This is a genomic window from Hyunsoonleella sp. J2K-J805, assembly GCF_057167125.1.
This window is the reverse complement of the sequence record NZ_CM169901.1, coordinates 1,441,787-1,672,472: the sequence shown is the minus strand read 5'-3', so window position 1 is coordinate 1,672,472 and position 230,686 is coordinate 1,441,787. Positions and strand designations below refer to the sequence as shown.

General features: G+C 35.0%; 182 protein-coding genes and 3 pseudogenes (2 of these 185 cut by a window edge). 81 read left to right on the top strand and 104 right to left on the bottom strand.

Annotated elements, in window-relative coordinates; genetic code table 11:
* Nucleotides 1-1,245: the 5' portion of a DUF1800 family protein gene (locus tag AC1B0Z_RS07295; RefSeq protein ID WP_483794961.1), read on the bottom strand. Its footprint begins 414 nt before the window's first position; the window shows 1,245 of its 1,659 coding nt (coding positions 1-1,245); it begins with the start codon at nt 1,243-1,245; the stop codon falls past the left edge of the window.
* 249 nt (nt 1,246-1,494) lie between these two features.
* On the opposite strand from AC1B0Z_RS07295, the gene AC1B0Z_RS07290 reads away from it, so the two are divergent.
* The gene (locus tag AC1B0Z_RS07290) at nt 1,495-10,986 is read left to right on the top strand and encodes a T9SS type A sorting domain-containing protein (protein ID WP_483794960.1); all 9,492 of its coding nucleotides are present in this window, start codon (nt 1,495-1,497) and stop codon (nt 10,984-10,986) included.
* 321 nt (nt 10,987-11,307) lie between these two features.
* Here AC1B0Z_RS07290 and AC1B0Z_RS07285 read toward each other — a convergent pair whose 3' ends face one another.
* The 3 genes from AC1B0Z_RS07285 to AC1B0Z_RS07275 all read right to left on the bottom strand — a co-directional run bounded on the left by AC1B0Z_RS07285 (nt 11,308) and on the right by AC1B0Z_RS07275 (nt 15,199).
* Nucleotides 11,308-13,656 carry a TonB-dependent receptor plug domain-containing protein gene (locus tag AC1B0Z_RS07285; RefSeq protein WP_483794959.1) on the bottom strand — a complete coding sequence of 783 codons (2,349 nt, stop codon included), beginning with the start codon at nt 13,654-13,656 and terminating at the stop codon, nt 11,308-11,310.
* Entirely contained in the window at nt 13,649-14,560 is a 912-nt protein-coding gene (locus AC1B0Z_RS07280; RefSeq protein WP_483794958.1) for a FecR family protein, read from the bottom strand. Before AC1B0Z_RS07280 ends, AC1B0Z_RS07285 begins: the two co-directional genes overlap by 8 nt.
* A 120-nt stretch (nt 14,561-14,680) precedes the next feature.
* A complete protein-coding gene (locus tag AC1B0Z_RS07275) occupies nt 14,681-15,199 on the bottom strand; it encodes an RNA polymerase sigma factor (RefSeq protein WP_483794957.1) in 519 nt (172 codons plus the stop codon).
* Nucleotides 15,200-15,410: 211 nt separating this feature from the next.
* Between AC1B0Z_RS07275 and AC1B0Z_RS07270 the strand changes: the two genes are divergently transcribed.
* The gene (locus AC1B0Z_RS07270) at nt 15,411-17,141 is read left to right on the top strand and encodes a hypothetical protein (protein ID WP_483794956.1); all 1,731 of its coding nucleotides are present in this window, start codon (nt 15,411-15,413) and stop codon (nt 17,139-17,141) included.
* A 727-nt stretch (nt 17,142-17,868) separates the two neighbouring features.
* On the top strand, nt 17,869-18,876 hold the full coding sequence (locus AC1B0Z_RS07265; RefSeq protein ID WP_483794955.1) for an IS110 family transposase: 1,008 nt from the start codon (nt 17,869-17,871) through the stop codon (nt 18,874-18,876).
* Nucleotides 18,877-19,112: 236 nt separating this feature from the next.
* On the opposite strand, the gene AC1B0Z_RS07260 is transcribed toward AC1B0Z_RS07265, so the two are convergent.
* Together AC1B0Z_RS07260 and AC1B0Z_RS07255 are read right to left on the bottom strand one after the other, a co-directional pair.
* Nucleotides 19,113-19,466, bottom strand: a complete 354-nt coding sequence (locus AC1B0Z_RS07260) for a TlpA family protein disulfide reductase (protein WP_483794954.1) — start codon at nt 19,464-19,466, stop codon at nt 19,113-19,115.
* A gap of 37 nt (nt 19,467-19,503) precedes the next feature.
* The gene (locus AC1B0Z_RS07255; RefSeq protein ID WP_483794953.1) at nt 19,504-19,839 is read right to left on the bottom strand and encodes a hypothetical protein; all 336 of its coding nucleotides are present in this window, start codon (nt 19,837-19,839) and stop codon (nt 19,504-19,506) included.
* A 290-nt stretch (nt 19,840-20,129) separates the two neighbouring features.
* Here AC1B0Z_RS07255 and ffh point away from each other — a divergent pair, with 290 nt between their 5' ends.
* Together ffh and folD are read left to right on the top strand one after the other, a co-directional pair.
* Nucleotides 20,130-21,458, top strand: a complete 1,329-nt coding sequence (gene ffh / locus AC1B0Z_RS07250) for a signal recognition particle protein (protein ID WP_483794952.1) — start codon at nt 20,130-20,132, stop codon at nt 21,456-21,458.
* A 115-nt stretch (nt 21,459-21,573) separates the two neighbouring features.
* Nucleotides 21,574-22,449 (top strand): bifunctional methylenetetrahydrofolate dehydrogenase/methenyltetrahydrofolate cyclohydrolase FolD, encoded by an 876-nt coding sequence (gene folD, locus AC1B0Z_RS07245; protein WP_483794951.1) that lies wholly within the window; start codon nt 21,574-21,576, stop codon nt 22,447-22,449.
* A 4-nt stretch (nt 22,450-22,453) separates the two neighbouring features.
* Here folD and AC1B0Z_RS07240 read toward each other — a convergent pair whose 3' ends face one another.
* The 8 genes from AC1B0Z_RS07240 to AC1B0Z_RS07205 are packed head-to-tail and all read right to left on the bottom strand — an operon-like array spanning nt 22,454 to nt 28,208.
* Nucleotides 22,454-22,879 carry a VOC family protein gene (locus tag AC1B0Z_RS07240; protein ID WP_483794950.1) on the bottom strand — a complete coding sequence of 142 codons (426 nt, stop codon included), beginning with the start codon at nt 22,877-22,879 and terminating at the stop codon, nt 22,454-22,456.
* A gap of 12 nt (nt 22,880-22,891) precedes the next feature.
* Nucleotides 22,892-23,074, bottom strand: a complete 183-nt coding sequence (locus AC1B0Z_RS07235) for a hypothetical protein (RefSeq protein WP_130965698.1) — start codon at nt 23,072-23,074, stop codon at nt 22,892-22,894.
* A 44-nt stretch (nt 23,075-23,118) separates the two neighbouring features.
* Nucleotides 23,119-23,883 (bottom strand): pseudouridine synthase, encoded by a 765-nt coding sequence (locus AC1B0Z_RS07230; protein WP_483794949.1) that lies wholly within the window; start codon nt 23,881-23,883, stop codon nt 23,119-23,121.
* A gap of 15 nt (nt 23,884-23,898) precedes the next feature.
* On the bottom strand, nt 23,899-24,726 hold the full coding sequence (locus tag AC1B0Z_RS07225) for an alpha/beta hydrolase (protein ID WP_483794948.1): 828 nt from the start codon (nt 24,724-24,726) through the stop codon (nt 23,899-23,901).
* Nucleotides 24,727-25,092, bottom strand: a complete 366-nt coding sequence (locus AC1B0Z_RS07220; protein WP_483794947.1) for a cupin domain-containing protein — start codon at nt 25,090-25,092, stop codon at nt 24,727-24,729. It lies immediately after the preceding gene.
* Between the two features lies 1 nt (nt 25,093).
* Nucleotides 25,094-26,068 (bottom strand): YitT family protein, encoded by a 975-nt coding sequence (locus tag AC1B0Z_RS07215; protein ID WP_483794946.1) that lies wholly within the window; start codon nt 26,066-26,068, stop codon nt 25,094-25,096.
* A 4-nt stretch (nt 26,069-26,072) separates the two neighbouring features.
* Nucleotides 26,073-26,630, bottom strand: coding sequence for a hypothetical protein (locus tag AC1B0Z_RS07210; protein WP_483794945.1), 558 nt, complete (start codon nt 26,628-26,630; stop codon nt 26,073-26,075).
* Nucleotides 26,631-26,666: 36 nt separating this feature from the next.
* On the bottom strand, nt 26,667-28,208 hold the full coding sequence (locus tag AC1B0Z_RS07205) for a helicase HerA-like domain-containing protein (RefSeq protein WP_483794944.1): 1,542 nt from the start codon (nt 28,206-28,208) through the stop codon (nt 26,667-26,669).
* A gap of 55 nt (nt 28,209-28,263) precedes the next feature.
* Here AC1B0Z_RS07205 and AC1B0Z_RS07200 point away from each other — a divergent pair, with 55 nt between their 5' ends.
* Nucleotides 28,264-28,710: a Rid family detoxifying hydrolase gene (locus AC1B0Z_RS07200; RefSeq protein WP_483794943.1), complete on the top strand. Its 447-nt coding sequence runs from the start codon at nt 28,264-28,266 to the stop codon at nt 28,708-28,710.
* A gap of 5 nt (nt 28,711-28,715) precedes the next feature.
* Here the strand turns inward: AC1B0Z_RS07200 and AC1B0Z_RS07195 are convergent, their stop codons facing one another.
* A complete protein-coding gene (locus AC1B0Z_RS07195; RefSeq protein WP_483794942.1) occupies nt 28,716-29,444 on the bottom strand; it encodes a hypothetical protein in 729 nt (242 codons plus the stop codon).
* Between the two features lie 124 nt (nt 29,445-29,568).
* On the opposite strand from AC1B0Z_RS07195, the gene AC1B0Z_RS07190 reads away from it, so the two are divergent.
* Nucleotides 29,569-30,198, top strand: a complete 630-nt coding sequence (locus tag AC1B0Z_RS07190; RefSeq protein ID WP_483794941.1) for a 7-carboxy-7-deazaguanine synthase QueE — start codon at nt 29,569-29,571, stop codon at nt 30,196-30,198.
* A 50-nt stretch (nt 30,199-30,248) separates the two neighbouring features.
* On the opposite strand, the gene AC1B0Z_RS07185 is transcribed toward AC1B0Z_RS07190, so the two are convergent.
* Nucleotides 30,249-30,794 (bottom strand): DUF2911 domain-containing protein, encoded by a 546-nt coding sequence (locus AC1B0Z_RS07185; protein WP_483794940.1) that lies wholly within the window; start codon nt 30,792-30,794, stop codon nt 30,249-30,251.
* A 347-nt stretch (nt 30,795-31,141) separates the two neighbouring features.
* On the opposite strand from AC1B0Z_RS07185, the gene AC1B0Z_RS07180 reads away from it, so the two are divergent.
* On the top strand, nt 31,142-31,447 hold the full coding sequence (locus tag AC1B0Z_RS07180) for a DUF202 domain-containing protein (RefSeq protein WP_483794939.1): 306 nt from the start codon (nt 31,142-31,144) through the stop codon (nt 31,445-31,447).
* 10 nt (nt 31,448-31,457) lie between these two features.
* On the opposite strand, the gene AC1B0Z_RS07175 is transcribed toward AC1B0Z_RS07180, so the two are convergent.
* From AC1B0Z_RS07175 to AC1B0Z_RS07150, 6 genes are all read right to left on the bottom strand, one after another.
* Nucleotides 31,458-31,913: a hypothetical protein gene (locus AC1B0Z_RS07175; protein WP_483794938.1), complete on the bottom strand. Its 456-nt coding sequence runs from the start codon at nt 31,911-31,913 to the stop codon at nt 31,458-31,460.
* On the bottom strand, nt 31,910-32,416 hold the full coding sequence (locus tag AC1B0Z_RS07170) for a DUF4468 domain-containing protein (RefSeq protein ID WP_483794937.1): 507 nt from the start codon (nt 32,414-32,416) through the stop codon (nt 31,910-31,912). Before AC1B0Z_RS07170 ends, AC1B0Z_RS07175 begins: the two co-directional genes overlap by 4 nt.
* 2 nt (nt 32,417-32,418) lie before the next feature.
* On the bottom strand, nt 32,419-33,432 hold the full coding sequence (yiaK, locus tag AC1B0Z_RS07165; protein WP_483794936.1) for a 3-dehydro-L-gulonate 2-dehydrogenase: 1,014 nt from the start codon (nt 33,430-33,432) through the stop codon (nt 32,419-32,421).
* A 136-nt stretch (nt 33,433-33,568) separates the two neighbouring features.
* Nucleotides 33,569-36,919 (bottom strand): bifunctional amidotransferase subunit GatB/aspartate--tRNA ligase AspS, encoded by a 3,351-nt coding sequence (gene gatB/aspS / locus AC1B0Z_RS07160; RefSeq protein ID WP_483794935.1) that lies wholly within the window; start codon nt 36,917-36,919, stop codon nt 33,569-33,571.
* Entirely contained in the window at nt 36,919-38,319 is a 1,401-nt protein-coding gene (locus AC1B0Z_RS07155) for an amidase family protein (RefSeq protein ID WP_483794934.1), read from the bottom strand. The genes gatB/aspS and AC1B0Z_RS07155 overlap by 1 nt, the downstream gene beginning before the upstream one ends.
* A 3-nt stretch (nt 38,320-38,322) precedes the next feature.
* Nucleotides 38,323-38,592, bottom strand: coding sequence for a hypothetical protein (locus AC1B0Z_RS07150; RefSeq protein WP_483794933.1), 270 nt, complete (start codon nt 38,590-38,592; stop codon nt 38,323-38,325).
* Nucleotides 38,593-38,785: 193 nt separating this feature from the next.
* Between AC1B0Z_RS07150 and AC1B0Z_RS07145 the strand changes: the two genes are divergently transcribed.
* A complete protein-coding gene (locus AC1B0Z_RS07145; protein WP_483794932.1) occupies nt 38,786-39,841 on the top strand; it encodes a dipeptide epimerase in 1,056 nt (351 codons plus the stop codon).
* Between the two features lie 19 nt (nt 39,842-39,860).
* Here AC1B0Z_RS07145 and AC1B0Z_RS07140 read toward each other — a convergent pair whose 3' ends face one another.
* A complete protein-coding gene (locus AC1B0Z_RS07140; RefSeq protein WP_483794931.1) occupies nt 39,861-40,997 on the bottom strand; it encodes a porin in 1,137 nt (378 codons plus the stop codon).
* Nucleotides 40,998-41,552: 555 nt separating this feature from the next.
* Here AC1B0Z_RS07140 and gyrB point away from each other — a divergent pair.
* The 5 genes from gyrB (at nt 41,553) to secDF (ending at nt 49,690) form a co-directional block, all read left to right on the top strand.
* A complete protein-coding gene (gene gyrB / locus AC1B0Z_RS07135) occupies nt 41,553-43,502 on the top strand; it encodes a DNA topoisomerase (ATP-hydrolyzing) subunit B (protein ID WP_483794930.1) in 1,950 nt (649 codons plus the stop codon).
* Nucleotides 43,503-43,656: 154 nt separating this feature from the next.
* Nucleotides 43,657-44,673 carry a DUF6588 family protein gene (locus tag AC1B0Z_RS07130; RefSeq protein ID WP_483794929.1) on the top strand — a complete coding sequence of 339 codons (1,017 nt, stop codon included), beginning with the start codon at nt 43,657-43,659 and terminating at the stop codon, nt 44,671-44,673.
* Nucleotides 44,674-44,901: 228 nt separating this feature from the next.
* On the top strand, nt 44,902-45,828 hold the full coding sequence (locus tag AC1B0Z_RS07125) for a malate dehydrogenase (protein ID WP_483794928.1): 927 nt from the start codon (nt 44,902-44,904) through the stop codon (nt 45,826-45,828).
* 73 nt (nt 45,829-45,901) lie between these two features.
* Nucleotides 45,902-46,519: a hypothetical protein gene (locus AC1B0Z_RS07120; protein ID WP_483794927.1), complete on the top strand. Its 618-nt coding sequence runs from the start codon at nt 45,902-45,904 to the stop codon at nt 46,517-46,519.
* Between the two features lie 177 nt (nt 46,520-46,696).
* Entirely contained in the window at nt 46,697-49,690 is a 2,994-nt protein-coding gene (gene secDF, locus AC1B0Z_RS07115; RefSeq protein ID WP_483794926.1) for a protein translocase subunit SecDF, read from the top strand.
* A gap of 309 nt (nt 49,691-49,999) precedes the next feature.
* On the opposite strand, the gene AC1B0Z_RS07110 is transcribed toward secDF, so the two are convergent.
* Complete coding sequence (locus AC1B0Z_RS07110) at nt 50,000-50,785, bottom strand: class I SAM-dependent methyltransferase (RefSeq protein WP_483794925.1); 786 nt, start codon at nt 50,783-50,785, stop codon at nt 50,000-50,002.
* A gap of 16 nt (nt 50,786-50,801) precedes the next feature.
* Nucleotides 50,802-51,293, bottom strand: coding sequence for a CIA30 family protein (locus tag AC1B0Z_RS07105; protein WP_483794924.1), 492 nt, complete (start codon nt 51,291-51,293; stop codon nt 50,802-50,804).
* A 266-nt stretch (nt 51,294-51,559) separates the two neighbouring features.
* Here AC1B0Z_RS07105 and AC1B0Z_RS07100 point away from each other — a divergent pair, with 266 nt between their 5' ends.
* From AC1B0Z_RS07100 to AC1B0Z_RS07085, 4 genes are all read left to right on the top strand, one after another.
* Nucleotides 51,560-53,176, top strand: coding sequence for a CTP synthase (locus AC1B0Z_RS07100; RefSeq protein ID WP_483794923.1), 1,617 nt, complete (start codon nt 51,560-51,562; stop codon nt 53,174-53,176).
* A 109-nt stretch (nt 53,177-53,285) separates the two neighbouring features.
* Nucleotides 53,286-53,648, top strand: coding sequence for an endonuclease domain-containing protein (locus tag AC1B0Z_RS07095; protein WP_483794922.1), 363 nt, complete (start codon nt 53,286-53,288; stop codon nt 53,646-53,648).
* Nucleotides 53,649-53,692: 44 nt separating this feature from the next.
* Entirely contained in the window at nt 53,693-55,591 is a 1,899-nt protein-coding gene (gene yidC, locus AC1B0Z_RS07090; RefSeq protein WP_483794921.1) for a membrane protein insertase YidC, read from the top strand.
* An 89-nt stretch (nt 55,592-55,680) separates the two neighbouring features.
* Nucleotides 55,681-56,376, top strand: coding sequence for a toxin-antitoxin system YwqK family antitoxin (locus AC1B0Z_RS07085; protein WP_483794920.1), 696 nt, complete (start codon nt 55,681-55,683; stop codon nt 56,374-56,376).
* A 529-nt stretch (nt 56,377-56,905) separates the two neighbouring features.
* On the opposite strand, the gene AC1B0Z_RS07080 is transcribed toward AC1B0Z_RS07085, so the two are convergent.
* A complete protein-coding gene (locus AC1B0Z_RS07080) occupies nt 56,906-58,294 on the bottom strand; it encodes a fasciclin domain-containing protein (protein WP_483794919.1) in 1,389 nt (462 codons plus the stop codon).
* A gap of 192 nt (nt 58,295-58,486) precedes the next feature.
* On the opposite strand from AC1B0Z_RS07080, the gene mnmA reads away from it, so the two are divergent.
* The 7 genes from mnmA (at nt 58,487) to AC1B0Z_RS07045 (ending at nt 65,195) form a co-directional block, all read left to right on the top strand.
* Nucleotides 58,487-59,674 carry a tRNA 2-thiouridine(34) synthase MnmA gene (mnmA, locus tag AC1B0Z_RS07075; RefSeq protein WP_483794918.1) on the top strand — a complete coding sequence of 396 codons (1,188 nt, stop codon included), beginning with the start codon at nt 58,487-58,489 and terminating at the stop codon, nt 59,672-59,674.
* A gap of 24 nt (nt 59,675-59,698) precedes the next feature.
* The gene (locus tag AC1B0Z_RS07070; RefSeq protein ID WP_483794917.1) at nt 59,699-61,306 is read left to right on the top strand and encodes a S8 family serine peptidase; all 1,608 of its coding nucleotides are present in this window, start codon (nt 59,699-59,701) and stop codon (nt 61,304-61,306) included.
* A complete protein-coding gene (locus AC1B0Z_RS07065) occupies nt 61,306-62,247 on the top strand; it encodes an NAD(P)H-dependent flavin oxidoreductase (protein WP_483794916.1) in 942 nt (313 codons plus the stop codon). The genes AC1B0Z_RS07070 and AC1B0Z_RS07065 overlap by 1 nt, the downstream gene beginning before the upstream one ends.
* Nucleotides 62,248-62,570: 323 nt before the next feature.
* The gene (locus AC1B0Z_RS07060; RefSeq protein WP_483794915.1) at nt 62,571-63,950 is read left to right on the top strand and encodes an MATE family efflux transporter; all 1,380 of its coding nucleotides are present in this window, start codon (nt 62,571-62,573) and stop codon (nt 63,948-63,950) included.
* Between the two features lie 32 nt (nt 63,951-63,982).
* The gene (locus AC1B0Z_RS07055; RefSeq protein ID WP_483794914.1) at nt 63,983-64,228 is read left to right on the top strand and encodes a four helix bundle protein; all 246 of its coding nucleotides are present in this window, start codon (nt 63,983-63,985) and stop codon (nt 64,226-64,228) included.
* 160 nt (nt 64,229-64,388) lie between these two features.
* Nucleotides 64,389-64,616: a hypothetical protein gene (locus AC1B0Z_RS07050; RefSeq protein ID WP_483794913.1), complete on the top strand. Its 228-nt coding sequence runs from the start codon at nt 64,389-64,391 to the stop codon at nt 64,614-64,616.
* 9 nt (nt 64,617-64,625) lie between these two features.
* Nucleotides 64,626-65,195 (top strand): phosphatase PAP2 family protein, encoded by a 570-nt coding sequence (locus AC1B0Z_RS07045; RefSeq protein WP_483794912.1) that lies wholly within the window; start codon nt 64,626-64,628, stop codon nt 65,193-65,195.
* 250 nt (nt 65,196-65,445) lie between these two features.
* On the opposite strand, the gene meaB is transcribed toward AC1B0Z_RS07045, so the two are convergent.
* Together meaB and AC1B0Z_RS07035 are read right to left on the bottom strand one after the other, a co-directional pair.
* The gene (meaB, locus tag AC1B0Z_RS07040) at nt 65,446-66,516 is read right to left on the bottom strand and encodes a methylmalonyl Co-A mutase-associated GTPase MeaB (RefSeq protein WP_483794911.1); all 1,071 of its coding nucleotides are present in this window, start codon (nt 66,514-66,516) and stop codon (nt 65,446-65,448) included.
* Nucleotides 66,517-66,671: 155 nt separating this feature from the next.
* The gene (locus tag AC1B0Z_RS07035) at nt 66,672-67,226 is read right to left on the bottom strand and encodes a DUF2911 domain-containing protein (RefSeq protein ID WP_483794910.1); all 555 of its coding nucleotides are present in this window, start codon (nt 67,224-67,226) and stop codon (nt 66,672-66,674) included.
* Nucleotides 67,227-67,465: 239 nt separating this feature from the next.
* Between AC1B0Z_RS07035 and AC1B0Z_RS07030 the strand changes: the two genes are divergently transcribed.
* Nucleotides 67,466-68,782: a serine hydrolase domain-containing protein gene (locus AC1B0Z_RS07030; protein ID WP_483794909.1), complete on the top strand. Its 1,317-nt coding sequence runs from the start codon at nt 67,466-67,468 to the stop codon at nt 68,780-68,782.
* A 247-nt stretch (nt 68,783-69,029) separates the two neighbouring features.
* Here the strand turns inward: AC1B0Z_RS07030 and AC1B0Z_RS07025 are convergent, their stop codons facing one another.
* A complete protein-coding gene (locus AC1B0Z_RS07025; protein WP_483794908.1) occupies nt 69,030-70,037 on the bottom strand; it encodes an IS110 family transposase in 1,008 nt (335 codons plus the stop codon).
* A gap of 412 nt (nt 70,038-70,449) precedes the next feature.
* On the opposite strand from AC1B0Z_RS07025, the gene AC1B0Z_RS07020 reads away from it, so the two are divergent.
* From AC1B0Z_RS07020 to AC1B0Z_RS07010, 3 genes are read left to right on the top strand one after another with little or no spacing between them, the layout of a single operon-like run.
* Complete coding sequence (locus AC1B0Z_RS07020) at nt 70,450-71,001, top strand: RNA polymerase sigma factor (RefSeq protein ID WP_483794907.1); 552 nt, start codon at nt 70,450-70,452, stop codon at nt 70,999-71,001.
* A complete protein-coding gene (locus AC1B0Z_RS07015) occupies nt 70,985-71,557 on the top strand; it encodes a hypothetical protein (RefSeq protein WP_483794906.1) in 573 nt (190 codons plus the stop codon). Before AC1B0Z_RS07020 ends, AC1B0Z_RS07015 begins: the two co-directional genes overlap by 17 nt.
* Nucleotides 71,558-71,568: 11 nt before the next feature.
* Nucleotides 71,569-73,182 carry a hypothetical protein gene (locus tag AC1B0Z_RS07010; RefSeq protein WP_483794905.1) on the top strand — a complete coding sequence of 538 codons (1,614 nt, stop codon included), beginning with the start codon at nt 71,569-71,571 and terminating at the stop codon, nt 73,180-73,182.
* A 427-nt stretch (nt 73,183-73,609) separates the two neighbouring features.
* Here AC1B0Z_RS07010 and AC1B0Z_RS07005 read toward each other — a convergent pair whose 3' ends face one another.
* From AC1B0Z_RS07005 to htpG, 10 genes are all read right to left on the bottom strand, one after another.
* On the bottom strand, nt 73,610-74,119 hold the full coding sequence (locus AC1B0Z_RS07005) for a cupin domain-containing protein (RefSeq protein WP_483794904.1): 510 nt from the start codon (nt 74,117-74,119) through the stop codon (nt 73,610-73,612).
* 10 nt (nt 74,120-74,129) lie between these two features.
* A complete protein-coding gene (locus AC1B0Z_RS07000; RefSeq protein ID WP_483794903.1) occupies nt 74,130-75,056 on the bottom strand; it encodes a sterol desaturase family protein in 927 nt (308 codons plus the stop codon).
* 97 nt (nt 75,057-75,153) lie between these two features.
* On the bottom strand, nt 75,154-75,729 hold the full coding sequence (locus tag AC1B0Z_RS06995) for a hypothetical protein (protein ID WP_483794902.1): 576 nt from the start codon (nt 75,727-75,729) through the stop codon (nt 75,154-75,156).
* 41 nt (nt 75,730-75,770) lie between these two features.
* Nucleotides 75,771-76,478: a hypothetical protein gene (locus AC1B0Z_RS06990; RefSeq protein WP_483794901.1), complete on the bottom strand. Its 708-nt coding sequence runs from the start codon at nt 76,476-76,478 to the stop codon at nt 75,771-75,773.
* An 82-nt stretch (nt 76,479-76,560) separates the two neighbouring features.
* Nucleotides 76,561-80,205, bottom strand: a complete 3,645-nt coding sequence (locus AC1B0Z_RS06985; protein WP_483794900.1) for an ABC transporter permease/M1 family aminopeptidase — start codon at nt 80,203-80,205, stop codon at nt 76,561-76,563.
* Nucleotides 80,206-80,236: 31 nt separating this feature from the next.
* Nucleotides 80,237-81,124, bottom strand: coding sequence for an ABC transporter ATP-binding protein (locus AC1B0Z_RS06980; protein WP_483794899.1), 888 nt, complete (start codon nt 81,122-81,124; stop codon nt 80,237-80,239).
* Between the two features lie 345 nt (nt 81,125-81,469).
* Nucleotides 81,470-81,862 (bottom strand): hypothetical protein, encoded by a 393-nt coding sequence (locus tag AC1B0Z_RS06975; RefSeq protein WP_483794898.1) that lies wholly within the window; start codon nt 81,860-81,862, stop codon nt 81,470-81,472.
* Between the two features lie 56 nt (nt 81,863-81,918).
* Nucleotides 81,919-82,599, bottom strand: coding sequence for a HupE/UreJ family protein (locus AC1B0Z_RS06970; RefSeq protein WP_483794897.1), 681 nt, complete (start codon nt 82,597-82,599; stop codon nt 81,919-81,921).
* Nucleotides 82,596-83,744 carry a DUF4198 domain-containing protein gene (locus AC1B0Z_RS06965; RefSeq protein ID WP_483794896.1) on the bottom strand — a complete coding sequence of 383 codons (1,149 nt, stop codon included), beginning with the start codon at nt 83,742-83,744 and terminating at the stop codon, nt 82,596-82,598. Before AC1B0Z_RS06965 ends, AC1B0Z_RS06970 begins: the two co-directional genes overlap by 4 nt.
* 221 nt (nt 83,745-83,965) lie before the next feature.
* Nucleotides 83,966-85,876 carry a molecular chaperone HtpG gene (gene htpG / locus AC1B0Z_RS06960; protein WP_483794895.1) on the bottom strand — a complete coding sequence of 637 codons (1,911 nt, stop codon included), beginning with the start codon at nt 85,874-85,876 and terminating at the stop codon, nt 83,966-83,968.
* A gap of 627 nt (nt 85,877-86,503) precedes the next feature.
* On the opposite strand from htpG, the gene AC1B0Z_RS06955 reads away from it, so the two are divergent.
* On the top strand, nt 86,504-87,511 hold the full coding sequence (locus AC1B0Z_RS06955; protein ID WP_483794894.1) for a 3-oxoacyl-ACP synthase III family protein: 1,008 nt from the start codon (nt 86,504-86,506) through the stop codon (nt 87,509-87,511).
* Between the two features lie 753 nt (nt 87,512-88,264).
* On the opposite strand, the gene AC1B0Z_RS06950 is transcribed toward AC1B0Z_RS06955, so the two are convergent.
* Nucleotides 88,265-90,754, bottom strand: coding sequence for a TonB-dependent receptor (locus AC1B0Z_RS06950; protein WP_483794893.1), 2,490 nt, complete (start codon nt 90,752-90,754; stop codon nt 88,265-88,267).
* 101 nt (nt 90,755-90,855) lie between these two features.
* On the opposite strand from AC1B0Z_RS06950, the gene AC1B0Z_RS06945 reads away from it, so the two are divergent.
* Complete coding sequence (locus AC1B0Z_RS06945) at nt 90,856-91,218, top strand: CoA-binding protein (RefSeq protein ID WP_483794892.1); 363 nt, start codon at nt 90,856-90,858, stop codon at nt 91,216-91,218.
* Here AC1B0Z_RS06945 and AC1B0Z_RS06940 read toward each other — a convergent pair.
* Nucleotides 91,195-92,649 carry a sodium:solute symporter gene (locus tag AC1B0Z_RS06940; protein ID WP_483794891.1) on the bottom strand — a complete coding sequence of 485 codons (1,455 nt, stop codon included), beginning with the start codon at nt 92,647-92,649 and terminating at the stop codon, nt 91,195-91,197. The two genes, AC1B0Z_RS06945 and AC1B0Z_RS06940, sit on opposite strands and share 24 nt — an antisense overlap.
* A 126-nt stretch (nt 92,650-92,775) precedes the next feature.
* Between AC1B0Z_RS06940 and recR the strand changes: the two genes are divergently transcribed.
* The 13 genes from recR (at nt 92,776) to AC1B0Z_RS06875 (ending at nt 103,779) form a co-directional block, all read left to right on the top strand.
* Nucleotides 92,776-93,393 (top strand): recombination mediator RecR, encoded by a 618-nt coding sequence (gene recR / locus AC1B0Z_RS06935; protein WP_483794890.1) that lies wholly within the window; start codon nt 92,776-92,778, stop codon nt 93,391-93,393.
* A gap of 13 nt (nt 93,394-93,406) precedes the next feature.
* Nucleotides 93,407-94,504, top strand: coding sequence for a glycosyltransferase family 2 protein (locus AC1B0Z_RS06930; RefSeq protein WP_483794889.1), 1,098 nt, complete (start codon nt 93,407-93,409; stop codon nt 94,502-94,504).
* A gap of 87 nt (nt 94,505-94,591) precedes the next feature.
* Entirely contained in the window at nt 94,592-95,920 is a 1,329-nt protein-coding gene (locus tag AC1B0Z_RS06925) for a dihydrolipoamide acetyltransferase family protein (protein WP_483794888.1), read from the top strand.
* A gap of 93 nt (nt 95,921-96,013) precedes the next feature.
* Nucleotides 96,014-96,715: a hypothetical protein gene (locus tag AC1B0Z_RS06920; protein WP_483794887.1), complete on the top strand. Its 702-nt coding sequence runs from the start codon at nt 96,014-96,016 to the stop codon at nt 96,713-96,715.
* A 2-nt stretch (nt 96,716-96,717) separates the two neighbouring features.
* On the top strand, nt 96,718-97,491 hold the full coding sequence (locus AC1B0Z_RS06915; RefSeq protein WP_483794886.1) for a 3'-5' exonuclease: 774 nt from the start codon (nt 96,718-96,720) through the stop codon (nt 97,489-97,491).
* Nucleotides 97,492-97,770: 279 nt separating this feature from the next.
* Nucleotides 97,771-98,382 (top strand): fumarylacetoacetate hydrolase family protein, encoded by a 612-nt coding sequence (locus AC1B0Z_RS06910; protein ID WP_483794885.1) that lies wholly within the window; start codon nt 97,771-97,773, stop codon nt 98,380-98,382.
* 1 nt (nt 98,383) lies between these two features.
* Nucleotides 98,384-98,725: an Hpt domain-containing protein gene (locus tag AC1B0Z_RS06905; RefSeq protein ID WP_483794884.1), complete on the top strand. Its 342-nt coding sequence runs from the start codon at nt 98,384-98,386 to the stop codon at nt 98,723-98,725.
* A gap of 2 nt (nt 98,726-98,727) precedes the next feature.
* The gene (locus AC1B0Z_RS06900; RefSeq protein ID WP_483794883.1) at nt 98,728-99,978 is read left to right on the top strand and encodes a competence/damage-inducible protein A; all 1,251 of its coding nucleotides are present in this window, start codon (nt 98,728-98,730) and stop codon (nt 99,976-99,978) included.
* Between the two features lie 260 nt (nt 99,979-100,238).
* Entirely contained in the window at nt 100,239-100,475 is a 237-nt protein-coding gene (rpmB, locus tag AC1B0Z_RS06895; protein ID WP_057778512.1) for a 50S ribosomal protein L28, read from the top strand.
* A gap of 24 nt (nt 100,476-100,499) precedes the next feature.
* The gene (gene rpmG, locus AC1B0Z_RS06890) at nt 100,500-100,682 is read left to right on the top strand and encodes a 50S ribosomal protein L33 (RefSeq protein WP_008992117.1); all 183 of its coding nucleotides are present in this window, start codon (nt 100,500-100,502) and stop codon (nt 100,680-100,682) included.
* 34 nt (nt 100,683-100,716) lie between these two features.
* The gene (locus AC1B0Z_RS06885; RefSeq protein WP_130963649.1) at nt 100,717-100,869 is read left to right on the top strand and encodes a DUF4295 domain-containing protein; all 153 of its coding nucleotides are present in this window, start codon (nt 100,717-100,719) and stop codon (nt 100,867-100,869) included.
* Nucleotides 100,870-101,338: 469 nt separating this feature from the next.
* The gene (ftsY, locus tag AC1B0Z_RS06880) at nt 101,339-102,292 is read left to right on the top strand and encodes a signal recognition particle-docking protein FtsY (protein ID WP_483794882.1); all 954 of its coding nucleotides are present in this window, start codon (nt 101,339-101,341) and stop codon (nt 102,290-102,292) included.
* Nucleotides 102,293-102,306: 14 nt separating this feature from the next.
* Complete coding sequence (locus tag AC1B0Z_RS06875; RefSeq protein WP_483794881.1) at nt 102,307-103,779, top strand: DUF6770 family protein; 1,473 nt, start codon at nt 102,307-102,309, stop codon at nt 103,777-103,779.
* Here the strand turns inward: AC1B0Z_RS06875 and AC1B0Z_RS06870 are convergent.
* Complete coding sequence (locus tag AC1B0Z_RS06870; RefSeq protein WP_483794880.1) at nt 103,776-105,092, bottom strand: M48 family metalloprotease; 1,317 nt, start codon at nt 105,090-105,092, stop codon at nt 103,776-103,778. The two genes, AC1B0Z_RS06875 and AC1B0Z_RS06870, sit on opposite strands and share 4 nt — an antisense overlap.
* Nucleotides 105,093-105,313: 221 nt before the next feature.
* Here AC1B0Z_RS06870 and AC1B0Z_RS06865 point away from each other — a divergent pair.
* Together AC1B0Z_RS06865 and AC1B0Z_RS06860 are read left to right on the top strand one after the other, a co-directional pair.
* A pseudogene (locus AC1B0Z_RS06865) lies at nt 105,314-105,577 on the top strand (SRPBCC domain-containing protein); the annotation flags it as partial.
* 40 nt (nt 105,578-105,617) lie between these two features.
* A complete protein-coding gene (locus AC1B0Z_RS06860) occupies nt 105,618-107,255 on the top strand; it encodes an amidase family protein (RefSeq protein ID WP_483794879.1) in 1,638 nt (545 codons plus the stop codon).
* 125 nt (nt 107,256-107,380) lie between these two features.
* Here the strand turns inward: AC1B0Z_RS06860 and AC1B0Z_RS06855 are convergent, their stop codons facing one another.
* Nucleotides 107,381-107,809 (bottom strand): hypothetical protein, encoded by a 429-nt coding sequence (locus AC1B0Z_RS06855; protein ID WP_483794878.1) that lies wholly within the window; start codon nt 107,807-107,809, stop codon nt 107,381-107,383.
* A 610-nt stretch (nt 107,810-108,419) separates the two neighbouring features.
* A complete protein-coding gene (locus AC1B0Z_RS06850; RefSeq protein WP_483794877.1) occupies nt 108,420-109,493 on the bottom strand; it encodes a serine hydrolase domain-containing protein in 1,074 nt (357 codons plus the stop codon).
* Between the two features lie 208 nt (nt 109,494-109,701).
* On the opposite strand from AC1B0Z_RS06850, the gene rimO reads away from it, so the two are divergent.
* Nucleotides 109,702-111,003, top strand: coding sequence for a 30S ribosomal protein S12 methylthiotransferase RimO (gene rimO / locus AC1B0Z_RS06845; protein ID WP_483794876.1), 1,302 nt, complete (start codon nt 109,702-109,704; stop codon nt 111,001-111,003).
* A 57-nt stretch (nt 111,004-111,060) separates the two neighbouring features.
* Here rimO and AC1B0Z_RS06840 read toward each other — a convergent pair whose 3' ends face one another.
* The 3 genes from AC1B0Z_RS06840 to AC1B0Z_RS06830 form a co-directional block, all read right to left on the bottom strand.
* Nucleotides 111,061-112,341 carry a carboxypeptidase-like regulatory domain-containing protein gene (locus tag AC1B0Z_RS06840; protein ID WP_483794875.1) on the bottom strand — a complete coding sequence of 427 codons (1,281 nt, stop codon included), beginning with the start codon at nt 112,339-112,341 and terminating at the stop codon, nt 111,061-111,063.
* A gap of 100 nt (nt 112,342-112,441) precedes the next feature.
* Complete coding sequence (locus tag AC1B0Z_RS06835) at nt 112,442-114,295, bottom strand: cytochrome-c peroxidase (RefSeq protein ID WP_483794874.1); 1,854 nt, start codon at nt 114,293-114,295, stop codon at nt 112,442-112,444.
* Between the two features lie 10 nt (nt 114,296-114,305).
* A complete protein-coding gene (locus AC1B0Z_RS06830) occupies nt 114,306-115,901 on the bottom strand; it encodes a phosphatase (RefSeq protein ID WP_483794873.1) in 1,596 nt (531 codons plus the stop codon).
* On the opposite strand from AC1B0Z_RS06830, the gene AC1B0Z_RS06825 reads away from it, so the two are divergent.
* The 7 genes from AC1B0Z_RS06825 (at nt 115,900) to bshC (ending at nt 127,688) form a co-directional block, all read left to right on the top strand.
* A complete protein-coding gene (locus tag AC1B0Z_RS06825; RefSeq protein WP_483794872.1) occupies nt 115,900-116,160 on the top strand; it encodes a hypothetical protein in 261 nt (86 codons plus the stop codon). The genes AC1B0Z_RS06830 and AC1B0Z_RS06825 overlap by 2 nt on opposite strands.
* Before the next feature lie 211 nt (nt 116,161-116,371).
* On the top strand, nt 116,372-117,016 hold the full coding sequence (locus AC1B0Z_RS06820; protein ID WP_483794871.1) for an autotransporter outer membrane beta-barrel domain-containing protein: 645 nt from the start codon (nt 116,372-116,374) through the stop codon (nt 117,014-117,016).
* 79 nt (nt 117,017-117,095) lie between these two features.
* Nucleotides 117,096-117,632, top strand: coding sequence for a T9SS type A sorting domain-containing protein (locus tag AC1B0Z_RS06815; RefSeq protein ID WP_483794870.1), 537 nt, complete (start codon nt 117,096-117,098; stop codon nt 117,630-117,632).
* Between the two features lie 23 nt (nt 117,633-117,655).
* Nucleotides 117,656-119,887 (top strand): hypothetical protein, encoded by a 2,232-nt coding sequence (locus AC1B0Z_RS06810; protein WP_483794869.1) that lies wholly within the window; start codon nt 117,656-117,658, stop codon nt 119,885-119,887.
* Between the two features lie 19 nt (nt 119,888-119,906).
* Nucleotides 119,907-125,309 (top strand): T9SS type A sorting domain-containing protein, encoded by a 5,403-nt coding sequence (locus tag AC1B0Z_RS06805; protein ID WP_483794868.1) that lies wholly within the window; start codon nt 119,907-119,909, stop codon nt 125,307-125,309.
* Nucleotides 125,306-126,013, top strand: a complete 708-nt coding sequence (locus tag AC1B0Z_RS06800; RefSeq protein ID WP_483794867.1) for a hypothetical protein — start codon at nt 125,306-125,308, stop codon at nt 126,011-126,013. The genes AC1B0Z_RS06805 and AC1B0Z_RS06800 overlap by 4 nt, the downstream gene beginning before the upstream one ends.
* Nucleotides 126,014-126,086: 73 nt before the next feature.
* Nucleotides 126,087-127,688, top strand: coding sequence for a bacillithiol biosynthesis cysteine-adding enzyme BshC (bshC, locus tag AC1B0Z_RS06795; RefSeq protein WP_483794866.1), 1,602 nt, complete (start codon nt 126,087-126,089; stop codon nt 127,686-127,688).
* Between the two features lie 8 nt (nt 127,689-127,696).
* On the opposite strand, the gene AC1B0Z_RS06790 is transcribed toward bshC, so the two are convergent.
* Nucleotides 127,697-129,565, bottom strand: a complete 1,869-nt coding sequence (locus AC1B0Z_RS06790; RefSeq protein ID WP_483794865.1) for a tetratricopeptide repeat protein — start codon at nt 129,563-129,565, stop codon at nt 127,697-127,699.
* A gap of 134 nt (nt 129,566-129,699) precedes the next feature.
* Here AC1B0Z_RS06790 and AC1B0Z_RS06785 point away from each other — a divergent pair, with 134 nt between their 5' ends.
* The 5 genes from AC1B0Z_RS06785 to AC1B0Z_RS06765 all read left to right on the top strand — a co-directional run bounded on the left by AC1B0Z_RS06785 (nt 129,700) and on the right by AC1B0Z_RS06765 (nt 135,798).
* Entirely contained in the window at nt 129,700-131,070 is a 1,371-nt protein-coding gene (locus AC1B0Z_RS06785) for a pyridoxal phosphate-dependent decarboxylase family protein (RefSeq protein ID WP_483794864.1), read from the top strand.
* A gap of 103 nt (nt 131,071-131,173) precedes the next feature.
* The gene (gene guaA / locus AC1B0Z_RS06780) at nt 131,174-132,709 is read left to right on the top strand and encodes a glutamine-hydrolyzing GMP synthase (RefSeq protein ID WP_483794863.1); all 1,536 of its coding nucleotides are present in this window, start codon (nt 131,174-131,176) and stop codon (nt 132,707-132,709) included.
* A 339-nt stretch (nt 132,710-133,048) separates the two neighbouring features.
* Nucleotides 133,049-134,983: a PBP1 and LysM peptidoglycan-binding domain-containing protein gene (locus tag AC1B0Z_RS06775; protein WP_483794862.1), complete on the top strand. Its 1,935-nt coding sequence runs from the start codon at nt 133,049-133,051 to the stop codon at nt 134,981-134,983.
* A gap of 40 nt (nt 134,984-135,023) precedes the next feature.
* Nucleotides 135,024-135,566, top strand: coding sequence for a DUF922 domain-containing protein (locus tag AC1B0Z_RS06770; protein WP_483794861.1), 543 nt, complete (start codon nt 135,024-135,026; stop codon nt 135,564-135,566).
* A 1-nt stretch (nt 135,567) separates the two neighbouring features.
* A complete protein-coding gene (locus AC1B0Z_RS06765) occupies nt 135,568-135,798 on the top strand; it encodes a DUF3820 family protein (RefSeq protein ID WP_483794860.1) in 231 nt (76 codons plus the stop codon).
* Between the two features lie 22 nt (nt 135,799-135,820).
* On the opposite strand, the gene AC1B0Z_RS06760 is transcribed toward AC1B0Z_RS06765, so the two are convergent.
* The gene (locus AC1B0Z_RS06760; protein ID WP_483794859.1) at nt 135,821-136,696 is read right to left on the bottom strand and encodes a hypothetical protein; all 876 of its coding nucleotides are present in this window, start codon (nt 136,694-136,696) and stop codon (nt 135,821-135,823) included.
* Between the two features lie 149 nt (nt 136,697-136,845).
* Between AC1B0Z_RS06760 and AC1B0Z_RS06755 the strand changes: the two are divergent.
* From AC1B0Z_RS06755 to AC1B0Z_RS06745, 3 genes and pseudogenes are all read left to right on the top strand, one after another.
* Nucleotides 136,846-137,118, top strand: a pseudogene (locus AC1B0Z_RS06755) (DUF4331 family protein); the annotation flags it as partial.
* A gap of 33 nt (nt 137,119-137,151) precedes the next feature.
* Nucleotides 137,152-138,081 (top strand): annotated as a pseudogene (locus tag AC1B0Z_RS06750) (DUF4331 family protein).
* 75 nt (nt 138,082-138,156) lie between these two features.
* Complete coding sequence (locus AC1B0Z_RS06745; protein WP_483794858.1) at nt 138,157-139,458, top strand: tetratricopeptide repeat protein; 1,302 nt, start codon at nt 138,157-138,159, stop codon at nt 139,456-139,458.
* Between the two features lie 135 nt (nt 139,459-139,593).
* Here AC1B0Z_RS06745 and AC1B0Z_RS06740 read toward each other — a convergent pair whose 3' ends face one another.
* The 4 genes from AC1B0Z_RS06740 to AC1B0Z_RS06725 all read right to left on the bottom strand — a co-directional run bounded on the left by AC1B0Z_RS06740 (nt 139,594) and on the right by AC1B0Z_RS06725 (nt 142,703).
* Complete coding sequence (locus AC1B0Z_RS06740) at nt 139,594-140,577, bottom strand: hypothetical protein (RefSeq protein ID WP_483794857.1); 984 nt, start codon at nt 140,575-140,577, stop codon at nt 139,594-139,596.
* Nucleotides 140,578-140,710: 133 nt separating this feature from the next.
* Nucleotides 140,711-141,514 carry an anti-sigma factor gene (locus AC1B0Z_RS06735; protein WP_483794856.1) on the bottom strand — a complete coding sequence of 268 codons (804 nt, stop codon included), beginning with the start codon at nt 141,512-141,514 and terminating at the stop codon, nt 140,711-140,713.
* Nucleotide 141,515: 1 nt separating this feature from the next.
* On the bottom strand, nt 141,516-142,046 hold the full coding sequence (locus AC1B0Z_RS06730; protein WP_483794855.1) for an RNA polymerase sigma factor: 531 nt from the start codon (nt 142,044-142,046) through the stop codon (nt 141,516-141,518).
* A gap of 90 nt (nt 142,047-142,136) precedes the next feature.
* Nucleotides 142,137-142,703, bottom strand: a complete 567-nt coding sequence (locus tag AC1B0Z_RS06725; protein WP_483794854.1) for a superoxide dismutase family protein — start codon at nt 142,701-142,703, stop codon at nt 142,137-142,139.
* A 124-nt stretch (nt 142,704-142,827) separates the two neighbouring features.
* Here AC1B0Z_RS06725 and hemN point away from each other — a divergent pair, with 124 nt between their 5' ends.
* Both hemN and AC1B0Z_RS06715 read left to right on the top strand, forming a co-directional pair.
* On the top strand, nt 142,828-144,192 hold the full coding sequence (gene hemN, locus AC1B0Z_RS06720; RefSeq protein WP_483794853.1) for an oxygen-independent coproporphyrinogen III oxidase: 1,365 nt from the start codon (nt 142,828-142,830) through the stop codon (nt 144,190-144,192).
* A 100-nt stretch (nt 144,193-144,292) separates the two neighbouring features.
* Nucleotides 144,293-145,126 (top strand): universal stress protein, encoded by an 834-nt coding sequence (locus AC1B0Z_RS06715; RefSeq protein ID WP_483795271.1) that lies wholly within the window; start codon nt 144,293-144,295, stop codon nt 145,124-145,126.
* 303 nt (nt 145,127-145,429) lie between these two features.
* Here AC1B0Z_RS06715 and AC1B0Z_RS06710 read toward each other — a convergent pair whose 3' ends face one another.
* The 18 genes from AC1B0Z_RS06710 to AC1B0Z_RS06625 all read right to left on the bottom strand — a co-directional run bounded on the left by AC1B0Z_RS06710 (nt 145,430) and on the right by AC1B0Z_RS06625 (nt 165,984).
* Entirely contained in the window at nt 145,430-146,515 is a 1,086-nt protein-coding gene (locus AC1B0Z_RS06710) for an alginate lyase family protein (protein ID WP_483795269.1), read from the bottom strand.
* A 203-nt stretch (nt 146,516-146,718) separates the two neighbouring features.
* Nucleotides 146,719-147,606, bottom strand: a complete 888-nt coding sequence (locus AC1B0Z_RS06705; protein WP_483794852.1) for a VOC family protein — start codon at nt 147,604-147,606, stop codon at nt 146,719-146,721.
* A 423-nt stretch (nt 147,607-148,029) separates the two neighbouring features.
* Nucleotides 148,030-148,323 carry a hypothetical protein gene (locus AC1B0Z_RS06700; protein WP_483794851.1) on the bottom strand — a complete coding sequence of 98 codons (294 nt, stop codon included), beginning with the start codon at nt 148,321-148,323 and terminating at the stop codon, nt 148,030-148,032.
* Between the two features lie 185 nt (nt 148,324-148,508).
* Nucleotides 148,509-149,189 carry a hypothetical protein gene (locus AC1B0Z_RS06695; protein WP_483794850.1) on the bottom strand — a complete coding sequence of 227 codons (681 nt, stop codon included), beginning with the start codon at nt 149,187-149,189 and terminating at the stop codon, nt 148,509-148,511.
* 201 nt (nt 149,190-149,390) lie between these two features.
* Nucleotides 149,391-150,674, bottom strand: coding sequence for a magnesium transporter (gene mgtE / locus AC1B0Z_RS06690; RefSeq protein WP_483794849.1), 1,284 nt, complete (start codon nt 150,672-150,674; stop codon nt 149,391-149,393).
* Nucleotides 150,675-150,700: 26 nt separating this feature from the next.
* On the bottom strand, nt 150,701-150,934 hold the full coding sequence (locus tag AC1B0Z_RS06685) for a mechanosensitive ion channel domain-containing protein (protein WP_483795267.1): 234 nt from the start codon (nt 150,932-150,934) through the stop codon (nt 150,701-150,703).
* A 497-nt stretch (nt 150,935-151,431) separates the two neighbouring features.
* The gene (locus AC1B0Z_RS06680) at nt 151,432-152,835 is read right to left on the bottom strand and encodes a TolC family protein (protein ID WP_483794848.1); all 1,404 of its coding nucleotides are present in this window, start codon (nt 152,833-152,835) and stop codon (nt 151,432-151,434) included.
* On the bottom strand, nt 152,832-154,190 hold the full coding sequence (locus AC1B0Z_RS06675) for an HlyD family secretion protein (protein ID WP_483794847.1): 1,359 nt from the start codon (nt 154,188-154,190) through the stop codon (nt 152,832-152,834). The genes AC1B0Z_RS06680 and AC1B0Z_RS06675 overlap by 4 nt, the downstream gene beginning before the upstream one ends.
* A gap of 11 nt (nt 154,191-154,201) precedes the next feature.
* Entirely contained in the window at nt 154,202-155,860 is a 1,659-nt protein-coding gene (locus AC1B0Z_RS06670) for a peptidase domain-containing ABC transporter (protein WP_483794846.1), read from the bottom strand.
* Nucleotides 155,861-155,862: 2 nt separating this feature from the next.
* Nucleotides 155,863-156,534: a TetR/AcrR family transcriptional regulator gene (locus tag AC1B0Z_RS06665; protein WP_130963582.1), complete on the bottom strand. Its 672-nt coding sequence runs from the start codon at nt 156,532-156,534 to the stop codon at nt 155,863-155,865.
* Between the two features lie 281 nt (nt 156,535-156,815).
* Complete coding sequence (locus AC1B0Z_RS06660; protein ID WP_483794845.1) at nt 156,816-157,517, bottom strand: sulfite exporter TauE/SafE family protein; 702 nt, start codon at nt 157,515-157,517, stop codon at nt 156,816-156,818.
* 1 nt (nt 157,518) lies between these two features.
* Nucleotides 157,519-157,965: a FixH family protein gene (locus AC1B0Z_RS06655; RefSeq protein ID WP_483794844.1), complete on the bottom strand. Its 447-nt coding sequence runs from the start codon at nt 157,963-157,965 to the stop codon at nt 157,519-157,521.
* A 260-nt stretch (nt 157,966-158,225) separates the two neighbouring features.
* Nucleotides 158,226-159,650, bottom strand: a complete 1,425-nt coding sequence (ccoG, locus tag AC1B0Z_RS06650; RefSeq protein ID WP_483794843.1) for a cytochrome c oxidase accessory protein CcoG — start codon at nt 159,648-159,650, stop codon at nt 158,226-158,228.
* Between the two features lie 146 nt (nt 159,651-159,796).
* On the bottom strand, nt 159,797-160,744 hold the full coding sequence (locus AC1B0Z_RS06645; protein WP_483794842.1) for a cbb3-type cytochrome c oxidase N-terminal domain-containing protein: 948 nt from the start codon (nt 160,742-160,744) through the stop codon (nt 159,797-159,799).
* A gap of 85 nt (nt 160,745-160,829) precedes the next feature.
* Nucleotides 160,830-161,015: a CcoQ/FixQ family Cbb3-type cytochrome c oxidase assembly chaperone gene (locus AC1B0Z_RS06640; protein ID WP_483794841.1), complete on the bottom strand. Its 186-nt coding sequence runs from the start codon at nt 161,013-161,015 to the stop codon at nt 160,830-160,832.
* A gap of 19 nt (nt 161,016-161,034) precedes the next feature.
* Nucleotides 161,035-163,218 (bottom strand): cytochrome-c oxidase, cbb3-type subunit I, encoded by a 2,184-nt coding sequence (ccoN, locus tag AC1B0Z_RS06635; protein ID WP_483794840.1) that lies wholly within the window; start codon nt 163,216-163,218, stop codon nt 161,035-161,037.
* Between the two features lie 10 nt (nt 163,219-163,228).
* Nucleotides 163,229-163,420: a cbb3-type cytochrome oxidase assembly protein CcoS gene (gene ccoS / locus AC1B0Z_RS06630; RefSeq protein WP_483794839.1), complete on the bottom strand. Its 192-nt coding sequence runs from the start codon at nt 163,418-163,420 to the stop codon at nt 163,229-163,231.
* Between the two features lie 125 nt (nt 163,421-163,545).
* Nucleotides 163,546-165,984: a heavy metal translocating P-type ATPase gene (locus tag AC1B0Z_RS06625; RefSeq protein WP_483794838.1), complete on the bottom strand. Its 2,439-nt coding sequence runs from the start codon at nt 165,982-165,984 to the stop codon at nt 163,546-163,548.
* A gap of 107 nt (nt 165,985-166,091) precedes the next feature.
* Here AC1B0Z_RS06625 and AC1B0Z_RS06620 point away from each other — a divergent pair, with 107 nt between their 5' ends.
* Complete coding sequence (locus AC1B0Z_RS06620; protein WP_483794837.1) at nt 166,092-166,769, top strand: Crp/Fnr family transcriptional regulator; 678 nt, start codon at nt 166,092-166,094, stop codon at nt 166,767-166,769.
* 46 nt (nt 166,770-166,815) lie between these two features.
* Here AC1B0Z_RS06620 and AC1B0Z_RS06615 read toward each other — a convergent pair whose 3' ends face one another.
* From AC1B0Z_RS06615 to AC1B0Z_RS06605, 3 genes are all read right to left on the bottom strand, one after another.
* Nucleotides 166,816-168,291 (bottom strand): S9 family peptidase, encoded by a 1,476-nt coding sequence (locus AC1B0Z_RS06615; RefSeq protein WP_483794836.1) that lies wholly within the window; start codon nt 168,289-168,291, stop codon nt 166,816-166,818.
* Nucleotides 168,292-168,456: 165 nt separating this feature from the next.
* Entirely contained in the window at nt 168,457-168,594 is a 138-nt protein-coding gene (locus AC1B0Z_RS06610; RefSeq protein ID WP_483794835.1) for a hypothetical protein, read from the bottom strand.
* A 170-nt stretch (nt 168,595-168,764) separates the two neighbouring features.
* On the bottom strand, nt 168,765-171,962 hold the full coding sequence (locus AC1B0Z_RS06605; protein ID WP_483794834.1) for a WD40/YVTN/BNR-like repeat-containing protein: 3,198 nt from the start codon (nt 171,960-171,962) through the stop codon (nt 168,765-168,767).
* A 109-nt stretch (nt 171,963-172,071) separates the two neighbouring features.
* On the opposite strand from AC1B0Z_RS06605, the gene AC1B0Z_RS06600 reads away from it, so the two are divergent.
* Both AC1B0Z_RS06600 and AC1B0Z_RS06595 read left to right on the top strand, forming a co-directional pair.
* Nucleotides 172,072-173,199, top strand: a complete 1,128-nt coding sequence (locus AC1B0Z_RS06600) for a vWA domain-containing protein (RefSeq protein WP_483794833.1) — start codon at nt 172,072-172,074, stop codon at nt 173,197-173,199.
* Between the two features lie 2 nt (nt 173,200-173,201).
* On the top strand, nt 173,202-174,668 hold the full coding sequence (locus AC1B0Z_RS06595) for a MoxR family ATPase (RefSeq protein ID WP_483794832.1): 1,467 nt from the start codon (nt 173,202-173,204) through the stop codon (nt 174,666-174,668).
* Nucleotides 174,669-174,670: 2 nt separating this feature from the next.
* On the opposite strand, the gene AC1B0Z_RS06590 is transcribed toward AC1B0Z_RS06595, so the two are convergent.
* The 11 genes from AC1B0Z_RS06590 to AC1B0Z_RS06540 form a co-directional block, all read right to left on the bottom strand.
* Nucleotides 174,671-175,162 carry a YdeI/OmpD-associated family protein gene (locus tag AC1B0Z_RS06590; RefSeq protein WP_483794831.1) on the bottom strand — a complete coding sequence of 164 codons (492 nt, stop codon included), beginning with the start codon at nt 175,160-175,162 and terminating at the stop codon, nt 174,671-174,673.
* A 21-nt stretch (nt 175,163-175,183) separates the two neighbouring features.
* Nucleotides 175,184-175,759, bottom strand: coding sequence for a YdeI/OmpD-associated family protein (locus AC1B0Z_RS06585; protein WP_483794830.1), 576 nt, complete (start codon nt 175,757-175,759; stop codon nt 175,184-175,186).
* Between the two features lie 3 nt (nt 175,760-175,762).
* A complete protein-coding gene (locus tag AC1B0Z_RS06580) occupies nt 175,763-177,412 on the bottom strand; it encodes a M1 family metallopeptidase (RefSeq protein ID WP_483794829.1) in 1,650 nt (549 codons plus the stop codon).
* Nucleotides 177,405-178,169: a M23 family metallopeptidase gene (locus AC1B0Z_RS06575; RefSeq protein WP_483794828.1), complete on the bottom strand. Its 765-nt coding sequence runs from the start codon at nt 178,167-178,169 to the stop codon at nt 177,405-177,407. The genes AC1B0Z_RS06580 and AC1B0Z_RS06575 overlap by 8 nt, the downstream gene beginning before the upstream one ends.
* Nucleotides 178,170-178,209: 40 nt before the next feature.
* Complete coding sequence (locus AC1B0Z_RS06570; RefSeq protein WP_483794827.1) at nt 178,210-179,544, bottom strand: M28 family peptidase; 1,335 nt, start codon at nt 179,542-179,544, stop codon at nt 178,210-178,212.
* Nucleotides 179,545-179,648: 104 nt separating this feature from the next.
* Nucleotides 179,649-181,451 carry an acyl-CoA dehydrogenase family protein gene (locus AC1B0Z_RS06565; protein WP_483794826.1) on the bottom strand — a complete coding sequence of 601 codons (1,803 nt, stop codon included), beginning with the start codon at nt 181,449-181,451 and terminating at the stop codon, nt 179,649-179,651.
* A gap of 146 nt (nt 181,452-181,597) precedes the next feature.
* Nucleotides 181,598-182,791, bottom strand: a complete 1,194-nt coding sequence (locus AC1B0Z_RS06560; RefSeq protein ID WP_483794825.1) for an acetyl-CoA C-acyltransferase — start codon at nt 182,789-182,791, stop codon at nt 181,598-181,600.
* A gap of 125 nt (nt 182,792-182,916) precedes the next feature.
* A complete protein-coding gene (locus tag AC1B0Z_RS06555; protein WP_483794824.1) occupies nt 182,917-185,325 on the bottom strand; it encodes a 3-hydroxyacyl-CoA dehydrogenase/enoyl-CoA hydratase family protein in 2,409 nt (802 codons plus the stop codon).
* Between the two features lie 17 nt (nt 185,326-185,342).
* On the bottom strand, nt 185,343-185,783 hold the full coding sequence (locus AC1B0Z_RS06550) for a MarR family winged helix-turn-helix transcriptional regulator (protein WP_483794823.1): 441 nt from the start codon (nt 185,781-185,783) through the stop codon (nt 185,343-185,345).
* A gap of 139 nt (nt 185,784-185,922) precedes the next feature.
* Nucleotides 185,923-186,315 carry a hypothetical protein gene (locus AC1B0Z_RS06545; RefSeq protein WP_483794822.1) on the bottom strand — a complete coding sequence of 131 codons (393 nt, stop codon included), beginning with the start codon at nt 186,313-186,315 and terminating at the stop codon, nt 185,923-185,925.
* Nucleotides 186,316-186,427: 112 nt separating this feature from the next.
* Nucleotides 186,428-188,203: an AMP-dependent synthetase/ligase gene (locus tag AC1B0Z_RS06540; RefSeq protein WP_483794821.1), complete on the bottom strand. Its 1,776-nt coding sequence runs from the start codon at nt 188,201-188,203 to the stop codon at nt 186,428-186,430.
* A gap of 408 nt (nt 188,204-188,611) precedes the next feature.
* Between AC1B0Z_RS06540 and pflB the strand changes: the two genes are divergently transcribed.
* From pflB to AC1B0Z_RS06525, 3 genes are all read left to right on the top strand, one after another.
* A complete protein-coding gene (gene pflB / locus AC1B0Z_RS06535) occupies nt 188,612-190,837 on the top strand; it encodes a formate C-acetyltransferase (RefSeq protein WP_483794820.1) in 2,226 nt (741 codons plus the stop codon).
* Between the two features lie 64 nt (nt 190,838-190,901).
* The gene (pflA, locus tag AC1B0Z_RS06530; protein WP_483794819.1) at nt 190,902-191,675 is read left to right on the top strand and encodes a pyruvate formate-lyase-activating protein; all 774 of its coding nucleotides are present in this window, start codon (nt 190,902-190,904) and stop codon (nt 191,673-191,675) included.
* Nucleotides 191,676-191,711: 36 nt separating this feature from the next.
* Complete coding sequence (locus tag AC1B0Z_RS06525) at nt 191,712-192,983, top strand: L-lactate MFS transporter (protein ID WP_483794818.1); 1,272 nt, start codon at nt 191,712-191,714, stop codon at nt 192,981-192,983.
* A 234-nt stretch (nt 192,984-193,217) separates the two neighbouring features.
* Here the strand turns inward: AC1B0Z_RS06525 and AC1B0Z_RS06520 are convergent, their stop codons facing one another.
* From AC1B0Z_RS06520 to AC1B0Z_RS06485, 8 genes are all read right to left on the bottom strand, one after another.
* Nucleotides 193,218-195,563, bottom strand: coding sequence for a response regulator (locus AC1B0Z_RS06520; RefSeq protein ID WP_483794817.1), 2,346 nt, complete (start codon nt 195,561-195,563; stop codon nt 193,218-193,220).
* Nucleotides 195,564-196,095: 532 nt separating this feature from the next.
* A complete protein-coding gene (gene purL, locus AC1B0Z_RS06515; protein WP_483794816.1) occupies nt 196,096-199,818 on the bottom strand; it encodes a phosphoribosylformylglycinamidine synthase in 3,723 nt (1,240 codons plus the stop codon).
* Nucleotides 199,819-200,478: 660 nt separating this feature from the next.
* Complete coding sequence (locus AC1B0Z_RS06510) at nt 200,479-201,489, bottom strand: type II toxin-antitoxin system antitoxin SocA domain-containing protein (RefSeq protein ID WP_483794815.1); 1,011 nt, start codon at nt 201,487-201,489, stop codon at nt 200,479-200,481.
* A 12-nt stretch (nt 201,490-201,501) separates the two neighbouring features.
* Nucleotides 201,502-201,855, bottom strand: coding sequence for a hypothetical protein (locus AC1B0Z_RS06505; protein WP_483794814.1), 354 nt, complete (start codon nt 201,853-201,855; stop codon nt 201,502-201,504).
* A 243-nt stretch (nt 201,856-202,098) separates the two neighbouring features.
* Complete coding sequence (locus tag AC1B0Z_RS06500; RefSeq protein ID WP_483794813.1) at nt 202,099-203,091, bottom strand: hypothetical protein; 993 nt, start codon at nt 203,089-203,091, stop codon at nt 202,099-202,101.
* Between the two features lie 139 nt (nt 203,092-203,230).
* The gene (locus tag AC1B0Z_RS06495) at nt 203,231-204,457 is read right to left on the bottom strand and encodes a hypothetical protein (protein ID WP_483794812.1); all 1,227 of its coding nucleotides are present in this window, start codon (nt 204,455-204,457) and stop codon (nt 203,231-203,233) included.
* 194 nt (nt 204,458-204,651) lie between these two features.
* Nucleotides 204,652-207,273 carry an MGH1-like glycoside hydrolase domain-containing protein gene (locus tag AC1B0Z_RS06490; protein ID WP_483794811.1) on the bottom strand — a complete coding sequence of 874 codons (2,622 nt, stop codon included), beginning with the start codon at nt 207,271-207,273 and terminating at the stop codon, nt 204,652-204,654.
* Nucleotides 207,274-207,704: 431 nt separating this feature from the next.
* On the bottom strand, nt 207,705-208,694 hold the full coding sequence (locus tag AC1B0Z_RS06485) for an IS110 family RNA-guided transposase (protein WP_483794810.1): 990 nt from the start codon (nt 208,692-208,694) through the stop codon (nt 207,705-207,707).
* Nucleotides 208,695-209,332: 638 nt separating this feature from the next.
* On the opposite strand from AC1B0Z_RS06485, the gene AC1B0Z_RS06480 reads away from it, so the two are divergent.
* Nucleotides 209,333-210,316: an integrase core domain-containing protein gene (locus AC1B0Z_RS06480; RefSeq protein ID WP_483791788.1), complete on the top strand. Its 984-nt coding sequence runs from the start codon at nt 209,333-209,335 to the stop codon at nt 210,314-210,316.
* A gap of 32 nt (nt 210,317-210,348) precedes the next feature.
* On the opposite strand, the gene AC1B0Z_RS06475 is transcribed toward AC1B0Z_RS06480, so the two are convergent.
* Nucleotides 210,349-211,563 (bottom strand): RsmB/NOP family class I SAM-dependent RNA methyltransferase, encoded by a 1,215-nt coding sequence (locus AC1B0Z_RS06475; protein WP_483794809.1) that lies wholly within the window; start codon nt 211,561-211,563, stop codon nt 210,349-210,351.
* 400 nt (nt 211,564-211,963) lie between these two features.
* Here AC1B0Z_RS06475 and AC1B0Z_RS06470 point away from each other — a divergent pair, with 400 nt between their 5' ends.
* The 5 genes from AC1B0Z_RS06470 (at nt 211,964) to AC1B0Z_RS06450 (ending at nt 216,462) form a co-directional block, all read left to right on the top strand.
* Nucleotides 211,964-213,283 carry a sulfatase-like hydrolase/transferase gene (locus AC1B0Z_RS06470; protein ID WP_483794808.1) on the top strand — a complete coding sequence of 440 codons (1,320 nt, stop codon included), beginning with the start codon at nt 211,964-211,966 and terminating at the stop codon, nt 213,281-213,283.
* A gap of 19 nt (nt 213,284-213,302) precedes the next feature.
* The gene (locus AC1B0Z_RS06465) at nt 213,303-214,073 is read left to right on the top strand and encodes a YHYH protein (RefSeq protein WP_483794807.1); all 771 of its coding nucleotides are present in this window, start codon (nt 213,303-213,305) and stop codon (nt 214,071-214,073) included.
* Nucleotides 214,074-214,643: a toxin-antitoxin system YwqK family antitoxin gene (locus tag AC1B0Z_RS06460; protein ID WP_483794806.1), complete on the top strand. Its 570-nt coding sequence runs from the start codon at nt 214,074-214,076 to the stop codon at nt 214,641-214,643.
* Nucleotides 214,630-215,313 carry an SCO family protein gene (locus tag AC1B0Z_RS06455; RefSeq protein ID WP_483794805.1) on the top strand — a complete coding sequence of 228 codons (684 nt, stop codon included), beginning with the start codon at nt 214,630-214,632 and terminating at the stop codon, nt 215,311-215,313. The genes AC1B0Z_RS06460 and AC1B0Z_RS06455 overlap by 14 nt, the downstream gene beginning before the upstream one ends.
* Nucleotides 215,314-215,391: 78 nt before the next feature.
* On the top strand, nt 215,392-216,462 hold the full coding sequence (locus AC1B0Z_RS06450) for a WD40/YVTN/BNR-like repeat-containing protein (RefSeq protein WP_483794804.1): 1,071 nt from the start codon (nt 215,392-215,394) through the stop codon (nt 216,460-216,462).
* Nucleotides 216,463-216,474: 12 nt separating this feature from the next.
* On the opposite strand, the gene AC1B0Z_RS06445 is transcribed toward AC1B0Z_RS06450, so the two are convergent.
* The 7 genes from AC1B0Z_RS06445 to AC1B0Z_RS06415 all read right to left on the bottom strand — a co-directional run bounded on the left by AC1B0Z_RS06445 (nt 216,475) and on the right by AC1B0Z_RS06415 (nt 223,466).
* Entirely contained in the window at nt 216,475-216,918 is a 444-nt protein-coding gene (locus AC1B0Z_RS06445) for a sensor of ECF-type sigma factor (RefSeq protein ID WP_483794803.1), read from the bottom strand.
* Nucleotides 216,919-216,928: 10 nt separating this feature from the next.
* The gene (locus AC1B0Z_RS06440; RefSeq protein WP_483794802.1) at nt 216,929-217,432 is read right to left on the bottom strand and encodes a hypothetical protein; all 504 of its coding nucleotides are present in this window, start codon (nt 217,430-217,432) and stop codon (nt 216,929-216,931) included.
* A 44-nt stretch (nt 217,433-217,476) separates the two neighbouring features.
* Complete coding sequence (locus AC1B0Z_RS06435) at nt 217,477-218,019, bottom strand: RNA polymerase sigma factor (protein ID WP_483794801.1); 543 nt, start codon at nt 218,017-218,019, stop codon at nt 217,477-217,479.
* 305 nt (nt 218,020-218,324) lie between these two features.
* Nucleotides 218,325-220,160: an ABC transporter ATP-binding protein gene (locus AC1B0Z_RS06430; protein ID WP_483794800.1), complete on the bottom strand. Its 1,836-nt coding sequence runs from the start codon at nt 220,158-220,160 to the stop codon at nt 218,325-218,327.
* A 3-nt stretch (nt 220,161-220,163) separates the two neighbouring features.
* Nucleotides 220,164-221,894 (bottom strand): phospho-sugar mutase, encoded by a 1,731-nt coding sequence (locus AC1B0Z_RS06425; RefSeq protein ID WP_483794799.1) that lies wholly within the window; start codon nt 221,892-221,894, stop codon nt 220,164-220,166.
* Between the two features lie 105 nt (nt 221,895-221,999).
* Complete coding sequence (locus AC1B0Z_RS06420; RefSeq protein WP_483794798.1) at nt 222,000-222,947, bottom strand: glycosyltransferase family 2 protein; 948 nt, start codon at nt 222,945-222,947, stop codon at nt 222,000-222,002.
* Between the two features lie 3 nt (nt 222,948-222,950).
* Nucleotides 222,951-223,466, bottom strand: a complete 516-nt coding sequence (locus AC1B0Z_RS06415) for a DUF4199 domain-containing protein (RefSeq protein ID WP_483794797.1) — start codon at nt 223,464-223,466, stop codon at nt 222,951-222,953.
* A 157-nt stretch (nt 223,467-223,623) separates the two neighbouring features.
* Here AC1B0Z_RS06415 and AC1B0Z_RS06410 point away from each other — a divergent pair, with 157 nt between their 5' ends.
* The 3 genes from AC1B0Z_RS06410 to AC1B0Z_RS06400 all read left to right on the top strand — a co-directional run bounded on the left by AC1B0Z_RS06410 (nt 223,624) and on the right by AC1B0Z_RS06400 (nt 226,184).
* Complete coding sequence (locus tag AC1B0Z_RS06410) at nt 223,624-223,875, top strand: type B 50S ribosomal protein L31 (RefSeq protein WP_347925314.1); 252 nt, start codon at nt 223,624-223,626, stop codon at nt 223,873-223,875.
* A 135-nt stretch (nt 223,876-224,010) separates the two neighbouring features.
* Nucleotides 224,011-225,186: a GlmU family protein gene (locus AC1B0Z_RS06405; protein WP_483794796.1), complete on the top strand. Its 1,176-nt coding sequence runs from the start codon at nt 224,011-224,013 to the stop codon at nt 225,184-225,186.
* Nucleotides 225,187-225,326: 140 nt separating this feature from the next.
* Entirely contained in the window at nt 225,327-226,184 is an 858-nt protein-coding gene (locus AC1B0Z_RS06400; protein WP_483794795.1) for a TolB family protein, read from the top strand.
* Here AC1B0Z_RS06400 and AC1B0Z_RS06395 read toward each other — a convergent pair.
* Nucleotides 226,153-226,689 (bottom strand): hypothetical protein, encoded by a 537-nt coding sequence (locus AC1B0Z_RS06395; RefSeq protein WP_483794794.1) that lies wholly within the window; start codon nt 226,687-226,689, stop codon nt 226,153-226,155. The genes AC1B0Z_RS06400 and AC1B0Z_RS06395 overlap by 32 nt on opposite strands.
* 51 nt (nt 226,690-226,740) lie before the next feature.
* Nucleotides 226,741-228,354, bottom strand: coding sequence for an ABC transporter substrate-binding protein (locus AC1B0Z_RS06390; RefSeq protein WP_483794793.1), 1,614 nt, complete (start codon nt 228,352-228,354; stop codon nt 226,741-226,743).
* Nucleotides 228,355-228,438: 84 nt separating this feature from the next.
* Here AC1B0Z_RS06390 and mtaB point away from each other — a divergent pair, with 84 nt between their 5' ends.
* Nucleotides 228,439-229,788 carry a tRNA (N(6)-L-threonylcarbamoyladenosine(37)-C(2))-methylthiotransferase MtaB gene (gene mtaB / locus AC1B0Z_RS06385; protein WP_483794792.1) on the top strand — a complete coding sequence of 450 codons (1,350 nt, stop codon included), beginning with the start codon at nt 228,439-228,441 and terminating at the stop codon, nt 229,786-229,788.
* A 332-nt stretch (nt 229,789-230,120) separates the two neighbouring features.
* On the opposite strand, the gene AC1B0Z_RS06380 is transcribed toward mtaB, so the two are convergent.
* Entirely contained in the window at nt 230,121-230,417 is a 297-nt protein-coding gene (locus AC1B0Z_RS06380; RefSeq protein WP_130963490.1) for a GNAT family N-acetyltransferase, read from the bottom strand.
* Nucleotides 230,418-230,538: 121 nt separating this feature from the next.
* Between AC1B0Z_RS06380 and AC1B0Z_RS06375 the strand changes: the two genes are divergently transcribed.
* Nucleotides 230,539-230,686, top strand: partial view of an alpha/beta hydrolase family protein gene (locus AC1B0Z_RS06375; protein ID WP_483794791.1) — the beginning only. The gene runs 512 nt beyond the window's last position; 148 of the gene's 660 nt are visible here — the first part of the coding sequence; the start codon lies at nt 230,539-230,541; its stop codon lies beyond the right edge, outside the window.

Below are 230,686 nucleotides of genomic sequence, written 5' to 3'. Positions count from 1 at the left end.
ATAGGCAGGATATCCAGCAACGGAATCTGGATTATATATTTCCATTCCGGCAGCCTTAAAATACGTATTGTGAATAAATTTATGGTAGAAATTATTATAGTATCTTAAAGGGTTACTTGTTGGGTCTGGGATGTTGACCTCAAACATGCTGCATATTTCAGATAATAATTGAAGCGGACTTTTAATGATAGCACCAATTATGTTATCAGAGGTGTCATCATCATCCATGTCATAAAAATGTTGGCTAGATAGAAGGGTCTTTACAACAGGAAGTATCTCAAAGTCATTACTTATAAGTTCTTGTGCCAAAGGTTCGATAATCTCAGTCTCAACAGTAGCATTCCATGAGCTTTTTACAAAGTAGCGGTATAGTTTTCTGCAGTAGGCTTTTGCTGTTTCGGGTTGTGAAAACACCATATCAACAAACTCATGTAATTCATCAAAAATTCCACTGGCAGTATTTCTTCCTGTAATTATCTGATTATTAAAAGCGGTACTAAATATTTTATCATCGGCATTATGCTGGTTAACGTTAATATATCCCATGGGTAAAGCCGTATCTGTATCTATATCGCCATTGCGGTCATACGTTTTCTTAAAACCAGAAAACACTTTTGCCGCTTGTTGAATATCTGTCTCAGTATAGTTAGTATAGTTGTTTTCTCCAATTTGTTCACCTTTAAGAATAGTAAATAATTCTAGGTATTCCCTCGCATAATTCTCATTGGGGTTATTTTTATTGTTTTTTGTGTTGTCTAAATAATCCAACATCCCATTATCTAGGGTGATTTTTTTTGCCAAGGTTTTAATGTTGCCTAATGCATAAAAATCTAATAGTTTAATATGATCATAAAAAAAAGGAGATAAGCCAATCCCTGAATCTTTGCCAACTGTAAAGCAGGTATGTAAAAAGAATGATAATTTATGTTTTAAACTTACTTCGTTTAGCGCGTTGTACCACCACCAAGCTGTAATATGCGATCTTTTTCTGCCTTGTCCATCAAACACGTTTGGATGTTCTGTAGAGGATAACCAGAAGCCATCGGGAGATGATTGTGGTAACGGGTCATAAGGTTCTATTAGTTTATTACTTGGGTCTGAGGTTAGGATATTCAATGCATTTGTAGCAGTCATGTTCGATAAAATATCCAGTTGCTCTTTTGTGTAATTAAAAGTAGCTCTTCTAAGTAAGTGCTTTGCTCTTCTTAGCCCTAAAGTTTCACCTAACGGAGTTAATGATGCCATTTATTTTTTTCAATTTTCTGAAAATTAGGCAATTATCAATTCAAATAAAAAAAAATTTAGATAAACTATCATCCTGCTTTTGGAGTTGATATAGTTTTTGTTTTTTTCACTTATAATGCCATTAGAAAAATCTTTCAAAAATGACTTAAGATTGTTGTTTAACTTATTTTTTGTTGAAATAATCCAAATCAAAATTAAACATAAATATATTTTGTTTAACTTTATCGCTTAAAACATAAACAGCAAAAAATGAAAGAAAAATTATCCTTCCAAACCCCCAAATCATTTTTATTAGCTTTTTTCTCATTTTTATTGTTCTCATTTCAGGTTTCAGCAGATACTGATTGTGGTTACATTACAGGACTTGAGTTCTCTAATGGTCATGAAATGATATCTATTGAAAACAATGGTGTATACAGTATAAATGACTTACCGGAACACTTTTATCTCAATTTGAAGGTCAATGGATTTTCAGAAAGTGTCAAGTACACAATTGAAGATTTGTCTACGCATCAAACCTACAACGTCGTAGAAAATCTTCCTCCTTATACATTTCCCGCAGGTAATGGAGCCTGGAATTTAGGGACAGGAACATTTCAAGTCAGAGCTGAACTTTATAGGTTTGATCATGCCTTTGGTTTGGCATGTGATACCATTAGCGTCATCATTTCAATAAATGATGGTGTCGGTGCAGCAGAATGTCTAGCAGATGCAGGAACTTTGAATTCTATAAGTGGTTCAGCATCAAACGGTGTTGGTTACATAGAAGCTTCACCCAGCGGTGATGTCGTCGTTCCTCAAGGGTTCTCCAGATTATTCGTTTTAACTTCTGGTGATAACCTTATAATCGAGCAAGTTAGCAATACCCCTAGTTTTACGGTTGAAGAATCGGGTAAATACACGGTTCATACACTAGTTTACGATGCCAGATCGGATAGCGATGATTTTCTAGATCTAAGTGTTGTATCGTTTGGAGAAACCGCAGCTGCAGATGTATTAGCGTTAGTTTCAGCTAATGGTTTGTGCGCTTCGTTAGATGTAACAGGTATATCTACAATTTTAGAATTCGCTGGAGGCGGCGGTGAAGAACCAGAGCCTTGTTTAGCAGACGCAGGCACATTAACAGCGGATGCTTCTGAAGTAACCCTAACAGGAGATAGCGTAACAATAAGCGCTACGGCCGACGGTAACATCAACGTACCATCAGGTTACAGCAAAATATTTGTATTAACCTCAGGAACAGACTTAGTGATCGAAGCCGTAGGTAACGCACCAAGCTTTGAGGTAAGCGAATCAGGACGTTTCACCATCCATACTTTAGTGTATGATGCAAGACCAGAGAGTGCCAACTTCCTAGATTTAGGTGTTGTAGAGTTTGGTCAAACAACAGGTGTAGACGTGTTAAACCTAGTAGGCGCAGCAGGCATTTGTGCATCATTAGATGCAGCAGGCGCACCGGTAGAGGTAGAAACATGTACAGCAGATGCAGGCACATTAACAGCGGATGCTTCTGAGGTAACCCTAACAGGAGATAGCGTAACAATAAGCGCTACGGCCGACGGTAACATCAACGTACCATCAGGTTACAGTAAGCTATTTGTATTAACCTCTAGTGAAGCATTGGTCATCGAAGCCGTAGGTAACGCACCAAGCTTTGAGGTAAGCGAAGCAGGACGTTTCACCATCCACACTTTAGTGTATGATGCAAGACCAGAGAGTGCCAACTTCTTAGATTTAGGTGTTGTAGAGTTCGGTCAAACAACAGGTGTAGACGTGTTAAACCTAGTAGGAGCAGCAGGCATTTGTGCATCATTAGATGCAGCAGGCGCACCAGTACAGGTAGAAACATGTACAGCAGACGCAGGCACATTAACAGCGGATGCTTCTGAAGTAACCCTAACAGGAGATAGCGTAACAATAAGCGCTACGGCCGACGGTAATATTAACGTACCATCAGGTTACAGCAAGATATTTGTATTAACCTCAGGTGAAGCTTTAGTAATAGAGGCAGTAGGCTCAGAACCAAGCTTTGAGGTAAGCGAATCAGGACGTTTCACCATCCACACTTTAGTGTATGATGCAAGACCAGAGAGTGCCAACTTCCTAGATTTAGGTGTTGTAGAGTTCGGTCAAACAACAGGTGTAGACGTGTTAAACCTAGTAGGCGCAGCAGGCATTTGTGCATCCTTAGATGCAGCAGGCGCACCGGTAGAGGTAGAAACATGTACAGCAGATGCAGGTACATTAACAGCGGATGCTTCTGAGGTAACCTTAACAGGAGATAGCGTAACAATAAGCGCTACAGCCGACGGTAACATCAACGTACCATCAGGTTACAGTAAGCTATTTGTATTAACCTCTAGTGAAGCATTGGTCATCGAAGCCGTAGGTAACGCACCAAGCTTTGAGGTAAGCGAAGCAGGACGTTACACCATCCATACTTTAGTGTATGATGCAAGACCAGAGAGTGCCAACTTCTTAGATTTAGGTGTTGTAGAGTTCGGTCAAACAACAGGTGTAGACGTGTTAAACCTAGTAGGCGCAGCAGGCATTTGTGCATCCTTAGATGCAGCAGGCGCACCAGTACAGGTAGAAACATGTACAGCAGATGCAGGTACATTAACAGCAGATGCTTCTGAGGTAACCTTAACAGGAGATAGCGTAACAATAAGCGCTACGGCCGACGGTAACATCAACGTACCATCAGGTTACAGCAAGATATTTGTATTAACGTCAGGAACAGACTTAGTGATCGAAGCCGTAGGTAACGCACCAAGCTTTGAGGTAAGCAAATCAGGACGTTTCACCATCCACACTTTAGTGTATGATGCAAGACCAGAGAGTGCCAACTTCCTAGATTTAGGTGTTGTAGAGTTCGGTCAGACAACAGGTGTAGACGTGTTAAACCTAGTAGGCGCAGCAGGCATTTGTGCATCATTAGATGCAGCAGGCGCACCGGTAGAGGTAGAAACATGTACAGCAGATGCAGGTACATTAACAGCAGATGCTTCTGAGGTAACCTTAACAGGAGATAACGTAACAATAAGCGCTACGGCCGACGGTAATATTAACGTACCATCAGGTTACAGCAAGATATTTGTATTAACGTCAGGAACAGACTTAGTGATCGAAGCCGTAGGAGCATCACCAAGCTTTGAGGTAAGCGAATCAGGACGTTTCACCATCCATACTTTAGTGTATGATGCAAGACCAGAGAGTGCCAACTTCCTAGATTTAGGTGTTGTAGAGTTTGGTCAAACAACAGGTGTAGACGTGTTAAACCTAGTAGGCGCAGCAGGCATTTGTGCATCATTAGATGCAGCAGGCGCACCGGTAGAGGTAGAAACATGTACAGCAGATGCAGGCACATTAACAGCGGATGCTTCTGAGGTAACCCTAACAGGAGATAGCGTAACAATAAGCGCTACGGCCGACGGTAACATCAACGTACCATCAGGTTACAGCAAGATATTTGTATTAACGTCAGGAACAGACTTAGTGATCGAAGCCGTAGGAGCATCACCAAGCTTTGAGGTAAGCGAATCAGGACGTTTCACCATCCATACTTTAGTGTATGATGCAAGACCAGAGAGTGCCAACTTCCTAGATTTAGGTGTTGTAGAGTTTGGTCAAACAACAGGTGTAGACGTGTTAAACCTAGTAGGCGCAGCAGGCATTTGTGCATCCTTAGATGCAGCAGGCGCACCGGTAGAGGTAGAAACATGTACAGCAGATGCAGGTACATTAACAGCAGATGCTTCTGAGGTAACCTTAACAGGAGATAACGTAACAATAAGCGCTACAGCCGACGGTAACATCAACGTATCATCAGGTTACAGTAAGCTATTTGTATTAACCTCTAGTGAAGCATTGGTCATCGAAGCCGTAGGTAACGCACCAAGCTTTGAGGTAAGCGAAGCAGGACGTTACACCATCCATACTTTAGTGTATGATGCAAGACCAGAGAGTGCCAACTTCTTAGATTTAGGTGTTGTAGAGTTCGGTCAGACAACAGGTGTAGACGTGTTAAACCTAGTAGGCGCAGCAGGCATTTGTGCATCCTTAGATGCAGCAGGCGCACCAGTACAGGTAGAAACATGTACAGCAGATGCAGGTACATTAACAGCAGATGCTTCTGAAGTAACCTTAACAGGAGATAGCGTAACAATAAGCGCTACGGCCGACGGTAACATCAACGTACCATCAGGTTACAGTAAGCTATTTGTATTAACCTCTAGTGAAGCATTGGTCATCGAAGCCGTAGGTAACGCACCAAGCTTTGAGGTAAGCGAAGCAGGACGTTACACCATCCATACTTTAGTGTATGATGCAAGACCAGAGAGTGCCAACTTCCTAGATTTAGGTGTTGTAGAGTTTGGTCAAACAACAGGTGTAGACGTGTTAAACCTAGTAGGCGCAGCAGGCATTTGCGCATCGTTGGATGCGGCAGGCGCACCGGTAGAGATAGAAACATGTACAGCAGACGCAGGAACATTAACAGCGGATGCTTCTGAGGTGACCTTAACAGGAGATAGCGTAACGATAAGCGCTACGGCCGACGGTAACATCAACGTACCATCAGGTTACAGTAAGCTATTTGTATTAACGTCAGGAACAGACTTAGTGATCGAAGCCGTAGGAGCATCACCAAGCTTTGAGGTAAGCGAATCAGGACGTTTCACCATCCATACTTTAGTGTATGATGCAAGACCAGAGAGTGCCAACTTCTTAGATTTAGGTGTTGTAGAGTTCGGTCAGACAACAGGTGTAGACGTGTTAAACCTAGTAGGCGCAGCAGGCATTTGTGCATCCTTAGATGCAGCAGGCGCACCAGTAGAGATAGAAACATGTACAGCAGATGCAGGTACATTAACAGCAGATGCTTCTGAGGTGACCTTAACAGGAGATAGCGTAACAATAAGCGCTACGGCCGACGGTAACATCAACGTACCATCAGGTTACAGTAAGCTATTTGTATTAACCTCTAGTGAAGCATTGGTCATCGAAGCCGTAGGTAACGCACCAAGCTTTGAGGTAAGCGAAGCAGGACGTTACACCATCCATACTTTAGTGTATGATGCAAGACCAGAGAGTGCCAACTTCCTAGATTTAGGTGTTGTAGAGTTTGGTCAAACAACAGGTGTAGACGTGTTAAACCTAGTAGGAGCAGCAGGCATTTGCGCATCGTTGGATGCGGCAGGCGCACCAGTAGAGATAGAAACATGTACAGCAGACGCAGGAACATTAACAGCGGATGCTTCTGAGGTGACCTTAACAGGAGATAGCGTAACGATAAGCGCTACGGCCGACGGTAACATCAACGTACCATCAGGTTACAGTAAGCTATTTGTATTAACGTCAGGAACAGACTTAGTGATCGAAGCCGTAGGGGCATCACCAAGCTTTGAGGTAAGCGAATCAGGACGTTTCACCATCCACACTTTAGTGTATGATGCAAGACCAGAGAGTGCCAACTTCCTAGATTTAGGTGTTGTAGAGTTTGGTCAAACAACAGGTGTAGACGTGTTAAACCTAGTAGGCGCAGCAGGCATTTGTGCATCCTTAGATGCAGCAGGCGCACCAGTAGAGATAGAAACATGTACAGCAGATGCAGGTACATTAACAGCAGATGCTTCTGAGGTGACCTTAACAGGAGATAGCGTAACAATAAGCGCTACGGCCGACGGTAACATCAACGTACCATCAGGTTACAGTAAGCTATTTGTATTAACCTCTAGTGAAGCATTGGTCATCGAAGCCGTAGGTAACGCACCAAGCTTTGAGGTAAGCGAAGCAGGACGTTACACCATCCATACTTTAGTGTATGATGCAAGACCAGAGAGTGCCAACTTCCTAGATTTAGGTGTTGTAGAGTTTGGTCAAACAACAGGTGTAGACGTGTTAAACCTAGTAGGCGCAGCAGGCATTTGTGCATCCTTAGATGCAGCAGGCGCACCAGTAGAGATAGAAACATGTACAGCAGATGCAGGTACATTAACAGCAGATGCTTCTGAAGTAACCTTAACAGGAGATAGCGTAACGATAAGCGCTACGGCCGACGGTAACATCAACGTACCATCAGGTTACAGTAAGCTATTTGTATTAACCTCTAGTGAAGCATTGGTCATCGAAGCCGTAGGTAACGCACCAAGCTTTGAGGTAAGCGAAGCAGGACGTTACACCATCCATACTTTAGTGTATGATGCAAGACCAGAGAGTGCCAACTTCCTAGATTTAGGTGTTGTAGAGTTTGGTCAAACAACAGGTGTAGACGTGTTAAACCTAGTAGGCGCAGCAGGCATTTGTGCATCCTTAGATGCAGCAGGCGCACCAGTAGAGATAGAAACATGTACAGCAGATGCAGGTACATTAACAGCAGATGCTTCTGAGGTGACCTTAACAGGAGATAGCGTAACAATAAGCGCTACGGCCGACGGTAACATCAACGTACCATCAGGTTACAGTAAGCTATTTGTATTAACCTCTAGTGAAGCATTGGTCATCGAAGCCGTAGGTAACGCACCAAGCTTTGAGGTAAGCGAAGCAGGACGTTACACCATCCATACTTTAGTGTATGATGCAAGACCAGAGAGTGCCAACTTCCTAGATTTAGGTGTTGTAGAGTTTGGTCAAACAACAGGTGTAGACGTGTTAAACCTAGTAGGAGCAGCAGGCATTTGCGCATCGTTGGATGCGGCAGGCGCACCAGTAGAGATAGAAACATGTACAGCAGACGCAGGAACATTAACAGCGGATGCTTCTGAGGTGACCTTAACAGGAGATAGCGTAACGATAAGCGCTACGGCCGACGGTAACATCAACGTACCATCAGGTTACAGCAAGATATTTGTATTAACGTCAGGAACAGACTTAGTGATCGAAGCCGTAGGAGCATCACCAAGCTTTGAGGTAAGCGAATCAGGACGTTTCACCATCCACACTTTAGTGTATGATGCAAGACCAGAGAGTGCCAACTTCCTAGATTTAGGTGTTGTAGAGTTCGGTCAAACAACAGGTGTAGACGTGTTAAACCTAGTAGGAGCAGCAGGCATTTGTGCATCATTAGATGCAGCAGGCGCACCGGTAGAGGTAGAAACATGTACAGCAGATGCAGGCACATTAACAGCGGATGCTTCTGAGGTGACCTTAACAGGAGATAGCGTAACGATAAGCGCTACGGCCGACGGTAACATCAACGTACCATCAGGTTACAGCAAGATATTTGTATTAACGTCAGGAACAGACTTAGTGATCGAAGCCGTAGGAGCATCACCAAGCTTTGAGGTAAGCGAATCAGGACGTTTCACCATCCACACTTTAGTGTATGATGCAAGACCAGAGAGTGCCAACTTCCTAGATTTAGGTGTTGTAGAGTTCGGTCAAACAACAGGTGTAGACGTGTTAAACCTAGTAGGAGCAGCAGGCATTTGTGCATCATTAGATGCAGCAGGCGCACCGGTAGAGGTAGAAACATGTACAGCAGATGCAGGCACATTAACAGCGGATGCTTCTGAGGTAACCCTAACAGGAGATAACGTAACAATAAGCGCTACGGCCGACGGTAATATTAACGTACCATCAGGTTACAGCAAAATATTTGTATTAACCTCAGGTGAAGCTTTAGTAATAGAGGCAGTAGGCTCAGAACCAAGCTTTGAGGTAAGCGAAGCAGGACGTTACACCATCCATACTTTAGTGTATGATGCAAGACCAGAGAGTGCCAACTTCCTAGATTTAGGTGTTGTAGAGTTTGGTCAAACAACAGGTGTAGACGTGTTAAACCTAGTAGGCGCAGCAGGCATTTGTGCATCCTTAGATGCAGCAGGCGCACCAGTAGAGATAGAAACATGTACAGCAGATGCAGGTACATTAACAGCAGATGCTTCTGAGGTGACCTTAACAGGAGATAGCGTAACAATAAGCGCTACGGCCGACGGTAACATCAACGTACCATCAGGTTACAGTAAGCTATTTGTATTAACCTCTAGTGAAGCATTGGTCATCGAAGCCGTAGGTAACGCACCAAGCTTTGAGGTAAGCGAAGCAGGACGTTACACCATCCATACTTTAGTGTATGATGCAAGACCAGAGAGTGCCAACTTCCTAGATTTAGGTGTTGTAGAGTTTGGTCAAACAACAGGTGTAGACGTGTTAAACCTAGTAGGAGCAGCAGGCATTTGCGCATCGTTGGATGCGGCAGGCGCACCAGTAGAGATAGAAACATGTACAGCAGATGCAGGTACATTAACAGCAGATGCTTCTGAGGTAACCTTAACAGGAGATAACGTAACAATAAGCGCTACAGCCGACGGTAACATCAACGTACCATCAGGTTACAGTAAGCTATTTGTATTAACGTCAGGAACAGACTTAGTGATCGAAGCCGTAGGTAACGCACCAAGCTTTGAGGTAAGCGAAGCAGGACGTTACACCATCCACACGTTGGTATACGACGCACGAGAAAATAGTTCTAATTTCCTAGATTTAGGTGTCATAACTTTTGGTGAGACGTCAGGTAATAAAGTATTGAGTCTAGTTGAGGGTGCAGGTATCTGTGCATCGTTAGATGTTGCAGGAGCACCTATCCATGTTGAAGAAGAGTCTTGTACTGCTGATGCAGGAACGTTACACGCTACAGAAAGTAACGTAACCTTATCAAATGGAAGTGCTATGATTTCTGCAGTGCCAGGTGGAGATGCCAATGTACCATCAGGATTTAAGACTTTGTATGTGCTGACTGAAGGTGATGGTTTGGTAATCAGACAAGTTGCCGATACGCCAGAATTTACAGTAGATTCGGCAGGGAATTATACCATCCACACTTTTGTTTATCCAGCAGATTTAGATTTAAGTATTGTTGTGTTAGGAGAAACAACAGGTTTTGATGTTAATAGTTTATTAATTCAAGGAGGTGGCGATTTATGTGCATCGTTAGATGTTGCAGGAGCACCTATCCATGTTGAAGAAGAGGAAGAGGAACTATGTGAGGCTTCGTCAGGAAAAATGTACTCACCAAAACCAATTCAGTGTTTAGAAGGAGGAGAAGCTACACTTTCTGCTAAGTTCCAGCAACAACCGCATATACCAGATGGATATGCACAGTTGTACGTTTTAACAGAGGCTTATTCCTTAACAATTTTACAAGTATCTGGAACACCAGAGTTTACTGTTGATCATCAAGGATTCTACAGAATACATAGCTTGGTGTACGATCCTGCAGCATTAGATTTAAGCATTGTGCAATTAGGTAAGACTACTGGTTTTGATGTGTTGCATCTTGTAGAGGAAAACAATATTTGTGCGTCTTTAGATGTGAGAGGAGCGATAAATCTTGTAATAGGTTCTAAATGGTTCTGCCACTTCTTTAACAAGTACAGAGCTAAAAATGGAAACAATACAACTGGTAGAGGGCCTAATGATGATGATTTAGCAGGATATATTGCTACTTATTCTAGTTACGAAGAATTTGAAGCATCGTTTATCAGACAAAATGATGAGGTAAGACTTTATCCTAACCCAGTTGTAAATGATTTGAATGTTGAAATTAGATTATTTGAAAATGAAGACATGAATTACAACATTATGGATGTAAGAGGAAGACTGGTATTAAGTGGTTCTGCGGAAGATTTAAAATTAGGTGTGTTAACCATTAATACTAATAGATTCGCAAAAGGTATGTATGTTGTAAACTTTGTATCAGAGTTTAGAACAATAACCAAAAAGATAGTTATAGAAAAGTAATTTTATCAGTTTTATAGAATCTTTGAATTAACCCTGTGAATTTGCTTTCACAGGGTTTTTTTATGTGGCAAAAATGTTTTGTAAAAAGGGTTTTGACATATGTTAGTAAAGGTACCCGCGTAAGGGATTGAGCGGTATGCTTCGACTGCGCTCAGCACAGGTGTTTGAAATCCCCGACGTAGGAGGGATTGAGTAGTGAAAGCCTGCCTGCCGGCAGGCAGGGCTCGACCCGAGCACGAATATTAAATCAATAGCGAGTAATTTACATCGAGGGTAACCTGCCTGTGATACCGCAGGTAGGCAGGTACCCAAATAGAAAACTTAAAATATTACTCTAAAACTTATATTGGGCGTTATGCCAAGAGAAATATTTTCAATTGGAGTAATTTCATTATCAGCATTCAAAATATAATAACGATTAAGGATGTTTTTTTTGTTTAAAACATTCCAAAGTGAAGCGCCTATAACAGCTTTAGCCCCTTCCGATAGGTTAAAATTATAGGTAGCAGAAACATCAGTACGCATATAATCTTCTAGACGTGAAGCATTGGGACTAGAATAACTTATTCTCGTGTCATCTTCATTTTGAACAAGAGGAAGCGTTGTTGGTCTTCCAGAAAACCAGTTGAAACCTGCCGCAAGTTTAAAATCTCTATAGGTATAAGTACTTGCAAAAGTAAGTGAATGACGAACATCAGCATTATTTGGAAAAGGCTGTCCGTTGTTTAGTGTTGGAAAGGTATAATCATTAATACTGTAAGAATACCCAAACCATGTACTCACTACATCTTGAAATTGTTTATTTATAAGAAGGTCAATACCTTTAATTTCATAACTTCCAGTGGCATATATAAACTGATATTGGTTTTGAAACCCTTGGCTTCTGGTAGTTATACCGTCTACTTTTTTGATAAACGCTTCAGCACTAATCAAAAATCTGTTTTTATTAAAGTGAACACCAGCCGAGACTTGTTTGCTTTTTACAATGGGCACGGGATAAAGCGATTTTCCATTATTTACCTCTACTTCGGTTTTATCGTTTGAAGCTATCCATCTTCGTTTTTCAATACCAAGAAAATCATTTTGTAAATCTATAATTTGGGATGTAGTCTGACTTTTAAGTTCCCCTAAAAGTTCTAATCTAAAATTAGTCAAAAAACGTTGGCTAAAGTTAATACGCGGTTCAACAAGTATATTATCATAGATATCTAAATGTGTCGCTCTCATGCCAACATTCAATCTTGTTTTAGCATTGGTTGAAAGAAATGCGCTTTCTGCATATATGGAATTACTTCTAACCACATCACGTATAAAACTTCTGAAAACAGGCTTGTTAACATCTTCCAAATTACTAATACCTACTTCGGATGCTTGGTAACCTAAATTAAATTTAAAGTTGTGGTTTGGTTTGTAATCGATATCTAATCTAGCCGAGCCATCAACTACTTCGTTTTCTTGGATAAGACGTTGCTCATTAATAATATCAAAATTAGTGGCGTCTAAATCGTAGTTGGTGACGTAAAATTGAGCTGTAGTAGAAAGTACGCTGCTCCAATCTCTGGTATAAGTTATTCCGTAAGCAGAATTTTTCTGTGACAAACTGCTGTTAAGAGCTTCGTCCCTGTTGTTTATGGTGGAACGCTCTTCATAATTTAGAGCGTTATTGATGTTCATAAAATGAAGTCTCAACTTGTCCTTTTTTGTAATATCATATAGAAATTTGGCTGTGATATCATAGAATGAAAAGTCTTCGTTTTGAGAAATAATAGCATCGTTTTGGGCATTATTTGATAAATCTGAATCTTGAAATACACGCTTAAAATATTGATCGTAGGTGGGCGTAACAAGGAAATCTGTAATCGAGCGTCTGGTTGAAAGTTGTAACTCGGTATTATGTGTTAAAGGTATTTTAGCATAACCATGCGCATTAATTAAGTTTGAACCTATGCCAGCAGTAAATTCGCCATCAATAACATCGGAAAGTTGCATATCGATAACACTGGAAATACCATCACCAAACTTTGCTCTAGTCCCGTTTTTAGAAACGTTTACTTTTTTTGTAGTATATGGGTTAAAAGCTGAAATCAACCCAAAAAAATGACCAGACTGGTACATTTTTATACCGTCCCAAAGGATTAAATTTTGATCGTGCGTGCCACCACGAACATTAATATTTGAAACGGATTCCTCAACGCTAAACACACCAGGAAGCGCTTGAATAGTTTGCAAAATATCAGGTTCAATTAATCCGGGGAGAATACCAAATTGTTCTGGCTTAACGTTGAGTGCCCCATCATTAAGTTTTGTAATACCAGATGTTAAATAATTGCTTACAACCACCTCTTCAAGTTGCTCGCGAAGAATGGTTTTATCTTTTTCTGAAGGTTTAACAATGGAAATAAAGCGTTTGCTAATAATATTAAACTTTAGTTGTGTGTCTAGTTCAAGATCATAAAGTGCATCGGCAAGAGAAATATCTTCATCAGGAACCACAGTTTCAACTGATGCAATAGTTTCATCTACATAAGAAAAACTAACGTTATAACGATCAGAAAGTATTTTTAAAACAGCAACAAGCGGTTTTGTTTTTTGATTGGCTTGCGAGAAACTTTTTAGACCATTCAAAAAAAATAAGATACCTAAAAGAAAAAGGTGTCCTTTTCTATTCACGCTTTAAAATAATCGTATTGTTTTGTTTACTATACGCTACTTGTAAAGGTAACGCAATAGATTTTAATGCAACATCGATATTTTTATGGGTAAACGACCCCGTAAACAACTGTGTAGAATCTACGCCTACCAGAGTAACGGTTACCTCATATTGTCTTTCAAATTCGGCTACCACTTGTTTGAACGGTATACTTATAAACTCACTTTCATTATTCAACCACGAAGGCGTGGAGCGATACTCTTTTTCTTTAGCAATAATTTTCTCATCGATAACCAAAAAGCTGTCTCCAGGTTTTAATTTTGTTTCTTGAGTGTTGTACGTAACCCCAACTAATCCTTCGTAGCAAATAACCTCAAAATAATTGTCCCGTTGTTTTACATTAAATTGAGTACCATAAACCGTAACGGTTCCTGATGTTGTGTTCACGTTAAATGTAGAGCCTTTAGCTACCTTAAAAAAGGCCTCACCTTGTAACTCTACATCACGTTCTTTTTTCCAATCGTTTTTATTATAAGCTAACAACGACTTTGCGTTGAGGGAAACGGTAGATGCATCTGGCAATTCCACAGTGGTTTTTTGAGCCAACTGTGTAGTAATTGTTGCGTCCAGCGTGGTGGTGTAATAGTACACGCTAAAACAAATAGAAATAACAGCAGCAACGCGCATTAGTGGTTTTAACCAAAGGGTTTTAGATTTTTGCTCAGTTTTAATTGCAGACAATACATTTTGCAATTCTGTTTCAGAATCGTAAGTATCTGCCTTAAACCCTTGCAAATTTTGGTTTAACTTCACTAACTCATCATAGTCTTCAAGGGCTTTAAACGCCTCAAATTCCTGATCGTTTAGATCGTTATTTAACCATTTTAATATGAGTTCTTCTCTGTTCATCTTGTCGTTATTCAAATATATAACAGGTTACTTTTAATTTTTCCTACCCTCTTTTTAAAAAAAGTTCAAAGTTTTATGTTTAAGGTTCAAATTGGGCTTTTAATTTAACCTGAAACTTTGAACTTAAGACCTGACCTACAACTCCTTAATCTCCTTCCGCAACTTCGTCAACGCCCCATAAATCCGTTTTTCCACTGCTTTGGTAGAAATATCCAATAATTCTGCAATTTCCTTAAAACGTTTGCCTTCCACACGGTTCATCATAAAGGCCACTCGCTGCGGTTCGGTTAAATTTGCCAAAGCACGTTGCAGTTTATCATTATATTCAGATTCCTGCATTAAAAACTCAGGACTCTCATTGGTGCTTATTTTTGGTTTGGTCATCTGTTGATGCTTCAATACCACTTTTTGATGTGCTACTTCATTCAGCATTAAATTATTGGCAGTGGTAAATACGAAACTTTTGGCTTTCTCTGGAGATACCTTGGAGCAATTTTGCCACAACTTTACAAAAGCTTCCTGCACCTTGTCTTTTGGATTCAACAATTCGCCAAACTTATAGTATAAGAAGTTGTGTAAGTCTTTAGAGTATTTATTAAATATGGATGAAAATATACGCTCTTCGCAAATATTATCATGTAATTGTTTAGCCATACAAAATGTTGGTTGATGCCTCTAAAATAAGGGTTTTGGCATTTGGAATTTAATTTTTTTGAAAATTTTTTAGAAAGCGGGGTAGGAGTTTTTAAAGATAGCCTGTTTTATAATAAAATGCTTAAGCACATCTTAACGTTTAGTACATCTACTCATTAAGATTTAGAAAGTTAAAAAAAAGATTTACAAGTTTAACCCAAAAACACATACCATGAAAACTAAGTTTAAATTTTTAGTATTATTACCATTTTTTGCCCTATTACTATTCACCTCATGTCAGGAGGAGACTGTTGAAATTACTCCTCCAGACGAGGCTGAAACACTTACTGCAACGTCTGAACTTACAAGCTTTATAAGCGCAACTTCTAAAAACGACGGTTCTAAAGACAATATTATAGACGGTACAAGCTGTATCTCTGTAAAATTACCAGTTGTTGTAAAAGTACGCGGACTTGAAATTAGAATTGATTCTGAAGTAGACTATATTAAGATAAAAAGATTGTATGAAGAGTTTGAAGACGATATTGATCGTTTAGATATCATATTCCCTATTACGATTATTACTTCAGAGCATGAAGAAATCACCATAGAAGGTGCTGAGGAATTATCAGAATTTATTGCTGATTGTAAAGACGATAACGAGGAAGAAGAAAAAGAAATTAGATGTATCGATTTTAAATTCCCAATTTCATTTTCAGTATTTGATAGAGATTTTCAAGTAATTGAAGTTGTAGAAATTGAAAATAACAGACAGCTGCACTTTTTCATGAAGCGTGTGAAAAATTCAGAAGTTTTTGCTAGTCTTAACTTTCCAGTGAACATGGTATTAAAGGACGGTACGGTATTAACTGCTGAAAATAACGAACAATTAAGAGAAATTATAGAAGCTGCTAAAGATAGCTGTGAAGAAGAAGAGGATAACTCCGAAGAGCGTTTAGAGAACTATTTAAAAAGATGCCCTTGGGTTGTTTATGAGTTTAAAAGAGATAACCAAGCTAATGAGGAGTTTGAGCAATATGTTATAAATTTTAAAGATGATGAGGTGGTAACCATGCGATCAAGAAACGGTGATATTTTAACTGGCGAGTGGGATCTAGAGCGCACAAGAAGAGGTGTTGTTATAGAGATGGAGTTCGATAATTTAGCAGATTTCACTTTAGAATGGTTGTTATACGATTTTGAAGACGGGAAGATTAAAATCTACGAAGAAGGTGGCAACAGAATTATCCTTAAAAGAAACTGTGAAGTAGTAGTTGATATTACCAAAGAGCGCGTAGAGAACTTCTTAAAAGAATGTTTATGGAGAATTACCGAACTAGAAGTAGATGATACCTATAAAGAAGATCAATACATTGGTACACCGTTAAAGTTCTTTGAAAACAATGTTGTTAAAATTAGAATTAATGGCGAATTAGTTGAAGGTACTTATGAAGTGCTGGTAAGAAACGCAGGCATTGGTTTAGAAATTAACCTTGAAGGAAGGCCTGAGCTGAAGTTACAATGGCTAATACAGTTCTTAAGTGAAGATAAAATTAAGCTTATTAATGGCGATAATGAAATGGAACTTGAAAGAGACTGTCCAGATGGAGATGAGGATATTAATTATATACTTGACGTTTTAGTTAGTGGTGTATGGGAAGTTGCATCTTACCAGGTACTAGATGCCGACTTAACTGAGAACTATGATGGTTACGTAATCGGTTTTAATGAAAACGGAAAATTATTTGCCGAAGGACAAGGAAACAATTACGTAGGGTCTTGGCACGGGTACAGATACGAAGGCTTAAACTTAGGTTTAAACTTCAGAACAGACGATGCACCTTTCTTTGAGTTACGTCACAGATGGAAAATCAAAGAGATTACACCTAACAGAATCGAGTTGAAAGACTACGATTCAAACGGAGAAATAGAACGCGTATTAGTTCTAGAAAATATACAATAATTAAAGGAAACCCCTCGAGGCCTTGTGTCTCGAGGTTTCTATTTTGAAATTGTCATTCCCGTGTAAACGGGAAACTAAAACATGATTTCAGAGAAATAATTTTTTGCTTTTGGTTGATAAAGGAACATCTTACGTATTCAGTTTGTAGGTTGCTTAAATAAGATAAGATTCCTTTATAAAGGCTGCTAAATTTAATTTGGCAGCCTTTTTTTTATTGAAACTCAGTTTTGTAAAGCCAAAAGGGCGCATACAAAACTGTAAGTTGAACTCCTGCCTGCCGGCAGGCAGGAATCTCGCTGAAAAGCGGAATCACATAATTTATAAAAGTTTTATTTTGGGCGTTACCCTCCTAACACTTCGACAAGCTCAGTGCAGGCGTCGGGTCGGGCTATCCGCTATATCTTTTTAAAAAACACGTCATTGCGAGGAGGTACGACGTGGCAATCTTAATCATTACAGTTCTTTTTAAAATTTATCTTCTCAATATTTTAAAAAGGATGCCGCTACTATCCCTAACCTTTAGTTTGTATTCAGAGTAAAAGTTACCTTTATTCAAAAGAAAACAGAGGTGAACTATATCCCTAACTAAGATAGACTTAGCGCGCGTATCAGTCCTCTGTTTTCAGTTTGAATATCCGTTGAATTGCTTCAAATAGAATAGTAGATAAAAGCTCTAATAAAGGTTCTAAAGAAGTTCAACATTTTTAATTTACTTAAGGTTAAAATTATGAAAAATTATTTGTTTCACGTTGGTATTGACATTTCAAAATTAAAACTAGATGTTGTTATGGTTAATAAGAATGACATCAGCCAAAAAGATCATTTTGTTGTTGCTAATAATGCCAAAGGTTTAAAGGGTATGCGCCTTAGGTTAAAACAGTGCGGTGTTGATTTTGAGAACACCTTATTCTGTTTTGAAAATACAGGGGTTTATACCTTTCCATTAAGCTGCTTTTGTTTTGATAACAATTTTGATTATTGGATTGTTCCAGCAGTAGAGATTAAGCGATCCAAGGGTATATCGCGAGGTAAGAGTGATAAGTCTGACGCAGGTGATATTGCATTTTATAGTATTAGGAATATAGACAAGCTTAAACTTTCAAGTATTCCAAAGAAAGAAATACAGCAGTTAAAATTGCTTTTTACAGAACGCGAGAAACTCAAAAAATCACTTTTACTATTTGGAATGACTAAAGAAAATAAAGATTTTATCTCGCCCGATGTCTACAACACCATAGCATCCCAAAATAAGAAAACCGTAAAATTCCTCCAAATGAGCTTAAAGTCTATTGAAGCCAAAATGCGAGATATTATAAAACAAACCCCTAAATTAAACCGGCAATTCGAACTCATAAAAAGTGTTAAGGGCGTTGGTGAGAAAACAGCGATTTATTTTATAATAGCAACAAAAGGCTTTGAGGTATTTGCTTCGGCGAGGAAACTAGCTTGTTATGCAGGTGTTGCCCCTTTTGGGTACAGTTCGGGCTCAAGTATAAGAGGCAAGACAAAGGTGCATCACATGGCGGATAAAACAATGAAATCGCTGCTTCAAATGTGCGCGCTCTCTGCGGTTAAACATGATGCACAGCTACGGGCATATTATCTAAGAAAACAAGAGGAGGGTAAAAATAAAATGTTGATTTTAAATAATGTAAGATGTAAAATTATTAGTCGAATTTTTGCAGTGATAAATAGAGATTCGCCCTTCGTGGATACCTATAAATTTGCAACATAAATTATCTAGATTTTATTTGGTTTTTATCATAGAATACGCGGGTGTGCTTGCTTGCTTTGGTTTTATTTAGCAGAAGGTGCTTTATTTTTGAGAGGTTCGTTTACCGGTTGTGTGTATGAAATGTTACGTGTTTGAGTGCGAGGATTTTCCGAAGGAAAATCAGAAGCTAGCAAACAAAGCAACTCCCATTGGTTAAGCACAGAATAGCAATTTTTTATATACTTTGTTAGCCACAGTTATTTTAGTTTTTTTATAATCTCAATTATTTCATTTCCATTTCCCATTTTAAGTTCTCCATCTTTGTTCTTCTCATATGAAACTCCACCATTTACATATTTCAAAAAACCATTTTTATCTAAAAACAAATTCATTGGATAGGATGGAATTCCTATTTGGTTGGTAAAGTCTTTAGCATTAATAAGATGCTCAAATCCGAAGGGATGTTTTTTTAGAAAATTCTCTACATCTCCTTGCTTCTCCCATGTTATAGCAATAAAATTGACTTCATTTTTATACTTTTCTTTTATTTCATTCAAGACTGGCATTTCGTCTATACAAGGTTTACAATTTGTAAACCAAAAATTTATCATAGTAGGTTTACCTTTTAACTGTTCTGAATTGAAATTTTTATACCCCCAAGGTATTTAAGTCAAATTTTGGAAATTCCTTGTTTTTATATTCAGACATTGGTCCAGGATTTATTAGCTTTTCAAACTTTTTACTACTTATAGCAAAAGTTATTCTGGAGATTATAGAATTTTTTTTAGTTTCTGTTTCACTTATAGTTAAACTTCCATAAAGCTTTTTTCCCGTCCTTTCACTCGTTTCAGCAACTTTTTCGGACAGCATTTTATATGCTTCAACTTCAGTAATTCTATTTTGTCCATTAGTAGTGTAGTATACAGTTTGAGAAAATGAAGAGATTGAAATTAAAACTAATAATGTCGTGATTGGGTATTTCATATTTTAGGTTTTAATTGTGGCTAACTTTGTGGATATGACGTCGTTTTAATGACTTATATCCGCCGGTACCTGCCTGCCGGCAGGCAGGAACGAAGTTCGATAATTTTTCTGACAAAGTCAACAAAGAGCAGCTAAAAACTAACCTAAATATTGCATAAAAGCAATTACGTATTCCTTTTAGCTAAATGCTCAATTCAACCACATAAAAACCAAATATTTCGCTATTTTTGCAGTTCAAAATTTTAATATAAAAGACAGACCATTTACTGTCTACCGAATACTAAAAAATTATGTTTAATAATTTAAGCGATAAACTAGATAAAGCCTTACACGTTCTTAAAGGACACGGCAGTATTACCGAAGTAAACGTAGCTGAAACGTTAAAAGAAGTACGTCGTGCGCTTTTAGATGCCGACGTTAACTTTAAAATTGCCAAGGAATTTACCAACCGTGTAAAGGAAAAAGCTTTGGGGCAAAACGTATTAACCACGTTACAACCAGGGCAATTAATGGTAAAAATCGTTAAGGATGAGTTAACCGAATTAATGGGTGGTGATGCCGAAGGGATAAATTTATCAGGAACACCAAGTGTAATTTTAATGTCTGGTTTACAAGGTTCTGGTAAAACTACATTTTCTGGCAAGCTTGCTAATTATTTAAAAAATAAGAAAACTAAAAAACCGTTATTGGTGGCCTGTGACGTGTACCGTCCTGCAGCGATAGACCAGTTGCATGTTGTTGGTGATCAAATAAATGTTGAGGTATACAGCGATAAAGGCAATAACGATCCTGTAGCTATTGCCCAGGCTGGTATTGCCCATGCCAAAGCAAATGGATTTAATGTAGTAATAATAGATACCGCAGGTCGTTTGGCTGTGGATGAGGGGATGATGACCGAGATATCCAATATCCATAAAGCCATTCAACCACAGGAAACTTTGTTTGTGGTGGATTCTATGACGGGTCAAGATGCTGTAAATACAGCCAAAGCTTTCAACGATATATTGAATTTTGATGGTGTAATTCTTACCAAATTAGATGGTGATACGCGCGGTGGTGCTGCGATTTCAATTAAATCGGTTGTAAACAAGCCTATAAAATTTATTGGTACCGGCGAGAAGATGGAAGCTATTGATGTGTTCTATCCCTCTCGTATGGCCGATCGTATTTTGGGAATGGGTGATGTAGTATCTCTTGTGGAACGCGCCCAAGAACAATTCGATGAAGAAGAAGCACGCAAGCTTCAAAAGAAAATTGCCAAAAACCAATTTGGGTTTGATGACTTCTTAAAGCAAATACAGCAAATCAAGAAAATGGGGAACATGAAAGACCTCGTTGGTATGATTCCTGGCGCTGGCAAAATGATGAAAGATGTGGATATTGATGATGATGCTTTTAAAGGTATTGAAGCCATTATTCACTCCATGACCCCAAAAGAACGCTCAAATCCATCTGTGCTTAATGCCAGCAGAAAGAAACGTGTTGCGAAAGGTTCAGGGACTTCTGTGCAAGAGGTAAATCAACTGTTGAAGCAATTTAACCAAATGAGCAAAATGATGAAAATGATGCAAGGTGGTGGCGGTAAGAAGATGATGCAGATGATGAAGAACATGAGATAAGTACGCAGTGTTCAGTAAGTAGTTTTCAGTAAAATAAATAACAGATAAACTTTGCGCCTTTAGGTCTTTGCGAGAGAAAAAGTATTCGTGAATTCGTGGCAAAAAAAGATATAGCATGACAATTTTAGATGGTAAAAAAGTAAGTAGCGACATAAAAAATGAAATTGCGGAACACGTACAATCCATGATTTCTAAAGGTGAAAAAGTACCACATTTGGCTGCAATCTTAGTCGGTTCTGATGGCGCAAGTATGACTTATGTTGGTGCTAAAGTAAAAGCTTGCGAGCGTATCGGTTTTAAGTCTACACTTATCGAAATGCCAGAGTATACTTCAGAAGAAGAACTGCTAGAAAAAATACACCAGTTAAATACTGATGATGATATTGATGGGTTTATTGTACAACTACCTTTGCCTGATCAAATTGACGAGCAAAAGGTTTTAATGGCTGTAGATCCTGATAAAGATGTAGATGGATTTCATCCTACCAATGTTGGTCGTATGGCATTAGATTTGCCGACGTTTTTGCCAGCAACGCCTTACGGTATTATGGAATTGCTGGAGCGTTATCAAATAGAAACTTCTGGAAAAAATGTTGTGGTTATGGGACGAAGCCACATCGTGGGGCGACCGATGAGTATTCTGATGAGTCAGAAGCGTCCTGCAGGTGACGCAACGGTAACAGTAGTGCACAGTCGTTCTAAAAATTTAAAAGAAATTACGCAAGCAGCGGATATCGTTGTTGCAGCAATTGGGATTTCAGAATTTTTAACTGGAGATATGGTAAAAGAAGATGCCGTAATTATTGATGTCGGCATTACTCGTGTTCCAGATCAAACTAAAAAGAATGGCTACCGACTTGCTGGCGATGTGCATTTTGAAAGCGTTAGTAAAAAAGCAAGTTATATCACTCCAGTTCCGGGAGGCGTAGGCCCTATGACTATCGCAATGTTGTTAAAAAACACCCTTTTAGCAAGGGAGCGTCACGGTTAATACGTTATTTAGCAAACAGTTGAGACATGTCCTTAAAGGCTTTAAATTCTAATGCATTACCCGAAGGGTCATAAAAAAACATTGTAGCTTGCTCACCAACTAAACCTTCAAATCTAACATAAGGTTCTATTACAAATTTAATACGCTGTTGCTTAAGGCGTTCAGCAAAACTTTGAAAATCATCCCAAGACAAAACTACGCCAAAATGTGGTACAGGAACAGCTTTTCCATCCACAGCATTGGTGTGCAAATTTTTTGAATCTTCATTGGGTTTATAATGAATGACCAGTTGGTGTCCAAAAAAATTAAAGTCTACCCAATGTTCGCTACTTCTGCCTTCTTCGCAACCTAAAACGTCACGATAAAAACTTCTGCACTCTTGTAAATTATGTACAGGAACAGCTAGATGAAAAGGTTGTACAGTTGCCATAGTTATATATATTTATGCAGATTTTTTACCATATTTAAACATAGAAGTTCCGGCTATAAAAAAGATAAGACCTAAAATAGCCAAAGCCCAAGGACTAAGAGAGTTAACTATTGGCGTACCAAAAATTCCTAAAACGCCTAAAATTAGGCCTGCCATTCCTACAAGGGTTAAAATCAATGCTAAAGTTCGTATCATGTTATTTAGATTTTGTCAAAAATAAGAATATTTAATAAACTCTGTTATTTTCCTCTTTTCTCTGTTTTTGTTGGAGTAAACGTCTTTTTTGAGTCACTAATAAGTTTTGATAGCGTTGTAAACTCATCCTTTGTTAACTCACGATATTGCCCAATAGGAACATCTAACTTAATATTCATGATGCGTACACGTTTTAAAGTTTGCACTTCATAATTTAAATAAGCACACATACGTCGAATTTGTCGATTTAATCCTTGTGTTAGAATAATTTTAAATTTGTTGCGTCCAAGTTTTTCAAGCTTACATTTCTTTGTTGTTTGTTTTAATTCCTCAAGATAAATGCCACCCGTCATTCGATTAACAAAGGTTTGCGAAATAGGTTTATCAACTGTAACGATATATTCTTTTTCATGATTGTTACTGGCACGAAGAATTTTATTAACGATATCTCCATCATCAGTTAAAAGAATTAGTCCTTCACTGGGTTTATCCAACCTTCCAATAGGAAAAATGCGTTTTGGATAGTTAATAAAGTCAATGATATTATCTTTTTCAACAGAAGTATCCGTTGTGCAAACGATACCAACAGGCTTGTTGAAAGCCAGATACACAAATCCTTCTTTAGTGTTTTTTATGGTTTCGCCATCTACCGAAACAACATCATTAGGAGCGATTTTTGTTCCCATTTCTGGAACAACGCCATTTATGGTAACACGCCCTGCGGCAATGAGCTTATCAGCTTCGCGCCGTGAGCAATAACCAGCTTCACTTAAAAATTTATTGATGCGTTTTAACGATGTTTCAAACATGATTCAAAAATACAACTATGCGCTCAAAAAGCTTAAAATATGACTGTAAACTTCTTTGGATTTTAATCCATGGCCATAGCCATTGGTCTCTATAAGATTAGCTCTTTTTAATTTTTTATGAATCTTTAATGCATCACTAAATGGTATAATTCTGTCCTTTTTATCATGAATGACAAGGGCTTTAACGTCTAAATTTGAAGTAAAGTTTGATGTTGAAAAGTGTTCAGCAGCATAATTATACTTTTTTACAATATGGGTTCTTATGGCTTTTTTTACGCGCCGACTGTATCCAAGTGTGTTTTCATATTGAATTAATATATCTTTAAAAGCATCGGGAGCCCCTAAAAGCACAAGTTGTTTTAAATGATTTATTTGAAATGTATGTATCGCAAAAACAGTTGCCATCCCGCCAACCGAATGTCCAATAATGGTATCGGGTTGAAAGTGATTGGTTACCAAATGTATGCATTCAGAATAAAGTATTGCATTAAATTCTTTGTTGCCAGAGGCACCATGTGCGGGAGCATCTATGGCAATAATATTATGGTTTTCCTTTTTAAGATATTCTATCAAGTTCTTCCATCTAAAAGAGTTGCTCTCCCAACCATGCGCTAATAAAATGGTTTTTTTAGTACCGATCCATTGATAGGTTCTTACAGTAAAATCTTTATATTCAAAGTCCTTTTTCTTAGCAGATTTTAAAAACTGAATTTCTGTGTTTTTTAATTTGCCTTTTCTGGGAATTGCAAATAATTGCATTGCCAGTTTAGCAGCATAGTTTGGTGCCAAAACTCCCAGCATATTTATTACAACTCCAATAATTTTAGGAAGATATTTTTCCATTTAATCTTCTCTATTAACCAATTTCATTGAAAAGGCAGGAGTACAAATAGCAATATATTCGCAAGCTTCAGAAAACGGATTGGAGTATTGCACTCTGGTGTTTTTTTCAATTTTAATAGATTGACCAGCTTCTAAAACCACACTTTTATTATCTATAATAAATTGTTTTTTTCCACCGATGATAAAGGTGTATTCATCAAACTCAGGCGTTTGAAATGGTTCGCTCCAGCCAGGAGGTGCAATCATATGGGCAATACTTATTTTAGAGTTGCCATCAGTAGCGTTACCAAAGTGTTCTTTTATAATTTTACCATCAATAGTGGGCACTATAAATGGTGTTTTTTGAATGGTATAGGGCTTCTTCATTTCAATCTTTAAATGGTTTGCGCTTAATCATTCCGCCTTTGATATCTTTTACAATACCCATCACGAGAAACGCTTTTCTATCAATTTTATCAATTTCTGTTCTTAGCCTTGGTAACTCCAAGCGGGTAATAACAGTATAGATGATATCTTTTTCTCCTGTTTCACCTTCTTTTCCGTAGCCACCTTGGCCCTTGTATATGGTGCAGGCGCGACCTAATTTTTTGGTCAGCATCAACTTAATTTCGTCATTTTTTGCAGAAATAATTGTGAGTCCAACATATTCCTCAACACCTTCAACAACAAAATCAACTGTTCGTGCAGCTGCTAAATAAGTCAATATGGCATAAAGCGCTGTTTCAACCGAAAGCACATAAGCACCAAAGGAAAAGATAACGATATTGATAATTAGAAGTACATCACCAACAGTGACAGAAAGTTTTCGGCTTAAATAAATGGCAAGTACTTCGGTGCCATCAATAACGCTTCTTCCCCGCATTGACATACCAATGCCCAAACCTAAAAAGAAACCTCCAAAAATAGCTATAAGTAGTTTGTCTTCCGTAATTGTTGGGTATTCTACAAAGTGAACTACGAATGCTAATAATGCAATTGCAGCAACACTTCGTAATGCAAACTTTGTGCTAATGGTTTTTGAAGCTAGAAAGATGAAAGGAATATTGACCAATATTAGAAGCACTCCAAGATTAAGTGACGTTATATTTTCCAACAAAAGTGAAATACCAGTTGCACCTCCATCAATAAAATTGTTAGGAAGTAAAAACCCTTTAAGTCCGAAGCCAGCTGAAAATACCCCTATGACAATAAAAAAGTATTCACTTATTGTGTGCTGCAATTCAACATACAAACGTTGTGCCAGCGGAATCACTTGCTTTTTACTTACAGGTGTACCTGTTTGTTTTTTCTGCAGCCGCTTGCGAGCTACATCTACGAGTATTTTGGATAAGAATGGGTTCAAATTATCAGTGCCAGTTTATAAAAAAGTATTTAATTTTTGCATTGTCCGGAATATTGGCTACTTCAATTTTTAAGTCCATATCTACCCGCAAATTTGAGGGCAGTTCCTTTTTGTCAATTGTAAAACTAGCATTGATGCTTTTTACCGTAATGACGATAGAGTTGATCAAATTATCAATCCTTGAAATTTTGTAGTTATCTGCAATGTCCTTAAAAGTACTTAGTACTGTAATGTTTTTGCTGGTTTTAAAACGTTCGTCAATAATCTGAACAGTTTCAAATACTGAAGTAGAATCTAAAGCTTCTGAAGGCTCAAGGATGAGTAATTGCTTTCCAGTACTATCCAAAATTTCAATATTATTTTTGTTTCCGGTAAATTCATCACCGCCAATGCGTTTTACTATTGAGTCGTTTGGAAATACCAGTTTTAAATCTTTTACCTGAGTTGAATCGGTCAATAAGCCAACGTGCTGCTTTGAAATTTCAAATGGGTCTTGTTGGTTATTACAAGCCATAAAGCAACATAATAACGTGAAAACTGAATATTTAAGTAATCTATTCATGGTATTAAAATTAAGTTGGAGCAATTTATTATAAAACTACTTTCGCATTACTTTGGTAAGAATGCCAAAAACGCTTCTAATAAATGTAGCACTGGTGAGCACTTTTACTACAGGATTCATTCGTGTACTTTTGCGACGTGATGAGGTACTTCGTTTTTTTGCTTTGGCCTTTTCAAGAGCTTCTTTTTCCTTTTTTGCTTTTTCTTTTGCTTCTTCGGCTTCAGCTTTTATTATCTTTTCGTTCAATAATTCATAAGCACTTTCCCGGTCAATGGTTTCATTGTACTTTTTAGTCAATTTTGATTTGGAAAGTAACGCAGCCAATTCGGTATTTGTTAAAACGTCCATTCTGCTCATGGGTGCACGCATCATTGTAGCTGCAAGTGGTGTTGGTCGTCCTTTTTCATCCAAAGCTGAAACTAAGGCCTCTCCAATACCCAAAGAGGTTAACACTTCTGTGGTGTCATAATACTCAGAATCTGGATAATTCTGGGCGGTTAACTTAATAGCTTTTCGGTCTTTTGCGGTAAAAGCTCTTAGGGCATGCTGTACTTTTAATCCTAATTGTCCTAAAACCTCTTCCGGGACATCCGTTGGGTTCTGGGTAACAAAATATAAGCCCACACCTTTACTCCTAATGAGTTTTACAATGCTCTCAATTTGATCTAAAAGCGCTTTCGAGGCTTCATTAAATATCAAATGTGCCTCGTCAATAAACATCACGAGTTCTGGTCTTCCGCTATCGCCTTGTTCTGGAAATGTGGAATAGATTTCTGCCAATAAGCTCAGCATAAATGTTGAAAATAGCTTTGGTCTATCTTGAATATCGGTAAGCCTAATAATATTGATATACCCACGGCCGTTGTTATCCACTCTCAATAAATCATCCACATCAAAAGACGTTTCTCCAAAAAATAAATCGGCTCCTTGTTGTTCTAATTCTATAATTTTACGAAGAATCGCGCCCGTTGAAGCGGTTGAAATACGGCCATACGCCTCTGTAAATTCAGCTTTCCCTTCTTGAGTGGCATATTGTAATATTTTTTTAAAGTCTTTTAAATCGAGTAAAGGCAGTTTATTATCATCACAATATTTAAAGATGACCGAAACAATACCAGATTGGGTTTCAGTCAAATCCAAAATCCTTGATAATAATACAGGACCAAACTCACTCACTGTGGCACGTAATCTTACACCGTCCTGCTCAGAAAGTGTTAAAACTTCAATAGGAAATGATTTTGCTTCAAATGGTAGTCCAATCTTTGCATGACGTTCATCAATTTTTGGGTGACCTGGACTGGGTTGTGCTAATCCACTTAAATCGCCTTTTATGTCCATCAGAAGCACGGGGATTCCCTTTTCGCTAAGGTTTTCAGCTAGTACCTGTAAAGATTTGGTTTTACCTGTTCCTGTGGCTCCAGCAATTAAACCATGGCGATTCATGGTTTTTAAAGGAATTTTTACATGTGCACCCGTAACGGTTTCACCATCCAACATTGCCGCACCAAGTGTAATGGAATCTCCTTTAAATGTATTGCTTTCTGTTATAATTTTCGAAAAGTCATCAGTTCTGCTCATCATCAAAGTTTTGATAAAAATAGTGTAATTTTAATCAACTAGAAAATTGATTATTATGATGAAAAGCGTATTTATCCCAATTTTAAGTATTGCTGTTTTTTTGATGGCTTGTGATGCACCAAAAACTGAAACTGTGTTTCATAAATCGCATGAACCCAAAAGACAGAATATACCTTTTAGCGATGCTGTTGAAACAAATGATTTTTTATTTCTGGCAGGACAAATTGGTAAAAGCCACAAAACAGGTAAGTTGGTGGAAGGTGGTATAAAAGCAGAAACCAAACAAGCTATTGAGAATATTCAAGCTGTACTTCAACATCATAAATTGGAACTCGAAAATGTTGTGAAATGCACCGTTATTTTGAAAGATATAAATGAGTTTAAGCAGTTTAACGAAGTGTACACAAGATATTTTACAAAAAAACCGGCGAGAACCACGTTTGCAGCTGCAGGTTTAGCGGCAAATGCCAGTATTGAGATTGATGTAATTGCTGCGAAGTAGTATATTTACTTAATTTTTTCAATGTAAATATTGGACGTTCCAGCACTTCGCATTACCGCAGGAGCGGAGTTTCCACCTCTAATGGTTTGTACACTAATAGTTTGTCCAGCTGTGATATTAAATACTTCGGTGATATGTAAAGACGCCTCTAGCTGATTGTTTGCATGACGTACATACCCAGTATTGCCTATAGTACCAGTAGGAGTACCATTGATGGCTATTTGAGACTCAACCGAAACTCTTTGATCTGTGTTTCCAGCAATAGCAGGCACGGTATATGAGATATTTACAGTAATTCGATACCGCCCTGAAGTATTTATGGTTAGTAAGTTTCCTGCAACGGTATATAGCGTGTCGTCGTCGTTCCATTCTAAATTACCAAAAATCGGGATATTGGCATAAGCCCCATTATTATTTATGTTTGTTGTAATATCTGTATTACTATATTTAACGGATGAAGGGTGGGAAATCTTACTCCAATCAGGAGTTGCTATCGAGCCACTGTTGAACTGAAACTCGTTAAGGTCTGTATTAAATACCATCAATCCCATTGCTGGATCTACAATGGCATTAATCTGTGCAGTGGTTAATCTAGGTATGAGTATCCCTTTATCGGTGGATTCTATATCTAAAATAGAGGAATCGTCAGGATTAGTAGTACCTATACCAACTTGCGCACAACAACTGATACTGCTGATTAAAAGAACCAACAGTAAGTAGGCTATTTTATTCATTGTGAGAGACTTTTTCTTTTTTTGATGATTAACAAAGATAATAAAAACACGACGAAATAACAAAAAAACACGATAAAATGCAATTTGAAACAAAACTATTTTGAATTTGTATCTTTGCGCGCTCATGAATAAAGAAATAAAAGAATTAGTAGAAAAAGGTCTTATGTTGCCATTGATGGAGGAGTTCTATACCATCCAAGGGGAGGGCTATCATAAAGGGACTGCAGCTTATTTTATCCGCATTGGTGGATGTGATGTAGGTTGCCATTGGTGTGATGTAAAAGAAAGTTGGAATGCCGATTTGCACCCACCAACAGAAACCAGCCACATTGTTAAGAACGCTAAGAAATATAGTGATACCATCGTGGTTACTGGGGGAGAGCCCCTAACGTGGGATATGACAGAATTAACCGCTCAACTTAAGGCTGAAGGTCTACAGACACATATTGAAACTTCTGGGGCGTATAAGTTAACAGGTACTTGGGATTGGATTTGTTTGTCTCCAAAGAAAATCAAATTACCAACAAAAGAGATTTATGACAAGGCAGATGAGCTAAAAGTAATTGTTTATAATAAAGACGATTTTCGTTTTGCAGAAGAACAAGCTGCTAAAGTAAACAAGGATTGTATTTTGTATTTACAGCCTGAATGGAGTAAACGCGATAAGGTTGTTCCTGAAATTGTAGATTATGTAATGAAGCACCCAAAATGGAAAGTGTCATTGCAAACCCATAAGTACTTAAATATACCATAAAAAAATGCCTTGAGATATCAAGGCATTTTTTGTCAATATAGTTAAGCTATTTACTTCGTAAAAGGAACAGCAATTCTTTTATTACCCCAGCCTAAGTGCATGTGCACACCATTCTCCGCTTCTGTAAAAGTAATTGAGAATGCTTCAAGCTCATCGTAACTAGTAGATACTGGAACTGCTAAACGCCCTACGTCTTTCGATTCGTCATAAAAATAAGACCCCCAAACATTAGTATCGGTGTTTATAATAGCCGTCCACTCTGTTTCTCCTGGGATAACATAAAATGTGTAGGTGCCAGCTTTTATTTCTGTTGTGCCCAATTTCATATCTGTATATAATGTCAATTCTGCTGCTTCATTAGCACCAGTACGCCATACTTTTCCATTAGGAGCTAGTTTAGATACTTCTCTACCTTTTAATTGAGGTCTGCTATATACTATTTTAATAAGTTTGTCAGATACCTTATAATCTCTTGGAAATGCCGCTGCATCCATCGGACTTTTATCTAGTTTTGTGAATTTTTGAGCCTCAATGTTTAAGCTTATGAGCATCATAAATACAAAAGCAAGTGCTGATAGGATTTTGATTTTTTTCATAATGAATTTTTAAAATTTTGATTTTTCAAATTTAAGGCAGAATTCGCTTAAAGTTTTGATAAAAGTCGTTAAGCTTTGTTAAAGTTTACATTCAAATGTAATAATTTGGGTGCCTACCTACCTGCGGTATCGCGGGCAGGTTACCCACAACACTTCGACAAGCTCAGAGCAAGTGGATTGCCTACCTGCCGGCAGACGTGCCTAACACGGGGTATACTTGCCAACACCTTACCTATACTGTTTATAGAATACCTGCTAAGTTCAATTTTATTTACAATACAGAACGAAAGTAAAATCCATATATTTTATAGTACATTTGAATATAAATCAAATAAAATCAAAAGGTTTTGAAATTTACCAGAGAATTTAAACCAGATGAAAAAGTAATCCTAAGAGATTATTTAGCAATAGAGCGCACACGTTTAGCTAATGAAAGAACCTTGTTGTCTTACATAAGGTCTTCATTGTACTTATTGATAGGGAGTATTGCTTTTTTTCAATTGAAGGAATTTCCTAATTTTAAATATTTGGCACTAGCTTCTTTAGTGTTTAGCGCGCTTTTTTTTATAATTGGTTTGTACAGATTTACAACTTTAAAACGAAGTTTAAAGCGGTTGTATTATATGTCTGAGGATATGGGAAGTAAAGATTAAATCTTCGAGTTTATTCTTTTCTTACAAACAATAGCTTTTTGCTATTTTTTAACTCTATTGAAATAGTATCATTTTTAATATTTCTCACAGTTTGTCTTTCCCTTCGTTTTTCAAAAATCAATCTATAAACAATAATGTTTTCGTCATCATAAGTAAATATAGAATCCATCTTTTTTAAAGATCCAAATTTAGAGGACTTTACTTTGTTTATCAGAGTATTTGGATTCACACTCTTGTTTGTTTTTATAACAGTGCTTAAACCATTTTCTCTATTCCCTGAATATTCATAGAAATACCCAGTATTTATTAATAAATTATTTCTTTGATCTAATTCTATACATGTGAACTCAAATTTTTCTTTCGGGGCATTAGGATCAATGAACTCATAATTGTAAAAGTGAGATGCAGGACAACCAAATAAGATAAAACATAGTAAAATTAAAAATAATGCTTTTAGGCATCTCATTGTCTTGAAATCAAATAATTGTACAAACTGCTATGGAGCTCATTTAAAACCTCGGGAATCACCCTCACATAAGATTTTGTTTTTTTAATAGGTTTCCCTTTTTTGAAAAAATCTAAACCATTTTCAAGATCAATCTCTTGCCAACCCATATCGTATTTGCTATTAGCTTTGGTATGTATTTCTATTGGTTTAAAGGAATATTGTCCTTCTTTAAAAGTAATTTTCACGGCATACTTCAAATGGAAATAGCGTTTATCCACTTGTATTGCATTTTCTTTAATACTTGTTAAGCGGATAATTTGCTTATCGATTTCAGTTTCAGGATTTTTATAAGTTGCTTTTATCCATTTAAGCGCCTTTTCATATAATTGCGTTTTAGAAAGCCCATCAACTTTAGAAATTGTATGTTTTGGATTTAATCCGTCTTCATTGAAAACAAATTGTTCTTGCCCAAATCCTGCAGTTGTAAACACAAAAACAAATAAAATAATCAGCATCTTCATTGTTAAAGCGACATAATTTTATCCCAAACGCCTTTATTAACTTTAATGCCGTTTTTTAAGTTTTCTGCTTTTCTTTGTTCACTTCTTTCTCCAGGATAATAGGTTTTGTCTTCAGCATGTATAGGCTCAACATTATGGGTGTAATCGATAATTTCATTCAATAGCTTTTCTTGTAGTGCTTTATCGTTAAAAACTTCAGGATAAATACATAAATATACTTGCGAAATGCCCGTTTCAATCTCATTTTGGCTAATTCTGTATGTAGAATTCCCTGCAGATAACAAAGTTGCAAGCATATCTAAAATTATAGAAAGTGCAGAGCCTTTCCAAAATCCTATAGGTAACCCTCGCTCTTTTAAGGAGATTTTCTCGGGATCTTTTGATAGCTCATCGTTATCGTCCCAACCACCAAAAAAAGGCAGTTTTTCGCCTTTCAATTTGTAATCATTTATTTTTCCAAAAGAAAACTGAGATATTGCCATATCTAAAACAATATGTCCATTCTCACGTGGTATGGATACAATGAACGGGTTGTTACCTATGCGACTGTCTTTGCCTCCCCAAGGTGGCATATTTGGTTGCGTATTGGTAAACAATATTGAAATACATCCAGCTTCTGCCGCTTGGTGTCCATAAGAACCTCCTCTCATCCAATGATTGGTGTTGCGCAGTGCTACCAAACCCATTCCGTGTGCTTTTGCAAGTTCTACGGCTCTATCTGTACATGTTATAGCGTTAATTACACCAGAGCCAAAATTGCCATTCCACCGTTCTATGCTCCCAAAAGTTTCTACCTTTTCTGCCTTGGCATTTATATTGATAATGCCTTTTTTAATATATTCTATAAAAAGTGGAATACGATTGATACCATGAGAATTCACTCCAAATAAGGTGCTTTCCGTATGCGTTTTTGCAATTAGCAGAGCGTACTCGTCTGTGAATCCATATTTAGTAAGCAGCTTTTGAAGTTCATGCTGCATTTCAGTTTTTGAAATGCGTATTATTTTTTCTGTCACCTTGATTTTGATTTTTTAGAAAGTTATATGGAAAGATATTCAATTATTATTTTATGTATTTATTTTACAATATATGATGAAAAAATAAAAGCTTCAGAATACTCTGAAGCTTTTAATGTTTATTTTGAAAGTTTATCTATTTCTTAATCACCTTAACATTCATCTCCTCAACCTTTTTGTTTGAAAGTGGGGAAGGAGACCCAAACAATAAATCTTCACTGGTTCCTGTTTTAGGAAAGGCCATTACTTCTCTAATGGATGCTTTTTTCTCTAAAATCATCATTAGTCGGTCAACACCCCAAGCAATACCGCCATGTGGAGGCGCGCCATAATGAAACGCATTGTACATTGTGCCAACGCTTTTCATCATTTCGTCCTTATTGTACCCCATATTTTTATAAGTGGCCTCTAAAATTTCTGGTTTGTGCGCACGAACTGAGCCTCCACCAATTTCGTAGCCATTCAAAATTAAATCGTACTGTTGGGCTATGATACTTCCAATCTCTTCCTCTTTTCCATTGATATGCTTTTCAATATCATACACTGCTGGCATTGAGAATGGGTTATGTGTAAACGTCCAGTTGCCCTCCTCGGTTTTTTCAAACATAGGGAAATCTACTACCCATGCTGGTCTTAATTCTTTTGGGTTAATCAATTTCAGCATTTTACCTAACTCTTGGCGTACAGCGTCCAAAGCTTTATTTGCGGTAGCATAATCTGCAGCAGAGAAGAATACAATATCACCTACTTGTGCATTGGTTGTTTGAATAATGCCCTCAGCGATGTCTTCACCTAAAAATTTAATTATAGGGGATTGTAAATCAGATGTGTTAACTATAATATAAGCCAAACCTCCCAATCCGTTATCTTGGGCAATCGCAGTTAATTTCTCAATCTGACCTTTAGATAAGCGCTTTTTACCTTGTTCTTCAGCCGAAACTTTAATGCATTTTACAATACCACCTTCATCGATAGGTTTGCTAAATACTTGGAACGATGTTTCTTTAACAATATTAGTTATATCTTGCAGTTGCAAACCGAAACGTAAATCTGGCCTGTCACAACCATAACTGTCCATAGCTTCTTTATAGGTCAACACTTCAAACGGATGCAAGATCCATTTTTTACCATAAATTTTGGTGACTATCTCATTAAACATCTTGGTGTTTAAATCAATAATATCCTGCATGCTGGCATAAGCCATTTCAATATCTAGTTGGGTAAATTCTGGTTGTCTATCACCACGAGAATCCTCGTCTCTAAAGCAACGTGCAATTTGAAAATACTTTTCGTAACCACTTACCATCAAAATTTGCTTAAACTGCTGGGGCGCTTGTGGTAATGTATAGAAAGCCCCTGCTTTTTTTCGAGTAGGTACGATAAATTCGCGCGCGCCTTCATCGGTTCCAGCTGTTAAAATTGGAGTTTCAACTTCAAGGAATTCCTGGGCATCAAGAATGTCCCGCATTAACTTAATTACCCTATGGCGATTCACTATAGCCTTTCTTACCGCATCATTTCTATGATCTAAATATTTATATTGAAAACGAACTGTTTCGTTGGATTTATGAGCGCGTTTAATTTCAAAAGGCAAGGTTTTAGATAAATTCAGAATATCTAATTCAGAAGTTTCCAATTCAATTGTACCAGTTCTAAGCGCAGAATTGTAATCATCAGCTTTTCGCTGTACTATTTCTCCAGTAACCGTTATAACAGATTCAGGCTTTAGTTTAACCAATTCATCCAGATTTGGAAAAGATTCCCTGCTTAGGCGGACTTGGAAAATTTCATGGCTGGAATCACGTAAATCAATAAATATCAATTCGCCATGATCCCTAACGCTAGATACCCAACCCGCTAAAGTAACTTGCTCTGAAATGGAGGTTTCACTTAAATCTGATGCTTTATGAGTTCTATATTGCTCTTTAATAACAATAGGAATTTCAGGAAGCGTTTCTTCATCAGCTGAAGTCTGCTTTTGTCCGTTAGACTTTACACCTTCATTGGTTCCTGAGCCACTTCTTCCTTCGTTTTGAAGCCCTTCATTACTTACCGCAACTTCATCCAAAATGCGTTGGCGAATCACTTTTCCTGAAGCGCCTTTTCCAATAATACCGATAACTTTTCCAACTAAAATACCGGCTTTTCCTTCATTTCCAGCTTTTATATCGTTAGCTATAGCTTCATTCTCAGAAATAACTTTTGCTATAGCATCATCTATCTGAGATTGCGAAATTGTATTCTGCTCAAAATATTGATTGTAATCAAAAGTTCTATCTTTCAAATACGAGGTGATGGCATTTTGAACCAATACCGATGTAATTTTTTCTTCTTTGAACAATTGGAAAATTTCAATAAGATGTTCAATGCTATGAATGTCTCCATAGGCCTCGGCATCAATGTTATTTACCAATGTTTTTGCTACAAAAGATGGGTCTTTTAATACATCGTTAATCGCCATAAACGTTTTGGAACGTAACGGGTCTGCAGTGAAGAATTTTGCATCTTGCGGTAATACACCGCCTTTTATTAATATAGATTCTACGGCAAAAGGAAGTGCGCTTATATCAACATCAATGCGTTCTACAACATCTTTTATTTTAACAAATGGTAGGTCTGGTTCTGAGATAAAGCGGTAATCTGCCTCAAACTCCTTTTTACGCATGGTTTTGGTCTGTTTCAAATCAGCATCAAACAAAACGGTAGTTTGGTCTGGTCTAAACTCTTTGTGCTCCAAATAATAGTCCAGTTGCTTTTCAACTTCTTCTTTTAGAGCCTCTACCATAAACTTAAAGGAGTTCAAATTTTTAATCTCGGTACGCGGATTTAGGTTGTAATCGCGTTTCTTTCTTAATGATACAGAGACGTCGGATTTAAACTCTCCCTTTTCAAGGTTAGCGTCTGAAATTCCAAGGTTTTGAGCAATACGCTGAATGTACTGCGCATAAATGGAGGCGTCCTCAATATGGCGAATACAAGGTTCGGTAACTATCTCAATCAGCGGCACGCCAGCTTTATTAAAATCTACTAGCGAAACATGTTTTTCATGAATCATTTTGGCGGCATCTTCTTCAATATGCACTTGAGTTAAGTTTACCGTAAACTGTGATCCGTCATTTCTAAAACATGACACTTGTCCGTCAGGAATAATAGGATTATGAAACTGTGTAATCTGAATGTTCTTAGGGTTGTCAGGATACTCGTAGTGTTTCCTGTCCCAAGAAATGATTTCATTTTCAAATGTAGATTTTACCGCTTTTCCAAAATAAATAGCTTTAGTAATAGCTTCTTTATTTATAGCGGGCAAAACGCCCATTTGCCCCGTACAGACTGAACAAATATTGTGGTTTGGTGTATCAATTTCACCAGCGTTGGCACAAGAACAAAATAATTTTGTTTTGGTATTTAATCTCACGTGGGTTTCCAACCCGATAACTAACTCCAGTTCGTGTTTTTTAAGTTGCTCGTTTAGTTCCTCCAGTTCCATTATATCATATCTTTTAAGAAGTTAGCAAACTTCAAAACGAGTTCGTCATTATTTTTAGCGGCCGTAATTTGTAAGCCAGTTGCCGTACCTTGTGGTACGGTAAGTGTGGGTAATTCTCCCAAGCTAAAACCAACGGTGTAAGCGTCAGATAAATACATGGCCAATGGGTTTTTCAAGCTTTCTCCAATTTTTGGAGGCGTGCTTGGTGTAACGGGAGAGATTATAATATCAACTTCATTAAAATCTTCTTCAAAGTTGGCCATAATTTGATCTCTCAGGTTAAGCCCTTTTAAATATATTTCATCGGCAAATCCTTGAGACAGTACTTGGTTTCCACCAACAATTCTTCGCTTTGTTTCTGCTGAAAAGTTTTCAGAGCGGGTTACCGCATAAGTTTCTTTAAGATCATCGGCTTCAATACGATTGCCATAGTTAGTGCCGTCTAATCGTGATAGGTTAGAGGCAGTTTCAGCCATTGCCAATGTGTAGTAAGTTGAAACTAAAGTGTTCGATTCAAAAAAATCAAGAGCTTTTACTTTTATGCCTTTCGCTTTAATAGTTTCAATTGCTAATAGAAAATCTGCTTTTATTTCTGCATCAATAGCTTCACTTTCAACAAAGTTTTTGAAATACCCTACGGTTTTGATGTCTTCTGAATGCGAAAGACGCTTTTCAGATATGCTTTCAGAGGCATAAGAGGTTTGGTCCTTAATGTCCTGTCCGCTCATTGCATTTAAAACAATACGAATATCTTCGATAGATGTAGCAATAGGCCCTACACAATCTGTAGATGATGCATAAGCCATTAAACCGAATCTTGAAATACGCCCGTAGGTGGGTTTTAAACCATAAACGCCGTTATAACCAGCTGGCTGACGAATAGAACCGCCTGTATCTCCACCGATAGAAAACACGGTGTAACCCTTGGCTACATTTACTGCTGATCCACCACTAGAACCACCACCAACCAACTCAGGATTGATAGCATTTTTTACCGCTCCAAAAATGGTGTTTTCACTGGACGAACCATGACCAAAACTATCACAGTTTTCCTTGACCAATGGGATAGCGCCAGCATCTAGCAATTTTTGGATGGCCGTTGCTGTGTAGGCAGATTTGTAGTTTTTTAATAAGTTAGAACTTGCGGTAGTGTATGTGCCTTGCACCATGTATACATCCTTAATACCAAAAGGAATACCTTCAAGCAAACCTATGGATGCACCATTAGCAATTTTAGCATCAACTTTAGCGGCTAAGTCTAACGCCATTGGATCTAATAAAGCATTAACTGTATTATGGGTGTTCTTTTTTAAAGCTTCTAGCTTTTCTTGTACCAATTGCGTACAAGATATTTCCTTGTCCACCAATTGCTGATGGATTTTGCGTATTTGAGAGTCCATAACTTATGCTTCAATTACTTTAGAAACTACCAAATAGCCATTTTTTTCCTTTGGGAAGTTTTCAATGATAATTTGCTTTTCTGTTGCAGAACTGTCTACAACCACATCGTCTCTCAAATTATCTAAAGACACAGCATTATTATGATTATTATTAAAGGTATTATTATTTGACGTATTTGCATTTTTAATTACCTCAAACAATTTATTTACAGTCTCTGATGGCTGCGCCCCTTTAATACTCGACAAAACGTCGACTGTCATAATTTTACTCATGTCTTTTTGTTAAAAATTTTAGCAGGTAAAATTACAAAAGTTTTTATGTAGAATATGGGTTTAGCGCTCTAAAGTTGGTAGTATATTTTTATTGCTTTGGAATATTCAAAATATTAGCAATTTTATTGTCAATTTACATAGAAAAACTAAAGAATTATAGTAATATTGAAAGTGTATTTTAATATGTGAAACGATGCAACGTATACGTTTCGCTTGTTTTTCAGACTTAATGATGAAAATTTCCCTATCAACAACCCATCATAAATTAATATTGCAATACCCATTTAGTATTTCTAGGTATACGGTTTATGAGCAAGACACATTGATAGTATCCATTACAAACGGTGAGGTTTCAGGCTATGGAGAAGCTACTGTAAACCCTTATTATGGAAGTACGATAGAGGATTTAAAAAGTTCAGTTGAGAACGTTATCGCTATTTTACAAGACAACATTGGTATACACCCTAAAAAACTGTGGGAATTAATAGAGCCAAAACTTCGCAACAATTATTTTGCCTTATCTGCAATTGATTGCGCATACTGGGATTTTTACGCCCGATTAAAAAAGAAGACACTCAGAAGTTTTTGGAGTGAAACAACATCAAAATTACCGCTTACGAATTACACCATTGGGATAGATGATATTCCTGTGATGGTATCAAAAATCCAGGAAAATCCATGGCCCATTTACAAAATAAAACTAGGGGTTGATAATGATTTGGAGATTATAAAGGCGCTAAGAGAAGTTACTAAATCTACCTTTCGGATTGACGCCAATTGTGCTTGGGGTGTAACCGAAACTATTGAGAAATCCGAAGTTTTACAAGATTTGGGCGTTGAATTTATCGAACAACCCTTGAAAGCCGATGCTCTTGAGGATATGGCTTATGCAAAACAACACAGCAAATTACCCATAATAGCGGATGAAAGTTGCCAGCGATTAGAAGATGTAAATCCATGTGCAAACGCATTTCATGGTATAAACATTAAGCTTATGAAATGCGGCGGTATCACCCCAGCTTTAAAAATGATTGAAAAAGCAAGAGCACTTCATCTAAAGGTGATGGCAGGTTGTATGACCGAATCTACAATAGGTATTTCAAACCTAGTGCAAATCGCCCCGCTTTTAGATTATTTAGATGCCGATGGTGCCATGCTTTTAAAAAACGATGTAGCTACTGGTGTAAACTTTAAAAACGGAGCTATTATTTATCCTAAGGATATTGGCTCAGGATCAACACTCCTTTAGAGCGCAAACAGTATTACATTTATTTAATTGAAATTTGATATTGTAATACGCCCATGCCTTTATAATCTTTTTGTGTTAAGGTGTTGGCATCAAAAATAGGGCGATGTTGATAGCCTAAACTTATTTTATTGCTATGAGAACCATTAATCAAAAAGTTAACGGTTATGTCATAAACTGTCATCTTATCACTCAAACGGTCCCAATTGGAATGTTGTATGGCAATATTAGGTTGGATAACCGTATCGTAGTTCAAAATACTTGTAGATTTAAAAGCATAACCAAATTGCCCATACCAAGTAGTACCCGTACCAATCATAGGAAAAGCAACACCAGCACCATTAAAGTCTGTGCCGCCTCCAGATGTGGGGTTATTTGCGCCAACATTTCGTATATAGTCTTTACCAAAATCATAATCGTAAAAGCCTAGATAAGCAGTAATAGCATCGCCGTTAATAAGTGGAATGTTTAAAAATGAATCTGCCGCAAAATGTGTCATATCGTAAAATGTAGTAGACGGCAATCGTGCATCGCCATCACTCATGGCATTATTTTGGTGCTGAAATCCGGCGCCTATATTAAACACCTTTTTATTTTGCTCGTAAGTACCTACTTGGTAAGCAGATTTATTGGATTCGTGCTCATAAAACTGATATTTTACATATCCTGAGGTTTTTACTCTTGGCTTGTTATTGGCAAAATTAACTTCGCCGTCAGGTACATTGGTGACAAAAAAGGGTCTGTTAAAAGCCAATCTGTAGTCAAATTTACCGGCTTGACCTTTTATCCAAGCACCAAATAATCGTCCTATGTCGTCATTTTTTTCAACGGAGTTTAAGGTGAATAGAGGAGAATCTAAACCCATTAAGGTTTTATTGGAGCGTATATTCCATCGGCTTAACCCTTGCCAACCAGATTTACCCATACCAACTTCAAAATACTTGGCAAATGTATATTCAGCGTAAAGATCCAAGACTTGAAGTGATATTTCTTTGGTTTTAAAATTAAAATTATTGCCGCCAAAAATACTGTATACAAATATTTTTGGAGTGACCTGCGAGTATACGGGAATCCGTAATCTGCGAATAGATATATCAAAAAATCCTGATGTTGGCTCTTCTTGTATTAAAGAACCTTCGTTAAGGTCTGAATATCTCATCCATATTTGAGATCTAATATTCCAATGAATTTTTGGTTTTTGTTTTGTTTCAGTTTGACCAAAGATGAATAAGGGAAATGTTAGAGCCACACAAATTAACCATATTCGTAAAACGCCTTTTTTAAGTGTCATTATTATTTACTTATAAAGTTCAGGACAAAATTATATTGAACTTATATACTAAAATGTGACATACATCATGTTTTGGGAATTATATTTTTTTCTTAAGCTTTGATGGGGCAAAAAAAATATTTTTAGTGTGAAAACATCAAAAACTTCAAACTTAATACAGCAGAAATATAGCCTTAGAGTAATTTTTTAAAAATTGTGTTTTCGGTAGAGGTTTAAAATGAGCTAAAATCAAATTTAAGACACTTTTTAGACGTTTTAAGGCACTTTTAGATAATTAACAATTGTTGATAATTATTGGATAAACTATCATAAAACCTTTATAAACGCGTCTTGATTTCGTATATTTGTTTGTATTCAGAAGGATGCTATGTGGCGTCTTTTTTTGTGAAATACAATTAAATAAAAAACATAGAAAATATTAATATGAGCGAGCCAAAAGAAGAATTTAACAAGCATAATTATTCGGCTGATAGTATTCAGGCCTTAGAAGGTATGGAGCATGTGCGTATGCGTCCGTCAATGTATATTGGAGATGTGGGGACACGAGGTTTGCACCATTTGGTTTATGAGGTGGTGGATAACTCGATTGATGAAGCTTTAGCGGGGCATTGTAACAACATTACCGTAACCATAAATGAAGATAACTCCATTACTACTGAAGATGATGGTCGTGGTATTCCCGTAGATTTACACAAGAAAGAAGGAGTGTCTGCACTTGAGGTTGTAATGACTAAAATTGGTGCGGGTGGTAAGTTTGATAAGGATTCTTACAAGGTTTCTGGTGGACTTCACGGTGTTGGTGTAAGTTGTGTTAATGCTTTATCTGAGAGTTTAAAAGCTACAGTTTATAGAGAGGGAGAGATTTGGGAACAAGAGTATGAGCGCGGAAAAGCATTATATCCTGTTAAAAAAACGGGTGCGACTGATAAAAGAGGAACTACGGTTACTTTTAAACCAGACCCAACTATTTTTACACAAACTTTAGAGTATAGTTATGATACTTTAGCGAGTAGATTGCGTGAGTTAGCGTATTTGAATAAAGGAATTACGGTACATTTAGTTGATAAGAGAGCGGTTAAGGAAGATGGTGAGTTTGAGGGCGAAACATTTCATTCTGAAAATGGATTGTCTGAGTTTATCCAGTATTTGGATGCGACACGTGAACCTTTAATGAAAAATGTAATTGCTTTTGAAGGTGAAAAGAATGGTGTACCTGTTGAGGTCGCTATGATTTACAATACATCTTATGCAGAGAATTTACATTCTTATGTGAATAATATTAATACGCATGAAGGAGGAACACATTTATCTGGTTTCCGTAGAGGGTTGACGCATACGTTGAAAAAATATGCGGATGAATCTGGTATGTTAGATAAATTGAAGTTTGATATTGCTGGTGATGATTTCCGAGAGGGATTAACGGCTATTGTTTCCGTAAAAGTGCAAGAACCTCAGTTTGAAGGACAAACGAAAACGAAATTAGGAAATAGAGAGGTTTCTGCATCTGTAAGTCAAGCAGTTTCTGAAATGTTAACGGATTATTTAGAGGAAAATCCTGATGATGCTAAAACCATTGTACAAAAAGTAATTTTAGCGGCGCAAGCGCGTCATGCAGCCCAAAAGGCGCGTGAAATGGTACAGCGTAAAACAGTAATGAGTATTGGAGGTTTACCTGGGAAATTATCTGATTGTTCTGAGCAAGATCCTGCAAAATGTGAAGTATTTCTTGTTGAGGGAGATTCGGCAGGTGGAACTGCAAAACAAGGTCGTGATAGAGCATTTCAAGCCATTTTGCCATTAAGAGGTAAGATTTTGAATGTTGAAAAAGCAATGACGCATAAGGTTTTTGAAAACGAAGAGATTAAAAACATATTTACTGCACTTGGTGTTACTATTGGAACGGAAGAGGATAGTAAAGCTTTAAACTTATCTAAATTAAGATACCATAAAGTAGTGATTATGTGTGATGCCGATATTGATGGTAGCCACATTGCTACTTTAATTTTAACGTTCTTCTTTAGATATATGAAGGAGTTAATTGAAAACGGTCATATTTATATAGCTACACCGCCATTATACCTAGTGAAACGTGGTGCTAAAAAACAATATGCTTGGTCTGATGACGAACGAGATAAAATCATTGAAGAATTTGGTGATGGTTCAAAAATCCAACGTTATAAAGGTCTGGGGGAGATGAATGCTGAACAACTTTGGGATACTACAATGAATCCAGAGTTTAGAACCATGCGTCAAGTACAAATAGATAATGGTACTGAGGCAGATAGAATTTTCTCTATGTTAATGGGTGATGAAGTACCACCTCGTAGAGATTTTATTGAGAAAAACGCTATTTATGCAAATATTGATGCATAAATAAGCACTAAATAACGTACTAATGTAACCCTGATTCGAAAGAATTGGGGTTATTTTTTGGTTTAATATACCGATGAAATACGTTTTTTTTCGATAAAATGTTGTTTCGTGTGATTTTTTTTATACATTTGTAAAACCAAATCTAAGAATCATAATGAAAAAGTTAACCTTATTTATTATTTTAACACTTTCAGTTACACTTTCTAAAGCTCAGAATGATTTAGATGCACTTTTAGCTGCTGGTATTGAGGACGCTGAACGATTCGCTAATGATTATTTAGCCCCTGGAACCAATGGTTTAATGCATAGTATGAATGCTAATTGGTTTAATTCTGGAAAGGCTAAGCCTCTTGGTGGTTTTGAAATTTCTATTATAGCTAATGCAGCACAATATGGAGATGATCAGAAAATGTTCAACATGAACACTTCCGATTATAATAACATCACATTTACGCAAGGTGGAAACCCTCAGATGGTGGCTAGCGTACTTGGGGAAAATGATCCTACAGTATTTGTTGATATTCAGTACGAAGATCCCATTTTTGGGAACCAAACTGAAACATTAGAATTACCAGATGGTATTGGAGATGGTACTGGTAACTTACTGCCTACTGCCTTTATTCAAGGGGCTTTAGGTTTAAGTAATGGAATAGAATTAAAAGCGCGATTTGTGCCAACTGTTGAGACGGATGAAGTTTCATTAAGTATGTATGGTGCAGGACTTCAAATAGAATTTACCGATTGGCTACCTGCTGATAAGTTATGGCCAATTGCCATTTCAGGAGTAGTGGCTTACACACATTTGGATGGTAAGTACGATTTAACAGATTCTTCAGGGATTGATGGTGATGATCAGCGCATAGAAAACAAAACCAATACATGGTTGCTGTCATTGGTAGCGTCTACAAAACTTCCAGTAATTAATTTCTATGGTGGTTTAGGATATATCAAAGGAAAGTCAGAGTCTGATTTACTAGGAACATACATCGTTACAAACGGATTGATATCGGCAGAGCCTATTGTTGACCCATTTTCGGTGTCGAGTGAGGTTTCAGCTGTAAGAGGAACAATAGGAACAAAATTGAAATTAGGTTTTTTTAGACTTAATGCAGAATATCATTTATCTGAATTTAATGCCTTTTCCGTAGGCTTAAACTTCGGATTTAGATAAATTTTTAAATAGTTTTCGTAATAATTATTTTAGTTTTTTAGTTAGTTTTTATTTAATTTAGTTAAAAGTGTAACATTAATTTGTTACACTTTTTTCTTTTGTGTTTTCAATTGGTAATCGTTTTTAATTTAAGTAATTTTGTATGATTAAAATCAGGAAATGAAGCTATTACCAGTTTTATATTTGTGGTTTTAAAAATTAAAATAAAAACAACGTAAACATAAAATTATGAAAGTTACTGTAGTTGGAGCAGGGGCAGTAGGCGCAAGTTGTGCCGAATATATTGCCATTAAGGATTTTGCATCTGAAGTTGTATTGTTGGATATTAAGGAAGGTTATGCCGAAGGTAAAGCTATGGATTTAATGCAATGTGCATCTTTAAACGGGTTTGATACAAAAATTACTGGAGCAACAAACGATTACTCTAAAACAGCTGGAAGCGGTATTTGTGTGATAACATCAGGTATTCCTCGTAAACCAGGAATGACAAGAGAAGAATTAATAGGAATTAATGCTGGTATTGTAAAAACTGTATCTGCAAGCTTGATTGAGCATTCGCCAAATACCATTATCATCGTAGTAAGTAACCCAATGGATACTATGACCTATTTGGTTCACAAAACCACGGATTTACCAAAAAATAGAATCATTGGTATGGGTGGAGCATTAGATTCTGCGCGTTTTAAGTACAGATTGGCAGAAGCTATGGAAGCACCTATTAGCGATATTGACGGTATGGTAATTGGTGGGCATAGTGATACTGGTATGGTGCCATTAACAAGTCATGCAACAAGAAACAGTATAAAGGTTTCAGAATTTTTATCAGAAGAAAGATTGGAGCAAGTGGCTGCTGATACCAAAGTAGGAGGTGCAACATTAACCAAATTATTAGGAACTTCAGCGTGGTATGCACCAGGGGCAGCAGTAAGTGGTTTAGTGCAAGCGATTGCATGCGACCAAAAGAAAATGTTCCCTTGCTCAACTTATTTAGAAGGTGAGTACGGATTAAATGATATCTGTATAGGTGTTCCAGTAATTTTAGGAAGAAACGGTATTGAAAAAATTGTTGATGTTCCTTTAAGTGATGCTGAAAAGGCACATATGAAAGCTAGTGCTGAAGGCGTTACTAAAACTAATGCGTTATTAGAGTTGTAAATCACCGAAAACTCTTACTCATATTTATATAAAGACTGTAGAGATACAGTCTTTATTTTTTTATATTTGCCGCATGAGTCTAAAAAAGTACATAGGCATACTAGTTATTTTAACAGCCATCATTGGTTTTGTAAATCACCACCAAGTAGATTTACACAATCAGGAAATTGTACTTCAATATAACAATGTAGAACATGCCGATGTTGATACTCAGGTTGCTATTTCCATCTTAAAAAGTGAACTTCAAAATCTTGGAGTTACAAATTATAAGGTTGTTGAAAACGGAAATGGTAAATTAAAGATTACTTATTTCAGTAATAATGATGTGGCTTCGGTAAAGCGAGTACTGTTAAACCGAATCAGGTCTCAGCTGGATACTTCAGATAATGATGAAGATCTGCCGTTTGACGTTCCTCTTGAAGACCAAGATATAGCTTACAACCTAGATGTTCATGAAATACAAAACGGAAATGAAACCGATTCTGGACTTAAAGGTATTGTAGTTTTAGAATTAAAGCCTAAAGCCGATAGGTTTGACAAGCCTAAAACAGCACCATCTTCATTTCACAAACATTCCGAGAAGGAGCATGCCGAATCAAATGTGGCATTCAATTTTCATAAAAGAAATGTATGCGCTTTAGATAAAGCATTTCAGCAAATACCAGAAGTTAGAGCAGGACCTCACTACTAATGGGAAAAGGGTTATTAAAAAGTTCCCACACTCTGCCGTTTCGGAATTTCAAAAAGCCTTGAAACGATAGCTTTCTCAAAAAGCTATACAAATTCATATATAACATAAAAATTGTCAAATCTAAATGCAAAGTATATATTTGCGCGTTTAGAAAATTTTGATCACAAACATTTAAAAATGCAAAATAAAGGAGTAGTTAAGTTATTTGCTATTTTGTTTGGTTTGGTAAGTATTTACCAATTATCATTCACATTTAAAGCAAATCAAATTGAAAAAGAAGCTGAGGAATTGGCGATAAGTAAGTTCCCAGAAACAGAAGAGGACTATCGTGCTAAGCGCAGTCAAGAAGAAATAAGCTATCTAGACGCGAAAGCAACAGATACCGTTTTTAATTTAGGCGTTGCAAAATATACCTACAACGAGGTAAAGCAAAAAGCCATGAATCTTGGTTTAGACCTTAAAGGAGGTTTAAACGTTATTCTACAAGTATCGGTAAAGGACATATTGAAAGGATTGGCGAACAATACCAAAGACCCGGTTTTTAATACAGCTTTAGAAAACGCTTCAGAACTTCAAAAGAATAGTCAAAATACGTATTTAGAAGATTTCTTTATCGCTTTTGATGCCATTAAGGGTGATAAAAAACTAGCTTCACCTGATATATTTTATACCAAAGCTTTAGATGGTGAAATTGATGGTGGCATGTCTGATGAAGAAGTACAAGGTATCATCGAGACCAAGATTGATGAGTCTATCGTCTCTGCGTTTGAAGTATTGCGTAAGCGTATTGATCAGTTTGGTGTAACACAACCTAATATTCAGCGTTTAGGGAATTCAGGTCGTATTTTAGTAGAATTGCCTGGTGTAAAAGATATTGAGCGTGCTACAGGATTATTACAAAGCACTGCGCAATTGGAGTTTTGGGACGTGTACAAAGGTCAAGAATTTCAGCAATTTTTATTTCAAGCAGATCAAGTTTTAAAAGATATCGCGAAAGTAGAGGAAGATACACAAGACCCTGAACCACAAGATGAAGAAGATGCTACAGAGGATAAAATTGATGAACTTCTAGGAGAAGCAGCTACAGATTCAACACAGGTTAATACTGCTACCGCAAATCCATTGGGAAGCTTAATTAGAGGCTTTGGGTATCAAGGAGGACCAGTTGTTGCTTCTTTCGAAATTAAGGATAAAGAAACAGTTCTTGAGTATTTAAATAAACCACAAGTAAGAGCTTTGTTGCCTGCCGAAATGCGTTATGTAAAATTTGCATTCAGTAAACCAGAAAAAAATAGTGAGATTGTTGATTTATATGCTCTAAAAGGTAACAGAGATAGTACTCCAGAATTAAGTGGTGCTGTTGTTACGGATGCAAGACATGCTTTCGGGCAAACAGGAAAGCCAGAGGTGTCCATGCAAATGAATAGTAAAGGTGCTAAAATCTGGGAAGAAATGACAGGTAGGGCTTACCAACAAGGTGGACAAATTGCTATTGTTTTAGATAATGTGGTGTATTCTGCACCGGGAGTTACAACAGGACCAATCTCAGGTGGTAATTCCTCAATCTCTGGAAACTTTAGCTTAAATGAAGCAATAGATTTAGCAAATGTATTGCGAGCTGGTAAATTACCAGCTTCAGCAGATATTATTCAAAGCGAGGTTGTTGGACCATCGTTGGGTCAAGAATCTATCGATAGTGGTACCATGTCGTTCTTAATTGCTTTAGCGGTAGTGTTGCTATGGATGATTTTCTACTACGGAAAAGTAGGTGGATTTGCAGATATCGCTATGTTGCTAAATATCCTATTAATCTTTGGGATTTTATCGGGATTAGGAGCGGTGTTAACTTTACCTGGTATAGCGGGTATTGTATTAACCATTGGTATGTCGGTAGATGCTAACGTGCTTATTTTCGAGCGTGTAAGAGAAGAGCTTGCTAAAGGAAAAGGACAAAAAGAAGCCATTAAAGACGGATTTAGCAATGCATTGTCATCAATTTTAGATGCCAACATTACTACTGGTTTAACAGCATTAATTCTATTTATTTTTGGTACAGGCCCAATTAAAGGATTTGCAACTACCTTATTAATTGGTATTGCAACATCATTATTTACTGCAATTTTCATTACAAGGTTATTGGTTGACTGGTATACTAACCGAGGCGGAGAATTAACATTCTCAACAGCTATTACTAAAAACTTATTTAGAAACATCAATGTAGAATTCTTAAAGAAAAGAAAGATAGCTTACATTATTTCAGGAATTTTAATAGCCATAGGGTTAAGCTCATTGTTTACAAATGGATTAGACCAAGGGGTAGATTTTGTTGGAGGTAGAACATATCAAGTGCGTTTTGCTCAAGACATGAATCCTTCTGAGATTACAGATGTCTTATCAGATCCTGCAGTATTCGGTAGTGCCAATGCCAAAACATTTGGGGATGCTAACCAGTTAAAAATCACAACTAAATATAAAGTGAATGAAACTGGTGCTGAGGTTGATGAAGAAATAAGATCATCATTATTTAACGCATTACAGCCTTATTTTGACGGTATGACTTATCAAGATTTTATAAGTGATGCCGAAGATAAAGCCGTTGGTTTAATGCGTAACGATAAAGTAAGCCCAACCATTGCAGATGATATCAAAAACGCGTCATATTTTGCGATTATAGGATCCTTAATCGTTGTATTTCTATACATTCTACTACGGTTTAAAAAATGGCAATACTCACTAGGTGCTGTAGCGGCGGTATTCCACGATGTATTAATCGTCTTGGGCATCTTCTCATTAACCTATAAGTTAATGCCGTTTAACATGGAAATAGACCAAGCGTTTATTGCGGCAATCCTCACGGTAATTGGGTATTCGTTAAACGATACCGTGGTAGTATTCGATAGAATTCGTGAGTTTTTCAACGAGCACACCAGTTGGGAATTCAACCGCGTTGTAGACTCCTCATTAAGTAGCACATTAAGCAGAACCTTAAATACATCCTTAACCACATTGGTGGTGTTACTATCCATTTTTATCTTTGGTGGCGATTCTATCCGTGGGTTCATGTTCGCATTAATTGTGGGTGTTATCGTAGGTACTTACTCGTCATTATTTATTGCAACACCAATAATGTACGATTCAGTAAAAAAATTAGAAAGTAAAAAGAAGGACTAACTCAAACTTTTTCTTTTTTCAAAGCCTGTTAACGTATGTTGGCAGGCTTTTTTTAGTAAAACTCTATTTTGAAAAGTCCGAAGGACGAATTCAAAATAGATAGTTGAACTAATCCCGCTTTTCAGCGGGATCTCAGTTTAGATAGTTATTAGACCAATACTTATGATGTTTTTTATGGCGTTCCCCTTTCGGGTCGGGCTTTCACTACTCAATCCCTCCTTCGTCGGGGATTTCAAACATGCCGTTCAATCCCTAACGCGCCCCATCTGCTAAGTGTCATGTCAAAACCAAAAAATACTGTATGTATGCTTAAGCCTTTTCAGCAACCACATATAAATAATCGCCTTTATCATTTTGGTAAGCATCCATAATATGTTTTATAGCACCACTATAAATATCCTCTCGTAGTCGTTCCAGTCCACGTTCCACCTCCTCTTTATTTGATAAATGAGAAAACGAAGAAATACCATGCCGTATCTGCTCATCAAAATACGATTCAGGATTGTGTTTACCACAATACAAGAATTTATCTTCTAAATTTGGTTGAATAAAATAAGTGTGAGTATCTTTTAGCTGAAGTCCAGACTGGGAAATAGCTTTTTTTATAGTTTCTAAATCAGGCATTTGCATTATAGAATCTTGTAGCATTTTTGGAAAATAATGGTTTAACCAATAGCCTTTCATTTGTTTTGGGGTTGAGGTAAAAATTACAATACGCCCTTTAGGTTTTAAAACTCTTTTTAACTCAATAAAAGCTTTGTTTAAATCTGTCCAATGATGAATGGTTAAAGAACCTATGATACCTTCAACCATATTATCGTCCAAACCAGTATCTTCAGCAGTAGCAATACGCCAATCAATTGTATTATTTAATAATTTTGCCTTTTCAAGCATTAGTTTAGAAGGGTCAATACCAATAAACGAATAGCCTTTTTTCGAAATAGCATTTGTGTAATTTCCAGTACCACAACCAATATCTAAATAAATACCCTTCGCATTAGGGTTTAGATGTGTTACAAGTTGTTTTGTTAGGTATGTGTCGGCTTTCCTAGTAGAATTATAGTCAATACCAATAGTATCGTATTTGGTGCTCATAATGAAAATGTTTTACCTATTGTAAAGTAATGCTATCAATTGATAATTCAAAAGGTTCAGCCTTTTTGTTACCAAATAAAAAACCAAGTTCAGCAATAGTCTCTCCAGAAAAATTTGGTATTTCTAAAGTTCGCCCTCTAAATTTCGGAAATAAATCGGTTAAAGCTATTTCAATAGTTTCCCAATCACCAGAAGTTGTAAAATAAGTAACATAAGAATGTCTTTGCGATGTATCTTCTTTTATTCTAAACTGATAACGTTTCCCATCACCCTTAATCCGCAATACTATTTTGGTGAAACCATTACAATTTACAGTTGTGCCTCTATATCTAACCGAGGAAAATCCGCCATTGTTCTCAAGTGAAATTTTACCATAAAACATGCCATTACCATTATCGTTAATCTTAAAATTTCCAAAAGATTTACCACCCATTACTACGTCATCTACTATTAACCAATGGTTTGTGTTAGATGATGTATTAAAATTGGTGATGGTTTTTTGTTTCATATATATTGAATTTGAAGAAATGGATTATGAAGGAGAAAAACAAGTTGATTTTTTAGTTTCGTTTAACGGATTGACGCATATGCGCCGTTATTTAATGGCTTATATCCGCCGTTAAACGAAGGTAGCGGAAATTTTTACAAAATCAATATCAAACCTTATAGTTTTCAAAGAAAACCACTGTTAATAACATCGTTTTAAATAGTTAAAAAACTATTAACTAATAACTATTTTAATTTTGTAAATTTGCCTGCGTTTATCAGCGCAACATGACGACCAAAACTAAGTACATTTTCGTAACCGGAGGGGTTACATCTTCATTAGGAAAAGGCATAATCGCCGCATCTTTAGCCAAATTATTACAAGCACAAGGGTATAGAGTTACCATACAAAAGCTAGACCCTTATATTAATGTAGATCCTGGAACTTTAAATCCTTACGAGCATGGTGAGTGTTATGTTACCGAAGATGGCGCAGAAACCGATTTAGATTTAGGACATTACGAGCGCTTTTTAAATGTACCTACAAGTCAAGCGAATAACGTTACTACTGGTCGAATTTATCAAAGCGTCATTCAAAAGGAAAGAGAAGGTAAGTTTTTGGGTAAAACGGTACAGGTTGTACCACATATTACCGATGAAATTAAACGTCGTGTGCAAATTCTTGGAAAGTCTGGTGATTATGATATTGTAATTACAGAAATAGGAGGAACCGTTGGTGATATAGAGTCTTTACCATACATTGAAGCAGTGCGACAGTTACGTTGGGATTTAGGGGAACATAATGGTATTGTTATTCATTTAACCTTAGTGCCTTATTTATCTGCCGCAGGCGAATTAAAAACAAAACCTACGCAGCATAGTGTAAAAACATTGATGGAAAGTGGAGTTCAGGCCGATATTTTAGTTTGTAGAACAGAGCATAATCTACCAAAAGATTTGCGCAGAAAATTAGCATTGTTCTGTAATGTTACTGCTGATTCTGTAATCCAATCCATAGATGCATCAACCATTTATGATGTGCCTAACTTAATGCTCAAGGAAGGTTTGGACAAAGTGGTTTTAGAAAAGCTTTCGCTTGATAGTACAAAACCAGAACTTGAAAATTGGAACAAGTTTGTGCACCGCTATAAAAACCCAAAAACCGAAGTCAATATTGGTTTAATTGGTAAATATGTAGAATTACAAGATTCCTATAAGTCAATATTAGAGTCCTTTATTCATGCAGGTGCAGCCAATGAGGTAAAGGTAAATGTAGAATCAGTACATTCTGAATATCTAAATGATGAGAATGCACATTTAATGTTGGGGCATTTAGATGGTGTACTCGTAGCTCCAGGTTTTGGAGAACGTGGAATTGAGGGGAAGATATCAGCTGTAAAATATGTACGTGAAAACAATGTGCCTTTTCTAGGAATTTGTTTAGGGATGCAAATGGCAGTAATAGAGTTTGCGCGTAATGTACTGAATTTAAGTAACGCCAATTCAACTGAAATGGACCCTGACACATTACATCCGGTAATTGATTTAATGGAAGAGCAAAAAACCATTACCAATAAAGGCGGTACTATGCGTTTAGGGGCTTGGGACTGTGCCTTAATGCCCGGTAGTAGGGTTGAAAAAATTTATAAAACAGAGCATATTAGCGAGCGTCACCGACACCGTTACGAATTTAATAGTGATTATAGATATCAAATTGAAAAAGGTGGAATGCAAGCTACAGGATTAAACCCAAAGACAGATTTGGTAGAAATTGTCGAAATTTCAGATCACCCTTGGTTTATCGGGGTACAATATCACCCAGAATATAAAAGCACAGTGGCCAACCCGCATCCTTTATTTGTAGGGTTTGTAAAAGCATCATTAAAACATAAAAACTCTAAATAAGTGCCATTGTGGCATTTTATTATATATTGGACAGCTTTTTGACATACAAAACCGTCCTCTCCTTTTTAAGGAGAGGTGTCCGCAGGACGGAGTGGTTAACTTAAGTAATATGAATAACGAAATTCATAACAGAACATATTTAAAAGGCTTCCGAAAGGACTTAAGAAACAATGCCACTAAGGCCGAATCTAAATTATGGAAAGGTCTGAAAGGGAGTCAGTTGGATGGAAGAAAATTTAGAAGACAACATAGTATTGAAAATTATATTGTTGATTTTTATTGTCCTTCTGAAAAATTAATAATAGAGGTTGATGGGAAAGTTCATGATAATTTCATCAACAATGAAAACGACTTTAAAAGAACAAATTGTCTAAATCAACTTGGCTACATTGTAGTTAGATTTACAAACAATGAAGTTTTTAAGGATATAGACTTAGTGTTAGAAGCTATTAAAGACAATTTTAAACAATAACCACCTCTTAATCTCCTCCTATAAAAGGAGGAGTATATAAAATTATGGAAGAAAAAAAGTTAGATATTAACTCGATTATAGGTTTTGTTCTCATTTTTGGAATAATGATTTACATGTTCTGGCAGAACAAACCAACACCAGAAGAACTAGAGGCCCAAGAAAAAGCAAAACAAGAACAGGTTGAAGCGGAGCAAAAGGCAAAAACCGATAATCAAACTTTAGTTACCACACCAGAAGACTATGTGCCCGCTAAGGATTTAGATTCTATTGGACTTATTGAACTCAAAAACAAACTAGGAATTTTAGCATATTCTGAAACACTAGCTACTGGAGAAAACGAAACCGTAGTGGAGACTGATGTTTTTAAGCTTACTTTTAACCATAGAGGAGGTTACTTATCTGAGGTGAAATTGAAGAATTTTGTAGATTATGATTCAGTGCCTATCTACATTATTAAAGATAATAACGCACTTTTTAATCTAGGTTTTGGTACTACCGATAGCAGGGTTATCAATACTAAAGAACGCTATTTTCAGCCTACGGTGTCCAAAAATGGTGAAAACACTATAGTTTCAATGAAATTTAAAGTTTCTGAAAGTAAATTTTTAGAATACAGATATGAGTTGAAGCCAGATGATTATATGATTGACTTTAGCGTGAAGTCTCAAGGTTTTGGAGATGTCATCAACAGTTCTCAAGCTATTGATTTAGATTGGAAATTGAAAGGGTACCGCCATGCTAAAAGTATTTCATATGAGAACAGATATACTGATATTCATTATGAACATGATGGCGGAAATGCAGATTACACTGGAATGGGTGATGCAGATGACGACTTAAACGATGTTGCTTGGATTGGGTATAAGCAACACTTTTTCTCTTCTGTTTTATTAACGGATGCACCATTCAAATCTGCAAAAATCACTACTGAAAATTTAGTAGAAGATGAAGCGGTAGATACCGTTTATACCAAAATGTTTGCTTCTAAAATTCCTTTGGAATTAAAAGGGGGTGAAATCAACGAATCAATGGATTGGTACATTGGCCCTAACGATTTCAAAATCTTGAATAGCTATGATAGAAATCTAGATGAAATCGTACCATTTGGCTGGGGTATTTTTGGCTTGATAAACCGCTATATCTTTATGCCACTTTTTAGCTTCTTGGGTGGTTTCATGCCTTATGGAATTGCTATTGTAGTAATGACCATTTTAGTAAAAATATTATTGTCGTTCGTACAATACAAACAATTTTTATCTCAGGCAAAAATGAAAATTTTAAAGCCAGAGCTGGATGCCATTCGAGAGAAGTATAAGGATAATAAAATGAAAGCGCAGCAAGAAACCATGGCATTGCAAACCAAGGCAGGCGCAAGTCCGTTGGCAGGCTGTTTGCCAGCGTTAATACAGTTGCCAGTGTTTTATGCGCTCTTCCAGTTTTTCCCTTCTGCGTTTGATTTAAGGCAAAAAAGCTTCTTGTGGGCAGAAGATTTATCATCTTATGATACCATAGCCAACTTACCATTTAATATTCCGTTCTACGGAAGCCATGTAAGTTTGTTCCCAATCTTAGCGGCTATTGCTATATTTTTCTATATGCAATTAACCACAGGGCAAAATATGCAATCGCAACCGCAACAGGAAGGCATGCCCGATATGGGTAAAATGATGAAGTATATGATGTATTTCTCTCCAATAATGATGCTGTTCTTCTTTAATAACTATGCCTCTGGGTTGAGTTTGTACTACTTCATTTCAAATTTAATTAGTATCGGAATCATTTTAGTAATCAAAAATTACATATTGGATGAGGATAAAATCCATGCACAAATTCAAGAGAATAAAAAGAAGCCAAAAAAGCAAAATAAGTTTCAGGCCAGAATGAAACAAATGATGGAGCAGGCAGAACAACAAAAGCAAATGCAACAGAAAAGAAAAAAATAAATTTAAAGCTGCCTTTTGGCAGCTTTTTTGTTATACCAAATTTTACCAATTGCCGTTAATAATTTATTTACCTCAAGTTTAGCTTATTAATGAAAAAACTAGTCTTTATCTTTTTTTTATTTGTTATTGTAAATGGGCTGCTAGCTCAAACCTTTAATCAATTTAATGAAAATGGCAAACGCCATGGTGTTTGGAGCAAGTATTTTGACGGTACTAAAGTTTTAAGATATGAAGGGGCATTCAACAATGATAAGGAAATAGGGGTTTTCAAGTTTTACAAAAACATTAAAGGAAAAGCTGTTTTAAGTGCAACCCGACAGTTTAATGATAGCACAGATTTAGCTCTGGTCACTTTTTTTACTTCAAAAGGTAAAGTTATCAGTAAAGGTAAGATGCGAGGTAAAATTTATGTCGGTACATGGGAATATTACCAAAAAGATTCGGATAAACTTTTAACGCTTGAACATTACAATGACAACGGGCAACTTCACGGAAAACGATTTGTTTATTATAAAAATGAGCAAGTGGCCGAAGAAACAAATTATACAAATGGGTTGCGTCAAGGCAAAGCGATTAATTATTCTTTAAAAGGAGTTGTTTTAAAAATTATATTTTATGTTGATGACGAGCTCCATGGAGACGCTAAATTCTTTAATCCTAAGGGCGAGCTAATTGTTGAAGGCCAATATAAAAAAGCAAAGAAACACGGGATTTGGCAGTATTATGAAAAGGGTAAGTTAAAAGAAACTAAAGACTTCACGCCAAAAAGTAAATATAAGCCGTAAAAAAGCCCCTTAATTTCTCAAGGGGCCGTTTTCATAGACAATTTTTATTACTAACTATAAACTTTAAAACTTGCCTATACCAAACAAACCAAACTAAATATTTTAAGGTAAAGGTGGTAAAACAACCTTGATGATTACGTTTGTAACACCATTTTAAGCTTAAACATCAACAGCAATTATGTTGCTTACCCTGTTGTCTGCATCAGTCAAGGCTGCACCACCCAAGATATTTGCTGATATATCCACCTTATGCTATTATTTTAACTATTATTAATACAACTGCTTTGTTTAACAAATTTACAAAAAAAATAAACAAAACAAAAATTAAAATGAGATTATATTATATATTAACGGTCTAATTTTCAAACTATTGGCGTATTTTAATTGTGTATTGATGCATAATCCAGTTTTCATTGTACCTCAAAATGAAAAAAGCCTCCTAATTTCTTAAGAGACTTTTTTGTAGGCAATATTTTAATAACTAACTATAAGATTTAAAACTTGCCTATACTAAACAAACCAAACTAAATTACTGTGCCGCTGGAAGCAACACTTTATCTATAACATGCACAACACCATTGGTTGCGTGTACGTTTAATAAACTTGGCACTAAGCCTGCAGCAGGATTACTCATTGCTGCATCTTGCACTGTTAAAGCAGTTACATCTATCCCTACATTTTGATCATTCAACATTTCAACATCTCCAGTAACTAAATCACTCGAGAATACGTAAGCACTAGCTTTCACTACGTGGTGGGTTAGAATTCCGGCTACGGCAGCTGGATCTGTACTATTTATTGTATCTGCGTCTAATCCTTCAGCTAAAAATGCTGCGTCTGTTGGAGCGAATACTGTGAAAGGACCATCTGTACCAAATGTATCACCTAAGCCAGCTCTTTGTAAGGCAGTAGCCAACAACGTGAATTCTCCAGGGTTACCGCCTGCAAAATCTGCTACAATTTCATTTATTGTTTGAGTAGGTGGTAATAAAGTTCTATCAATCACATGTACAACGCCGTTAGATCCAGAAATATCTGTAGCTACTACATTAGTTGTACCATTGATAGTTACACCAGCGCCTGCATTAGTTAAGTAAAAGTTACCTCCGGCCGTTGCTATTTCTGCAGCGGATCCTGCTGTTGTAGGAAGATCTGCAGCATTCACAATTCCATCAATAACGTGATAAAGTAATACTGCATCAGCACCATTTACATCTGTAATACCTGCTGCTTCAAAAGCTGCATTTGTAGGTGCAAAAAGGGTAAGACCGTTTCCGCTAGGCCCATTTCCTAAGAGAACAGTTAATAAATCTGCGTTTGCATTTTGCACTGCAGCTATTAGTGTTGTAAAATCTTTGTTAAAGAATGCAGGTGCCACTATGGTACCTACTATTGGGGCTATTGATGGCGGTACCATTACATTATCAATTATGTGTGCTACACCGTTTGTGCCTAAAGCATCAACTCCTACAATTTGAGCACCGGCAATAAATGTACCAGTATTATCTGCTGTTATTGTTGCTGTTTCTCCGTTTACCATTTGTAAATCACCAGGAGCAACTAGGTTCGATGTTAGCGTAGCAGTGGCATATACATGATATTCTAAAACGTTTCTTAATACATTTTCTGGAATATCGTCTATACTAGTTTGACCTATTGCTGATAATAATGCATCAAAAGCATCATTGGTAGGAGCAAAAACTGTAAAGTTTCCGTTTCCACTTAATGTGCTAATTAAATCTGGATACTTTAAAAGTGCTGCTTCTAAGCTTGACAATTGAGGTGTGGCTTGAACGATTTCAACAAGACTGTTTGTTGGAACAAATGGCTCTGGACCATCATCATCACTACAGGAGAATACGAATACTGTAGCTAAAAATAGCATTAAAAATCTTTTTGTGGCTGTTAATGTTTTCATAGTATTTTTATATTTAAAATATTTTGTTTAACAAATATATAAATAAGTTAAACATAAAAACAAATTACGTTTCATAAAAAAATGTAAAAATTAAACAAAATATCTTTTTTGTGCATTTCATCGATGTTTTTCTTTTAATGATAAGCTTAGTTTTTGTGTATCTTTGCACTCTCAAATTACGTCATGTGGTTTATGGAAAGAGTAGTCATCGGACTTTCAGGAGGAGTAGACTCTAGCGTTGCAGCATATATATTAAAGGAGCAAGGCTACGAGGTTATTGGCTTGTTTATGAAAAACTGGCATGACGATTCTGTTACCATATCTAATGAATGCCCTTGGCTGGATGATAGTAATGATGCTATGCTGGTGGCCAATAAATTAAATATTCCGTTTCAAACTGTAGATTTGAGTGAACAATACAAAGAACGTATTGTGGATTACATGTTCAAAGAATACGAAAACGGCAGAACACCAAACCCTGATGTGTTATGTAACCGTGAAATTAAGTTCGACGTATTTATGGATATTGCTCTAGAACTAGGAGCTAATTATATAGCTACTGGTCACTATTGCAGAAAAAATATTCTAGAAAAAGATGGACAGACCATTTATCAATTACTTTCTGGTGTTGATACTAATAAGGATCAATCTTATTTTTTATGTCAGCTATCACAAGAACAATTATCTAAAGCTTTATTTCCGATAGGAGAACTCACAAAAACAGAAGTAAGGGCTATTGCTACAAAATTAAATTTAGTCACTGCAGAAAAAAAAGATTCTCAAGGACTTTGTTTTATTGGAAAAGTAAAACTTCCTGATTTCCTGCAACAACAGCTTAAGCCTAAACAGGGTGTAATAGTTGAGGTTCCAGAAAATGCATCTATATATAGTGATACAAAAAAGCAATTTGTTACTAAAGAGAATGAACTTCAATATCTATCAAGAAAAATCGATTATAGCATCGATAATGGTAAGGTAGTTGGAGAACATCAAGGGGCGCACTATTTTACAAAAGGGCAGCGTAAAGGTTTAGCCGTTGGCGGCACACCAGAACCACTTTTTGTTATTGATACCAGTGTTGATGACAATATTATATATACTGGACAAGGAAAAAACCACCCTGGACTTTTAAAGAAAGCCCTTTTCATTAATAATAATGACATACACTGGATACGAGAAGATTTAGCTTTAAAAACAGATGAATCTTTAGAAGTGAATGTTCGTATAAGATATAGACAACCACTTGAAAAAGCAATGCTCTATAAATTTGAAAACGGACTATATATAGAATTTGAGTCATTACAATCTGCAATTACTGAAGGTCAATTTGCTGCTTGGTATATTAAGGACGAACTTATAGGTTCAGGAGTTATTTCGTAACTTAGTGAGTCCAAATCGCTTGTTATGAAAAACATTTACCTTGTTTTGTTAGTGTGTTTTTTACCACTTTTCTCAGGTGCTCAAGAAGATGCATGGGTGTTTTTAATTGACAAGGAAAATGTAGCAGCTTCAATAGCTAACCCTTCTACAATTCTTACCCAAAAATCTATAGATAGAAAAAATAAACATGGGGTTTTAATTGATAGTCGTGATGTCCCTGTTAATGAAAAATATATTACCCAAATAAAAAGTGCTACGGGAATCATTGTTTTAGCAAAATCTAAATGGTTTAATGCCGTTCATGTCAGAGGAAGTCAAGCAGATATTGAGGCTTTAGGAAATCTCAGTTTTGTCAGCAATATCGATTTTGCAAATGATAATCTCAATTCAGATAAGCGTTTTAAATCTAAAAAAATAGATAAGTTAGAAGGCGCATTAACTAATTTTAATTATGGTAATGCCGCCAATCAAATTGAAATGTTCAATGGGAATGAGTTGCATATGCTTAATTATAAAGGTTTAGGTATAACGATTGCCGTTTTAGATTCGGGTTTTCCAAATGTGAATACCATAGAGGCTTTTCAAAGGATGAGAGATGACGGACGTTTACTTGGAGCATACGATTTTGTTAATAGGGATAATGATGTTTATACAGGCACTACAAGTAACCATGGAACGTTGGTGCTGAGTGGTATGGTAGGTTATATTGAAAATCAATTTGTAGGAACAGCACCAGACGCTTCTTATTATCTATTTATTACCGAAGATGCTACTAGTGAGACACCAGTTGAGGAAAGTTATTGGGTTGAAGCTGCAGAAAGGGCCGATAGCTTGGGGGTGGATATCATTAATACGTCTCTAGGGTATTCAGATTTTGACGGTACAAAATATGATTATGAGCCATCTGATATGGACGGCAATACCGCTTTTATTACTAGAGGTGCAACTATAGCTTTTGAAAAAGGGCTTTTACTTGTAACGTCTGGAGGTAACTCTGGAAGCTGGGGTGTTACCGCACCAGCAGATTCTCCAAATGTACTGTCAGTGGGCGCAGTTGATGCCTTGGGCGATTATTTAGATTTTAGTTCTGTTGGAACCGTGTTTCAAAGTGTTCAAAAACCAGATGTAGTTGCACAGGGAGGGTTAAGCTATGTAATTACTGAAAACAATGTTGTTGCTCGAGCAAATGGGACATCGTTTAGTGCACCAATTTTAGCTGGTGGGATTGCCTGTCTATGGCAAGCCCTTTCAAATAAAACCAATGTTGAAATCATGCAGTTGGTAAAAGAGTCAGCATCACAATACAGCGCGCCAGACAATTTTTTAGGACATGGTATCCCTGATTTACAATTGGCTTTGAATACCGGTTTCTTGAATAATCCAACTGAACCCGAAGATTTTGATGTGAAACTGTTTCCAAATCCTGTAAATGATTTGCTTTATATAAATTTAAGGTCAGAGGATGTTACTGCCACCGTTAGTATATATAATGTACTGGGCAAAAAGTTAAATTCGTTTTTAGTTTCTGTGGAATATAACGAAATTGATATGTCTTCCTTTTCCAGTGGAATTTATCTAGCAAAAGTTGATACAGAAGGTATATCAAAAACAATCAAAATTATTAAGCAATAATGCGCAATAGAATTACCGAACTTTTTAATATAGAATACCCAATTGTTCAAGCTGGTATGGTATGGAATAGTGGTTGGCGACTAGCCTCTTCAGCTAGTAATTCTGGGATTTTAGGTTTGTTAGGAGCAGGTTCAATGTATCCTGAAATCCTTAGGGAGCATATCCAAAAATGTAAAAAAGCTACGGATAAGCCGTTTGGGGTAAATGTACCAATGTTATATCCCGACATTGAAAAATTAATGGATATTATAGTTGAAGAAGGTGTGAAAATCGTCTTTACTTCTGCTGGAAATCCTAAAACTTGGACAACATGGCTGCAAGAGAAAGGTATTACTGTAGTTCACGTTGTAAGTAGTGTAAAATTTGCATTAAAAGCCCAAGAGGCAGGTGTTGATGCTATTGTAGCCGAAGGTTTTGAAGCTGGAGGGCATAATGGAAGAGATGAAACTACGACACTTACTTTAATTCCCATGGTTAGGGAAAGCATAAACATACCATTGATTGCGGCAGGTGGGATAGCTACTGGTAGAGGAATGTTGGCCTGTATGGTTCTGGGAGCTGATGGTGTACAAATAGGTAGCAGATTTGTGGCTAGTGAAGAAAGTTCGGCTCATGATGCGTTTAAGAAAGTGGTCGTTGACGCAAAAGAGGGAGATACACAATTAACCTTAAAAGAATTGGCTCCGGTAAGATTGATTAAAAATAAGTTTTATGATGATGTACAGGCGCTATACCAAAAAGGTACAACCGTGGAGGAACTTAAAGCACTTTTAGGTAGGGCTAGAGCAAAAAAAGGTATGTTTGAAGGTGATTTAAATGAAGGTGAATTAGAAATTGGTCAGATTTCTGGATTAATCCATGATATTAAACCTGTAGATGTCATAATCTCTGAGATAATCAATGAATTTGAGATTGCAAAGACTGAAATATCAAAATTGTAACCGAACTAATTTAGAACTGCAAGCTAAAAGACTTGATTATTTTTATAACAGTTTAGAAATAGTACTACGAAAAGTAAATTAAAAAGGGGAAATTTTTATTTCCCCTTTTTTGTGTAGAAACATACCCTTTAATTTTTTAATCCCTAATTTAAAAATGAAAGCTGGATGTTTCTTGATGCTATTTTGTTAAATAAGGAGGGATTATTATGTTCCGTAATGTATGAATATACTTCAAGTCAAATCAGGGATTTTGCTTTTATTTATTAACATTTGTTAATAAACTAGAATTGGGTAATACAAGCTGTAAATTCTACATTTGCACAATGCAATTGCAAAACTATACCAAAGAGTTCAAATATAATTGGCAGCTAGCATCTCCCGTGATGTTGGGCATGCTAGGACATACGTTTGTGAGTTTTGTAGACAATATTATGGTGGGGCAATTAGGTACTGCCGAATTAGCTGCAGTATCTTTGGGTAACAGCTTTATGTTTATAGCCATGTCCTTAGGTATTGGGTTTTCAACTGCCATAACACCATTAATTGCAGAAGCAGATGCCGAACAAAATTTTAGAATAGGGAAGTCTTATTTTAAACATGGTCTCTTCTTATGTACAGTTTTAGGAGTTGCACTGTTCGCTATGGTGTTTTTTGCAAAACCGCTCATGTATTTTATGAAGCAACCAGAAGAAGTTGTGCAGCTCGCCATTCCTTATTTAGACTTGGTGGCGGTTTCACTTATTCCTTTGATTATTTTTCAAGGCTTTAAACAGTTTAGTGATGGGTTGTCCATGACAAAATACCCCATGTATGCTACTTTACTTGGTAATCTTGTAAATATTGTTTTGAACTACATGTTGATTTTCGGGAAATTCGGCATGCCGCAACTAGGTATTGTTGGTGCTGCGTATGGTACATTAGCTTCAAGAATTATTATGGTGGGGTATTTATGGTTTTTATTAAAACGAAATGAAACATCTCGACACTATGTGACACAAATTAAGTTCTTTGTTTTAGAAAGATTGATGATTAAAAAGATTTTTAATTTGGGAGTGCCGAGTGCAATGCAAATGTTTTTTGAAGTAGCTATTTTCACTGCAGCAATTTGGTTAAGTGGCTTGTTAGGGAAAAACCCGCAAGCAGCTAATCAAATCGCTTTAAATTTAGCTTCAATGACATTTATGGTAGCCATGGGTTTAAGTGTTGCAGCTATGATTCGGGTTGGGAACCAAAAGGGGTTGAGACAGTATAGGGAATTGAGGCGTATTGCTTTTTCAATTTTTTTATTTGGGTTTGTGTTTGCGGTAGTTTTCGCTATTCTGTTTTTAATATTTTATAATCAATTACCGAAAATATATTTAGATCACAACGACATTGTAAATACTTTAGATAATCAAGAGGTTTTAGAAATTGCATCTAAATTATTATTGGTTGCTGCCGTTTTCCAGATAAGTGATAGTATTCAAGTATTGGTATTAGGGGCGTTAAGAGGTCTGCAAGATGTTAAAGTGCCTATGCTTTTGTTGTTTGTGGCTTATTGGATGATAGGGTTCCCAATTTCTTGGTTTTTAGGAAAAGCCGATGTTTACGGCAGTATTGGTATTTGGATAGGACTGTTAGCGGGATTAACAGCCGCAGCAATTTTATTGTATATTCGATTTAATTTTTTGACGAAGAAGTTGATTAAGTTACAAGTGAGCTAAAATGCCTAAAGTATTTAAAGTTAAGAGTAATTATGACTAATAAAGAGTTTGCAATAAAACTTGAAAAACGTACTGTAAAGTTCGCGATAGCTGTTATAAATTTATCTTCAAGTTTACCTAATACATCTGAGGCTTTAGTATTGAGAAATCAACTTTCTAAGTTAGGTACTAGTATTGGAGCAAATTATAGAGAAGCAAATCGTTCAAGAAGTCCGAAAGATTTCAAAAATAAAATTAAAATCAGTTTGGGTGAAGCTAGTGAGACTGATTACTGGTAAGAAATTATTTAAGAATTGAACTGGGAAACTAAAAACGTAACTGATTTACGAAAGGAAGCTAAAGAACTTTTAGCCATATTTACATCCATAGCTAATAAATTATAACTTTGTCTAGAATAAACTTAAGCGTACTTAAGGCACTTACAACTTAATACTTAACATGACACTCCCAAAATTTATATTAGGTGATAACACCGATTACCCGAATGCCATATTTGTAATTCATACAGAATTTCCGAGATTTATAATCAATCTAGAAAATGATGAGGTGGAATGGTTTGAAGACTTTGATGCCGAAGATCAACAAGAGTTAGAACATGAAGCTGAAAATGCTATAAAATCAGCAACCGAGTTTTATGATGCTGAAATTGCAAAATATGACGAATAAGTTTGTAGTATGATAGAACAACTTTTAGAATACGATACCGAGCTATTTTTATTTTTGAATAATTTGGGTTCTGAACCTTGGGATAATTTGTGGCTAATAATCACAAATAAGTTAACTTTTATTCCACTTTATGCAGTACTCTTGTTTTTGTTGTACAAAAAATTTGGGGCTAAATCACTTTTGGTATTTGTGATTGTGGTGGCGTTGATGATTACGTTCACCGACCAGATAACTAATGTATTTAAACGCGGATTTGAAAGACCAAGACCATGTGGAAACCAAAGCATAAATGACGCAATGCGAATGGTTGCTGCGTATTGTGGCAAATATGGTTTCTTTTCAGGGCATTCCTCAAATTCTATGGCTGCTGCGGTGTTTGCTGGTTTAGCATTACGGCCTTACTATAAAAATCTGATTTTTATATTATTGTTTTGGAGTGCGGTGGTGGCATATAGCAGAATTTATGTAGGTGTGCATTACCCTTTAGATATTGTTTGCGGATTAACTTTTGGCGCTATTTCTGGGTTTCTATTTTATAAGTTGTCTCAGTATCTTTTAAAGAGATTTGAATTGCAATAATTGTACACCTCCCTTAATCCCTCCTTATTAGGAGGGAAACTGTTACGTAGGAGTTTCCCTTCTAGAAGAGGGGAGTAAGGGGTGTGTTTTTAGGTTTGATATTATAATATATCGAAACTTGTAATACCTGAGAAGTTAGGAATCCAATTGATATCAACTAAGGGAGTAACTTAAGAATAGATTCCTGCCTTCGCAGGAATGACAGAACATTTAAAATTTTTTAAGGAAACTTTGCGTCTTTGCGAGAAAACTAAAGATTCAAAATAAACTCTGCAGCAGCAAAAGGCGTAGTTTCATTATTTTCAACTAAACTAAGTTGTTTCTCTAATGCCTTTTTGATTTCAGAACGATTAAAGAAATCAGACTTTAATTGATTTTCTATAGTTTGAATAAGCCAAAACTTATTTTGCTCACTTCGTTTCTTATCAAAATACGTATTGCTTTTGGTTAGCGTTATATATTCTGAAATAAGCTCCCAAATGGTATCAATACCTCTATTATTTAAAGCACTACACAGCGATACTTTTGGTATCCACCCAGAAGATTTCTGAGGATAGAGGTGAAGCGCTCTATTAAATTCAACCCTTGCTAGTTGCGCTGCCTTTTGATTATCACCATCTGCTTTGTTTATGGCTATTGCATCTGCCATTTCAACAATACCACGTTTTATACCTTGTAATTCATCACCTGCACCTGCCAATTTCAATAGCAAAAAGAAATCTACCATACTATGTACTGCTGTTTCACTTTGACCAACACCCACAGTTTCAATTAAAATGACATCAAAACCTGCAGCTTCACATAAAATGATGCTTTCTCTAGTTTTTCTAGCTACACCTCCAAGTGAACTTCCAGAGGCTGAAGGACGGATATAAGCATTGTTGTTTTTAACCAAAGATTCCATTCTGGTTTTATCACCTAAAATACTGCCTTTTGTAACTGAGCTGCTTGGGTCTATAGCCAGTACAGCTACACGTTTGCCTTGAGACGTTAAATGTTCGCCAAAGGCTTCAATAAACGTACTTTTTCCAACACCAGGAACTCCAGTAATACCAATACGAATAGAATTATTTGCATGGGGAAGGCATTGTTTTAAAATGACGTTTGCTTGTTGTTGATGCTTTAGGCTTGTACTCTCTATGAGTGTTATAGCTCGACTTAACTCTGTGATATTTTGGTTTAAAATACCTGCAACTAATGTATCTGCATTGAGTTTTTTACTGCGGTTAGATTTGAGTTTAGAGATATAAGACGGATTGATAATCTCCGAATCGGAAACCCCATCTGTAGTTTTTAAAGCCGTCTTTTTTTTGTTTGTCACAATTTAAAGCAATGAGTCTCTAAGATAGTATTTTATTTAGATTCCCGTTTTATTCATTGCCTACTATTTAATAATAATGAATTCATGAATCTTTCGATTTCACGGGAATGACAAATTATTGATTACGTTGCGGAGCAACGTAAAGTTCTTTACAATTAACGTAACGGCACTTTAATGCGAACATCATCCCAAGCCATAGTCATGAATAGTTTATCGGTAGAATTATCAAAGGCTATGGTAAATTGTTCCACGGTTGTATCGAGATTTTCAACAGGAGCAACGTAGTTTATTACATCAAATTCTGGTTCTCTTAGTGGCTTATGAGATATATGGTCTACGCCCCAAGGGTATTGTTTGGAGTTGAAGATTACGGTCCACGCCGTATCATTAGGGATGGTCCATAATGTATATTTTCCGGCTTGAATGTAACCGTTTCCTATTTTAAGTGGTTGATTAGTCTCGAACGTTGTGGCTTCGTTGGCGCCTGTTCTCCATACCTCGCCATAAGGCACTAAGGCTCCAAAAACTTTTCTTCCACGTTTTGAGGGGCGGTTATAAAACACATTCAGTTTTAAATCGTCAACTTTAAAGGCTACGTTTTTCTTCGGACTTTTTCGCTTTCGTAATCCGTCGTTAAAATACGAATAGGCAAAAATACCAGCTGCAGCAAGGAATAATACGAAAATAGTACGCTTTAAAAAGGTGTTCATGAAATGAGAGGGTTTTGCAATGCAAAGATACTTTATGCCTAAGTATTAGTAAAGTAGAAACGTGAAATAATTTGGATTGTTGTTTTACAGGTAAATGTCCTTGGAAAAACGTCAGGGTTAGTCTTTTTTCTTGTATATACTTTCAAACTCCAGTTGCTTGACTTTGCAAAAATTTTCGGCTAACTTCGTTTATACTTGCATATATCAAAGTTTTAGTACATTAGAGCCAAACAAAATCAATGAGACGATTTTTAACCATACTTCTTCTATCAACTCTTTTAGTCTCTTGTAAAAATGAGGATAAAAAAACAGAAAGTAGTTCATCACATCAAATCGAAAAACTAAATAAAAATATAGATGGCTACTTCTCGTCGCTGAATAAAATTGGAAAATTCAATGGAGTTGTATTTGCTTCAAAAAATGATTCAATAATTATTCATAAAGCATATAATTTAAATCAACATAAAAATAGTTCAACTTACGTAACAAAAGAAAGTCAATTTGATATTCATTCTGTTTCTAAGTTAATGGCTCACTATTTGATTGAAAAATTTGAAATTGAAGGAAAAATCAAAAAAAGCGATTCCATCAAAAAGTTTATTCCAGATTTCCCTAACGGCGACAAAATAACCATAGAAATGTTGCTTAACCACACTTCAGGACTTCCAAGAGGTTTAGAAAGTGTTAATGAAGATAAAATCAACTTGTCATCAGAACAGATAATCGAGTACGCCAAAAAGCAAAAATTACTTTTCGAACCAGGAACAGAAAAGCAATATTCTAATGTGGCTTATGAACTTGTATATTTGGTAATTCAAGAAGTTTCTAACAAAACTTTTGCTCAATGTTTGGCAGAGGAATTGTTCAAACCATTGGGAATGAAAAATTCAGGAGCACATTTCTATCTTAAAGAGAATAACTTAAATAAATTAGCAAAAAACCATAAAAAAAATGATGGTCAAATTACGCAGGTAGAGAATATTTTGTCTGATGAATTCAAAACTGCGAGAATATTTTCGACTGCCACAGACTTAAACGAATTTTTAAACCATATAAAAAATGAACCTTTTGCACCGCTATTACAAAATGAATCAAGTGTCATTGAGAAAAGTGGAGGTTCAGATGGAATAAGAGTTGAGATATATACAAATCTTGAATATGGTTACAATTTCATTTTTTTGGCGAATTATGAAGAAGTTCCTTTCCAGAAAACAGTGGAAGATTTTGCCAAGATATTGGAAAATAAACCATATGATGTTCCGAAAGAGCTGAATAGAAAACCTATCAAATTATCCGCTGACATTTTAAAGACATATGCAGGAACATATTCATTTGCAGATATGAGTAATTTGGAATTGACTTTTAAAGTAGAGAATGAAAATTTGGTAGTTTATCAAAATGGAGAGCAGATAGCCAACTTAAAAGCTGAAACAGAAAACACTTTTTTTGATGACCCTAAAGCACCCGAATCGTTTGAGTTTGTTGATAATGAAAATGGTAGTTTCAATGTTCAAATGGGTTGGAAAGGAGTTAAATTGAAAGGAATTAAGAAATAACGCGCTGCAAGAATGCACATAAACAAAAATGGTTGAAGTGCTAAAACGGAAGATAAAAAATAAAATATAGATAAGTGCAAAACCGAAAGGTTTATGGGTAGAAATCCGCTACTAATCATACACAAAACCGATAAGCGAACCTTTGACTTGTCCTGAATATAGGCTTCACTGTTTTAAAGATTTAGGCTTTTAGCTAGCAAGTAGACCCGCGTATTCTATGATAAAAACCAAATAAAATCTAGATAATTTATGTTGCAAATTTATAGGTATCCACGAAGGGCGAATCTCTATTTATCACTGCAAAAATTCGACTAATAATTTTACATCTTACATTATTTAAAATCAACATTTTATTTTTACCCTCCTCTTGTTTTCTTAGATAATATGCCCGTAGCTGTGCATCATGTTTAACCGCAGAGAGCGCGCACATTTGAAGCAGCGATTTCATTGTTTTATCCGCCATGTGATGCACCTTTGTCTTGCTTCTTATACTTGAGCCCGAACTGTACCCAAAAGGGGCAACACCTGCATAACAAGCTAGTTTCCTCGCCGAAGCAAATACCTCAAAGCCTTTTGTTGCTATTATAAAATAAATGGCTGTTTTCTCCCCAACGCCCTTAACACTTTTTATGAGTTCGAATTGCCGGTTTAATTTAGGGGTTTGTTTTATAATATCTCGCATTTTGGCTTCAATAGACTTTAAACTCATTTGGAGGAATTTTACGGTTTTCTTATTTTGGGATGCTATGGTGTTGTAGACATCGGGCGAGATAAAATCTTTATTTTCTTTAGTCATTCCAAATAGTAAAAGTGATTTTTTGAGTTTCTCGCGTTCTGTAAAAAGCAATTTTAACTGCTGTATTTCTTTCTCTGGAATACTTGAAAGTTTAAGCTTGTCTATATTCCTAATACTATAAAATGCAATATCACCTGCGTCAGACTTATCACTCTTACCTCGCGATATACCCTTGGATCGCTTAATCTCTACTGCTGGAACAATCCAATAATCAAAATTGTTATCAAAACAAAAGCAGCTTAATGGAAAGGTATAAACCCCTGTATTTTCAAAACAGAATAAGGTGTTCTCAAAATCAACACCGCACTGTTTTAACCTAAGGCGCATACCCTTTAAACCTTTGGCATTATTAGCAACAACAAAATGATCTTTTTGGCTGATATCATTCTTATTAACCATAACAACATCTAGTTTTAATTTTGAAATGTCAATACCAACGTGAAACAAATAATTTTTCATAATTTTAACCTTAAGTAAATTAAAAATGTTGAACTTCTTTAGAACCTTTATTAGAGCTTTTATCTACTATTCTATTTGAAGCAATTCAACGGATATTCAAACCGAAAACAGAGGACTGATACGCGCGCTAAGTCTATCTTAGTTAGGGATATAGTTCACCTCTGTTTTCTTTTGAATAAAGGTAACTTTTACTCTGAATACAAACTAAAGGTTAGGGATTGAGGCATTTGTTGAAGCTCCTCGACGCAGGAGAGAGCGACTGCCGAAAGCCCGACCCACTTGCCCTGAGGGACTCGAAGGGTGTGGGTAACGCCCAAATGCTTAATTTTCAAAAAAAATAAAAGTTTTTGCAACACCTCGTTTTTTTTGTCGTCTTTTAAGTGAACCAATCAAGAAAACCAAAAGTATTAGCATGTTTCAAGTTGACATTATTGAACAATGTAAACAGAACAATCGTAAGGCGCAAATGCAGTTGTACAACCAGTACTGCAACGGTATGTACATTGTGGCGAAACGATTTTTGAAGGATGCGCATGATGCTGAGGATGTGGTGCAGGAGGCGTTTATAAAGGCGTTTTCGAAACTGCACCAATATAAGGCAGAAGTGACTTTTGGGGCTTGGTTAAAACGTATTGTGGTTAATAAAAGTATCGACTTTCTGAAATCAAAAAAACAACAGTTAGTGGAACTAGATGAGGTGCACCTTAAAGTTCTGGATACTGAGGTTAACGACAAATGGTTGGTTGATGATACAGTTACTGTAAACGATGTTAAAAAGGCAATTAATCAACTGCCTGAAAAGTATGAGTATGTATTAATGTTGTATTTGATTGAAGGGTATGACCATCAGGAAATTTCAGAAATTTTGAATATTACCGAGGTGGCATCCCGAACCCAATTATCACGAGGTAAAGTAAAATTACAAGGACTATTAAAGGTTGAAAAAAATGGCACAGGATATTAGAGATTTATTTAAAGACGAGCAATTGAAGTACGAGGAAATGCCTAAACAACACGAGGCTCGTTTTTTGGAGAAGTTGGAAACTGCTTTTCCTGAGGAAACCCAAAAACCATCGAAATTTAGTTGGTTACAATTAGCGGCTAGTGTGGTGTTATTAATAGGTTTAAGTTTTGGTGCTTACAAGTTTATGGAGCCTAATATTGAAGTTGAACCAGAAATAGCTTCAACAAAAGAAGAGGTTAAGGGCTTAGGGCAAGTGTCTCCAGAATTAAAAAAGCTTGAGGACTATTATTTGGCAAGCATAAATTTAGAATTGTCGAAAATGAAACCTACCCCAGAAACGAAAGCTGTTTTTGATGGCTACCTGGAACAATTGGAAGAATTAAATCAAGAATACAAAAGGTTGTCTTTAGAGTTGAATGAAAACACTTCAGAGTTAACCGTGAATGCATTAATAGATAATTTGAGATTTCGTTTAAACTTATTGTATCGCTTAAAAGATCAATTACAAACACTAAATGCTTCAGGTGAATCCACCGAAGCGACAAAATCTATTTAAAAAATCAAAAGATGAACAGAACAATTATAAAATTGAAATTACTAGTATTAAGCTGTTTTGCAATAGCTACACTAGGAGCACAAGAAAAAGTAACTAAAGTGTCACAGAGTTTTGACGTTGACAAAAATGTTACTGTAGATTTAAGCACGAGCCATTGTAATATAGTTTTTGATACTTGGAATAAAAGTGAAGTAAGCATTGAGGCCTATATTGAAAGCGACCAGCTTACAAAAGAGGAATTAGAGGAAGTAGCGAAGGCGTGGCAACTGGATATTGATGGTTCTACAGATTTGGTAACTATAAGAACTAAAGGGAGTAATGCACCAAGTTTATGGTCTAGCGAACAGCATAATCATTATAACGAAGAGGTGAAACGAGCACTTAAAAATTTGAAGTATGAATTGGCAGAGTTGCCAGAGATGGATTTTGATTTTGACTTTAATTTTGATGAGATGCATGTTATAGCGGTACCTGAACTTCCGGAGATGCCTGAAATGCCAGAAATGCCAGAACTTCCTGAGCTGCCTGAAGGTGTTGGTGCTGTAGCTTTTGATTATGAGGCATACAAGAAAGATGGCGACAAGTATTTGGAGAAATGGTCCAAAAAATTTGAATCTACCTATGGAAAGGATTATGCCAAAAAAATGGAAGCTTGGGGAGAGAAGTTTGGCGAAGCTTGGAGTGAAAAATATGGAAAGGAAATGGAAAAATGGGGAGAGCAATTTGGTAAAGATATGGAGAAGTGGGGCGAGAAGTTTGGTGAAGAATGGGGTGAGAAATATGCCAAAAAGATGGAAGCTTGGGGTGAGCGTTTTGCAGAACAGATGGAAAGTAAAGCAGAACAAATGGAAGAACAAGAAGAGCGTACTGCTGAACAAAGAGAGAAACAGATTGATTTAAGAGCAAAAATGGCTGAAAGACGTGCAGAAATAAATGAAAAAAGAGCGGAGCAGCGTGCGAAAATGGCTGAGAGACGTGTGGTAATGGAGGAAAGAAGAGCTAAACTTGCGCAAACGCTTAGACGTAAAAGCAAACAATCGCGCATCAAGAAAACAATAATTATAAAAATGCCTAAAAAAGCTAAGGTAAAGCTAGATGTTAGGCATGGTGAATTAGAGTTAGCATCTGTTTTGGACGATGTTCAAGCCGATTTATCACATACTATATTTAAAGCAGCTGGCATTAGTGGAAGTAACTCTTCCATTAATGCAGCTTATGCACCAGTTTATGTTAGCAGTTGGAATTTAGGCGAACTTAACTTAAACCACGTAAAAGAGGCCCAAATAAAAACCGTAAAGCATGTGGTGCTTAACTGCACATCTTCTAATATTAAAATAAACGACGTAGTAAGTAGTGCTATTATTGACAGTAATATTGGAGATGTTAAAATACTTAATGTAGCAGATACGTTTACCAACCTAAATTTTATTTTGCAAAATAATAAGGCTTATATCGTGATGCCAGATGTAAACTATAATATGAATTATAAGGGGGCACATTCTTATTTAGTGCATCCTAATAGTACTGGAGATAAACAGGATATTAGTTCTTTTTCTATGAGTAATACCGATAGCAATAAAACCGTAACCGTAAATGCGAAATACAGTAAGGTAATTATGGAATAGATGCCTTAACTTTGAGGGAATTTATTGTAAATGACCTCCAGTGAATTTAATAACTTCTTAAAAAGTATCTCCTCTCAGCCACTTCACGTTTTAGATGCTTCCATTTCCAAATCCGATTATATAGCTATTGATCTCTCCGACGTTAATTTAGAACTTCAAAATTATGATGTTTCTTCCTGAAAATATTTTTCAATTTTTATTAATACCTTTTCAAAAAACCATGATCGCTAAGTCGCTTACGTGGATTATCTTGATAAGCATACTATATATAAAAGAAGTTCTCATTTTGAAAATAGGGCAGGAGTTTAAACAGGGAGAAAAATTGGCAACTTTGAGAGATGCACCAGTAAATGGTGATTAGCCCAGGCTTTGATTTAAAAAGATTTGAGGTTTTATGCTCAGAATTACCCTAATCCAAACCTTTTACTTAAACCGTAGCGCGTGTTAGTTTCATAATAATTTCAGAATGTTTAGGAAACTTAGTTAACAAATCCTCTCGTGATGGCATTTCAAAATCCCTAAAATCAAAACCTGGAGCAACCGTGCAACCAACCAGAGCGTAACTATTTTCACCAATAACTTCGGCTGCGAACCAATATTTAGCAGGAACTACAAATTGCAGCATTTCGTTATTGTTAAGGTTATTACCAATACAAATTTTTGAATAGTCGCCCTCAGGAGAGATTATATGAAGTGTTAAAGGAGAACCTTTGTAAAAATGCCACATTTCATCTTGATTAATGCGATGGAATGCCGAAAACGTATTTGAGGATAATAAAAAATAAATACCAGTACAATAATTTCTATTTCCATTAAATTCGGGAGCTAAGTGTTCTTGGACAATTACACCTTTGCTTCTGTAAGTTTCTTTGAAATAGCCGCCTTCAGGATGTGGCTTAAGTTTTAATTGATCAATAATGTTTTGAACTGGGTCCATATAAAATGCATCAGTGTCGTTTTTGTTTGGCAGCTTCCGCTCTCATTTGCTTAATGGTTAATGTGCTTCCATCGTGGCTCCATCCGGGAGGCCCAAAGGCATACATGAATTTATGATATGGATTAGAACTCTTGTTCATATCGTTCCAAATATCTTTGTACTCATGCGTTAAAATTACCAATGGATTATATGAATTAGGTGGTTTGGTAACACCATATTGAATTTCTATATCATCATCTAACTCTTTCCATGTGCCAAAAATTTTGTCAAAAATATTTAAAAATCCGCCATGGTTTTTATCCATATACTCCAAGTTTTTAGCATGGTGTACTTGATGCATAGTATGGGTGTTAAATATTTTTTCGATAAAACCTAATTTAGGAATATAGGCTGTGTGTAATTGAAATTGCCAAAGGGCCTCTATACCTAAACATACAATCACCATTTCAGGAGGGAAACCTATTGCTGGTAACCACATATAAAATAGAGGTTTGTATAAAATAGTAAACCAGCCATTTCTTACCGCCGTTCCTAAATTGTAATTATCAGAAGAATGGTGTACAATGTGTGCTGCCCATAAAAACCGTATCATGTGGTTTTGTCTATGAAACCAATAGTAGGTAAAATCATCTAAAAACTGGCACAATATCCAAACGGGTAATGAGTAACCAAAAGATTTCCATCCCATAATATTTGTTCTAATACCATCTACCATAGGATTAAATAATTCATACATATAATTAAAAATAATTATAGCAGAAACAGTTTTAACTAAAGGTGCCAAAACTACCGAGCCTATACCCATAGTAAGACTAGATGCTAGGTCTTTCCAGTTGTAAAGATTTTTATGATCGTGAGTTTTGCTGTAAGTGAGTTCAACTAAAATTAAACCCAAAAAACAAGGAATCCCATAGACTAATGGGTTTGTAAAATTCATATATTATTGTAGTTATGCGTGAAAAAAGATAATTTCAATTTTTTACGAATATATGTATTATATAGGGGATTTCGTATTGTTTCAAGTATTTAATGGCTTAGTTTTTATAAAACCAAAATGGAATACGCTCAATTCTTAAAATTGTGGTGTCGTTATTTTTTTCTACGCGATATCTTCTTAAATCCAGTAAATGTTTGCCTTCGCTTAAAGACGAAATACCTATATACGTTTCAAAACCAAGTGTGCCTTTTTTTGTTTGGCCAACTACAAAATCTGATTTATAAGTTACACTGTCTATGGCTACAAAATAGATACTATTGAAAGTTTTAATGTATTTTTTTCTTAAACTATCTTTTTTAACTCTTTTGCTTTCGTCTTTAATTGTTACAATATGCGAAGTTATACCACGTATGTCCTTTTTTGGTTTTAGACCTGGATTATAATGAAACATACGGTCTTCTATATTATTATCATACTTTTCAAATACTTTTACAAAGGGATCGTTAATGACTTTAGATTGTATCATAACATTATCAATATCCTCTAGCTTTTCATCTAGTAAGTCTTCGTAATGTTTATTATTAATTGTGTAAGATGTGGAGCTTAGGTTTTTGCCAAAGTAATTTGAATTATTGTAGCGAAAACTAGTAGCTATAAAAAGCAAAATAAACAAAGGCGTTAGCAAGAAACTTAGGCGTCTGCCAAATTTATTGTCTAAAAAGTTATAGATAAGAGGGCGGTATAAAAAGGAAAGCGTAACGAAGCTAAATACCCAATAGATTGGAAAATATATTTTTGATATCCAATTTTCTTCTTTAATAACCCTTGTGTTACAAAATCGAAAAAGGTAATTAAGGCACCAAATACAATAAATATAACTATAGGAATGCCAATTCCATTTGACACCCAACTGGGAAGCGCATCGTTATCTATAATAAACTTACCAACTAAAGCTATCGCTATAATGGTGAAGGTGAGCGCGAGAACATAGAAGATAAGTAGAAAAGAAATGGCGAATATGATACTACAATAATTCTCTAAAGTAGCAATATACTTATCAAACGAACCAACCTTTTTTTTTAAGTATTTGGTAAACTTTTCACTGTAATTTAACTTCTCGTAGTTTATATCTCCAGAGACATAGCGTAGCCCAAGCGCACCTATCCATAACCCCCTTAAAAGCACATGTAATAACAGATTAAATATGAGTATAGCACAAGAAACGAGCCCTACAATGCATATTATCATTTTATAAACCTGTTGTGAATTTTTGGCTTCTTGCCCACTTATAGAAATAGGTTCGAATGCTGTAAATAGACCAAAAATTGCAAAACCAGAGATTAACAATTCTAGTTGCCAGCTTTCTTCTTGAAGTTTTTGAAGTAGCTTTTTAAACGCAGGATTGTTGTAATCGTTGTTCATTACAATACTTTTAAGATGAAAGATAATTACTTTTTATTAAAAAACTGCTCAAGTCTTGTTTCTCTATATGAAGTTTTAAAAATTAGTCTGATTCTTCATCTATACTAATGAGATTGTCGTCAGGTATTCTATCAATCATTTTATTGTAAGGGTCTATACCTGCCTTTACGGGTAATCTATCTGTTATAAAAGTGAAGCTTGATGTCCCTGGGTTTATCCATGCTTTTTTAATAACGAGTGGAGACTTCACAGTCATACCGTTACTATTCTTTATATCATTATCAAAAACACCAATATCCAATAAATTCGGCTTTTTTCCTGTTTCGAGAAGATTACCTAAACCATCAAAATATTCTTTAGTGCTTTCAACAGTTATCGTAACTTCATACTTATCATCGGCTAGTTTTTTATAAGAAGCTTTAGATGTTTTATTGGAGTATAAGGTTATTTTTTCAAAACTATCTTCTAAATAATATTTGATAGAATCGGGCGTAACAGAATTTATATAATGGTACCATTCTTTGGTCGTGGTAAATGGTGCTTTTTGCCTATATCTGGCAGCTTCGGTATATGCCTTAAATCCGTTATTCAAATTCTTCTCGCCAATTAAATCCTGTAGCGCATATAGAATTAAACCACCTTTTCTATACCATACATATGCTTGCGTGTCATTATCAAGAAGTGTTTTTTCAAACTTACTTTCGTTGGCTCTTCCCCTTAAATAATTGTCAAGTTCTCTTTTAAGAAAATCTTGCATCGCATCAATACCGTATTCTTTTTTCATAACCATTAATGAAGAATACTCCGCCATAGACTCTGATACCTGATTAGAGCCTCTTGTTGCAGATGGGGTAATTTGATGACCCCACCATTGATGTGCTACTTCATGTGAAGTTACAGTATATACATAGTCTAAATCTTCAGGATCGCTGAAATCACCAACCCAACCAAAACTTTCTGCGAAGGGAACCGTATTAGGAAATGATTGGGCAAATGTGGCATATCTAGGAAATTCTAAAATGCGCATTTGCCTGTATTGGTAAGGGCCATAATTTTCAGAGAAATAGTCCATTGAATGTTTTACTCCTTTAACAAATCTGTCTATATTGTAAGTGTGTGTTGGGTGATGAAAAATCTCGATATTAACCTTTTCGCCATTCTTTCCTGTCCAAACGTCTTTATGAATGTTATAGTTTGCAGATGAGATGTTGTAAAAGAAATCTAAATCACCTTCCATTTTGTAGGTGAAATATCTTCTTCCATTTTCATTCCATTCTTTTTGCAGATACCCAGGCATTACAGCTATTTGGTCTGGTGCTGTACTAACAGTGCCTTCAAAAGTAATATAATCCGCATCATCGTTAAATAATAAATTACTGGTGCCCCATGAATCGTCTTGCTCAGGTAATATATAATCTTTAATGGGTAAACCATACTTTTTACGATCTAAATCACTGGTCATTTCAGAATTAACATTATATCCAAAAGACGGAAAGAAATTATCATTTAAAAAGGTGCCATTGTAAACTATTGCAGAACCAGTACCTTCATTAGGGAAACCTTTGTAATACCCTGTGATATCCAATGTCATAGTAATTGTGTCATTAGGTTTTAGAGGTTCGTCAAAACCATAAATTTCATATCCAAAATCTTTAAAACTACTTCCAAGTTTTGGTATTTTTCCTTCAATCGTAAAACTATTTACCTCTTTTTTTAATAAGCTCTCAGCGCCCCAGTTTATATGGAGAGAATCTATATTTTCATCAGTTTTATTCACCATTAAATAAGTGGTTTTAATTCTAGCTGATCTATTTTCAGGGGTTAAATCTGCATTTACTTTTACGTCTATAATCTTAGGTTGGGCAATTTTATCATATTTACTCAGTGTTTTTTCATAGTTTGCTTGTGCTATTTCACCCTGTTCTTCATTTTTATATTTGTTAATAGTTTTTGTGTTGTGGTTGATAAAAGCGCCTGAACCTATAAAAACCATAAGTAGTAAGACTCCTGTGCCAATAGTTCTGAAATTTAAACGTTCTTTTGCTAATTGCCATCTGGCTTTTCTACCAGAGTCTGTACCTCGTTTCCAGAATAAATATCCAATAACAAGAAGCACACCTCCACAAGCTAACCAATAGGTTTTAAACCAAAACAAGGCTTTTATAAAATGGCCAAAACCATTCATGTCTGAAACTGTGTAACCTGGTGTATATCCGTAGAGATATAGGTTGTTGTCTACTTTTAAAAAGGCATTGATAGCAAAAAGCAATGCCCAAATAGCAATGGCGATAACGTGTCCCATAAATTTTTTGGTAACAACAGAATGCACAAAAAAAGCTAAGAGAATAAATGTGATGTATTTAGGGAATTCAATAAGATATAAATCCGTAAAATACATATCGAACTGATAGTTAAAATACCCTTGCAATGTTTGAGCTATTACACCACTAAGTAAAACGAGATTTACTAACATAAAACTAATCATGATCAGAGCCAAAAACTTTGAGGCATACACTATTCTGTTTTTTAAGGGTAATGATCCGAAAATCTGATCGTAGTTTACGCCACGCTCCCTGTGAAGTACTTCACCGGTCATAAATACAATGAGTACAAAAATAAGGATGCTGTAGTTGAAATTTTTCACTTCTAGCATGTAATAGGTAAGCGGAAGAGAAGGCGTACCATAAATAGGGAATCCAAAGAAAGCATCAAACAATAAAAACGCAAGTGCTGCAATTAGAATAGCTCTAAAAAAGTTATCTCTAATAATGTTTTTAAACTCCATTTTAGCCAAGTCGAACAATAACTTTATACTTAGTCCGCTTGAAAAAACTTGCGATACTTTGGGAAGTTTGGTTAAAGCCGCAGTAGGGTTTGATGTGTCAAGGTTTTCATTTTTCTTTTTTGTTTTGAATTTCTTATTCAGGAATTTAATAAAATCGAATCTAAAAAATGTAAATAAAAAGGCTACAAGTCCAATACCTACCCATAATAAACGATTCCAAATCAATGCACTTGTTAGTGGTAATGTTTGGGTGTTTTGTTCTACAGGTGTCCAGTATCTTGTAATGTTGTTAAACGTTTCAAAAGCAAAAGGATCTAATATGCTAACCAAATTTTTATTCTCAATATCTTGGGTAAGCGTTAAGGTTATTAAATAGCCAATAAATAAAATTGCTCCTCCGGCATATGCTAACATTATTCGTTTGGTCATTGTTACTAATGCAAAGAAAATTGCTCCAGCGAAGAAGAAATTGGTCCAATATATTAAAAGTGTGGGCTGGATGTAATGCCAAAGGTTAAGTGTTGTAAAGCGTTCTGCTTCTGTAAATCCTGCGTTTGGCCCAATGGCAAACCCCATAATCAAACCTAATTGAAATCCTAAGCTAACCAAAAATAGTGTGCATAGCGAACCTAGGAAACGTCCTAAAACATATCCTTTCTCATTTATCGGATAAGAAAAATAATAGTTTTCGGTTTTATGTTCAATATCTCTATAAATAGGAACCCCCATAATAGCACTAGCTAGCATAATACCAAATATGCTAACGATGCTAAGCATTCTTGTAATGGTGGTTGGCGCATTAACATAAGCTTTTTCTGAAGCAGGTACATCACCGCTAATGGCAAGGATAAGGCCAAAAACCAAAAGTATTCCAAAATAAGCCCAAGTGGCAGGTCTTTTAAGTCTATATTTTAATTCGAATAAGAAAATTTCTTTAAACATAATTGTAGTGCTTTAGTTGAAGGTTTAACAATTATGCTAATGCAGTATCCATTCTAGATGAGATTTCCGCGAAGTATACATCCTCTAAATCAGCTTCACAAGCTTCGAAAGAACTGTCTGGTTTACTGTCATTAAGTACATGAATTACAGTGTCTCCACTTTTTAGATGGGTAGAAATTACTTGCATTTCTTGCCTGTAGTTTTCAATCTGTGACTTGTCAATGGTTTTTTTCCAAACTTTATCTTTAACACCTTCAATTAAAGTACTGGGTTTGCCTTGGGCAACTACTTCGCCCAAGCAAATAATAGCCATATTATTACATAGATTTGAAATATCATCAACAATATGTGTGGAAAGGATTACTATGGTGTTTTCACCAATTTCGCTTAGTAAATTATGAAAGCGTACACGTTCCGCAGGATCTAAACCAGCAGTAGGCTCATCCACAACTATTAGTTTGGGTTCTCCTATTAATGCCTGGGCAATACCAAAACGTTGTTTCATTCCACCTGAATAGGTGCCTAAGCTTTTATTTCTTACATTCCAAAGGTTGGTTTTGTTTAACAAAGATTCTACCAAATCCTTTCTTTCCCCTTTATTAGATATACCTTTTAATGTAGCGATATGGTTAAGCATATTATAAGAACTAATTTTAGGGTACACGCCAAATTCTTGAGGCAAGTACCCTAGAATTTCTCTTACTTTTGTTTTGTCTTTTAGAATATCAATATCATCTAGCGTAATTGTTCCTGAGTCTGCCTGTTGCAATGTTGCCAGAGTCCTCATAAGTGACGATTTTCCAGCACCATTAGGTCCTAAAAGGCCAAACATACCTTGCGGTATGTTGAGTGAAACGTTTTTTAAAGCATGCACACCGTTTGAGTAGGTTTTACTCAAATCTTTAATTTGTAATTCCATTAAACGAAGGTTTTTTTGATTAGTCTTTCTAAAAATAATCAAATATTTCTAATGGGGTTATAGGTGTAAGTGCTTAATTTATAGATAGGTGTGAATTGTAATGAAATAATGGTGAAATATTATAAAATGTTAATTTACGATTAGTTTTTGCCGAAGAACGATATTGTAATAATAGCTACCGTAATGATAATGCAAAAAAATTAAGTGGAACGTTGAGTAATTTTTGGATGCTAAGCTAACGCCTATGCCGATACTAATAATGAAACTGGCACCTAAACGTGCCAAAAGTTTCTTTGGGGAAATTATTAAGTTTCCATTTTTATCGGTTTCAACTTCATTTTAAATTTATTTACCAAACAACTCTTTTATCTCAGGTTTTGTAAGTTCAATTAGTGTAAATACGCCCAGAACAATTCCAAGTACACCAGTTAAGCAATTAACTATGGCAATAGTAAAAATGAAGTTGTAGTTTTTGATTTCCTTGAAATATTTTGAAGCTAATAGATTTAAAATACCAATTGCAACACAAGCGATAATGCCCACAATACCTATAGCCACAAATATCCACCCGAAATTGAATGGCAAATCAACCTCTTGTTGAGAGCGCTCTATAGCTGTATTAAAGAACAACCCCATACCTGCATAAAATATGAAGAACAGAGAAAAGCAGATGGTTAAAATACCTTTGATAAGGTAAAGGATTCTAAAGGTGTTTAGGTTGTTTGGTTTTGTTTGCATTTTATTTTTTTTAGTTACATGTAATTAATTCTTATTTTGATTTACTCTCAAAATTATCAATGTTGACTAAAGTAACCATATAATTGATACATAAATAAACATACTCCCGCTAATACAAGATACCAATTAACCGCTTTATAGAACGCAGGAAACTGTTTGTGCTTTCGTGAGAGAGTAATGATGAAAACGATTGGAATTAAAGCTAGTATTTGTCCTACTTCTACACCTAGATTAAAACACAAAATTTTTCCTAGAAATTGTTCCTGCCCCATATCAAAGGACTGCAGTCTTGTAGAAAGTCCGAAACCATGAATCAACCCGAAAAGGCCTACCATGAGTAGCAAGTTGGGAGACTTTAACTTCAATTTTTCAAAACCATTCAAATTCTCAAATCCTTTATAAAAAACACTTAGGGCAATTACCGCATCAACTAAATGTTCATTTGCCGTAATTCCCAAGTAAGTAGCACTTATTAAGGTGGTACAATGCCCTATAGTAAATACTGTAATGAACTTTAGGATGTCTTTAAAGCTATTTAAGTAAAATATAACACCAGCTAAAAAGAGCAAATGATCATAACCTGTAAGCATGTGTGTTGCACCTACCCTAATGTAAGCCCACAGGCCACCGTTACGCAAAAGCTCTTGGTCGGCACTTGTAACGTCATGTGCAAATCCCAATAAAGGGATGAATACCAATATTAGAATTAATTTCTGCTCAATTTTTTTTTGTCTCATTGTTCTTTTTTTCTAAAAATAAAGAATAGCGACCCTATGAATAGAACACTCCCCATAATAAAAATCCAAGTAGGAATTCCTTTTTCATGATGATGGTCTTCATGTGTGTTCGTGCTTGAACTATGCTTATGCGTTACTTCAAATGTTAACGTAGCCCATTTAGATTCATGGGTTAATTCGTCGCTATCTGAAACATTAACCATATAAATTGTACGCAAGTAATAGATGCCATCTTCAGGTAGGTTTACGCTAACAATACCTTTATCATCAGTACTTAGTTGTTGACCGCTATCGTGAGTATGATTATCTGTATTTGTTTTGGGCTTATCAGCATGCTTGTGGTCATGCTCATGAGAATGTCCGTTATCGGAATGATCATGGGAATGATCCTCGTCTGAATGCGTATGGCTATGATCTTTTTCATTATCCTTGTGGGAGTGGTCGTCGTGTTTGTGCTCATGACTGCTTTCGTGATGGTTACTGTGGTTAACTCCGATATAATTGGCATATACCAACTGATTTGAGAGAGGTTTACCATCTAACAGTAGCTGAACTTCTAGTGTTTCACCACTGTATTTTTCATAAGGGTTTGTTAGCGGAATGAATTCAATAGGATAACCAAATGCGGTTTTCCAATCCTCTGTTCTAGTATCTCCAACTTGATAAATGGCTTTTACATGTTTTTGGTAGCTTTCTACTGCATCTTGGTCTAATAATTTGTTATCCGTACGATATTTGAGCATGTCAAAAACACCATCATGTTCCAAATAGCTGTTAAATTTCTCTGCAGAGAGTTTTATATTTCTAGCCTTTGTTGAGACACCAACAACATAAGTTCCTGCTTCAATAGGAGTGAAGTCAAACTTAGTAATAGTACTGTCTTTATCTGTCCACTGGCTAGAATCTATTTGCTGTCTTACACCTTTATATAAAATAGAGGCGTCCAACATACGATCCCGAGTTATAATATTTTCACTCTTCTCAAACGTACCATTATAAAGGCTTAAGGTTGCTTTTTGATTAGGTTGTAAGAAATACGTTTCCATTTTAACGTATAAATCATGACTGCAAAGGAGTGTGATACCAAATATTATGAGAACAGGTTTGCATAGGTAACTCTTAAATAATTTGGGTATTTTCTTCATATTTAATTTCATATTGGCGGTTAATCGTTAATTTTTACATTCACATTTTTTGTAGTTCCCGACGCGCGTAGCAAAATATATCCTATCGACTTTAACGAAGGTAATGGAACATTTTTACAAAGTCAATACTATATAAAATAAAAAACCACCCTGCTTTAGCAAAGTGGTTCTAGATTTATTTAGAATGGATACAGAAACTAGTTCAGCATGACAAATAATATTTACTTTATCATCTCGTAACTACGCTTGATAAAGTTTGTTAACTCTTCACCTTTTAATAACCCTTGAGATAATCGGGCCAAATCTAAACTTTGGTTAATTAAACGTTCTTGTTTCTTTTTGGTTTTGGTGTTTAAAATTTCTCCAATTAAGTCTGAGTTTGTGTTCACCACTAAGTTGTACATTTCTGGCATATTACCCATACCAAACATACCACCGCCGCCAGTTTTTTGCATTTCTTTCATACGTCGCATAAACTCTGGTTGCGTGATGATAAACGGGTTTGCGTTGCTATCCATAGCTTCTAGTTGTACCATGAATTTTTCAGAAGGAATCACCTCTTTTAGTAATTCGTCCAAAGCTTTCTTTTGGTCCTCATCCAACTTTGAAATTTTGGTGTCATCCTTTTTAATTAAGTTATCAATGTGATCGCCATCAACACGGGCAAAAGAAATATTTTCTTTTGATGTTTCTAACTTCTGTATTAAGTGTGAAACTATTGGAGAATCTAGCAATAATACTTCGTAATCTTTAGCTTTTGCGGCTTCAATGTAGCTATGTTGCGCATCTTTATCAGACGCATAGAGAATCACCAATTTGTCATCCTTATCCGTTTGGTTTGCTTTAATCTTATCGTATAATTCTTGATAGGTATAATATTTGCCATCAACTGTAGGGTACAATGCAAAAGCATCTGCTTTTTCAAAGAATTTTTCTTCTGAAAGCATACCATATTCAATCACAATTTTGATATCGTTCCATTTGGCTTCAAAATCCTCTCTGTTGCTATTGAATAAGGATTTCAACTTATCCGCCACTTTTCTGGTGATGTAAGATGAAATTTTCTTAACCGCACCGTCGGCTTGCAAGTAAGAACGCGATACGTTCAATGGAATATCAGGCGAATCAATTACACCGCGAAGCATGGTTAAAAACTCAGGAACAATACCTTCAACGTTATCAGTAACAAATACTTGATTTTGATAAAGTTGAATTTTGTCCTTTTGAATTTGCATATCGTTACTCAACTTAGGGAAGTATAAAATACCGGTTAAGTTGAACGGATAGTCAACATTCAAGTGGATATTGAATAACGGCTCTTCAAACTGCATTGGGTACAGCTCTCTGTAGAAGTTGCTGTAATCCTCATCTTTTAAATCTGTTGGTTGTTTTGTCCAAGCTGGGTTTGGATTATTGATGATATCATCTACGGTGATTTTACGATGAGGTTCTGTAATTTCCTTACCGTCTTTATCTTTAGTAGTTTTTGGCTTGTGCTCTGGATCCTTTATTTCTTTCGTTCCAAATTTGATTGGAATAGGCATAAACTTGTTATACTTAGTCAACAATTCTCGAATACGAGACTCTTCAAGGAATTCTGTAGAATCTTCGGCAATATGAAGAATGATTTCCGTTCCTCTTTCGGTTTTGTTTGCCTTTTCCAAAGTAAATTCCGGTGAGCCATCACATGTCCAATGCGCTGCAGGTTCACCTTTAAAAGATTTAGTGATGATTTCAACTTTATCTGCTACCATAAAAGCAGAGTAGAAACCTAAACCAAAATGGCCAATAATGCCAGCATCTTTAGCAGAATCTTTGTATTTATCAAGGAATTCCTCGGCACCAGAAAACGCTACTTCGTTGATATATTTTTCAACCTCTTCAGCTGTCATACCCAAACCTTGATCTATAATATGCAGCTTTTTATTGTCTTTATCAATTTTAACTTCAATCTGCGGATTGCCATATTCCACCTTTGCTTCCCCAACATTTGTTAGATGTTTCAGTTTAAGCGTTGCATCCGTAGCGTTACTTATCAATTCACGAAGAAATATTTCGTGGTCGCTGTATAAGAACTTTTTAATTAACGGAAAGATGTTCTCTACTGATACATTAATGTTTCCTTTTGTCATGTTAAATAGTTTTATTGTCATTCTCGCACAGGCAAGAATCTATTAATCTTAAATTATTTTTGCTTTAACTATTTAGACAAAAAAAATACCAAGACCGTAAATATGACAAACTGACATTATTATTTAGAGTAGAATGTTTTTTCAATCGCGCTAATTGCTGTTTTGTGTACGACTAATTACTACAAAATAGCCTCGTTTTAATTAGAACAGTAACCAATAGCTTATTATGCTAATTTGAAATATGGCAAGAAGCATTAAGAGGTATATTACAATGTGGTTAATTCTGGGCTTTTCCATTTTCTTTTTGGGGCTTTAATTTTTCTTTTTATTTTTTGATGAGAACAAATCTACATACACAACAGAAAAAATAATGTAAAACTTAAGTGAACCTGAAAATACACAGCTAAAACGGAATTGAATTAGTTAATTCTTCGCAACGTAGAAGGGATAGAGCTGTTGCCCTTAAGTGTATGTTAGTTTATTAAAGGAGTAATTATCCTTAAAACGGAAAAATGAATGCTGAAAAGACAATAAGTTTACGATTTTAACTAGCTAAAAACGTATTTGTTTGGCGTTTTTTTAAAATGAAAGTTTATATTTACTAATAGATATAAATATTGAAATAAAATGTACAACTCTAGAATAATTGGCCTTGGTAAATACGTGCCAGATAATGTGGTGACAAATGATGATTTGTCCAAAATGATGGATACTAATGACGCTTGGATTCAGGAGCGTACTGGGATCAAGGAGCGTAGATGGATTAAGGAGGGCACTAAAGATACATCGGCGGTTATGGGTGCAAAAGCTGCACGAATTGCCATTGAACGTGCGGGGTTAACCAAAGATGATATAGATTTTATCGTTTTTGCAACACTCAGTCCCGATTATTACTTTCCAGGTTGTGGTGTACAAATTCAGGATATGTTAGAAATGCCTACTATTGGTGCTTTGGATATTAGAAACCAGTGCACAGGGTTTGTTTATGCAGTTTCAGTAGCAGACCAATTTATAAAAACAGGAATGTACAAGAACGTTTTGGTCATTGGTGCTGAGTTCCATTCTGGAGGATTAGAGAAGTCTACCAGAGGTAGAAACGTAACTGTAATTTTTGGTGATGGAGCAGGAGCCGCGGTGATGAGTAGAACTGAGGATAATACAAAAGGCGTATTGTCGTCCCACTTGCATTCTGAAGGAAAATATGCCGAGGAGTTAGTTGTTGAGGGGCCAAGTATTAAGCACTGGGTGCCAGAAATTTTAGAAGCTAATGATCCTGATGACACATCTTATTACCCGTATATGAATGGACAATTTGTTTTTAAACATGCAGTAGTGCGCTTTAGTGAGGCAATTGTTGAAGGCTTACAGGCAAATAATCTTCAAAAGGAAGATATCGATATGTTGATTCCACATCAAGCAAATCTGAGGATTTCTCAATTTATACAAAAGAAGTTTGGATTGCGCGACGACCAAGTATTTAATAATATTCAAAAATATGGTAACACTACTGCCGCATCGGTAATTATAGCTTTAACCGAAGCTTGGGAAGAAGGTAAGATAAATGAGGGCGATACCGTGGTTTTGGCGGCTTTTGGTAGTGGTTTTACCTGGGGTAGTGTTATTATGAAGTGGTAAATTCCTGCGGAAGCAGGAATCTTTTTAAACGTTTTCTAGGCAATTTTTATAATTATACGATATATATTTTTATAAAATTTTGCCAAATGAGAATGAATTTTGAGATTGAAATGAGCAATCTCCAAAATTTGAGAGTATCTGTTAACTTGCTTACCGATACCTGTTTACCGAAAGTCATATAGGAAATTTTGTCTTTTAAATTGTTCTCGATGCGATTTTAAAACAGAAATCGAACTGACATGTTGTTTTCTTTTCTAGTCAAAATACATAATAGGTTATGATTAAATAAAAAACAAAACTCCGAAACTGGTATTTTCATACAGTTTCGGAGTTTTTAATGCTATTAACCACCTAGTTTCAATTAACACAAATTTTGAAAAGAGAAGCTCTTATGGCTTAGTTAGATGATAATAGCAAAACAAATACTTTAAGTTGAGTTATTCTCACCCAGTTCATACGAAAATAAAACTCGAAATTTGTTGGAATTCCGAGTTTATATGCGCTTAAGCGCACTAACCGTTTTAATGAATTCTTATAATAAAGCGACTAACTCAAATAATTACTAAATACGGTTTTTGGTTGTTATAGAACGTTTGGAATGGGTTATTATTGTAGCTGTTTTTAATTTTAACGAATTTTAACATTCTTATTGGAGATATATAAAACAAACCCCCGAAGTTTCACTTCAGGGGTTCTATTTAATAATCTAAACATAACACTAACCATCAACTATTATCAGATTATTAAAATAATTTATAGGAAGCCTCCGCTACCTTGTTTCGTGTTGTCGTCTCTTTGTTTTCTGCGTAGAGCTCTATATTTTCCACCTCCAAATCTATAAGATAAAGCAATGTTCCAAGTATTACTTTCCCAGTTAAACTGTCCTTGACTAGGGAAAGGTGTAACACCATCAAATTCAAAATTCATTGTGTTTAGGATATCACTATAATTGAAGCTAAATGTGGCACGTTGCTCTTCCAAAAACGAATATCGCATCCCCATATTAAGCATAAACATAGGTTTTCTGGTAAACTGAATCCCTTTTTCTTCGCCGCGATACATAGTAAATAACGAAAAATTTAATTTTTTAGTGGCCTTAAAATTGTTAAATAATCTTAAATTCCATACGATATTATCCACCTTTGTATTTTGAGCTATAATATCGGCTTCTGTTGCATTTGGTAAGTCATCGGTATCTATTATTTCGGTAATGCCTCTCTGTTCTTGAGAATACAAGTCGAAACTACCATTTAAACTCCACCATTTTGTTGGTCTATAGTTACTGGAGAGTTCTACACCATAAGCGGTAGTGTTGTCAAAATTGTCAAACGTTAAAATGGTGTTTCCAGCAGGAATATTATTCCTATCTATACGTACAAAACGATTGATGTTGTCTTCTATCAGTCTCCCAAAAATACCAGCGGTTATAGTTCCCTTTTTTAGTTTACGTGTGTAGTTTATCTCAACTGAATTTGTAAACTGAGGCAATAATTCTGGATTTCCAAATGAAGACACTCTTGGTGTGGCCCATTCCCTAACAGGGTTTACTTGTTGTAGCCCTGGTCTGTCTACTCTGCGGCTAGCACTAAATTGATAGGTGTTTTTATCCGAGGCCTTATAGCTTACAAAAATTGAAGGGTATACTTGGAAATACTCATTTTCAAAAGGGAAAGACGCTGTTGTGTCGTCACTAAAAATTTGAATTGCATCTGCATCTTCAAGCACCTGTTCAAAACGTGCGCCTACTTGATAGTTCCACTTTTCATTTATGGTTCTTCCGTAGGTAAGGTATGCGGAGAAAATATCTCTATTATACTCAAAATCAGTACTTGGTGTTGGTGTGATATTGCCTTGTCCATCAAAGGTTAGTCCGCTAGATTCGTAATCTACATCAGAATTAAAAATGCGCGCTTCCAATCCTACTTCTAATTTTGTTTTTTCATTTAATGGATTTACATAATCCACATTAATAAAAGTTTGATCTCTTTTAGTGTCAACCATATCTGTGTAGTTCGGAGGAAAGCTGAAGTTTCTAAAATTGAAATTTGCAATTTCGTCATTTTCAAAATTGTTATGGTCTATTTCTATATCTAGCGTTTCGTCTTCCTCCTCATTAAAGGTGTGCTTATAAGCTACGTTATATTGGCTGGAGATATTGTCTGTAATGTTATCAAAAAGTTGGGCTTGGTTAATAGGGCCTGGGAATGTAAGGAAGGTGTCGCCAAAACCGTTTCCACTAAAGGTGTTTTGGTTGGTAAATACCGAAATGGTGTTTTTGTCATTCATATAGAAGTCTACACCAAATTTGTATAAATGCGATTGGTTGTTATTGAAAAACTTGAAGTCTTGACGGGAATCGTCATCAAGTCTGTCAATAAAGCCAAAGTTGTCATACTTGCCTATATTGTTGCCGTAGTTACCGTAGAAGTTGAATTTACCATTACGGTAGTTCATATCGATAGAACTATTAAATTTTGCAAAAATTTCCTTGGTAACGCCAATATTAAAGTTACCGTTGAATCCAATTTGGGTATTCTTATGTAGTTTAATATTAATAATACCACTCATCCCTTCTGGATTATATTTCGCTGACGGGTTTGTGATAAGTTCAATAGACTTAATAGATGTAGAAGGGATCTGTCTTAAAAGTTGCGCTACGGGCACATTACTTAATTTACCATCTACCATTACACGAACATTTTCATTTCCTCTCAAACTGATATTACCTGTTTGTTGGTCTACGTTAACAGATGGTAGGTTATTCATGATGTCGCTCGCCGTAGGTCCGGCAGTGGTAAGGTCTTTGCCTATAGTAATTACTTTTCTGTCTACTTTTTGTTGAATGGTTGATACTTCAGCAACGACAGTTACTGCTTCTAAATTTTCAAGTTCTTCTTCAAGATAAATATCGCCAAGATCTACTTTGTAATTGCCTCTTTTTAGCGCAACGGCTTTATTGTAGGTCTTATAGCCAATATATTGTATGCTTACGGTAACATTACCTTCCTCAATTTTTTCAATTTTAAAAGATCCGTCATCTAGGGTAATGCCACCGGTTAAGGTTTCTCCCGTTGTATTTTTGATAATAACGTTTACATACGGTAAGGGTTGTTTTAAATTTGCGTCTAAAACTCTCCCTGAAATCGTGCCTTTTTTTGCATCATTGGGATCTGTTGAATTTGCGTAAACTGACAGTGAAAAAAAAGCAAATAAAAGAATGCTTAATGTAATGGTCTTTTTCATTTGGATTGATTAGTTTGATTGATGATGTTTATAGTTAACAAAGAGACGCCCCTTTTGGAATAATGTTACTAGTTTTAACAAAAAATTAAATTTTTTAACATATGAATAAAAAAACTTTAGTGCTTGGAGCTTCCCTAAAACCAAATAGATATTCCAACTACGCCATACAGCGATTGGTAGCAAATAAATTAGAAACCGTAGCTTTTGGGTTAAGGGAAGGGGAGGTTTCAGGAGTGAGTATAGATACTAATTTGATGGCTTATGAAGATATTGATACCGTAACGCTATATCTTAATCCGAAACGGCAAATAGACTATTATGATTATATAATTTCACTTAAGCCAAAGCGCGTCATTTTTAATCCTGGTACGGAGAATCCAGAATTGTATAAGATTTTGAAGGAAAACGATATTGCCTTTGAAGCAGCTTGCACTTTAGTCTTACTTTCTACGAATCAATATTAAACCTAAGAACGTAATTATGCCGTTAAGCGGTAATATTTCCCAATGAAATTTATAATTTCCAATGATGCTTTCGGGTAAATTGGTAATAGCAAAACTGATTATTATAGATAGCAATGCCACTATCCAAGCATAATTGTCTTTTATTTGATGTTTGGTAAGAATTCCAAAGGCAAATAGCCCAAGTAACGGCCCGTAAGTAAATGTTGCAAATTTAAAAAGATTGCTCACCACATTACCTTCTAAATAATTGAAAATAATCACAACAATAATGAGTAAAAGAGATACACCTATATGAACTTTTTTGCGTAACGGTTTTTGATGTTTTTTGGGCTTGTTGTGTATGTTTAAAAAATCGACTGAGAACGATGTTGTTAATGAGGTTAGAGCACTATCGGCACTGGAGTATGCTGCAGCTATCAACCCTATAATAAAGGTAACGGATAGCGCATTTCCAAGATTTTGGTTCATGGCAATTTCTGGAAACAATAAATCTGTTCTTATTCTTCCATCTACTATGGGAATATCTAAGCCAAATTTCTCGGCATAAATAAATAATAATGCACCTAACGAAAGAAAAATAAAGTTTACCACCACTAATAAGCTGGCCATAGCAAACATGTTTTTTTGTGATTCTTTGTTATTTCTACATGTTAAGTTTTTTTGCATCATATCTTGGTCAAGCCCAGTCATGGCAATGGCTATGAATATGCCACCAATAAAATATTTCCAAAAATAAGTTACGGTATTAGGGTCATCAAAAAAGAAAATTTTGCTTTTTTTAGAAAATGATTCTGAGCTTAGAGCTTCCATAAATGTCCAGTCCAATCGTTCATTTATTAAAAAAATTGCTACTAAAACGGCTGTTAACATTGCTAAAGTTTGTATGGTATCTGTCCAGATAATCGTTTTAATACCACCACGATTGGTGTATAGCCATATAAGTAAAATTGAAATTACCACGGTAAGCCAAAATGGAATGCCAATGCGCTCAAAAACAATGTATTGCATGGCAAGGGCCACCAAAAACAATCTAAAGGAAGCGCCTGTAACCCTCGATAACAAAAAGAAAAACGCACCTGTTTTGTAGCTTACAACCCCAAAACGTTGTTCTAGATATTCATAAATCGAAGTAACATTTAACCTATAATACAATGGTAAAAGAATGCTTATAATGAATAAGTATCCAACAAAAAAACCGAAAACCCCTTGCATATACGCAAATTGCTGACCACCAATCATTCCTGGTACCGAAATAAAAGTAACACCAGATAAAGACGCCCCAATCATCCCAAATGCCACTAAATACCAAGGTGCCGATTTGTTAGCTTTAAAAAAGGCCTCATTAGAATCTTCCTTTCCTGTGAAATAAGAAATTAAAATCAATACAACAAAGTAAGCAGCTATTAAAAGCAGAATTTGTGTGGCACTCATGCAGTTTTATTTTTCAAGTTTTCAAAATACAACTATTCATTTTCAAAAACCAAACGGAACAACTAGTATTTTAATTGGGTACTTTAAAATTAGCGAATTTCAAGTCTAAACTGTAATTTCGCAATTATGGAATTTTCTTCAAAATTGCTGGAAAACGCGGTAAATGAAATGTCGCAATTACCTGGTATTGGTAAGCGCACAGCGTTGCGCTTGGTGTTGCACATGCTAAGGCAACCCAAAGTGCAAACTGCTGCATTGTCTCAGGCATTGATGAATATGAGAACTAGTATTAAGTTTTGTAAATCCTGCAACAACATTAGTGATGTTGAGCTATGTGAGATATGTGCAAACCCCAACAGAGACGAACGTATAATATGTGTTGTTGAAGACATAAGAGACGTGATGGCCATAGAGAACACCAGTTCTTTTAAAGGATTGTACCATGTGCTAGGAGGTAAAATTTCTCCGATAGACGGCATTGGCCCGCATGATTTAAATATTGTGCCACTAGTTGAAAAAGTGAAATCAGGAACAGTGAAGGAAATTATTTTTGCGTTGAGCTCAACCATGGAAGGCGACACCACTAATTTTTATATTTTTAAACAGATACAAGATTACAATATTACAACTTCTACAATTGCTAGGGGTATTTCGGTTGGTGATGAATTAGAGTATACCGACGAAGTCACATTGGGAAGGAGTATTTTGAATAGAGTTCCATTTGAATCGTCTTTAAAGCTTTAACTTATTCTTCTTTTTGAAACTCTCAGTTATCATACTTAACTATAATGTACGCTATTTTTTAGAGCTATGCCTAAAGAGTGTTGAAGCGGCTGTTGAAAAAATTGATGCAGAAATTATTGTTGTAGATAATAATTCTGAAGATGATAGTTGCGCCATGGTAAAAGAGGTGTTTCCTAGTGTTAAACTGATACAAAACAAAGAAAATATTGGGTTTTCAAAAGGTAATAATATTGGGGTGTCTCAGGCTAAAGGAGAGTATGTTTGTATCTTAAATCCAGATACTGTTATTGCTGAGGACACATTTGTAAAATTGATAGAATTTCATCAGGAGAATGAAAACGTTGGTGCTGTAGGTTGTAAATTAATAAATGGTAAAGGGCAATTTCTGCCCGAAAGCAAGCGTAATATTCCTTATGTGAAAGCGGCTATAAAGAAGTTGTTTGGAAATGCTTCTGAGTATTATGCAAATCATCTTGCAGAAAATCAGATTGGGAAAATTGAAGTTTTGGTAGGTGCTTTTATGTTTTTAAAAAAAGATGTATATATTAAGGTTGGAGGTTTTGATGAAGACTACTTTATGTATGGCGAGGATATAGATTTATCTTATAAATTGATTAAATCAGGTTACCAAAATTATTACCTTGGTAAGGTAAAAGCTATTCATTTTAAAGGAGAAAGTACCTTAAGAGATAAGAATTATGCACGAAGATTTTATGGTGCAATGCAGATTTTTTATCACAAGCATTTTAAAAAGAATGTTTTATTTGATTTGTTTGTTGAATTAGGAATTAAAACAGTATATTTTTTCAGGAAATCTAAGGTTGAAAAGATAAAGTATGTTTATCAATATGTAATAGTTTCAAACACAAAAAATAACAGATTACAAGAGGCACTACCCAAAATTTCTATTATCAGAAATGAGATGAGTAATTTCCAAAAAGAAACTGAAATTATACTGGATGCTAATTATTTAGCATATAAAGATATTATAAATATTTTAGACAAGTATGTTAGCCAAAAGAAATGGACCTATAAAATTTTACCAAAAAATTCAGATTTTATTGTAGGTAGTGATGATGCAATTAGTAGAGGTGAAGTGATTAACTTTTAGGGTTTTATTGTATATAATTTAAAAGAATTAACGATTTTTAGTTAATTTTGCAATCTAAATAAAGAATAAAGGCTTTAATTTAAAGAAATGGCAAAGTTTGAATTAACATTACCGAAAATGGGGGAAAGTGTTGCTGAGGCAACTATCACATCTTGGTTAAAGGATGTTGGTGATACTATTGAACTTGATGAAGCAATTTTAGAAATTGCAACAGACAAGGTGGATAGCGAGGTGCCAAGTGAAGTTGAGGGTGTTTTGGTTGAAAAACGTTTTGAGGTGGATGATGTAGTTCAAGTAGGTCAAGTATTAGCTGTTATTGAAATTGAAGAAGAGGTTGAGCAAGACGCTACGGAGGTTTCGGAAGAGGTAACAAATACTGCTTCTGAAGCTGTTGTAAATGAATTGACCGAGCGTGTTGAAATAGCGAAAGCCGAAGTGACTTCTGCTGTACCAACGATTTCGAGTAATGAACGTTTTTATTCACCCTTAGTAAAAAATATAGCGAAGCAAGAAGGTATTTCGCAAGAAGAATTAGACGCTATTCCAGGAACGGGAAAAGAAGGAAGGGTAACCAAAAATGATATTTTAGGATATATTGAAAATAGAGGAGGTGCTCCTGTTCAAAAAGTAGTGCCCAAACCAGAGCCGGCTAGTCAGTCTGCTCCTATTGCGCCGAAGGCGGAAGCAAAGTCTGTTGTATTAAGTGGTGAGGATGAAATTATTGAAATGACACGTATGGGGAAATTAATTTCCCAGCATATGACTGACTCTTTACAAACCTCTGCACATGTGCAAAGTTTTATTGAAGCTGATGTTACCAAAATCTGGAACTGGCGTAAAAAAGTGAAAGATACTTTTGAAAATAGAGAAGGGGAAAAACTGACTTTCACGCCTATTTTTATGGAGGCGGTAGCTAGGGCATTACGCGATTATCCCATGTTGAACATTTCTGTTGATGGCGATAAAATCATAAAAAAGAAAAATATCAATCTGGGAATGGCTACAGCTCTTGCTGATGGTAACTTAATAGTTCCTGTGATTAAAAATGCAGACCAGTTGAATTTGGTTGGGATGACCAAAAAGGTAAATGACTTAGCAAATAGGGCAAGAACAAACCAATTAAAACCAGACGATATTAAAGATGGTACTTATACAGTGACTAATGTAGGTTCTTTTGGTAGTATCATGGGAACACCTATAATTAATCAACCTCAAGTGGGCATTTTGGCTCTGGGTGCCATCAGAAAAGTACCTGCGGTTATCGAAACTTCCGAAGGTGATTTTATTGGTATCAGATACCGAATGTTCTTATCACATTCTTATGACCATCGCGTGGTAAATGGTGCTTTAGGAGGTATGTTTGTTAAGACGGTTAAGGATTATTTGGAAGCTTGGGATAACGAAAGGGAGATATAATTATAGCTTACGAATATGTTGAAGGGTTATTTTTTTTTATTTATAGCTATATTTTTATCTTTTAGTTTAAATTCCCAATCTAATGTTGTTTATGTGAATGAAGTAAATGAGATAATTTCACAAACTGATTTTAATTTAAAAATTAATTCTCCAATTTATCAAGGCTTAAAATTTCCTTTAAATGATTCGGTAACCATAAAAAAAATAAGATTCAAATATTTTTTTGGTTCACTTAACTCTATAAAGAAAAGGCAACTTTTTCAATTATTAGCAAAACGACACGCTGTTGATACTTCAAAAATAATAGTGTTGCACTACGACGACACTTTAAAATTAAAATCTAATTTTCCAAAAAGAAATAGAACTATATTTTATGATAGTATTGGAAAAGAAGTTAGTGTAGGTAAAACTTCAGGAGGCTTTGATTTCAGTCAAATGGCTAATGTTGTTAAACATCGTCACGAGACTAATTATAGAACTTTTTTGTCTGAGCATAGAAAATGTTTGAAGAGATATTCCAAAAACAAAGAAGTCTTGGTTTTGCATTTTTTTAATTTTAATGAGGGCCATCCTACTAAGTATAAAAGTTTAGTTTGGCTAAAAGATTATGGTAATGTATTAAAGACAATGTTTTCTGAGGCATATCAATCATACCAATGTATATTATTACATCCGAATGGAGACTATTACTTAGGGTATGATTCAGATTTAATCTATAAAGACTTGCTAGATTTTGATAATATGGCGAAGTATAAAAACAACTTTATAACCGAACTAAATTCTTTTAAAAACTAATAATGCAACTAAACCTAACAAAACCCATCTGTTTTTTCGATTTAGAAACTACAGGAATCAACATTACCTCTGATAGAATTGTTGAGATTTCAATCCTAAAAGTACACCCTAACGGAAAAGAGGAACGAAAGACTTGGCGTGTGAATCCCGAAATGCCAATTCCAAAAGAGGTTTCGGAAATACATGGTATTTATGATGCTGATGTGGCAGATAAACCTACATTTAAAGAATTGGCAAAGGAGATTTATAATATGATAAAGGATTCAGATCTAGGAGGTTTTAATTCCAATAGATTTGATATTCCGCTTTTGGCCGAAGAGATGTTGCGCGCCGATGTGGATTTTGATATGAAAAACCGCCAATCTGTGGATGTGCAAACTATTTTTCATAAAATGGAACAGCGCACCTTAAGTGCTGCTTATAAATTTTACTGTGATAAAAACTTAGATGATGCGCATAGTGCCGAGGCCGACACTTTGGCCACATACGAAGTTTTAAAAGCGCAATTAGCTAAATATGACGAATTGGAAAACGATACAAAATTTTTAGCTGAGTTTAGTTCAAGAAAGAAATTTGCAGATTTTGCTGGCTTTATAGCGTATAATAAAAAAGGTGAAGAATGTTTTTCTTTTGGTAAGCACAAGGGGAAACTAGTAACTGACGTTTTAGAAAAAGAACCTGGCTATTTTGGTTGGCTGTTGAATGCAGATTTTCCATTGTATACAAAAAAAGTATTAACAGCAATTAAGTTGAGGAGTTTTAATAATAAGCTTTAGGAGACAGGAGACAGGAGACAGGAGACAGGAGACAGGAGACGTATTGTTGTGTTTAGCAATCACTTTTGCAAGTATACCCCGCGTTAGGGATTGAAGAGGAAAGCCCACAGCGACTCCGAAGGTGGGAGCGAGGACTTGGAACGGAAAGCCCGACCCGATAGGGGAACGCTTAAATAAAAAATAAAAACGTTTAGCTTTGCGCCTTAGCGACTTTGCGCGAAAATATAATAACATAAGAGTAAAAATTTCCCTCCTTTGGAGGGGTTAGGGGAGGCCGTTATGAAATTAATTTGCATAGGTAGAAATTATACCGAACATATCGAAGAACTGGAAAATGAAAAACCAACCGATCCCGTGGTATTCTTAAAACCCGATACTGCTATTTTGCTAAAAAAGCAACCGTTTTTTATTCCAGATTTTTCTGATGATGTACATCATGAGGTTGAGGTTTTGGTGAAGATAAATAGAGTGGGTAAGCATATTGATAAAAAGTTTGCGCATAAATATTACGATGAAATAGGACTTGGAATTGATTTTACGGCTCGTGATTTGCAGAGCAAATTGAAGCAAAAAGGATTGCCTTGGGAGAAGGCAAAAGCGTTTGATGGCGCAGCGGTTATCGGCAAATGGCTCTGCAAAAATGAGTTTGCCGATATAAACGCTATTGAGTTTTCTTTAAAAAAGAATGATAATATTGTACAAAAAGGAAATACAAGCCACATGCTTTGGAAAATTGATGAATTAATAGAATATGTCTCGAAATATTTCACTTTAAAGATTGGAGATATTATATTTACGGGCACACCTGCTGGAGTTGGTAAGGTTGTTGCTAACGATAAACTAAAAGGTTTTATAGGAGACAAAGAATTATTTTCTATAACTGTTAAATAACATGGAACAATATTATAAATTATTTAGAGTAAAAGAGTTAGCGGATAACGACGAGGATTTTGTAATGGCTTTGGCCGCTACATTTTTAGAAGAAGTACCTGAGGATGCCGAACGTTTAAAAAAGGCCGTGGCTGAAAAAGATTATCATACAGCATACCAAGCTGCACATAAAATGAAGCCTACTATCGATTTATTCGAATTAGGCGTGCTAAAAGATTTAATTGAAGTACAAGATTGGGGTAAGTTCACAAAAGCCGATGTGGATATTACAGATAAGTTGAATATTGTGATTACTGCGGTAGGTAATGCTACAGCAGAAATTAAGGAAGACTTTGGATTATAAATATGCTAGCAGAAATTATAACCATTGGCGACGAACTTCTTATAGGTCAGGTTATTGATACCAATTCTGCATTTATTTCACAAACATTAAATAGTATTGGTGCTTCTGTTTATCAAATCACTTCTGTGCAGGATGATAGGTCCCATATTCTTCAAGCTTTTAAAGATGCCGAAAGTAGAGTAGACATTATTATCATTACGGGAGGTTTAGGGCCTACAAAAGACGATATTACAAAAAAAACCATTGCGGAATATTTTGATGACACTTTGGTTAGAGATGCTTCTGTCACTAAAAATATTGAGGATATTTGGAAAAAGTATGTGAGACAAACATTGCTTCAGGTGAATAAAGACCAGGCATTAGTGCCCTCAAAAGCAACTGTTTTAATGAACGAGTTGGGAACTGCACCGGGTATGTGGCTAGATAAAGGTAATAAAACGTTTGTTTCATTACCAGGAGTGCCTTTCGAAATGAAAAAGTTGTTGGTAAGCAAAGTTATTCCTAAACTAAAGGGCAAATATAAGTTTCCGTATATACTGCATAAAACCTTATTGACCTATGGACTGGGCGAGAGCACACTAGCAAAGCGGATTGAAGCATGGGAAGATGCGCTACCGAGTACCATTAAACTAGCGTATATGCCAAACTTAGGAAGTGTACGATTACGTTTATCTTCAAAGGGTGAAAACCAAAAGGAGGTAGAGCAAAATATTGAAGAGCAAATTCAAAAGGTGTTGCCTTTGATAGAAGACGCTTTTGTAGGTTTTGAGGACGAAGCAAAGTCATTAGAAGTTATTATCGCAAACCGTTTAACCAAACTAGGAAAAACATTGGCTATTGCTGAAAGTTGTACTGGCGGTAACGTTGCAGAACAATTTACACAAAATGCAGGTGCTTCATCTTATTTTAATGGCGGGGTTGTTACCTATGCTACAGAATCTAAAATTAGAGTTTTGGGTGTAGCAAAAACACTCATCGAAAAGCATTCAGTGGTTAGTGCTGAGGTTGTAGAGGCTATGGCTAAAAATGTTAGAGATTTATTTAATGCTGATTATGGAGTGGCAACTACAGGAAACGCGGGTCCGTCAAAAGGAGATTCTGATGTCGAAGTAGGCACGGTATTTATAGCCATAGCTTCAAAAGACACAGTGGTTTCAGAGCCGTTCATGTTAGGTTCTGCAAGGAAACGTGTCATTAAAAAAGCCGTGAATAAAGCACTTGAAATGCTCGAAAAAGAAATTTTGAAAAATTGATACTTTAAAAGAAGCATTCCTCAATACAAAGGTTGAGGTATCCATTGAAATTGTCATTCCCGTGCAGACGGGAATCCAAAATATCAGATTTTTTTAAGTTTTAAGGTCTGAAAATTTTGGCGAAAACCCCGTGTGATTTGTGCCTTTTTCACCTCAAAGAAATCTCTTTAAAAAATTCGATATTTTAATTGCCATAATTCAAAATTTAAGTATATTTGCACCTCGTTTTTAAGCAACAACACATTTAAAAGTTAAAAGTAATGTCAAGAGTTTGTGAACTTACAGGGAAAAAGGCAATGGTTGGTAACAACGTGTCTCATGCAATGAATAAAACTAAGCGCAGATTTGATGCTAACTTAGTAAAGAAACGTTTTTACATTCCGGAAGAGGACAAGTGGATAACTTTAAAAGTGTCAACTTCTGCTTTAAAGACGATTAATAAAATAGGGATTTCGGCTGCTATTAAAGAAGCTAAGTCTAAAGGATTTTTAAAATAAAACGTCAGCGTAAATTAGTTTAAGATGGCAAAGAAAGGCAATAGAATACAGGTAATTTTAGAGTGTACAGAGCATAAAGAGTCTGGACAACCAGGAACTTCAAGGTACATTACTACCAAGAATAAAAAGAACACGCCAGATAGAATGGAGTTAAAGAAATTTAACCCAATCTTAAAGAAAATGACAGTTCACAAAGAAATTAAGTAATAAGTTTTCAGCGTAAAACTAAAAAGTATAAGCCATGGCAAAGAAAGCAGTAGCATCGTTACAAACAGGTTCTAAAAGATTAACTAAAGCTATCAAAATGGTTAAGTCTCCAAAAACAGGAGCTTACATGTTTGTAGAATCAGTAATGTCTCCAGAGCTAGTTAACGATTTCTTAAACAAGAAATAAACGTTTACTACCACAATATTATAAAGCTGCTGTCTGTAAAGAGGGCAGCTTTTTTAATGAGATAAAAACGTTGAATTTATGTCAAGGTTTCGTAATCGAATTAATCCCGCCTATTTTGGCGGGATTTCTTTTTAAACCCTATCAAGATTTTGTTTCCTTTAAGTATATTTACATTTCAAATTTTTAATGACAATATTTCATGTTGAAATTAAAGGCAAGAAAGTTGTTATCAAGTATTTGGGCGCCTGCTGGTAGGCAGGTTATCTAAGGGGTCGGGCTTTAGGCAGTCGCTCTCTCCTACGTCGAGGAGCTTCAGCAAATGCCGTGGTTGCTGAGGTTCTCGAAGCAGAACCCCTAACGTAAAAGTATAATTCGTCTATAATATAGTGCAACTTAGACACGTATTAAAACAGTAGCAAGAGTATGAACAGTTAAACGTTTAAACTCATAAACGAATAAATAATAACACATGAGTTTTTTCAAAAAAATATTTTCGTCAGAAAAAAAGGAAACTTTAGATAAGGGATTGGAAAAATCAAAATCTAGTTTCTTTGGGAAATTAAGTAAAGCCGTAGCAGGAAAATCTAAGGTTGACGACGAGGTTTTAGATAATCTAGAAGAAGTTTTGGTGTCTAGTGATGTTGGAGTTAGTACGACATTAAAGGTTATAGAGCGCATTGAGGAGCGCGTAGCAAAAGATAAATATTTAGGAACGGATGAATTGAACCAAATTCTACGTGAAGAAATAGCAGCATTATTGTCTGAAACCAATTCAGGAGAAGATACCGAGTTTACCATTCCAGAAGGCAAAAAGCCATATGTTATGATGGTGGTTGGTGTAAACGGTGTAGGGAAGACTACAACCATTGGTAAATTGGCAAGCCAGTTTAAAAAACAAGGTTTAAATGTGGTATTAGGCGCTGCAGATACCTTTAGAGCAGCGGCTATTGACCAATTGCAAGTTTGGGCGGATCGTGTAGATGTACCTATTATAAAGCAGTCTATGGGGAGTGATCCAGCTTCTGTGGCTTTTGATACTTTAAAAAGTGCAGTAGCTAGTGATACCGACGTCGTTATCATAGATACTGCAGGGCGATTACATAATAAGGTAAATTTAATGAATGAGTTGACAAAAGTAAAACGTGTGATGCAAAAAGTGGTGGATGATGCGCCACATGACGTATTATTGGTTTTGGATGGCTCTACAGGACAAAATGCCTTTGAGCAAGCCAAACAATTTACTGCTGCTACTGAAGTAACCTCGCTTGCCGTTACCAAATTGGACGGCACAGCGAAAGGCGGCGTAGTCATTGGTATTTCAGACCAATTTCAAATTCCTGTAAAATATATAGGTGTTGGTGAGGGTATTGATGATCTTCAAGTATTCAACAAGTATGAGTTTGTTGATTCTTTTTTTAAATAATATTTACGGTATACATGAAACGAATCCTACTTATTTTAAGCCTTGCATTGGCATCAACTGTTGGCGCACAAATTTCTAATTTAGCAAATTTGGCATCTGGAGAAATGCAGATGTTTACACCAATTTATGAAGAGAATGAGGATGTTTATGGCTACTTCACACTTTTTAAAATGGATAAGCTAAGTGAAAACGAAGAAAAATATGAGTATACAATTCTGGATAAAAACCTTAACAAAGTAGCCAATGGCGAATTTGTTGATGTAGCGTATAAGAAAATATATTCTAGATATTACACTCCTGAAAAATTAGGAAGCACCCTACTTCTCACAAAACGTTATAGTAATACAACTGGAAGGATAGCATTTACTTCATCTAGGTTATTACACTTGGATAATAATGAAATTGGAGCTCCTTTTTATTTTGAAAATGATTCTGTTTTAGAAGGAAACAGGGATATTAGTACAATAAAGAAAGTACAAAGAGAAAGAGCGTATATAAATGTTCCAGTAGCGGCGAATAATGGTTATTTGGTCTTGCAGCTACGAAAAAAGAATGCCAGAGAGAATCCACAGATTTTAGAGTTTTATAATCTTGAGAATGAAAAGGTTTGGGATTATGATTTTGGTGGCGACAAAACATGGTCGTTTTTTAGAGCCGTATCGTTTCAAGAAGAGACTTTGTATTTTACATATAGTTCGAAAGACGGCAGTAATCGAAAAAAGGAGTTTTTACAGATTGATGCTAATACAGGGCAGCTCAATTTTAGATATCCACTTGAACATACAAACTCAAAATACAGCTATAGTTACACCGTTAAAAAACTTGGCGAAAATACTGTTTTAACAGGTAAAATTAGTCCATATAGCGTTGTTGGCTATAACAGGGACAGGGCATTGGGTTTATTTAAGATTGTTTTGGATAAAGATGGTAACGAAGTATTGAAAAAACACTTTTTATGGGAAGATGCAGGAGAATTCATTGAGATGAATAAGAAGGGAAAAATGGAAGCTGGATATAAACTTTTTACGCACGCTTATTTTGTTTTTGATGACGAGCGTATTGTAGTTTTATCCGAAAAATATAAAATCGCCAATAACATTTTGTTAGGGCCTCATGTAAAAACTGAAGATTTTATCCTTTTGGAATTTGATAGCAATTTCGATATTAAAAATGTAAAAGTCATAGAAAAAGACATGAGTAAATTTTCGTCCTCCGACTATTTATTTGGTCAGTATTTGAATAGTGAAAAAGATGCAGTATTTTTCTATCAGGACTATCAAAAGGAGGAAGGTACAAAGGATAAAAACTGGATTTTGGGCATAGTTTCAATTATAGATGGCGAAATAAATCACGAAAAAATCCCAATGTCGTCTGATGATTATTTCATTTCTCCTTATATAGCTAAAGAAGGTTATATACTTTTAAGAGAATTCAATAAAAATTCTGACTTTGACGAAATTAGATTAGAACGCTTGAATTTAGATTAATTTTTTAAGTAGTAATCGGCTATAGTTTTAATCTCATTTAAATTTAAATTCCAAATAAAATTCAAAAACTGCTGGTAACTTTTGCTTTGTTCTTTAGGTACAATTCTATCAACATATCTATTTAATTGATACTTCTTTTTGGCTTCATAAATAGCATTAAAATTAATACCCAACCATTTTTGTAGATATTTATCTTCAAAATTACTTTCCAAGCGTTTTAAGATTAAATAAATGCTCAGGCCATATTCATTATTATAAAAGAGATTTTCTACGTAGGCTTTATTTGCTATATCTTTTAATTTTAGAAATGTACTATCTGCTTTAACTGATTTTAGCTTAGAATATTCAACTTTTAATTCTGGAAAATCTAGTTTTAATTTTTCGATTCTGTTTTCAATTTCGGGATGCCCTTTTAAAGAATCAGCATTTATTTTATCCTTATAAAAATCATAATTATAGTCATCAAAATCTTCATTTTTCAACCATTTGCTATTGAAAGGTTGTTGCGGTAAATCAAAGGTTTCAATATAGATTGTTGAATCTAAAGCTATAGAAGGAATAGAGTCATACTTTCTAAGTGTTATTAAGGTGTTTAAAAACTCTTTTTCAGGAGATTTGCTGTTTTTGTATAGCACATAGCCTAATGAATCCGCCGCTATTTCGTTCTTTCTTTTTATTTCTCCTTCTTCATATAAAAGGTTCTTAAGCTTCTCAAAGGAACGAGAGCCTTTATTGTATTTCTCCAGCTTTAAATTTCTAGAGAAATAGGAACTGTTTCCCAATACTGCTATATTTTGATTTGCCTTGTTTACAATGCTATTATGACTATGCTTAAGTAGTTCATGCGCCACTTCATGTGATATAACCGATAATAATTGGTGTTCATTTTCAAGGAAGGAAAACAAACCAATATTTGTAATAATGGTGCCGTTTCCAATACTAAACGCATTTGGAGAAGGCCTTTTCGATAAATATACCTTTATGTCTTTGTCTGGCAATTCAGCATTATTTTCTACCAAAGTATTAAAAAGGCTATCAATATATGTTTCAAAACGGTTATCGAATAATAGCTTTTTATTCTTTAAAATTTCTTCAAACTGTCCTTGATACTCAGTATAAATTCCTAAAATTTCCCTTCTTAATTTCCCTTTGTAATTTCCCTTAATATACTCTTCAAACCTTTCGTTTTTTGTTTTAAAATCTTCAATTAAAGTTTTATGTTTTTCATAATCAGTCGTGTCAATAAGCTGTTGGTTTTGCGAATAACCTAATAATGAAAAACATAGGAAGTAAAATGGTAAGAGGTATTTCATTTATGAAGATTTAGGTCTAAAAATAGATAATTAATTTAAAATTTTTATATTTCCTTGTGAAATTCAATATTTACCACATTCTATTAGTTCAAGAAAAGCCGTCAAAAATTTTTAACGCTATTTCTCAACCTAAACATTTGGACAATTGGTGGACCTTAAAAAGTTCTGGAGAACCTAAACTGTGAGCAGAATACAATTTAAACTTTACCGATGATTACGATTGGTACTGCGAGGTTTCAACGGTAAAACTTGACAAATCCATTCATTTTAAAATGACAAAATCTGATGCCGATTGGAATCCAACCACCTTTGGGTTCGATTTAAAGGCTACAGAAAATGGGACTCTTGTTGAATTTAGCCATGTAAATTGGCCAAAACAAAATCATCAATTTAAATATTCTTCTTTTTGTTGGGCTATGCTGCTCAACGGACTAAAAAACTATTTAGAAAAGGATATTGCAGTTCCTTTTGAAGAGCGTAATTAATTTGTGCATTTGTTTTAGTATTTTTATGAAAAATGCAACCATGAGAATTTTATTATCCTTCCTCTTAATTACACTACTATTTAATTGTAAAAACACTAAATCTGATGAAAAAACTGCCAGTAGCGATTCAGATTTAAGTGCAATTTCAACCAAAGATTTCAGAGAATTTAAAGTTTTAGATTCTGAGTATATCGATAATGAAGAGCTTTGGCAACCTTTCAAAAAGGACATGGAGGACTTTACAGAAGATACTTATAATAGTTTAAAGCTTTTAATTTTAGAACAAGATATTCCAACAATTCAAAATCATATTTTAAACCATAAGCTGACCTATCAGCAACTTGTAAAATTCTATTTGTACCGCATCAGAAAATATGATAGGGAGAATGAACTGTCTTTAAATTCGGTAATTTCTTTAAATCGAAATGCAATAAAAGAAGCGCAGGAAGCTGATAAAGCTGAGTTCGATTTTATTAAACCAGGTCTTATTTTTGGTATGCCAATTCTGCTTAAAGACAATATTGATGTTTTTGGTATGCCAACAACTGCTGGAGCGGTAGCATTGCAAAACAATAATGCTGAAGATGCTTTTATTGTAAAGCGTTTAAAACAAAAAGGAGCTATTATTTTGGGAAAAGCCAATTTAAGCGAGTGGGCGTATTTTTTCTGTGGTGATTGTCCAAGTGGTTATAGCGCAATAGGTGGGCAAACCTTAAATCCTTACGGCAGACGTATTTTTGATACTGGTGGTTCCAGTTCGGGAAGCGGCGTTACGGTTGCAGTTAATTTTGCAGCTGCTGCAATCGGTAGCGAAACATCAGGTTCTATTTTGTCACCTTCAAGCCAGAATTCTGTGGTTGGATTGAAGCCTACTATTGGGTTGGTGAGTAGAAGCGGTATAATTCCTATATCTTCAACATTGGATACCGCTGGCCCAATGGCAAAAAACGTAACTGATACAGCTATTTTGTTGGATGCTATTTATGGTTATGATGCAACAGATTCTAAATCAATAAATCCCAAATGGCACAGTACATACTATTCTGATAATTTAAAAATTGACAATTTAGAAGGTAAACGCTTTGGTGCACCTAAGCGTCTTTTAGAAGACTCGCTTTATCTTCAAGCGATTTCAGACTTAAAATCGAAAGGTGCCACAATCATTGAAATTGAAGAGGAAAAATTGGATTTGCCTGATTTCTTAAGGTTGTTGAATTTGGATATGAAAGTAGATTTACCTGCGTATTTAGAGCAATATGCTGATGCTTCGGTTTCCGTAAAATCAGTTCAAGACGTGATTGATTTCAACTTAAAGGATTCTTTAAATATCATGCCCTACGGACAAAAATTGTTTGAGGGTATTGTCGCAGATAATGCTACGGAAGAGGAATTTCAAAAAATAAAAACTACTTTAAAAACAAATGGCAGGCAGTATTTTGATATACCTTTTGAAACCCATAATTTGGATGGTTTTTTGTCGATAAATAATTATCATGCAGGTTTTGCTGCGGTTGCGGAGTATCCTGCTTTGACGGTGCCTATGGGATACGATAGCGATGGCGAACCTGAAGGGTTAACATTTATTGGTAAACCTCTTTCTGAAAAAAGCTTATTGCAATGGGCATATGTTTACGAGCAAACTTCAAAACTAAGAAAAGTACCAAAAAGATATGAGTAAATCTTAAATGCAAATTAGATAGCCATTCTAAAAAGAATGGCTATTTCGATTAACTACTAATACTTTCTAACCAATATAGTCTAGTGCTAGTAAAGGTGTTTTTTGTGATCTTGATATAAGTCAGCTTATAGAGGTATCAATTTATCTAAGCAACCTTGCTCACACCCAAACCTTGAACCTAAAAGGCTATTTAGGCACTTTTGGTCATAAGAACCATCTGGTTGTTTACAGCTTTCAGCATTTTTTTTATAATCTTTTGCGCATTTGACAGCACAATCTAAACCTGGTACTGGAGTTGTGCTATTCCAAAAATTATCAGAGTCAAGAAAAAACCTTGTCAATGGAGATAGAAATGGAGAACTCTGTCCTTTCATGGCCACTATTCTTGTTTTATTCTTTAAATCGGTTAACTTTCCTTCTAAACTATCTACTCTAGATTCTAAAGTTTCAATTTTTTCCAGCAATTCTGCTTGGTTCTTGTTTTCTTGACAGCTGTAACAAATGGCTATGGTAAACATCAGCAAGAAAAATTTAAAAATTCTGTTTGTTTTCATAATAACAAGATTAAAAGTTTAAAAAATTATTTTTGATTGATTTCATTATAATACTGTTGTAAAGTTGTTGTTAGATAAAAAACTTAAAAAAGGTTTATTTGATAAAGAGTTCAAAATCATGTTTTAAAATAACCAAGTTGTCACAATAATATTATTTCAATACATCATACATAGTTGTATGCTGGAACAATATATTTTATGCTAATATTTAAAACTTAGAGGAGTGTGTCTAAGGAAGATACATCGAAATTTAATTATTTATTGGGTTTAATCCTAATTAATTAACAATTAAATGATTGATGCTCACATTTCACCTATTCCACAAACCAAAACTTGCGCAAATAGTTAATCATGTTTTAGTTGTTAAATCATTCCCTTAAAATAGAATTTTATTTAAAATGGCTTTGGCAATGTCTCTGGATAAAAAACAATGCAGATTTTGCAGCCGTCACAAAGTACCTTGCGTTGAATGTTCCTATTGGCTATTTTTCCAAGCGTAACTTAAGTGGTTAGCACTTACAGGCAAGCCACTTTCAAAATAACAACTATTGCAATGGGCATATGTTTACGAGTAAGCATCTAAAAGGCGAGTGTCTCCAAAGAATCATAATTAGTTTATTAAGGCATTAATTTTACCCCAAAGTTCATTATCAAAATCAGAGCGTGCGAAACTCACGCCATCTGCCGAATTACCCATTCTTATAATAACCAATTTTTTGCTTGGTACGATATAAATCTTTTGGTCGTTCTTCCCTAAAGCAGCAAAAGTGTCGGCAGGAGCATTTGGGATTAGTTCACCATTAAATTCTAATTGGGTGGCAGGTAAACGATAATTATCTTTCCCGTTAAGCCACCACAAATACCCATAAGATTTATTAATGTTTTGTGATGTGTTGGTGGCCTCTGCCAAAAATGATTCAGGTACAACTTGGGTGTTATTCCATTTGCCTTTAGCATAAATTAGTAGTCCAAAACGTGCCATACTTCTGGTATTGCTCCAGTACACATTAAAATCTGTGCTTTGTATCCAAGCACCAGTCATACCGATTTTGCTTTTTAGTCTAGAATCAAAATAAGTGTTCCAAGTATCACCGCTAGCGTCAGCTACAACATCTTGTATCTTTTTGTAAACATTGTGGTATGCCCAACGCGTACCAGCATCTGCTTTGTATTGTAAGTTGTCTTTAGATACATTGTCTCCCAGACTATCATCTAAACCAGAATCCATAGATAACAAGTTTTTGCAAGTAATCAGGTTTTCTTTGTTCAACGGAGCGCTCGTCCATCCTTCACCTAAATAATCAGAAACTTTATTATTTAGATTGATTAGGCCTTCTTCTTGTGCAATTCCTGAAATAGCCGTAGTTAATGTTTTTCCCGCACTTGCCCAATACCAAGGTTTTGTGGCATCATGTCCGTTCATGTATTCTTCCAAAACTATTTTTCCATCATATAGAAAGATAAAGCTTTTGGTGTTTTTTTCTTCAAGGAAATCTAAAAGTGGTTGTAATTCGGTTTGATTCCAACCCAAATCATGTATAGTTTTGGTGTCCCAAGTTTCGGAGTTTAATGGTGGAAAATAGGTGCTGTTGTTGGTTTCAGACTCTTGGATAGTTGGTTCTTCGGAAGAACAACCATAAGTAATACAAATAATTAGAATAAGGTAGAAAATGTTCATTTTCATAACTGTAGGTTTTCAATTTAGGACAGTCAAATATATAAAAGGTTTAATTAAAAAAGAATTCCTTGGTATGCATACCAAGGAATCCGTTGAATTGTCATTCCCGCGTAGGCGCGAATCTCTAGCGAAAATATGATGATATCTATTCGAATAAATTAAGATAGAAATCGTAAATCATTACCTATCTTTGCACCTCGTTTTTAAAACAATTATGCGTACAAAATCACTTAAAAAGAATAGAATAAATGTTGTTACCCTAGGGTGTAGTAAGAACGTTTACGATAGCGAGGTGCTAATGGGGCAACTTAAAGCTAGTGGTAAGGATGTTGTGCATGAGGAGGAGGGAAATATAGTAGTAATAAACACTTGTGGATTTATTAATAACGCCAAGGAAGAAAGTGTAAATACCATTTTGGAATTTATGCAAAAGAAGGAAGCCGGAGATGTAGACAAGGTTTTTGTAACAGGTTGCTTAAGTGAACGTTATAAACCAGATTTACAAAAGGAAATCCCGAATGTAGATCAGTATTTCGGTACAACAGAATTGCCGGGGCTATTAAAAGCTTTAGGTGCGGATTATAAGCACGAGTTGATTGGTGAACGCTTAACAACCACACCTAAAAATTATGCGTATTTGAAAATAGCTGAGGGTTGTGATAGACCTTGTTCATTTTGTGCTATCCCTTTAATGCGTGGAAAGCATAAATCTACACCAATTGAAGAGTTAATAGTTGAAGCTGAAAAACTTGCGGCTAATGGTGTAAAAGAATTGATATTAATTGCACAGGATTTAACTTATTACGGACTGGATTTATACAAGAAGCGCAATTTAGCAGAGTTATTGGAAGCATTGGTGAAAGTTGAAGGTGTTGAATGGATTCGTTTACATTATGCGTTTCCAACGGGATTCCCAATGGATGTTTTAGATGTGATGAAGCGCGAACCAAAAATCTGTAATTACTTGGATATTCCATTGCAGCATATTTCAGATGCGATTTTAAAAAGCATGCGTCGTGGTACAACAAAAGAGAAAACAACCAAGTTACTAGAAGAATTTAGAGCAAAAGTTCCTGAAATGACTATAAGAACTACACTAATAGTTGGTTATCCTGGAGAAACGGAAGAAGACTTTCAAACCTTAAAGCAATGGGTAAAAAACATGCGATTTGAGCGTTTAGGCTGTTTTACCTATTCTCATGAAGAAAATACACATGCTTATAATTTGGAGGATGATGTTCCAGAAGAAGTGAAAATTGATAGAGCAAACCAAATTATGGAAATTCAGTCTCAAATTTCTTGGGAGTTGAATCAACAAAAAATAGGACAAGAGTTTAAAGTAGTTATCGATAGAAAAGAGGGTAATTATTTTATCGGTAGAACCGAGTTTGACTCGCCAGATGTTGATAATGAAGTGTTGATTGATGCGACCAGTACCTATTTAAAAACTGGTGAATTTACTGCGGTAAAGATTATCGAAGCTGAAGACTTTGATCTATATGGAGAAGTCATATAATAAAAAACCGATGTAACCCTAAGCTCCATCGGTTTTTCGTCTTAAGAAATCCATATGCTAAGATTCCTGTTTTTTATTTTGTTTATCAAGTTGTTTCTTAATTTTCTTAATGGCATTTTCTATTGGTTTTTCTGGCTCGATAATGTTATAGGCACCCCAAAATTCTGGATCAGAAAAACCAGATGTTTGTTCAGTTAAAATAGTTGAAGGCCTTAACATTTTATCACGTGATTTAGCAATCTTAGTTTCAGGGATTTCCCAATCAGTTATGGCCATTTCACTATTTAAGGTATAAATACTATTAAATAATTTACCTTTCCAATTCACTTTAAATGTTAATCCAATATTACTGTAAGCGTAATGCCACTTACCGTTTTGAGTTCTATATTTCACCTTATATGTGGCTTCAGTGGGATAAACGTCGACTTTTCTAGGCTTTTTTCTAACAAAAATTCGGCTAGAGAGCTCTTTGTTTTCAACATTTAAGCTATATTCCGCGTTCGTCAGCGCTAGTGTGTTAGCATCAATATAAAGCTTGCCATAATACATTGGTAATTTTACACTTGCCTTCTGTTTGAAATTAACAACATACACCAAATTTTTATTGATGTTAGTTGATGTTTCATAATTAAATTTGTACAAATCTATATCTTTTTCGGTAAAAATATATTCTGGATATTTTACCAAATCAGTATAAATATTACTAAAAGGGCCTCCTTGTAACTTTAAAGCCAATGTGTCTAATCTGGAATAATTGGTATTTTTTCTAGATTTTATTAACTCAATATGGTCATTTCTAAGACTACTATATGGTTGTTTATGAATCTTTACAACAGCTTCGGAAAGTGATGCATTACGACGACGCTTCTTTATGGTTTCCCTGTAAAAAGCGGTCATTAATGCATTTTTATTATTGTAAGCTGTACTTTTATTTGCCAAGGTTTTTATGACAAGTGTTCTTGCATCGTACGGAGGAAGTGATGTAATACTTACAGCAGAAAGTTGTGTGACACTGGGTTTAAGATAAATCTTTTCATCAGTACTTAAATCTACAATATTTAAAAGTTTTCTTTCGTAGCCTAAATGCGTAATTACTAGTTTTTCACCTAGATATTCGTAGGGAATTTTTAAAAGGAATTCTCCGTCAGAGTTGGTAACAGTACTTATATTAGTGCCGTCTACAACTATATCTGTAAAAATTAATGCATTTCGGGTATCCTGGTCAAGTATTTTACCGCTAACTTCTTTAATGGGCTGTGTATCTTGTGCTTGTATCATAAAAAACGAGCATAACAGTATATACACTGCACCTAGTCTTATTGAGGTGATCTTTTTCATTATTTAATGTGTTAAGGTTTCTTTAAGTTAAATTACGAAAAAAACGGACTAAAGATTTGCGAATCAATAGGTTTAACACAAAAATTAACTTTTTAACCAGTTAATATTCTGCATCGGTCAAAGTTTTCATAAACGCAATAATTGCCTCAATATCATTTGTGTCTAATTGTAATTCGTCAGAAGGTAAGGTTTGGTAGGGCATTTGTAAACCCATACCCGCACCACCACCAAGATTATAGAAATTTAGTACATCTTCTAAAGTATTGTAAGCACCATTATGCATATAGGGGGCTGTTAGCTCTATATTTCTAACAGTTGATGTTTTGAAAAATCCCCGTCTTTCTTCAATTTCGTAAGGATAAAATAGTCCTGGATCGTCATCTAATATAGGATGCGTGAAGTTAGCAGTTTTAGTAACTCCAAGATTTTCAAATTCACTTTCCGTAAATTTTGGAGGTACGGTGCCATTAAATACTGGTGGAAAGTGGCATGTAGCGCAGGCCGCTTTACCCATAAATAAGTTAAATCCTTTTATTTCTTGGGTTGTTAAAGAGTTTTCTTCTCCTATCATGTTTTGGTCAAATTTAGAATCAAAAGGCGATAAACTTCTAATATAAGTTGCTATAGCGTGCCTTATATTTCGGCTGTTAATTTTGCTCTCGTAAACACTATCAAACTGTATTTTATATTTAGGCGTATTTTTTACTTTTTCTTCTAACGTTTCTAAATCAATGTGAAATTCGTTTTCATTATTGGTAACACCAACAATTTGTCCTTCCAATCCATCGCCCCTTCCGTCATAGAAAAACGTTCTTTGATATGCTGCATAGGACAAAGTAGGTGTGTTTCGTTGCAGTTGTATTCCGTTTTTGCCTATTCCAAGCTTATGACCATCAGTGAATGCTTTTTCTTTAATATGGCAGGTTGCACAGCTCATATCTCCTCTACCAGATAATGATTTATCATTAAATAACTGCTTACCAAGAGCGATGCGTTCACTCGAAATTGGGGGAGCGCCCTGAGGGGAAAAATGATTAAGGTTGAAAAAACCTTTTTGAAATAAATTCTCTGCATACGGATTAAGCGCTACGTTTTCGGCCATATCAATTTTCCAAACTTTGAAGGCCTCTGCTAACAATTTAAGTTGTTTATTAGTGTGGTTTTTGATAAACGCATAACGATCAAAATCCTCAAAATTAGACTTAAGTAGTAGTTTTTTTGATGCTTTAAATTCTTCTAGTATTTTATGATAAATTTCGGTGTTCCCAAAAGCGGGTTCCATTATTTTGAGAATGTTCCATAATGATTGGTACACATGGGCGGATTCCTGGGTTGAATTTAATTGCATAGGCGAATCGAAACCGGTTATACCTTTGGTGGCTACCGTTACAATTTCATCCCGAATCATTTTAAAATAGTGCTTGTTTTTTTGTTTGTAAATAATATGGTTATGAGCCATAAAGGGTACGCGAGATCTAAGAAAAATGAGTTGAAGTTCTAGTTCTTCTTTGTTTAAACCTTCTTCGTTATATAGCAATTCTTCTACAACTTGTAAGCTCTTTGGTTTTATTTTTTTAACCTCGGTATAATCCTCGGCATGCACAATAAGTAGGTTAGGGCCGTTAATGGTGAGGTAATTGTTGTTATCAAAAGCAATCATAAATGGTTCGGCGTATTTGTACCACTTTCTTACCTCTTTAAAAATTGTTTTGTTTTCACTAACACTTTTAGAAGGGTCTAATAATTTTAAATAAGTTTCCAGACTATCTAAATTTTGAAGGTAATAACTGCGTAAGTCTTCTGTGAATTCAGAATTGTTTTGGGAATTACTAACTAGGGGTACTTCCGTATTGTTTTCTTTTTTACAAGAAATAACACTTAAAATTGTTATAAGTAGAAAGAGGAATCTAGAACAGATTCCCCTTTTTAGATGATATAAGTTAATGCACATCATATATAACTTTCTATCTTGGTAAACCGGTAATTTTGAATAAAAATGAACCTTCAAAATCAGATAACCCTTCGGCAATTGCTGTAGGATCGAAAAAGGCTTTTCCATCAGCTCTAACTGCCGTGTCAATTTTATCAACTTCCCAACCATGAACCTGAACACCACAAATGTAAGTTGGTTCTGTAGCTCCTATTACATCGGTAACATCTATCATACCTGTTATTTCCCATTTACCGCCACCGCCATATTCTGGGTTGTTGTCCTCATCACACTCTAAAACGGTAGTTAATGTTCCGGTTGCAATTTCGTATTTGTATAATTTAGCCCAACCTTGAATTGCAGTATTTTGGTTAAAATACCCATTAGGGTCTTCTTGTATATAAACATAGTTTTCGGTTACTAAAATATTATCAGGGCTATGGAAACCGTCAGCAACACCACCCACTTTATCGCCATCTAATACACAGGTTATTTTACAATCTCCTGTAGGGCTGTCGTCATTTAATTCTACCATGTATATTCTTCCAAAAGTAGTACCTCTTTTAGCCAAATCAGGATTGTCGCTTCTGTAGCGACCTGTAACGCAGAAAAAGAAAGTTCTTTCGTTATCGGCAGACCCTTTTCTCCAATCGATATCTTCAATTCTTTGAAAGCCTATAACTCCAGCATCTATAGCTTCTTGGTTTAGTTCGTCTTTGGTTCTCTCTGTCATCTCTACCCATTCGGCATCATAAGTTTGTCCTTCGGCCATACCCATTTCAAATAACTGACCACCCATACCAGGTTCAGTTTCAACGGGATTTTTTCCTTTTAAAACAAACAAGTCTCCACCAAATAAATCGCCTCTAGCACCTACGTACATCCCTAAATGACCTTCTGGATAAGAGTTGTTGCTATCATCATCGCCTATTATTGCAACAGTACGATTAGCATAAGCATTTTTACCGAGAACAACAGCGTTTTCAGTAGCCCACTCACCCATGGCCGCAGATCTTGTAGCGAAAGAAGTTAAACCAGCATCTTTCATAGGATCTACAACATAAACACCTTGTGCACCAGCACCTTGTCCTACCCATTCTCCACCTGATAGGTACATTGGGCCAAAACCATGTTCTTCTTTAGAAATGCCAGAACCAGAACACATAGCTGTAAAGGCTGTAGCAGTAGAGTTTACAATATAATCTCCTTCCAATGGTTGTAAATTTTGGTTCATTCTAATTCTAGCAATAGAGTAATCTCTTTCTAGATTTACAATAAAAGAGTAAGTATCATCTCCATTATCAAACAGCGCGCAACCATCCGTATAAGACCCATAGACAAAAGTAGAATCAGAAGGTAAGATGTCTTGTGAGGTTAATAGCATTTCTACATTTACAGAAGCATCTTTAACGTCAAATACTTTATTGGCATCTACAACAGAACTGGTTAATGGATCAAAAGATGGAGGCGTAAAATCTTGACCATCTGCCCCGTCAGCACCATCCTCTCCATCGGTTCCATCAACACCGTCAATACCATCCTTTCCATCCTCTATATCACAACTGATAACGGATAATGGAATAATCGCTAATAATACAACTAGCGATAAAAAGCTAAATAATTTTTTCATGATTTTTTTGATTGTTTTAGTTATTATTTTCAACCAAAATTACCTTGTCAATCAAAAAAACCTGTTAAGTGATTACTGTGCTTTTATTAAATTAGGGTTACATGAAAGTTACCAAGATTACCAAACTATTACCACCGTTATTTCAATGTTAAAAATTGTTACTGAATCTTTAAATCTTGATTTTCTTGGTATTCCATTTCATGACTTTTCGATAAATGGGATGGACAAAAGGTGGACAAAAGGCAATTTATTTTTTTAATCCTGTCTATATATATACCTTGGAGTAACTTAACTTAATAAATTATGTTAACCGTTGGTATTAGTGCGTTCTTAGAGATTTTATTGCTTTTTCATTTTGTGGCTTTGTCTAGATTGAAAGTATTTAAGACAGGACATCTAGAACTTCACTTGCTTTCAAAAACGTAAGGGTAGTTTTTAATCAATTACAATTACTTTTTAAAAATTTAAATATGAATAAGTCACTACTATTTTTAATTCTTATAAGTTTTGGATCGCATTGCAACGGTCAGCAATTATATATGGATTTAGGACAAACCATCTCTTCATTTGATTATGAGAATTCTCGAGGACAACGATTAAACAATTTATTGTCTCAATCAAAATCATATTTAGAAATGGGGTATCGCCATACTCTTAATAAAGCAAACACTATATTTCTACGCGGAGGATTCACATACAATAATTATGGGGCAATAGGCAGTGAAAATAGCGTAGATAACTATTTTGAGTGGGACATAAGTTATTTGGGAATTAAGGGAGGAACAGATATAAAATTATTCCAATATAATGATTTTAGATTTTTTGCAAACGGTACAGTGGCTTATGAGTTTTTGGTAAGAGGTAACCAAACTATTAATAATGATGTGTTCAATTTAGTGGGAGAACCAGAATTTAACAACAATATCTTGTTTCTTAGGGCTGGTATAAGTATGCAGTATCCCATTTCTAACGGTACAGCAATAGTTGCAAGCTATAATTATGGAAGCTCAATATTGATAAATAGTGGCATTAGTGCTGAAAAATTAAAGTTGAATGCACACCAATTTGGCATAGGATTCATAATTAATCTACCAACGTGCTATTGCGATTTTTAGGGTGGACAAACCATGGACACGCTAGTATATAAAGGTTAATTACTCTAGTTTAGAGTATCATAAAGTAACATTTGTTAAAATGATAAAAGAAAATTTGATAAAAAATGTTGTGTTTTTGCTTCTTATGATTTGTGCGGTTCCTGCGATGCAGGGGCAATCTAAAACAAAAGGCAAAGAGTATAAAATCATGCGCTCTAATATTGGTGTAGGTGGCTCTAGCAAAACTTTTCAAACCTCTAAAGGAACATATACGGTAAGCCAGAGTATAGGGCAATCTAGTGTTATTGGTACATCTGGGAATAACGACTATTATTTGCGCCAAGGGTTTCAGCAACCGCACATACGCATAAAGGTTACTAAAAGTGCTTTTAGTAGTTTGCAAGCGATAGTGTATCCAAATCCTTTTGATTATAATATTCAAATTTCGTTAAACGAAAATATATCTGAAGATATTAATATTGATGTATACGATATCTCTGGAAAACTAGTCTATTCTAAGCGTTTTTCACCCTCAAAAAAAATACGAATAAATCTCGAAAACTTGTCTTCTGGATCATATACATTGAAAGCTATTTCAAACGGAAAGTTATTCAATTCAAAACTTATAAAAATATAGTACCAATTTAAAACCCAACTGTTATGAAACGCATAATTACCCTAATTTTATTTTTGTTTATTGCTACAGGCGTCTTTGCACAAACTGATGGTATATCTTATCAAGCGGTTATTATAGGACCAGATGCTTTAGAATTACCTGGAGTTGATTCTCCAGATAACTACCTACCTACTACTGATATTGCTATTAAATTCTCGATTATAGCCCCAGGTAGTGGTGTAGTAGAATTTACCGAAATTCAAAATACAACTACTGATGATTATGGTAGAATAAATTTAATTATTGGTGCTGAAAATCATGACGATTTTGAGAAGATTGACTGGAATGGAGCCCCAAAATCTTTAAAAGTTGAAGTAGACTTTAATAACGGCGATGGTTTTGTAGATATGAGCGTAGAAAAACTAACGTATGTACCGTATGTTGCGCACAGGGATATTACGGCAACTGGTACTTTAGAGGTTGATGATGATACATTTTTAAATAGAGAATTAACGGTTAATGGCCCAACAACATTAAATAGCACGCTAGATATAGCAGAAGGAAATCCTGCAAATTTCTCTGGAGATTTAAATGTTGATGGTGAAACTAATCTAAATAATACTTTAAATGTAACAGAGCAGAACACATCTAATTTATCTGGAGCACTTAATGTGGGAATAGACCAAGGCCCTGATGCATTTGATGAAAATGCACCAACAAATTTATATGGCAATTTATCAGTAAGTGGAGAATCAACTTTTACGGGGTTAACAGCGACGGATTTGACTGTAAATGCGTCAACAAGTTTAAATGGTAGTATAGCTATGGCTCCAACCTCACAAGTTACGATAACAGCAACTTTAGATGACGAAAATGATAAAAATATAGATCATTATCCAGTAAAAATATCGGGAAGTAAGCAAGGATTGGCTATTGTAGTTGAAGGTGGAAGACGAAATGCTAATAATTTTGTGTCTTTTTGGGATACCACAACGACTACTGGTGAAACTACATCTGGAGAAACACTTGCACACCCAACGCCTACAATGTGGGGTCGTATAGAAGGTGAAATACCGAGTGAGTTTGGTAATAATGCAGATCATGTGTTTACGCAATTTCAATTAAGCTATGATATTGTTTCTTCTACTTTTGATCTTTTTACTTCATTTAGTAGTGGAACAGTAGCTATCGCAGATAATGTAGCAGCGGCTACGTCTACCACAGCAGTTATTGGTCCTGTTCCAGGAGTTACATTACCGATACCTTCTTTAAATGTTGCGACTAAAGTACAAGTAGCGACTTCTTTATTAGAAAAAGTAGCAGCAGTAGCTGTAGAGGTTGCGGCAATTGCAAATATAACATGGTATAATATAAATAAGTCTACATTTCAAGGTGTAACATACGCATCTGGCGCTGGTGATTATGCGGAGTACTTGTTGAGACAAGATGTTAATGAAGATATGACGTATGGCGATATAGTAGGTGTTAATGGTGGGAAGATATCTAAGCATTTAGATGGTGCAGAACGTATACTAGTAATATCATATAATCCTATTGTTTTAGGAAATATGCCACAACCTAATCGTGAAGCTGAATACGAAAAAGTAGCCTTTATGGGACAAATACCTACAAAAGTATTTGGAAGAGTTAATATAGGTGATTACATATTGCCTAGTGGTAAAAATGATGGTATAGGTATCGCCATTGCCCCAAATGAAATCGCTATAGGTCAAATTAGGGATATTGTAGGTACTGCTTGGTCTACAAACCTTTCTGGATTTGGTTATGTAAATGTTGCTGTAGGCCTAAATAGAAATGATAGTAGTTCACTTTTAGAAAAACTAGATAAAAAAGTGAATACCCAAGCTGAAGAAATAGATTATTTAAAAAATCAAATAGAGAATATCTTAGAACATATAGATAATATTCAAACCGGTACATCAATAGCACTGGTGGCCAATGCTAATGTTAAAAATAGTTCAAAAACACCAATAATCTCAAAATATGAAAATATTAGTATGCCTGATGTTAAAAAGGATGTGCTAGATGATATTTCGAATCTTGAAATTACTGAACAAGATGTAGAAGAGGCTATTGTACAAGCAGAAGTAATGTTTAAAAGGATGGGTAAAGGCGATGTAACAAAAGAGTTTTTTGATAAACTAAGAAACGATAGTGCTTACAAGAAAGAAATTATGAGCAAAATTCGAAAAGAAGCTAGCGACGAGCTTCAATATCAAAAAGATCTAGTCTTATCTGCTAAACAACAGAAATAGAATATTCTCTTATATGAAGATGAAATATTTACTTTTTTTATTATGTATAACTTTTTGTAGTTATTTTTCTAATGCTCAAAATACTGGTGTACCCGATACTAATTTTGAATACTACCTAGAAACCCATGATGAAAATGGAAATGAGGTGGCTATTGGAGATGAGACTAGTATGGGCGATGGTGTAGAGGGGAACGGATTAGTTTTAACTGATAGAATTAATCAGGTTGTTTCACTTATTGTTAATAACTTGAGTATTGAAACACTTACAGGTATTGAAGATTTCGAAAACTTAGAAACTCTTATCTGTAACGGCAATAATTTATCTATACTTGATGTTTCCAATAATACTAATTTAAAAACGTTATTATGTGCTTCTAATCAATTGGATAGCTTAAATATATCAGCTAATACTAACTTAGAAGATATTGATTGTTCTGATAATCAAATTGCTTTACTTGATATCTCTAGTAATCAATCGCTAATAGATTTAAGGTGTTCAGATAATAGAATTTTAGACATCGATGTAAGTCAAAATATTGATTTAATATCATTATCCGTTTCAAATAATAGGCTAAGTGCTTTAGATGTTGGGAATAATACAAAATTAGAAAGTTTGTATTGTGCATCAAATCAAATTACGGCTTTAAATGTATCAGCAAATACGTATGTAAAAATATTAGACGTTTCAAATAACTTAATTTCAAATCTTGATTTAACCACAATTAATACAGTTGCTTGTCCAGACCCACAGACCGATCCGGTTACTGCTTGTCAAGGAGCTTCTTTGATAAATGTGTCCAACAATCGGTTAACCTCTTTAGTTATTGCTAATGATTTTAACGATTTAATCACTTCTTTTACTTCAGAAGGCAATCCCGATTTATTCTGTATTCAAGTGGATACGGGGTTTGCTCCTAATGCAAGTTGGATAAAAGACGATTGGACATACTACGCTGAAACTCTTTGTGATGATATTTACACTTATGTACCTGATGATAATTTTGAGCAAGAACTTATAAATCAAGGATTAGATGATGTATTGGATAATTTGGTTTTAAGATCAAATATTAATGCAATTACAGGTCTTGAAGTATCAAATTCAAATATTGAAGATTTAACAGGTATTGAGGATTTTGCAGGCTTGCTATCGCTAAATTGTAGTACAAATGCTCTTGAAGAAGTCAATCTGTCTAATAATACAAGTTTGACGAGTCTAGATGTTTCAGGAAACAGTTTAACTCATCTGGATGTAACCAATATATTAGGATTACTAACTTTAAATGTTTCAAATAATAATTTGGAGGCGTTAGATGTGAGCAGTAACATCGACCTTGTTGATTTAAACTGTTCAAATAATAACATACAGTTTCTAAATTTAAGTGCTAATGTAAATTTGACGGATTTTGATTGTACGTTCAACGCTTTACAAGCTTTAAATATACAAAATGGACAAAACGGAAATCTTGCAAATTTTGATACCACGAATAACCCAGACTTATCTTGTATTCTGGCAGATACTAATACCATACCTTTAGGTGTAAATTGGGCCATTGGAACAGCGTCTTTAGATACGAATTGTGGAACCTATGTACCAGATGATGGCTTTGAGCAAGCCATTATTGATGCTGGTTTTGATGTAGGCCCGCTTGATAATTATGTACCAACAGCTAATATTGTTGGAGAAACGAACCTTAATGTTAATGGCTATAATATTGTAGACTTAACCGGTATTCAAGATTTTACTATTTTACAAACTTTTGATTGTTCAAATAATAATATTACAGTATTAGATTTATCAGCGAATACGCAATTAACAAGTATTATCTGCCATAATAATGAATTAGAATTTGTAGATATTAGAAATGGGAATAATACCAATACTACTGTATTTAACGCCACAAATAACCCTAATCTATTTTGTGTTAATGTTGATGCCGCTGTAATAGGAAATATTCCAGGAGGATGGGCTATTGACCCAATAGCCGATTATAATGCCGATTGTGAAGCGAATAGATATACACCAATTCCAGATGATAATTTTGAGCAAGCTTTAATTGATTTAGGTATTGATTTTGGCGCATTAGATAATCAGGTATTAACAGCAAACATAGAATACCTCACGTCGTTAAATGTTAGTGGTGAAAACATTGAAAGTTTAGAGGGTATCCAAGCATTTATGTCTTTAACCGAATTAGATTGTAGCAACAACTTTTTAAATGAATTAGATGTAAGTGGTATGGTTAATCTAGAAAGCTTATTCTGTGGCTCAAATTATTTTTTAACCAACAATATTGCTAATATAAATGGTGTGCTAAATACCTTAGGTACAGTAAGTTTAACAAAGCTATTTTGTGCCAATAATAATTTAGCAGATCTAGATATATCCATTAATGCCAATTTGGAAGAACTTGATTGTTCTAATAATAGTCTAGCTACCTTGGATATCAGTAACAACAATAGCTTAATTCAGGTTAATTGTGATAATAATCAAATTTCAAATTTTGTAAGTTATACGGTTGATAATTCAACTTTAAATACGCTAAATTGTAATAACAATCAACTTTCTGCTTTACAAGTGAGTAGATGTTTAGCATTGACTACTTTAAACTGTAGAAGCAATAGTTTAAGTTTACTTGATATTAGTACAAATGCTGCTTTAGAAGTTTTAGACTTTTCGGATAATGAGTTGGCGGACGTCAATTTATCTGCTAACACCAATTTAATTGCGCTTTCTGGGTCGCAAAATCAATTAACAGAAATAGACGATTTGGCATCTACTGTTTTGGAAAGTTTAATTTTGAATACTAACCAAATAAATCAACTCAATACAGTATTAAATAGTTTAACTTCTCTTAAATATATATCCGTTAGTAGTAATGAACTCACAGATATAAATACTAGCACCAATACGAATTTAATTGAATTAAACATTAGTAATAATGCAATTACTAACTTACAATTATCCGCAAATTTAAATCAGCTAAAAACATTCAACTGTAGTGAAAATGAAATAACAGGAGGCATAGATCTATCTACTATGGGTTTGATGGCTTGTCCAACACGAAATACAAATAACCCATTAGATTTTTGTCCAGATACCATCACCATAAATGTATCCGGTAATCAATTAGATTTTGTAAATGTCCAAAATGGAATAAATAATGAAATATCTAGTTTTAGTGCAACTGAAAACCAAAATTTAACTTGTATTCAAGTCGATGATGTGAACACTATTGGAGCAAATTGGACAAAAGATGTAACTACTGAATATAGTGTAGATTGTCGCTTTGGAGAAACCTATGTTCCTGATGATAATTTTGAACAAGCATTAATTGATTTAGGGTATGATACAGGCGCTTTAGATGATTACGTGCCGACGGCAAATATAGAAATACTAACTATGTTGGACGTGAGTGGTAAAGCCATTTTAGATTTTACAGGTATTGAAGATTTTATGGACTTAACGAACTTAAATTGCTCAAATAATACATTAAGCACATTAGATATCAGTAGTAATATAAATTTAACTATAATCGATTGTTCTGGTAATCCACTTACAGCATTAGATGTAACTGAAACTCCAAATATTATCAGTTTAAATATTTCCAATAACCAAATTACTGAATTAGATGCGAGTTTAATTCCACTACTTCAAAGTTTTAACTGTGATGGTAATAGTATTGTAGAATTAGATTTTACTACAAATACAGCACTCACAAATCTAAGTTGTGCTTCAAACGCACTAGAGGTTTTAAACTTACAAAATGGACAAAATCCTAGTCTTTCAAATTTAAATGCACAAAGCAATCCTAATTTATCTTGTATACAAACGGATGATGGTACTGCTCCAACTGGAGTAACTTGGTTAAAGGATGCATCAACAGCTTATGCTATTGATTGTCATTTTGGAGAAACTTATGTGCCTGATGATAATTTTGAACAAGCCTTGATTGACTTAGGCTATGATGTTGAACCTTTAGATGATTATGTGCCAACTGAAACTATTGAAATTAGAACATCTTTAGATGTTAGTGGTAAAGAAATTTCAGATTTGACTGGTATTGAAGATTTTGTATTGCTTAGAAGTTTAAATATTGAGGAAAACATTTTAACAACAGTAGATTTAAGTGGAAATATATTTTTAAATAATTTAAATGCATCTAACAACCAATTTACGACTATAGATACTTCTAACCTTATAGAATTGAGTGTATTGGATATTTCAAACAATAGCTTGTCAGAATTAAATACAGACTCAAATTTAGACCTTTCGGTATTAAATATTTCTGATAATCTCTTTACAACATTAGATGTGAGTTTGCTATTAGATTTACAAAAACTTGATTGTTCTTCAAATCAGTTAGAAGCTTTAGATGTTACGGTTAATGATAAACTAATAGAATTATCATGTTCATTCAATGCGTTTATTCAAGATAAGCTGAATATACAAAACGGGGCAAATGCTATGTTGAGGGTGTTTAATGCCTCTAATAATGCAGATTTAACATGTATTTTGGTTGATGATCCAGTTGCAGTAATTTCTAATGTTGATGGTGCTTATGATGATTGGTTTAAAGACCCCACTGCGACTTACCAAACAGTCTGTGACGATGCGGATAATGATGGTGTAGCTAATGAAGACGATTTATGTCCAGGAACAGCTTTTGGACAACCTGTTGATTTGTTTGGTTGTACATATTCTCCATTACCAGAAGATAACTTTACTATACTTATTACTGGGGAAACATGTTTGAATAATAATGATGGCAAAATTAATATTGTTACCAAAGAATTTTATGAGTACAAAGCGCATTTGGTTGGTAACGATTTTGACAGGGAATATATATTTACTAATGAAATAGATATTCTCAATCTACTAGCAGGAACATATAGACTGTGTATAACTTCAGATGAAATACCCAATTTTCAACGTTGTTTTGATATTATTATCAATCATCCAGAAAACTTAGATGTAATTACCGGAAAACGCAAAAACGGAAAGGAAGTTACAGTAAATATGTCAGGAAGTTCTAGTTATAATATTGACTTTAATGGCTTAAAGTTTACAACTTCAGAATCTCAATTGACGTTACAACTGGAACATGGAAAAAATATCATAAAGGTTTCTACTGATTTACCTTGCCAGGGTGAACACGAAGAGCGTATTTTGTTATCAAATAATATGTTTGTACATCCTAACCCATTTCAAAACAAACTCAATTTATATTTAGGTGAAATGAACAGTACTAATGTTCAAGTAAGTGTATATTCTGCCATTGGACAAATGGTATTTTTAAAAGAATTTGATGTAGAAGATATAAGGAGCATCAATATAAATACCACACATTTTAATACTGGTTTGTATACGGTATTTGTACAGTCAAATAATTCTGTTTCTAACTTTAAAATTGTTAAGAAATGAAAAGATTAATTTACATATTTTGTTTGAGTTTTTGTTTGTTTGCTTGTAGTAGTCCTTCCACTATTGAACCAGATCCAGATACATTGGATCCCGAAGCACCTAGTCAAATAGAAAGGCTAACAGTAAGTTTACAATTTCCTCACAAAGATGGTTTGTGTAATATAGGAGCGGACATTACTCCAACAGAGAGCACTGTGGTTTTTGAATGGGAAGCAAGTGAAATCGCCGAAAGTTATAGCATTTTTATAACAAATTTAGTTGATGGATCAACCATTGAAGACGAAACTACTGAAGATAAAATTGGTATTGTACTCAATAGAGCAACACCTTATTCTTGGTATGTTATTTCTAAACGCGGTGCGGTGATTGCTGAAAGTGAAACCTGGAAATTCTATAACTCTGGTTCAGGCGTGCAAACTTATGCACCTTTCCCAGCAACTATTAATGCGCCAGATATGGCTGCAACAGTAAACCCTGGAACAGTTACCTTACTTTGGACAGGTAGTGATGTTGATGATGATATAGAAAGTTATGATGTTTATTTTGGTACCACCAATAACCCTGATATACATGCAACAGCAATTGCAACTAATCAGCTCGATGTTAGCGTAACTACTGGAGCTATTTACTATTGGAAAATTGTGACAAGAGACGAAACAGGACATACCTCAGAATCAGGCGTTTTTCAATTTAGAGTACTTTAAAAAAAGCCTTAACTTAATTTTTAGATTATAAAAATTGTAATAGCTGTATATTTACACGACTATTAAGTGATATATGCAGCAAGAACACTTACCATTTCACGCTACGGGCTATTTTTCCTCATTAATATGTGATTATTTGGAAGAAAAACAAGATTTAAAGCCTTTCTACAATCGTTTTCCATCACTTAAAGATTTTAAAGCTCAACTTGAAGAGAAAAAGTTGTCAGTTCGAGCGCAGTCGAGAACTACTTTGATTAAAGCTTTAAAAAATCAATATAAAAACCTTCAAACATCAGACTTAACAATTCAACATATTGAAAGTCTAAATTCAGAAAATACATTTACAATAACAACAGGACACCAACTCAATTTATTTACAGGCCCTCTTTATTTTTTGTATAAAATAGTTTCAGCTATAAATCTTTCAAAAGAATTAAAGCAGGCTTATCCAGAATTTAATTTTGTGCCAGTGTATTGGATGGCAACCGAAGATCATGATTTTGAAGAAATCAACTATTTCAATTTTAAAGGAAAAAAATTCCAATGGAATAGAGAAGCTGGTGGAGCGGTTGGAGAACTAAGTACTGAAGGGTTAAACGAGGTTCTTGAACTATTTTCTCAAGATTTAGGAAATAGTAGAAATGCCCAAAGTTTAAAGTCCCTTTTTGACAATACCTACATAAACCATGATAATTTGGCTGATGCTACTAGATATTTAGCCAACGAACTATTTAAGGATTATGGTTTGGTAATTATTGATGCTAATGATGCTGATTTAAAGCGTTTATTTATTCCTTATGTCGAAAAGGAACTTGAACATCAAACGTCTTTTGTAAATGTTTCTGAAACCAATAAAGTTCTCGAAAACGTAGATGAGTCGTATAAAATTCAAGTGAACCCTAGGGAAATCAATTTGTTTTATTTATATAAAGGCTTGCGGGAGCGTATTGTTTTTGAAGACAATTTTTATAAAGTTCTTAACACAGATATTACGTGGAGTAAGAGTGAGATCCAAAAAGTGCTCTTAGAGCACCCTGAACGGTTTTCGCCAAATGTAATCATGCGACCTTTGTATCAAGAAGTTATCTTGCCAAATCTCTGCTATATTGGTGGCGGTGGAGAATTGGCGTATTGGATGCAATTAAAATCTTATTTCGAGGCTGTGAGTGTACCGTTTCCAATGTTGTTGCTTCGAAATTCTGCTTTGATCAAAACTGAGAAACAAGCTAAAAAACTTCAAAAGTTAAATATTTCAAACGAAGAGATTTTTTTAAAGCGTGATAGATTTATCAATAGAAAAGTGCGACAAATTTCAAATATAGATATTGATTTTTCAGAACAAAAAGCACATCTTCAAAATCAATTCAAAGCGTTGCATAAACTAGCGGAACAGACGGATAAGTCATTTATTGGCGCCGTAAAAGCTCAGGAAATTAAGCAGTTAAAAGGTTTAGAAAAATTAGAGAAACGTTTACTAAATGCTCAGAAGAGAAAGTTATCAGATGAGGTGTCACGTATGACAGATATTCAAAATGAATTATTTCCAAATGGTAGTTTACAAGAACGTAATGCTAATTTTTCTGAGTTTTATTTGGAATATGGAGAATCGCTTGTTCAAAATCTTATTGAAAGTTTAGAACCATTGCGTCAAGAGTTTTCTATAATTACAATTTAACCCTCCATTTAAAGATTAAGCACCAAATCCTGCAAAGAATCTTCGGTAGTTATACCCAATTTTTTACGAAAACGGTAACGGGCCTTTTTAATACCTTCAGGAGAAATATTCAAAATATTTGCTATTTCTTTAGAAGTAAGATTCATCTTTAATAGTGCCATTAAACGCAATTCGTTTGGCGTAACTTCAGGGAATTTTTGTTTTACATTAGTGTTGAAACCCGTATGTACCTGCTCAAAATACCGTGAAAAGTTTTCCCAATTATTGTCGTCTTTCAGATCAAAATTAATGGTATGAATCAATTGGTTATAGCCTTTTTGTGAGTTTTCAGAAGTCTTAAAGTTTTTGGCTTGCTGCTTTAAATTTTCGAGTACCTCATTTTTCTTTGCAAGATGAAGTGCATGTGTTGTTAGTTCTTTCTTTTTAAAATTAAGCTCAAGGTTTAGTTTTTCTTTTTCGGTTTTACTGTGCTTTAATTTTTGCTTTAGTGCATAAAATCCAATTGCTGCAACTAATAAGCCAAAGCCAAGTAAGATGATGTATAGCGTATTAATTTCTCCTCTTTTTTCTAATAAATCAATCTCTTTTTCTTGTAACGCTATGTGTTGCTCTTTCTTTTCAGTTTCATATATGGTTTTTAGTTCTTCAATTTGTTGTGTTTTTGCAATTGAATATAAACTATCATTAACTTCTTGATATGCATCAAGATAAACTAGAGCCTCTTTATAGTTATGTTGTGCCTTTAGTATCTTAGAACGTTGAGCGTAAAAACGTTTTAAATAAGGTAAGACGTCTTTTGGTTTTGCAAGTTCTATGGCCTTGTCATTATATGTTAAGGCCTTTGCGTAGTTATTGTAGTTATATTCAATTTTAGATAGCTCATGGTTAGAATTGGCTAGTGTTAGTTGAAGATTTTCGTCTTCTCCTATTTTTTTTGATTCTAAGGCCAGTTTTTTAGCTTTTAAGTAATTACTATTTGTTGTTTCAAGATTGGCATAAGCATTTAATATTTCGGCTAAGGACATTTTATCTTCAACTTCTTTGGCATAAGCAATTGCAGTCTCGTAGTATGTTTTTGCATTATTATAATCTCCAATATCCCGATACGCACTAGCTAGTAAATTATTGGTATAAGCTAAAGTCCATTTATAATCTTCTTCTTCATAAAGTTCTATAGCTTGTTTAAAGTATGGAATTGCTTTTTCATAATTTTTTAATCCAGTTTGTATGATTCCAATTTGTTCAATAGCTCCTGCTTTTCTTGAGGTATAATCCGTTTCTTCAAAGCATTTTAAAGCGTTTAATGCATATGTTAATGCTATCTTATAATTACCCTTTTCCCCATACCTTATGGATAATGCATCATATTGTGCTCCCATAAGTTTTGTCTTGTAAGGTCCTTCTTCTTCATGCTCCTCAATTAATTGTATTGTTTCTTTTGTTATAGCTATAGCTTCATCTAGTTCACCATTGGATTCTTTAACTATTGATGTGGCATGATTTATAAAAATAAGTCCGGTTATATAATTAATTTCTTTAAAGTACTTTTTTGAAATACTATAATAATACAATGCTGAATCATTTTCACTTTTATTAAGGTGGTAATCACCAATATGCATGTTGCCAGATGCAATACCAAGTTTATGATTTATTTTTTGAGAAATTTCTAATTCTTTTAGGGCATAATTTTTAGCTTGTTCAGGGTCGGAATATTTAAGCTTATCATTTAGTAAGCTTAAAATGGATACTTTAATGGAATCGTCAGTCTTTCTTTGTTCAAGTTCATACTCTAAACTATCAATAAGTTGCTTGTTTTGGCCTTTTAAATGACTAAAATGTATGAGCAGTATTAGGATAAAACAAATAAATCTTTTCATTATAGCAGAAATTAATTTTATTTAAAAATACCCATTTTTTATTATTCATAATAATTCATTCATTTTGTTGAGAATTTTAGTGAAAATCAATTTGGTTAGTACTAAATTTGGGTGGATAAACTAAATGATTCAACATGCATAAAATCGATATAGATTTGGTAGAAATGACAATGGATGTCATGAAATATACTATTGATAGGGTTTCTGCTACCAAAGTAAAAATGGGTAAGCCTAAAAAAGCATCAGAATTAAAAAAACTAGTAGGAGAAACCATAACTTCAGAAGGTGTTGGCGGAGAGTATGCGTTTAAAATGTGGAAGAAGTATTTATCTAAAGCAACTGTGCCAATAGATCATCCAAGGCATTTAGCTTTTGTGCCAGCGTCACCAACTAGGGCGGCTATTATGTTTGATTTGATAACATCTGCCTCTAGCATACATGGTGCCTACTGGATGGAGGGTGCTGGAGGTATTTTTTGTGAAAACGAAGCCATGTCTTGGATAGTGTCTCTAACAGGATTGCCAAAAGGTGCTTTTGGTGTTTTTACTAGTGGCGGTACTGCAGCCAATTTATCTGCCATAGTAACAGCAAGAGAGTGTTGGAGAGAAAATGATAAATATAAAAATGAAAAAGGTTTAATTATTACATCTGTAGGAGCGCATTCTTCTATAAAAGCGATGGCCAAAGTAGCGGATGTTGATATCTTATTAGTAGATACTGAAGATGTTTTATATGGTAGTACTCTGGCTAAATTTATAAAAGGTTTAACTGAGCATCAGCGCAAGAGACTATTTGCTGTAGTGGCGACTGGGGGTACTACAAATGCAGGAATTATTGATGATTTGGATGGTATCGCTACAGTTTGTAACGATGAAAATCTTTGGTTTCATGTGGATGCGGCCTATGGTGGTGGTGCTTTGGTGGCAGATTCTGTAAGACATCAATTTAATGGTATTGAAAAGGCCGATAGTATTACTGTGGATCCTCATAAATGGATGTTTTCCCCTTATGATTGTGGCGCAGTTATTTATAAGAATCCGGAGTTAGCTAAAGCCGCACATGCACAAGAAGGTTCTTATCTGGAAATCTTTAAAGATGAAGGGGCGCACGGTTTTAATCCTTCAGATTATCAAATACAGCTTACACGACGGGTTAGAGGGTTACCTCTTTGGTTTTCATTAGCTACACACGGTACTGATAAGTACAAGGAAGCTGTAGAACGTGGCATCGAGTTAGCACAAATAGCAGGTAAGATGATTGAAAGTATGCCTCATGTTGAATTGGTGAGAACCCCTAGTTTATCCTGCGTACTTTATAGGAGAATAGGTTGGGAACCTGAGGATTATAAGCATTGGACGTACGAAAACCAAAAAAAGGGTTTTGCCTTAGTAACACCTACAAAATGGAAAACTGGAAAAACTTTTGAAACCGTTTCTAGATTTTGTTTTATTAACCCAGACACAACAGAGTCTGATATTGAAGCCATTTTAGAGTCTATGGAATAAGTTTATTTAATTGATTTTAAGGAAGATAATAACCCGTTAATAATCTTATTAAAAAAAACAGAAAACCTAAATTGAAATTATAAAATCATTATTATTTTTGCGCATGCAACATGATAAGGTACTTATTTTAGACTTCGGAAGCCAATACACACAGCTTATTGGCCGCAGAGTTAGAGAACTCAATATATACTCCGAAATCCATCCGTTTAATAAAATTCCAACCAATTTAGAAGAATACAAGGCAGTAATTCTGTCTGGGAGTCCAAACTCTGTGAGAGGTGAAGATGCTTTACACCCAGATTTATCCGAAATTCGAGGTAAAAAACCAGTTTTAGCTGTATGCTATGGTGCGCAATATTTAGCGCATTTTTCGGGCGGAGAAGTTGCGCCATCCAATACTAGGGAATATGGGCGCGCTAATTTATCTTTTATCAAAGGTAATGAGCCATTCTTTGCTCATATACATACGGGAAGTCAAGTTTGGATGAGTCATTCCGATACGATTAAGAAGCTTCCTGAAAATGGAGTTTTAATAGCTAGTACACATGATGTAGAAAATGCAGCTTTTAGAATTAATGGAGAAGAAACCTATGCGATACAGTTTCACCCTGAAGTGTATCATTCAACAGATGGTAAACAAGTATTAGAGAACTTTTTGGTAAGTATAGCAGGTTTGCATCAAGATTGGACACCACAGTCTTTTGTTGAGGAAACGGTTGAAGCCATTCAAGAAAAAGTAGGTAACGATAAAGTTGTTTTAGGATTATCTGGAGGTGTGGATTCCACGGTTGCGGCTGTACTTTTGAATAAAGCCATCGGCAAAAACCTATACTGCATTTTTGTAAATAATGGTTTGCTACGTAAGAATGAATTTCAAAACGTATTAAATCAATACGAGGGTATGGGACTCAATGTAAAGGGCGTTGATGCTTCAGATAGATTTTTATCGGCTTTAAAAGATATAGAAGATCCTGAAAAAAAGCGAAAAGCCATTGGGAATGCATTTATTGAAGTGTTTGATGACGAAGCCCACAAACTTGAAGATGTAAAATGGCTAGCCCAGGGAACAATTTATCCTGATGTTATTGAAAGTGTTTCTGCTACAGGTGGACCTTCGGCGACTATTAAAAGTCATCATAATGTAGGTGGTTTGCCTGATTTTATGAAATTAAAAATAGTTGAGCCTTTGCGTGCCATTTTTAAAGATGAAGTAAGACGCGTTGGTGCTACTTTGGGTATAGATCCAGAATTACTGGGGCGCCACCCATTCCCCGGTCCAGGTTTAGGAATTCGTATTTTGGGCGATATTACTGCTGAAAAAGTACGCATGCTTCAGGAAGTAGACCATATTTTTATAAATGGATTGAAGGAATGGAAATTATATGATAAAGTGTGGCAAGCGGGAGCTATGTTATTGCCGGTAAATAGCGTTGGCGTTATGGGTGATGAGCGTACTTATGAAAAATGTGTAGCTTTAAGGGCAGTAGAAAGTACGGATGGTATGACTGCAGATTGGGTAAATTTACCTTATGAATTCCTTCAGAAAATATCAAACGAGATAATTAATAAAGTAAAAGGCGTAAATAGAGTAGTTTACGATATTAGCTCAAAACCACCGGCAACTATTGAATGGGAGTAGTGCAGATGTAGCTCTAACTCTAACTGTTAGGGAGTATGTCTGCGCTAGGGATTGTCCCGATAATGCGGCATGAAATCCCCGACGCAGGAGGGATTGAGTAGTGAAATAGTTTTATTCACGATTTCATTAATTTGGAATAACAATCAATGAGTAAAACTCGACGGCTTTTGCCCTAAGCTTGTCGAAGAGTAGAGTGACGTGCCTGCGGGTAGGCATGCACCCAAATAGAAATTTGGCACGCTATATGTAATAATTAATTGAAAGATTTTAGTCTTTTTACGCAATAAATAACGTATATAAATCATTTAATATAGGTTTAGCTATTAAACAAACGATACAATGCATAGATTTTTCTTAGTCCTAATTGCCGCATTATTTTTTGTAGTAACTTCTGCAAATGCGCAAAACTACAGTACACATCAGGTTAAAAAAGGAGAAACTATTGAGGAAATAGCCAAACGGTATTACGTAACACCTTTTGATATTTACGGTTTAAATCCTGATGCTAAAAAGGGACTTAAACCCAATACTATTTTAATTATTCCAATTTCAAAGGCTAAAAAACCAAAGGTTACAGAAGTTAAAGAGTTACAAGGTTTTAAAAAGCATAAAACAAAAAGGAAAGAGACACTTTATAGTATTTCGAAAAAGTATGATGTTGCAATAGAGGATATTAAAAAACACAATACTTTTTTATATGCCAATAATTTAAGGAAAGGGGATAAGCTTCAAATTCCTATTTTTAAAATAACTAAAGTTGAAGAGGAAGTTGAAACCAATAAAACTTATATAGTACAGCCTAAAGAAGGTAAATGGCGTATTGCCTACAAGTTTGGGATAACTGTGGCCGAATTGGAAGCCTTAAACCCGAATATGGGAGAGATGCTGCAAGAAGGACAACAAATTTATGTACCAAATATTGACAATGAAGAAGAAAAAGAGTTTGATGAAAAGTACAGCTACTACAAGGTTTTACCAAAGGAAGGTTTTTACAGACTTAAGATAAAATTAGATTTAGAAAAGGAAGAATTAGAACAACTTAACCCTGGGTTAGCAGAAAGCGGCTTAAAAGCTGGTATGATTCTTAAAATTCCCTTTACTGAAACAAAGGGTATTACTGCGGCAAATTTGGAATCTAGTAATTTGGTAAGCAGAATAACCAATTTTGAAACAAAACACATAGCATTAATGTTGCCGTTTCGGTTAAATCGTGTAGAGTTTGATTCTATTTCTGAAATTAAAAGAAGTATAGAGAAAGACCCGTATTTAGATGCGTCTTTAGATTTTTATTCTGGGGTTTTGATGGCACTAGATTCTTTGAAGAAGTTAGGACTTTCTATAAAATTGGATGTGTATGATACTAAGTACCAAACAACGGCTGTTTCTAGAATTTTGGCAGACAATGATTTTGAGAATGTTAATGCAATCATCGGACCATTAACTACCAAAAATTTTGATATTGTTGCTAACGAACTCAGAAAATATAACGTTCCTGTGGTATCTCCTATAGGCACAAAAATAAAGCTTCACGATAATGTCTTTCAAACAAGACCTTCTGATGATTTGTTGAAAGAAAAAATAATAAATTATGTTAAGAATGATAGTGTTTCTAAAAATGTTGTGATACTTGCAGATTCTAAGAATACGACTGTTGCCAATGAACTAAAAAGGGAAATTAATGCAGCCACGATTGTGTATTCTAGAAAGAATAAAGAAGGTAAAGATGAATATTTTGTGACGAAAGAAGATATTGAAACTGCTTTAAAACCAGGCATGAATGTGGTGTTTTTAGAAACTCAAAACGAAAGTTTCATCTCTGGGGCAACAAGTATTTTGGCTGCTTTGAACTTAAAAGAAGATCCTGAAAAACCAGAACTGGAAAAATCAGAAATCATATTAACTACTACAAGGTTTAATGGTGCTTTTGAAGGTGATGAGGTTAACAATACCCATCTTTCAAAGCTGCGTTTTACCTTTGCTACATCATCAAAAAGCTATAGCGAGGGAGAACAAAACACTTTTGTTCAAAACTATAAGAAAACCTATAATATTACTCCTGGAAGACGCGCCGTTAAAGGCTTTGATTTAACCATGGACGTTGTGCTTAGAATGGCAAGTTCTGACGACTTATTCATGTCGGTTAACAGTGCGCCTTTAACATCTTACGTCGAAAATAAGTTTGCCTACAAGAAGAAACTTTTTGGGGGGTATTACAACGACGCCGTTTATCTTGTAAGGTATAACGATCTTAAGATCGTTGAGTTAGCGCAATAACCTTGCGTTATTTGGCGTTTTGCTATAAACTTTAATCAGCGTGTATAAGATTGTTTTAGTAATGTGTTTGTTGTTGTTTGTTCAAAATAATGATGAACCCGTAATGTCTTGGCAAGAATCCTATCGGTTGACGTGGAATGACTTTAAAGCGAAACCAAAGTATAGTTCAAGTGCTGTTGCAACCACTGCCTCAGGCATTACTTTTGGTTTTTCTATCCGTGAAAGTGATGATCGCGTAATAAGTTTTACTACCGAAATACATGCTCATTTTTACCCAGAACAGTCTTGGTATAAACCTGAAAGTGCAGATAAACACGTATTGGGTCATGAACAACTACATTTTGATATTACCGAATTATATGCCCGAAAGTTTAGAAAGCGTATAAGCCTTTTAAAAACTACAAACGATGTTGCCAAACGTTTAAGGGCCATACATGGAAGTATCAATAAAGAACTTGCTGAGTTTCAAAATAAATATGATACTGAGACAGATTTCTCTAGAAATATTGAAGTCCAGCTGCAATGGGAGGTATTTGTGAAACAGGAATTGAAAAAACTAAATTACTTTAAGTCAGGACATTAATATGCTACCCGATAAACAATTTTTAATTGATCTGGCACATACCAAAATGCCTTATGGCAAATATAAAGACCGCTATCTGATTGATTTACCAGAATACTATGTGGTATGGTACCATGGCAAAGGATTTCCTAAAGGAAAATTGGGCGATATGCTTACCCAAGTTTATGAACTGAAAATTAATGGTTTGGAAGGTTTAGTGCGAGAAATTAAGGAGCGATATCCAAAAAGGTAATTATTTGTTCAGTCGTTAATATTTATTTGGTATCAAATAATATATGCTTAGTCTTTTTTTTAGAGTTGTTTAGTAATTCTTTGGCCAATAATTTAGAGAGAGTTTTTGCTCCTAATTCATTAAGATGTGTATAATCATACATCAAGTTTTTATTAGATTCTAAAAATAGTGTGTCAATAGAATAGCTCATAAATTTTCTATCAATTTTAGTTTTAAAATCCTGAAAACAATAATCAAACTTATTTCGTTCCACAGTATGCTTTAGTTTGTAATGGTAAGGGAATTCAATAAAAGTTATCGCACAATTTTTTTTTCTAAGTTTTTCTATTCCATATAAATACATCTGTTGTTTTTTTTTAAGCGTTTGTTCTGTAATTGTAGAATAGCGTTTAATAAAACTTTCAATAGGTGTATGATGGTTTATTGTATTTAAAGTGGGATACAGATGATGTTTTGTTTTAAAGTATGAAGAAAAAGGTGGTTTTAATCCTTTTTGTATTGTTGATTTAAAACTAGAGATAGGATAGCCTAAACTATATAATTCTCTAAGTACAGAAAAATCTAAAGGGGAAGTGTTCGCTTCAAATTTATTTGGTCTAATTTGAGAATGTTCAGAAATACCCAGAATTATTTTTGAGTTTTCTGGCACCTTTTCTGTAAAAAATAAAAAATCATATATACCAGATCCGTGTCTGGCAGAAGAGTATACTTTTAGGTTTGTTAAACTTGAAAGTAAATTTAAATCCACACCTTGAACTGTTTGGGAATCACCATAAATATAAATTGTATTTAACAATTCCTGCCTTAAAGCGAAGTAGGTGAGTACATTATAGATTCCTGTATAAAAAATAACCGTTGAAAACAAAAAAATGGTAAAACGTGAAAGAAACTTTTTCATGGTTATTCTAAACGTGTAAGATATTTTCTTTTGCGTAAATAACTACATCAAAATTCTAGTTAACAAAATTTTAACAAAACCACTGTTTTTATTTTTCCGTAGGTATAGCTGAGAGTCAAAAAATAACAATAACAAAAATCTCAAAAATCATGAAAAATTTAAAAACAATTTTAGGCGTTGGAATTTTAGCAATAGCTAGTTTCTTCGTAATTGCTGCAGATCATATAGATGCACCTGCAGTAGCTGGCGGTACTAGCGACGTAACCGATTTTTACGCTTTCCAAGGCGAAAACACAGATAATTTAGTATTTGTGGCCAACGTACAAGGGTTAATTAGTCCTGCTAACACCTCTAGCGCTTCATTTAGCGAAAATGTACTGGTAGAGTTTAATATTGATAATACTGGAGACAATGTTGAGGATTTAGTAATTCAAGCTATTCCAAGGGATGGTAAAATGTATTTCTTTGGCCCTGTAGTGCCATCGCAAACAGGGTTAAATAGTATGATACAAACCAATGCAACCGCAGGAGGAGTGGTAGATATTACGGCGTATGGTGCTAGTGCTACTATAGCAACTAACAATGGGATGAGCTTTTTTGCTGGCCCAAGGGACGATCCATTCTTTATGGATTTTGCTCAATACTCCGCAATAATTGGTGGAACTGCTACAGGTTTTAACGACCCAGGAGCCGATACCTTTGCGGGTACTAACGTCATGTCTATTGTAGTAGAAGTGCCAAAATCTATGATTGGTGGTTCTGGAACCATAAACACTTGGGTAGAAACCAAGACAAAATAAATTCAATATTAATCTATTAAGATATAAATCATGAAAAAATTTAAAATATATACACTAGTAATAGCAATTTCATTCTTAGGATTTAATTGTTCTAATAATGATGACGATGTAACGATACCTCAAGGGCCAGATTTTTCTGGAACGTACTCTCAAGAAGATCAAATGGGAAGACCAGCAGTAAATACTGTGTTTGTGTCCTCATCCAGTAAGGATATGTTCAATACAACCATTCCTTCTCAACAAAATGCTGCGTTTCAGAGTATGTTTGAAACGAATTTAACAGCCTTAAGTCCTGCATATGCAAACCCTGGCGATATGAACGCCTTAATGTTGGATGCACCCACATTCACAGGTTTGTTGGCAACCGATGTATTAAATGTTTCTCTAGATGGTAAAACAACATTTTTTGATGGGACTAATGTACTAACGGGTCGTGCTTTGGCAGACGACGTAATTACCGTAGAGCTGTTATTGATTTTTGGCGGCGAAGATTTTACAGAAAATCCTACGCTTTCTGATGATAACGTAGATGCTAATGATAAACCTTTTTTAACCTCATTTCCTTACTTAGCCTCACCATGGTAAAGGGAATTTTCCCCGAGTATGTTGGTTAAGCCATACTCGGGTTTTTAATGTAACACTAACAAAAAACACACCACTATGAAATCTATATACCTTTTAACAAGCATAGCTCTATTATTAATAACTACAGGTTGTAAAAACAATGCTGAAACCCCAAGTATAGTAACCAATGTAGACGATTACAACCATTTTTTAAAAACAGAAAAAAATGAGATTTTGGATGCTGCACAGCAGGATTATAATTTTTGGGAAAAAAAGCTAGAAAAAGAGCCAAATCAGTTTCCTTATTTGGCAAAGGCTGCAGCATCTCAATCTCTTATGTTCAATGAAACAGGAAAAATTACACATTTAATTGAAGCTGAAAAGCATCTTGTTAGGGCTAATAAAGCGACCAACTATAAGAATTCTGGTTACCTGCGCACTTTGGCAAGAAACTACATATCTCAGCATAAATTTAAAGATGGTTTAGAACTGTTGAAAATAGCTGAAACTAATGGAGATAAATTAAAATCTACCCAAAAGATGCTTTTTGATGTGCACTTAGAATTGGGCAATACTAAAGAGGCAAAACAGTATCTAAACAAGATTGAAAATTATAACGATTTTGATTTTTTAATCCGATTGTCCAAATGGAGCGATCATGAAGGAAATCTAGACGACGCTATTTTGTATTTATCAAAGGCAACAGAAAAATCTGAAGCATCTAAAAACAAGAGTTTAATGCAGTGGTCTTATACCAATTTAGCAGATTATTATGGGCATGCAGGAAAAATTCAGAAATCGTATGAGCATTACTTAAAAGCTTTGGAATTAGACCCAACCGATGCTTATGCTAAAAAAGGCATTGCTTGGATAGTGTATTCTCATGAAAAGAATGCAGATGAAGCTCTAAGGATTTTAAATGCAGTAACACAAAATTACAATGCACCTGATTATCATTTATTAAAGGCTGAAATAGCCGAGTATAAAGGTGATAATGCACTTAAAGTATCAGAGTTGCAGAAGTATAAAGTGGCTATTAAGAATAGTTTATACGGGGATATGTATAACAAATACAATGTCATGTTATTTGCTGAAAACCCCGCGCAAACTGCTGAGGCATTAAAAATAGCTAATGAAGAAATTAAAAATAGACCAACAGCACAATCTTACGATTTATTGGCGTGGACATACTATAACCAAGGTGATGTTGCGGATGCATTAGAAGTGATGAGAAACCATGTAGTTGGCAAAACGTTTGAGCCAGAGGCCATGTATCATTTAGCCAAAGTTTATAAAGCTAATGGTAAGGTGGCAGAAGCACAACAGCTTAAGGAAGAATTATTGGAAAGTGCTTTTGAGCTTGGACCAATAATGACACAGCACATTATGAAGATATAACGTTTTTTAAGGGTGAACTTATATTTTGTTTGGAGTTAGCTTGGTGAATAAACCTAAATAGTGGTTGTTTTTAGGTTTTTTGTGAGATGAAAAGCTTCTAATAGTAAGTATTACTATTAGGGGCTTTCATTGTTATTAAAACATTATATCTTCAAACTTTCCCTTTTCTAAAGCCTTATAGTACTTTTTTACTTTTGATGTCATTGGGACATTATTCTTTTCATTACCCATAAATCTTAATAAAATTTTTGCGCCACCTAGTTGAACTTCTCTTACATCTTCTTTTTCACTATATTTTTTGCCTTTTATTGGCCTGCACTCTAAAAACCGGTTATGATTTATTTTTTGATTTAAGCCATAATTGATCATTGCAACTGCATATAGAAATTGTTGATTATTTTCATTTGATAGTGCGTCAAAAAAATCTCCAAATGTTGGAATACCCATACCAATATCCTTGTTCATCCAAAACTTTATAATTTGAACAGCGGATTTAAATTGAGTTCCGTTTGGATATATTGGATTTGAAAAAATATATTGACTCGCATCAAAAATTAAGTTTTCATAATCCGCATAGATGGCATTTTCATCTTGTAGCATTTTTTCAAGAGATTCAGAGAAAGTTTCATTCGAAGAAGATGGAAAAGTCATAGAGGTCCAAAGTCTAGATGAAACTGCTTTGTTGTTGTAGGTTCCAGTTTTAAATTCAACTTTTTTAATTGCTTCGTTAATTGCATTCTTTATACTTTCAGATTTGGGATATGAATTTATTGAAACGTCCGACGTTTTAGCATCCTCATTAACAGTTAGATATAGATAAGCATTTCCTTTAAAGTCAGTATCAGGCGTTATATTCGTGTATATAAGTTTTCTTAGATTTCTTTCTGAACACGCGATTTTTTCCTTCTCAGATAGTCCAGCTAAACAGTCGTTACTAAATGGTAATTCAGATAAAACAGCATAATGGTAAATACCTTTTTTTACTTGTTTAAAAGGCTTTATTGTATATCCTTTTTTTGCATTTTCGTCTGCATCAAGAAAATGTCCTTTCGGTATTTGTCCAATTGAAAAAATAGGAATTAGTAAGAATAGAAGAAAACTTGATTTGTAATTTTTCATTCGTTTAGTTTGATAATTTTTCACATAGTAAGGTGTAATATAAAAGTAATATATATTACTAGCTATTCATCGACGAAATAGGCTGTATCATTTTTTTCGATTGTTTCGGTAAGAAAAAATGATATGAAGAAAATTAACTCACTGCAACAACCCCTAAAGTATAAAGAAATTCCATGGTTGGCGTTTCGCTTCCGCCGGCAGGTTCTAAAGTTATACCAAAGGCTTCACTTTCGTTGCTGTTTTCAATTTCAAATATTTTATTACTATCTGAAATAAAGTTATCGATAGTACCTAGGCTGGTAGGTGTAAGCGGACTTAACTTTAATGACCATACTTGGTATACTTTACCCTCAGGTGGCTCGGGAAGCCCTTGTGCATCCAAGAAGATGCGTTTTTCATTTTTATCCCAATACACTTTAGCATAGGTGTTTGCAAAATTACCTTGTCCCGCAAGTGGAATTCTGGCAATATTATCGTCTCTTAAAACAGTGATAAGCGTATTTGCTTCTGCAAGACTGTTTTTAGAGTTTTCTATTTGGGTTTCAAGCAAAGATTGTTGCGTTTCAGCTACTTGAATGTCAGTTTGCAATTGCTTGTTTTGGTTTACCGTCCACAACAAACCAAAAGCAAGTACTATGGATGCAGCCCAACCTGTATAGGTTATCCAATTGTATTTTGGTTTTACAAGGGATACTACATCTGTGTCATTGCCTTCAAAACCAAGTTCTTTCTTAACATTTTCTAAAATGTGCAGATTATTACGTTGTGAAGTAGAACTTGTGAGTTTCACAACAGCAGCTTCTATTTCGAGAACTTCTTGTAAAATTTCAGGATGTTTTTGCATAAGAGCATATACCTCGTCATTTTCCTTTTCAGAAAGTGCTCCAGCTACATAGAGTTCTAAAACTCCCGATGCTATGTATGCGTTTATATCCATTCTAATTTAATACCATGTTTCTTAGCTCTTGAATGCAATTTCTATTTCTAGTTTTTACAGTACCAATTGGCATATCAAGGGCTTCAGATGCTTCACTTTGTGTATAGCCTTTAAAGTATAATAATTCTATAATGTCTTTACATTTTTGCTTTAGCTTGCTCACAAAATTCTTCACGCCAATGGCATCGGTCTTATTGTCCAAATTATCATTGGCTTCAATTATATCTACGAAAGAATCTGAACTTAGGTTTTGTTTAGAACTTTTAAAAGCTTTGGAGCGAATTTTATCAATAGCCGCATTGCGCGAAATATTTAAAATCCAGGTAAAAAATCGTCCTTTTTCTTTGGAATAGCTATCTGCTTTATGCCATATTTTTATAAACACATCTTGCATCACTTCTTCAGCAATACCATGATCTCTTACAATATTGAAGATAACCCCATGCATACTATCGGAATACATGGCGTATAGTTTTTCAAAAGCTTTTTCGTCTTTTGCTTGAAATTTTTCAATAAGTATGTCTAAATCCATTCACAGCAATATATGAAGCCGAAAATAACGAATAATATGCAAAAAGCTATCATTACGATAGCTTTTAAAAAAAGTATTTTTAATGAAACTTTATTCTATAATTCCCGCACAACTCACTCTAGCTCCCGCTGCTCCAGAAGGTTGCGATGTAAAATCATCTGCTCCAGCATGCACAATTACAGCTTTACCTAAAATATCTTTGGTACTGTCTCCGCAGCCAATGCACCACTCATCTGTGGTCATTGAAATGGTGCCGTTTCCGTTTTCATCTGCAGTAAAGTTTCCAATATCTCCTTTGTGATATCCTGTTGCATCACCCCATTTTCCGTGTGGCTTGCCTGTTGGATTCCAGTGGCCACCGGCTGATTTTCCATCAGCTGAAGTACAATCTGCTGTTTGATGAATATGTATGGCATGTTCACCACTTGTCAATCCGCTTATAATTGCCGTCATGGTAACACTGCCGTCTTCTTCTTTAAAAACAACATTACCACTTGTATTCGAATCGCTTTTAGCATTAAGAGCTATTTTAACTTTTTTTGCTTTGGTAACTTCGGTAGTTACAGTTTCTTCTTCAACTTTTACTTCTTCTTTTTTCTTTTTACAAGCTGTTAATGATATGGCTGCAGCAAATAATAGAATCGTAATTTTTCTCATGACATCAGTATTTTTTATCTGTCCGAAGTTACTATTTAATTGAACAAAATGCAAGAAATCAGTATGACATAAATCATGTTTTTTTATTTTTCATTCCTCTAATTTTGATTTATAATAATCAGGTATGTCAACATCATTAGTAAATAAGTATAACATAGCAGGTCCACGTTATACAAGTTATCCCACAGTACCATATTGGGATAACGCAACATTTTCTGTTGGAAAATGGAAAACATCTATAACAAACTCATTTAACGAAAGCAATACTAAAGAAGGTATAAGTTTGTACATTCATCTACCATTCTGCGAGAGTTTGTGCACATTTTGTGGCTGTAATAAGCGTATTACAAAACAACACACTGTAGAATTGCCATATATAAAAGCTGTTTTAAAAGAATGGCATTTGTATTTGGAATTATTTGATGAGAAACCTTTAATAAAAGAGTTGCACCTTGGTGGTGGCACACCAACCTTTTTTAGTCCCGAAAATTTAAAGTTTTTAATTTCTGAAATAGTAAACACTTCAGAATTAGCTTTAAATTATGAATTTAGCTTTGAAGGACATCCCAATAATACAACCCGCGAGCATTTGCAGGCGTTATATGATGTTGGTTTTAGACGCGTAAGTTATGGTGTACAGGATTATAACGAAACTGTACAAAAGGCCATACACCGAATTCAACCTTTTGAAAATGTACAAACAGCCACCCAAATGGCTAGGGATATTGGTTACACTTCAGTTGGTCATGATATTATTTTTGGACTACCCTTTCAAACATTAGCGCATGTTAAGGATACCATTTTAAAAACAAAATCCTTACTTCCAGATCGTTTAGCATTTTATAGTTACGCGCATGTACCATGGATAAAAGGCAATGGCCAACGCGGATTTCAAGATAGCGATTTACCAAGTGCAGGTTTAAAAAGAGCGCAATACGAACTGGGTAAAGCATTATTGGCAGAGGTAGGTTATGAAGAAATTGGAATGGATCATTTTGCGCTTAAAACAGATACCTTGTACCATTCTATGGAAAACGGCAAACTACATAGGAATTTTATGGGCTATACAGCCTCTAAAACTCAAGCTATGATTGGTTTAGGGGTGTCTTCCATTAGTGATTCTTGGTATGGTTTTGCACAAAATGTAAAAGATATTAAATCCTATTACGAAATTTTAAAAACTAATGCATTACCCGTATTTAGAGGTCATATCTTAAATAAAGAGGATTTAATTGTGAGACAGCATATTTTAAATTTAATGTGTCGTTTTAAAACTGCGTGGACAAAAGATAACCTCTATTTCAGGGAGTTGCCAGATGCATTAATTCAACTTAAGGAAATGGAAACTGATGGCTTAATAGAAATACATACTAATAGTATAATTATTACTGAAAAAGGTAAACCTTTTGTGCGTAATGTTTGTATGGCTTTTGATGTATTATTAAAACGAAAACAACCCGATACGCAGTTGTTTTCGATGACGGTTTAGCGAAACCTCCCAAATTTATCGTTAATCTTTATAGCTTAATTAATTTTTGAGCTTTCACCTATGGTTAGGTTAGATATTAATCACTTTAAAATCAATTATGATGAAAAAAATTATTGTACCTATAGATTTTTCAGATCATTCAGAGTATGCCCTTAAAACCGCAGCTAAATTGGCTAAAAAATACGATGGGGAAGTACTGGCGTTGCACATGCTAGAAATGTCGGATATTATGCTTTCAGCATCAGATGGTTTGCAAAATGAAAAAACAGTGTACTTTTTTAAGCTGGCTGAAAAGAAGTTTAACAAGTTTTTAGAAAAAGATTTTTTGAATGGTGTAAAAGTAACGCCATTGGTTAAGCATTTCAAGATATTTAGTGAAGTAAACGATGTAGCCATCGAAAACAATGCAGATTTAATAATAATGGGCTCCCACGGTACATCAGGACTTGTGGAGTATTTTGTAGGCTCTAATACCGAGCGTGTGGTGCGGCATGCAGACATCCCCGTTTTAGTGGTTAAGAAAGACCTGCCAAATATTCAATTTGACGTTGTCGCCTTTGCCAGTGATTTTTCTGAAGAAGGTATTTCGGCATACCTCAAGGCAAAACAACTATTTGAGAAAATAGGTTCAAAACTGTATTTAGTGCATGTTAATTTACCAAACGACCGTTTTAAAAGCTCTTTAGAAATTGAACGCAGCGTGGTAAATTTCTTTACAAAAGCAGATAGAAATTTAGATAAGATGGAAGATGTATGCTACGTTGCCGATTATACCGTGGAAGACGGGTTACTAAACTGCGCCAATAAAATAGGCGCAGATCTTATTGCTATACCAACACACGGGAGAAAAGGCTTATCTCATTTCTTTGAAGGTAGCATTGGCGAAGACGTGGCAAACCATGCAACGTTGCCGGTAATGACGTTTAAGATTTAGTTTAAACTTAATTATTTAAGCGTTACCACGCCCGAGGCATTGTCGGGTTTGCCTGCCGGCAAGCAGGCTTTCGGCAGTCGCTCTCTGCGAGGAGTTTCAATCACGTCATGGCATGACCTCAATCCCTGCCTCCCGGCAGGTAGACCTAAGCGGGCATATCTGCTAGCTTATGTTTATTAAATTAACGTTGTTCTATTTTTGCGAGTTCTATTATCGGAGTACAAGTATAAGTAGAAGCGCATTTAAATAGCTAATTTTTCATTAGAAGGATGAACCAAAATATTGATAAACTAATTTTATTCATCAAAATGGGAGTTTAGGGTGCGTTAGCTGAAAGCTTGATTCCCTAAAACTAGGGAATTGCGAAAAAATCGCTTCGTATTCTTCATCTTGATATCCTAGGCTCGCCATACGAAATGCAGGCGCAAGAATCTCTGGTAAATAAGGAACTACCTGCTTGTAATGCCAAACCCTGGGAGGTGAACCTTCGGGTACGGCCTCCACATAAGGCCGAAGGAATTCCAATGCTCGCTTTATGCTGCGCCCATCTTCCGTCTCGTAGGTCCACAAGTCTACCCCAACCCATTCACCAAGAGTTGCTAACTCGGTAAGTCCCGTCAAATTCATTTCGGAGTAATTAAACGACTTTGTGCGTCGCAGTTCCATGGGTTGGGCGCCATCTGGTTCTATTTGTTTTGCAATACGGTTTTCTTTTACCGACTCTAGTCTCTCACGAGCTAGGTCCTGCTGGCCTAAAGCGAGCGCTAAACGCACCACTCTTACATCGAACATAGTACCGTGATTCTGTCTCATCTGCACCTCTTCACGACCATATTCGCTATTCATAAACCAATCTAAAAAGTCTGATATCCAAACCTCCAGTGCTTCCCTATCATCTTCACTCCAATGTTCCGATCCATCTAATAGTCCTGCGGCATCCACTGCTCTCACTACGCCACCTGCTTCAATCATTCCGATATATCTGCCTTGGTTTCTGCCAGGTACAGCCTGCGCATATTTTAAGTGCGGGTTCATTCGCGTTGCGGAATCGATAAACCATACCCGCAGGCAGCGAGCCGCATGTGCGGCGTAGGACTCCTTTCCAGAAAGATAATAAGCCAGGGCAAGTGCTTTTACAAGGTGACCTATTTCTTGACCACGGGAGTAGTCAGCCAAATCGGGGTTTCGGGATTCCGGATTGATGATACCATCTTTTGGTAAGTAGGGCAGACCGTCAGACTTTGAAGGATCGGGCCAAAGATAGGGCGCTTGAGTGTAGTAGTCGTTTAGATTCCCAGTAACAGGATGTCGTTTTTTGTCGGTTACCGTTGGAGGTTTTATTTTTAAAGCTTCATCAGCAGCCTGTAACAGTGCTTTGTATGCAGGCATAAGCGAGGTTTCACCTTGGGCAATTCTTTGCTTCACGCTTGGTAAGGCTCCGCGTCTAGCACCGAAGAAACGAGGATTATCTTTTCCAGTCGAAATAGTAGCTGCTGCGTCTTGAGCAAAAGCCGATTGCGAAAGAACCAATGGCCCCATCACTAAAAATAGGATACCTAGCCAAGGTAAACGCGATGGTATTAGTATATTCATCATTTGGTTACAGCTTCTTTTGATTCCATTAATTCACAACGCGTACCATCAAGGTCGTGTACATTACATACCCAACGGTTGTTACGGGCAATCAAGGGCTCGTAACGTTCAAGATCGGGCAATGCGTTAAAGAGCATATCACGATGCGCCTTTCGGATATCATCAGTTAAAAGGCACATATGATGCATTGTACCCATTTGATTTCGAGTTAGCTCCATATCGTTTACGAGAATATATTCAATGTAATCGCCTCTGTCTCCTGGCACCTGCATATTCACCCAAGCATCTGGACCTCCCTCCGCGCGTGATCCGCGCCAAATCTCTTGAAAGCCTAGAGCGTCTCGGTAAAGTGCATTGGCCGCTTGCTCGTCTCTAATAGTTAGGCCAACATGCAGTAAACGATCGGAAACCCGCCTGGATCCTAAATGTTTGCCACGTGCTAGCATCTGCTTTGAATTGAGAGTATATTCTACAAAAATGAGATTATGTCCGTTAGGATCTGAGATAACGGTAGCCAAGGTTCCGTCTGGCTTTTTTTCGACGGGCGTTGGATTGAGCCCTCTTTCTCGGAGCATATCCATAGTAGTTTCGATGTCTGAAACCTGAAATGCAACTTCTACTAATCGATTGTCGTCTGTCCCATCTGGTATGGAGACCAACTTCACGAACTGGTCGTCGTTTATTTTCAAATACCAAGCCTCCTGATCCTGGTAAGCTGCAAATGCGAATTCAAAACCATAGAAAGCTGTATAGAAGGCTCGTGATTGCTCTAAACTTGATACTTGAAAGGCCACATGGGCTATTCCTAGAATAGGAAGTGTTTTTCTAACTTTCACTCCCATGGAAAGAAAAGATAGTACGAGGATTAAAATGACAGCTTTCTTCATTCTTTTTCGTTTTTATTCAGATTAAAAAGTTACGATAATTAAAATTAAATGTAGTACAATATTTAAATCTGTAGTAATGATTTAATTATTTCTGTTCACTTTCCTGTTTTTTATAAAATGTGATCAGGACAAATATTAGATTGTGATATTAAGAGCGTCAATTGTTGCTAACTCTTACCGATATATGTTGTTTTATCAAGTTATACCTCAAGATAAACCCAATTATTCCCTTTTTCTGAAAAAAATCTAGGCGTGCTTTAATTTGGAAAACATTTTTTTAAAAGGTTTATCGGTTTGTATATGGAAAGTAGCATGTTTAAGTGAGCTAGTTTTCGGTATAGAAACAAAAATAGCAGAAAAGAAATAAACTTTTGATTTTGCTCTTAACTGCTATTTTTTATCTACCATCTTGTAGGCAGTATTTTATTCCCATTTATTAAAAGTCAAAATTTTATTGTTATTACATATTGTGTTTTCATTATAAACAATTAATGTCTGTTCATGTTTCCATTCTTTATCACAGTCAAAAATAATTTTTAATCTGTTATTTTTTATTTCATATTTATTTAATCTCATTTTATCAAAGTCTTTTTCAGTAAACTTGACTGAAATTAGTTTGTCATATTTTGTACCAAAAAGAAAATATCCATTGTCAAGAAATTTATAAGCATTATGACAGAAACCATTTCTTAAATTTCCTCCTGCAAAAGTCTTCATAATATTTTGGTTTATCAAGGTAATATCCATTGGTTTTAAGCATAATATAAACCGTTTTGTTGCACTATCAAAAATATATCATTTTGAAATAAAGCTACTGGCAGGCTTCAAAATTTAGAAGAAAAAAGATTTGTACAAAAATAAAAGCTCCTTAAATGGAGCTTTTGAATCAAATTTTGCGTTTTTTATGGCCTTGTGTAACCATTACTGTTTTTGGCAAAAGTTGTTTTTTGATTTTTCAATAAATCAATAATTTCTAAAATATAATATTCTCCCTTTTGAACATAATAATTACCATGTTTATCAATTAAAACATAACTGTCACAAGGATAATTTAGAGGTAGAAAAGTTTTTTCTATTGTGCCAAACTTATCGCTAACCCAATTAATCTTTTTACCATAACTTTTGGTTCCTTTAGATGATTTATACATAAAAAATTGACTAATACTGTCCAATTCCTTCAATTTTCTTGTATAGTTTTTATAAAGCCCTCTAACATAGGATTTATTCCCAGTAGAATTACATTTGTCAAATCCGTGATAGTAATTAATGGCAATTATATTATTGTCTGGAATTGTATCTCCAGAAATTTTGGTAATATAATATTTTATAGAATCAAGTTTCTTTTTAGAAATTTTCCCTTTTTGAATTCGTTTAACTTTAACATTTAGAATCAAGGTATCTAAATCAAATCGAAAATTATAATATACAAATCCTGCGATATTTATTTCATATGGCTTTTTAGAAATGCGTATGAGTTCTTTATTGTCAATTTGGTTTTCATTTATAAAAACCTCTTGTTTCTGAGCTAGAATTTGAACAGAAAGTAGTAAAAAGAGCACTATAATAAATAATTTTATTTTCATCAATTATTTCAATTATTTACAATGGTTAGATATGGTCACGTTTTAATGGACTATATCGTTCGATAAACGAAATTATCAATTTTTTCTGACAAAATCAAGTAGCGGTGCAAAATAAAAGGAACCCAAACCCCTCAGTTGGTTGGGCCTTCTGGAATTGTTAATATGTGTAATAAAAGATATGGGTTTATATGTTGTTGATAATTAAGAAATACCAAAGGTAGATGATAATGCTGATGCTAAACCCAAAAAACTAAGAAATCCGCAAATATCTGTTACCGTAGTTAATATAATGGAAGAGGATGTTGCTGGATCTTGTCCTATTGCTTTCAATCCAATTGGGATAATGGCACCAGAAAATCCAGCAATAACCATGGATAATATCATTGATATTCCAATTACTATGGCTATACCGAGAGAGTCTGCCCAAAAAAATACTACAATTCCAGTTGTTAGCGCAACCGCTACACCATTTATAAAACCTACTGCAAGTTCTTTTTTTGCAACGCGCATCCATTGTCCAATCCTAATTTCTCTCAATGCCAAACCTCTTATGGTAACAGCCAATGCTTGTGAGCCTGTATTACCAGATTGTCCAGCAACCACGGGAAGAAATACGGCTAAAATGGTAATTTTAGCGATGGTATCCTCAAAAAGGCCAACAACCATTGAAGCAAGAAAAGCGGTAACCAAATTAATTTGTAACCAAGGTAGTCTCTTACTTACTGCAAAAGTTGCCTTAGAAAGTGCATGCTCCTCTTTGCCAGCACCAAACATTGTTTGTAAATCGTCACTTGCTTCTTCACGAGATGCTGAAATAAGACTATCGTTTCTAATAACACCCAATAAATGATTATTTATATCAACAACGGGTAGTTGCAATAGCGCATGTAATTCTATAGTTTCTAAAACCTCCTCTCTGGTTGCCATCGCTTGAACGCTATACGCTTCATACATTAGCTCGTCCAGTTTTGTTTCTGGATCTGCAATCGCTAGGTAATTTACTGGTACTCTTCCAGTAAGCTTTCTTTCTTCATTTACTATGTAAACCGTTAGAATTCGTTTATTCCCTATTTTGCGTAATTTCTCTAGCGCAAGAGCTACTTTATCTTTTTTTGAAAACGTTACCAAAAGCGTCTCCATAAGGAAGCCAGCGGTGTTCTCATCATACGCTAAGAATTCTTTAATTTCACGAGATCGTATTTTGGGAAGTAATTCAAGTCTCCTGGTAACATCATCTCTATTTAAATTGGACAGTATTCGTGCCGACCTATGCGTATCCGCTTGAGAAAAAATATTAATAAATAAATCGTCATTTATCAACGGGAAAATATCCACAATAGCGTAATGGCATAGTTCAAAAAATATATTTTGAGCTTCTGTAGGAGTGGAGTTTTCAAGAAAAGATATGATGTCTTTTATGTTTCCTTTTTCTAATTCGTAGGCTATCTCTTTATAAGATTTTATCGGAAATTCTTGGTGTAACATATCTGTAAGGTTTCATTATGAGTCATTTAATCTTTGCTTGTTTTGCTAATGTCATGATAAATTTTTCTTACGGTCTTTAGGATAAAGATGTTGTTTGGTAATGTGATTTCATCCTGACTATCATGAAGTTTAATTGCCGTGAAGAACAATCCAATGTTTAAAACTTCACCTCTTATCTCGTAATCTTTTGTTTCCATAATAGCAATAAAATCCCCTATTTTTACAGAATGACCAAAAAATAGGATGATACCAGAGGTAATATTCGAGAGAAGGGACCATTGTGCAAAAAACGCAACACCAACAATCGTTAATACAGAGCCTACAAAAACTGCTATTTCTGACTGTTTAACACCTCAAATTATTAATAATAGAATAATACAAACTAAAAGGTTAAGTAAATTAATAGATCTTCTTACGAGTTTACTTCTTGATTGCTGAACAACTTTTTTGACAACGGTTTTATTAATTAATTGATTTAAAAGAACTCTAAAAACAATAAATATCGCAACTACAACAAGAGATTCAATTATTTTTGTATAGTATATTTCCATAGTATTATTGGTTAGTAACCTTCTTTTTATTTGCTAATAGATTATTGAATGTATTCTAAAGCAATATTACTTTTAAAACCTAGTTCATCCCAGTGAAGGTTATAGCACTTGAGTGACTTAAAGCGCAGTATGTCTATACCTTTACAAGGTAAGAAAGATATTTTTTGTAAAATTAAGAATTGCAACCAAATCAGCGCTTAGAACCACTAATTGGTTGGGCCTTCCGGAATGGCTAATACATTAAATAAATTAGCCTTGGTTTTTAAGAAATCATTCTCAATTTCGATGGCTTTTAGCTTTGCATCAATAAGTTTAGATTCTCGTGAGTTTACCAAAAATAGTGAGCTTTCTCCTAGAAAAAACTTGCGCTCTTCAGCAGACAGCATTGTTGCGTAATCATCTACAATTACATCTGTAAAGTCACTTTGCACAACGTACGAATCCAGTTCCTGGTTAATGGCATCAATTTTATTGCGTAGGCTTACCCTTGTATCTTGCACTTCAAATCGGGTATCCTGTAACTTTAGTTTAGCCAATCTTAAATCACCACGTTCTTTTCTTAAAAATAAAGGAAAATTAATATTTAATCCGCTTTTGTAGGCTGAGGTACTAAACGATCGCGCTATATCGGGTGTTTCGGATAAAAAGTTGTACTGTAAATCTATTTGTGGTAATAAATTATTAGATTTTAACCGTCTTTCGATAGTTAAACTTCTAATCTTATAATCCAAGGACTGTAGTTTAGGGTGACTTTCAATATCAAAACTTTCAATATCAAGCCCAGAGGTGTTTAATGTTTCATCAACAGTTAAAAACGTGTTAATATCAGGAATTACGTTATCCTCTAGCTCCACAGGTGTATTGTCATTCAACCATATGAAGTTAGAAAGCTCTAACGAGGCTTTTATAAACTTGATTCTAGATTTCTCTAAATTTAATTTTCTGTTGTTAAGGGTTATTCTGGCTTCCAAAGTATCAATGGCGGGCATATCGCCAACTTCATAGCTCTTTTTAATACCATTAAACCGTATTTCAGCATTGACTAAAAAATCTTCGTAAACACGTTTTTCATTGTAACGACGTAACCAATTGAAATAGGTAATTGTGGCTTCAAAAAGAATATTATTCACCAATAATTGTCGGTCTACTTGTGCTTGCTTAACAAACAAACGCGATTGCCTTAACATTGCCATACGCTTGTTGGTAAGAAAACCGCGTGCTAATGGGACGGAAACACCAGCGCTATACAATCCACCATCAGGGACATCTGCTTCAAGATTTAAAAATTCTCCGGTATTTTCTTCAAAATTTCCTTTAAACTCTACACCAAACCACGTGGGTATTTTGAACGCAGCGTTAAGCCTATCAAAATATTCGGTATTTTTAAACTTCTTCCTGTCGTAATCTACCTCTAACTTGGGGTCAAAAGCACCACGGGCTTTCATTAATTTGGCCTCACTTTCGTTAATGACCAAATTGGCTTGTTTTACAATAGGATGAAAGGATTTAACATAGCCTAAATATTCTGCTAACGAGATAACCGAAGTAGAATCTTGGGCTGAGGCTAAACCACTAAAGAAAACTAATATACTTGCGAGGACTACTCTCATTTTTTATCTTTTTTTGAGGCTGTTTTGTTTCCTTCAGGTTGATAATAGTTTGGAGGGAAACTGTTAATTTGTCGCCATAGCTCGAACCAAATAGGAACATCTTCAAGTAAAGCAATGGTTTTTGCTCCTGAACCTACACGTATGGCTTTTGGCCATTCATGGTCGCTTTCATCTGGGGAAAGTAAAACTCTGTATTTACCGTTATCACTTATAAAGTTTTCTATGGCAACAACTTTTGCACCATAAGTACCATACGATACATTAGGCCATCCGCTAAATACTATGGCGGGCCAACCGTCAAACCATACACGTACATCTTCACCAACATGTATTAAGGGCAAATCTATGGGGCGTACAAAGGTTTCAACAGCCAAATCATACTTTATCGGCATAATACCAACTAATTCTTCACCTTCTTTAAATGTAACACCAACACCGCCTCTGAGCGCTTTGTTTATAATACCATTTAATGGGGCGGTAACGTACAAAAGACTATTTCTAACCTCGTAATTGGTTTTAGCATTTTCAAGTTTGGTAACCTGTGCCTTGGTATCAAACTGACTGGATTGTGCAGTATACATATCGCTTTGCGCTTTGGAAATCTTATCTGCAAACGTAGCTTTTGTTCTAGATAATTCAATTTCAGCATTAATTACTTCGTTCTGACTTGCTAAATATTTGTTTTGCTGTGATATAAACTTAGCCTGGGTCTCCTGAAGTTTTAAACGTTTTTCCTCTACATCTTTAACGGCTTTTAAACCTTCTTCCTGTAATGTAGCTATCCGATTATACTGTGTTTCAGCAATCTTTAAATTCGTTTTAGCAGCTTCTAAGTCGATACTGTCGCTTTTTACTTTTAGTTTGGATTGTAGCAGTTTATTTCTGGTTTGTTCTAGCTTTAGTGAACGCTCATTTTGTAAAGCAGCAATCTGTCTATTTAAGGCTTCAACTTTTCCACCGTAGGCATCAACGGATGATGATTTAGCCATGATTTGTTGATTGGTACGTTCTACCAATCTATCATCAAAATAATCACTCTTAATTTCAGAAATCCTTAAAATGGTGTCTCCAACTTTTACAGTATCACCTTCCTTTACGCGCCATTCCTCTATACGCCCTGGTATTTGGGATTGAATGGTTTGCGGACGCTGGTTTGGTGTTAACGTAGTAACCAAACCATCACCAGAAATATTCTGGGTCCAAGGCAAAAACAGAACTATTAAAATAATGATAGCCGCTGCCAATAAAAACCGATTAAAGTATTGGTAATATCTTTTTTTCATTACCATTTTTCCAGACTTATAAGTTTCTAGATCAAAGGTTTTATTCAATTGGTTATGTGTTATATTTAGCATAACTTATATGTTTAGTTTTTTATACTTCCCTTTTCAAGTGTAATCACCTCGCTGCACTTGTTTAACCAAGCATCACTGCTACTTACAACAATTAGTGCCCAAGGTCTGTCTGCATCCGATAAATAATCTATAATTGCATTGGTTTCGGATAGGTTAAATCTATCTAAAGCATCTTCTAGTATTAGTACTTTTGGCTGTTTTAAGATGGCTCTTGCCAAAACAATTTTTTTGGCTAAAGTGAAAGACATTTGTTTACCATCAGGATAAAGTATGGTATTTAGGCCATCTGGTTGCTCTTTTATATATTTTTTTAAACCTACTATTTCAAGTACTTCATAAATCTTATCATCCGTAATACTTTCGTTGGTAAAGGTTAAATTATCTTTAATGGTGCCTTCAAACGGGGTTTCATCTGATAATGAAAGCCCTAATTGTGAGCGATAAAAGTTGAGATGAATACTGTTTATAGACATATCATTTATATAGACATGGCCACTTGTAGGTTCAATAACACCAGCAATTAAGCGTAAAAGCGTAGATTTTCCGGCACCGCTTTCACCTCTTACCAACATACGGCTTTTAGGGTTTATTTTTAATGATATGTTTTTAAGAATATTGCTAGTTTTGTTTTCTACGCCATAGGATACATCATCAAGTTCTATATGAATTCCTTTATTGTAATGTGGTTTGTCTCCATTTTGATCTTCAAGTTCTTTATCTACTATTTGTCCTAGTTTTTCCAAAGATGTAAGCGTATCATAAAACGACTCTAAACCCAGAATCAATTTTTCTACAGAAGCAATAACCAATAAAATAATGATTTCTGCTGCTACAAACTGGCCAATATTCATCTCTTGGTTTAAAACTAGAGCACCACCGATAAGCAGTAAACTTGCCGTAACGATTACCTTAAAACTTATCATTTGGATAAATTGTAAAATCAATACCCTAAAATGATTTTCTCTAGCTTCTAGATAACCCTTAACTAAATAATCATTCTTTTTTAATCCTAAAGTAGTGTTTCCTGAGAGTTTGAAACTAATAACTGTTCGAGCAATTTCTTGTATCCAATGTGCTACTTTATATTTTTTCTTTGATTCTATTAAGCTAGTTTCTAAGCCTTTAATAGCAGTGAATTTGAATACTATAAATATGAGCACTAATAGGAGTAAGCCAAAAATGATAAAAAATGGGTGATAAAATGACAATAGTATTAATGCAAATAATATTTGAAGAACAGCTGTTGGTACATCAATTAAAATTTTTGATAAACTCTTTTGAATCGTTAAAGTATCAAAAAATCGATTTGCTAATTCTGGCGGATAAAAATTGTGCAATTCAGACATTTTTATCTTTGGAAAACGGTAAGTAAGCTCAAAAGACGAGCGAGTAAAAACACGTTGCTGAATACTTTCAATAATCCTTAACTGCATCAACTGTAATATCCCAGAGAAAGCTACTCCTAGGGTTACTAGTATGACTAATACCACCCAAGATGTTGATATTTGAGCACCTTGTATTAGGTTTATTATAGCTTGTATACCCAAAGGTAGTGATAGCGCAACTACCCCAGTAAAAATGGCATAATATAATATTTGAAGTAAGTCCCTTTTTTCTAATTGTAATAGGCCAACTAAGCGTTGCCAGGGAGTCTTTTTAGGTTGTTCCATAGTTAAGATTGTAAAGTTTTTGATACTAAATCTTTGTAAAATTGAGTGGGAGTAATATCTAAATCACAATCTGTCATAGATGTGAAATGACTTTTTAAAAAGTGTTGATGTAAACTTCCATCTATTATTGTACTAGCTAAACTAGACGGGTATTTATAATTTGGTTTTAATGCGATAACCATATCGCGTAATCTGTATACTATCCGCTTATAAATTACGAAATAACCTTCTTTGTTTTCTAAATCTACTTCCTTGGTTAAAAAAGATTTAGAGTTTTCGTTAATCATTATACGGTTTAACACAACTTCATTAATGTGAGAGAAGCTAGAATCTTCTTTTGTAGACCTACAAACAACTTCTATTGCTTTTTGCAGCTTATCAAACGGATTAAGGTTATGGGTTTCGATAACAAGTTGATACTCTATCCAGGCCCAATACCACGAGGATAAGTACAATAACAATTTATGTTTACTTTCAAAATAACGGTAGATAGAGCTCTCGTTAGAGCCTATTAAGGTTCCTAGTTTCTTAAAGGTGAAACTATCAAAACCTATCTCGTCAATAAGTAAGATACTGTGCTCCACTATGCGTTTACCTAAAGATGATGACTCCGGGTCTTTTACATATATTTTTTCTGGAACAGCAATCTTTAAATTTGAAAGTAATGAGTCCATAATTAATCAATTTGATTGCAAATATAATAGTAATACTATCGTAGTTGTAAATAAAACTATTGATTTTGTAAATGATACCCATAAAGAAATCTTATGTGATATGATTTCTTTAGTTTATTTAATTCACAAATAGGGAGTTAACTTTGATGTTGTAGTGTTTTTGGCCGGTAAGTGCGTTAGGTTTAGCTGTCGGTAGGCAGGGATTGAGGCATACTTCGATGAACTCAGTACAGGCTAGTTGAAGCTCCCTAACGCAGGAGGGGGCTACTCCCCAAATATTTTTAATGACAATTCATGCCACTGGCAACCATATCATGCACAGGGGCGGGAGAGAAGTAGGGTATGCCAAGGCCCAAACCGCGCAAAATAAAAAGTGCACCAATGATAACCACAAAAACAGGAATAGCCTTTTGTATGCGCTGTCTTGCTTTACCTTTTAAAAAATGACTGAAATAAATAGCTGTGGTCATTAAAGGAATGGTACCAAGCCCGAAAACCGCCATATATAAGCTTCCGTTTAGGGCATCTCCACCAGCAATAGCGGCAAATAACGCCATATATACCAAACCGCAAGGTAGAAAACCATTTAAAAACCCTATTGACAAAAAGGCATCGAGTGTTTTTTTCTTAAGCGCTGTACCCAAAGCATTTTTTACCTTGGAGATGGCTTTAAAAATAGGTTTAGAAAAATTGTATTTATTAAATGTTTGTTGAGGTATAATAACAATTAAAATCATAATTACTCCAATAACAATGGAGAGTTGTTGTTGAAACCCAAAAATGTAAAGGCTTTTACCAATAAGCCCAAAAATTAAGCCTATTACACTGTAAGCTAATAATCTACCAAAATGGTAAATGGCAATTTGCGATACTTTTTTAATGGAACTTGAGCGATCTACTGGTAACATAAAAGCAATAGGGCCGCACATGCCAACGCAGTGAAAGCTTCCTAAAAGGCCAAGTATGAATGCAGAAAACAACATTTTAATACACTATAGATTCTTTAAATAAATAAGATTTCCCGTTATATTGCCAATCTATTTTAATGTTCCAACGACCATCTACCAAACGTTTGTCAGGTATGAGCAAATAAGGATTAGACAATGAAATAGCAGTTTCAAAGTCTAGTTGTTTGTTAGATGGTCTATATAGGAACATATTTCCTGTAATTTTTTTATAATCAATATCCTGTGGGAATTTAATTTTCAAGCCCTCGGGCGTTCTTTCGTAACTAATATTTGTAGTTAAGGTCTTGGCATTTTTAAGCTTATCAATATCTGCTTGGTACTTTAATTCCTCACCATAATAATCATCACTTACTAGGTCGTGGTCGTACTTGTCATCAATATTCATCGACACAATAAAGTACATTATAAAGGCGATAAAGCCTATAAATGCTAAAACAATTCCAGTACCCCAATTAATTTTCATAATTTCTATTTTTTATGGCATTCCCTTTGTTCCTCAGGTCGGGCCTGCCTGCCGGTAGGCAGGCTTTCACGAGTCGCTCTTTTCGAGGAGCTCCAACATGCCGTTCAATCCTTAATGCGGGCAAATCCGCTAACACCGTTTCTAACTTCGACCTTTAGTCTTTTTACTTTTAACCCGTCCACTCCAAGGAGGGAACGCATACTCTTATACTTTTTTGACTGCAAACTGCTAGTTCCCCCTTTGGGGGCTAGGGGGCTTTTTTATCGATAACTCCTAGGTCCTAAAAAATTAGCCGTTGTGGTTTCAATAAGTGCATCACCTTCAAAAACACCAATTTTAATTTTGTTTCTATCTCCAGATAAAGCTGAGTTGTTTATTTCAATAAATAAGGTACCCTCAGCAATTCCCTGGCTTGGTACTACAAACTCCTCACTCGTCGATACCAATTTCAATTCTCCCTTGTGCGACATTAGTTTAAGGCTCACGCCTTCAATATCTTCAGATGTTTTATTTACCAATTTATACGTAAATACATTACTGATAATATTATCGTCCTTATGCTCATATAGCTGCCCAGGTAAGCGCAATACGTTGGCCTCAACATCATTTCTCAAAAACAACATTCCAATTAACAGCCCAATCATAATAGAAAGTACAGCAATGTAACCTTTCATTCTGGCGGTTAATTTAAACTTAGCTTTCTTTTCTATATTGTCCTCACTGGCATAACGAATTAAACCCTTTGGGAGATTAATGCTTTCCATAATATGATCGCACTCATCAATACAAGCTGTACAGTTTACACATTCTAATTGTGTACCATTTCTAATATCAATTCCTGTGGGGCATACATGCACGCATTGCAAGCAATCAATGCAATCACCATGTCCTAAGGCCTCACGATCTTCATTTTTTCTAAATTTCTTTCTGCCATTTTCGCCTTCACCACGCTTATGGTCATAAGCTACAACTATCGATTTGGTGTCCAAAAGTACACCCTGTAATCTACCATACGGGCAAGCAATAATACATACCTGTTCCCTAAACCATGCGAACACAAAATAAAATACACCGGTAAAAATCAATAACGGTATAAGTGTACCCATATGTTTAAATGGGCCATCTGTAATGTATCTTATCAGTTTATCGCTACTAATTAAATATGCCAAAAACACATTAGCAATTAAAAAGGATATGATGAGGAAAATTACAAGTTTAAGTCCTCTCTTTCTTATTTTTTCAGCATCCCATTTTTGGCGTGCTAGTCTACGTTGTTTATTTCTATCACCTTCAATCCAATATTCAATACGGCGAAAAACCATTTCCATAAATATGGTTTGTGGACAAATCCAACCACAAAAAATACGACCAAAGGCTACCGTAAATAATGTAATAAAAACAACCCCAATTAGCATTGAAATAACAAACAAATGGAAATCTTGCGGCCAAAACGGGAATCCAAAAATATTGAAACGACGTTCCAGTATATTAAACATTAAAAACTGGTTGCCATTTACCTTGATAAAAGGCGATAAAAATAAAAATGCAAGCAAAAAGTAGCTCACATACTTCCTGTATTCGTAAAACTTCCCACTAGGTTTTTTTGGAAATACCCATGCACGCTTACCATCTTCTGTAATCGTACCAATTGAATCTCTGAATATTTCGTTTTCTGGGGTTTCCACAGTATTAGGATTTAGACCTGTCAGGTTTTTAAAACCTGAGGGGTCTGTAATAGTTGTTTCTTTTGTAAGACCTCACAGGTTTCAAAAACCTGTGAGGTCTAAGTTCAAGTGTTTAGCTTAGTTTGATGTGTTTATACTTGAAATTATTAGTTCGCTACATTGCTCAAGGAGTCTGTTTCTACTTCCACAGCTTCCGCAGGCATATCTTCTGCTGGTACACTTTCATCAACCCAAATATCACCTTCAGGTGCTTTGGGATTTGCAGGAGCAGTACCTTGTAATGTTAGAACATAGCTAGAAACCTTTGCTATTTGTGATGGTTTTAACTGAGCTTTCCAAGGAATCATACCTTTACCAGAACGCCCACCTTCAGAAACAGTTTTAAATACATTTTTAATACCACCACCTAAAATCCAATGCTCGTCGGTTAGGTTAGGTCCAATACCGCCAGCACCGTCAGCCATATGACAAGCTACACAGTTGGTTTCAAAAATGGATTTACCAGTACTTAAGTCTTCAGCACTAGTTAGTAATTCAACTGTATTAAAATCTACTAAGTCTTTAGCTGTTTTTTTGTATTTTTCAATTTCTACTCTTGCTTCTGCCAATTCAGTTTCTAACTCATCAATTTGAGTATCACCATCAAAAATGTGATATTTCACTAAATATATAGCTGCAAACACGATAGAAGCATAAAACCCATATAGCCACCATGGCGGTAGGTTGTTATCCAACTCTTTAATGCCATCATAATTATGGTCCAATATAATTTCACCTTCTTCTTCAATGGGTTTTTGTCCTAATAGCTTTTTATAGGTTTCTTTCAACCATGTAAATTGAGGTGTTTTTTCCTTTTCAGCTAAAAAGCGTGCTTTAGCTTCTTCATCTAACTTATGGAGCATTACATTTTCTAATGCGCCAACTATGGCCTCAATAGCGATTAATATTAACAATACTAATAAGAGAAATAAGAGTACTGCTGGGTATTTAATAAATGCAGGTTTTTCACCAGAATCTATAAAGAATTCTACTGCTCCAAAAATGATTAGGAATACTACTGGAACACGAATCCAAGATGGAACTAAATTTTTCATTTGATAGTTATTTATTTTGATAAAGTGGACAAATGTAACCTCCAAGAGAAATTCAATACAGGAATAAAACTTAGAATAGTCGGTTTCATAATACAGTGTCGTTTTGGTTGTCTAATGGTATGTTACTAACTCTTTTTATATAGTCTTTTTTTGCGGTTACAACCCACCAAAAAAGCACTACAAAAAAGATAAAAAAGATGAGCAGCGAAATGATAGGATATATTTCTATCCCTGTGATGCTCTCCATATGGTTTTTTACAAATTTTAACATGATGCTTTATTTTACGGGTTTATTTTTGAGCAGTTTCTACTTTAATATCAGTACCTAAACGCTGGAGGTACGCAATTAAAGCTACGATCTCTCTATTCTTCATTTCCACGAATGATTCTCCACTTGCTGCTGCTGCTTTTTTATCAGCCTCGTAAGTACTTGCAAAATCAGGATCGCTATACAAGTTTTCCTCAATCATTGCACCTTGTTCTGCCATACTTTGTTGGGCGTTTGTAATTTCTTCATCAGAGTAGGGGACACCAAGTGAAACCATGGTTTTCATTTTTGCCTCAGTCTGTGATTTGTCTAGCTCGTTTTTAATTAGCCACTGGTAACGTGGCATGATAGAACCAGACGATGTACTTTGTGGGTCGTACATGTGGTTAAAGTGCCAGTTGTCGGAATACTTACCACCGATGCGATGTAAATCAGGTCCTGTACGTTTACTACCCCATAGGAATGGGTGATCATACACATACTCGCCAGCTTTGGAATATTCTCCATAGCGTTCTACTTCACTTCTAAATGGACGAATCATTTGCGAGTGACAACCCACGCAGCCTTCACGTATATAGATGTCTCTACCTTCCAACTCAAGAGGTGTATAAGGCTTCACACTAGCTATAGTTGGAATATTAGATTTTACCATAATAGTTGGTACAATTTGGATAATTCCACCAATTAAAATTGCTACAGTAGCTAATAAGGTTAATTGAATTGGTCGTCTTTCTAACCATGTGTGCCATCCTTCATTCGCTGTACGTTTCTTGGTTACGCGTTCCAATGCTGGCGCCTCTGCTGCCTCATCTTGTACTTTGCTACCACTTCTTACAGTTGCAATGACATTATACACAAGAATCAACATACCTATAATGTATAGTGTACCACCAATAGCACGCATCCAGTACATCGGGATAATTTCAGTAACGGTTTCAAGGAAGTTACCATATACTAAAGTACCATCAGGATTAAATTGCTTCCACATACTAGCTTGGGTAAATCCTGCAACGTACATTGGTAGTGCATAAATAATGATACCTAAAGTGCCTAACCAGAAGTGCATATTAGCCAATGCTAAAGAGTATAGTTTTGTTTTAAATAATCTTGGAATTAAATAATAAATAATACCAAATGCCATAAAACCGTTCCATGCCAATGCACCTACGTGAACGTGTGCAATAATCCAATCGGTAAAATGGGCAATGGCATTTACATTTTTAAGCGATAAGGTAGGTCCTTCAAAAGTCGCCATCCCGTATCCAGTAATTGCTACTACCATAAATTTTAAAACTGGATCGGTACGTACCTTGTCCCATGCACCACGTAAGGTTAAGAGTCCGTTTATCATACCTCCCCAAGATGGCATCAACAACATTACGGAAAAGGTAACCCCTAAATTTTGAGCCCATTCTGGTAAAGCCGTATATAATAAGTGGTGAGGTCCTGCCCAGATATAAATAAATATTAACGACCAGAAGTGAACAATGGATAGTCTGTAAGAGTACACAGGTCTATTTGCAGCTTTAGGTACAAAATAGTACATCAGTCCTAAAAACGGTGTGGTTAAAAAGAAAGCAACCGCATTATGTCCGTACCACCATTGCACCAGCGCATCTTGAACACCGGCGTAAACGGAGTAACTTTTTAACCCACTAACAGGCAATTCTAAACTATTAAAAATATGAAGTACTGCAACAGTAACAAACGTAGCGATGTAAAACCAAACCGCTACGTATAAATGACGTTGGCGACGCTTTAAAATCGTCCAAATCATATTCACACCAAAAACAACCCAAACCAGTGCAATGGCAATATCAATAGGCCATTCCAGTTCGGCATATTCTTTTGATGTTGTGATTCCCAGCGGTAAGGTAATTGCCGCTGCTACGATAATGAGCTGCCATCCCCAAAAGTTGATGTTACTTAAAAGGTCACTCGCCATACGCGTTTTCAACAAACGCTGTAACGAGTAGTAAACTCCCGCAAACATAGCATTACCTACAAAGGCAAAAATCACAGCATTGGTGTGTAAAGGTCTCAAACGACCGAAACTCAACCACGATATGCCATCGGTTAAATTCGGGAATAAAAACATAAAGGCAAGCAATAAGCCTACCACCATTCCCACAACCCCAAAAATAATGGTGGCATAAAGGAACTTAGTAACGATTTTATTATCGTAATGAAATTGTTGCATTTTCATAATTCAAAATTTATTCTTTCTTGGTTAGTATCGTTTTATTGGTTTTGGAATTATCTTTTATTATTTCGTCCTCGAATAACATGCGTACAGAAGGTGTGTAGCTATCATCAAACTGCCCTTTTCTAACGGCAATAACAAACGCCACAAAAAAAGCTATAGCCACAATTATACTTACTGCTAGCAAAATATATATAACACTCATACCTAATTGAAGTTACGATTCAAAAATAGTTTCATAGTTCTATCTAAAAGATGACTTTTGTCATGTTTCATTAAAAAATAAGCCCCGCCTATCCTCCCAAAGGGGAGGGAAACCTTTCGTGATTATCATTGCTCATTATTTTTAGTTTTATGTTGCTGGGAGTGTTTTGCTCCTCCCCTTTGGGGAGGTTGGGAGGGGCTCTGGGCTATTATGTTCGTGCACACGGTCGTAAATGCCACAATACTAATTGAACTTAAAGGCATCAAAATAGCCGCCACCACAGGAGCCAATTGTCCAGTTATCGCAAAATATAATCCGATAGTGTTGTAAATAAATGATAGCACAAAACTCCACTTTATAATCGTTATCGCGTTTTTTGAAGCTTTAATAAAATCATATAATTTATTGAATTTGGTTGCATCCAAAATAACATCGCAAGCAGGCGAAAACACATTTACATCCTCTGAAATTGCTATCCCAACATCACTTTGTGCCAATGCCCCAGCATCGTTCAATCCATCACCAATCATCAACACCTTAGCGCCCGAGTTTTGGTGATGTTTTATGTACTCCAATTTATCCTCAGGTTTTTGATTAAAAAACAGTTTGGTTTTAGCGGGCAACAGTTTGGTGAGGTTATCTTTTTCCCCAGCATTATCACCAGATAAAATAACCAAATCATAGTCTTTTTTAAGACGATTAAATAACTTCGAAAGCCCTTTTCTATATTTATTATAAAAAGTAAATTTTCCTTTATAGGTATTGTTGGTGCTCACATGAACCGCCGTGTTTAAAGTGGCATTTTCAGTGGTGTAACCTACAAAAGGCGCAGATCCAATTTTAATCGAGTCGTCATTATACGTTGCTGAGATGCCTCTTCCAATATGTTCTTGGTAATCATCTAAAGTTAAAATATCATTATCCTCTAAAAGTGAATACAACGAACGACTCAACGGATGATTAGAATTTCGTAACGAACTCTTTAATAGGTTTTCCTCAGCATTACTAAGTGCGGCACCTTCATAGGCAATAGCGGTTTCTTTATTAGCGGTTATGGTTCCCGTTTTATCAAAAATAATAGTGTCAATAGCTGCTAATTGTTCAATAACCGAAGCATTTTTAGCATAGAATTTTAGATTTCCAAAAATGCGTAGCAAGTTTCCAAAAGTGAATGGTGCAGCTAGGGCTATTGCACATGGGCAGGCAATAATTAAAACTGCTGTAAACACATTTAAGGCTTTAGAACTATCTACAATTAACCAATAACTTGTTGCTATTATTGCGATACTGAGTACTGCGACTGTAAACTGCTTACTGATACTATTTGTAAGGTTTGTAAAACTGTCCTCTTTGTTTTTGTTAAAAACATCGTTGCTCCACAATTGCGTCAAGTAACTTTGCTCCACCGTTTTTAAAACATCAACTTCAATACTGCCATTTAGTTGTTTTCCACCAGCAAATAATTTATCACCTGATAGTTTCGAAACAGCATCGGATTCTCCGGTAACAAAACTGTAGTCAATCCTTGCATTCCCTTTAATCAAAATACAATCCACGGGAATCAACTCTTCATTTCTAATCAGCAATCTATCGCCTTTTTCAATATCATATACCTGAATAGATTCCTCTTTGCCATCAGCGGAAATTTTAGTAATTCCGATAGGGAAATAGGATTTGTAATCCCTTTCAAATGATAAGAAGTTGTAGGTTTTTTGTTGGAAAAATTTCCCAAGCAATAAAAAGAAAACCAAGCCTGAAAGACTATCAAAAAAGCCTGTGCCAATGTCAAAAACAATTTCAGCAGTACTTCTTAAAAACAGAACCGTAATTCCTAAGGCAATGGGTACATCTATATTTAATAACTTAGATTTTAAACCTTTATATGCAGAAATAAAGTAATCTTGTGAGCAATAAAACACCACGGGTAGCGAGAATGTAAACATCAACCATCTAAAGGTGTGCTTAAATTGTTCAAGCCAATATTCACCGACTTCAAAATATTCGGGAAACGACAAAAACATGATGTTTCCAAAGGCGAATCCGGCAATCCCCAATTTATAAATTAAGGAACGGTCCACATTCTTTTTGCCAACGCTATAATCATCTAAACTAATAAAGGGTTCGTAGCCAATACTACTTAAAAGGCGAACCAGTTCTTTTAAAGAGAAACCTTCTGTACTATAATTTACGCGAACGTTTTTCTTTCCAAAATTGACAATAGATGCACTAATTGAAGGGTTTAGTTTATTCAAATTCTCCAAAATCCAAATACAGGAACTACAGTGGATATGCGGAATATAAAGGGTGACAATCTGAGTTTTGTCATCATTAAATTCTAGCAGGCTTTCAACAATTTTTTCATTATCCAAGAAATTATATCTGCCCTCAATCTCTTTAGGTGTAGCTCCTGGGGCATCTTGTAAATCGTAGTAGCAAGTTAAATCATTTGCAGAAAATATCTCGTAAACGGTTTTACAACCGTTACAACAAAATGACTTATCATCATATCTGACTTCAGAAGATGTGGCATCTAATCCACAGTGGAAACATGTTTTTGCTCCCATAATATTTGCTCGTTTATACCTGTTGCAAATATTTTAATTTAGTACAGTTTAGAATATGATATCTGTCATGTTTTATTTATTTTTACTTTTTAAACAAATTATCTGGTATGAGCAAATGCGAACAGTGCATCATTAAGCAATTTAATGCGCTTAAGTCTCTAACAAAGGACGAATTGATACGTATTTCTGGGTGCAAAACCTCTAAAACCATTAAAAAAGGGGAAGTGATTTTCGAAGAAGGAGAGTCAATAAATGGCGTTTACTGTATTAAGGATGGTATATGTAAATTGTCAAAATTAAGTGAAAATGGCAAGGATCAGGTAGTGAAAATGGTGGTTAAAGGGCAGCTTATTGGGCAACGTTCTTTAGTGTCTAATGAGAGTTCAAATTTACAGGCAACGGCTTTAAATGATATGGAAGTGTGTTTTATTCCAAAGAGTGAGATTATTTCAGACTTGCAGCGAAACCCTAAGTTTACTTTGGATATGCTAAAGGATATGGCACACGATTTAAAGGAGGCTGATGATGTAATTGTGGATATGGCTCAAAAATCCGTAAAACAGCGTTTAGCCGAAACCTTAATTTATGTTGAAAACAATTTTGGAACCAATCCTGATGGTACCATAAGCTTGGTGTTATCCCGAGAGGATTATGCCAATATTGTTGGTACAGCTACAGAATCTGCGATCAGAGTGTTATCTCAGTTTAAAAAAGATGGATTAATTTCCACAGTTGGAAAATATATTAAAATTGAAGACTCCAACGGATTGCGGCGTGTGGAATAAAAGATATAACAAGAAAGACTCTGAAATATTCAGAGTCTTTTTTTATTTATTCAGCAGTTTCAGGTTTAATTTCTTTTGGTTGTACTTCTCCATCTATAGGAGGATTCTCTTTTTTTAGATAAGTATCCAAAAACTTCAGTATACTGCTATATGCCTTAATTTGATTTTCTTTTTTCACGAAGCCGTGACCTTCATCTTCAAATAATACATACTCCACAGGGACACCATTTTTTCGCACACCTTCCACGATTTCATCTGATTCTACTTGCAGTACTCTTGGGTCTTTAGCACCTTGCAAAACTATCAAAGGTTTAGTAACCTTATCTGTATGAAACAGAGGCGAAATGCGTCTTAATCTAACGGAATCTGTAGTATGGGGATTACCTAATTCTTTATAAAGTGCATTCTTGAAGGATTCCCACCATGGCGGAATACTTTTTAAGGTACGTAACCAATTTGTAACACCAAAAAGATTAACGCCTACAGCGAATTCTTCTGGAGTATATGTTAAGGCCGCCATTGTCATGTAACCACCGTAAGAACCACCCATGATGCCTATTTTATTCGCATCAATTTCTGGTTGAGATGCGAGCCAGTTTTTCCCCTCAACGCAATCTTGTAAATCTTTCTCCCCATGGTTTAAATCGTCCATTTGATAAAAAGTTTTGCCATAACCACTACTGCCCCTGTTGTTCACTGCTAAAATCGCGTACCCGTGATTTACCAAATACTGGGTAAGCGAGCTAAAATTTTGTCTGCTTTGTCCGCCTGGGCCACCATGTACCAAGACCAAAGCAGGTACTTTACTATCAGTAGATGCTTGGTGTGGTAAATAATAAATTGCTGGAATTTCAACTCCATCAAAAGATTTATATCTTATAACTTCAGCTTTTACCAGATGTTTTGGGTCTATATCATCATTTAATACGTCGGTTAATTTATGTTGCTTTTTTGATTCAAGATTATAGGCAAACAAATTTGATGGACTATTGGAACCGCCAACATACATACGCATCATAGTTTCATCTCTAGAAAAGCCTACACTGGTAATATCTGCACCGTCAAAATCTGGTAAATCTAAATTTTTGCCAAAAGCAATATCCAAAATTTCAATAACATTTTTACTATCTTCGTTAATATAGCTAACCCTATATTTTTCATTGTGAGTAAAATACATACCCGTAATGTCCCAAGGTTTTTCCAAAACTTTTTCTTTTTGGCCTGTGGCAATATCGTATTTCATAATATATGAGTATTCACCGCCATCGTCGGTTGTGTAATAAAACGTTTTGCCATCCAATGAAAAATCCTGTCCGGAGTTAGAACTTTGGTTGTCATTTACTTTGGTAAGTGATTTATCGGTTCTATTATAAATAAAAAGGTCGCTATCATTTGTGTTAATCGTTTTACTTAACGCAATTAGATTTTTATCGCTTGAAATGGTGTTCATGTTATACCCTTCATCATTTTGATAAATCAATTTTGTTGTTAAGTCATTAATATCCATCTCATAAATATCCATAAACCGTTTGTCTCTTTTATTAGAGCCATAACCAAAACTTTTACCATCATGTGCCCAACCGTAAAATACAGCTCTTGCCCCTTCATCAGGTGTTAGGTCTGTTATACTACCGTCGGTGTCTCTCAGGTAAATATGGTATATCTCATCGCCATTACCATCAGCTCTTTAGAGCATACGTTCATCATTCGGAAAATAAGATATCGAAAATATTGAAGATGAATCGGATTGTGTAATTGGTGTGAATTCACCACCCGTAACAGGAACGGTATACATATTGTAAATACCAGATTTGTTACTGGACACTAGAAGTTTAGACTTATCAGGTGAAAAGCTTCCGCACCTACAGCTTCATTATCCAAAAAATTGTTCAATAGTGTATTGCTTTAAGTTTAAAGCAACATCTTTGGTGTCTTTATCCTTTTTACAAGACATAAAAACCACCAAAAGGCATAAGGTTAATAACCTGTTCATATTTAATCGATTTTGAATGATTTAGTTTTTTTGAACGGTGAAATTTCAAGGGCTTCCATGTTAGTTCTGTACGATTTCCAGTTGTCATTAAAAAAAGCATTTGTCTTTTTTAGTCCGTTTTTAATGGCATTTTCAGCTTGCTCAATCAATCTTTTTTCTGTCGCTGTAATCCCATTTTGTCTAGAACGCACATAGCTGTTGGCTAGACTTATGCGTCTACTAATATTGGGTTTCGGGCTTCTTATAATGCCTTGGCGTTTATCTTCCTTCCCTAAATACATGGCCATTAATGAATCTATTGTTTTTACTATCTCTTTCGAAGCTTTTATTTGCTCTTTGTATTTGTCTTTATCTAGTTTTTTTAATTCAGATTGATATTTTTTAGCTATAGTTTTGCTTTCAGCCAGTTGTTTTGTAGCATCGACAGCTAGTTGTGTCATCTTTTCAAGAGCTTTTGACGTTTCATAGACTTCATTGATAGCCTTTAAGGATTTATCAAGCCTAGGATCTGTTTTCACTGTAACTATTCCTTTTGAAACTTGGTCTCCAAAGTGTAATTCTAACTTGTAATCAGCAGGTTTTACAAGAACACCAGATGGTTCGTATTTTGATATTTTAACAGTTCTTGAAGGTCTATCAGGGCCTTTTTCAGTTAAGTTCCATCGCCATTTATGTATGCCAGTTTCTTTAGGTGCTTTTTGCTTTAAGGTTCTTATCAAACGGTCTCCATCAAATATTTTAAGTGTTAGAGAATCCCATTTTACGGCAGTTTCCTTCTTTTCAATATTATCCTCCTCATCCTCTTTTTTTTCTTCAGATACTGCTTTTTTATCAATAGTAACAAAATAGGGTATGAGGGCTCCAGAGCTTCTGTTTTTTCCATGGTATAATGCATCTGCTCCAAAGCGTGTTCCAGTAGGTTGTTGATATGCTGCTAAATATGCTGTGGACGGTTCAAACACTTGTAGTTTAGAATTTAGAACAGTTTTATTATTTGCGATGGCTCTTAATGGACGAATATTATCCAACACCCAAGCTGCACGACCAAAAGTGCCGATAATTAAATCATGCTCCCGAGGATGTATTACCAAATCCTTTACAGATACTGTAGGGAACCCCTCTGTCCATTTTGTCCAAGTTTGTGCCGCATCTATGGAAATGTAAAGCCCATCATCGGTACCTAAAAATAGTAAATTTGGGTTTTCAATATCTTCCACAATAGAAAGTGCGTAACTCTCCACATCATTCTCGTCAACAATGCGCTCCCAGGTTTTTCCATAGTTTTTGGTTCTGTAGGCATAAGGTGTATAGTTAAATCTTCTGTAATCATTAGCTATTAGTAATGCTTCTCCTTTGTTTTTATTTGAAGCCTTTATCTGCGGAATCCAACTGCCAGTGGGTAGCCCTTTTATGTTTTTTGAAACCTCTGTCCAATTAGTTCCTCCATCCTTGGTAATGTGTACTCTACCATCATCTGTACTTACCCAAAGCATATCTTTTTCAAGAGAAGAAGGTTCTATTGCCAAAATGGTACAGTGGTTTTCAGCACCAGTAGCGTCAATAGTTAAGCCACCACTTTCACTTTGCTTTTGTTTTTCAGGATTGTTGGTAGTAAGATCATCTGAAATGATAGTCCAAGTAAGACCTTTATCTGTTGATTTGTGTACAAACTGACTTCCAAAGTAAATAGTGTTGTTGTCAAAAGGATCAATATTTATGGCAGCATTCCAATTAAATCGTAATAGCACATCAGCATCTGGATGCGTCGGTCTTACGCTAAAGTTATTACCAGTTTCTGCATCAAAATAACTTACATAACCTTGTTGGCTCATAGACCAGCCAAAGCGAGGATTTGTAGGGTCTGAGATAACATCAAAACCATCTCCAAAACTTATTTCTTGCCAATACGAATTACGGATACCTTGCGAACGCCAAACATAAGCTGGCCCTTTCCAAGAACCATTATCCTGCATGCCACCGTATACATTATATGGAATGTCGTTGTCTACGGCAATGTGGTAAAATTGAGCTACTGGTAAATTACCAATAAAACGCCAAGTTTTACCGCCATCTTTGGTGATATTTAGCCCACCGTCATTCCCATCAATCATAAAGTTTCCGTTTTTGGGGTGTATCCACCATGCATGATGGTCGGGGTGTACACCATTATTAGCACCATAAGCAGGCATTAACTGGGTAAAGTTTTTACCGCCGTCTTCGCTTACATTAACATAAGTGAACACAGAGTACACACGGTTTTCATTTTGTGGATCTACATAAATTTCAGAATAATAAAATGGTCTATCTCCAATATCGTTCTTATCGTTTACTTTTTTCCATTTAAAACCACCGTCCTCACTTTTATAAAGGGCATTCTTTTTGGCTTCAACCAAAGCATATATGGTGTTTGGTTTATTTGCTGCTATGGCCACACCAATTCTGCCTAAGTTTCCTTTAGGAAAACCATCTTCTTCGGTAATTTTTTTCCATGTATTGCCGCCATCGTAGGTAATGTGCAATCCAGAACCAATGCCACCTGAATTAAAAAACCAAGGTTCGCGCTTGTGCTCCCAAAGCGCAGCTATTAATTTGTTTGGATTTGTGGGATCCATCACCAGATCTGCGGCTCCCGATTTGTTATTGGCGTATAGAATTTTAGACCAAGATATACCACCATCAGTAGTTTTAAATATGCCACGTTCGGGGTGTTCACCCCAAGGTGATCCTATAGCGCCAACATAAACTGTATTTGGGTCAGTTGGGTCTATAATTACACGATGAATATGGCGCGTATTTTCCAATCCCATCAGTGTCCAGTTTTTACCACCATCCAATGAACGATAAATGCCATAACCACCATTAAGGCTATTTCTAGGATTGCCCTCGCCAGTGCCCACCCAAATAACGCTAGGATTAGACTGTTGAATAGCTACCGCACCAATGGACGCCGTAGTTTCCTCTTCAAAAATTGATTCCCATTTAATACCCCCAGAGGTGGATTTCCATAGCCCACCAGAGGCTGTTCCTGCATATATTATATCTGGATTCGCATGTACAACATCTATCGCTGTAACCCTTCCGGACATGCCCCCAGGGCCAATATTTCTGGGTTGCATGTTTTTTAACAGATTCATTTCAAGTTTTTGCGAATAAATTGAAATAGAGGAGAGTAGAAATACAAATAATAAAAGCTTTTTCATAGGTTGAATTTTAATCGTTTCGAAAATAATGAAAACTTATCACCGAATAATATAAATAGATGTTAATATTACTGCTCCAAATACAGAAAAACTGTATTTTTATACAGCTATGAAAAACAACAAAGTTTTTAGAAAAGGTTTCGTTTTTAAAAAATACGAAGCGCCTAATAAATCTCCTTTTGATACACTTTTCGAGATATTTAAAGAACTTATTACCCACACTTCTGGTGATTTTGACGAGGCCATAGATTGGTTACGTGAGTTAGATAAAGAATATAAACTTACCACACCAGAATATACTATTGAAGATTTTATTGAAGACCTAAAGAAAAAAGGTTATCTACGTGAAGAAATAGATCCTGATGGTAACGGTTCTTTGGAAATTACTGCCAAAACCGAACGTGCCATTCGTCAGCAAGCTTTAGATCAAATTTTTGGTAAGATAAAACGAAGCGGACAAGGCAACCATAAAAGTAAAAGCCCTGGGATAGGAGATGAGCATACCGGAGATTTTAGGGGTTATCAATTTGGAGATGCCTTGGATAAAGTTTCCATGACCGAGAGTTTGAAAAATGCGCAGATTAATCATGGTATTTCAGACTTTACGCTTTCAGAAGACGATTTGGTAGTTGAAGAAACACTTCATAAATCTCAAATGAGTACGGTTTTGATGATAGATATTAGCCACAGTATGATTTTGTATGGAGAAGATCGCATTACACCTGCCAAAAAAGTAGCGATGGCGCTTGCAGAATTAATTACAACCCGCTACCCAAAAGATACTTTAGATATTTTAGTATTTGGTAATGATGCGTGGCAAATTGAAATTAAAGATTTACCATATTTAAAAGTAGGGCCTTATCATACCAATACAGTTGCCGGTTTACAATTGGCAATGGATTTATTGAGAAGAAAAAGAAACACTAATAAACAAATTTTTATGATTACCGATGGCAAACCAAGTTGCCTACGACTACCAGATGGAGAATATTATAAAAACAGTATGGGATTGGATACGCATATTGTAAACAAGTGTTACGCTATGGCACAACAAGCAAGACGATTGCATATTCCCATAACAACCTTTATGATTGCTCAAGATAACTACTTGATGCAGTTTGTAAGAGAGTTTACATATGCTAACCAAGGAAAAGCATTTTATACGGGACTAAAAGGTTTGGGAGAAATGATTTTTGAAGATTACGAAACAAACAGAAAAAAAAGAATTAGAGGATAAATATGAAAATAGAAAACATAAAAACATTAGGTGAATTAAAAAAAGCAGGTTATCAACCCAAATCTATTAAAGATGAGTTGAGAGATAACTTGATTAAAAAAATAAAAAATAAGGAAACCACTTTTGAAGGGGTTCATGGTTATGAGAATACTGTTATTCCTGAGTTGGAGCGTGCTATATTATCTCGGCACAATATCAATTTATTGGGATTGCGTGGACAAGCAAAAACAAGACTTGCACGTTTAATGTTGAATTTATTGGATGAATATATTCCAATTATTGAAGGGTCTGAAATTAATGATGATCCTTTACAACCTATTTCGAGATATGCTATAGAATTGATAAAAGAAAAAGGAGATAAAACACCAATTTCTTGGTTACATAACAGCGAGCGTTTTGCTGAAAAATTAGCAACTCCTGATGTAACAGTAGCTGATATTATTGGAGATGTAGATCCTATAAAAGCAGCAAACCTAAAGTTGAGTTACGCTGACGATCGTGTGATTCATTATGGAATGATTCCCAGAGCCAACCGTTGTATTTTTGTGATAAACGAATTACCAGATTTACAAGCTAGAATTCAGGTAGCATTATTTAATATTTTACAAGAAGGTGATATTCAAATAAGAGGCTTTAAGCTGAGGTTGCCACTTGATATCCAGTTTTTGTTTACGGCAAATCCCGAAGATTATACAAATAGGGGGAGTATAGTAACCCCTTTAAAAGATAGAATAGGTTCTCAGATATTAACACATTACCCAGAGAATATTGAAACAGCGCGACAAATTACAGAGCAAGAGGCTAGATTAGTTGAAAGCCAAAAAGCATCAGTTATTGTGCCTGACCTAGCTAGAGATTTATTAGAACAAATTGTTTTTGAAGCACGTGAAAGTGAATTTATAGACGCTAAAAGTGGTGTTAGTGCGCGCTTGAGTATAACAGCTTTAGAAAATTTATTGAGTACCGCAGAACGACGCGCTTTAATAAGTGGCGATGGACAAACAACTCTTAGACTGTCAGATTTTGTGGGTATTATTCCTGCTATTACTGGTAAAGTGGAGTTGGTGTATGAAGGTGAGCAAGAAGGAGCAGCAGTTGTAGCCTATAATTTAATTGGTGAAGCTGTAAAGAGTCTATTTGTTGAATTTTTTCCTAAGATTGAAAAGTTACAAAAACAAGATGAAGAAAGTCCATATGATAATATTATATCTTGGTTCTTCAATCAAAAAGATGGATTTGAATTATTGGATGATTTAAGAGATAAAGAATATAAAAGTCTATTAAACGCTATATCTCCATTGGATGATTTACTAGGGGAGTATCAGCCTAATTTAACAAAGCAAGACAGTTATTTTGTGAAAGAATTTGTTTTGTGGGCTTTAGTAGAATATAAACAATTAAGTAAGCACAGATTTACAGAAGGGGTTCAGTTTAAAGATCCCTATGGCAGTTTTATAAATGGTATATAAATTTATTGTGCCTTTAAGATAGTCATTGGGTCTGTAAATCCTCGTTTCAAATTTTCACACAGAATTAAAGCCTTGTCAATTTTGGTTTGACTAGTTTTATATCTGGCAATAGCGTAAATAATACTGCGCTGTTTGCCGACTGTTAAAGTTTCAAATACTTTAAAGGCTTCTATATCTAACTTAAAAACTTCTTCCAATTCTTCAGGAACTTGAACTCCGTATTTCGATGTGTTTTCAAAGAGTTGAATTTTAAAGTAGTCATTTTGTAAAACGCCCAATTCTTTTTGCAAGCGTTTACCAAACATGATGCGATAATCATCAGTGTTTTTATTTCTTACAAAAGCTGCGTAAAAGTCTATAGATTTCGTGTTGTGTGATGCCTTGATGTATAGCCGTTCTACTTTAGCATCTACAAAAGGTTGCATAATGTTTTCAGGAACGTAAATATGGTAGCGGTCTAATAAGCCTACTTCAAAAATATCACTTTTAATCATTTATTTGATTTATAAAATATTTTAACGACTATCTCTACTCTTAATATTAGCTTCACAACATCTTATGATTTCAGTAATACGCTTCTTGCGTGTTTCATCTCTTTTAGCACTGTGAAGCCAGGACAAATAATTCTTTCTATAACCTTTAGCAAAATTTTGATAGTTTTCAAAAGCCCTTTCATTAGCATTAAAAGCCTTCTGTAAATCATCTGGAATAATACCATTTTCTACATCATCCATGGCTGTCCAAGTACCAGTTTCTTTGGCTAAATCAATCATTCTATAGCCAGATTCATGAATTAAACCAACAGCTTCTAAACTTTCAACATATTTTTTGTTTAAGGCACTCCAATTTCTTTTAGGGTTTCTTGGGCAGAAGTATTGTCGTCGCTTGCCATTACCTAAACTTTTTACTGTAGAATCAATCCAACCAAAACAAATAGCAACTTTTACGGCTTCTTCCCAGCGCATTGTTGGGATTTTCATTTCAAGTTTATAAAATATGAGATATACGCCTTTTGATGAGGTGTGGTTTTTAAGCAACCAGTCGTACCAATCGGTATCACGTTCAAAATAAAGCTCTGGTAAATCTTTCAAAACTTATAGTTTTTTAGACTCAACATAAAAATCTGCATCTATTTTAAAAGTGTTTATTTTAGATTCTAAAGATTCCTCTTTCCATTCAGCTTTAGGAAATATCCATTTTTCATTATCATTTATTTCTACTTGAATAGGCATATCAAAACCATCTACAATGTTTGTCCATCTATATTTTAAGGTTTTCTTTTTAACCTGGTATTCTAATGTAGGTACTTTAGTTGTTCTTAAATATTGGTTAAAAAACTCAGTTAAGTCATAGCCTGTTTCTCTACTTATAAAGTTTTCAATTTGCTGAGTTGTTACGGTTTGATGATAGAATTCAACATTCATTTTACGTAATATTTTGCGCCATTTTTCATCATCTTCTATCAGTTGTCTTAGTGTATGAAGCATGTTTGCTCCCTTATAATACATATCACCAGAACCTTCTTTATTTACATTATAATGTCCAATTAGTGGTCTATCATTTTGTATATTTTTACGGGTTCCAATAACATACTCAGCAGAAGCTTCTTTTCCAAAATGGTAATCTAAATATAAGTTCTCTGAGTAGGCAGTAAATCCTTCATGAATCCACATATCAGCAGCATCTTTATTCGTTATACTATTAGCAAACCATTCATGACCTGCTTCGTGAATAATGATAAAATCAAATTTTAAACCCCAGCCTGTGCCAGATAAATCGTTACCTAAATAGCCATTCATAAATTGATTGCCATAGGTAACAGAACTTTGATGTTCCATACCTAAATAAGGTACTTCAACAAGTTTAAAACTATCGGCGTAAAATGGATATTGTCCAAACCAATGTTCAAAAGCTTTCATCATCATAGGTGCTTGTTTAAATTGTTCTTTGGCTTTTTCTAAGTTATAACTTAACACATAGTAATCCATATCAAGATTTCCAGCCATACCATCATAAACTTCAGAAAAGTTTACATAATCTCCAATATTAATATTTACACCATAATTGTTAATTGGGTTTTTTACAACCCAATGATATGTTTTAGTATCTCCTATGCGCTCTACAAGTTGTAATCTACCATTTGAAACATTTATTAATTTATCAGGTACATTCACACTAATTTTCATACTATCAACTTCATCATACATATGGTCTTTACAAGGCCACCAAACACTAGCTCCTAAACCTTGACAGGAAGATGCTATAAAGTGATTCCCATTTTTATCTTTTTTCCATGAAATACCTCCATCCCACGGTGCTCTTACAGCTTCTTTTGGATTACCTTCATAGTACACTATTAACTCGTTTACGTCATCAATATTTTGAATCTCTGTTAAGGTTATAAAATGTGCATTCCCATCGTGTTTTATGTCTAACTCTTTACCATTTTGTATGGCTTTTAAAAGTTTCATTGGGGGTTGCAAATCAATCTGCATTACCGAGTTTTCTTTTAAAACCTTGTATTGAATGGTATTTTTTCCAGAAATGAATTTATTATCTGGATCTGCTTTAATATCCAAATGGTAATAGCTTAAATCCCACCAGGCACGTTCTGGGGTAATACTGCCTCTTAGCGTATCCTGTCTGGTGAATTTTTCCTTACCTTTTAAAATTTCTTGGGGATTTGCATTTATCACTATAAGTAGTATGGCAAGTAATGTAAAAATATGCTTGTGGTTAATCATGAACTGCAATTTTATTTTTAGTATATCTTTTTCCTGGAATTGAATCAATTATTATTGGAATAGACTCAAAGCCGTTTATAGTAGATTTAAAAACGCCAAAATGTAGGTGTGGTGTGGTGGTAAGACCTGTAAAGCCCGATAATGCAATAGGTTGACTCTTATTGATGGTATCACCAACTTTAACTATACTACCATATTGCTTTAAATGTACGTATTGGGAAAAAGTATTATCCTCATGATGTAGCAGTATATAATTGCCATAAGGCCTATACTTATCAGATGTGCCCTGTTTATTGTGTTTGTCAACTACTTTTATAATAGTACCAGCCCTTGCGGCTTCTATAGTATCGCCTATTTGTAAATTAAAGTCTATAGTATACCTTGAGAAGTTAGTGTTATGGGTAAAATCGCCGTTATAACCTTGTATAATTTTGTACTGCTTTCCTTTAGGAAAGGGAAGTGCATAATTAAAAAGGGTATCGTAAGCGAGTTTTTCTTTTTCAAAATAGCCGTAATGGTGCGAGAATTTAAATGTATTAAGAATAGAAACAGTATCTTCTTCGCTGGCACTAAAACTCATAATTTTTGAATTTGCGTTCGCTTCAGACTGCACAAAACTAAAGTTGCCATTCTTTAAATGTTTAACTTTTGTGAATACGGGACATAAGAGTTCGTTTTTGTAAAATACGCTTATTGAATCATTAGAAACTTCAAAGTAGACATTACCTCTATTTTTATCTGGTTTGGAGCAGCTCATTAAACAAACAAATAAAAATCCTATCACATTTTTGTACATGTTATTTTCGCATTACACTATTTGGAAATACAACAGGGCTCTCAAAACCGTTTTCTCCAACACTTGAAACACCGAAAAAATAATTATCAATTACAATACCATCTAATGTGGTACCTAAAACGCCTTCAATATACCTACTGTTATCCCAAGTAGGCGAAGTAGTATCTCGCCAGTAAACTTTATATCCTTTAGCACCATCTACTTTATCCCAGATAAACTTTGCCGCAGGTTCTACAACGCCACCAATGGCAACTTCTTTTGGTGCAGGTGGTGCCCAAGCTAAACTCGCTAAATTTATAGCATTTACAGCGGTAAGTTTTTTGGCATAACCAAAGTTAACATGCTCTATAACATCACCGTAATTTATGCCATTTTCTTCTCGTATATCTTGGTGCTGCTGAGTATAATTTTCGTGCGCTTCCATAATACGCACGCCAGCAAAACCTAAATCGTTGAATGGGCGATGGTGTCCGCCACGACCAAAGCGATCTAACCTGTAGACCATCATAGGGTTCATTTCTGGCATATATTTTTTGGTGTTTTTATGGATATAACGGGCTAATTGTCTAGAAATACCATCTACCTCACCACCATAAAAGCGCCTTAGTGTTCTTTGGCGCTCCGTTTCAGTTGGAGGTACAGGTTCAGAAAAAATTCGAAATGTTCTATTATCAATAACACCATCAACACCTTCAATATTTCCAATCATATCGTTGTTGAGTACGCCTATAATATCCCAGTCATTATCCTTGGCATATTTAGCTAGTCCTGCACCACCAAAAAGTCCCTGTTCCTCGCCAGATAAGCCTACATATACAATACTACTTTCAAATTTATATTTAGACAATACTCGTGCTGCTTCGATAGTGCCTGCCATTCCCGAGGCATTATCATTTGCTCCAGGTGCATCAGTGGTAAAATCCATAGTATCACTGGCTCTAGAATCAATATCACCACTCATAATTACATAGCGGTTAGGATATGTTGTACCTTTTTGAATAGCTATAACATTTACTACCCAAGCATTGTGAGGAACGCGACTATTACCCTCCTTGGTTACAAAATCTTTTTGGTAAAAAACATCCAAACAATTATCGCATGAGTTTGAAATAGACTCAAACTCTTTTTTAATCCAACGTCTAGCAGCGCCTATACCTCTTGTTTCTGAAATAGTATCACTAAAGGTGTTTCTTGTACCAAAATCTACTAAAGTCTGAATGTCTTTTTGAATTCGTTCTGCTGAAACGGCATCAATGATATTGTAGATGTCTTGTTCAGATTGACCATAGCCAAAAACGGAAATGAGAAGAATGAGGGAAGCGATTAGGTTTTTCATATCAATTATTTTCAACGAAATTAATAAAAAAACGCCTCAAAACTTAATTTGAGACGCCTTTTACATTTGAATTAGTCACACGAAATTGTTAGAGTGTTACAACTCTAAAAACAATATTTATTTTCATTAATCACTTTTTCAGCGATGATATGTCTTAGTTCTACTATATTAGGCATGTTTACATATTTGATATATCTTTTTAAGCCTACTAACATCATTTTTTGTTCATCGCCTGTAGAGAATGAAATAATAGAGTGTTTTCCAGCGGTTTCAATCACATCAATAGCATGAAATAAATTAAGTTTTGCCATAGCAATCTGCTCTTTAACTTTATCTTCACCTTCTTTTTTAGCCATTTTTTCAGCACGAAGAATAGCTGATTCTGCTAAATAAATTTGGATTAAAATATCAGAAGAGGCTAACATCAATTGCTGTTGTTGCTCTATTTTTTCGCCATATTTTTGAAGTGCAGCACCAGCTACCATTAAAAATAGTTTCTTTAAATTTTTAATGATATTTTTTTCTTCAGAAAATAGTTCTGAATAGTCTGGAACATTAAAATCAGGAATGCCCATTAATTCCTCTTTTACTGCCATTGCAGGTTCTAAAACATTCACATGTCCTTTCATTGCTTTTTTGATAAGCATACCAATACTCAACATTCTATTTATTTCATTGGTACCTTCATAAATTCTTGCAATACGGGCATCTCTCCATGCGGATTCAATTGGAGTTTCTTCAGAAAAGCCCATGCCACCAAAAATCTGGATGCCTTCATCTGTACAATTTTGCACAAATTCTGAAACTGCAACTTTTAATATTGAACATTCAATGGCATATTCTTCAACACCTTTTAATTCTGCTTCTTGGTGTGTGTCTTTTCCGTTATTTCTTCTCAATTCAATACGGTCTTCAATATTTTTAGCAGCACGATAAGTAGCAGCTTCACCAACCCAACAATTTGTTGCCATTTCAGCAATTTTTTGGCGAATAGCTCCAAAACTTGAAATAGGAGTTTTAAATTGAATACGTTCGTTAGCATACTTTACAGATTCTGTAATAGTGCGTCTTTGAGCATCTAAACAAGCTGCAGCTAATTTAATACGACCAACATTAAGCGCATTCATTGCAATTTTAAACCCGTTTCCTCTAGTTGATAACATATTCTCTACAGGAACAACAGTTTCGTTAAAAAACACCTGTCTGGTAGAAGATGCGCGGATACCCAGTTTATGCTCTTCTTCTCCCATGGTAATACCATTAGGGTTTTCAGAATCGTATTCTACAATAAAACCAGTAATGTTCTTATCATCTTCTATTCTAGCAAAAACAATCATTACGCTACAGAAACCTGCATTAGAGATCCACATTTTCTGTCCTGTAATTTTATAAGTTTTCCCATCTTCTGAAAGTACTGCTTTTGTTCTTCCAGAATTTGCATCACTACCTGCTGTTGGTTCTGTTAAGCAATACGAGCCAAACCATTCACCACTCGCTAATTTTGGCACATATTTTTGTTTTTGTTCCTCGTTTCCATACAACGTAATTGGCATAGTTCCAATTCCAGTATGCGCTCCAAAAGCTGTACTAAAAGACCCAGTTGCACCAGAAATATAGTCGCATACTAAACAGGTATCTACAAAGCCCATGCCCATTCCGCCATATTCCTCTGGAACCGATACACTTAAAAAACCTAGTTCTCCAGCTTGACGCATACAAGACTCTGTTAAGGCATAATCTTTTTGTTCAAACTGTGCTTTTTTAGACCATATTTCTCTATCCACAAATTCGGTCACAGCTTCTTTCATCATTAGCTGATCTTCATTAAAATCTTCAGGTGTAAAAATGTCTTCACAGTTGCTTTCTTTTACCAAAAACTGTCCACCTCTTAAAATGTTATCTTCCATAATATGCCCCCTCTAACTCCCCCAAAAGGGGGAGCACTATTACGGGGTGTTTTTTAGTTATACTATAATTTTATTTTTTCTTTTTAAGTACTGTATTTTTGTAACATGAGTTTTTCCTCTCCTTCGGTGAGGTTAGGAGTGGCTCTTTAACTCAAGAATTCAAAAATTCCACAAGCACCTTGTCCAGTACCAACGCACATGGTTACAGCACCATATTTACCTTTCATATCACGTTTACGCATTTCATCAAATAATTGTACTGACAATTTTGCGCCAGTACATCCTAAAGGATGCCCTAGTGCAATAGCACCACCATTTACGTTAACGATATCAGGATTTAAATTTAATTCTCTGATTACTGCAAGAGATTGAGAGGCAAATGCCTCATTAAGTTCAATTAACTCTAAATCTTCTTGTTTTAGGCCTGCTTGTTGTAACGCTTTTGGAATTGCTTTTACAGGACCTATTCCCATAATACGTGGCGCTACACCAGCAGCTGCATAATTTACCATTCTTGCTACTGGCTCAAGATTTAATTCTTTAACCATGTCTTCACTCATTACCATTACAAAGGCAGCACCATCACTCATTTGAGAAGAATTACCAGCGGTAACACTTCCTCCTTGAGCAAAAACAGCACGTAGTTTTGCTAAAGCTTCTTTACTTGTGCCCTTTCTGGGGCCTTCATCTTTAGTTACCGTATATGTTTTTGTTGCTTTTTTTCCGTTAGAATCAATATAGGTTTGCTCTACTTCAATCGGTACAATCTGATCTTGAAACCTATCTTCAGCTTGTGCTTTTAATGCTTTCATGTGAGAATTAAACGCAAATTCATCCTGATCTTCTCGGGATACTTTAAATTCATTTGCAACTGCTTCTGCAGTATTTCCCATACCCCAATAATAATCCTCATGACCAGCTTTAACAATGGCATCGTAATTTAATTCTGGTTTAAATCCTGTCATTGGTACGCTACTCATGCTTTCTGCGCCACCAGCAATTATACAATCTGCCATTCCAGCTTGAATTTTTGCTGTTGCCATACCAATAGTTTCCACTCCTGAAGAGCAAAAACGATTCACTGTTACTCCAGGAACATCAATAACTTCTAATCCCATTAAAGAGATTAAACGCGCCATATTTAGTCCTTGAGAGCCTTCAGGCATGGCATTACCAACAATTACATCATCAATACGTTTAGGATCTAAATTTGGTAGCTCCTTCATCATATATTTAATGGTTTCTGCCGCTAATTCATCTGTTCGTTTAAAACGGAATACACCTTTTGGTGCTTTACCAACTGCTGTTCTGTATGCTTTAACTATATATGCTGTTTTCATAATATGCCCCCTCTAACTCCCCTAAAAGGGGAGAAACTTACTCGGGGTATTTATTTAATTTATCAAAATATTTCTTTCATTGCCATTTATTGATTCCTCCCTTTCATGGAGGTTAGGTGGGGCTTTTAATTTCTTAACGGTTTTCCTTTAGTTAACATGTGTTGTATTCTCTCCAAAGTTTTACGTTCTGTACAAAGTGAAAGGAACGCTTCACGTTCTAAGTCTAACAAATATTGCTCAGTAACTAAAGTTGGTTCAGATAAGTCTCCGCCAGCCATTACATACGCTAATTTATTAGCAATTTTTTTATCGTGTTCACTAATATAATGACTTGCTTGCATAGCATCTGTTCCTACTAAAAACATACTCAAGGCTTGTTTACCAAGTACTTTTACATCTTTTCGTTTTACAGGTTGCGTGTAACCCATGTCTGCCATGAGTCTAGCGTGTTGTTTTGCTACAGCAATTTGCCGATCTTTATTAACTACAACTATGTCTTTTCCTTTTTGAAGGATGCCTAAATCGTAAGCTTCATAAGCAGAAGTTGATACTTTTGCCATTCCTATAGTAAGAAAATATTCTTGTAATGTATTTAATTGTACATCCCCTTTTTTAAATGTGTCTGATGCACGTAACGCCATTTCTTTAGAACCAGCACCACCAGGGATAACACCCACACCAAATTCTACTAAACCAATATAAGTTTCGGCAGCAGCTACTACTTTATCGGCATGCATTGATAATTCACAAGCGCCACCAAGTGACATACCATGAGGTGCTGAAACAGTTGGTATTGCTGAATAACGCATACGCATCATGGTATCTTGAAAATATTTGATAGCGCCATTTAATTCTTCATATTCTTGCTCTACGGCCATCATAAAAATCATACCGATATTTGCACCTACCGAGAAGTTTGCACCTTGATTACCGATAACCAAACCATCAAAATCTTTTTCAGCGAGGTCTACTGCTTTATTTAATCCTACAAGAACATCACCACCAATGGTATTCATTTTAGACTGAAATTCGCAGTTTAAAATACCGTCGCCTAAATCCTCAATAACAACACCAGAGTTTTTAAATACTTCATTTGATGTTCTAATATTATCAAGAATAATGAAGGCGTCTTGCCCAGGTACTTTAGTTTGTGTTTTTGAAGGAATATCATAATAATATGTTGCTCCATTTTTAACCGTATAGAACGATTTACTTCCAGAACTTAACATGTCATCTACCCATGTAGCAGGTTTTAAACCTTCAGCTTTCATTAACTCAATACCTTTTTCAATGCCGATAGCATCCCAAATTTGGAAAGGACCGTGTTCCCAACCAAATCCTGCTTTCATAGCATCATCAATCTTGTATAATTCATCTGAAATTTCAGGAATTCTATAGGTTACATAAGCAAAAAGTTGTGCAAACGATTTTCTGTAGAAATCACCAGCTTTATCTTTTCCAGAAACTAAAATTTTAAATCTATCAATGACTTTATCTACAGACTTAGTTAATTCTAACGTCGCAAATTTTGCTCTTTTTTTACTTCTGTATTCTAAACTTTCAAGATCTAATGATAAAATTTCGCTTTTACCATTTTCGCCTTTTATCTTCTTATAAAAACCTTGTCCTGTTTTACTTCCTAGCCATTTATTATCAACCATGGTACTTATAAAATCTGGAAGTTTAAACAATTCTAGGCGTTCATCATCTTTACAATTATCAGCAATTCCATTTGCAACATGTACCAAAGTGTCTAAACCTACAACATCAACAGTTCTAAAGGTTGCTGATTTTGGTCTTCCTATAACAGGTCCTGTTAGTTTATCAACTTCTTCAATAGTTAAGTCCATTTCCTTAACCGTATGAAACAAGCTCATAATACTAAAGATGCCAATACGATTACCAATAAAAGCAGGTGTATCTTTTGCTACTACAGAAGTCTTACCTAAATATTGCTCACCGTATCCGTTTAAAAATTCTAAAACAGAAGGATCGGTTTTAGGACCTGGGATAATTTCAAAAAGTTTTAAATATCTGGGTGGATTGAAAAAATGTGTGCCACAGAAATGTTTTTGAAAATCGTCGCTTCTACCTTCACTCATAAATTGAATTGGGATACCAGAAGTATTACTTGTGATAAGAGTTCCTGGAGTTCGATGCTTTTCTAAATTCTCAAAAACTTGTTTTTTAATATCTAGTCTTTCTACTACAACTTCAATAATCCAATCTACATTCTTTACTTTGGCGATATCATCTTCTAAATTCCCAGTAGTAATTCTATTGGCAAATTTTTGATGATAAATAGGAGAGGGCTTAGATTTTAATGATGCTTTTAGTGCATCATTTACTAATCGATTTCTAACAGTTTTGTCTTCTAAGGTTAAACCTTTAGCTTTTTCAGCATCAGTAAGTTCTCTAGGGACAATGTCTAAAAGTAAAACTTCTACTCCAATATTGGCAAAATGACAAGCAATACCGCTTCCCATGATACCAGAGCCAACTACTGCAACTTTTTTAATAATACGTTTACCCATATCTGTTTAAACTCTATTTACTTGTTGTTATAAATTTTTTTATTACAAACCAATTCATTGATAGTTTCTGCAACTTCATAGAAATGATTCATTTTTTCTTCAGGAATATGCTCCTTAATAGTTTCATTAAATGTTAAAACCTTTTCTCGCGATAGGTCTCTTTTTTCTTTTCCAAACTCTGTTAAATGAATTAAAACGCCTCTGCCATCTTCAGGGTTAGGTTTACGTTCTATTAAACCTCTCTGTTCCATGGTTTTTAAAATACGTGATAAACTTGTAGCTTCCATTCCCATTTTTGGACCCAACGATGTTGATGGTGTTCCGTTTTCAGGATCAATACTCAATAATGTAAAGCCTGTAGCCATCGTAGTCTCAAACTTTGCAGCCTCTTCATTGTACATTTTATTTACTGTTAACCAGGTGGTTCGCAGTACGTAATCTATAGTTTTATCTTTCATTCTTGAGAGTTAGAATTCCCAAATATAATAAAAATTTATTATGCGTGCATAATAAATATAAGAAAAATGGATAGTGCTATAAAAAGTAAAAATCACCTTGTTGTTAAGGTGATTTTTGATTGCATTATGTTCGGTTTAATTATCCTAACTTTCCATTTACAGCTCCAATAACTGCACCGATTATAACCGTCATAACTATTGATATTCCTACATCAAGTGCAAACAATTGGTTTGTAAATGTTGTATCCATTGCTAGTCTGAAGAAATTACTAAATAGGCCAATAAATATTCCTATTACAAATCCAGCTTTAGCACCAGTTGCGGCTGTGGTAATTTGAGCCCATTTGGTATAAATGTAAGCAATAAACAATCCGAAGGTTAAACAACCCAAAAAGATAAATAACATGGTTGTACTACTTTCTTCAGGTTGCGGAAACATGTCGACGAAAATAATTCCATAAAAAAGCCACCCTAGAAGGAAATCTACAATACCTCCAACAATACCAGAGATTAAGAAATTTTTTGTTTTCATTTTTTTAGTTTTTAATTGGTTTTGATTAAATATACTAAAAAAATAATAACCATCTAATTTCTAGTTAGTTATGTGTAGTTTAAAGATGTAGGTGTAAGTTTAATATCAATTTTTATGAAGGACGATAAATACTTTCAATAAGTGAATTATACATTTTTTTAATCACATCTCTTTTCATTTTCATAGTTGGCGTGAGGTGGCCATCATCAATAGACCACACTTGAGGTGTGATTTCAAACTTTTTAATTTGTTCCCATTTACCAAATTTCTTATTGCACTTGTCTACTTCTTTCTGAATTCTTTTATGAACTATTTCAGACTGTGCCATAGCTTCCATAGAATTTTCAATAGGATGCTCTTTACGTTCTATCCATTCGTGTAAAAACTCAAAGTTAGGTTGAATTAAAGCTGCTGGCATTTTTTCGCCTTCACCAATTACCATAACTTGTTCTATAAAACGTGATTGTTTTAAATCGTTTTCTAAAAGGGTTGGGATTATATATTTTCCACCAGAGGTTTTAAACATTTCTTTTTTACGCCCTGTTATTTTTAGGAAGCCATCTCCATCAATTTCACCTTTATCGCCCGTATGAAAGTAATCATCCGTCATCACACTAGCGGTTTTTTCAGGATCTTTATAGTAGCCTAGCATTACATTAGGACCTTTAATTAGAATTTCTCCATCCTCAGCAATTTTCACTTCCACATTAGGAATAGGAATACCAACAGTACCAACTTTGTACATATTATTGGCATACTTACCAACTGAAACTACAGGTGAGGTTTCGGTTAATCCGTAACCTTCCATTACTTGCATTTTAGCAGCACCAAATATTCTTGCTAATCTTGGTTGTAAAGCAGCACTACCAGAAACCATGGTATATAATTCGCCACCTAATGCAGCACGCCACTTACTAAATATAAGTTTATTAGCTATTTTAAGTTTAAACTCATACCAAGCCCCATTTTCTCCATAAGGCTTCCATTGTTCACCTAAACTTACAGCCCAATAGAATAGTGTTTTTTTTATGCCTGTTAAATCCTCGGCTTTATCCATTATTTTATCATAAACCTTCTCTAAAAGTCTTGGTACTACACTCATCATATTTGGCTTAATCTCTTTGGCATTATCACCAATTTTATCTAAGCCTTCTGCATAATATATTGAAGTTCCTGCATGTTGATATATGTAGATTAAAACCCGTTCAAAAATATGGCAAATAGGTAAAAAACTTAATACTTTGTTTTCTCCTTGTTTTAGAGGTACTCTTGCTGCACTATCTAAAACATTACTAGTAATATTCCAGTGCGACAGCATTACGCCTTTAGGTTTTCCTGTTGTACCTGATGTATAAATTATAGTTGCTAAATCATTTGGTTCAACAGCTTTTTTTCTGGCTTCTACATCATCTTGATTAGAAGTGTCTGCCCCTAATTCAAATAATTCAGAGTAATGTTTGCAGCCTTCAATTCTATCAAAAGAATACACTTCTTTAATGTTTGTATTCTTTTTTACTTTGTTTACTTTTTCTAGTACTTCAGCGTCAGAAACAAAACAATAAATAGATTCGCTGTGATTAATAACATACTCATAATCTTCTGCACATATTGTTGGATAAATTGGTATGTTTTGGGCTCCAACTTGTAACACGCCAATATCTACAATATTCCATTCTGTTCTATTATTGGTAGATATAACAGCAATTTTATCATTTTTATTTACTCCAAGTTTTAGTAAGGCTCTGCTTAAAGCATTGGCTTTATCAAGATATTCTTTTGTTGAAGTTTTAATCCATTCACCATCATATTTCGTAACCAATGCCGCATCATTTGGTTTATGCTCTAATTGGTAATACGGAAAATCAAAAAGTCTACTAATCTCTGTCATATCAAGTATAGAATATATCAATGCAAATTATGAAAATTATAATGATTTCCCAATAATAGATAGTATTAGGTTTAATTTAGCTTAATACATAAGGATATTGCAAGTATTTTTTAAAAAAGTATTAGGTATTTATTTTTAAGAATAAGTTATTATAATTGTAAAATAAGTGTATTCTTATTTATGTATGACCATATTATTTGCCTTTTATTAATGATTTTAATCAAAAAGTTGAATATTTCTTATTTAGTGCTATAAACTCAAACGTTTTCGTGTACTCAAGTTTTTGTTAAACTTCTCATTTTATTGGATTTACTGACAATTGTCATAATTTATCATGTATTTGGATTTTACCTTTGAATAGTCAAAAAGACTGACATAGATTTTACAAAATATAAAATACATATAGAGATGGAAGTAAAAGAATTTAAACCCGGAATTTGGATTGATGAGATTAACGTTAGAGATTTTGTATACAATAACGTAAAACCTTATCATGGTACAGATGAATTTTTAGTTGGCCCAAGTGCTAAAACTCAGCGTTTATGGGACATCTGTAAAGAAGCAACTAAAGAAGAACGACAAAATAACGGCGTTCGTGCTTTAGATACGGAAACTATTTCAACAGTTAGTGCATTTAATGCAGGATATATTGATAAGGAGAATGAGGTAATTGTTGGATTACAAACCGATGAGTTGTTAAAACGTACTATGAAACCTTTTGGTGGTTTTAAGGTAGTACAAAAAGCATTGGCAGAACAAGGCGTTAAGCCAAATGATAACTTAACAGAATTATTTTCTAAATATGTAAAAACACATAACGATGGTGTGTTTTCAGCCTATAATGCTGAGATTAAAAAATTCCGTTCGTTAGGATTTTTAACGGGATTACCAGACAACTATGCTAGAGGTAGAGTTATTGGGGATTACCGTCGTGTGGCATTGTATGGTATTGATGCTTTAATTGAAGCTAAGAAAAAAGATTTAGCTAATATTACTGGCCCGATGTCGGATGCTGTAATTCGTCTTCGCGAGGAAGTTTCAGATCAAATTAAGGCGCTTAAAGAAATGATTGTTTTAGGTGCTAAATATGATTTAGAACTAAATCGTCCTGCAGAAACTGCTAGAGAAGCGGTACAATGGACATATATGGCATATTTAGCTGCTGTTAAAGAGCAAGATGGTGCTGCAATGTCTCTCGGTAATGTGTCTACATTCCTTGATATATACATTGAAAACGATTTACAAGAAGGTTTAATTACTGAAGAAGAAGCTCAAGAATATATCGATCAATTTGTGATGAAATTACGTATGGTACGTCATTTAAGAATGAGTGCTTACGATGAGATTTTTGCTGGAGATCCTACTTGGGTAACCGAAGCTATTGGTGGTATGTTTGATGATGGAAGAACTAAAGTAACAAAAACGTCTTTCCGTTTCTTAAATACATTATACAATTTAGGCCCTTCACCAGAGCCAAACATGACAATTCTTTGGTCTAAAGATTTACCTCAAAATTTCAAGGATTTTTGTGCTAAAGTTGCGATAGATAGTTCTTCAATTCAGTTTGAAAACGATGAAATGATGCGAACTAATCGTGGTTCTGATGATTACGGTATTGCGTGTTGTGTATCATATCAAGCGCTGGGAAAGTCGATTCAGTTCTTCGGCGCTCGTACCAATTTAGCAAAAACCTTATTGTTAGCTATCAACGGAGGGCGTTGCGAGATTACTGGCACGCAAATGGTGGAAGGTATTGAACCTTGTACTTGCGAAACATTAGATTTTGATAAAGTAATGGCTAACTTTAAAATAGCCATGAAAGAGGTTGCTAGAGTTTATAATGATTCTATGAACATTATTCACTACATGCACGATAAATACTATTACGAGAAAGCACAAATGGCATTAATTGATACTAACCCAAGCATAAATATCGCTTATGGTATTGCAGGATTATCAATTGTTGCAGATTCACTTTCGGCTATTAAATATGCGAAAGTAAAACCAATTAGAAATGAAGAAGGCTTAACTGTTGATTTTAAAATTGAAGGCGAGTTCCCATGCTATGGTAATGATGATGACAGAGTTGATGTTTTAGCTGCAAAAGCTGTTGCCGATTTTAATGATGAATTGAAAAAGCTACCTGTTTATAAAAATGCAGAACCAACGATGTCTGTATTAACTATTACATCAAATGTAGTTTACGGTAAGAAAACTGGAGCTACACCTGATGGAAGAGCAAAAGGTATTCCATTTGCACCTGGTGCAAACCCAATGCACGGTAGAGATTCTCATGGCGCTATTGCTTCATTAAACTCTGTTGCAAAAATAGATTATAAAGATTCTCAGGATGGTATTTCAAATACATTCTCAATTGTTCCAAAATCATTAGGAACAGATGCTGAAGAAAGAATTGAAAACCTTGCTTGTATCTTAGATGGTTATTTTTCTAAAAATGCACAACACGTTAACGTAAATGTTTTAGATAAAGAAACTTTGTTAGATGCAATGGAGCATCCAGAAGAATATCCACAGTTAACCATCAGAGTTTCTGGATATGCAGTAAACTTTGTAAGATTAACTAAAGAACAACAAATGGAAGTGATAACAAGATCTTTCCACGAGTCAATCTAAACTAAACTCTATTTATATTTTGTAGGCATCTGAAAAATGAAGTGTAAAAACGCTTCTTTTTCAGATGTTAATTTTAAAACCTAAAACTATCCAATCAAAAGATAACATATTAAGAGTGCATTCTATTGAATCCTTCGGTACACATGATGGTCCTGGGGTGAGAATGATTGTTTTTTTACAAGGCTGTAAATTAAAATGTTTGTATTGCCATAATCCTGATACTATTGATACGCATGGCGGTAAAGAATACCAAATAGAGGAGCTTGTACAAATGGCTGTAAAAGAAAAGCCTTATTTTGGAAAACGTGGTGGTGTAACTGTTTCAGGAGGAGAGCCTTTGTTGCAATCCAAAGAATTACTTACACTTTTTAAGCGCTTAAAGGAAGAAGGTATTCATACCAATATAGATACTAACGGTAGAATTTTAAATCATTTTACAGAAGAATTATTAGATGGCTATACCGATTTGGTGATGTTGGACATCAAGCACATGACAGAAGAAGGGTATGAGTATATCACTGGACAAAAAAATAAGGAAACCACATTCAATTTAGCAAAGCATAGAGAAGCATCAGGTAAACCAATGTGGTTGCGCTATGTATTGATTCCTGAAATAACAAACAAGCCAGAGTTGTTGCACCAAATGGGTGAATATTTTAAAGATTACAATACCATAGAAAAAATAGAATTGCAGCCATATCATAAGCTGGGGGTACATAAATGGGCAGCTTTAGGATGGGAGTATCCATTAAAAGATGCCAGAGAAAATAAGCCCGAGGAAATTGATGCTGCTGTAGAAATTTTAAAGCAATATTTTAAAGAAGTAAGAGTAAATTAATGAGTTGCAGGTAAAAGCAATTCAAACACAAATATTATGAAAACACAAAAACTTAAAAACCGTTGGTTAATTGCTGCATCAGCAGTTGGGATACATATTTCAATTGGGTCAGTTTATGCGTATTCGGTTATGACTAATCCTGTTAAAGATATTTTTGATGTTGATGGCAGCGTCATAAAATGGGCATTTAAAATTGCTATTTTATTATTAGGTTTATCTGCAGCATTTTTAGGAAGATGGGTAGAAAAAGTTGGTCCTAAAGTAAGCGGAACAACCGCAGGTATTTTTTACGGTATAGGTATTTTAGGTTCAGGATTAGCGGTACAATTAGAAGCCTTATGGTTATTCTACTTATGCTACGGTGTTATTGGTGGTATTGGTTTAGGATTAGGTTACATAACTCCAGTAAGTACACTAGTAAAGTGGTTTCCAGACAGACGTGGTTTAGCTACAGGAATGGCGATTATGGGCTTTGGTTTTGCTGCGCTTATATTTGGCCCTGTAATGCAATCACTTTTTGATTCCGTTGGTGTTTCAAATGCATTTTACATTTTAGGATTAATTTATATGGTACTCATTTTATCTTCTGCAAGATATATTGAAAGACCACCAGAAGGCTACCTTCCAGATGGATTTAAACCAGGAGAAGGGAAGACCATAAAAAAAGATATGGCAAATATTACTGCCAACGAATCACTAAAAACGCCGCGTTTTTATTACATCTGGATTATGATGTTTATAAACATTGCTTGTGGTATTGCAATTATTTCGGCAGCAAGCCCTATGATGCAAGAAAAGTTAAATTACACCCCTATGGAAGCAGCAGGAATTGTTGGTTTAATAGGTGTCTTTAATGGATTGGGTAGAATCATGTGGTCTACCTTGTCGGATTACCTTGGGCGTGCAAATACCTATATTATTTTCTTCGGGTTTCAGATTTTAGCATTCTACTTCTTACCACAAATTGGTATGGAAATGCTATTCTTAATCGTGTTATTTACAGTAATAACCATGTATGGAGGAGGTTTTGCAACACTACCAGCATTTTTAGGAGATTTATTTGGTACAAAACAATTAGGAGCTATTCACGGCATGGTGTTAGCAGCTTGGGGATTAGCAGGTGTAGTGGGACCAACTATTTATGATATGGTTAAAAATGCAACAGGCTCTTTAGATACTACACTAAAAGTATTTGCAGGACTATTTGTAATAGCATTTTTAGTGTCGTTACTAATGAAACGCACAGTTGTTAAAGCCTATCAAAAAGAGGAAAATAAAGTTGAAAAAAAACTAAAGTTCGCTTCTTAAAAAAGAACTTTAATATTTGAGTTAGTCAAGAAAGCATTTCCATGAAAATAGAAGTGCTTTTTTTATCCTAGTGAAGTTTAAACCCCTACAATTACCTTGCATTTACTTTAGCTTTATAAAATTTTTTAATCGTCATATAATTCTATATTTATTGTTGGATCCAGCTTTTTAGATTCCTGCTTTAGCAGAAATAATAATCTAGCGATGATTTTTTTATTTTTAGTTTAATAAATATTAACCTAATTTTTTTAGTTCACTGCGTTTATCAATAATTAGGTTTTCGATTATTGTACGTTTAAAAACATCTATATCATAGGGCTTCAAAATAATATCATTCATGCCAGATTCAAAAATTTGGTATTTTTGTTCTTCAATTTCTACAGCGGTTAAGGCTATTATAGGCGTACTATTGTTAAATACTCTAATGTCTCTTGCTGCTTCAACACCGTCTTTTTCGGGCATATTGATATCCATTAGTATCAAATCATAATTATTTTTTCTTGCCATTTGCAAAGCCTCTTCTCCATTTTCGGCAATGTCACATGTAACATCTGATGATTTTAGGATTTTTTTGGTAACAATTTGATTGATACGATTATCTTCAACAATTAGTATTTTTTTACCAGCCAATTGAGACGTATCTTTTATTGAGTAAGATATGTGTTCTTCACTTTGAGACGCTGTTTTTAATTTTAAAGTAAATTTGAATACGCTCCCTTTTCCTATTGTACTTTCTACATGAATTGAACTTCCCGCCTGATCCAGTAATTTTTTAACTATTGGAAGTCCTAGACCCGTACCTTGATATGTTTTTGTTGAGGAGTCAATTTGAGTAAATTCATCAAAAATGCTATTAAGTTTATGTTGTTCTATTCCAGGGCCTTCATCTTTAATTGTAAAATTAATAGTAGCGGTTTCGTTATGTAAATATGCTAAATTAATGATGATATAAATATTACCGTTTTCAGTAAACTTACAGGCATTACTAATAAGGTTCATGAGTATTTGTGATAGCATTACAGAGTTGCCTTTTAAATTTTTAGGAACATCATCATGTATTAAAATATTAATATTGTTTTTATGCTGTAACCTAATGTATTCAAATGAAAATACTATGGTATTTATTAAATCTCTTAAATTGAAAATGGTTTCTTCTTTAGTAAAACTCTTATTATCAATTTTGTTCATTTGTAGTAAGTCATTGATAAGTGCTAGAAGATAATTTGCCGAAAATTTAAGCGATTTTAAGTCTTTTTCGTGTTCTTTTAACTCTGCTTTTTCATTTGACTCTGCGTTTTCTAATAATATGCTGCTTAATCCTATAACACCGTAAAGAGGAGTTCTTAATTCATGGCTTACCGTTGCAAAGAATTCTGATTTAGATTTTGCTAGTTTGTCGCTTTCTTCTTTAGCCCTTAAATATTGTTTATTCTTTAGCTTAAGATCTTTAACTAATATTTTTTTCTTTTTGTTAGCAATTTTATAAGTAAAGAGTATCACTATTAGCAATAAGATTATTAATAAAATTGCAACTATAAAAATATTTTTTTGTTGTGCTTTTTGTTCTAATAATTCTTTTTCAAGATTACTAGTTGTAATTTCATTTTTAAATTGCTCAGCCTTTAATTTTGATGTTACGGCGTCAATAGTATTTTTTGTTCTATTTTCATTTTGTGCGATAAGATAGTCTTCTATCTTTTTATTGACTTCATATAATTCCTTGTAATCTTCTTTCATTTCCAAGGCAACTCTGTAGCCAGTATAAGCCCAATGTGCAAGGTCTGCTAATTCTGTATCTTCGGCGTTTGCAATTGATTTTTTAAAATAGACGATAGCAGAATCTGGTTGTTTTAAAAGCAGATGATAGTCACCAACATTACTTAAATGGCTGGCATAAAAATCGTTAGGGTATCCCAACTGTTTTACATATTTTTCGGTGCTTTCTAATTCATTTGGGATGTCCTCCAATTGTTCTAACTCTAGCAATAACTTTGTTAAGTTATGGTGCATTTTGTATAACTTCGTTGTATCTTTTAATTTGTCAGCTATGGTTATGGCTTTTCTGTAACTTTTTATACATTGCTCTTCTGCACCAGGCATATAATAATAAACAGTAGCAATGTTGCCCATAGCCTTTAGTATCAAAGTACTATCATTAGCTTTTACCCCCTCCTCATACAGCTCGTAAAACATTTTTTTTGCTTTGAGGGTATCGTTAATTCTAAGAAATGTATGGCCTACAGTAGCCAATACGTCGCCAAGTAGCTTGGTGTCCCCATTTTTTCTAGCTAAATAGATGCCTTTTTCAGCATAAATTAAAGTTGGTGCGAAGTTAGAACTGTAAAGTCCTTCTAGCATCCATTTATTCATTGCCTTTACATGTTGTGATAGTTCGGCTTTAGTAGAGTCTTTCGAAATTTTAGGAAGTATTTCTGAGGTTGATTTTTTCTGTAAATCGGTAGAAGTACGTAATTTATCTAAAGATTGTTGAGTAGGAAAATCAAGTTTGTCATTTTGACTATTTATGCAGATGCTAATAAAACACGAAAAAATAAAAAGTATGTGGTTTAAATATCTCATATTCGATTTGATAAGTATGGGCTATCAAATATATGTATATTTTTGCACAATTTCTATTTTAGTCGATAAAAAGCGCTGTTAAACGAGATTTTTTGTTTAGTATTTATGTGATAATTTGAAACAAAATAAGATACAAGACAAATATTGAACTATATTTATTTGATTTTACGAATTAACTGCGGCTTATTCAATTCAATTTATAAGAATAGTACTTATTTTTTGGGAAACATTTATTCTGAGATTGCTGAAATTCTAATTTATGCCATTTGAACCCGCTTTAAATCTAGAAGAAGGTGATATTGCTTTTAAATCTGACAGCATGATTCCTTTGTAATATTGTTAAAGTTCCAAAAAATGAATCTTCTCGCTGATTTAACACCTAAATAAGCTTCTTCTTCTTCTTCTTCTTCTTCTTGCTCGGAAAAAATGGCTTTACAGAAACAACCTATGTGGATAGGCTAGAGATATGGCTGGAGAATTGTAATTGATTTAATAAAATAGCCCAATTTAAGTTGGTAAATGAATTTGTGTTTTACTTTTTTTCAATCCACTTTCGGGCATTCACAAAAGCCTCTAACCAAGGCGAAACGTCATCTTTTCTGCCATCTGGATAATTTGCCCAATTCCATTGGAAGATAGAACGTTCTATATGTGGCATGGTAACTAAATGACGTCCTGTTTTATCGATCATCATCGCCGTATTAAAATCAGAACCATTCGGATTATGAGGATATCCTTCATAACCATACTTAGCAACAATATGATATTGGTCTTCTGAATATGGTAAACTGAATTTACCTTCACCATGAGAAATCCAAACACCTAAAGTAGCACCTGCCAATGTTGAGAGCATAACAGAATTGTTCTCTTGAATTTTTACTGATGTAAACGAGCTTTCGTGCTTATGCGAGTCGTTATGGTGCATTTTTCCGTGTACTTCATGATCAGGATTGATGAGGTCTAATTCCATCCAAAGCTGGCAACCATTACAAATTCCAACAGACAATGTATCTTCTCTAGCAAAGAAATCTTTAATAACTTTATTCGCCTTTTTATTGTATTTAATAGCACCTGCCCAACCTTTGGCTGAACCTAAAACATCAGAGTTAGAGAAACCTCCAACAGCACCTAAAAACTGAATATCTTCTAAAGTTTCACGACCAGAAATCAAATCGGTCATGTGTACGTCCTTCACATCAAAACCTGCTAAATACATGGCATTTGCCATTTCACGCTCGGAGTTTGAGCCTTTTTCACGAAGAATAGCAGCTTTAGGACGTTTACCGTCATTGCGAGGAGTTTGCGACGTGGCAATCTTTTTATCAGGAGCAGATTGCTTCACTGCGTTCGCAATGACGTCGTTTAGTTTACCCGTAAAATGCTCAGGAAATATATACTGTAAAGGCTGATTTTTATAATTATCAAATCTATCCGTAGCTAAACCATTTGCGGTTTGTTTTTGGTCTAATAAGTACGAGGTTTTATACCAAACGTCTCTTAATCGCGAAACCGTCATGGTAAATACTTCAGCATTATTAATAACACTTAGCGTATCACTTTCAGTTACTTTTCCAATATTCACAAAATTGATATTTGCTGAACTTAAAGCGCTTTCAATGGAAGCATCTTTCGCCTGAATTACGATTCCAGCATTTTCAGCAAATAATATTTTAAACGAATCCTTTTCATTTAAAGCGGATAGATCTAATTCTGCCCCAATAGTGTTATCTGCAAAACACAATTCTAAAAGCGTGGTGATAAGTCCACCGGAAGCCACATCATGTCCCGCAACAATTTGTTCGTTTCTAATTAAATTTTGAATGGTATTAAAAACAGTCTTTACATATCCTGCATCTTTCACATTAGGCGCATCATTTCCAATTTTATTAAGCACCTGAGCAAACGAGCTTCCGCCTAATTTAAAATCATCCTGAGATACGTTGATATAGTAAATATCACCGCCATTAGCTTTAAAAACAGGCTCAACCACTTTAGAAATAGCGTTACAATTAGCAGCTGCCGAAATAATAACCGTTCCTGGAGAAATCACATCTTCATTAGGGTATTTCTGCTTCATGGAAAGTGAATCCTTTCCAGTTGGTACATTAATACCTAAATCTATAGCAAATTCCGAAATAGCTTCAACAGCTTCATACAAACGTGCATCTTCACCTTCATTTTTACAAGGCCACATCCAGTTTGCAGATAAGGAAACCGATTGTAAACCATCTTTTAAAGGCGCCCAAATAATGTTAGTCAACGCTTCAGTAATAGAATTTCTGCTTCCTGCAACAGGGTTTATTAATCCAGAAATAGGCGAGTGCCCTATCGAGGTTGCAATACCTTCCTTCCCTTTAAAGTCTAGTGCCATAACACCAACATTATTTAGAGGGATTTGCAGCGCCCCAACACATTGTTGTTTGGCCACTTTACCACCAACACAACGGTCTACTTTGTTAGTTAGCCAATCTTTACAAGCTACCGCTTCTAACTGTAAAACTTGGTCTAAATAGCTGTAAAAGTCGTCCGAATTATAAGCAACATCACTATAGTTACGTGCAACAGTCTTATCCGTCATCACCGTTTTTGGGGAGCTTCCAAACATATCTTCCATAGCTAAATCCATCGGTGTATTACCTTTGGTTTTAGATTGAAATGTAAAACGATCATCACCAGTTACATCACCAACGGTGTACATTGGCGAACGCTCACGGTCTGCAATGTTATGTAAAGTATCAATATGTTTTTCGCTAATCACCAATCCCATACGCTCTTGAGATTCGTTACCTATAATTTCTTTATCAGAAAGTGTTGGGTCTCCAACAGGTAAAGCATCTAAATCTATTTTTCCGCCAGTATCTTCAACCAATTCCGATAAGCAATTCAAATGTCCACCAGCACCATGGTCGTGAATAGAAACAATATAATTTTCGTCACTTTCCACCATACCACGTACGGCATTTGCAGCCCGTTTTTGCATTTCAGGGTTAGAGCGTTGTACTGCGTTTAACTCAATACCAGAAGCAAACTCTCCAGTATCAGCCGATGATACCGCAGCACCACCCATACCAATACGGTAGTTTTCACCACCAAGAATTACAATTTTATCACCAGTTTTAGGCGTGTCTTTTAAAGCTTGGTCTTGTTTGCCGTAGCCAATACCACCCGCTTGCATAATCACTTTGTCAAACCCTAATTTGCGCGCATCTTCCTCATGTTCAAACGTCAATACCGAACCACAAATTAAAGGTTGTCCAAATTTGTTACCAAAGTCCGAAGCGCCGTTAGAGGCTTTAATTAAAATATCCATTGGCGTTTGGTACAACCAATCGCGTTCTGCAACACCGTTTTCCCAAGGGCGGTTGTCTTCCAAACGCGAATACGACGTCATATACACCGCAGTTCCAGCTAAAGGAATAGAACCTTTTCCACCAGCAAGTCTATCTCTAATTTCTCCACCCGAACCCGTTGCAGCACCATTAAAAGGCTCTACCGTAGTTGGGAAGTTATGCGTTTCCGCTTTAAGCGAAATCACAGATTCAAAATCTTCAGTTGTATAAAAATCAGGGATATCCGCACGTTTAGGCGCAAACTGTTCCACTTTTGGGCCTTTAATAAACGCCACATTATCTTTGTAAGCCGAAACAATATCATTAGGATGTTGCTTCGACGTTTCTTTAATTAATTTGAATAAAGACGTTGGTTTTTCCTCACCATCAATCACAAATGTGCCATTAAAAATTTTATGGCGACAATGCTCAGAATTCACTTGAGAAAACCCAAACACCTCAGAGTCGGTCAATGGGCGACCAATTTTCTTCGCAACACCTTCCAAATACGCCACTTCTTCGTCACTCAACGATAAACCTTCCTGCGCGTTATACGCCGCAATATCTTCAATATCAAGAATAGGTTCTGGTGTAATGTCAATCGTAAAACTATTTTGGTTCAAGCCCTTAAATTTCTCCGAAATCATCGGGTCAAACTCCGCAAAATCTTCAGAAACCGCTTCAAACTCCTCAATACGTATAATGTCTGTAATCCCCATATTTTGGGTAATTTCCACCGCATTCGTACTCCAAGGCGTAATCATTGCTGCACGAGGACCAACAAAAAAAGCATCCAAAGATGCTTGTTCTATTTTAGGCTGGTTCCCAAAAAGCCATGTTAATTTCGAAATCGTTTCGGTTGATAATTCTTTTGTTGTTTGAACAGCAAATACCTTGCTATTTACGTTTCCAAAGAAATGAATCATTGTGCTTTAGTTGTGTGTGTTTAAGAAAACGCAAAAATACACTTTTTTAGCGATTCAATATCCCTTTTTTAAGCAAAGCGAAGCCGTTTATCAACAGTATTTTTAACATCCGTTTTTATTATTTGGGCGCTACCCTGTCGGGTCGGGCTTTCCGTTATATCTTTTGTTTTGTCATTCCTGCGCAGGCAGGAATCCACAAGGTTATCTATAGCTGTAATGAGAGTTCGTCCAATTCATTAGAAAAACAAAAGGATGCCACTGCAATCCCTAGCGCAACCATCTGCCAAAGTCATTGTTTTACCTATGGTTTTGGTATTCTTGCGTAGGTAGTAATCTGTTCTTTATGGATTTGTTTTAGCTTTAGCTGAAATGATTGGAGTAGGTATTTAAAAAAATTATTTGTTATATACGCATGTTGGATGTAATTGCCTGCGGCACGTGAAACCGCGTTCTGCGAACGCTCCCCTTCCACTAATCACATCCAACGTCCACTGTTTATTGCACCCCAACCAATTTTAGGCTATATTTGGTCGAGTCCACGAGAACTCCTCACGAAACTACACACAACAGCATGTATAGCGAATGGGGCGCAACAATGGCTCTTCGTGGGGCGCGCCCCACTACGCCATTCACAGTGGACGTTGGCAAACATATCCCAAATCAAACGTGAATTAACTCAAAAGAATAATTATAATCTATTAATCCTTTACTTTTCTCATTTTCAATCCACGCTTTTTCTTCGTGGCTTAATTCTCTTATTTCTTTAGCATTGTACTTCTCGAATTTTGAAACAATTTCATCCAAAATATCTATTTCAGCTTTATCAAATAATGAACTCTTAAATTTTTTTGATGGGATTTTAATAAACTCTTCACCAACTAAACCACTTGGATACTGAACCGAAATTAAATCTACAATATGCTGGTCTGAAAGGTAATCGAATAACGTTCTAAATTTCTTCGGAACTGGACCGTGTGTATGCGCAAAATAACGTGTTCCACTTATTGAAACACCTGTTAATTTATAATGTAAAAAATCTGAATAAAACAATAGTTTATTCATTTTGGTAGGAGTTACTCGTACCTTTTCGGTAAAATACACTACCATTTCAACTAGTTTATCAAAATTTGGTTTTTTATATCCTGAAAAATTATCCGGCAAAAAATTATAATCAAAAACATAGTCAATCAATTCTTGTTTCCTTTTATTTAGTTCTTCTTCCTTTCTAACTTTGGCAATATTTCTTAAAAACTTCTCTCTTTGAGATTCTGAAATTTCATTATTACTTTTTATCAACCCTTTTAATGTTCCTTCACTATTAATTACTGCTTTTAATAAAGCAGCATTAGCCAAACTAGGAACCTCTCCTTTTTCATAATTACTGTAACTATTAACACCTAAACCTAATACTTTGGTTATATCTGCATAACTAAAAGAGTATTTTTCTCTAAATTCTCTTATTTCTTCTGCAAATGGAACATTATGTTTATCTCTATACTGATTATAAACTTGGTTTAAATTAAATTCATCTAACTCTGTGGTTGTAAATGACTCACCACTATCTTCACAAAAATAACTCTTGTGATTATACTCAAATTCTTCTTTTCGAAAAACCAAAATACTCTTCTCAAATTGTAAGGTCATTTCCTTACCTGTGATTGGACTTTTCATAATTATTTGTTTTTAGTTTAATTTCTTAAGAGGAAATTCCATTGGATGTTCCGCCTTATGAAAAGAGATGCAAACTGCTCCTCCAGTCATTTTTGAAATAGTCAATTTAATATAGACTTGTTGACCTTTAATTATCTTTCCGAAAACCCACATTTCAGTTCCACCTTGTTGAGTTTCTTCTAAAGGACCTTCACTGTAATCCTCTACTTCTAAGTTCAAAATTATTTCTTCACGCATTTTAGCGGTAATACTTAAATCTGCAAGATTCTGAATACTATTTTTAGGACGATTGGAGAAGATTATGCCGAAAGACTTTATAATCGCCTTAAGCTCTTGCAAAAAAGATTTTATAGTTGACTTATCCACATTATTAGCGTGTTAAATACTTTACAAATATAAGCATAAACTTAAAATAAACAACTTTAAAGTGTAATTATTAACATTTTATAAACAATTAATCAACTTTAAAGTGAAAAATATGATTTACCAATAACGTATATAATTTATTGCTTGTTCTAGTCTACTTACGAAAATCATGGAGGATTTTCTATTCGGTTTTTATTTACTAAATTAGGTGCTAAACCAAGCAACAAACCATATACAAAACCGTTATGCAAAGTGCTTATTCCATTGGTCAACAGCGTTATTATAATCCTTAACATCAAATTGTATTAAATCTCCCATATATTCAACTATCTTTTTTTGCTGTTTGGAAGCATTTTCCATTGTTTCTGCAATTTTAGTATCAAAAATCTTATTTTCTTCAAGCTCTTGGTAAAAATCTAAAACCTGCTTAAATACACGATTTGTTTTTATCTCAATTCCTTTTTTTTTAAAAAATTCACTTTGATTTAAGTAGTTTACAATATTTAAATTGACTGTAAAAAGTCGAAGAAATGGATGTGGATGTTTATGTTCTTTAAAATAGATATTTGGAAGGTCGCTGTAAAAATTTGCTATATGATTTAGTAAACAAGAGCAAAGTACAATAATGGTGAATTCAACATTTTCTTGCGTAATATTATAACCGAAACTTTTTTTGATGTACTGCTGTATATGACTTGCAATAGCAATTGATGCAAGAGTATCAGCATTCGTTTCCATATGTTGCTTTACTTTGTCGTACGTCGATGCTATGACAAAGCGTTCTTGCATTGATATATTTTCTCTCTTCTTTTCAAATTGCACTAGATGAGCAAATTCGTGATAGTATGTAAATTGTGTTGCTATTTGAAATGCCAATCCAGTTATTGGATTATCAAAATGTTTAATTATCTCTGAATACTGTTTTTCCAGATACTTGTCAAATGATTCATTCTCTAGATAATTCTCTTGGCATTTTTTAATTAAGCCAACATTGATGTGGATTGAAAAAGCATCATTTTTATATTGAGCCATTGCATTAGAGTCAAAAAATCCTGTGTAAATAAAAATGGACGGTTCAATATTATATTTTTTCGAATTTTCGTTTAAATGTTGTCGGCAAAATTTATAAAAGTCATCACATAAATGTTCGAAAGGCGTATCTCGATAATCAAATATATGTCCGTTATCAATCGCATCCTTTTCTTTCGCTAATTTTATGTCTTTATCGTAGTTCATCTCATTTTGTATAACGGTCTCGACTATGAGTAGTCGCGTGGTTTAGTACTTAACTTTGCAAGTACACACCAAACTGAAAATCCGCGAGGATTTTCAGAAGTAGGTGAGAACAAGCAATTACTTATAGCCATTGTTAGCTCTAGTTTTTTAAAAGTTCAATTATTTGTTCATTCAGTTCTTTTCTTGTTCTCAAAAAACTAAACAATGGCCATTCATTATAGTCATCTATATCTATGTCTTTTAAAGACTTTGTTTGTTGAATTAAATTCAAGATAGTTTTATCACTTTTGTCAGATAGTGTTGCGTGAGCAAGTTTGAAAAGCGGTGTTGAAGTTCCAATTTTTATTTTGCTCAATTCTTTCTTTAGCTCTGTCTTTTTTTTCATCTTTTTTAAAGAAATACATTGATTGAATTTAGCTCTTAATAAACAATTTTCCTGTTCTTCACTTCTAGGTTCTATTTTATCAATATAGCTTGTCAGTTTATAGCAAAACTCACTATTATTAATTACTAATGAGTCAAAAGAATCCATCAACATTTCAAGCACTGCGTCATCAATGTTTTCTTTATCCCAATTACCCCAACAATTATAACTTAAAATTAATCCAGCTAATTTTATTTCGTTAAATACTTTTTCAAAGTATTCTTTACTAATTTTTACTTTGTCACCAATTTTTAAATCAAATGGATTTTTACTCCTAGAAATATATTTTTTATTGACGATAGAACCATTGTGAACAATGATATGTCTTCTCTCACGTAATTCAATTATTGAATCCCAATCTACAATATCATTTTCTAGTTCAATTTTTAGTTTTTTACTAAAATGTTCTAATAAAGAGTCAAAGGAAAGTTCAATTAACATTTTTTCAACTTCCTTTAATATTAATGAGTTTTCTAAATCCTCAATAGTATCATATTCATTTATTTCATTCAAAGAAACCTTTAATTCTTTTGATTTTATTGAATCTTTAAACTTGCTGTAGTAATAAGTCAGTAAATCAGCTAATAAATATTCGAAATAGTTATTTAGCATCAAAAAAGAGCTAGAAGATAAAATTTCAAAGTTTTTAAGAGATAGCTTAGGTTGTTTCCTCAACTTTTTAGCGAACTGTCTAAGCTTATCTTCAGGTAAATCAATTTTCTTTTCTTCTCCTTGAAGGCTTAAGTCAATTCCAACTTCTTTAAGCGAAGATTCAAAATAATCGTTGTTTTCTTTTATTTGTTCTTCGTCTTCATTCTCAGCGATATTACCAAATTTATCGAAGTATAGTTTTACTCCAAAAAGATTATCCTTAAATAATTTAAGAATCTTTTCGACCGTCTGTTTTTCTACCTTTTTTTTGGTTTTTTTCTTTTTTGCCATTTAGTTTTTCGAAATTAGAGCTAACTTGTTATATAATAACTTTTGTCACTGATATCCAGTAAATACATCAGGATATCGCAAGTTTTTAACTGCCGTTATCAAGTAAATATAACAAATATTTCCTACAAATAAAACCAAAAAACCCTGATAATTTATATCAGGGTTTTTAATGGTGTTGTTGTAAAGTTGTACAATTAACTTTCGTCCATTTCCATAATTAAATTCGCAATTAAAGCCGTCCACCCTGTTTGGTGCGATGCTCCTAAACCTTTACCATTATCGCCATCAAAAAACTCATAAAACAGGTGTAAATCCTTAAAATGAGCATCTTTTGTAAAATGCTTATCCGCATTATCGGCATGGTATATAAATTTACCATCTCCATCAGCTTCAAACAGTTTTACTAAGCGTTTGGTAAGCTCGTTCGCAATTTGTTTAAGGTTTAGCTTGTTACCAGAACCTGTAGGGAATTCATAAGTATATGCATCACCATAGAAGGTGTAATATTTGCGCAACGATTGTATAATCATATAGTTGATAGGAATCCAAATTGGTCCGCGCCAGTTAGAGTTGCCACCAAACATATTCGACTGACTTTCACCAGATTCATACTGAATTTGATGATGCCCGTGATGCTGAAATACAAACGGATGCTTTTCATGGTATTTAGATAACGACCGTATCCCGTAATCGGACAGGAATTCATCTTCATCCAACAAGCGTTTAAGCAAATGTTCTAACCTAAAACCACGCATAATAGCGAATAGGTAATTGCCATCATCATTAGGCGCATTTAAATTGGTGATTAACGAGGCTAAATCTGGACGTGTTCTAATAATTTCGTTGGCTCTATATCTAAAGTCTTTTAACTCTTCAAACAAATCTTTGTGCATAATCTCTACCGCAAACATTGGTATCACACCCACTAAAGAACGTACTTTTAGTCTATCGGTTGCACCAGAGGCCATTTCAACAACATCGTAATAAAAGTTGTCTTCATCATCCCAAAGCGAAATGTCTTTTTTACCAATATGATGCATCGCCCAAGCAATATTTAAGAAATGCCTAAAGAATTTTGCAGCAGACTCCTCGTAGATTTTATTGGTTTTTGCCAACTCAAACGACATGCGCAACATGTTTAGCGTAAACATCGCCATCCAACTTGTGGCATCGGCCTGTTGCATTCTGGTAATGCCCGGTGGCATATGGTTTCTGTCAAAAACTCCAATATTATCTAAACCTAAAAATCCGCCCTCAAATAAATCGGTACCACTTTTATCTTTCTGGTTTACCCACCATGTAAAATTTATGAGCAGTTTTTGGAAGGCTTTTTCTAAGAATTCGGTATCGCCTTTACCCGTGTTGGTTTTATCTCTATCGTACACATGCCATACAAAATAGGAGTGTACAGGAGGGTTTACATCACTAAAATTCCATTCGTACGCAGGAATTTGCCCGTTAGGGTGCATGTAGTTTTCCTTTAAAACCAAAAGCAATTGGTTTTTGGCAAAATAAGGGTCTATCTCAACAAAAGACGCCATATGAAACGCCAAATCCCACGCCGCATACCAGGGATATTCCCATTTGTCGGGCATGGAAATAATGTCTCTATTGGTAAGGTGCTGCCAATTGTAATTTCGCATGTTAGCCCTATTGGGTTTACTCTCTCCAGGACCACCAAACAACCATTTAAAAATATCTACGTAATAAAATTGCTTTGTCCATAATACACCAGCAAAGGCACTTTTAGCAATGGCTTGATGCGTTTCAGGAATTTTAGCATCTATGGTTTCATTGTAAAATGCTTCACATTCCGAAATTCTATCATGAAAAATTGCATCAAAATCGTCCCAAGGATTTTCTATTTTAGTATTGCTTAAGCGTACTCTCACCGATTTTTCCTCACCAGCTTTAAGCGTGAATTTATGCCACACCGCCATTTTAGAACCCGTTTTTTTCGGATTTACCGTTGGCATGCCATTCACCACATGGTCGTTAATACCGTCCTTTACATAGGGCACATCGTTCTTAAAATTATAGATGCGCTTATTATTGGTTTCATTATGGCAGTACAGCTGTTCGCCGCCATCATTATAAAAATAATAGTTGCCATTGCGCTTACTACTAGTTAATGCAGAACCATCAGAAGTAGATTTAATTTTAGGTCTAGAATGGCGTTTGTTATGTTTCCAAAAATTGCGGAACCAAAGATGCGGCAACACATGAATATCAGCAGCTTTACTACCTCTGTTCACGATGGTTACCTTCATTAAAATATCGTCTATATCGCCTTTGGCATATTCAATATAGCAATCAAAATAGGCATTGTTTTTAAAGGCATCAGTATCCAATAATTCATACTCAAAATGCTCCCTACCAATTTGGTTTTTGCTCACCAATTCACCATACGGAAACGCCGCATGCGGGTATTTATATAAATATTTACTGTAAGAATGTGTGGGTGAAGACACTTGATGAAAATACAATTCCTTTACATCCTCACCATGATTTCCTTGGTTGTTGGTAAGCCCAAACAAGCGTTCCTTTAAAATGGTATCATTACCATTCCAAAAGGCAGGCGCTAAACACAAAATTTCTCTGGTATCGGTAAATCCGCCAATACCTTCTTCTCCCCAGCGGTAGGCATTACTTCGTGCTTTTTCGTGGTCTATAAACTCCCAAGACTCGCCGTGTTCACTGTAATCTTCCCGTACCGTTCCCCATTGTCTTTCCGCCAAATATGGGCCCCATTTTTTCCAATTCTTATCATTGTCGGGTGTCGCTAAACGTTGTGCTTCAATACCTTTCTGAATCATGTGCTTCTAGAATTTATACCAAAAATAATCTTAAATTGTTAAAAAAGGACACCCAGTTTTAAAGTATTATGTAATTGCTTATTTAAGTTGTGCTATTTGCAGTTTTCAACAAAAATAAGGATTTAAAAATTGTTGAAATCACAGTTTGATTATTGGGGCGCCTGCCTGCCGGCCGGCAGGTTACCCTCCTAACACTTCGACAAGCTCAGTGCAGGCGTCGGGTGGGGCTTTCCGCTATACCTGCCTGCCGGCAGGCAGGTCTTTTGTTTTTGTCATTCCTGCGGAGGCAGGAATCCACAATGTTATCTAAAGCTGAAATAAAAGTTCGTCCAATCCAATAGAAAAACAAAAGGATGCCGCTGCAATCCCTAACGTAATCTGTTTGCTAACGTTAGTATCAACCCTAAATGTTCTGAATGTCAGTTCGATTTCTATGACATTACCAAACGATTTTGATAACAAGTTTGATTTTTTATTAGAGCAAAAATAAGATGAATGATTTTGTTTCTTACCGCATTAATGACACTCATCTTGTTTTTTCCTTCATTGACTTTTCTGTTGTAATACATCGCCAAATCATTTTGCAACCGTATAGCGCTCAATGCTCCAAGATGCAACAACCTTTTGAGTGATTTATCTGCTAGGTTCGACACTCTGTTTCGTCCAAATACCGATATTCCCGATATATTTTGAAAAGGGGCTACGCCAGCGTAACAAGCTAACTTTCTAGGGTTAGTGATGCTTTTGAACTCGTTGGTCTTCACAATCATGTTCCAACATAGAATATCTCCAACACCTGGAATTGAAGTTAGTTGTTTGTGTAGTGTTTTTAGCTTGTGATCAGATTTAATGATTGCTTTGATTTGTTTTTCGACAGCCTTTATTTGAATTGTCAACTCTTTGATTAATTTGTTGTTTTGCTTAATGATCGCTTTAGCCAATGACTGATTTTTTAATATCGTTAATTCCTTGTTTTTTGTATTTAATTGCTTTCGTTGGTTAATTCTAAAACGTCTTTCAGACAAAAGGATTTGCAGGTTCTCAACGATTTCCCTTTTCGGAACGTAAGTCGAGATTTCGGTATAGTTTTTCCTGATAAATTGCGCAATCCTAATGGCGTCTATTTTATCGTTCTTACCCCTGGTGAGCCCTAAGCTTCGTTTCAAATGTAATGGGCTAACAATGTATAGGTTTAAATCTAATTCCGTGACAACACGCATCAGTACCCAAGTATATTTTCCTGTGTTTTCAGCACAAATGTGATAACTGCACAAGTCTTTCTTTGACAACGACTTGAAGAACTTGGTTATGGCTCTTTCATCGTTCTTAATAACAAAAGACTTTGGGTGCCCTTCAATTATACAAATGTCCAAGGTGCTTTTGCTAACATCAATACCTACAAATTTTAACGCTCTTTTCATATCTTTGGTTTAAGTGAAACAAATGATAAACTCAACTCCTTGATAATGGGCTTAAAATCCCAAATTTCTAATCTGAGTTTATTATCAAAAGCGGAAGAAATCTAAATCGAACTATAGGCTTAAATGCTTAGAGTGAATTGATAGTGTATTTCTTCCGTTTTAAATATAAATTATCATTTGCTAATCTAAAGGAGTGATTTCGATGTTTCTTCGAAATTGTATCGAGAACACTTAACAAGCTAAAAAATATATTCACTTGAATAGGTTAGGGTTTGTCATTTTACAGAGCTAGGAACGAGATACGGTGATCTTTTAGAAATTAGCGACGGGAAATCTCATCAAGCTACCTATAATAAATTGAGTTCGATATAATAAATCTAGATAAAAATTTATCTATCAATAATTTATTGGCAGATGTCAGGTTGAGCGCAGTCGAAACCTCATTAGAAAAAGACGAACTTAGAAACCTTTCGACTGCGCTCAAGGAGACAACCATTTTATTATTAGGTTTTTAGTGAATAAAAAGTGAATTTTTACATCGAACTCCCATATAGTAACATTCCTAGTCATACCTCCTTCGGAATTGTAGAAGTCAACTAATTCGATGACAGAATTAACCAAGAGATTAATTTTGTTCCATGAGAAATAACAACGACGACCTAACCTTAAAACGCAATTACCTCCAGAAATACCAGTTTTTGATTAGTGAGTATGAACTGGTGAAGAACAAGTGCCATCCCAGGTATCGATATGTCAAGGATTTTCATGAGGCCAATGGCACTGATCGACGAAGCTTTTTAAAATATTACAATAGGTTCAAGCAAAGCGGAAAAGCAGAAGACCTGTTGCCCCAGAAGCGTGGGCCAAAGTGGAAGAGCAGAAGGCCTCTGCCCTTTATTGAGCAAAAAGTCATAGCGTTAAGAAAGCAGGGGAACAACAAATACGAGATTAGTTGTATTTTAAAGCCCCAATTAAGACAGTTTACCCCATCGCCATCTGGAGTATATAACATCACCAAGCGCTATGGGCTAAACAAGCTAACACCAAAGATGCAATCCAACAAACGACGTATCATAAAAGAAAAGGCTGGGGAACTGGCACACATAGACACACATTATCTCCCAAAAGGTATCGTAGCCAAAGAACCTAAAAAACGGTATTATCTGTACGGTATCATAGACTCGTGCACCCGTGTGGCATGGGTAGAACTTACAGAAGACCTAACCGCGTTAACAACCATGTTTGCGGGACTTAGAAGCTTCAATATCCTTTCTGAACATTACAATATAAAGTTCAGGGAGGCTCTTACGGACAATGGACCCGAATTCGGGCAGAAACAAAGTAAATCAAAGCATAACCACGCCTTTGAGCGGATGCTGTCCGAACTTGGGGTCAAACATAGATATATAAGACCCTATAGGCCACAGACCAACGGAAAAATTGAACGCTTTTGGAGAACCATTGAGGACGACCTAATAAGAGAGACATATTTCGAATCCAAAGAACATCTAAAAGAGGAAATATTACAATACCTTTACTATTATAACGAGGAAAGGCCTCACCAAAGTTTAAATGGTAAAGCTCCTAACAAGTTTAACAAAAATTGTCCTCGAATTAGTTAACCTTTACAGAAATGACTAAACAACTTTTTGTTTTACGCTTTGCGCTCCATTAACGCCATATAAAACCCATCATAACCATTTTCGTGGGCTAGAATTTTTTTGTCTTTTACCAACTCAAAATTTGCCCCACCTTCAGATTTTAAAAAGGCTTTTACTTGGTCTTGATTTTCCGATGGTAATACAGAACAGGTTGCGTATACTAATTTTCCGCCTTCTTTTACCATTCTAGAGTATTGTTGCAACACTTCTTGTTGGGTCACTCTAATTTTATCTATAAACTCAGGCTCTAGTTTCCATTTAGCGTCTGGGTTTCTTCTTAAAACGCCTAAGCCTGAACATGGTGCGTCAATTAACACACGGTCGGCTTTATCGTATAATTTTTTGATTGGTTTAGTAGAGTCAATCACCTTTAAATCCACGTTATGCACTCCATTTCTGCGTGCTCTAACTTTTAGCTTTTTAAGCTTGCTTTCGTAGATATCCATCGCCACAATTTGCCCTTTGTTTTCCATTAAGGAGGCTATGTGTAATGTTTTTCCGCCTGCGCCTGCACAGGTATCTACTACTTTCATACCTGGAGCAACGTCTAGAAAATCGGCCACCAATTGTGAGGAGGCATCTTGCACCTCAAAATAGCCTTTTTTAAAGGCATCAGTTACAAATACGTTGGCACGTTCTACGAGTTTTAATGCAGAATCGTAACCTTTTATGAATTCGGTGTCTATACCTTCATCAGCTAAAATGTTTTGTAATTTATCTTTGGTGATTTTTAGGGTGTTGGTTCTTAAAATAACGTCTGCTTTTTCGTTTTGCATTGCTATTTCTTTAGTCCATTTGGTTTCGCCTAATTCGGCTAGACCTATTTCGTCCATCCAATCTGGAATGGATTCTCTTAATTTTCTAACTTTAGAAAGCTCATCAAAGCGTCCCTTTATTTTTCTTGTAGGCGTGTTTTCAAAGTATTTCCAATCGGGTAATTTAATGCCTTTTAGTGTTGCCCATACGGCAAACATACGCCACAGGTTATCACGATCAAAAGGTTCTTTTACTTCGGCGATTTCAGCGTACAGACGCTTCCAACGTACAATATCATAAACTGTTTCTGCAACAAAACCACGGTCTCGCGAACCCCAACGTTTGTCTCGTTTTAAGAGTTGTTGAATAACTTTATCGGCGTATTCTCCTTCATTGAAGATTTTGGTAAGTCCGTCTATTACGGCGAAGCAAAGGTTTCTGTGTAAGCGCATTTTTTGTTAGTACTCAGTGTTCAGTGGCAGTTTGCAGTACGCACTCTAACCGAAATTGAACTGGTTAAAAATTTGACGGCAAAGGTACGGTTTAAATGTGGGATTGTGGATTTGTTTAGTTGTTTATTCCTCTGCTTTAGAGGGGTTAGAAGAGGCTTTTTACTCTTGCGGATTAGGGTTTCTATGGGTTGAGAAATTACTTTGGCGGATAGGTGCGTTAAGGATTGCAGTGGAAAGCCCACAGCGAGGCACGAGCGAGGACTTGTAGCGGAAAGCCTGACCCGATAGGGGAACGCCCAAAAAAAATAATTTATCAAGTGTAAGTTTTATAACTCATATTTTTTTCTTCAGTTTTTAAACCTTTTTATTTCATGAGGGTCTAAAAACGAAATATTACTATATGAAACTGCCCATCTTAACCTTTATTCTTTTATTTATAGTATGTTCTTGTAGTTCGAACAACGAGGAAGTTATCGATGATGAGACTCAAGAAGAAACTGTTAATTCGTCTCCAAATATTCTTTTAATTATTGCGGATGATATGGGGCTAGATGCTACTCCAGGATACAGTATTGGTGATATTAAACCAAGTATGCCTAATCTAGAATCTTTAATGGCTAACGGCATTAAATTTACCAATCTATGGTCTTCACCTTTATGCACACCTACCAGAGCTGGTATGCTTACAGGTAAATATGGATTTAGAACTAGCGTTACAAATGTAACACAGACTTTACCTACTAGCGAGCAGTCTTTGCAAAGTTATCTTGATGCTGTAAATTCTGGATATAATCATGCTGTTATTGGTAAGTGGCATTTATCTGGTAATGATATTAGTCACCCAAATGTAATTGGTGTAGACGAATATGCAGGTATGTTGGGCGGCACTGTACAATCGTATTTTAATTGGGATTTGATAGAGAATATGCAAAGTTCTAATTCTACGGAATATACCACAAGTAAACTTACTGATTTAGCTATTGATTGGATTGGAAATCAAAATCAGCCTTGGTTTTTATGGTTAGCATATAACGCACCACATACACCTTTTCATTTACCTCCAAACGAATTACACAATCAAGGTGCATTATCTTCAGACCAAGCAAGCATTGATGCCAATCCTTTACCGTATTATTTAGCGATGCTAGAAGCTATGGATACTGAAATGGGAAGGTTATTCAATTCAATGAGCCAAGAAGAAAGAGACAATACTGTTATTATTTTTATAGGTGATAATGGTACACCAAATCAAGTGGTGCAAACTTACAGAAATCGTCGTGCCAAAAACACTGTTTACCAAGGTGGTATAAATGTGCCGATGGTTATTTCTGGAAAAAATGTAGAACGCATAGGTGTTGAAGAAACAGCATTACTTAGTACAATAGATTTATTTGCCACAATCGCTGGAATTGCAGGAGCTGATATTACCAGTGTAAATGATAGTAAAAATTTCGCATCAATGTTTAATACATCGGGAGTTGCGGCTAGAGATTATGTGTATTCTGAAATTGGTAATGATAGCAATACTATTGATTATACCATACGCGAAGCGGCTTATAAACTTATAAGGTTTTCAAATGGAGATGAAGCGCTTTATAATTTGGAGCAGGACCCTTTAGAATCTACCAATTTATTAAATCCAAATCAACTACCATTATCTAGTGAAGCATTAAGTGCCAAAGAACGAATGGAAGCAGAACTCATTAACTTGAAACAATAATAATTTAACCCCTAATACTATGAAATCAATTAAAAATTTTATGCAATTTGCACTGTTTGTAATACTATTTATGCTAGCATGTTCAAATAGTGATGATAGCATGCAAGATGAACAAGAGCAAGAGAATACCGAGACTAATTATAACATTACATCAATTTTATCAAAGTTTGAAGGCACAGGTTTATCTTATGCTGTAAATGGTAACACAGTAACATTTACCACTCAAGATTTACCAAATCATACAAGTCCGTATTGGCCAACTGATAATCCACTTTACGAGGCTTATAACGGTACCAATAGTGATTTTAGAATAAATCCTAACAGAATTTCAGCTCAAAATATAGTATTTACAATAACACTAAATCCTGAAGAAGCTACCAATAAAGAAGCTACACCCATGGGGCCAATTGGAATATCAAGAAATGGTGTTGTATTTTTTAATCAATATGCTGCGGGTGGCTCGCCTTTAACTAATGAAATTAATTCCTTTGATCAATTTTTAGGGCATCCAGCTGGCCAAGGAAATTATCATTATCATATAGAGCCTACATTTTTAACACAAGAATTTGGAGAAGATGCGTTTTTGGGTTTGTTGGCAGACGGTTTTCCAGTGTATGGGCCATTAGAGAATGGTGAGATTATTACTAATTCAGACTTAGATGCTTATCATGGTCATACATCAGCAACAGCAGATTTTCCAGATGGAATTTATCACTATCACATCACAAGTGAAGACCCATATTTAAATGGAAATGGTTTTTTTGGTACACCAGGAAATATTACACGTTAATTGAAATTTCACGGGTTACATATCATAGTTTTAAGCGTCCTTCTTGCTGGCTGTTATTCTGCTACTGACACTTTAGTTTTAGAAGCTTCGGATAAAAACTTAGAATTGAATAATGGTGTTTTATTTTATAATGAAACGCCTTTTAGTGGAACATTGGTATCTTATTATAATTCTGAATCTTTAAAATCGAAAATTGAATATGTTGAAGGTAAAAAACACGGTTATGAAAGGCAATGGTATTTGGATGAAAACATACAGTTAGAACGTGTTTATACTAAAGGTTTAAAAGTAGGTGTTCATAAGGCTTGGTGGCCTTCGGGCGTTTTAAAATTTGAATATCATTTTAATGATGAGGGCGAGTTTCATGGTGATGTGAAAGAGTGGTTTCAATCTGGGAAGGTATTTAGAGACTTTAATTATGATTCAGGAAAAGAAGTTGGTCTTCAGCGCATGTGGAAAATGGATGGTAGAATTAAAACAAATTATGAAGTGATAAATGGTGAACGATTTGGATTGATAGGTTTAAAAAAGTGTTACACAGTAACTGTTGACAAAAATGAAATTGAATAGAGCTGTCGTTCCTGCGGAGGCAAGAATCTTGGGGATTATAAGATCGAAGTGTGTTCTAACTCTATTAATTTTAATCTTTTCGTTTTCGTGTAAAGAAAAGAAAACAGAGCAAACGGTTTCAAGTTTGCCTTATTTTAATTCAGCAGATTTCACACCAGAATGGAATACGCCAAAACATAAAATACCCGAGTTTTCATTTTTAAATCAAAATGGAGTAGAAGTAAACAATAAAACGTTTGAAGGGAAAATCTATATTGCAGATTTCTTTTTTACAAGTTGTCCTGGGATTTGTCCGAAACTCACAAAACACATGGGTACGATTCAGGAAGCATATCAAAACGAAAATGACATCATGTTGTTGTCACATACTGTTATGCCATGGCGAGATTCTGTACCTCTATTAAAAGACTATGCTGAAAAACATCAAGTGAATGCCAAAAAATGGCATTTGGTTACAGGAGATAAAGACGAGTTGTATACTATTGCCCGAACTGGATATTTCGCTGATGAAGATTTTACTAAAACGCAAGATGAAAGTAATTTTATTCATACCGAAAATTTTATTTTGGTAGATAAACAAGGCTATATTCGAGGTGTTTATAATGGCACACTAGCGTTTGATGTGGAGCGACTTAAGCGGCATATCAATATTTTAAAACAAGAAGGTTAATTTAATTAATAGATATTTTGAAGAAAAGCTTCGTGAATGTTCATGGAGCTTTTTTATTTTTATGGAAATTTGAAAGCTATGAAGCGTTTTTTCCTGCCGTTATTTGTTATTGTTTTTTTCTTTTCCTGCGGAAAGAATGAAGAGAAATATGTTTCTAGAGATATCTCAAGGATTTGGATTAAAGATATTCTTACTGATTCTACAAGAAGTATAAGAACTTTGGATATAATTGATAACAATATATATTATGCAGCCAACAATGGTAGATTTGGTATAATATTGAAGGATGGTGGAAAGGTTATAGATAATATAAATTTAGATAGTTTAATACCTTCATTTAGAGCGTCAGGATATAATAATAGAGGTTTTTTTATTTTGAGCATTGGTACACCAGGGTTAATCTATAAATATACTAAACATCCCAAGTTTAATTTATTTACTGAGGAGTCTAGTCTAGTTTACAAAGAAAGCCACCCCAGAGCCTTCTACGATTCCATGGACTTTTGGAATGACCAAGAGGGAATAGCTATTGGAGATCCAACGGATGATTGTATGAGTATTATTATTACAAGAGATGGTGGAGGTACTTGGACAAAATTATCATGCGATGATATACCTAAAGCGAAAGAAGGAGAAGCAGCTTTTGCGGCTAGTGATACAAATATTGCTATTGTTGAAGACCATACTTGGGTAGCAACAGGAGGGAAGGCAAGCAGGATTCTATATTCTCCAAATAAAGGTGAAACTTGGGAAGTTTTTGATACACCAATTATTCAAGGTGCAGCAACTACAGGTATGTATTCGATTGATTTTTATGATGCATTAAACGGGTTTGCCATTGGTGGTGATTATACAAAGCCTGATGAAAATACAACAAATAAAATAAGAACTAGTGATGGTGGAAAAACTTGGGAGTTAGTAGCAGAAAATCAAAATCCAGGGTATAGAAGTTGTGTGCAGTACATCCCAAATGGTAAAGGAAAAGAATTAGTCGCTATAGGTTTTAAAGGAATTGATTATAGCAATGATGCTGGAAGTACTTGGAAGCACCTTAGTGATGAAGGTTTTTATACACTTCGGTTTTTAAACGATTCAGTGGCTTATGCTGCTGGGAAAGGAAGAATTTCAAAGTTGACGTTTCGGAAATAAAAAAAGAGGCTTCTAAGGCCTCTCTTTACGTCGTTTTCTTAACTCTTGTAGCATTTTTTTCTTGAAGTCTTCTTCTGCGATTTTTAGCTTGATAAGTTTTTTTGCTGGTATAATATCTAAAAGTTTATTATGAAAAGTGTTGCGCAAATCATGCAATTTATTTTCAGCAGCACTCATTTTTTTTATTAAATCTTTTGCTTCCTTATCAGTAAGTAACTCATAGTTATCACGAATATTATTTCTGATACTTCTAATCTCTTCAAACCTAATTTTCGATGTTTTTGTCTCAAAATCGTTGTAAAGCGGCCAGAATTTTTGGGCTTCTTCCGTCGTTAAATCTAGCTGCTCGGTAATAAAGGCAATTTTTAAACTTTTAATGCGCTCGCTGTGTCTTGGTTGTGCGTAAACTTTAAAAGCCAAAAATAGCAATATTGTAAGGGTAATAAGTTTTTTCATCTGTTAGGTATTATTCTATCATTAAACTTTCAAAATCGTCAGAATTTAAAAGGTACGTTTCTATGGATTCATCATCTAGATTGTATTCAATAAAAGTGTTGTCTCTTATATTATCTTCAGATAATAAAGCGGCAATTTCATAAGAACTTATATTTACATCTATTATATAGTTTTCAACGGTTTGCGTTTCTAAATCTTCAAAGTCTGTTGTTGTATTAAAAATTGAAAGGTTGAATAATAAAAGAATCGCAGCTGCCATACCGGAGATATATATAATGGTTTTTCTTTTAAGAAGGGATATCACTTTTGTATCCTTTTTCTCTGCTACATTGGCAACAATCCGATCCTCCAAGGTTTCAAAATAGTGCTTTGGAACATCAAAACCTGTTTTAGAGGCACCGATAACTTCTTCTACCTTTATGTTATCCATCAGCGCGTTTTCAAAGTTCTCAAAATAGTCTTTCGGAACTTTAAACCCTGATGCATTGATATTATCTAATTTATTTCTTTTCATTGCTTTCTATTGTCGTTTCTTTGACTCTTATTTTACAAAAAGGTTTAATTATCAGTTAAATACGCTTCAATTTTTTTGACAGCAATATGGTAGGATGCTTTAAGGGCACCTTCACTGGTTTCTAAAATTTCCGCCATGTCTTTATATTTAATATCCTCAAAATATCTCATATTAAAAACTAATTGTTGTTTTTCTGGTAATGTAGCAATAGCTTTTTGTAATTTCAATTGAATGACGTCGCCTTCAAAATATACATCAGAAGTTAGATTGTTTATAGCTAGTTGCTGCACTTCTTCACTAGTAATTTGTAAACGTTTTGCATTCTTATTTATTAATGTAATGGATTCATTTGTTGCAATGCGATACATCCAAGAAAATAATTTGCTATCGCCTTTAAAATTATGAATGTTTTTATAGATTTTTATAAATGTGTTTTGAAGCACATCATCTGCATCTGCATGGGACTTTACAATATTTCGAATATGCCAATACAAACGCTCTTTGTAGAGAGTGATAAGTTCTCTAAAAGCTTTTTCTTTATGCTGGGGCGATTGCAGCTCTTGTACTAATTGTACTTCGTCAGTCACAAAAGTTGTTTGGTATATTAGACTGTTAAATATACTGAAAGTTTAATTTGAGATTCATACTTAGATTTCAATAATGCCTAATTGTTTAATAATCATACAATTATCGAAATTAATATCGATAAAATGTAAATAAATACGATAAAATGTAATATTTTCTTGTTTAGTATGTATTTTTAATATAGATTTGTATCAGAAACCTACTTATATATGTTAGTCGTCCCCAAGTCTAACATGAACAAAAAAAGGATAGTTGCCCAAATCACTATCCTTTTTTATTTTTCTAACGTTTTTTACCTCGATTACGATTATCCTATGCTTTGCATTTCCACAAGTTTGTGGTATGTACCCTTTTTGGCAATAAGTGCATCATGTTTTCCTTGTTCTACAATTTCACCTTTGCTCAAAACAACGATTTCATCAGCATTTTGAATTGTGGAGAGTCGGTGTGCAATTACGATTGATGTTCTATTTTTCATCATATTTTCTAAAGCGACTTGCACCAGACGCTCGCTTTCCGTATCAAGGGCAGATGTGGCTTCATCTAAAATCATAATTGGAGGGCTTTTTAAAACGGCTCGAGCAATACTTAAACGTTGTTTCTGTCCGCCAGAAAGTTTTCCTCCAGCATCTCCTATATTATAATCAAGTACGCCATCTAAATCTTTTACAAACTCCCAAGCATTTGCAACTTTAAGCGCTTCAATTACATCTTTATCAGTTGCATATTCATTACCTAGTTTTAAATTATTTTTTATGCTATCATTAAATAAAATAGCATCTTGAGTCACAATACCAAGTTGTTTGCGTAAAGAGCTTGTCGTTAAATTAGTGATGTTATCGCCATCAATTAATATTTCGCCTTCATTTACATCATAAAAACGCGTAATAAGATTTGCTACAGTAGATTTTCCACTACCAGACTGCCCAACAAGTGCCACAGTTTTACCTTTCGGGATAGTTAAACTGAAATTTTTCAATACATATTCGTCTTGATATTTGAACGATATATTATCAAACACAATTTCAGAATTAAAATCATCTTTTGTTTTGGCATTGGGTTTATCCTTCAAAGGGTTTGGTGTATCCACAATTTCTTGAATACGTTCTGCCGCAGCACCTCCTTTTTTGATATTGTAAAGTCCGCGGGATATGGCTTTTGCGGGAGTAAGGATGTTGTAGGCTAGCCCCATGTAAATTAAAAACTGACTCCCATCAAGAGCTAAATTGTTATTATCGCTCAAAACTAGATTACCGCCATACCATAATATGACTGAAATCATGCAAATACCCAAAAACTCACTTGCAGGCGAAGCTAGGTTTTGACGGTTCATCAATTTATTGGAAAACCGATAAAATCTAGAAGTAGATTCTTGAAATTTTTCGGTAAACTTATCTTCGGCGCTAAACCCTTTAATTATTCTTAAACCCGTTAGCGTTTCTTCCAAAGTGGACAGAAACATACCCTGTTCTTTTTGAACCCGATCTGATTTTCGTTTTAAACTTTTACCAATTCTTGAAATAACGAATCCCATTATCGGAATGAAAATAAATACAAATAGCGTAAGTTTCGGGCTAATGTATACCATGGCAATGATGGTAAAAATAATGGTTAAGGGTTCTCTAACAAGTAATTCTAAAACAGATAGAAAGGAATATTGTAAATCTTGAACATCCCCAGTTACCCTGGCCAAAATATCACCTTTTCTTTTGTCGGATAAATAAGAAAGTGGCAGCTCGATAGTTTTTCTATAAACTTTATTTCTGATGTCTCTAATAACACCATTTCTTAAAAATACGAGAAAATAGTTTGCGAGATATCCGAATAAATTTTTCAGAAGAAACATTACTACAATAAGACCGATGGTAAACATTAATGCTTTTGCTTTGTCGCCTTCTGTAAATTGATGCATTTCGTAGTTAAGAAAATCTCCAAGATATTCGCCCAGCTTATTCAAACCAGTGTATGTCGGCTTTACTTTAGGGACGATCTTTTCCTTATCGAAAATCACGTCCAACATAGGTTTTAAGGCCACAAAAGATAGCGTACCAAATAATGCAAAAAACACGTTAGAAATAACGTGTCCTATGGCGTAGCTTTTATAAGGCTTGGCATACCTTAAAATATTTGTAAAATGACTCATTAATTAAATAAGGTTCATGTCCTTTAAGATAGTTTCTGCTTTAGCGTCTAATTCTTTTTCTAAAGTTTTGAAGTTCTGAACGGTATCCAATTCTGAATTTACACTTACGTAGAATTTTATTTTAGGCTCGGTGCCACTGGGTCTTAGTGCTATTTGGCTTCCATCTTCCGTGTAATAAATAATTACATTCGATTTTGGAATGTCAATAGAAGTAGTTTCTCCAGAAATTAAATTTTTAGAAGTTGCAGATTCATAATCTTCTATCTTAACAACTTTAGAACCATTTACAACAGTAAGTGGGTTCTGGCGTGCATCTATCATCATTTGCTTAATTTCTTCAGCACCTTCGATTCCCTTTTTAGTTAACGATATGAGTTTCTCTTTGTAGAAACCATGTTCTGCATAAAGCTTAATTAATTCTTCAAAGAAAGAACTACCATCCGATTTAGTGATCGCTGCAATTTCACAGGCTAGGAGTGTAGAGGTAACCGCATCCTTATCACGAACAAAATCACCTACCATAAACCCGAAACTTTCTTCACCACCACCGATGAAATTTAATTCTGGATGGTCTTTAATGAGTTTTGCAATCCATTTAAATCCTGTTAGTACAATTTTATTATCAACACCATATGCATCAGCCAATTTATTTAGCATTGGTGTAGAAACTATTGTGGTTGCTATAAATTCTTTTCCTTTTATTTTACCCTCAGATTTCCATTTTTTCAAAAGAAAATCTACCATCATTACCATGGTTTGGTTACCATTTAGCAATTGTAGTTCATTATCAGAATTACGTACTGCAACACCCAGTCTGTCACAATCAGGATCGGTGCCAATTACAATATCGGCGCCAACCTTATCCGCTAGCTCCAAAGCCATTTTTAAGGCAGCAGGCTCCTCTGGATTTGGTGATTTTACTGTAGGAAAGCCACCATCGGGCTTTCGCTGTTCTTCAACAATATGTACATTTTTATAACCAGCACGTTTTAATGTTTCAGGAACCGCAGTGATTGATGTACCATGAAGCGAGGTAAATACAATTTTTAAATTATCTTTCGCTGCTTGCGAAGCGCCAACACTTCCGTTTTCAACTGAAGCATCGATAAATACGTCATCTACATCTTTTCCAATGTGCTTGATAAGGTCGGCATTGGCTTCAAACTTAATATCTGCATAATTCAAATCGTTGATCATTTTTATAACTGCGCCGTCATGTGGTGGTACCATTTGCCCACCATCTTGCCAATACACTTTATAGCCATTATATTCAGGTGGATTATGAGATGCAGTTAATACAATACCGCAATGGCAATTTAAATGTTTTACTGCAAATGACAATTCTGGTGTAGGGCGTAAATCCTCAAATAAATATACTTCAATGCCATTGGCTGAAAACACATCTGCAACTACCTTTGCTAAGGTTTGGCTATTGTGTCTACAATCGTAAGCTATAACGGCTTTAGGGGTTTCATTAGGAAACTGTTGGTGCAAATAATTACTTAAGCCTTGTGTACTTTTACCAAGCGTATATTTATTGATTCTATTGGTGCCAACACCCATGACACCGCGCATACCGCCTGTACCAAATTCTAAATCTTTATAAAAACTTTCTTGGATATCTTTTGGGTCATTGGCAATGCTATTTTTAATAGTTTGCTGCGTTTCTTCATCAAAGGTTGGCGTTAACCAAGTGTTTATTCTGTCTAAAATTTTTGGTTCGATATGAATCATAGTTATCTAGTTTATAATGGTAAACAAAAGTAACCATTTGATTAAAAATATGAATTTAAAACACGCTCTTTTTCAATATATATTTACGAAAACAACGTAATAAAATTAAAAATTAAGCTCGTCTTTTATGAGATAACGTCGTTTATCAGGTCTGTTTCGTAAAATAAGTTCGCCTAAAAAGCCAGCAACAAAGAATTGAGTACCGATAATCATTGTTACTAAAGCGATGTAAAATTGAGGTCGTTGGGTAATTAATCTGCCTGTTTTATCGATATACAATTTATCAATACCAAGATAAAGCGCAAAACTAAAACCTATAAAAAACATGATAACCCCAAGAGCACCGAATAAGTGCATAGGGCGTTTGCCAAAGCGAGACAAAAACCATATGGTTATGAGGTCTAAAAAGCCGTGAATGAATCGATCCATACCAAACTTAGTTTCGCCATATTTTCTGGCTTGATGCTTTACTGCCTTTTCTCCAATTTTATTAAAGCCTGCATTTTTGGCTAAAACAGGGATATAGCGATGCATTTCTCCGTTTACGTCTATGTTTTTAACAACGGTCTTTTTGTAAGATTTAAGTCCGCAATTAAAGTCATGCAACTTCACTCCAGAGGTTTTACGAGCTGCCCAATTAAATAATTTTGAAGGTAGATTTTTGGTAAGTAAGGCGTCGTAACGTTTTTTCTTCCAACCTGAAATTAAATCATAACCTTCAGAGTTGATGAGTTTGTATAGTTCTGGGATTTCATCAGGATTGTCCTGAAGATCTGCATCCATAGTAATAACTACATCGCCTTGGGCTTTTTCAAAACCAGCGTGAAGTGCTTGTGATTTTCCAAAATTTCTTAAGAATCGTATGCCTTTTACCTTAGTATCTTTTTGTGATAGTTCTGAAATAATGTTCCAAGAATTATCGGTACTACCATCATCAATAAAAATAATTTCATATGAAAAATGATTGGACTGCATAACTTTTGCAATCCAATCATGTAATTCTTTTAAAGATTCTTCTTCGTTAAGTAGCGGTATAACTACGGATATGTTCATTTATTATGCTTCTTTTTTCATCACAAGCCCGCCAATTAATGAATAAATCAATCCAAATATGGCGCTAAGACCAATCCAAATTGCCGATCCTAGAATGGGGTTAGAGAATTTTTCCATCATCTCCATGCTTTTATCAATCATCTCTTCTGTCATTTTAGGGTTGTCATAGAGTTTTTCCCGTACTACTTCCATGGATTTTTCAACAAATTCCGGATCAATAATATAGTGGAATAGTACATTGTAAACTGCGTAAACTAATGCGCTAATAACTGCTGTAGCAACACCTGCCTTTAATGCTTCCGAGAGCGATAATAACCCCGAGTTATGTTTTTTAAATTTACTAATTGTATATATTATGAACGCAGGAAAAATAATGTAATATATAAACATTGGCCATTGTTCGCCTTTTATCAATAATCCAGTTGCGTACATAGCAACTATGATAATAACGAGAATAATACCTAGAATCAGCCCATAATTAACTGAGAATTTTCCCGGAGATAATTGTTGTTCTTCCATAATTTTTTGTTGTTTTGGTTATATGGATAGTTAGTAAACAAAGATAACAAAACGTTACATTTTCGAACCTAAATAAAAAATATAAAAAAGTAATTGCGGATTTGTAAAAATTACTTAAATTTGCACCTCGAAAAATTAAGATTTAAAGCGTAAAGCGATGAAAAAAGGTATACATCCAGAAAATTATAGATTAGTAGCATTTAAAGATATGTCAAATGACGATGTGTTCTTAACAAAGTCTACTGCTGATACAAATGAAACGATTGAAGTTGATGGTGTTGAATACCCACTTGTGAAAATGGAAATTTCAAGAACATCGCATCCTTACTACACTGGTAAATCTAAATTGGTGGATACTGCTGGTCGTATTGATAAGTTCAAAAATAAATATGCTAAGTTTAAGAAATAAACTAGTTCAAAATATATTTGTAAAAAGCCTTTCTACTGTAGAGAGGCTTTTTTATTTTTACTTCAAAGTAATTTTAATCAACAAAAAGGCTGAGGTGTAAACTTCAAACTTCAAACTTCAAACTTCAAACTTCAAATGAACTATATTCTTTTTGACGGTCCCGCAAGGAATAATCTGCTCCCATTTACCTTTACCAGACCTGTAGCCGATATTCGTGTTGGAATTTTAACCATTAGGGAAAAATGGGAGTCGTATTTGGATACTACCACTACCACTGTAACAGAGGACTACTTGTCTGAAAAATATCCGATGGTGGAAATGGAAGAGAATATCATGATTAACGCTTCTTATCTCCCAAATTTCCAATTAGTTGAAATGATTAAGGGGCTAAAAGATAACCAAGCTATTTTTAAGGGAGAAGATGTTATTGCGTTTCATGCAAAGGAAGGACAGGATAACATAGATTTTGAATCGTATGATAATATCGAGTTTGGAAGTGAGTGCCTTAAAATAGAATATACTTGGGATATCTTTTCGAAAAATGGAGAGGCTATACAGGAAGATTTCACCTTGATAACCAAAAACAGAACATCCCAAGCTATCCCCGCGAGCAACAACGTAATAGCTTCAGAAAACATTTTTTTGGAGGAAGGCGCTAAATTAGAGTTTACCACGCTTAATGCTAGTAATGGACCAATATATATTGGGAAGAACGCAGAAATTATGGAAGGTTCTGTAATACGAGGTCCTTTGGCGTTATGTGATAGTGCAACCATAAAGCTAAGCTCAAAGATTTATGGACCAACAACAGTAGGTCCGCATAGCAAGGTAGGTGGCGAAGTAAACAACGCTGTTCTTTTTGGATTTTCAAATAAAGGACATGATGGATTCTTGGGTAATTCGGTTTTGGGCGAATGGTGTAATTTAGGTGCGGATACGAACAATTCTAACTTAAAGAATAATTATGCTGAAGTTAGATTATGGGATTATCAAACAGAAGGTTTTGCTAAAACAGGTTTGCAATTCTGCGGACTTATGATGGGCGACCATAGTAAATGCGGTATCAACACTATGTTTAATACAGGTACAGTTGTAGGGGTAAGTGCGAATATTTTTGGAAGTGGCTTTCCAAGAAATTTTGTACCAAGTTTTAGTTGGGGCGGAAGCAGCGGATTTACTACCTACTTAACCAAAAAAGCATTTGAAGTTGCTAAGGTTGTGATGTCCAGAAGAAAAATAGAATTTTCTAAGCAAGATCAAGATATATTACAACATGTTTTTGAAGAAACTAAAAAATACCGTCGTGAATAATTAATGGTTAACAATCTAATTATTAAAGATTTGTATATTTGTTTGCAAATCCTTTTACATTGAAATCACTTATTTATCTTTCAATTTTTTTCTGTTGCCTTTTAGGTTTTTCACAAGAATCTAAAGTTAAGATTACTAATTTGGATATAAATAGCGAGTATCCTCATTTTGCTATTATGCCACATGGCAACAACGAGATTATATTTACTTCATATCTTTTGAAAAAAAACGGAAAACCTAAAGTCGCATTTACTGGAGAGGGCGTGCTATGTATTTATAGTGGGAATATTTCATCAGATGGTTCTATTAACGGAATTAAAGAAATAAAAATTGACCATGAGGCTAGATTGGGGTTAATTACTAGTGCTGTTATTAGTAAAGATAAAAGTCGTATTTACATAATGACAACATATACTAATAAAAACATGCCTAAAGGAAACTTTAATAAAGCAAACTTTCATTTAGAGGTAGGGGAGTATAAAGGGGGTATAGGCTATACCAACTTTAAAGTGTTACCATTTTGTAAACCTAGGTTTTCTTATGGACATCCATCTTTAAGTCCAAATAATAAAACATTATATTTTACGGCTAATGTTAAGGGAGGAAGGCAATCAACCAAAGGAGGTTCAGATATTTTTAGTGTTGAAATTTTAGATAATGGTACTTACGGAGAGATTAAGAATTTAGGCTCTAAAGTTAACTCCTACAGCAGAGAGATGTTCCCAATTATGGGGCAAAACAATACGCTTTATTTTTCATCAAACAAGTCTAATGGACTTGGCGGTTATGATATTTATAAAACCCAAATGAATGACGATGGCACCTTTACAAAAGCAGAAAAACTACCAAAACCTTTTAATAGTGTAAATGATGATTTCTCCTTAATTATGTTGCCCAATGGAAATTCAGGTTATTTCGTTTCTAAACGAGATGAAGAAGGTAAAGGAGATGATGATATTTATTATTTTATAATGAACACACATCACAAACCAGAGTAATATTTTTTAAGTTTCCACTTACATCTGTGTTGTCGGAAAAGTTACCATTTAATGCATTGAACTCAAAAGTTCCATCTAAAGCAAACGTGTTTTCCATTTCAGAATTTTCTACTTTAATAAATTTATTTATTACCAATTTCCCAGATCCACCTCTGTAATCAATACCGTTAATTTTCATAAACAATTCAACAGTATTATAATTAATGGTATTACCTTTTTTAAGTTGAGATAAATCTATTATAACTAAAGAAAAACTTACATTGTTTTGTGAGCTATTAGAGTTGTTCTTAGATTCTAAAGATCCTATATAAGAGGTTGTATTTTGAATTTTGAAGGTTGAATTTTCAAACTCATAAGTACCATCAAATTGTCCGTTACTTAGGCTTAGGTTTAATTCAGGAGTGCCGTTGCCATTTTGTATTTCATTGGTTGAGTCATCGTCTTTACTGCATGATAAGACTAATAGTAGGAATAGAATACTTGTGATTTTTAATTTGGTTACCATCTTGTTAAGTTTTAATGTTTTTATAAACATCGTAACAAGATTGAAATATCATCAATTTATTTTCTTCACCCTTCTCAAATCCAATAAATTAATCGGATTTATACCTAAATCTTTTACATTCTTTCTGGTAAAACGAACCACTTCATCATAAAATAAAGGCACCATGATTGCATTATCCATTGCAATAGAATCTATCGTAGTATATAATTGTTTCCTTTCATTAATATCTGAGATATTAAATGCTGCATTGTAGAGACTATCTACGGTTTTATTTTTAAAATGAAAATAATTTGATCCTTTTGGGGTAAAGTTTTCACTATAAAAAATAGAAAGGTAGTTTTCGGCATCCATATAGTCTGCCACCCAAGAGCTCCTAAACATATCTACTTTTCCTTCAGAGCGTGACGATCTTAAAGTTGCTTCGGGCATAACATCTACATTTATTTTTAGTCCAGCTTTTTCCAGTTCACGTTGAATAAATTCACAGAAACTCAGATAATTACTGGAAGTAACCAAAGTTATTTCAGGGTTGCTAATACCGCTTGTTTCCTTAAATTGTTGAATGAGTTGTTTTGCTTTTTCTGGTTGGTAGGTAAAACCAATAGACTTGCTGTATCCAGGGAGACCAATGGGAATAAAACCACCATTGGCGGGATTACCAATACCATTCCTTAAATAAATCATCATTTTCTTCCTATCAAACCCATAGTTTATGGCTTTTCTAATAAGCTTAGATTGAATTTCAGGTGTTTCAGAATCTAAATAAAAACCTAAGTACTCAGAGTTTAAATATGGACTTTTTACCATGTTTACAACATTGGAATATTTGTCCCTCAACTTACCATCTGCTGTCAATAATTCGTCTTTGTAAGAAGCGTCCAAACCAGATAAATAATCAATATTTCCTTGTGCAAATTGCAGAAATTCACTCTGTTTATCTGGAAGGAATGTTAGTGCTACAGCCTCTAAATATGGGAGTTGGTTGCCTTTTTTATCTTTTTCAAAATAGAGTGCATTTTTGCGGAGTACTAACTTTATGTTTTCTTCCCAGCGTTTAAATTTAAAAGGTCCCGTACCTACAGGATGAGAACGGAATTCACTGCCATAATGTTTCACGATTTCTTTTGGAACAACAGAGGTGTATTTCATGGTTAATAAACCAATAAAAGCAGGAAACGGCTGTTTTAAGGTGATTTCAAAAATAGTGTCATTAATAGCTTTAAAATTATCCACTTTATTTAAAACCCAACTTCCTGGAGCTGCAAGTTTTTCATCACGTAGACGATTAAAACTAAACACAAAATCATCTGCAGTAACTGTTCTTGTGGAGTCTTTACCAAACAACACGTGTTTATGGAAATACACATCGTTTCTTAAATTGAAGCTATAAATTGTACCGTCCTCTGAAATTGACCAATTCTTAGCAATACAAGGCAAAATGTTAAGCTCATCATCGAGTTGTACCAAGCCGTTAAACAATTGGTTGCAAACCGAGTTATCCTGTAATGTTCTAGAAAAAGCAGGGTCTAGGGTATTTATGTTGGCAAATTCGTTGTAACGAAATACAAAATGGTCTTTGTTTGTACTAGTATCTTCCTTACATGAAAAGAGTATGCAACTAATTGACAAATAGATAATTGTTTGACGCCAAATATGTTTTATCATATAAGTAATTAGTTGTAAATTTGCCCTCTTTTAGCCGTAAAGATAAATTTTAAAACACCCTCAAACAAGTTTCGTATAATTAAAGTGGATAAGAAAAAAGTAGCATTTTATACTTTAGGTTGTAAACTGAATTTTTCAGAGACCTCTACTATTGCCCGAAATTTTGTGAATGAAGGGTTTGATAGAGTAGATTTTTCAGAGAAAGCGGATATCTATGTCATCAATACCTGTTCGGTAACTGAAAATGCAGATAAACGCTTTAAAACTATTGTAAAACAAGCCCAAAAAGGGAATCCTGAAGCATTTGTTGCGGCAGTAGGTTGCTACGCCCAGTTAAAACCGCAAGAATTGGCAGATGTGAATGGTGTGGACTTAGTTTTGGGCGCTACCGAAAAATTTAAAATCACCGATTATCTCAACGATTTATCCAAAAACGATTTTGGAGAAGTACATTCCTGTGAAATCGAGGATGCCGATTTTTATGTGGGTTCCTATTCCATAGGCGATAGAACGCGTGCATTTTTAAAAGTCCAAGATGGGTGCGATTATAAATGTACGTATTGCACCATTCCTTTAGCTCGTGGTATTTCTAGAAGTGATACCATGGAAAATGTTTTGAAGAATGCTAGAGAGATTTCAAAACAAAATATAAAAGAAATTGTTTTAACAGGTGTAAATATTGGTGACTACGGAAAAGGCGAATTTGGTAACAAGAAACACGCGCATACTTTTTTAGATTTAGTGACTGAACTTGATAAGGTTGAAGGTATAGAACGTTTAAGAATATCATCCATTGAGCCTAATTTATTGAAAAACGAGACTATTGATTTGGTGTCAGGGTCAAGAGCTTTTGTGCCACATTTCCATGTGCCCTTGCAATCGGGCAATAATGAAATTCTTAAAAAAATGAAACGGCGTTACATGCGAGAATTGTATGTAGATCGCGTTTCAAAAATAAAAGAAGTTATGCCTCATGCCTGCATAGGTGTTGATGTGATTGTTGGCTTTCCAGGGGAAACCGATGAGCATTTCCTAGAGACGTATAATTTTTTAACGGAGTTGGACATTTCGTATTTACATGTGTTTACCTATTCCGAAAGAGATAATACTGAAGCTGCTGAAATGGAAGGAGTTGTGCCAAAAAGTGTTAGAACCAAGCGAAGTAAAATGTTACGCGGTTTGTCTGTTAAAAAACGACGTGCGTTTTATGAAAGTCAGCTAGGAACTGTTAGAACCGTACTTTTTGAAAGTGAAAATAAGGAAGGTTATATTCATGGATTTACGGAAAACTATGTTAAGGTTAAGTCGCCTTGGAATCCAGAATTGATTAATACGCTTCATGACGTTGAATTAACCAAAATAGATGAAGATGGTTTGGTTAGGTTTGAGTTTGTTTGTCATCCTGAACTCGTTTCAGGATCTCATCAAAAGTAGTTGACATTTATTTTGTGAAAAGATATTGCAATTCAATATTTTGATTGAATTTTGATAATCAGGCCATTAAAAATGAGCAATAAAAACACTTTTGGAATAGAATACATCTTTTTTATTATTATCGCTGGACTTTTTTTAATATCAATTAAGTATGCTATAATAATAGGGTCTATAATGTTAATTATTTTATTTCTTTTTGGTAAATTAAAAGAGTAACAAAACTCTATTCATCATTCCTGTTATTGATACTTTTACAAAAACATATAAATTTTAAGCACAAAAAAATCCGAAGCTTAATTCAACTTCGGATGTTTCAATGTATTGTCGATATTTTAAATTCTCACGCCAACCGGTAACATGCGCTTGTACTTTCTATTGCTTCTTACAAATTTGGCAATTGCCGGACAAGTAGGCATTACGCTTAAATTACGATCTTGAATTTGCTCAAAAACCGAAGCGATAAATTCTTTTTTAAAATCTTCATCGTTGATTTCTTCTGGAATGATCAACTTAGTTAAGAATATTTTTCGCTCTTGTAAAGAATATTCAATTTTTGCCAATTTTCCATCAACTTTAATTTCAAATTGACGTAAAAAATCGTTGTCAATTAATTCAGCAGCTTCAACCATAGTGTAATAATTATTTAATTTAAAGGAGTATTGTATAAAATAGTGCAGACTATTTGAATAACTTTGTGCAAAAGTACGAAAAAAAATCGAGAGATTATATAAACGGCACTGTTAAAACCTTATGAGTCAAGAGATAATACATGTGTATTTAATGCCTGGAATGGCTGCTAGCCCGCTAATTTTTGAGAATATCAAACTACCAGAATCTCAATTTAGAATGCACTACTTGGAATGGTTTGTTCCTCAGGAAAATGAATCTTTAAGTGATT

Bases quoted from the DNA above. Each gene is read 5' to 3' on its own strand.
- AC1B0Z_RS07290 (WP_483794960.1), top strand. From the start codon at position 1,495: ATGAAAGAAAAATTATCCTTCCAAACCCCCAAATCATTTTTATTAGCT.
- AC1B0Z_RS07275 (WP_483794957.1), bottom strand. From the start codon at position 15,199: ATGGCTAAACAATTACATGATAATATTTGCGAAGAGCGTATATTTTCA.
- AC1B0Z_RS07270 (WP_483794956.1), top strand. From the start codon at position 15,411: ATGAAAACTAAGTTTAAATTTTTAGTATTATTACCATTTTTTGCCCTA.
- AC1B0Z_RS07265 (WP_483794955.1), top strand. From the start codon at position 17,869: ATGAAAAATTATTTGTTTCACGTTGGTATTGACATTTCAAAATTAAAA.
- AC1B0Z_RS07260 (WP_483794954.1), bottom strand. From the start codon at position 19,466: ATGATAAATTTTTGGTTTACAAATTGTAAACCTTGTATAGACGAAATG.
- AC1B0Z_RS07255 (WP_483794953.1), bottom strand. From the start codon at position 19,839: ATGAAATACCCAATCACGACATTATTAGTTTTAATTTCAATCTCTTCA.
- ffh (WP_483794952.1), top strand. From the start codon at position 20,130: ATGTTTAATAATTTAAGCGATAAACTAGATAAAGCCTTACACGTTCTT.
- folD (WP_483794951.1), top strand. From the start codon at position 21,574: ATGACAATTTTAGATGGTAAAAAAGTAAGTAGCGACATAAAAAATGAA.
- AC1B0Z_RS07240 (WP_483794950.1), bottom strand. From the start codon at position 22,879: ATGGCAACTGTACAACCTTTTCATCTAGCTGTTCCTGTACATAATTTA.
- AC1B0Z_RS07235 (WP_130965698.1), bottom strand. From the start codon at position 23,074: ATGATACGAACTTTAGCATTGATTTTAACCCTTGTAGGAATGGCAGGC.
- AC1B0Z_RS07230 (WP_483794949.1), bottom strand. From the start codon at position 23,883: ATGTTTGAAACATCGTTAAAACGCATCAATAAATTTTTAAGTGAAGCT.
- AC1B0Z_RS07225 (WP_483794948.1), bottom strand. From the start codon at position 24,726: ATGGAAAAATATCTTCCTAAAATTATTGGAGTTGTAATAAATATGCTG.
- AC1B0Z_RS07220 (WP_483794947.1), bottom strand. From the start codon at position 25,092: ATGAAGAAGCCCTATACCATTCAAAAAACACCATTTATAGTGCCCACT.
- AC1B0Z_RS07210 (WP_483794945.1), bottom strand. From the start codon at position 26,630: ATGAATAGATTACTTAAATATTCAGTTTTCACGTTATTATGTTGCTTT.
- AC1B0Z_RS07205 (WP_483794944.1), bottom strand. From the start codon at position 28,208: ATGAGCAGAACTGATGACTTTTCGAAAATTATAACAGAAAGCAATACA.
- AC1B0Z_RS07200 (WP_483794943.1), top strand. From the start codon at position 28,264: ATGATGAAAAGCGTATTTATCCCAATTTTAAGTATTGCTGTTTTTTTG.
- AC1B0Z_RS07195 (WP_483794942.1), bottom strand. From the start codon at position 29,444: ATGAATAAAATAGCCTACTTACTGTTGGTTCTTTTAATCAGCAGTATC.
- AC1B0Z_RS07190 (WP_483794941.1), top strand. From the start codon at position 29,569: ATGAATAAAGAAATAAAAGAATTAGTAGAAAAAGGTCTTATGTTGCCA.
- AC1B0Z_RS07185 (WP_483794940.1), bottom strand. From the start codon at position 30,794: ATGAAAAAAATCAAAATCCTATCAGCACTTGCTTTTGTATTTATGATG.
- AC1B0Z_RS07175 (WP_483794938.1), bottom strand. From the start codon at position 31,913: ATGAGATGCCTAAAAGCATTATTTTTAATTTTACTATGTTTTATCTTA.
- AC1B0Z_RS07170 (WP_483794937.1), bottom strand. From the start codon at position 32,416: ATGAAGATGCTGATTATTTTATTTGTTTTTGTGTTTACAACTGCAGGA.
- gatB/aspS (WP_483794935.1), bottom strand. From the start codon at position 36,919: ATGGAACTGGAGGAACTAAACGAGCAACTTAAAAAACACGAACTGGAG.
- AC1B0Z_RS07155 (WP_483794934.1), bottom strand. From the start codon at position 38,319: ATGGACTCTCAAATACGCAAAATCCATCAGCAATTGGTGGACAAGGAA.
- AC1B0Z_RS07150 (WP_483794933.1), bottom strand. From the start codon at position 38,592: ATGAGTAAAATTATGACAGTCGACGTTTTGTCGAGTATTAAAGGGGCG.
- AC1B0Z_RS07145 (WP_483794932.1), top strand. From the start codon at position 38,786: ATGCAACGTATACGTTTCGCTTGTTTTTCAGACTTAATGATGAAAATT.
- AC1B0Z_RS07140 (WP_483794931.1), bottom strand. From the start codon at position 40,997: ATGAGATATTCAGACCTTAACGAAGGTTCTTTAATACAAGAAGAGCCA.
- gyrB (WP_483794930.1), top strand. From the start codon at position 41,553: ATGAGCGAGCCAAAAGAAGAATTTAACAAGCATAATTATTCGGCTGAT.
- AC1B0Z_RS07130 (WP_483794929.1), top strand. From the start codon at position 43,657: ATGAAAAAGTTAACCTTATTTATTATTTTAACACTTTCAGTTACACTT.
- AC1B0Z_RS07125 (WP_483794928.1), top strand. From the start codon at position 44,902: ATGAAAGTTACTGTAGTTGGAGCAGGGGCAGTAGGCGCAAGTTGTGCC.
- AC1B0Z_RS07120 (WP_483794927.1), top strand. From the start codon at position 45,902: ATGAGTCTAAAAAAGTACATAGGCATACTAGTTATTTTAACAGCCATC.
- secDF (WP_483794926.1), top strand. From the start codon at position 46,697: ATGCAAAATAAAGGAGTAGTTAAGTTATTTGCTATTTTGTTTGGTTTG.
- AC1B0Z_RS07110 (WP_483794925.1), bottom strand. From the start codon at position 50,785: ATGAGCACCAAATACGATACTATTGGTATTGACTATAATTCTACTAGG.
- AC1B0Z_RS07105 (WP_483794924.1), bottom strand. From the start codon at position 51,293: ATGAAACAAAAAACCATCACCAATTTTAATACATCATCTAACACAAAC.
- AC1B0Z_RS07100 (WP_483794923.1), top strand. From the start codon at position 51,560: ATGACGACCAAAACTAAGTACATTTTCGTAACCGGAGGGGTTACATCT.
- AC1B0Z_RS07095 (WP_483794922.1), top strand. From the start codon at position 53,286: ATGAATAACGAAATTCATAACAGAACATATTTAAAAGGCTTCCGAAAG.
- yidC (WP_483794921.1), top strand. From the start codon at position 53,693: ATGGAAGAAAAAAAGTTAGATATTAACTCGATTATAGGTTTTGTTCTC.
- AC1B0Z_RS07085 (WP_483794920.1), top strand. From the start codon at position 55,681: ATGAAAAAACTAGTCTTTATCTTTTTTTTATTTGTTATTGTAAATGGG.
- AC1B0Z_RS07080 (WP_483794919.1), bottom strand. From the start codon at position 58,294: ATGAAAACATTAACAGCCACAAAAAGATTTTTAATGCTATTTTTAGCT.
- mnmA (WP_483794918.1), top strand. From the start codon at position 58,487: ATGGAAAGAGTAGTCATCGGACTTTCAGGAGGAGTAGACTCTAGCGTT.
- AC1B0Z_RS07070 (WP_483794917.1), top strand. From the start codon at position 59,699: ATGAAAAACATTTACCTTGTTTTGTTAGTGTGTTTTTTACCACTTTTC.
- AC1B0Z_RS07065 (WP_483794916.1), top strand. From the start codon at position 61,306: ATGCGCAATAGAATTACCGAACTTTTTAATATAGAATACCCAATTGTT.
- AC1B0Z_RS07060 (WP_483794915.1), top strand. From the start codon at position 62,571: ATGCAATTGCAAAACTATACCAAAGAGTTCAAATATAATTGGCAGCTA.
- AC1B0Z_RS07055 (WP_483794914.1), top strand. From the start codon at position 63,983: ATGACTAATAAAGAGTTTGCAATAAAACTTGAAAAACGTACTGTAAAG.
- AC1B0Z_RS07050 (WP_483794913.1), top strand. From the start codon at position 64,389: ATGACACTCCCAAAATTTATATTAGGTGATAACACCGATTACCCGAAT.
- AC1B0Z_RS07045 (WP_483794912.1), top strand. From the start codon at position 64,626: ATGATAGAACAACTTTTAGAATACGATACCGAGCTATTTTTATTTTTG.
- AC1B0Z_RS07035 (WP_483794910.1), bottom strand. From the start codon at position 67,226: ATGAACACCTTTTTAAAGCGTACTATTTTCGTATTATTCCTTGCTGCA.
- AC1B0Z_RS07030 (WP_483794909.1), top strand. From the start codon at position 67,466: ATGAGACGATTTTTAACCATACTTCTTCTATCAACTCTTTTAGTCTCT.
- AC1B0Z_RS07025 (WP_483794908.1), bottom strand. From the start codon at position 70,037: ATGAAAAATTATTTGTTTCACGTTGGTATTGACATTTCAAAATTAAAA.
- AC1B0Z_RS07020 (WP_483794907.1), top strand. From the start codon at position 70,450: ATGTTTCAAGTTGACATTATTGAACAATGTAAACAGAACAATCGTAAG.
- AC1B0Z_RS07015 (WP_483794906.1), top strand. From the start codon at position 70,985: ATGGCACAGGATATTAGAGATTTATTTAAAGACGAGCAATTGAAGTAC.
- AC1B0Z_RS07010 (WP_483794905.1), top strand. From the start codon at position 71,569: ATGAACAGAACAATTATAAAATTGAAATTACTAGTATTAAGCTGTTTT.
- AC1B0Z_RS07005 (WP_483794904.1), bottom strand. From the start codon at position 74,119: ATGGACCCAGTTCAAAACATTATTGATCAATTAAAACTTAAGCCACAT.
- AC1B0Z_RS07000 (WP_483794903.1), bottom strand. From the start codon at position 75,056: ATGAATTTTACAAACCCATTAGTCTATGGGATTCCTTGTTTTTTGGGT.
- AC1B0Z_RS06990 (WP_483794901.1), bottom strand. From the start codon at position 76,478: ATGAACAACGATTACAACAATCCTGCGTTTAAAAAGCTACTTCAAAAA.
- AC1B0Z_RS06985 (WP_483794900.1), bottom strand. From the start codon at position 80,205: ATGTTTAAAGAAATTTTCTTATTCGAATTAAAATATAGACTTAAAAGA.
- AC1B0Z_RS06980 (WP_483794899.1), bottom strand. From the start codon at position 81,124: ATGGAATTACAAATTAAAGATTTGAGTAAAACCTACTCAAACGGTGTG.
- AC1B0Z_RS06975 (WP_483794898.1), bottom strand. From the start codon at position 81,862: ATGCAAACAAAACCAAACAACCTAAACACCTTTAGAATCCTTTACCTT.
- AC1B0Z_RS06970 (WP_483794897.1), bottom strand. From the start codon at position 82,599: ATGAGACAAAAAAAAATTGAGCAGAAATTAATTCTAATATTGGTATTC.
- AC1B0Z_RS06965 (WP_483794896.1), bottom strand. From the start codon at position 83,744: ATGAAGAAAATACCCAAATTATTTAAGAGTTACCTATGCAAACCTGTT.
- htpG (WP_483794895.1), bottom strand. From the start codon at position 85,876: ATGACAAAAGGAAACATTAATGTATCAGTAGAGAACATCTTTCCGTTA.
- AC1B0Z_RS06955 (WP_483794894.1), top strand. From the start codon at position 86,504: ATGTACAACTCTAGAATAATTGGCCTTGGTAAATACGTGCCAGATAAT.
- AC1B0Z_RS06950 (WP_483794893.1), bottom strand. From the start codon at position 90,754: ATGAAAAAGACCATTACATTAAGCATTCTTTTATTTGCTTTTTTTTCA.
- AC1B0Z_RS06945 (WP_483794892.1), top strand. From the start codon at position 90,856: ATGAATAAAAAAACTTTAGTGCTTGGAGCTTCCCTAAAACCAAATAGA.
- AC1B0Z_RS06940 (WP_483794891.1), bottom strand. From the start codon at position 92,649: ATGAGTGCCACACAAATTCTGCTTTTAATAGCTGCTTACTTTGTTGTA.
- recR (WP_483794890.1), top strand. From the start codon at position 92,776: ATGGAATTTTCTTCAAAATTGCTGGAAAACGCGGTAAATGAAATGTCG.
- AC1B0Z_RS06925 (WP_483794888.1), top strand. From the start codon at position 94,592: ATGGCAAAGTTTGAATTAACATTACCGAAAATGGGGGAAAGTGTTGCT.
- AC1B0Z_RS06915 (WP_483794886.1), top strand. From the start codon at position 96,718: ATGCAACTAAACCTAACAAAACCCATCTGTTTTTTCGATTTAGAAACT.
- AC1B0Z_RS06910 (WP_483794885.1), top strand. From the start codon at position 97,771: ATGAAATTAATTTGCATAGGTAGAAATTATACCGAACATATCGAAGAA.
- AC1B0Z_RS06905 (WP_483794884.1), top strand. From the start codon at position 98,384: ATGGAACAATATTATAAATTATTTAGAGTAAAAGAGTTAGCGGATAAC.
- AC1B0Z_RS06900 (WP_483794883.1), top strand. From the start codon at position 98,728: ATGCTAGCAGAAATTATAACCATTGGCGACGAACTTCTTATAGGTCAG.
- rpmB (WP_057778512.1), top strand. From the start codon at position 100,239: ATGTCAAGAGTTTGTGAACTTACAGGGAAAAAGGCAATGGTTGGTAAC.
- rpmG (WP_008992117.1), top strand. From the start codon at position 100,500: ATGGCAAAGAAAGGCAATAGAATACAGGTAATTTTAGAGTGTACAGAG.
- AC1B0Z_RS06885 (WP_130963649.1), top strand. From the start codon at position 100,717: ATGGCAAAGAAAGCAGTAGCATCGTTACAAACAGGTTCTAAAAGATTA.
- ftsY (WP_483794882.1), top strand. From the start codon at position 101,339: ATGAGTTTTTTCAAAAAAATATTTTCGTCAGAAAAAAAGGAAACTTTA.
- AC1B0Z_RS06875 (WP_483794881.1), top strand. From the start codon at position 102,307: ATGAAACGAATCCTACTTATTTTAAGCCTTGCATTGGCATCAACTGTT.
- AC1B0Z_RS06870 (WP_483794880.1), bottom strand. From the start codon at position 105,092: ATGAAATACCTCTTACCATTTTACTTCCTATGTTTTTCATTATTAGGT.
- AC1B0Z_RS06860 (WP_483794879.1), top strand. From the start codon at position 105,618: ATGAGAATTTTATTATCCTTCCTCTTAATTACACTACTATTTAATTGT.
- AC1B0Z_RS06855 (WP_483794878.1), bottom strand. From the start codon at position 107,809: ATGAAAACAAACAGAATTTTTAAATTTTTCTTGCTGATGTTTACCATA.
- AC1B0Z_RS06850 (WP_483794877.1), bottom strand. From the start codon at position 109,493: ATGAAAATGAACATTTTCTACCTTATTCTAATTATTTGTATTACTTAT.
- rimO (WP_483794876.1), top strand. From the start codon at position 109,702: ATGCGTACAAAATCACTTAAAAAGAATAGAATAAATGTTGTTACCCTA.
- AC1B0Z_RS06840 (WP_483794875.1), bottom strand. From the start codon at position 112,341: ATGAAAAAGATCACCTCAATAAGACTAGGTGCAGTGTATATACTGTTA.
- AC1B0Z_RS06835 (WP_483794874.1), bottom strand. From the start codon at position 114,295: ATGATGTGCATTAACTTATATCATCTAAAAAGGGGAATCTGTTCTAGA.
- AC1B0Z_RS06825 (WP_483794872.1), top strand. From the start codon at position 115,900: ATGATTTTTTTGATTGTTTTAGTTATTATTTTCAACCAAAATTACCTT.
- AC1B0Z_RS06830 (WP_483794873.1), bottom strand. From the start codon at position 115,901: ATGAAAAAATTATTTAGCTTTTTATCGCTAGTTGTATTATTAGCGATT.
- AC1B0Z_RS06820 (WP_483794871.1), top strand. From the start codon at position 116,372: ATGAATAAGTCACTACTATTTTTAATTCTTATAAGTTTTGGATCGCAT.
- AC1B0Z_RS06815 (WP_483794870.1), top strand. From the start codon at position 117,096: ATGATAAAAGAAAATTTGATAAAAAATGTTGTGTTTTTGCTTCTTATG.
- AC1B0Z_RS06810 (WP_483794869.1), top strand. From the start codon at position 117,656: ATGAAACGCATAATTACCCTAATTTTATTTTTGTTTATTGCTACAGGC.
- AC1B0Z_RS06805 (WP_483794868.1), top strand. From the start codon at position 119,907: ATGAAATATTTACTTTTTTTATTATGTATAACTTTTTGTAGTTATTTT.
- AC1B0Z_RS06800 (WP_483794867.1), top strand. From the start codon at position 125,306: ATGAAAAGATTAATTTACATATTTTGTTTGAGTTTTTGTTTGTTTGCT.
- bshC (WP_483794866.1), top strand. From the start codon at position 126,087: ATGCAGCAAGAACACTTACCATTTCACGCTACGGGCTATTTTTCCTCA.
- AC1B0Z_RS06790 (WP_483794865.1), bottom strand. From the start codon at position 129,565: ATGAAAAGATTTATTTGTTTTATCCTAATACTGCTCATACATTTTAGT.
- AC1B0Z_RS06785 (WP_483794864.1), top strand. From the start codon at position 129,700: ATGCATAAAATCGATATAGATTTGGTAGAAATGACAATGGATGTCATG.
- guaA (WP_483794863.1), top strand. From the start codon at position 131,174: ATGCAACATGATAAGGTACTTATTTTAGACTTCGGAAGCCAATACACA.
- AC1B0Z_RS06775 (WP_483794862.1), top strand. From the start codon at position 133,049: ATGCATAGATTTTTCTTAGTCCTAATTGCCGCATTATTTTTTGTAGTA.
- AC1B0Z_RS06765 (WP_483794860.1), top strand. From the start codon at position 135,568: ATGCTACCCGATAAACAATTTTTAATTGATCTGGCACATACCAAAATG.
- AC1B0Z_RS06760 (WP_483794859.1), bottom strand. From the start codon at position 136,696: ATGAAAAAGTTTCTTTCACGTTTTACCATTTTTTTGTTTTCAACGGTT.
- AC1B0Z_RS06745 (WP_483794858.1), top strand. From the start codon at position 138,157: ATGAAATCTATATACCTTTTAACAAGCATAGCTCTATTATTAATAACT.
- AC1B0Z_RS06740 (WP_483794857.1), bottom strand. From the start codon at position 140,577: ATGAAAAATTACAAATCAAGTTTTCTTCTATTCTTACTAATTCCTATT.
- AC1B0Z_RS06735 (WP_483794856.1), bottom strand. From the start codon at position 141,514: ATGGATATAAACGCATACATAGCATCGGGAGTTTTAGAACTCTATGTA.
- AC1B0Z_RS06730 (WP_483794855.1), bottom strand. From the start codon at position 142,046: ATGGATTTAGACATACTTATTGAAAAATTTCAAGCAAAAGACGAAAAA.
- AC1B0Z_RS06725 (WP_483794854.1), bottom strand. From the start codon at position 142,703: ATGAGAAAAATTACGATTCTATTATTTGCTGCAGCCATATCATTAACA.
- hemN (WP_483794853.1), top strand. From the start codon at position 142,828: ATGTCAACATCATTAGTAAATAAGTATAACATAGCAGGTCCACGTTAT.
- AC1B0Z_RS06715 (WP_483795271.1), top strand. From the start codon at position 144,293: ATGAAAAAAATTATTGTACCTATAGATTTTTCAGATCATTCAGAGTAT.
- AC1B0Z_RS06710 (WP_483795269.1), bottom strand. From the start codon at position 146,515: ATGCCTGCATACAAAGCACTGTTACAGGCTGCTGATGAAGCTTTAAAA.
- AC1B0Z_RS06705 (WP_483794852.1), bottom strand. From the start codon at position 147,606: ATGAAGAAAGCTGTCATTTTAATCCTCGTACTATCTTTTCTTTCCATG.
- AC1B0Z_RS06700 (WP_483794851.1), bottom strand. From the start codon at position 148,323: ATGAAGACTTTTGCAGGAGGAAATTTAAGAAATGGTTTCTGTCATAAT.
- AC1B0Z_RS06695 (WP_483794850.1), bottom strand. From the start codon at position 149,189: ATGAAAATAAAATTATTTATTATAGTGCTCTTTTTACTACTTTCTGTT.
- mgtE (WP_483794849.1), bottom strand. From the start codon at position 150,674: ATGTTACACCAAGAATTTCCGATAAAATCTTATAAAGAGATAGCCTAC.
- AC1B0Z_RS06680 (WP_483794848.1), bottom strand. From the start codon at position 152,835: ATGAGAGTAGTCCTCGCAAGTATATTAGTTTTCTTTAGTGGTTTAGCC.
- AC1B0Z_RS06675 (WP_483794847.1), bottom strand. From the start codon at position 154,190: ATGCTAAATATAACACATAACCAATTGAATAAAACCTTTGATCTAGAA.
- AC1B0Z_RS06670 (WP_483794846.1), bottom strand. From the start codon at position 155,860: ATGGAACAACCTAAAAAGACTCCCTGGCAACGCTTAGTTGGCCTATTA.
- AC1B0Z_RS06665 (WP_130963582.1), bottom strand. From the start codon at position 156,534: ATGGACTCATTACTTTCAAATTTAAAGATTGCTGTTCCAGAAAAAATA.
- AC1B0Z_RS06660 (WP_483794845.1), bottom strand. From the start codon at position 157,517: ATGTTGTTTTCTGCATTCATACTTGGCCTTTTAGGAAGCTTTCACTGC.
- AC1B0Z_RS06655 (WP_483794844.1), bottom strand. From the start codon at position 157,965: ATGAAAATTAATTGGGGTACTGGAATTGTTTTAGCATTTATAGGCTTT.
- AC1B0Z_RS06645 (WP_483794842.1), bottom strand. From the start codon at position 160,744: ATGAAAAATTTAGTTCCATCTTGGATTCGTGTTCCAGTAGTATTCCTA.
- AC1B0Z_RS06640 (WP_483794841.1), bottom strand. From the start codon at position 161,015: ATGTTAAAATTTGTAAAAAACCATATGGAGAGCATCACAGGGATAGAA.
- ccoN (WP_483794840.1), bottom strand. From the start codon at position 163,218: ATGAAAATGCAACAATTTCATTACGATAATAAAATCGTTACTAAGTTC.
- ccoS (WP_483794839.1), bottom strand. From the start codon at position 163,420: ATGAGTGTTATATATATTTTGCTAGCAGTAAGTATAATTGTGGCTATA.
- AC1B0Z_RS06625 (WP_483794838.1), bottom strand. From the start codon at position 165,984: ATGGGAGCAAAAACATGTTTCCACTGTGGATTAGATGCCACATCTTCT.
- AC1B0Z_RS06620 (WP_483794837.1), top strand. From the start codon at position 166,092: ATGAGCAAATGCGAACAGTGCATCATTAAGCAATTTAATGCGCTTAAG.
- AC1B0Z_RS06615 (WP_483794836.1), bottom strand. From the start codon at position 168,291: ATGGATATTTATGAGATGGATATTAATGACTTAACAACAAAATTGATT.
- AC1B0Z_RS06605 (WP_483794834.1), bottom strand. From the start codon at position 171,962: ATGAAAAAGCTTTTATTATTTGTATTTCTACTCTCCTCTATTTCAATT.
- AC1B0Z_RS06600 (WP_483794833.1), top strand. From the start codon at position 172,072: ATGAAAAACAACAAAGTTTTTAGAAAAGGTTTCGTTTTTAAAAAATAC.
- AC1B0Z_RS06595 (WP_483794832.1), top strand. From the start codon at position 173,202: ATGAAAATAGAAAACATAAAAACATTAGGTGAATTAAAAAAAGCAGGT.
- AC1B0Z_RS06590 (WP_483794831.1), bottom strand. From the start codon at position 175,162: ATGATTAAAAGTGATATTTTTGAAGTAGGCTTATTAGACCGCTACCAT.
- AC1B0Z_RS06580 (WP_483794829.1), bottom strand. From the start codon at position 177,412: ATGATTAACCACAAGCATATTTTTACATTACTTGCCATACTACTTATA.
- AC1B0Z_RS06575 (WP_483794828.1), bottom strand. From the start codon at position 178,169: ATGAGCTGCTCCAAACCAGATAAAAATAGAGGTAATGTCTACTTTGAA.
- AC1B0Z_RS06570 (WP_483794827.1), bottom strand. From the start codon at position 179,544: ATGAAAAACCTAATCGCTTCCCTCATTCTTCTCATTTCCGTTTTTGGC.
- AC1B0Z_RS06565 (WP_483794826.1), bottom strand. From the start codon at position 181,451: ATGGAAGATAACATTTTAAGAGGTGGACAGTTTTTGGTAAAAGAAAGC.
- AC1B0Z_RS06560 (WP_483794825.1), bottom strand. From the start codon at position 182,791: ATGAAAACAGCATATATAGTTAAAGCATACAGAACAGCAGTTGGTAAA.
- AC1B0Z_RS06555 (WP_483794824.1), bottom strand. From the start codon at position 185,325: ATGGGTAAACGTATTATTAAAAAAGTTGCAGTAGTTGGCTCTGGTATC.
- AC1B0Z_RS06550 (WP_483794823.1), bottom strand. From the start codon at position 185,783: ATGAAAGATAAAACTATAGATTACGTACTGCGAACCACCTGGTTAACA.
- AC1B0Z_RS06545 (WP_483794822.1), bottom strand. From the start codon at position 186,315: ATGAAAACAAAAAATTTCTTAATCTCTGGTATTGTTGGAGGTATTGTA.
- AC1B0Z_RS06540 (WP_483794821.1), bottom strand. From the start codon at position 188,203: ATGACAGAGATTAGTAGACTTTTTGATTTTCCGTATTACCAATTAGAG.
- pflB (WP_483794820.1), top strand. From the start codon at position 188,612: ATGGAAGTAAAAGAATTTAAACCCGGAATTTGGATTGATGAGATTAAC.
- pflA (WP_483794819.1), top strand. From the start codon at position 190,902: ATGTTAATTTTAAAACCTAAAACTATCCAATCAAAAGATAACATATTA.
- AC1B0Z_RS06525 (WP_483794818.1), top strand. From the start codon at position 191,712: ATGAAAACACAAAAACTTAAAAACCGTTGGTTAATTGCTGCATCAGCA.
- AC1B0Z_RS06520 (WP_483794817.1), bottom strand. From the start codon at position 195,563: ATGAGATATTTAAACCACATACTTTTTATTTTTTCGTGTTTTATTAGC.
- purL (WP_483794816.1), bottom strand. From the start codon at position 199,818: ATGATTCATTTCTTTGGAAACGTAAATAGCAAGGTATTTGCTGTTCAA.
- AC1B0Z_RS06510 (WP_483794815.1), bottom strand. From the start codon at position 201,489: ATGAAAAGTCCAATCACAGGTAAGGAAATGACCTTACAATTTGAGAAG.
- AC1B0Z_RS06500 (WP_483794813.1), bottom strand. From the start codon at position 203,091: ATGAACTACGATAAAGACATAAAATTAGCGAAAGAAAAGGATGCGATT.
- AC1B0Z_RS06495 (WP_483794812.1), bottom strand. From the start codon at position 204,457: ATGGCAAAAAAGAAAAAAACCAAAAAAAAGGTAGAAAAACAGACGGTC.
- AC1B0Z_RS06490 (WP_483794811.1), bottom strand. From the start codon at position 207,273: ATGATTCAGAAAGGTATTGAAGCACAACGTTTAGCGACACCCGACAAT.
- AC1B0Z_RS06485 (WP_483794810.1), bottom strand. From the start codon at position 208,694: ATGAAAAGAGCGTTAAAATTTGTAGGTATTGATGTTAGCAAAAGCACC.
- AC1B0Z_RS06480 (WP_483791788.1), top strand. From the start codon at position 209,333: ATGAGAAATAACAACGACGACCTAACCTTAAAACGCAATTACCTCCAG.
- AC1B0Z_RS06475 (WP_483794809.1), bottom strand. From the start codon at position 211,563: ATGCGCTTACACAGAAACCTTTGCTTCGCCGTAATAGACGGACTTACC.
- AC1B0Z_RS06470 (WP_483794808.1), top strand. From the start codon at position 211,964: ATGAAACTGCCCATCTTAACCTTTATTCTTTTATTTATAGTATGTTCT.
- AC1B0Z_RS06465 (WP_483794807.1), top strand. From the start codon at position 213,303: ATGAAATCAATTAAAAATTTTATGCAATTTGCACTGTTTGTAATACTA.
- AC1B0Z_RS06455 (WP_483794805.1), top strand. From the start codon at position 214,630: ATGAAATTGAATAGAGCTGTCGTTCCTGCGGAGGCAAGAATCTTGGGG.
- AC1B0Z_RS06450 (WP_483794804.1), top strand. From the start codon at position 215,392: ATGAAGCGTTTTTTCCTGCCGTTATTTGTTATTGTTTTTTTCTTTTCC.
- AC1B0Z_RS06445 (WP_483794803.1), bottom strand. From the start codon at position 216,918: ATGAAAAAACTTATTACCCTTACAATATTGCTATTTTTGGCTTTTAAA.
- AC1B0Z_RS06440 (WP_483794802.1), bottom strand. From the start codon at position 217,432: ATGAAAAGAAATAAATTAGATAATATCAATGCATCAGGGTTTAAAGTT.
- AC1B0Z_RS06430 (WP_483794800.1), bottom strand. From the start codon at position 220,160: ATGAGTCATTTTACAAATATTTTAAGGTATGCCAAGCCTTATAAAAGC.
- AC1B0Z_RS06425 (WP_483794799.1), bottom strand. From the start codon at position 221,894: ATGATTCATATCGAACCAAAAATTTTAGACAGAATAAACACTTGGTTA.
- AC1B0Z_RS06420 (WP_483794798.1), bottom strand. From the start codon at position 222,947: ATGAACATATCCGTAGTTATACCGCTACTTAACGAAGAAGAATCTTTA.
- AC1B0Z_RS06415 (WP_483794797.1), bottom strand. From the start codon at position 223,466: ATGGAAGAACAACAATTATCTCCGGGAAAATTCTCAGTTAATTATGGG.
- AC1B0Z_RS06410 (WP_347925314.1), top strand. From the start codon at position 223,624: ATGAAAAAAGGTATACATCCAGAAAATTATAGATTAGTAGCATTTAAA.
- AC1B0Z_RS06405 (WP_483794796.1), top strand. From the start codon at position 224,011: ATGAACTATATTCTTTTTGACGGTCCCGCAAGGAATAATCTGCTCCCA.
- AC1B0Z_RS06395 (WP_483794794.1), bottom strand. From the start codon at position 226,689: ATGGTAACCAAATTAAAAATCACAAGTATTCTATTCCTACTATTAGTC.
- AC1B0Z_RS06390 (WP_483794793.1), bottom strand. From the start codon at position 228,354: ATGATAAAACATATTTGGCGTCAAACAATTATCTATTTGTCAATTAGT.
- AC1B0Z_RS06380 (WP_130963490.1), bottom strand. From the start codon at position 230,417: ATGGTTGAAGCTGCTGAATTAATTGACAACGATTTTTTACGTCAATTT.